Source organism: Rhodococcus sp. 15-2388-1-1a, assembly GCF_002259145.1.
In the GTDB taxonomy this organism is placed as follows: domain Bacteria; phylum Actinomycetota; class Actinomycetes; order Mycobacteriales; family Mycobacteriaceae; genus Rhodococcoides.
Map to the genome: position 1 here is coordinate 633,828 of NZ_NPFP01000008.1, position 230,686 is coordinate 864,513.

Here is a 230,686-nt window from a genome sequence, read left to right on the forward strand (position 1 = left end):
TGTAGTCCTTGCGCTCGACACCGTGCGAGTCCAGGTACTGCGCAGCAGGCGTACCTGCCTTGATGGGTCCTGCCGGGCTGATGTGGTCGGTGGTGACCGAGTCGCCGAGCAGAGCCAACACGCGTGCACCGGTGATGTCCTCGACGGGAGCCGGGTCCATCGTCATGCCGTCGAAGTACGGAGGCTTGCGCACGTAGGTGGACTTGGGATCCCACTCGAACGTGTCGCCCTCGGGGGTCGACAGGTTCTGCCAGCGGCTGTCGCCTGCGAAGATGGTCTCGTAGGACTTGCTGAACATGTCCCGGCTGATCGACGACTTGATGGTGTCTTCGATCTCCTGCGAGGACGGCCAGATGTCCTTGAGGAACACGGGGTTGCCCTCGTGGTCCTCGCCGAGGGGGTCGGTCTCGAAGTCGAAGTCCATCGTGCCCGCGAGGCCGTAGGCGATGACCAGCGGCGGTGAGGCCAGGTAGTTCATCTTGACGTCGGGGGAGATGCGACCCTCGAAGTTGCGGTTGCCCGACAGCACTGCGGTGACCGAGAGGTCGTTGTCGTTGATCGCCTTCGAGATCGGCTCGAGCAACGGGCCGGTGTTACCGATGCACGTGGTGCAGCCGTAACCACCGAGGTAGTAGCCGAGCTTCTCGAGGTACGGCCACAGGCCCGCCTTCTCGTAGTAGTCGGTGACGACCTGCGAGCCGGGTGCCATGTTGGTCTTGACCCAGGGCTTGGTGGACAGGCCCTTCTCCACGGCGTTGCGGGCGAGCAGTGCTGCGCCGAGCATGACCGACGGGTTCGAGGTGTTGGTGCAGGAGGTGATGCCCGCAACCACGACGGCACCGTGATCGAGGACGAACTCGCCTGCCTCGTCGGTGGTGACCCGGACCGGCTTGCTCGGACGACCCTCGGAACCGTATGCGGCAGAACGAACGTCGACGGAATCCTCTTCGGCGAAGCTCAGCGAAGCGGAGTCGCTTGCCGGGAACGATTCGTCGAGTGCCTCGTCGAGCTTGCTGTCACCCTCGTGCTTCGGGTGGTTCTCCTCGACGTAGTTGTGGATGTCCTTGCGGAACGCAACCTTGGACTCGGACAACAGGATTCGGTCCTGCGGACGCTTCGGTCCGGCAATGGACGGAACGACCGTGTTGAGATCGAGCTCGATGTACTCGGAGTACACGGCCTCGTTCTTCGGGTCGTGCCACATGCCCTGTTCCTTGGCGTACGCCTCGACGAGCGCGAGCTGCTCGTCGCTGCGGCCGGTGAGGCGCAGGTAGTTGATGGTTTCCTCGTCGATCGGGAAGATCGCTGCGGTGGAACCGAACTCGGGGCTCATGTTGCCCAGGGTGGCGCGGTTCGCGAGCGGAACCTCGGCCACACCCTCTCCGTAGAACTCGACGAACTTGCCGACGACGCCGTGCTTGCGCAGCATCTCGGTTGCGGTCAGCACCACGTCGGTCGCGGTGACGCCGGGCTGGATCTCACCGGAGAGCTTGAAGCCGACGACGCGGGGGATGAGCATCGAGACGGGCTGGCCGAGCATGGCCGCCTCGGCCTCGATGCCGCCGACGCCCCAGCCGAGCACGCCCAGGCCGTTGACCATCGTGGTGTGCGAGTCGGTGCCGACGCAGGTGTCGGGGTAGGCCTGTCCCTTGCGGGTCATGATCGTCGGTGCCAGGTATTCGATGTTGACCTGGTGCACGATGCCCATGCCCGGGGGGACGACCTTGAAGTCGTCGAATGCGCCCTGTCCCCAACGCAGGAACTGGTAGCGCTCACCGTTGCGCTCGTACTCGAGGTCGACGTTGCGCTCGAGAGCGTCGGCGCGGCCGAAGACGTCGAGGATGACCGAGTGGTCGATGACCATGTCGGCGGGGGAGAGGGGGTTGACCTTGTTGGGGTCGCCGCCCAGGGTGGTGACGGCTTCACGCATCGTGGCGAGGTCGACGATGCACGGAACGCCGGTGAAGTCCTGCATGATGACGCGCGCAGGCGTGAACTGGATTTCGAAGCTCGGCTCCGCGGACGGATCCCACGAGGCAATCGAACGAATGTGGTCGGCGGTGATGTTGGCACCGTCCTCGGTGCGAAGGAGGTTCTCCGCGAGGACCTTCAGTGCATAAGGCAATTTCTCGGCACCGGGCAAAGCCGACAGTCGGAAGATCTCGTACGAGTTCTCGCCGACTTCGAGGGTGCCCTTTGCACCGAATGAATCATTACTTGCGGTCACTTCAGCTCCACTCGTCTATGAGGCACACCGCCGACGGGGCTGTGTCGACGGTTGAAGCGAGGCGCTGGCCGTGGGCCCCGGCCTCGAATCTCGGGGCTGAGAGTTCGAGGCGGACGCTCGGTCAGTGTCTCGATGAAAGTCTAACAGTACGCTTGTCCTGTGAAAACCTGCGGTCGGGTTCTCGGTGGGTGTCGAGAGACCTATCCACACGACGATCCTCACGTAGTGCTCCCGGCTGCGCAATGAAGGGCGACCTCAGTAGTTGCGCCGGACCTGCGGGCCTACCAGGTGTGGGTACGTCGGTGACGTAGGGTTCGACCCGACTGGTTCCTACCGACTGGACGAGAGATGCCTGAGCCGATTCACGCCGTTTCCCCGCTTGCCACCGACATACCGGCAGGTCTGGATGTCGACAGCATCGTCGCCACGGTCCGCGAGTCCGGCGTCAGCGCACCCGCCGACGAGGAAGCCGGGCTGTCCTCGGCCGTCGCGCGCGCCGAGGACCACGGCATCGATCTGAGCATCGTGATCGTCCCGAACGAACCTCGCCACGACTCGCAACTGCGGGATCTCGCCACCGCTGTCGGAGCACGCGAGGGTGGCACGGTTCTCGTGCTCAGCCCCGGCCAGGTCGGCTCGTTCAGCGACTCGATCAGTCGGGTGACCCTCGAAGCAGGCCAGGACCGTACCTACACCGGCAACCACGTCGTCGCCGCCGACAATTTCGTCGACACCCTGGTCGAGGATCAGACACCGTGGGGTCTGCTGACGGGCGGCCTGGTGATCGTGGTCGCCGCGGTTGCGACCCTGACTGCTGCCGTCAAGGTCCGCAGATATCGCTCTCGTTCGGAGGCGAACGATCATGCGCGCAGCGAGTCCGTCGCCGACTGAACACGCTCGGCCCGAGTGTCGTTCGAGTGACCGACGCTCACACCGTTCGACCCGGTCGCGATCGTGACCGTGAGGTCGTCCGAAAAAGTCGGAAAAATTGTTTCCGGTAAACACCGAGTTCACGGCGTTGTGCCTGGTGGAATTACCAATGTGTCATTTGTGACTGGAGTTTCTTTAGGGTGCGAAGTGTCGTACGGTGCCATTGGCACTGCTGGGGAAGGAGTGTCGCAGAAGGCGGTTGTCATCCGTGGGGAACTCGGGAGGCCACTGCTTCGGGTGTGACTGACGTGGTTCGCACCTGTCGTATCGCTGCGTGTTTCTTTCCCGCCCGGCGAGAGCGCTCACCGTCACCTGCGATCGGGGTGGAGGACGGAGGGCACCTCGACGGCACGACGGTTCTGTGCGAACCCGAGTGAATGCCGGACCCGAGGGAGACATTTGTGAGCCGACGTCAAGTCCGCGGAACTCACCGCCGTGCACTCGTCCGTACCCGATTCGTGCTGGTTGGCGCAGGACTCGTTCTCGCGTTGACGGCGACCCTTCCCGGGGTTGCCGCCGCGGTACCACCGCCACCGCCCAACCCGTCGGACACCGATCTCGCCGCTGCGGGTAGCGCCGTCGATTCGAGTCTGGGCCAGGTCGGCCTGCTGATCGACGCGATCGCGTCGGCCAACCAGCAGCTCGCCCAACTCGACGACGAGGTCGCATCGAAGCGAGAAGGCGTCAACAAGGCCTTGGTCGATCTGCAGAATGCACGTGACGCGGCCGATGTCGCTGCCGCCGTCGTCGGCGCTGCGCAGCAGGCACTTGCCGATGCAGGCACCCAGATCCAGGCAGCCCAGGCCAAGTTCGACGCGTTCGCCAAATCCAGCTACACCCAGGGCTCCGGCGTCGCCTCCATGGCATCGTTCCTCGGATCAAGCGGACCGGACGACGTCCTGGACCGCGCCCAGGTCCTCAAGGTGCTCTCCAACAGCCAGAACGCGGTACTCGACGGCTTGCAGCGGGCCCGAACCGAGCAGGCGAACCGCGATTCGGCGGCGCGAGAATCCAAGCAGCAGGCCGACGCGGCCGCCTCGGAAGCCGAGGCCAAGAAGGCAGAGGCCGAGCAGGCCATCGCGGAGGCGCAGGCAGCGCTGCAGGCCGAGGCCGACCGGAAGGCCACGATCGAAGCACAGCGTGACTCGGCGCAGACCGAACTCGACGCCGCCCGCAGCAACGTCGCCGGTCTGCAGGACCAGCGTGCGGCGTACGGCACCTGGGAGGCGCAGAAGGCGGCCGAGGACGCGGCCATCGCCGCCGCCACGGCCGCGGCGAAGGAAGCTGCTGTACAGGCAGCTGCGCGAGTATCGGCGAACCTGGCGGCGCAGCAACGCGCGGCGGCCATTGCCGAAGGCCAGCGTTCACACGTGGACGTCGACGAGGATGCGAGCGCGTCGACCGATACCGACAGCTCCACCGCGACCACTCCCACCAAACCGAAGACGCCGACCAAACCGAAAACGTCCACGACCCCGTCGGTCACCGGAAGCGCAGCCGTCGAGTTGGCGATCGACCGCGGAATGAGCCAGCTCGGCGTGCCGTACTCGTGGGGTGGCGGCGACGAGAACGGGCCGACCAAGGGCATCAGGGACGGCGGAGTCGCGGACAGCTACGGCGACTACAACAAGGTCGGCTTCGACTGCTCGGGCTTGATGATCTATGCGTTCGCAGGCCTGGGAATCTCGCTGCCGCACTACACCGGCTACCAGTACACAGCGGGTAAGCAAGTGCCGTCCTCGGACATGAAGCGTGGCGACATGATCTTCTACGGACCCAACGCCAGCCAACACGTCGCGCTCTACCTCGGCGACGGCAAGATGCTCGAAGCTCCCCAGTCCGGTTCGGTGGTCAAGGTGTCCGACGTGCGATACAGCGGAATGACGCCGTACGCCGTGCGCATGGTGTCCTGAGTGCGATCAGGCGTCTCTCCGGACTCCAGAGTCGTTCCCGCAGGCTCCACTCCGGCCCGTGGGTCGGGGGCGCCTTTCGGCGCGCATACCGATCACCTGGAATAGTTGGTTGCGGCGGTACGAAACGAGCCCGACGACGATCGACTGAAAGCGGTGAATTCTTGGTGACATCACGTGACGGCCGGATTTCGAACGACGAGGGGTCGACGCGAGTCGAGTCTCCGACTCCGAATCCACCGGGTGTGGAGCCGACGCGAGTGGACAGTCCGTCCCTGGCCGAGGACGTCCAGCTTCTCGAGAAGGCCGTGTACGAGGTCAAGCGTGTGATCGTCGGTCAGGATCGCCTCGTCGAGCGCATTCTGGTGGGGTTGCTCGCCCGCGGACACGTGTTGCTCGAGGGCGTACCCGGCGTCGCCAAGACCCTTGCCGTCGAGACCTTCGCACGTGTGGTGGGCGGCTCGTTCTCGCGAGTTCAGTTCACCCCCGACCTGGTTCCCACCGACCTCGTCGGCACCCGCATCTACCGTCAGGGCCGTGAGGAGTTCGACACCGAACTCGGACCCGTGGTGGCGAACTTCGTGTTGGCCGACGAGATCAACCGAGCGCCGGCCAAGGTGCAGTCCGCACTGCTGGAGGTCATGGCGGAACGACACGTGACCATCGGTGGCAAGACGTTTCCGATGCCCGATCCGTTCCTGGTGATGGCAACGCAGAACCCCATCGAGAACGAGGGCGTGTACCCCCTTCCCGAAGCTCAGCGAGACAGATTTCTGTTCAAGATCGTCGTCGACTACCCGACGGTCGAGGAAGAACGCGAGATCGTCTACCGCATGGGCATCAAAGCTCCCGAGCCCAAGCAGATCCTGGACCCGGTCGAGTTGGTTCGCCTGCAGAATCTGGCCAGCTCGGTGTTCGTGCACCACGCGCTCGTCGACTACGTGGTGCGGGTCATCGCGGCTACCCGAACTCCCGAGCAGTTCGGTATGGACGATGTGGGCAGCTGGATCGCCTACGGTGCATCGCCGCGTGCGACGCTCGGCATCATTGCGGCCTCGCGCGCACTGGCTCTGCTCCGCGGTCGCGACTACGTCGTTCCCCAGGACGTACTCGAGGTCATTCCCGACGTGCTCCGGCACCGTCTCGTGCTGTCCTACGACGCTCTGGCCGACGAGGTGACCCCCGAGACGGTCATCTCTCGGGTACTGCAGACCGTCGGGTTGCCGCAGGTGTCGCCGCAGGCGGTACCGGTTCCGCAGAGCAACGGAGCCGGTCCGGACGGCCCGCACTTCGACGGACGTCAGCCGCAGGGTCCCTACCCGGCGCAGGGGCAGTTCCCGGCCCCCGGCCAGTTCCCCGCTCCGGGCCAGTTCCCCGGACAGGGACAGCCGCCGCAGTCGCAGCAGCCAGGATCTCAGCAGCCTCCGCAGGGCGGTCAGTACGGCCAGCAGGCGCCGTCGTTGCAGAAGCCGTCGGGTGACGGATCGTCGATCGGTACGCCGGGGCAGTGAGCGGATCCGACACCGCGCCCGCGACCGCAGGCAGAGCCGTCGTAGCCCGGCCACCGTCGTTCCGCTCGGGTGAGCTGCGCGATCCGAAGTTGGCCGCAGCACTGCGAACTCTGGAGCTGACGGTGCGTCGACGGCTGGACGGGGTTCTGCACGGCGACCATCTCGGGTTGATTCCCGGACCGGGATCCGAGCCGGGTGACGCCAGGGAGTACCAGCCGGGCGACGATGTCCGTCAGATGGATTGGTCGGTCACCGCGCGTACGACGCATCCGCACGTGCGGCAATCCGTGGCCGACCGCGAGCTGGAGACCTGGCTCGTGGTCGACTTGTCGGCCAGCCTCGACTTCGGCACCACCGGGTGCGAGAAGCGGGATCTTGCGGTCGCGGCCTCGGCTGCCATCACTCATCTGTCCGGCGGTGGCGGCAATCGGATCGGCGCGGTGGTTGCCACCGGTGCCGACACCAACCGCATTCCGGCACGGGGCGGCCGCGTGCACACTCAATCGATGCTCCGGGCGATAGCCACGACGCCGTCCGCGGCCGACGGTGTGCGCGGTGACCTGCGTGCTGCCATCGAAGCGCTACGACGGCCCGAACGCCGCCGCGGGATGGCTGTGGTGATCAGCGACTTCCTCGGGCCGATCGATTGGGAGCGCTCCCTTCGTGCCATCTCCGCTCGGCACGACGTGCTGGCCGTCGAGGTACTCGACCCACGTGATCTGGAACTGCCCGACGTCGGTGACGTCGTTCTCCACGACCCGGAATCCGGCCGCACTCGCGAATTCAGTACGACGCCGCGGTTGCGTGCAGATTTCGCGCGCGCAGCAGCTGCGCACCGCGACGATGTGGAGAAGGCGCTGCGGCGGTGCGGTGCACCTCGATTGACGCTCCGCACCGACGGTGACTGGATCGCCGACGTCGTACGGTTCGTGACCGCACGCAGGCACACCATCGGGTCAGGCTTCACCAACACCGCTCGGGCGGGTTCGCGATGAGCCTGACCGATTTCGCGTCGCCGTGGTGGCTCGGATTCCTCGTCGTCGTCATCGCGCTGACGGTCGGCTACGTCTGGATTCAGCGGCGCAAGCAGAAGCACGTACTGCGGTTCTCCAACATGGAACTGCTCGAGTCCGTCGCGCCCGATCGGCCGAACCGGTTACGTCATCTGCCCACCGCACTGGTGCTGGTCGGTTTGCTGTTCCTCACAGTCGCACTGGCAGGCCCGACGGCGGACGAGCGCGTGCCGCGGAACCGGGCGACCGTCATGCTCGTGATCGACGTGTCGCTGTCCATGGAGGCCACCGACGTCGAGCCGACTCGGTTGGCAGCCGCGCAGGAAGCAGCAAAATCCTTCGCAGACGGTCTGACGCCCGGTATCAATCTCGGATTGGTCGCGTTCGCCGGTACGGCGTCGGTTCTGGTCTCGCCCACGGCCAACCGCGAAGCCACCAAGTCCGCCATCGACAAGCTGCAGCTCAGCGAGCGAACGGCCACCGGCGAGGCGATCTTCACCTCGCTCCAGTCGATCGACACTCTCGGAGCGATACTCGGCGGCGGCGACGCGGCACCTCCGGCGCGCATCGTGCTGCTCTCGGACGGTAAGCAGACCGTTCCGCAGAACCTCGACGACCCACGCGGCGGGTACACCGCAGCGCGGGCAGCCAAGGACAAAGGCGTGCCGATCTCCACGATCTCGTTCGGTACCAGCTACGGCTCGGTCGAAATCGAGGACGAGGCCGGGGTCGAACGGGTGCCGGTACCCGTCGACGATCCGTCCCTGCGTGAGATCGCGGCTCTATCCGGTGGCAGCTTCTTCACCGCGTCGTCGCTCGAGGATCTCCGCGACGTGTACGACACCCTGGAGGAGCAGATCGGTTTCGAGATCACTCGCGGAGACGCGTCGCGTCCGTGGTTGATTCTCGGGGTCCTGTTCATCTCGTCGGGCTTGGGTTCGGCATTGGTGATGCGGCAACGATTGCCGTGATCGCTGTTATTACTCACCAGTAAGTTTCGCTTTGTCATTCCAGGACGAACAGATAGGTTGCTAGGCATGTCCACACCTGACTTCATCGCGCGATCGGTACTCGTCACCGGAGGTAACCGGGGAATCGGTCTTGCCATTGCCCAGCGGCTCCACGCCGACGGACACAAGGTGGCCGTCACCCACCGCGGATCGGGAGCGCCCGACGGTCTGTTCGGAGTCGTCTGCGACGTCACCGACTCCGCCTCGGTCGACGCGGCCTTCAAGGAGGTCGAGGAGAAGCAGGGACCGGTCGAGGTGCTCGTGGCCAACGCCGGTATCACCGACGACACGCTTCTGATGCGCATGACCGAGGACCAGTTCCAGCGTGTCATCGACGCGAACCTCACCGGAGCCTTCCGCGTCGCCAAGCGCGCCAACCGCGCCATGCTGCGCGCGCGCTGGGGCCGGATGATCTTCCTGAGTTCGGTCGTGGCCATGGCCGGCGGACCGGGGCAGATCAACTACGCGGCGTCCAAGGCGGGAGTCATCGGCATGGCTCGGTCGATCACGAGGGAACTGGGTTCGCGGTCCATCACGGCGAACGTCGTGTCCCCGGGGTTCATCGAAACCGACATGACCGCAGAACTCTCGGACGACTTGCGCGGCAAGGCCAAGGAATTCATTCCGCTTCAGCGTCTGGGTCAGCCCGAGGACGTCGCGGCAGTGGTGAGCTTCCTGGCGGGCCCCGACTCCTCCTACGTGTCCGGTGCCGTGATCCCCGTCGACGGCGGCATGGGCATGGGTCACTGAAAGTCGCTCTCGCACAATACTTTTCAAGTTGCATGTCATCGATTTCATCTCCGAAAGCAAGGAATACAGCACTATGGGCGGATTGCTCGAAGGCAAGACCATTCTCATCACCGGCATCATCACCGACGCCTCGATCGCGTTCCACGCCGCAGCGATGGCGCAGGAGCAGGGCGCCAAGGTGATCATCACCGGCTTCGATCGGCTCCGGCTCATCGACCGCATCGCGCAGCGTCTGCCCAAGGAGGTGCCCCCGGCGATCGAGCTCGACGCCACCAACGAGGAGCACCTCGCCGCCCTGGCGGACCGAGTGCGAGAAGTGGCCCCCGAGGGCATCGACGGAGTTCTGCACTCCATCGCGTTCGCACCCCGCACCCTGATGGGACCGGACGCCAAGCCGTTCCTCGACGGCCCCGGCCCCGATGCCGCGCGAGCATTCGAGATCTCCGCGTGGAGCTACGCATCGCTCGCGCGCGCCGTGCTCCCGGTCATGAACGAGGGCGGCTCCATCGTCGGAATGGACTTCGACCCCCGCACCTCGATGCCGTACTACAACTGGATGGGTGTGGCCAAGGCTGCACTCGAATCGGTCAACCGCTACGTCGCCAGGGAAGTGGGCGCCGCCAAGCGCATCCGCTCCAATCTTGTTGCAGCAGGGCCGATCAGAACTCTTGCCGCCAAGGCGATTGCGGGTACCGCGACCGGTGATGCCGCCAAGATGGACCAGCTGAACGTGTACTGGGACGGTGCCGCTCCCATCGGTTGGGACGTCAACGACCCGACCGTCGTCGCGAAGTCCATCGTCGCGTTGCTCTCGGATTGGCTGCCCGGCACCACCGGATCCATCGTGTACGTCGACGGCGGAGCCAGCCACAACACGTACCTGCCCGAGAACATGTGATGCCGCGGTGGGCGGAACCGCACGTGGTTTCGCTCACCGAGAGGTTTCGTTCGCCGATCGGACCCCCGCCGGGGCCGGTCTGCGACGGGGGCACAATGGAAACATGACCACCCCTGGAGACTTCGACGCATTGTTGGTGCTCTCGTTCGGCGGGCCGGAACAGCCCGCCGACGTACGCCCGTTCCTGGAGAACGTCACTCGCGGACGCGGGGTGCCTCCCGAGCGGCTCGATGCCGTCGTCGAGCACTACATGCATTTCGGGGGAGTCTCTCCCATCAACCGGCTCAACCGAGACATCATCGACGCACTCCGCGTCGAATTCGATTCCGCCGGAGTGGATCTGCCGATCTATTTCGGAAACCGCAACTGGCACCCGATGATCGAGGACACCGTCGCGACCATGAAGTCCGACGGAATCACGAACGCCCTCGTGTTTCCCACCTCCGCGTGGGGCGGATACTCCGGATGCAGGCAGTACCACGAGGACATCGCTCGGGCCCGCGCCGCCGTCGGCGACGATGCGCCCCATCTGCTCAAGATTCGGCAGTACTACGACCACCCGCTGATGGTCGACGCGTTCAGCGACGCCGTGGCAACGGCGCGAGCCTCGCTACCCGAGCAGCACCGCGCCGGTGCGCGTCTGGTGTTCACTGCGCACTCCATTCCCTCGGCCGCCGACGCCAACGCCGGCCCGCCCGAGGACGGCGGTCATCTCTACAGCCGTCAGGTGGCCGAGGCCTCGAGGCTCGTCGCGGCCGCCTCGGGCGTCGACGACTACGACCTGGTGTGGCAGTCCCGCTCCGGACCCCCGCAGGTGCCGTGGCTCGACCCCGACATCTGCGATCACCTCGAAGCGCTGTCGGAGAAGTCCGTCGACGCCGTGATCGTGTGTCCGATCGGATTCGTGTCCGACCACCTCGAGGTCGTGTGGGATCTCGACACCGAGGCGGAGGAGAAGGCCGGCGAACTCGGTATGGCCTTCGCTCGCGCGGGCACGCCCGGATCCGACGCGCGTTTCCCGCGAATGATTCGCGAGCTCGTGGACGAATACCGAGTCGGTGGTCGATGCCGCGGCCTCGGCAGTGTGCCCGGCTACGGTTCGACGCTGGACGGCAGTCGCTGCGCCGTCGGGTGCTGTGAGCAGCCCACCCGGCCGTCCAGGCCCGCCGCTGCCACGTCGTGAACGTATCCGCCTGACACCCCGCTGCCGAGGGGGTGTCAGGCGGAATGCATCGCCGCTTCGATGCTCGTCGCGACCGCGATGGTGCGCGCGGTGCGCACCGCAGCCCACAGCGGTCGAACGAGCTCTTCACGTGCTGCGGCTGCCGACGCGGTCGGTGCCTCCGACGGAGCCGATCCCGCTGCGACCGTCAGAATGGCGGCGACTCGATCCGCCGATTCGAGGACGCGGAACGCTCTGTCGGACATGTCGGCCGGGTAGCGATGCCGTGCCGCGTCGGCGATCAGTGCGGCGATACGGGTGCGCGGATCGGTGTCGAGGGTTCGGGTGGGTAGCGACTGCATCTGCGCGAGCGCGTCCGCCGCGCCGCGCACGGCCTCACGCATCTCGTACTCGGCCTCACCCAGGCCCTGATCCCGACGACCGTGCTCGGGGACGACGATCGAATACACGGTCCAGCGCAACACATCCGGTCCCTCCACGACGGGCACCACACCGATGCCGGCGTTACCCGAGGTCCCGATCACCACCGCCTGACCGGTGCCGAGAGCAGCTCGTGAGAAGTCCGTGTTCGCAGGGAGGCCGCTCACCGCGCCGGGAGCGGGCAGAACGAGCTTGACCCGATCATCCCCGGCCGCGGGCGTCGACGCAGTGGCAGCCGCTCGGATCGCGTGCAGCAAGCCTGCGATCCCATCGGCGTAGCCGGGGTACTGCAGCCCGAAATCGGTGGCCGCGTCCGCATCGCCCGCACCCACGAGATGCATCGGTGCCCACTCGGACATGGCGTCGATGACATCGTCGGGCGAGCTGGCACCGGCCAGCCAGGAACCGGCCCACAGGGCGAGACTCGTACTGGAGGAACACACGACTCACGAGCATAGGTCGGCGTGGCGAACCGTGCTCGGGACGCCGGTGTCGCTAGCGTTGGTCGCCGTGAACGACATGTACGGCGGAGACATTCTCAAAGGGCACAGTCGCATGCGGAAGGTTCCGGCACCGGAGGTGTCGGCCGAGCGGGGACTGGTGGTCGAAGACGCCGGTACCGGGTACTGCGGTGCGGTGGTCGGCTTCGAGCGCACCTACGACGGAGATTTCGTCCGGCTCGAGGACGGTGCCCGCACGACGCGGCTGTTCGCCCTGCGCGAGGCAGCGTTCTTGATCGACGGACGTCGGGTCACCCTGGTTCGACCCAAGCCTGCAGCGGCAGCGGCGGCACCGACGCGTTCCGCGTCCGGCTCGACCAAAGTCGAGGGACTGCGCGCGCGCACCGCCCGTGCCAGCCGCATCTGGGTCGAGGGCGTGCACGACGCGGCCCTGGTGGAAAGTGTGTGGGGACACGACCTTCGGGTGGAGGGCGTGGTCGTCGAGCATCTCGAGGGTCTGGACAATCTGGGGGAGCGGTTGGCGGACTTCGGTCCTGGCCCCGGCCGTCGCGTCGGAGTGCTGGTGGACCATTTGGTGACCGGGTCCAAGGAGTCGAAGTTGACGAGGTCGCTGGGCGAGCACGTTCTGGTCACCGGTCATCCGTTCATCGACGTCTGGGAGGCGGTCAAGCCCGCTGCTGTCGGTATCGATGCCTGGCCGAAGATTCCGCGGGGCGAGGATTGGAAGACCGGGATCTGCCGAGAGCTGGGGTGGGGGAGTCCGCGAGAAGGATGGCGTCGGGTGTATTCGTCGGTGTCGAGCTTTCGGGATCTCGAGGCACCGTTGATCGGCGCTGTCGAACAATTGGTCGACTTCGTGACCGAGCAGCCATCCTGAGCAGCTGATCCACCGCCGGATGTCCGATTCGTGATTGGATGGAGGCTGTGGCAGCGATCATTTGGCTCATAGCGGCAGTGGTTCTCGCCGGTGCCGAGGCACTGACGGGCGACTTCTTTCTTCTGATGATCGCCGGCGGCGCGCTCGGCACTGCTGGGGTCTCTGCTCTGACAGATTTTCCGGTGTGGGCCGATGCGATCGTCTTCGGTGTTCTGTCGTTGGCACTGGTTCTCGGTTTGCGCCCGATTCTGTTGCGACGCTTCGCGACTCCGCCCGATACTCCGATGGGTATGGCCGCACTCACCGGCAAGAGTGCGGTCGTTCTCGAACAGGTCACTGCCCACGAAGGCCAGATCAAGCTCGGTGGTGAGGTGTGGACCGCTCGTCCACTCGACGAGACCGAAGTCTATGCCCCTGGCACCACCGTGACCGTGATGGAAATAGACGGCGCAACCGCCGTCGTATGGAAGGGACCGTAGCCAGTGGAAGCACTCATCGCACTGGCTGTCATCGTCGCGTTCGTCGCGGTGTTGATGGCCAAGTCCATCTCGATCGTCCCGCAAGCCGAGGCCGCCGTGATCGAACGGCTGGGCCGTTACACCCGTACCGTGTCCGGGCAGCTCACGTTTCTCGTTCCGTTCGTCGATCGCATCCGTGCGAAGGTCGACTTGCGTGAGCGGGTCGTGTCGTTCCCCCCTCAGCCGGTGATCACCAAGGACAACCTGACCGTGTCGATCGACACCGTCGTGTACTTCCAGGTGACGAACCCGCAGTCGGCCGTGTACGAGATCAACAACTACATCGTCGGCGTCGAGCAGTTGACCACCACCACGCTGCGTAACGTCGTCGGCGGAATGACGCTGGAAGAGACTCTGACGTCGCGTGATTCGATCAACGGTCAACTTCGCGTCGTGCTGGACGAGGCAACCGGCCGCTGGGGCCTGCGAGTGGCCCGAGTGGAGCTCAAGAGCATCGATCCGCCGCCCTCGATCCAGGAATCGATGGAGAAGCAGATGAAGGCCGATCGCGAGAAGCGAGCGACCATCCTCACCGCCGAAGGTCATCGTGAATCGGCGATCAAGACGGCCGAGGGCGACAAGCAGAGTCGAATTCTTGCAGCCGAGGGTGGCAAGCAGGCATCCATTCTCACCGCCGAGGGTGAGCGGCAGTCGCGCATCCTGCGGGCACAGGGTGATCGAGCTGCGAAGTATCTCGAAGCTCAGGGCCAGGCCAAGGCCATCGAGAAGGTGTTCGGTGCCATCAAGGCCGGCAAGCCGACGCCCGAGTTGCTGGCGTACCAGTACATGCAGACGTTGCCGCAGATGGCGCAGGGCGATGCGAACAAGGTGTGGATGATTCCGAGCGATTTCGGCGATGCGCTCAAGGGCTTCGCCAAGACGCTCGGTGCGCCCGGCGAGGACGGTGTGTTCCGCTACGAGCCCAACGAGTCGGCCGGCAACGAGCCCAAGCCCGAGGACGACTCGGACGAGGTGGCCGAATGGTTCGAGACCAAGACCGATCCGGCGGTCGCCGAGGCGGTCAAGGCTGCAGAAGCAGTGGCACGCAAGCCGGTAGACACCTCGTTGGCTGCGTCGCCCGAACTGTCGAAGGGTTACGACGTCGGTGCCTTGGCGGCGTCGCCGGAGGCGGAGCCGGAACAGCGCTGAGGTCTGCCTCGATCAGCTGATCAAGGCGGTTCCGACGCCGGCAGCGGCGAGGGCCCACAGCACGCTGGCGAAGGTGCCGATGATGAACTGTTCGGAGGCATGGGATTCGCGCAGTTCGGGATAGCGCGCGAGTCCCTTGACTGCCAGCACGATGGCGATCCCTTCCGGCCAGCCGGCGAGGATCGACACGGCGACGGCCACGCGTTCGAGGATGCCGATGGTCAGTCCACCACGAAGCGGCTCGACCGGATTTTCTCCGGTCGAGTCGTTCTGTCGACGTGCGACACGAAACACAGTGGGTACCACTGCTGTTCCACCGAGGGCGGCAGCGGCGACGCTCAGGACGACTCCGATGGCATGGCCGAGACCGTAGGCCGGTCCGGCCACCGTGGCCAGGACTGCCGCTGCCGCGAGCAGACTCGCCGCGGCCACGGTCGGCAACCATCGGCGAATTCCGGTCCCGGCGGGGACGGTGGCGGCAACTGCGGCCAGTGCGAGTAGCACCAGGGTTGCGACGATCATGGCCGATGGGTTCCCGTCGTGTTCGCGGCGTCGAGCAATCGAGTCGCCAGGGTGCGGCCCGCGTTCTCGACGTGCCAGCCGGCTACCGAGAGTCGTTGCGACATGGCTTGTTTGCTGATCTTCAATCGTTCGGCCGCGTCGGTCTGCGACAACCCTCGTGCCATGAGTTCGACCGCTTCTCGGCCCTGGTCCGAGCGTCTGATGACGAGCAGCGCAACCAACGTCGATGCAGTTTCCGCATCCTCGGCGGCAGCGGCGTCGGGTCCGCTGACGGCGAGTGCGGCCGGGGCGTTCTTGGCTCTGGTCACGGCGTCTCGGGCTGCCTCGAACGCCGGTCCGCGGCCGGCGCGCGTCGTCGCGGGGAGCGGGAGTTCGACGGAGCCGACGCCGACGCCGACGCTCCAGTGCGGGGTCGAGACCAGTTCGAGGGCGATCGAGACGACAGTTGCGGCGTCCTCGCACACGGCTTGCACTTCGTCCCCTGCGGTGCGCTCGAAGGGCCGGATCAGTTCGTGGTCGCGATAGTGATCGAGCAGTTCGGGCACGCGATCGATGTCGCGTCTACTGCGTCGCTGGTCCACGGTCAGTACGAACATCTGGACAAGGCTAGATCGTTGACGTAATCAAGTCAAGCTTCAAGGCTTGATTCGTCCGAATCAAGGTTCCCGACCTGTCGACTGCCAGCGGGTGCAGGCACGGACCGCGAACCGCGCGAGAGACGCCAATCCACGACCAGCCCACTCAGACCGATCGCGATACAGACCGCAGACAACACCAGCAGCGCCGGATGCGTCTCGCCTCCGATCGCTCCGCCGATCACGACGATTCCGAGAGTGCCCGGCAGCATCCCGACGGCCGTCGCCAGCGCGAACGGGACGGGCCGGACCGCCGACACACCACACGCGTAGTTCACCACCGAGAACGGCACCGGCGCAATCAGGCGCAGAGAGCCGACGGCCAGCCAGCCTCGTCGCCGCAAACTCTCGTCCACCGAATCCAGGACCGAATGGGACATCCGCGCTGCCACGGCGTCGCGGCCGATCGCGCGGACCAACAGCAACGCCAGAATGGCGCTGACCGTCGACGCGCCGATGGTGACTGCCAGACCGGTCAGGGGCCCGAACAGAACTCCTGCACTGAGCGTGAACAGGGTTCTCGGGACAGGCGCGACGGTCACGATCGCGTGCACGGCGAAGAACACGAGCGGGAACGCCGGGCCGACGGAGACGCCCCAATCACGAATCTGTTCGACACTCGGATGGGGCGCGAACACCGCCACGAGAGCGAAGACGGCAACAACCGCCAGCAGCGCGATCAGTCGAACGTCACGCAGGTGCCGGGTCACGAGAGACCAGCGTACCGGCGCGAGACGACACCTCGGGGTTTCGGCGAGTTCGAGAGGGGAGCGGCACGACCGAACGTGAGGTGATCCTCACGATAACCTGCAATGCGGTGGGGTTAGCATCACTTCAAGTCGGGCTCAGTACTACCCGCCGAACCGAGGGAGCAGCACACGTGTCCATCGCGTCGCACGAAGATGCCGCACGCAGCGCTCATGCGGCCTGGCAGAAGGCAGTGGCCGGTGTTCTGGCCAAATCTCGTCGGGTCGAGGTGGCCGATCTGCCCGCCGACGCCGAACGTCTACTCGATTCCACGACGTACGACGGGATCACCGTGTCCCCGCTCTACACCGCATTCGACGAGCGCCCGGAAGGTCCGCTACCCGGCCGATTTCCCTACCTGCGCGGACGTGACCCGCACCGTGACGTCAACGCGGGCTGGAAGGTGTGCACCCGCCACGGTTCGATCCGCGGTGACGGCGCCGACGACGCCTCCACACTCAACACTCAGATACTCGATTCGCTCTCCAACGGCACCAGTGCCCTGTGGTTGACGGTCGGCGCCGGTGGTGTCGATCCGACTGCTCTGCCCGAGGTTCTGAGTGGTGTGTTCCTCGAGCTCGCCCCGCTGACGCTCGATGCGCGTGGGGATGTTCGCGCAGCGGCAGCCGCGGTGTTCGGGGTGCTCGATTCGGCCGAGGTCGACGAGCGCGCCGAAGTGGACATCCGGCTCGGCGTGTCCACTCTCACAGCCGGATTGGGCGGAACCGAGTCGATAGAGATGGCCGAGGCACTCGAGTTGGCTCGCGAGTCGATCGGTCGTGCCAAGACGGTTCGTACGATCACGGTCGACGGCACCGTGTTCCACAACCTCGGTGGCGGCGATGCACAGGAGCTCGGTGCGGCGATCGCCGCAGGTCTCGAGTACGTGCGGTCCATGACCGATGCCGGTATCGGCATCTCGGATGCTCTGCGCCAGATCGAGTTTCGATTGGCCGCCACCGACGATCAGTTCCAGACCATCGCCAAGTTCCGGGCCGCTCGCACGCTGTGGGCGCGCATCGCGCAGGTGTGCGGAGCGCCGGACGCCGGCGACGCTCCTCAGCATGCGGTGACCTCGGAAGCGATGATGTCGCAGCGGGATCCGTGGGTGAACATGCTGCGGACCACGCTCGCCTCGTTCGGAGCGGGAGTCGGCGGTGCCGATTCGGTGACCGTGCTCCCGTTCGATGCGGCACTCGACGGCGGCGCAGCCGGGGTGTCGAAGACGTTCGCGGCCCGCATCGCCCGAAACACCCAGCTGCTCCTGCTCGAAGAAGCGCATCTCGGCCGCGTTCTGGATCCGGGTGCCGGGTCCTGGTACATCGAAGAACTGACGGCAGCGGTCGCCGCGAAGGCCTGGGAGTTCTTCCAGACCGTCGAAGCGTCGGGTGGATTCCGAGCCGCCGTCGACGACGGTTCGCTCGTGGCTGCGATCGAGAAGACTCGCGCCGAACGAGATTCCGACATCGCCCATCGAGTGACTCCACTGACCGGTGTCAACGAATTTCCCAATCTGGCCGAGGCGCCACTGACTCCCCAGCAGACCGAACAGCAGGGCTCGGCCACCGTGTATCGCTACGGCCGGGCGTTCGAGTCCCTCCGTGACCGTTCCGATGTTTTTCTGGCCGAGCACGATGCGCGCCCCACCGTCCTCCTGGTACCGCTGGGCAGCGTCGCCGAACACAACGTCCGAACGACGTTCGCGTCGAATCTCTTGGCGTCGGGCGGAATCGAGGCCGTCAATCCCGGCCCCCTGACCGTCGACGGAATCGCCGGATCGGTCGAGACGTCCGGAGCCCACATAGCGGTGGTGTGCGGAACCGACAAGAGATACGCCGACGAGGCAGCCACTGCCGTGGATGCACTGCGGGCCGCAGGCGTCACGCAGGTGCTGCTCGCCGGCCCCGAGAAGATCTTCGCCGGCATCGAGGGCACCACGCGTCCCGATGGATTCCTGACCGCGAAGGTCGACGCCGTCGCAGTGCTGACCGAACTTCTCGACACCCTGGGAGCCTGAGATGAGCGAGCCTGACATGAACAACGACGAGCGCCGAATCTCGCACACCATCGGAAGTTTCGCCGAGGTGCCACTGGTCGATCCCGACGAGCCGACTCCGCCGCCGCCGTCGACCGAGGACGTCACCGCCCATGTGCAGCAGGGCGCGAAGGCCAACTTCTACACACCCGAGCAGGTGGTGTGGTCCACCCCCGAGGGTATCGACGTCAAGCCGGTGTTCACCGAGGCCGACCGCGCAGCCGCCGAGGCCGAGGGCTACCCGTTGCACAGCTACCCGGGTGCCCCGCCGTTTCTCCGCGGGCCGTACCCGACGATGTACGTCAACCAGCCGTGGACGATCCGCCAGTACGCCGGCTTCTCCACCGCGGCCGAGTCCAACGCGTTCTATCGCCGTAACCTGGCGGCCGGCCAGAAGGGTCTGTCGGTTGCGTTCGACCTGGCCACCCACCGCGGCTACGACTCCGATCACCCGCGGGTGCAGGGCGACGTCGGAATGGCCGGAGTCGCCATCGATTCCATCTACGACATGCGTCAACTGTTCGACGGCATCGACCTCGGTAGCGTCTCGGTCTCGATGACCATGAACGGTGCGGTGCTGCCGATCCTGGCGCTGTACGTCGCGGCCGCCGAGGAGCAGGGCGTCGGGCCGGAGAAGCTCGCCGGCACCATTCAGAACGACATTCTCAAAGAGTTCATGGTGCGCAACACCTACATCTATCCGCCGAAGCCGTCGATGCGCATCATCTCGGACATCTTCGCGTACACCAGCGAGAAGATGCCCAAGTACAACTCGATCTCCATCTCCGGCTACCACATCCAAGAGGCCGGTGCCACAGCCGATCTCGAACTCGCCTACACCCTCGCGGACGGTGTCGAGTACATCCGGGCCGGTCTGGATGCGGGCATGGACATCGATACCTTCGCGCCGCGACTGTCGTTCTTCTGGGCCATCGGAATGAACTTCTTCATGGAGGTCGCCAAGCTGCGGGCCGGGCGTCTGCTGTGGGCCGAGCTCGTCCAGCAGTTCGAGCCCAAGAGCGCCAAATCCCGTTCGCTGCGCACTCATTCGCAGACGTCGGGTTGGTCGTTGACGGCACAGGACGTGTTCAACAACGTCGCCCGCACCTGTGTGGAGGCGATGGCGGCAACCCAGGGTCACACCCAGTCGCTGCACACCAACGCCCTCGACGAGGCACTCGCCCTACCGACGGACTTCTCGGCGCGGATCGCCCGCAACACCCAGCTGCTCATCGCTCAGGAGTCCAACACCGTTCGCCCGATCGATCCGTGGGGCGGCTCGCACTACGTCGAGTGGCTCACCCATCAGCTCGCGAATCGGGCCCGGGCACACATCGCCGAGGTCGAGGAAGCGGGCGGAATGGCTCAGGCCATCGGCGAGGGCATCCCCAAGCTGCGCATCGAGGAGGCCGCGGCCCGCACCCAGGCGCGCATCGACTCCGGCCGTCAGCCCCTGGTGGGCGTCAACAAGTACGTGCCCGACGAGCCCGACACCATCGAGGTGCTCAAGGTCGAGAACTCCAAGGTTCGGCGTGAGCAGATCGAGAAGCTCGAGCGGCTGCGGGCCGAGCGGGACACCGCAGAGGTCGAGGCCGCCCTGGCGAATCTGACCAGAGCTGCGGCGTCGGATCAGCCGGGGATGGAGAACAATCTGCTCGCACTCGCCATCGACGCGGCACGCAAGATGGCCACCGTCGGCGAGATCTCCGACGCGCTCGAGAAGGTATACGGGCGCCATCAGGCCGAAATCCGGACAATCAGTGGTGTGTACCGCGACGAGGCAGGCAAATCCGAGAACATCACCCGCGCCACCGCGCTGGTCGAGCAGTTCGCCGAGGACGAGGGCCGTCGGCCTCGCGTCCTGGTGTGCAAGATGGGTCAGGACGGGCACGACCGTGGTCAGAAGGTCATCGCCACGGCGTTCGCGGACATCGGCTTCGACGTGGACGTCGGCCCGCTGTTCCAGACCCCCGAGGAGGTGGCCCGCCAGGCCGCCGACAACGACGTTCACGTCGTCGGAGTGTCGTCGCTGGCAGCAGGCCATCTGACGCTGGTGCCCGCCCTACGACAGGCCTTGGCCGACGTCGGCCGCGAGGACATCATGATCGTCGTCGGTGGCGTCATTCCGCCCGGCGATTTCGACGAGCTCTACGCGGCGGGTGCCGCGGCGATCTTCCCTCCGGGCACCGTCATCGCCGACGCAGCGATCGGCCTGGTGGAGAAGCTGTCCGTTGCGCTCGGGCACGCACCACGCGAGGCCAACGCCTGAGTATGGGTTCTCCGAACGACAACACGAGTTCCCCGACCGGAGCAGCGTCGCCGAGAGGCCGAACCATCGACATCGATGCGGTGGCCGACGCGGTCCGAGCGAACGAGAGATCCGGGCTGGCGCGTGCCATCACCCTGGTCGAGTCCACCCGATCGGATCATCGAGACCTGGCTCAGCAGTTGCTTCTTCGGGTTCTGCCCGATGCGGGTGGTTCCCATCGCGTGGGAATCACCGGCGTGCCGGGGGTCGGCAAATCGACCTTCATCGACGCGCTCGGAATGCGGTTGATCGAGAAGGGGCACCGGGTCGCCGTGCTGGCCGTCGATCCGTCGTCGACGCGGACCGGTGGTTCCATCCTGGGTGACAAGACCCGGATGTCGCGCCTCGCGGTGCAGGAGAACGCATACATTCGGCCGTCTCCGACGTCGGGAACCCTGGGCGGGGTCGCACGTGCGACGAGGGAGACGATCGTGCTCCTCGAAGCGGCAGGCTTCGACGTCATTCTGGTGGAGACGGTGGGCGTCGGGCAGTCCGAGGTGACGGTCGCGAACATGGTCGACTGCTTCACGTTCCTGACGCTTGCGCGCACCGGAGATCAGTTGCAGGGCATCAAGAAGGGCGTTCTCGAACTCGCCGATCTGGTGGCCGTCAACAAGGCCGACGGCAAGCACGCGACCGACGCGAAGAACGCGGCGCGGGAATTGGCGGGCGCGCTGCGGCTGATCTATCCGCACGACGCGATCTGGAAGCCCCCGGTGCTGACGATGAGTGCCATCGAGGGCACCGGACTCGACGAGTACTGGGACACAGTGCTGCGCCATCAGCAAGTGCTCAGTGACGCAGGCGAATTCGCAGAGAAGCGTCGCAAGCAGCAGGTCGATTGGACGTGGACGATGGTCAACGATCAACTGTTGCGAAGGCTGGCGCAGAATCCCTCCGTCAAGGCCATCCGCGGCGACGTCGAAGCCCGGGTACGCGACGGTTCTCTGACTGCCGCGCTGGCCGCCCAGGAGCTACTCGACGCCTTCGATTCCTGAATCTGCCTCGGCGACCGGGACCGCGGGATAGAGCCGGGCGGCGAGCGCTCCGACCCGTTCGATCAGCCGGTCGAAGAATGCCTCGGGATCGGTGTGCACGGCGATCGCCGCATTGGGGGCCTTGCCCCACATGCCGCGCCAGTCCGCGACGGTCGTTCCCCGCGTGAGGGTTCCGACGAGTTCGACGTCGACGGTCGCACGTCGATACTCGGCGATGTCCGGTTGCAGTGCCACCGCCGCCGCGAAGGGATCGTGCATGTGCGCCAGGAAACCCTGATCGTGATCGCGATGGAACTCCATGTAGAACCGCACCGCGTCGGAGAAGTGCCGCACGATCGGGTTCGACGCGATCGATCGAACACCCGGTGCGTCGTCGGTGAAGATCGACTCCACCGGAAGGCTTTCCGCCCGCGCGGCCAGTCGACCGACGTGTTCGGGGGTCATCTCGATGGTCTCGGTGATGTCGAGCGCGCAGACGACAGGATGCCGTTCCGGCGGTAGTCCGGAGAAGGCCGCGAACACTTCTGCGGCGGCCTCGGGGTCGACGGCAATGTTCCATTCGCTGGTCGGTGTCGTGTTGCCCTGGTGCTGAAATGCGCCGCCCATCAACACCAGTCGCTTCAGCAGTCGAGGTAGCTCGGGATCCCGACGGATCGCGAGAGCGAGATTGGTCAGCGGACCGGTGACCAGCCCGGTGATCTCGCCCGGTCGCGAACGAACCAGCTCCACCCACATCGTGGTGGCGTCCCGGTCGGACAGCGGCCGCGTCGACACCGGAAGCTCCGCGTACCCGATACCTTGCGGGCCGTGGGTGTCCTCGGTGGTCATCAGCGGTGCGACGAGGGGTACCTGTGCGCCGAGCGAGACCTCGACATCGCCGGCGCGGCACAGGTCGAGCCAGGCGAGATTGTTCGCGGCAACCTGGTTCACCGGCACATTGCCCGCAGTGGATGCGATGCCGAGGATCTCGGCATCCTCGCTGGCCAGCAGGTACAGCAAGGCGAGAGAATCGTCGATTCCGGTGTCCACGTCGACGATCAGGGGGACGGTCACGACGCCACCTCCGTCGTCGGGGTGTGCCGCACCGGGAAGTTGACCGATCGCGCGATGAAGCACTTCGACGACGCGGACGCGTGCAGTTTCTCGGCGCGCGGCACCATCGACGGGTCCACGACGGTCACGACCGGAGCCAGGGTGACCTCGACGAACTGACCCGAACCGTCGGATTGCTCGGTCATCACTCCGGTGGGGGAGTCGGTGTAGTCGGTGACGACAACTCCCGATGCAGCGGCGAGCCCGAGGTACCACAGCATGTGGCAACTGGACAGCGAGGCGACGAGCATCTCCTCGGGATTCCAGCGTTCGGGATTGCCGCGAAAGCTCGGATCGGAGCTCGCGTGCAGGTCGGGTTTTCCTGGTGCCGAGACGATGTGATCGCGGTCGTAGGCTGCGGCACCGGTGGTACCGGCGCCGCGGTTGCCCGTCCAGTTCAGCGTGAGTCCGTAGTTGTGGTTCGGCACGGGTCCATCGTGCCAGTACCCGCCCGTCCGGTGACAATCCGCCGCGGAGGCAGCTGTCCGCATTGACCGTAATGCCTCGATTGCCAAGGTGCTGTGGCACATTCGTCGTTGCACCCGTTCACCTGGGCATTCGTCGAGGTGTGTGCATCGATCTGCACCGCGGTCGTTTGAAAACGAATCGTTTGTCTGGCTAACGTTGAACGAATGACATCAGCGCCCAGTCTCGAACCCAGCCGAGAACAGGCCACGTGGGGACGCCGCCACGTCCAGCATCTTCGCCGCGACGCGTTCTCGAAACGGATGCGCACCAAGCCTGCGCTCTCGGAGGAGAGCATCACTGTCGTCGATCAGCCGATGCTCAAGCGCGCCGTCTCGGCAGCTGCTCTCGGCAACACGATGGAGTGGTTCGACTTCGGCGTCTACGGCTACCTGGCCGCGACGTTGGGCAAGGTGTTCTACCCCGACGCGACACCGGCGGTGCAGCTCATCTCGACGTTCGCCACGTTCGCGGCAGCGTTCGTCGTTCGTCCGCTCGGAGGTCTGTTCTTCGGACCGCTCGGGGACCGAATCGGGCGGCAGAAGGTGTTGGCCGCCACCATGATCATGATGGCGATCGGCACGCTTGCCGTCGGCCTCATCCCCAGTTACGCGACCATCGGTATCTGGGCACCGATTCTTCTTCTGGTCGCACGATTGGTCCAAGGATTCTCGACCGGCGGCGAGTACGGCGGTGCCACCACGTTCATCGCCGAATACTCACCGGACAAGCGGCGCGGCTTCCTCGGTAGCTGGCTCGATTTCGGCACCTTCGTCGGTTACGCGATGGGCTCGGGCCTGGTGACGATCCTCAACGCGGTGTTGGGCGACGCCACGATGGTCGAATGGGGTTGGCGCATACCGTTCTTCGTCGCAGGCCCGATGGGTCTGATCGGGCTGTACCTGCGACTCAAGCTGGAAGACACGCCCGCGTTCCGCAAACAACTCGACGAACACGACAACAAGGTCAAGGCGCAGGAGAGCGGTCGCAGGTCGATCGGAAAGATCTTCACCGATCATTGGCGGGCGCTGCTGATCTGCATGGGAATCGTGTTGCTGTACAACGTGACCAATTACATGGTGACGTCGTACCTACCCACGTACTTCACCGAGGTCGTCGGCCGCAGTCAGCTCAGTGCGGACTTGCTCGTCCTGTCGGCGATGGTCGTCGTGGTGAGCGTCATCGTGGGGGTCGGCAGACTCACCGACCGAATCGGACGCAAACCGGTGTTCGTCTTCGGTGCCGTCGGGCAGATCGTTCTCGCAGTACCCTGCTTCTTGTTGCTGCGCAGCAGCGGGTGGCTGGGTCCGCTGATCGCATGCTTGCTGCTTGGCCTCGTTCTGGCCTGTTTCGCGGCGCCGAGCGCATCGACGCTACCGGCCCTGTTTCCGACCCGGATTCGCTACGCGGCGCTGTCGATCGGCTTCAACCTGTCGGTGTCGATCTTCGGAGGTACGACGCCACTGGTCACCTCCGCGTTGGTCAGCGCAACGGGTAGCCCGATGATCCCTGCGTACTACCTCGTCGTGAGCGGTCTCGTCGGCCTCGTCGCCGTCGGATTTCTGCGTGAGTCTGCCACCCAGCCTCTGGACGGCTCACCGCCACAGGTCGACTCGACCGAGGAAGCCAAGGAGCTCTATTCCGAGGTCTCCTCGGCCTCCGCGCGGTCGTAGCGGCCGTCGATCAGTTCCGCTTGGCCCAGATCTCCATTCCGGCCGCATTGAGACGGTCCACGAGGACGTCGCCGATCGCAGTGGCGGGAGTGAGCACTCCGCTGGCCTTCGGCAGGGCGTCGCCGCCGTATACGAGTGCGAGTGCCGACTCGGCCAGCATGATCGCGGTGGCCTTGTAGCCGGGGTCTCCCGACGCCTTGACCCGGGCCCGGTAGCGAGCCCCCGACGTGGTGAGGGTGTACAGGTCGACCGTGAAATGTCCCTTCTCGCGGGCTTTTTCACTGGGGCCGGTGCCCGGCTTGGGCAGAATGCGATCGAGCACCTTGGCCGGAAGCACAGTCATGGCGGACACGCCGACGAAGAGCCCCGCGGACAGAGCCCCGGCGAGGACGGGGCTGGCGAACGACGAGCCGACACTCATCACCTCGCTGTAGCGGAACTGCTTTCCGTAGGCCCAGTCGCGAAGTGCGTTGGTCCGCCGGACGACTCGCGTGTTGTACGAGGCCATCACGAAGGGGGCTTTCCAGCCACGCAGGCTCGGGTCGATCTTCTTGCCGTCGATCAGCACGGTGTCGAGTTGGCGACCGAGTTGCGGCTCGAGGCCGCGATCGGGACTGAGCGAGTACGGCCGCGCGGCGATGCGTCGGGCCCGCTTGTCCTTCTTCATCGCCTCGATCTGCCCACGCAGCGAGTCGATGGTGCCGCCGCTGACCCCACCGGACATCGACGTGACCACCAGGGTCGTGTCGGTCAGCTCACCGGCGTTGTCCGCGGTCACGGCCTCGTACAGGGCGTGTACGCCGATGTCGGACGGGATGGAATCGAAGCCGCACGAGTGGACGATGCGGGCCCCGGTGCGCTGAGCGATCTCGTGGTTGGTATCGATGCTCTCGCGGGCGAACAGGACCTCGCCCGTGAGGTCGACGTAGTCCGTCCCGGCCTCTGCGCATGCCGTTGCCAGTTCCAAGCCGTACTTGGCGTACGGACCGACCGTGGTGATGACGACTCGGGTCGATCGGGCCATGGCCTCGAGCGATGCGACGTCGGTGGCGTCGGCCTCGAGAACAGACCACTGCTGAGCCCTGGAGCCCAGTTCCTTCCTGGCGGCCTCCACCCGCGCCGTCGAGCGCCCGGCAAGGGCGATCCGGGTGTCTGCCGGCGCGTGCTCGGCGAGGTACTTCGCCGTCAATTTCCCGACGAAGCCGGTGACGCCGTAGACGACGATGTCGTGAGTGCGATCGGGGGAGTCGGATGCAGGCGAGTTCATACCAGCGACACTAACGCGGGTCACCCCGGCGAGTCGACGCGCCGTCAGTTCGTCCAGGTGTGCACGGGTTCTCCGGCATTCATGAGGGTGACGTAATCACCGAGCATTCCCGCGAGCGCTCTATCGCGCTTCTCACCGGCGCGTTCGCGGGCGACGACGGCGTTGCGCTGCCACACCGAGCCGGACTGCTTGGCCAGGCACCGCGCTTCGATCACCCCGAGATAGCGGTCGCGGACCGTCGCGTCCACGCCGTAGGCGGCGAGCCCGGCGTCGGCCAGTGGCAGCAGCCGACGCAACACCAGTTCCTGCGGACTCACCCAGCCCACCTCGGGCCAGTAGAGCATCGAATCGAACCCGCCGCGGGCCGCAGAGTGCACGTTCTCCTCGGCGGCGTCGAACGACATCTGGGACCACAGCGGGCGGTCTGCATCGGCCAGTGCGCGGACGGTTCCGTAGTAGAACGCCGCGTCGGCGAGAGTGTCCACCACCGACGGTCCGGCCGGGAGTACACGATTCTCGAGCCTGATGTGGTGGCCGTCGCCGGACCGGTCGTAGATCGGCCGGTTCCACCGGTAGACGGTTCCGTTGTGCATGCGCAGTTCGGACAGCGACGGTGTCTTGCCCTCGGCCAGCGCAGCCTTGGGGTCCTCCTCGCTGCAGACGGGAAGCAACGCAGGGAAGTAGCGCGAATTCTCCTCGAACAGATCGAAGATCGAGGTGATCCACCGTTCGCCGAACCACACCCGTGGTCGGACTCCCTGATTCTTGAGCTCCTGCGGCCTGGTGTCGGTGGCCTGTTCGAACAACGGAATACGGGTCTCGTGCCACAGCGCGCGACCGGCGAAGAACGGTGAGTTTGCGGCGAGTGCCACCTGTACGCCCGAAAGAGCTTGCGCTGCATTCCAATACGACGCGAACTCGTCCGGAGCCACCTGGAGGTGCAGCTGAACCGACGTGCAGGCCGCCTCGGGCAGGATCGTGTCGGTCACGATGTCGAGGTCCTCGGCCGCAGCGGCACCGGGCAGCCGAACTCCGCCGATCTTCAGTTCGATGTCCTCGCCGCGAGCGGCGAAGATCTGTTGGTTGAGGAGGTCGTAGCGCGGATTCGCCGAGAGCCACCGGTGCTCGAAGTGCTCCTCGTCCAGAGTCGGGAGCATGCCGATCATGGCGAGACGACTACCCGAGGTGCGGGCGCGTTCGTCCGCTGCATTCAGCGATCTGCGCAGGTCCGTCTCCAACTCGGCGATCGAGGCACCGCGCAGTGGCCGAGGGTCGACGTTGATCTCGATGTTGAACTGGCCGAGCTCGGTTTGATAGTCGGGGTCGGCGATGGCGTCGAGCACCGCCGCGTTGGCCATGGACGGCTCCATGTCGTCGTCGACGAGATTGAGCTCGATTTCCATGCCGATCTGCGGTTCACCGACGTGGAAGGTCTCGTCGGCCAACATGACCGCCAGGGCATCGAGACAGTCCTGGACCTTCTGGCGGAACTCGTGCCGGTCCTGCCTGGTGAACTTACGGCGCTCGACGTCCTCGCCCATGGTGACCGCCTATCGGTGCGTGAAGAAGGGCCGTTCGCTCACGCGCAACGACCTCGAGTTACGAGTATCGCAGTCCGCGTTCACCGAGGGGGACGCACGCGAAAATCACCAGGGCGACGGCTGGTAGTCCTTGAGGAACGAGCCGTACAGATCGTTTCCGAGCTCTCCCTGCACGATCGGGTCGTACACCCGGGCGGCTCCGTCCACCAGGTCGAGTGGAGCGTGGAAACCTTCGTCGGCGAGCCGCATCTTGGTGGGGTGCGGTCGTTCGTCGGTGATCCAGCCGGTGTCGACGGCGGTCATCAGGATTCCGCTCTCGAGCATCTCCTTCGCGCTGGTGCGCGTCAGCATGTTCAGCGCGGCCTTGGCCATGTTGGTGTGGGGATGCCCCGGCCCCTTGTAGGCGCGGCCGAATTGGCCCTCCATGGCCGAGACGTTCACGACGTACTTGCGTCGTGCCTCCGAGGCCTCCATCGCGGTACGTAGCCGTGAGACCAGGATGAAGGGTGCGACGGAATTGCAGAGCTGGACCTCGAGCAGTTCCACCGGGTCGACCTGCTCGACGGTGTGGATCCAGCTGTTGGTCTCGGCGAGATCGGGTACCAGACCCCCGGCGTCGATGGCGAGTCCGCTCTCGATCCTCTCGGCCGTGACCGAGCCGGCGACCATGGCGAGCGAGGCCACGTCGTCCGCGCTCAGGGCAGCAGTCGATGTGCCGCCGATCGCGGTGGCGGGCAACGAACTCGCCAGTGACGCGGGGTGCGCATCGCTGGTCTTGCCGAACGTGATGCGCTCCGGACCTGCACCCTCGGTCAAGGCCGCGGGCAACGGTTCGGCTTCCGCATCGGCCAGTGCGCTGTAGGAGCCGGGGGAGCGCTTGACGGTCTGTGCGGCGTTGTTGATCAGGATGTCCAGAGGTCCCTCGGCCGCGACGGAATCGGCAAGTGCCACAACCTGAGCCGGATCGCGAAGATCGATACCGACGACGCGCAGACGGTGCAGCCACTGATCGCTGTCGTCCATCGCGGCGAACCGACGTACGGCATCGTTGGGGAAGCGAGTGGTGATCGTGGTGTGAGCACCGTCGCGGAGCAGTCGAAGTGCGATGTACATGCCGATCTTCGCTCGACCGCCGGTCAGCAACGCCCGCCGTCCGGACAGGTCGGTTCGAGCGTTGCGCTTGCCGCGATTGAGCGTCGCGCACTCCGGGCACAGCTGGTGATAGAACGAGTCGACGTGGGTGTAGCGCTGCTTGCAGATGTAGCACGGACGGGCCTTGATCAGCGTGCCCGCGATGTCTCCCTCGGCGCGGGAGGTGAGGGAGAGGCCTGCGGTCTCGTCGTCGATCCGGTCAGGGGATCCTGTTGCGGTGGCGGCGACGACGGCACGGTCGGCCGCGTTGACGGCGTTGCGCGCCGCGACGCGTCGAGCACGCTTGAGGTCCTTGAACATCGCACCGGAGGCGCGCTGGACAGCGATCGAATCGGGATGGTTCTTGTCCAGCTCTGCGGCCTGCTTCAGCACGCGCAGGCACGTCTCGAGATCGGTTGGGTCGATCGCGTTCATCGTCGGTCTCCTAGCATCGGCCCCTTCGAGCCGAAAGAAGCGAGTGCAGAACGAAAAAGACCCCGATTCCGAAGAATCAGGGTCCGTTTCGTCTGTCTCAACTCAGATCTGTGAAAATCTCTGTCTGGCTACATCTTTCAGACGGTGTCCGAGGGGGGACTTGAACCCCCACGTCCGTTAATAGGACACTAGCACCTCAAGCTAGCGCGTCTGCCATTCCGCCACTCGGACAAGTGCGACCACTGCCGCATATTCTTTTGTTGCTTTCACAGCCGGCCGCTGTGTGCTGCGTAAGATTATCCGACGGGTTCCCGATAACCCAAATCCCCACGTCAGTTCATGCTCGAGGCCGTTTCTCATGGTGCCCGGAGCGGATTCTGGTGGTAGGAACGACGTGTGCCCAACGATGTGAGCAATCCCGGAAACACAACCGATATCGACGCCACCGTTGCCCTCGACGAAGTCGTGGATCTCGTCAGTTCCCTCATCCGGTTCGACACCTCGAACACGGGGGAGCTCGACACCACGGTCGGCGAGAAGGAATGTGCCGAGTGGGTGGCGAGCAAGCTCGAGGAGGTGGGGTACGAGACGGAGTACGTCGAGTCCGGGGCCCCCGGTCGAGGCAACGTGTTCGCGTGGCTGCGCGGGTCGGACTCCTCTCGCGGCGCGCTGCTGCTCCACGGACACCTGGACGTCGTGCCCGCCGAACCCGCCGACTGGAGCGTGCATCCGTTCTCCGGTGCCGTCGAGGACGGGTACGTGTGGGGCCGGGGAGCAGTGGACATGAAGGACATGGTCGGCATGGCTCTCGCGCTGGCCCGCCAGTTCAAGTCCAACGGAACCGTCCCACCCCGCGACATCCTGTTCGCGTTCCTGGCCGACGAAGAGGCAGGCGGCAAGTACGGATCCCACTGGTTGGTCGACAATCGACCCGATCTGTTCGAGGGCGTCACCGAGGCGGTCGGCGAGGTCGGCGGCTTCTCCCTGACCGTCGCGCGCCCGGACGGCACCGAGAAGCGGCTCTACATGGTCGAGACGGCGGAGAAGAGCCTGGCCTGGATGCGGCTGACGGCAAAGGCTAGGGCCGGGCACGGATCGTTCCTGCACGACGACAACGCCGTGACGTACCTGGCCGAGGCAGTGGCCAAACTGGGCAATCACACGTTCCCTCTGGTGCTCACCGAATCGGTCTCGCAGTTTCTGCAGGCCGTCTCGGAGGAATCGGGTCTCGATTTCGACCCGACGTCACCGGACATCGACGGCACCCTGCTCAAGCTCGGCAGCATCGCGCGCATCGTCGGAGCGACCCTGCGCGACACCGCGAACCCGACGATGCTCTCGGCCGGCTACAAGGCCAACGTGATTCCGCAGACGGCGACGGCAGTGGTGGACTGCCGAGTGTTGCCGGGCCGGCAGGCGGCCTTCGAGAAGGAGGTCGACGAGTTGATCGGCCCGAACGTCGAACGCGAGTGGATCACGAAACTCGAACCGTACGAGACCACCTTCGACGGCGATCTCGTCGATGCGATGAACGACGCCGTCTTGGCCCACGACCCGAACGGTCGAACAGTTCCCTACATGCTGTCCGGTGGCACCGATGCAAAAGCATTCGCGCGCATCGGTATTCGCTGCTTCGGCTTCGCTCCACTGAAGTTGCCACCGGAACTGGATTTCGCGGCGTTGTTTCACGGCATCGACGAACGAGTACCCGTGGAATCGTTGGAGTTCGGTACACAGGTACTCGAACACTTCTTGCTGCACAGCTGATACGAAAGGAACCATCGTGGCGTACAACCCATACGACTCGCTTCCGGACCTACCGTCCTTCGAGTTGACGTCCGAGGACGTCGAGGACGGCCAGACATTGGCCGCTCAGCAGGTCAGTGGAATCATGGGAGCCGGTGGGCACGACAACTCTCCGCAGCTGTCCTGGTCCGGATTCCCCGAGGGCACCAAGAGCTTCGCCGTCACCGTCTACGACCCCGATGCGCCGACGGCTTCCGGCTTCTGGCACTGGGCAGTGGCGAACATCCCCGTCGGGACGACCTCACTGGTGTCCGGCGCGGGCGACGACGGCGGGACCGGGGTTCCCAGCACCGCGGTGACGCTCAAGAACGACGCCGGTCTGTTCCGCTACATCGGTGCGGCTCCGCCCGCAGGCCACGGCCCGCACCGCTACTTCATCGTCGTTCACGCGGTGGACGTCGAACGGCTCGAAGTGGACGAGACGGCCACCCCGGCCTACCTCGGCTTCAATCTGTTCTCGCACGCCATCGGTCGTGCGGTCCTCACCGGCATCTACGAGGCCTGAGATCGATCGTCGGGTGTCGGAAGATTCGTTTCGACACCCGACGGTTCAGGACTGGTTCGCCGAGCCCACCGCATCGCTGATCGTGGCGAACCCGTGTTCCTCCAGCCGAGCCGCCAATCCACGGTGAATGCTCTTGATCCACAGCGGGCCGCCGTAGATGAACCCGGTGTAGCCCTGCACCAGTGACGCGCCCGCGGTGATGCGTTCCCACGCCTGCGCCTCGGTCTCGATACCGCCCACGGAGATCAGCGTCAGACGCGTTCCCACTCGCCGGTACAGACGTCTGAGCACCTCGAGCGAGCGGTCTGCCAGCGGAGCACCGGACAGGCCACCTGCCCCTGCTGCGGCGACCACGTCGGCGTCGGTCCGCAGACCGGCGCGGGAGATCGTCGTGTTGGTGGCCACGATCCCGTCGAGACCGAGTTCGACGGCCAGGTCGGCCACGGCGTCGATGTCCTCGTCGGACAGGTCTGGGGCGATCTTGACCAGTACCGGGACCGTCACCACGGACTGAACCGCCTCCAGGATCGGCCGCAGCGATTCGACGGCCTGAAGGTCACGTAGTCCAGGGGTGTTGGGGGAGCTGACATTGACGACCACGAAGTCCGCCAACGGGCCCAGCAGCCGAGCGCTGGCCGTGTAGTCCGCGGCAGCACCGACCGGCTCCACGATCTTGGTCTTGCCGATGTTGGCACCGATCGGGATACCGGTGCGCCTGGCACGGACACGCTGGGCGGCGTGCTCGGCACCGTGGTTGTTGAAGCCCATGCGGTTGACGATGGCGCGGTCCTGAGGCAATCGGAACAGTCGAGGCGTCGGATTACCCGGCTGGCTCTGCGCTGTCACGGTGCCGATCTCGGCGAAACCGAATCCGATGGGCCCCCACGCATCGATACCGTCGGCATTCTTGTCGAAGCCGGCCGCGAGACCGAGCGGAGCCGGGAAGTCGACGCCGAACACCGTCGAGCGCAGTCGCGGATCGACGACCACGAACATCTTCTCGGCCAGGTAGCGGAGCGGCGGCACCACGGCGACGACGCGGAGCACCCGAAACGCCAGGTGATGAATCCTCTCCGGTGGAACGAGGAACATCAGGCGCAACAGAACTCGGTACAGACGGTCTCCCACGGTCTTCTCTCCGGTCGATCTGGCTCGGTCGAACACATACTGCGGTTTCAACGATCGTGCGGTCGAACAGTACTGCGAAATGCTCAGATTCCGGGCTCGGGGATGTGATGCGCGGTCTTCTTGCGTTTGAGCAACACACGCCTGCTGCCGTCCGTGTACAGCCGAACCCGCGACAGTTCCCAGCCGCCGAACTCGGCCTGAATCGCCAGGCGCATGGAAGCTGTCACACGGGTCACATCCGGTGGCAGCCGCAACGGCACGTACTCCCAATCGTCGGACGGAGACACTTCCCATCCGACGGGCATCTTCGCGCGCCCAGGTGCCGAATTGTCATGCGCGTCCATATGCCTCCTCAGTCCGTATCGGTCGTTCCTGCAGGCTCCACTCCTGCCCTATCGGTCGTTCCTGCAGGCTCCACTCCTCGGTCCCTGTAGGTCAACGACCGGCAGCAGGGATCCGCTGCAGTCCGTCACCGGTTGCCGAACCCACGTACAGGTCGCCGGTGTCGGCGTCGACAGCAACCGAATTCGGCTGCCGCACAGTGGCCAACCGCTCGGCCTCGACCGGAATTCCGGTGTCGAGTGTGTACCCGACCACCTCGTTGGACGCGGGAAGCGTCACCCATGCGACACCGGACTGCTCATCGTAGGCGATCGCCCACGGCTGCGACCCGACCGGAAACCGTTGCCGCATCAGCAGGTCGTGCGAAGTGAAGACGAGCAACTCGGTCCCGGTCGAATCGGTGACCAGCAGGCGTCCGAACTCGTCGCTCGTCATCTCCGCGGCACCTTCGCCTGCGCGCAGGGCCACTCCGAGGGTGCCGTCGTCCAGGTTCAGGTCGGTCACCGACGTCTGGCGACGATCGAGAACCGAGACCCCGTTCGGTGTGCTGGCCAGAGCATCGGCCGAGGTCACGTTGCCGCCGGAGACCGTGGTGGTGACCTGACCGTTCGTGTCGAGAACGCGGACCGCTCCGGTGTCGTCGCCGACGGCTGTCGTTCCGTCGGGCAGGTCTGCTGCGGACAATGCGTCACCGTCGACAGGCACGTCGGTGCGCTGTCCGTCCGCCACGGCGACCCTCGCGACGGCGCCGTCCATGGGCACCAGCACTGTCGAGTCCCGTCCGGCGACGAGTGCTGCTCCCGTGGAGCCCAGATCGACCACCTGGGTCTGCGCCGTGGCTCCGTCGCGGACCAGAGTCACGGTTGTCGATGCGTCGGTCAGCGCCACCAGGGTGCGGGTGGCGGGGTCGAACGTGAGGGCGTCCACGGGCGCGAACGCGCTGACGGTTCCGGCGGGGGTCACGGTCGCCTCGGGGGACTCGGCCGGCGGTCGGGGTTCGACGGAGATGTCTTCGGCGTTCTCGTCGTCGCTGGAGCACCCGCCGATCGACAGGACGGTGACGACGGCGAGCGCAGACGCGACTGCCGCTCGAATCGAACGAGCCGACGGTGTTCGCATGAGGCCGAACCTACTTCCTCGAGAAGACGCTGCCTGTGGAGGCGTTGCCACATCTGTACCAGCGCGCAGCGATCTCGGCGAAATCGACCACGCCGGATCGGTTGTCGTCCGGTCGCATCCGAGGACGCGGTAGCGTGATCGTCCGAGGTGAGTGCACGACATGGGAGTGGACGTGGGAACCGAGGAAACACACTTCGTCGTCGAGGAAGTGAACGCCGGAACGCATCCGAACGGCTTCGGGCGCACCGACGACGGCCGAGCGTTCGCGTTTCGTGTGCATCGAAGCACCCTGTACGTGGAGATATACCGCGCCGATGTGCAATCTCCTGTGCCGGACCGGTCCGAGGTCGAAGCGGTGGCCGAGCACTCGGTGACCGAGGTCGATCTGACGGACGAGCGCAGCATCGTCGGAGTCGTGCGTGACGCGGTCGCTCATGCGCAGCAGCTGTCCGATACGTCACAGCGGGACACCACAGCAGTACGTGCCTTCTTCAACCGGGTCAATTCCGTGCTGGAGGGTTTCTGACACGGTGGGGAACCACCAACTGTTCGCCCGTGTCCGGATGATCGAACACGTCGACGGGGTGCCGGTAGACCCGGGCCAGCCGCTCGGAGGTCAGCACCTCCCGCGGCGGACCGGTTGCAATCAGTTCACCCGAGTCCAGGATCGCGACGCGGTCGGCGTAGGCCGCCGCGAGGCCGAGATCGTGCAGCACGACGACCACCGCACGGCCCGCGGCAGCGAGTGAGCGCACCACGGCCATCACCGACTCCTGATGGCCCAGGTCGAGAGCGGCAGTGGGCTCGTCCAGCATGATCGTCGCGGTGTCCTGGGCCACGACGCGCGCCAGCGCAACCCGGGCCTGCTCGCCACCGGAGAGCGACGCGAACGGTCGGTGCGAGAAGTCCGCTACATCGCACGCGGACATGGCTGCGGCAACGCGGTCGTCGTCGTAGCGCGCTGCCGATGTACCGACCCAGGGGGCTCGACCCATTCGGACGATCTGGCCGGCCGAGAACGCGAACCCGACGCTGTGTTGCTGAGGCAGCACAGCGCGTCGCCTGGCCACATCGACCGTGCGGAAGCGGGTCAGTGGTTCGTCGCCCAGTAGAACCGATCCGGCGCTGGGGTCGGTGTCTCCCGCCAGAACGGAGAGCAGCGTCGATTTGCCGGAGCCGTTGGGGCCCACCAGCGCCAAGATCTCGCCCGCGACCACGTCGAGGTGGACGTCGGACAACACCGTCGCATCCCCGCGCCGTGCGGAGACTCCGCGGGCGACGAGGGTGCTCGAACCCGGTTCGGGGGTGGCCGGGATCTCGCGCCGCGCCGCGCCGATTCGTTTCGTCACGCCCAGCCGCCCTGGCGAGCACGGGTACGGCGGAGCAGCCAGAAGAAGAACGGGGCACCCGCCAGTGAGGTGACCATGCCGAGCGGCAGGTCGACGTTCGCTACGAGGGTCCGGGTGACGAGATCGGCAGCGAGCAGCACGACGGCCCCGGCGAGGGCGCTGGCCGGGATGAGCAGTCGATGCGCGGGGCCGAGCACCATCCGCATGGCGTGCGGGACCACCAGACCCACGAACAGGATGATCCCCGTGAAAGCGACGCCGGATGCGACGAGCAAGGCGACGACGACGATGGCGAACTGTCTGAGTCGTTCGACGTTCACTCCCAGATGGCGTGCCACGTTCTCCCCGAGCGCAAGCAGGTCGAGTCGGCCGGCGATCGCCAGGGAGGCTCCGATTCCGAGCAGAGCGAGCGGGCCGACCACGGCCACCGACTGCCAGGTTGCGCCCGCGAGCGACCCCAACTGCCAGAACACGATCTGATCGCGGGCGGCGGGACTGGCGACGAACGTGAAGAACGCGATGACACCGCCGGCGAATGCATTGACCGCAACGCCGGTGAGGATGAGAGTCACCACCTCGGTGCGGCCGGCGTTGCGAGCGAGGAAATACACGGCGATCGTGGTGATCAGCCCGCCGACGAATGCTGCGAACGCCACACTCCAGACTCCGGCGAAGCTGCCACCGAGCACGATCACCGAGCTGGCACCGACGGCAGCGCCCGAGGAGACCCCGACGACACCCGGCTCGGCCAGTGGATTGGCGAACACTCCTTGAAGCAGCGCGCCCGCGCACCCCAGACACGCGCCGACGACGATTGCCAGAGTCAGCCGCGGGAATCTGACCTGCCACAACGTCACCTCGCCGCTGGGATGCGCCGGCATCGGGCCGATGTCGAGTCCCACCCGATGCGCGAGGCTGCCCAGCACTTCGAGCGGAGTGGTCGGCACCTGTCCCACGACGGCCGAGATCAGGGCCAGGCACACCAGTGCCACAACGAGGGCTCCGAATGTCGCGAGAACCCGTCCCCGGCCCGTGCCCGGTTCGGCGAGTGTGCGGTCGGTCATGACGCCGGGTCGTACACGGCCTTCGACAGTGCGCCCAACACCTTTCCCGTGTTCGGGCCGAAACTGAGGATGGTGCCGTCGTCCATGTCCACCACCCGGCGTTCTCGGCCTGCCGGGGTCTGAGCGATTCCGGGGATCTGCTCGAGCCCCTCGATTCCGCCGATCGATTCCAGGCCCTTGGTCATCATCAGAATGACGTCGGGTGCTGCGGCGATCAAGGCTTCGCTGGTGACCGGCACGAACTGTTCGGTCAGGCCCGATTCGACACCTGCGTCCCTGGCACCGAGAGCCTCGATCAGTGCATCCGCTCCGGAGCCGGGCCCGGCAAGCATCTTGATCGCCGGGCCGCGCATGTACAGAAACGCGATCTTCGGTGGTTCGGTGGACTCGGGTGTGGCGTCCGCCGCTGCCGATATCTCGGTGTTCGTTCGTTCGGCGAGGGCGGCACCGGCGTCGGGCACACCCAGGGCGGCTGCCACGGCCTCGATCTGGGTGGCGACGCCTGCCAGAGTGCGCGTGGGATCGAAGTACACGACCGGAATGCCCGCAGCTCGGATCTGATCCTGCACAGCGCGGGGACCGATGCTGGTATCGGTCAGGACGACGGTCGGCGAGAGCGCCAGAATCCCCTCGGCACTCAGAGAATGGCCCGTCGGGGTGACGTCGGGCACATTCTCGGCCGCAGGAAATGCAGCAGACGTGTCACGTCCGACGAGGTTGTCGCCGAGTCCGAGCGCGAAGACGGTCTCGGCCAGCGTGCCGTACTGGTCGGCCGCGACGATGCGGCTGTTGTCCGTCACCGTGACGGCGACGCCGTCGAATCCGGTCACGGTGGCGGGAAGTACGGCCGCCGGATCGTCGGTGATGGGTTCCGGATTCGGATCGTCGACGACGGCGGTGCGGGGGCCGACGGAGTCCGAGGATCCTGCGCCGGGGGTGTTCGCCGAGCAGGCGACCAGGAGTCCGGCGACGAGGAGCACGGCGGCGAGACGGTTGACGGTCACAACGGAAGGTTAGCCTGTCCGATGTTTGCGGGGGATCAGGCGCTGACGTCGTCCAGGGCCGACGCGATCGCCGGCGGCAGCTCGAGTTCCTCGGCCATCAGCGCACCCATCAGTTGCGCGAGGTCACGTGCTCCCACGATGGCGCTGCTCACTCCTGGTCGGTCCCGCGCCCATGCGAGTGCGACCACCAGGGGAGACGTGGCCAGCCCGTCGGCAGCGGTGACGGCCGCGTCGACGACGCCCACCGCGGAATCGGTCAGGTACGCGTGCACGGCCTCGGCGTGCAGCTCGTCGGCCCCGCGGGAGTCCGCGGGTACGCCGTTGCGGTATTTGCCCGTCAGGACGCCGCCCGCCAGGGGGACCGCCGCGAGGATGCCGATGCCGTGGTGGTGCGCGGCGGGAACCAGCTCGTCCTCGATTCCGCGCGCGAGCAGCGAGTACTCCGCCTGCGTGGCCACGATGTGTCCGGTACCGGCTGCGCCTGCTGCTGTCGCCAGTTGCCAGCCGAGGTAACCGCGGGCTCCGGTATAGCGGACCCGTCCGCTGGTCACGGCGTAGTCGAGCGTTGCGGCGACCTCGTCGACGGGCGTCATCGGGTCCCAGGTCGCGACCTGCCACAGGTCGAGGTAGTCGGTTCCCAGTTCGCGCAGCGTGGCGTCGAGTTGGCCGAGCAGTCCGCGCCTCGAGCAATCCACGTGATAGCGGCCGTAGCGCGAACTGAGGCCCGCTGCGCTGCTGATCACCAATTCGTGCCGCGGGACCACGTCGTCGAGCAACTCGGCGAGCACTCGCTGCGCGCGTCCGTCCCCGTATGCCGGAGACGTGTCGACGAGCGTGCCGCCTGCCTCGGCGAACGCCGACAGCTGTGCTGCGGCGTCGTCACCGTCGGTTCCGCTTCCCCATCCGAGGGTGCCGAGGCCGAGTCTCGAGACTCGAAGTCCGCTGGTGCCGACCGATCTCTGCTTCATATGTGCCGATTGTCCTTTTACGTGTGATCGTCGGTGTCGAACTGCACTGCCGCCAGTGCACAGTAGTGCGCCGCGCCGCTCGGTGCGTACGTGCCGCGCCGGGTACGGTCGTGCCCGTGAATCGCGAATTCAGGGGGCAGGCCGGCGGCCTCGCATCGACAGTGGACAGTCCATCGACGCTCATCTCGGAGGGTGGCCCCGCATGATCGACATGACGTGGCTGCAGGCGATCATCCTCGGCGCAGTCCAGGGCCTGACCGAATTCCTGCCGATCTCCTCGTCCGGGCACCTGCGCATCGTCTCCAGTGTGTTCTGGAACGAGGATGCCGGTGCCTCCTTCACCGCGGTGACCCAGCTCGGCACCGAAGCTGCAGTGCTGCTGTTCTTCTGGCGGGACATCGTCAGAATCGTCAAGGCCTGGTTCGTCGGCCTGACGAAGAAGGAAGAACGCGGTCTCGACTACCGGATGGGGTGGTACGTGATCATCGCCACCATTCCCATCGGCATTCTCGGCCTGTTGTTCAAGGATCAGATCCGAACCGGTGCCCGCAACCTGTACCTCATCGCGTTCATGCTCATCGCATTCGCCATCGTCATCGCGATCGCCGAGAAGGTCGGCCGCAAAGAACGTCCGATCGAGAAGCTGACCACCCGGGACGGCATCGTCATGGGTCTGGCGCAGTGTCTCGCCCTGATCCCCGGAGTCTCGCGTTCCGGGGCGACGACCAGCGCAGGCCTGTTTCTCGGACTCGAACGCGAAGCAGCTGTGCGATTCTCGTTCCTGCTCGCCATCCCGGCGGTCACCGCCTCCGGTCTGTTCTCGCTGCCCGACGCCTTCGAGCCAGTCGGCTCGGGGCTGGCCGCGTCGGGCCCGCAGCTGCTGGTGGCCACGATCATCGCCTTCGGCCTCGGCTACGCCTCGATCGCCTGGTTGCTGAAGTTCGTTGCGAACCACTCGCTGTACTGGTTCGTCGGATACCGCATCGTGCTGGGCGTCGTCGTGCTCGGTCTGCTGGCCGGCGGGGTTGTGTCTGCAACGTAGGTTCACCTTCATTACTCTCGATGCAATGACAGTCATCTTGCTTCGGCACGGCCGCTCGACGTCGAACACCGCAGGCACGCTCGCGGGTCGAAGCGCTGGAGTCGAGCTCGATGATCGTGGGCGCGAGCAGGCGCAGGCGGTGGCGGATCGTCTCGGCGAGCTGCCCGTGTCCGAGATCGTGCGCTCGCCGTTGCTGCGATGCGAGCAGACGGTCGAGCCGTTGGCTGCCAAGCTCGGGCTCTCGCCGGTGGTCGAGGATCGGTTGGTGGAGGTCGACTACGGGCAGTGGACCGGCCGGACGATCAAGGAGCTGCTGGCCGAGCCGCTGTGGAAGGTGGTGCAGCAGCATCCGTCGGCTGCGGTGTTCCCGGAGGGTGAGGGCTTGGCGACGGTGCAGCAGCGCGCGGTGCAGGCCGTGCGCGAGCACGACGCTCGGCTGGCCGCGCAGCACGGCCGCGACGTGTTGTGGGTGGCTTGCTCGCACGGTGACGTCATCAAGTCGGTGCTCTCGGACGCGATGGGTGCTCACCTCGATTCGTTCCAGCGCATCGTCGCCGACCCGGCATCGATCAGTGTCGTTCGCTACACCTCGACGCGGCCCTTCGTACTGCGGACCAACGACACCGGGTCCGATCTGAGTGCGTTCGTGCCGAAGGCCGAGGAGCCCAGCACGACGGAACCGGGCAACGCGGACTCGTCCGACGCGGTCGTCGGTGGTGGGGCAGGCAGCTAGAGCGCCGATTCGGCGCTGACACCCCGATCGGTGGCAGGCTGGAGGGCAAGCAATACCGTCCATGGTCGATCTGTGGCCGATAATGAAAGTTCCGAGAATTGTTTCGCGGAGCTGTTCGAGTCGTTAGGAGGTGCAATGCCGCGCGCCATACACGTTTTTCGCACCCCTGATCGTTTCGTTGCCGGGACCGTTGGGGAACCGGGCGACCGAACGTTCTTCCTCCAGGCGGTGCACGACGCCCGCGTGGTGTCGGTCGCCTTGGAGAAGCAGCAGGTCCAGGTACTCGCCGACAGGATGGGGCTGCTCCTCGAAGAAGTGCACCGCCGCTTCGGAGCCGACGTTCCGGCCGAGGAGACCGATCCGGTCGACACGAGTCCGCTGTTGACTCCGATCGACACCGAGTTCCGCGTCGGAACGATGGGACTCGGCTGGGATGCCGACGCCAACGCCGTCGTGGTGGAACTTCTCGCCGTCAGCGAAGTCGAGGTGGACGAATCGGTCGTTCTCGACGACACCGACGAGGGCCCCGATGCAGTCCGGGTGTTCCTCACTCCGGTGCAGGCCCGCGAATTCGCGGTGCGGTCCGAGCGCGTCATCGCGGCGGGCCGTGCACCGTGCCCGCTGTGCGGGCAGCCGCTGGCTCCCGAGGGACACGTCTGCATCAGAACCAACGGCTACCGCCGCGGTGCGACGTTCGGACCGGTGACCGAGGTCGACGAGTCTTGACCGTCGAACTGCCGCCGTTCGAGGGCCGCGAAACCATGGAGACCGGCGACCTGACAATCGTCGGTCGCGTGGTGTCGGCCAGCAACGCCACGCTGGTGTGCGAGGCGGGCGAAGGCGACTCGGCCGTGCGGTGCGTGTACAAACCCGTTCGCGGTGAAGTGCCGCTCTGGGACTTTCCGGACGGCACTCTCGCGGGTCGCGAAGTGGCGTCCTACGAAATCTCCGAGGCCCTGGGTTGGGGTGTCATTCCACCGACGGTCCTGCGCGACGGGCCGTTCGGCCCCGGCATGGTGCAGAAGTGGATCGACACGCCCGACGATCACGCCGAGGGACGCGTCGACCTCGTCGATATCTGCCGTCCCGATCTCGTGCCGGCGGGATGGATTCCGGTACTGCAGGCGTACGACGGCGAAGGCGAGGAGATCGCGCTCATCCACGCAGACGATCCGCGGCTGCAGCGGATGGCGGTTCTCGACGTGATCCTCAACAACGCCGATCGCAAGGGTGGCCACGCACTCGAAGGTCTCGACGGCTACGTGTACGGAGTCGATCACGGCATCTGCCTGCACGCCGAGAACAAGTTGCGCACGGTGCTGTGGGGGTGGGCTGGCCAGGCCGTGGACGATGCACTGATGACCGACGTGGTCAGGTTCGTCGAGACGTTCGACGCGGTCACCGCACCACGATTGGTCGACAAGATCACCCTGACCGAAACGGTCGCAGTGCTCGACCGAGCGCAGGAACTGATCGCCCGCCCCATCATGCCGGAGCCCCGCTCGAGCAGACCCATACCCTGGCCCGCCTTCTGATCGGGCTCGGATAGGCTCGGATACATGCATTCTTGGTCGAGCCCGGAGATCCCGACAATTCCAGGACAGGGTCCAGCGCTTCGATTGTTCGATACCGCAGACCGCCAGGTACGACCCGTCACTCCCGGTTCGACGGCTCGGATGTACGTCTGCGGAATCACCCCGTACGACGCCACCCACCTCGGGCACGCGGCGACGTACCTGACCTTCGACCTGATCTACCGACTGTGGCTGGACGCGGGCACGGACGTGCACTACGTGCAGAACGTCACCGATGTCGACGATCCGCTGTTCGAGCGCGCCGACCGTGACGGCGAGGACTGGCGCGATCTGGGAGCTCGGGAGATCGAACTCTTCCGCGCCGATATGGAAGCGCTCCGGGTACTCCCTCCGCGCGACTACATCGGCGCCGTCGAGTCCGTCGACGAGGTCGTCGAACTGGTGGAGAAGCTGGTCGCGTCCGGTGCCGCGTACGTCGTGGACGACGCCGAATACCCGGATGTGTACTTCCGTGCCGATGCCACCGAGCAGTTCGGCTACGAGTCCGGTTACGACCGCGCCACGATGGACACGTTCTTCGCCGAACGCGGCGGCGATCCCGATCGGGTCGGTAAGCGGGATCCACTCGACGCGTTGCTCTGGCGCGCGGTGCGGCCGGGTGAGCCGTCGTGGCCGTCGCCGTGGGGTCCGGGTCGGCCCGGGTGGCACATCGAATGCGCCGCCATCGCGCTCAACCGCATCGGTACCGGCTTCGACATTCAGGGCGGTGGAAGCGATCTCATCTTCCCGCACCACGAATTCTCGGCCGCACACGCCGAGGCGGCGACCGGTGATCCGCGCTTCGCCCGGCACTACGTGCACACCGGGATGATCGGGCTCGACGGCGAGAAGATGTCCAAGAGTCGCGGCAATCTGGTGTTCGTCTCCAAGCTCCGGGCCGAGAACGTCGATCCAAGCGCCGTGCGACTCGGTCTGCTCTCCGGTCACTACCGGCAGGATCGGCCCTGGTCCGACGAGGTCCTCGAACGGGCTCACACCCGGCTCGCACTGTGGCGGCGGGCTGCGGCCCTCGAGAGCGCAGCATCTGCCGACGATGTGATCAATCGGTTGCGGCAGCATCTGGCCGACGATCTGGACACCCCCAAGGCGCTCGATGCGCTCGACGCGTGGGCGAGTTTCGCCGTCGAGCGTGGCGGATCGGATGCGGGCGCACCCGGCGCCTTCGCCGATGCGGTCGACGCGTTGCTCGGAGTTCCGCTGCGTTAGTCCGCGGGTCCCAGGCGTAGGTCCGTCAGCAGATCCGGGACAAGTCGATCTTCCATGACTGCTCGGCCCGAGTCACGAAGGGCAGCAGCCAGTTCCGGGTCCCACGGACTGTCCGTCGGATGGCCCTTCAGCGGTTCGGAATTCCGTGCATCGAGCGCGTGCCGGTAGGAGTCGACGTCCATGCGCCACGGCGTCGCGTCGTATCGGGAGAGTGCTCGGGTGACCGTATGCACCCCGGCCCAGTCGAAGTCGGCACGCCAGCGGATCGCGGTGCCGGGCGCGCGGGAGGCCAGCAGCCTGTGTACCGCGGCGGAGGGCTGACCGTCGGTGCAGATCAGGCTCGCGCAGTTCGCCCCGAGAGTGCGGGCTGCGGCGGCGAGCACCGCGATGTTCTCGCAGACGAACACAGTCGACGAGCTGTTGGTGAGCGTCCCGCGCGAGAGCATGTCCACGGTCACGGGGAAGGGGATGCCCTCGTCTGCGGCATCGTTCAGCCAACGGGCCACCGAGCGGGTCTCGTCGACGCGGTAGCCGAGCACCAGCACCCGGCTGGACACCGCGTCCACCGACACACCCGCGGTCTCCCACAACGCCCTGATGCCGACCGGATCGACGGGCCGAGGGACGTTCTCGCGCAACGACAGTGCATCCAGAACAAGTTTCGGGGCACCGCCGGCCGAGAGTGCCTTGGTATCACCGCAGGCGCGTTCGGCCAGCTCGGTGAGCGACATCCCGTCCACCGGCAGCATTGCGAGGACCTTCGTTGCCACCTCGAGCGCATCGACGGCGACCCGGCCGCCGAGGGTGCCGTCCTGGTTGAGCAACGATGCGATCCAGTACTCGATCCATTCTCGGTCGGTGCCGCCGCCGAGAACCTCCCTGGCTCGATCGAGTGCATCGGCACGCACCTGAGCCTTGTCTGCGGCGATCCGTTTCTTGTCCTGCAACGGGGCCTGCGAAGTGAGGGTGTCGATCAGTCCGAGGCCGCCGTTGAGCGGATGGCTCAGCCACGCGTCGAACCGCTCGAGGTCGAGCCTGGTGCTGCGCGCCCGAGAATGCAGACTGGAGTTGGACCGAGAGATCGCGCTGCACAGACGCCACAGCTCCTGGGCGTCGCTCAGATCGACGGTGATGTTGCCGCCGACGCGAAGCCAGTTGGACTCCAACTTCTTTCGTGCCGCATCGAGCAGCGCATCCAATTCGACGCTGCCGCGCCACTCGCTGTTACCGCTCAAACTCCAGCCCACCTTCGGTTCGGGTCGGCACACGGCGCGTCAGCGGTGACCCGAGTGCGGCAGCGAGGTCGGTACCGTCGTGCTCGGCGAACAGTTCACCGTTCTCCCACACCAGAAGTGCTGCGCTGACGGTGTTCTCGGCCGTCGAATGCGCCAGGTCGTAGTGAGCGCAGCCGGGGACGTCCCCGTAGGTGATCCACAGGTCGTATCCGGTCATGAACAGATCGAGATCGAATTGCACACTCAGGCCGAGCAATTCGCTGCGTCCGTTGTCGTCGACACCGGCGAACGCCTCGTCCAGCGCAAGCAGCCGAGGTGAATGTGGATCGGCGGACGAGAGCATCACGTGCGCCGCGGCGAACAGTGGCAGGTGCAGCGACACCGACTGCTCACCGCCCGAGAGCGCACTGTGGCGTGCGACGGTGAGACGATCCTCGTTGCCGTCACCGCTGATGAGCGTGAAAGCGAACACGCGCCAACGACGGTAGTCCAGTGTCGTGGACAGGATCTCGGGGTAGGACCGTTCCGGATGTGCCGCGCGAGCGATTCTGATCTCCGACGCGAAGTGGGCTCGCATCGCGGCCAGATCGTCCTGGTTCAACGCCGAGGCGTCGCGGTCGAGCAGTTTGGACACCGCCCGGGCCCCGTCGTCGAGGTTGTCTGCGAGCACCCAGTGCACGCCGATCGTGTTGCCCGAGGACATGCGGCGCTGCTTCATCTCGGTGGACATCTGGGCGATCAGCTCGCGTGCGTCGACGGTGCGCTCGTGAATCTGCTGCGCCAGGCCGGTCAGCAATGCATCTTCGAGAATTCGGCGCTCCTGCTCGGTCAGCAGCAACTCCTGATCGGCCCTCGCCGAACCGATTCGATCGGCGAAATCTCCGACCGACGAGTAGCCCTGCTCATCCTGGACGCGGACCACGGTCAAACCGTCCGGCGCATCCCACTGCAGGCGGTAGTCCTGACCGGATGCGGCGAGTTGCGAGTCGAACTCCTGCAGCGCACTCGTCAGCGCAGTCCGGGTCGACTTCCGGCTCGAGTCACTGACTTTCACCGACGCCGTCGCTACGTCGAGTGCCGAATGCAGTGCGCGCACCACCGGTGGAAGTACCGGAACCTCGTCGTCGGGACCGTCGGCCTGCTGGACTCGGTAGAGAATCTGCTCCACGGTCAGCCAGGCGGAATCACTGGCCGGCCAGGCGTACGCCTCGTGGACGCCGAGGATGCCGAGCAGGTCCTTACGAGCGTAGGGCGCGAGCCGTACGGCGTCGCCCAGGGTTTCGGTGACGGCACCCCGCAGGCTTTCCAACGCTGTGTTGCAGGCACCTTCGGCCTTGCCGATCGCTTCGCCGGCTTCCTTGTCCGCTTTACGCGCGGCCCGCTGCTCGGCGCGGCATTTCTCGATGCGTTCGCGTGCGTTCTCGAGATCGGTGTCGATCTGTTCGGCGGTGGCACCGAGCTTCTCGCTCAGGAGCTCGAGGCGTTGCACCTGCTGCCGGTAGTTCTCGTCGGCTATCGCGGCTTCCTCGGCGAGCTCTTCGGCCAGGCCACTCGCTTCTTCGAGCCGGTTGGTTGCTTCGCGGGCGCGTTCTGTTTCACGCGTGTGATCGCCGCGCTTGCGGATCACCATCGAGCCCTGATGCTCGAAATGCCGAATCGCAGCGGCGAGGGCGTCGATGTCTCGACCGATGTGTGGGGTTCGGTGAGCAACGGCGACGGTGCGCAGCTGCTTCTCCTTCGCCGACAGGTCCGCGATCGCCTGGTCGAACTCGCGGTCGGCTGCGGCAGCACCCTCCGTGGAGGTGCGCAGCGCCCCGGCGGCGGCAGTGACGGCGCGTTGCGCTTTCACGATGGCCGAGACCCGGGGAAGTTGCTTCGCGGCCGCACTCAGTGCCTGAACCGATTCGCGGGCAGATCGCTCGTCGGCCGTTGCGGTCTCCAGCGCGGCGGTCGCGGTGTTCATCGCGGCGCCGAGCTCGGCGATGCGTTGCTCTCGCCGACGCGCCCGCGCCGTCGCGCCGATGTACTCGGCATCGGTCTTGGTGTGGCGCCCCTGCTGCACACCCTGCCAGTACCGACCGTCGACGCCTACCGAGACGGCACAGTCCGAGAATGTGCCCTGGTCCTGTTTCAATGCAACCGAATTCAGCACGTCGAGAATGCGTGATTCCGATACCGCAGTACCGGGCTCGGGTTCGAGGACGGACGCCAACGTGGTCCCGGTCGGCCTCGAGGCCTCCGGCAGCGGGGACAGATACTGCTCCGAGTTCGATTCGCCCGGGAAGTCCGCGATCGGGTGGATCCAGCCGTCGAGCAGATTCGCCGCCTGCAGCGCGGATTCGATCCCGGCCGCGTCGCCAGGGGACACCGAGTCCGCGAACCGAACCAGCTGCCACAGAGGAGCACCCGAGAGCTCGGCGCGAGAGTCGGTTCGTGCCGCGAACGGCGGCGGCGCGTCATCGTGTTCGGCCCGAACCAGGGACAGCTCGTCGCGCAGCGCGTTCAGTTCGGTAGTGCGGGTCGACACGTCGACGCGGGCCTGTGCCTGCCGGGCACGAAGCGCGTCGACCCCGTCCGCGGTCTGGTCCGACAGCACGGATTCCAGGCTCGGGGCGTCGTCGTCGCCGATGTCTGCCAACGCGGCATCGAGGGCCTCGAACGCTGCGGAGGTGATACCCGCTGAGGAGTAGAGCGCGGAATGGGTCGACCACCAGGCCCGCAGCCCCGAAGCGAACTGCGCCTTCTCCAGGTCGACGGTCGCCTCGGCTTCGGTGACCGCAGCCGACGCGGCCTCGAGCATCTCGCGAGCCTTCGAAGCGGCCTTCTCCGCACGAGCGCGTTCCGTCGACGCCTTCTCGACGGTTCCCAACGCCTCGCGAACTGCTCGCACGTCGCCGTCGCGTTCCTCGGCATGGCCACGCAGCGCGGTGCTGATCTGATCGCTGCGGGCTGTTCCCGGCAGTGGGGTCCAGACGATTCCGGCATCCTCGGCCGCAGTCTGCAGCTCCTCCTCGGCGCGGGTCACCCCGGCAATCGAATCCCGGAGGGCGGAATCGGCCCGAGCCGCTTCGGTGGTGCGCTGTTCGAGTTCTGCTCGAGCCTTGCGTGCGCGGTCGGCCTGTTGGGCGGTCGAGATCTCCAGCTTCGCAGCGGACTCGGCCAGGTCGTCCAGTTGCTGCTTGCCCTCGTACGCGCTTGAGCGCTGCAGGGTCTCGCGGTCTGCAACGGCCTGATCCAGTGCGCGTTCGGCCTCGTCGAATCGAGTTTCCGCAGCCGCTCGCTCCAGCAGACGCCGGTCCTTCAGGGCGGCGGCGGCGAAGTGCGCGGTGGTCGCATGAGTGACTGCCTCGAGCCGGCGCGAGACCTGCTCGACATCCGAACGAGTCTGCACCCGAAGGTATTTGGAATACACCGAGACGAAGTTCTTGGCGGCATGATCGGCCTGCGCCAGTCCTTCGAGCGCCCGGCCCACTTCCTCCATGTCGCTGAAGGAGCGGGCAGCTTCGAGCACCAACTGTTCGTCCAACGGGCGCAGGCCGTCGGTCAACGCCTGCGAGAGCCCCTTGGGGTCGAGGTTCTTGGCCAATTGCGGGCGGCGAAGCGTCAGAATCAGATTGATCAGCTGGTCGTAGCGCTGCGCGCCCAGTCCGAACATCCGGGCATCGATCGCGGCGCGATAGTCAACCGGGCGATCGGTCAACGCGTCGGTGCCCAGCTGTTCGCCGAGTTGCTTCTTCGTCAACGGCCGGTCGTCGGAACCCAACAACGAGAAGTCCACGCCCACTCTGCCGTCGGCCACGAAGTACCAGCGGGTCACCTTGTCGTTGTGGCGGCTCGCCCGCATACCGATGCCGACCGTCACCGATTCGGGATCGGCGCGTGAACCGCGGCCGAACTCCATCCACACGTACGAGTGCGCGCTTTCCTGCCCTCGATAGAGCAGGTTGGATTTCATCGTCCGCTCCTCTCCGGCAAACGGATTGAGCCGGCGCGGTTCGATACGACCGTCGAGGACGAACGGGAACAACACTTCGAGCGCTTTGGTCTTGCCCGATCCGTTGGGACCACGCAACACCAGCCGACCGTCGGCGAAGGAGAACTCCTGATCGCGGTAGTCCCAGAGGTTGACGATCCCTGCTCGCGTCGGCCGGAAACGTGTCGAGTGTGTGGTCATCTACTCAAGCCTCTACTTCGGATGGATCGGTGCTGTCGGCCTGGTCTGTACTGGGGGCCTGTTCGGTGCCGAAAAGCGAGTCCTGCGGGGTCCGATCGCGCACACTCACCATCACGTCTCGGTAGCGCGCGATCACCGGCAGCACCAGCACGCCGCCGGACACGCTGTGTATCAATCGAAGTCGGTGCAACAGCGCAATCGCCCGCAGCCGCAGGCCGTCCCGATCGGTTTGCCACTGAGCAGCGAAGGTGCGGCCGAAGCGTTCGACGAGATCATCGACGACCGTTGTCAGCCAACTGTCCTCGATCAGCGGATACCGCGTCGCGCCGTCCGCATTCTCGGCTGTCGGGGAATCGGAACCGAACCCGAACTCGGCAAGATCGCCGAATACTCCGCCGTCGGGAATCGCGTCGTCCAACTGCTCGATCAGGGCGTCACCGTCGGGAAGGGGGTAGGTCGCCAGCGCGGGTGCATCCGGATCGATCACTCGGTCCGAGATCTCGCCCGCGATCAACAATGCGACCTGGGCAATGGTTCCGGTGCTGGGGAATCGGTAGTCCGAGAGACGTCCCGAGGTATCGATGAGCGCCACTCCCTCGGCGCGCCGCTCGGCAACGAGGCCGGTGAGCAACTCGACATCGGCAACGGTGCGCGACGCGGCCAGGGCGGTACGGCCGTCCGAGTCGAGATCGTCGAGATAGACGACCGGTTGCTCGACCAACGCCCGGCGTACCGCACGCAGCGTTTCCTTCGGGTCTGCCTCACGTCCGGAATCGGTGTGTGCCGAATCGGAATCCTCGGGATCGATCGGGGCGTCCGAGCCGGCCAACAAACCGCGAATCGATCGCAGATGCTGGACGGCGCGAGGCGGCCTGAACAGGGCGACGACAACGGGTCGGTCGATGTCGTAGAGCGCCTCGCCTGCGGACGGGTTGTTCGCCCAGCCGGTTGCGTCACCGTCGGCCAACGCGATGGCCCCGCGGGTCGCCAACCAGCCGATCGCGTCGACGAACGCGTCTCGGTCGCTCGCCCGGTCGGTCGTCAGCTCCACGCCGTCGACCTGACTCGCCTCTGCCGCAACATGATCGGCGAGTTCGGACAGAGTGATCTGGTTGCCCGCCCGGCCGAGTGCAGCCAGTGCCAGCGCCAGGTACGCGTACCTGCGGCGGTCGAAGATTCGGTCGGTGGACGTCCGCGCGGGTTGACTGTCGTCGAGTGCGTCGATCACCGGGAAGAGTCGGGCCGTGGTCTCGGTGACCTCGAGGCGATACCCGAACAGTTCGAGCAGGTCCTCGCGCAACTCGGTGGCCCATCTACGCAGCAGTGGCAGCGCGATCCGATCGGGATACGTCGTGGTCACCAGGTGATTCGACAGCGCGACCCGGGCGGCCCGCTGGTAGGAATCCAGTGCGAGGGTGGAGATCTCGCGAGCTCTCATCGGCGTGCCACCTCGCTGACGTCGAGCGCGAGGCGATCCAGATGCAGCCGGCCTCTGCTGGTCCGCACGATCGTCGAACGGTCGCTGTCGCTGAGCGTCAGGCGCACGCCGCTGTCCGATCCGGACGAGTCGGAGGTGCGTCCGCTCACGCGCACCCGCGCCGTGAGTGCAGCGTTCAGCAGGCTCAACAGCACCTCGGTTTCCTGCTCGTCGAGAATTCGGTCGTGGATTCCGGCCGAGGCAAGCGATTGTGCTGCGGCACTGCGTGATCGCTGCGACTCGAGTTGTTGCTCCCGAAGCCGTCTGATGCCGCCGTCGTTGCGCTGCACCCGTCCCGGAACACCGGGGGTCGGAGTGCGTCCGGTCTCGGCGAGGGTGCGTGAGATCTCGACCGGTGGTGCCTCCCACCACGATCGGGAATTCGGGATGATGTCGGCGTCGGGATGCACCATCGACAGATGCCGTGGTTTGCCGAGGCCGAACACGGCATGGAACAGGGCGTGCGCGCTGTCTTCGGTCGGTGCGGCAGCGAACCAACCGGCGAGGTGGCGCAATTGGCTTTCGCGACTGACTCCGCCCTTGCGGGTTTCGGTCACCCGACGCAGCAGCGACAGTACGGCAGCGATCGCGCTCATCGTGCCCTCGCGGAGTCGTTCGGACTCGCTGAGTTCGGACTCGGCCGAGACGAACCAGTGTGAGAGGCCGGCCCAGCGGTCGGTCCAGTCGGCGCGGCGTTCGGCGACGGTGAGAAAGACTCGTTCGTCGCTGATCGCGGCGCGCTCGACGAGCTCCTCGATACCGGTGCTCTCGACGAGTGCTATCGCCTCGGCGAGCTTCGGTGCGTAGCGGGTCAGATCGGAGCTGAATTCACGCATGTGCGTCAGCAGGGCGTCCTTGTGGACCAGAAACGACTCCGGCGTGATCTCGGTGGTGCGCACGAGATCGCCGAGCACCAGATAGAAGTGGGCGGCACGGGTCGCCATCTCCGACAGTGTCGAATCGAGTCGGCTGAGCTTGCGGTAGATGCGATCGCCGTCGGCCAGACGGTTCGCCTCGGCCAGCTCGTGCATGTCGGCCAGCAGCTCGGGCAGCACCAGCCGCGACAGCGCGGCGTCGTCCAGGCGGGCCCCGAGCACGTCCTCGACCGCACGGTAGGCCTTGTAGCCTGCTTGGCCGAACTGGTAGACGAAGTGACGGTTGCGGTACTCGGCGAGAGTTGCGGCGCGGGTGCCGTCGTAGCTGCGTTCGAGCAGGCCCCAGGCGTGGAGCTGATCGAGGAGAGGCGCGATGTCGAGGGTGGTCGGTGCTTCGTGGCGCCGCCCGGAGCTGCGCGCGATCAGGTCGGCCACGTCTCCGGAGTGCAGCAGGACGACGTAGTTGGCTCGTGCAGTGTCGAATGCGCGGAGAACAGCCAGGTACTCGGATCGTTTCTCGGCAACGGCGAACGAGAAGAGACCGAGGCGATCTTCCTCCACGAACGCATTCACGACTCCCTGCCGCGCGTCCTCACCTGATTCGCTCACTGGAACAGGGTAGGGGGTAGGAGTGGAGCCTGCGGAATGACCCTGGTGGGAGCAGTGGAGCCTGCGGAACGACCCTTGGGGTAGGTGCCCCAGTCGTTGAACCGTGCCGGTTACAGCTCCACGGTCACTTTTCCGTTCACCACTGCGGCGGGGTAGGTGCGCACCGAATCGATGCCGCTGGGGCAGGTGCCGTCGTCGAGCGAGAACGTGTACTGGTGCAGTGGACACACGACGATGGATCCGTCGATCTGACCGTCGGCCAGCGGCCCGCCCTTGTGCGGGCACACGGCGTCCATCGCCCGCACCGAGCCGTCGCTGAGCAGGAACACAGCGACTTGCTTGCCGTCCACCACGTAGGCCCGTCCCTCGCCGGGTGTCAGGTCCTCCAGCGCACCCACCGGCACGCTCATCGGACCGGCACCTGTGGCAGCGGAAGCAGTGGCAGCGACGGGGTGAACTGGGCGGCCGATTTGGGTGCCGCGCGATCCTGCCATGGGTCGATGTACCCGTCCACCGATGCCTGCATCCGCTCGTCGAGTCCGGCCACGATGCCGTCGCGGTCGTCGATCAACACGCTCTGCAGTTCCTCCAGGCCGAGGCGTGGCACCCACGCGTACGTTCGCTCGAGCCACTGGGCGTTCTCGCGGTAATGCTGGATGAACCTGCCTGCCACGGCCAGAACCTCCTCGGCTCCCGTCACGGTGGCCAGTAGATCGCCCTTGCGAATGTGCGCACCGGCCGCGCCGCCCACGTAGATCTCCCACTTGTCCTCGCCGACCGAGACCACGCCGAAGTCCTTGCACAGTGCCTCCGAGCAGTTGCGCGGGCAGCCCGCGACCGCGAGCTTCAACTTCGCCGGAGTCTCCAAGCCCTGGAATCGCTCCTCGAGGGCGATGCCCAGTGCCGTCGAGTCGCCGAGACCGAAACGGCAGAAATCGCTGCCCACGCAGGTCTTCACCGTGCGCATGCTCTTGCCGTACGCGAAGCCCGAGGGCATGTCCAGATCTCCCCACACTTTCGGCAGGTCTTCCTTCTTGATGCCGAGGAGGTCGATCCGTTGGCCGCCGGTGACCTTGACCAGCGGTACGTGGTACTTGTCTGCGACGTCGGCGATCTTGCGCAACTGATCCGGGGTGGTGACGCCGCCCTTCATCTGCGGCACCACCGAGAACGTGCCGTCGCGCTGGATGTTGGCGTGGACGCGGTCGTTGATGAACAACGCCCCGCGCTCGTCCACCCAGTCCGGGCCCCACACCGTCCGCAGCAACGACGCCAACGGCATCTTGGCTGCGGCGTCCTCCGCTCCGCCGGTCGCCAACGCCGCGAACACCGCCGACACCGCGCGAAGATCCTGCGCTCGAACGGCCTCGATCAGTTCCGGCTTGGTCATGGGGATGCAGGGGACGTACCAGTCCGCTGTGGGATCGGCCTCGACGGCACCGCCCGCTGCGCAGGCGATGATGTCCTTGACCAGACCCTTGCACGATCCGCACCCCTTGCCCGCCCGGGTCTTCGCGGTCACGTCGCCGAGGTTCTTCGCGCCCGCGTGTACGCAGGCCACGATGGCACCCTTCGTCACGCCGTTGCAGTTGCACACCTGGACGTCGTCGGCCAATTCGGCGGCTCCTGTTGCCGCAGAGGGCGTTCCCATGTCGAAGAGCATGCTGATGCGCTCGTCGGGTAGCGGCACTTTCTCGTCGAACGCCTGGGTCAGGAAGTTGGCCTTGGAGATGTCGCCCAGCAGGGTGGCGCCGACGAGTTTGTTGCCCCGCACGATCACCGATTTGTACGTACCGCTGCGTGGCTCGTAGAACTGGACGAACTCGTCGTCGTCACGTTCGGGGGAGGTGATCCCCATCGACGCGACGTCGACACCGGCCACCTTGAGCTTGGTGGTCAAACGCGAACCATGGTATGCCGCAGTGGGATCGGCTCCGGTGAGTACGTCGGCCAACACGACGGCCTGCTCCCACAGCGGTGCGACGAGACCGTAGACCTCGCCTCGATGCTGACAGCATTCACCGACGGCATAGATGGAACCCTCGTCCTCGCACCGCAATTGGTCGTCGACGACGATTCCGCGTTCGATGACCAACCCGCCCGCGCGAGCGAAGTCGACGCTGGGACGAATGCCTGCGGTGACCACGACCATGTCTGCGGCGAGCGAGGTGCCGTCGTTGAACCCCACACCGGTCACGACGCCGTCCTCGGAGCGCAACACCGAGGTGGTCCGCTTCGAGGTGTGCACGCCGACGCCGAGTGACTCGATCTTGCTGCGCAGCACCCGTCCACCGCGTTCGTCGAGCTGCTGGTTCATCAGGTGACCGGGGGAGTGCACCACGTTCACCTCGAGGCCCTGGGTGCGCAAACCGTAGGCGGCTTCGAGCCCGAGCAGACCGCCGCCGATGACGACGGCCGAGACGTCGTCGCGTGACTGCGCCATCTGCAGCATGCCGTTGGTGTCGGCGATGGTGCGGAAGCCGAAGACGCCGCGCGCCAGCCTGCCGTCCGACTCACGCAGGCCGTCCATGTTGGGGAAGAAGGTGTTACTGCCGGTGGCGATGATCAGCACGTCGTAGTCGACGGACCGACCGCTCTCGCAGACGACGGTCTTGGAGAAGCGGTCGAGTGAGATCGCGCGGTCCCCGGCGTGCAGTGTGACGCCGTTCTCGCTGTACCAGCTCATCGGATTGAGGATCAGATCCTCGTCGTCGACGGTGGCCTCGCCGGACAGCACGTGCGAGAGCATGATTCGGTTGTAGTTGCCGTACGGCTCGTCGCCGATCATGGTGATCTCGAACAGCGCACTGCCGTCGCGTTTGATGATCTCCTCGACCGCCCTGGCACCGGCCATCCCGTTGCCGACCACCAGCAGTCTCTGCTTACCCTCGGTCATCAGATCAGCACCAGACCGAAATCGACGACGACCTCTCCGCTGGTTCCGGCAGGGGCGGCGACGACCAGTTCCAGCACCGTGTCCGGATCCACGTCCTCCACCACCCGCAGCGGAATGTTCACTCCGTCCTTGGCACCCATCGGGAACATGCGCATCGGGCTGCCGTCGCGCAGCAAGGTCACGACCACCAGCTCGTCGCTGGAATTTCCGCCGCGAAAGTACAGCGGCTGAGCCGTCGCACCCTCGGGGACGACGAAGCTGAGGCTTGGATCGATCAGCTCGGGCTTGTCCAGACCGTGCCCGGTGAAGGAGAAGATGCCCTGCAGGAATCGCGGTGTGCTGGCCATACCCACGAGGTTGCGGGGTCGGGGTGACGTCACCGCTGCGGTGACGTTACGTCGGGATCAGAAAGACCTCACCGGCTCCCGGTCCCTCGTGTGCGGTCGGTCAGAGCCCGAAGTTGCCCGGACCGCGGCGCCTCAGGTACTTCTCGAACTCGGCCGCGATGGCGTCGCCGTCGATCTTGGCGATTGCATCGGACATGTCCACCTCGGCGTCGCCCCGCTCTTCGAGGCTGCGCACGTACTCGCTGATCTCCTCGTCTTCCTTTGTCATCTCGGTCACCGCCTCTTCCCATTCCTCGGCCTGGGTTGGCAGTTCGCCGAGCGGTACCTCGATGTCGAGCACGTCCTCGACCCTCTGCAGCAGCGCCACGGTGGCCTTGGGGTTGGGCGGCTGAGAGACGTAGTGCGGAACAGCAGCCCAGAAGGAGACCGCCGGCACCCCGGCCTTGACGCACTCGTCCTGCAGCACACCGGTGATCCCGGTCGGTCCCTCGTAGCGGGTCTGTTCGAGGTTGAACTGTTCTGCCGACTCCGTGCTGTAGGCGGTGCCGGTCACCGGAACTGGCCTGGTGTGCGGAGTGTCGGCCAGCAGCGCTCCCAGGATCACCACGGTCTCGACGCCGAGCTGTTCGACGAATTCGAGCAGGTCGTCGCAGAAACTGCGCCAGCGCATGTTCGGCTCGATACCGCGCAGCAGCACCACATCGCGCGAGCTGCCGGGAGGCGAGCACACCGACAGTCGAGTCGACGGCCACTCGATCTCGCGAGTGACACCGTCCACCTGGCGGACCGTCGGGCGGTTGACCTGGTAGTCGTAGTAGTCCTCGGAGTCCAGTTCGGCCAGCGGGCTGGCGTCCCAGATCAGTTCCAGATGTTCGATCGCGCCGCTGGCGGCATCGCCTGCGTCGTTCCAGCCCTCGAAGGCAGCCACCAGGATCGGGGAGCGCAACTCGGGAATGTCGTCGTCGAGATCGTCGAGATCGTCGATGTCTGTGGCGTTGGCCACAGCGTCGTGGACGGCCTCGATCAATGCGGCATCCAGAGGCACATCCGATCCGGAACCTGAAATGTCCGTATTTTGGGTTCCGTCGTCGATCGGGGACTGGTCATCGAGGTTTCGGGGACTCACCACGACAGCCTACGACCCGACGTGACTTCGGTGCCCACTACTCTGTAGTGATGCCCGCTCAACACAAGCCCAGTCTGCTCGATGCGATTTCACGTCGCGTTGTCATCGGCGACGGTGCGATGGGCACGATGCTCCAGGACGCCGACCTGACTCTCGACGACTTCATCGGTCTCGAGGGCTGCAACGAAATCCTCAACGACACCAGGCCCGACGTCCTGCGCGAGATCCACCGCGAGTACTTCGCGGCCGGCGCGGATGCCGTGGAAACCAATACGTTCGGGTGCAACCTGCCCAACCTGGCCGATTACGACATCGAGGACCGGATCCGCGAGCTTGCGGAGAAGGGCACCCGGCTGGCCCGTGAGGCCGCCGACGAGATGGGTCCGGGCCGCGACGGGATGGACCGTTACGTGCTGGGCTCGATGGGGCCGGGCACCAAGCTGCCCACTCTCGGTCACGCGCCCTTCGCCCGACTGCGTGACGCTTACACCGAAGCCGCACTCGGCATGATCGACGGCGGTGCCGACGCCATCCTGGTCGAGACCTGCCAGGATCTGCTGCAGGTCAAGGCCGCGATCATCGGCAGTCAGCATGCGATGGACAAGCTCGGTGTCCGCATCCCGATCATCACCCACGTCACCGTCGAGACGACGGGCGCGATGCTCGTCGGCAGCGAGATCGGTGCTGCACTGACGGCACTCGAACCCCTCGGTATCGACATGATCGGGCTCAACTGTGCGACCGGCCCGGCCGAGATGAGCGAGCACCTGCGCCATCTGTCCAAGCATTCGCGTCTTCCGGTGTCGGTGATGCCCAACGCGGGTCTGCCCACTCTGGGCGCAAAAGGTGCCGAGTACCCCCTGACCGCCCCCGAACTGGCCGCGGCCCTGAGCGGTTTCGTCAGCGAGTACGGGTTGGCTCTCGTCGGTGGCTGCTGTGGCACCACGCCCGAGCACATCCGCCAGGTTGCCGACATGGTCCACGGGGCAACGAAACTCGAACGTCGGCCTGCGCCCGAGCCGGGCGTCTCCTCGCTCTACTCCGCCGTTCCGTTCGAGCAGGATGCCAGCATTCTGATGATCGGTGAGCGCACCAACTCCAACGGATCCAAGGCATTTCGCGACGCGATGCTCGCCGAGGATTACGAGAAGTGCCTCGACATCGCCAAGGATCAGACACGCGACGGCGCGCACATGCTCGATCTCAACGTCGACTACGTCGGTCGCGACGGTGCCGCCGACATGGCTGCGTTGGCCAGCCGCCTGGCGACGGCGTCGACCCTGCCGATCATGCTCGACTCCACCGAACCTGCCGTTCTCGAAGCAGGTTTGGAGCACCTCGGTGGCCGCAGCGCGGTCAACTCGGTCAACTACGAGGACGGCGACGGGCCGGACTCGCGATTCCAGAAGATCATGCGTCTGGTCAAGGAGCACGGTGCCGCTGTCGTTGCTCTGACCATCGACGAAGAGGGACAGGCACGTACGGCCGAGTGGAAGGTGCGTGTCGCGGACCGGTTGATCACCGACATCACCGAGAACTGGGGCCTGCGCCACGAGGACATCATCGTCGACACCCTCACCTTCCCGATCTCGACGGGCCAGGAAGAGGTGCGACGCGACGGCATCGAGACCATCGAGGCCATCCGGCAGCTCAAGGAGAAGTACCCGAAGGTGCACACCACCCTCGGGCTGTCGAACATCTCGTTCGGCCTCAATCCCGCTGCGCGCCAGGTGCTGAACTCGGTGTTCCTGCACGAATGCACGCAGGCCGGCCTCGACACCGCCATCGTGCACGCGTCGAAGATCCTGCCGATGAACAAGATTCCCGATGAGCAGCGCGAGACGGCCCTCGATCTGGTGTACGACCGTCGTGCCGAGGGCTACGACCCGCTGCAGAAGCTCATGCAGCTCTTCGAGGGTGTCTCCGCGGCGTCGGCGCGCGAATCCCGCGCCGAGGAGCTCGGCCGACTGCCGCTGTTCGAGCGACTCGAACGACGCATCGTCGACGGTGAACGCAACGGCCTCGACGCCGATCTCGACACCGCGATGACCGAGAAGCCACCGCTGGAGATCATCAACGAGACCTTGCTCTCGGGGATGAAGACCGTGGGTGAACTGTTCGGCTCCGGCCAGATGCAGCTGCCGTTCGTGCTCGCCTCGGCCGAGGTGATGAAAGCTGCTGTTGCGTATCTCGAGCCGCACATGGAGGCGACCGACGACGACGGCAAGGGCCGCATCGTGCTCGGTACCGTCAAGGGCGATGTACACGACATCGGCAAGAACCTCGTCGACATCATCCTGAGCAACAACGGCTACGAGGTGGTCAATCTCGGTATCAAGCAACCGATTTCGACCATTCTGGAGGCCGCGATCGACAAGCGCGCCGACGTGATCGGCATGTCCGGGCTGCTGGTGAAATCCACCGTGGTCATGAAGGACAACCTGATCGAACTCAACTCGAAGGGTGTCGCCGAGCAATTCCCCGTTCTGCTGGGCGGAGCGGCGCTGACGCGGTCGTATGTCGAGAACGATCTGCAGGACGTCTACGAGGGCGACGTGCACTATGCACGTGATGCGTTCGAGGGCCTTCGGTTGATGGACACCATCATGACCACCAAGCGTGGCGGCGGACCGGCCCCGGACAGCCCCGAGGCACTCGCCGCGAAGGCCAAGACGGCCGAGCGCAAGGAACGCCACGAGCGCTCCAAGCGCATCGCCGAGAAGCGCAAGGCCGCCGAAGCACCGGTGGTCGTGCCCGAGCGATCCGATGTCGCTGCCGACATCGACATCCCGGTGCCGCCGTTCTGGGGCACGCGCATCGTCAAGGGCGTGTCACTGTCGGAGTACTCGGGGCTACTCGACGAGCGGGCCCTGTTCCTGGGACAGTGGGGTCTGCGCGGTGCCCGCAAGGGCGAAGGTGCCACGTACGAGGATCTGGTGGAATCGGAAGGCAAACCGCGCCTGCGGTATTGGCTGGATCGCCTGAGCACCGACGGCATCCTCGCGCACGCGGCGCTGGTGTACGGGTACTTCCCGGCGGTCTCGGAGGGTGACGACGTCGTCGTACTCACCGAACCCGAACCCGATGCGCCCGAACGCTTTCGGTTCACGTTCCCGCGGCAGCACCGCGACCGCTTCCTCTGCATCGCGGACTTCGTTCGATCGCGTTCGGCTGCACGGGAATCGGGCAAGGTCGATGTTCTGCCGATGAACCTGGTGACGATGGGCCAGCCCATCGCGGACTTCGCCAACGAGCTGTTCGCCGCCGACTCGTACCGTGACTACCTCGAGGTCCACGGAATCGGCGTCCAGCTCACCGAAGCCTTGGCCGAGTACTGGCATCGCCGGGTACGCGAGGAGCTGAAGCTGTCCGACGGCAATTCCGTTGCCTCGGAGGATCCCACCGAGGCCGAGGGCTTCTTCAAACTCGAATATCGGGGTGCTCGTTACTCGTTCGGCTACGGCGCGTGCCCGGATCTCGAGGACCGCATCAAGCTCGCCGCTCTTCTCGAACCCGAGCGCATCGGCGTGAAGCTGTCCGAGGAACTGCAGCTACATCCCGAACAGTCGACCGATGCGTTCGTACTTCATCACCCGGAGGCCAAGTACTTCAATGTCTAGCGCAACTCACCTGCACGGTGTCCTGTGGGACATGGACGGCACACTGCTCGACTCGGAGAAGATCTGGGACGTCGCCATCGGTGAGTACTCCCGCACCCTGGGAACGGAACTCAGCGCGGAGGTGCGCGAAAGCACCCTCGGCAACTCGATGTGGGATGCCCTGCGCAAGGTATTGGCGAATGCCGCGGTCGAGGTCACCGACGAGCACCTGATCCAGGGCCGCGAGTGGCTGACCACGCGAGTCGGGGATCTCTTCGCCGAGGGGATTCCCTGGCGCCCCGGCGCCAAGGACGCTCTCGCTCTCGTGCGCGAGATGGGTCTGTCCACGGGGCTGGTCACCAACACCGAGCGGGGTCTGGTCGAGCGGGCTCTGGACACCTTGGGGCGCGAGTACTTCGACATCACGGTCACCGGCGACGAGGTCGAGGCAGGCAAGCCGCATCCGGCGCCCTACCTACGTGGTGCTGCACTGCTGGGACTGGATGCCGGCTCGTGCCTTGCGGTCGAGGATTCACCCACCGGGTCGTTGTCGGCGCACAGTGCCGGCTGCCCGGTGCTGGTGGTTCCGTCCGAAATCGCAGTGCAGGCCGCACCGGGATACACGATTCGCGACGGTCTCGTCGGACTGACCGCGGACGACGTCAGACGGGCATGGTCGTCCTGATCTCGACCGATTCGCACCCCTGATCGACGACGTGAAAGAATATGCAGCCGTGAAGACTTTCGATTCCCTGTTCGCCGAGCTCACCGACCGCGCGAAGACCCGTCCCGAGGGCTCGGGCACTGTCGCAGCGTTGGACGCCGGAGTTCATTTCCAGGGCAAGAAGGTCCTCGAAGAAGCTGGTGAAGTGTGGATCGCGGCCGAGCACGAAAGCGACGAGGCGCTCGCCGAGGAGATCTCGCAGCTTCTGTACTGGGTTCAGGTGATGATGGTGGGCAGAGGCATCGAGCTCGAGGACGTCTACCGACATCTGTGAGGCAAAGGTCCGCACCCCTCCTACGAATTCACCGATGAAGGAAAACTCCATGCTGCGCGTAGCCGTACCCAACAAGGGCGCACTGTCCGAGTCCGCCGCCGAGATTCTCAGCGAAGCCGGCTACCGACGCCGAAGCGACTCGAAGGACCTGACGGTTCTCGATCCGGCCAACGGCGTCGAGTTCTTCTTTCTCCGCCCCAAGGACATCGCAATCTACGTCGGATCCGGCCAGCTGGATCTGGGCATCACCGGACGCGACCTGGCGCTGGATTCCGGTGCCGCGGTCGAGGAGCGGCTGGCACTCGGATTCGGTCGTTCGACCTTCCGCTACGCCGCGCCGGCGGGCAAGGAGTGGGCACCCGAGGACCTGGGCGGACTGCGCATCGCGACGTCCTATCCCAACCTGGTTCGTAAGGATCTGGCCGCCCGAGGACTCGAGGCAACCGTCATTCGCCTCGACGGCGCAGTCGAGATCTCCATCCAGCTCGGGGTTGCCGACGCGATCGCCGACGTCGTGGAGTCGGGACGATCGCTGCGTCAGAACAACCTCGTCGCCTTCGGTGAATCTCTCTGCGATTCGGAGGGCGTGCTGATCGAACGAGCAGGCACCCCGGGCACCGACTCCGCACGCAAGCAACTGATCGCCCGCGTACAGGGCGTCGTCTTCGCGCAGCAGTATCTGATGCTCGATTACGACTGCCCCAAGTCGATCCTCGACGAGGCAGTCAAGATCACTCCTGGAATCGAGTCGCCGACTTTGGCACCGATGGTCGACGACAACTGGGTTGCCGTGCGCGCCATGGTGTCTCGTAAGGTGCACAACAACGTGATGGATCAGCTCGCCGAGCTCGGTGCCAAAGCCATCCTCGCCTCCGACATCAGGTCCTGCCGCGCCTTCTAGATCCGATACGGCCGTCAGCTCCGACGCCGAACCAACACTGTCTGAGCGATACGACCGACCGGTCCCAGCTCGTCACTGAGTGTGCCCGCACACATGGCGATACCGTCGGGCCCGGTGGAGGTCTCGGCCGACACCCCGATCCATTCGCCCTGCGGCACTCGGAACACGTGCACGGTCAGGTCGGTGTTCAAGAACGTCCACTCGTCGATCGGGAGCTTCGCTCCGATTCCGTTGGCGATGTCCGCGATCGAGAAGAGCCTTTCGAGGGGCGTCATCGATTCACCCTGCACGAGAACAGGTGTGGGCCTGGCCCAGATCTCGCCCGGCCCATCCGCACCGAGCCCGGTGAGCATCTTGAACTCGACGGCGTCGAGATAGCCCGACGACCAGGTGCCACCGAAGGCGTAGTCGACACCGTCGCTCACCGGTCGCATCACCGGATCGCCCGAGTGTGCAACGTCGTCGGTCGGTACGGTGCGCATGCGCCATGCGCTGCCGCGGGCCACCGCGCGCGCAGTTCCCGAGGCGCCTTCCGCCCAGAGCTCCGCGACGACGAGTTCGATATTGGCACCGGGTCGCTCCGTCCATGCCCGGATCTCGATGTCCCCGACAGGAATCGGCCCGAGAATGTCGACGGCCACGCGACTGATACGGGTGTCCTCCCTGGCGTCCACTCGCTCGAGCGCACGGACCAACAGGGCCGACGGTGGAGCGCCGTGCTGCATCGTCGGTGCCCACAGGCTGACGGTGTGCTCGGTGGCGGTGACCCTCTCGTGGCCTTCTCTGCCGACCCCGGCGGGAACGAAGAAGGCATTCGGAACCGTCACAGCTCGGCACCCGTCGGTTCGGCAGCGGCCGTGGGCCAACCCGGATAAGCCGGGGGAGTACCGCCGAACTCCGGACACAGCGCCTGGTGGTCGCACCACTTGCACAGTGCGCCTTTCTTGGCGCGGAAGTCACCGGTCTCACCCGCCGCCAGAATCGCCTTCCAGATCGCGGACAGCATGCGCTCGAACCTTCGCAGTTCACCCTCGTCGGGGGTGTAGGTCAGCTCCTGCTTGTCGGAGAGATACATCAACTTCAGTTGCGCTGGAACGACTCCACGCATCCGCATGATCATCAGGGCATAGAACTTCATCTGGAACAGCGCCTTGGACTCGGTGAACTCCCGTGGAGCCCGGCCCGTCTTGTAGTCGACGACGCGGATCATCCCGTTCGGTGCCACGTCGATCCGATCGATGAATCCGCGCAGCGGCGTACCGTCGTCGAGCACGACCTCCACTCGTTGTTCACAGGACTCGGGCTCGAACCGAGTGGGGTCTTCGAGTTCGTAATAGCCGGCGACCAGCGCACGAGCCCGGTCGAGAAACGCCGGTCGTTCGTCCACCGGGACCAGAGTCTCTATGTCGGGTGACCGAGCGACCACTCGCTCCCAGGCCGGATCGACGAGCTCTCGCGCAGTGGTCGGCACACGATCCTGTGCTGGCAACGCGTACAGGGCCTCCAATGCGGCATGCACCACAGTTCCCTTCACCTGAGCTTCGGTGGAGACCTCGGGAATTCGGTCGACGGCACGGAGGCGATAGAGGAGTGGGCACTGCTTGAAATCACCTGCGCGCGAAGGCGACAACGCCGGCGTACTACGAGAACCGGTCGTCGACGGCGACGCGTGCGCAGTGTCGCCGAGATCGAGTAGAGGCAAGTCGATGGGCGTCGACACGGAAATACTCACGTCTGCGAGACTATGCCGTTGGTCCGACATCTTCGGTCAAGGCCGTAGTCTGGCACGTCGAGTCGTCCCAGGTGTCGGACCGAACAGGTCGGGCGTCCAACAGAGCAACGAAAGCAGGTTCCGCTGTGCCGTCCGGTGATGCTGTGTCCTTCGGTGATTCCGCGTCCGCGTCTACCGACGGGTCCGAGGTCGACGCGATCGTCGATGCCCCGGTCATCGGTGCGGACGAAGTGGTCACCGCGAGTGTCGACGAAATCGAACTCGACGAAGCTTCGACGGCCGACGACGGCATCCCGGTCGAGCCGGTTCCGACCGGACCCGCCCGCAGCGGACCGTTCCGCGTCGGAGATCGAGTCCAGCTGACCGACGGGAAGGGCCGCCATTACACGGTGGTTCTCGAGGCGGGCAAGGAGTTCCACACCCATCGGGGCGGAATCACCCACGACAAACTTCTCGGTGCCGACGAGGGCAGCGTCGTCACGTCGGTCAACGGCACCCCTTACCTCGCGCTGCGGCCGCTGCTGACCGACTACGTGCTGTCGATGCCGCGTGGCGCGCAGGTCATCTACCCCAAGGACGCAGCCCAGATCGTGCACGAGGGTGACATGTTCCCCGGGGCGCGCGTGCTCGAGGCCGGTGCCGGATCCGGCGCTCTGACGTGCTCGCTGCTGCGTGCCGTCGGCACGGCAGGCACGGTCATCTCCTACGAGATCCGCCAGGACCATGCCGACTACGCGATCAAGAACGTCGAGACCTTCTTCGGCGAGCGGCCGTCCAACTGGCACCTGACGGTGGCCGACGTGGATCAGTTCGGTGTCGACCGTCCCGGTGAGCAGGTCGATCGGGTCGTCCTCGACATGCTCGCGCCCTGGGACGCATTGCCCGCCGTGTCGAAAGCTCTCGTTCCGGGCGGCGTGCTGCTCGTCTACGTCGCCACGGTGACGCAGTTGTCCAAGGTCGTCGAAGCCCTTCGGGCGCAGGAGTGCTGGACCGAACCCCGTTCGTGGGAGTCGATGGTGCGGGGGTGGCACGTCGTCGGACTGGCGGTTCGTCCCGAGCATCGGATGCAGGGGCACACGGCATTCCTCGTCAGTGTCCGACGCCTCGCCGAGGGCACCGTCACGCCGAAGCCGCAGCGTCGATCCGGCAAGGGCTGACGACAAGAGCCGCCACCGGCGATTCCCGACCTCGGTCTAGGCGCAGGGAGCCTGCCCCATCGCGAGGATCTGGCAGGTGCTGGCATCGGAAAGCTTCCAGTCGCCGTCGATCAGCACCCAGGTCTGCGGGGACGGAGCTGCCGTTCCCCGAGGCGTGGCAATAGCGACGTCAGCGGTGGATGTCTCGCCCTCGACCGTCGGTTCGGCCACCTCGAAGGTGATCGCGCCGTAGTTCGCCAGGGCCGCGGTCATCGTTTCGAGGTTGGTCAAGCGTGCCTGTCCGTTCTCGACCGCGGCCGCCTTCGTCGCCGCGTCGACGTCCGGGGCCACCAGCTGCAGCAGAGATGCTTCGAGTTCGCCGGAGGTCGGCGGCGTGACGGCGGGTGCATCGGTTGCCGTGGCGCTGCTCTCGGCGGCCGACGTCGAATTGTGATCGGTCCGATCGGATTCGTCGGCCGAGCTGCACCCGGCTACCGACATCACTGCTGCCGCGAGCGCGACACCTGCCGAGAAAATGCGCATCTTCACTGGTGAAGCCCCTGATTCCGTGGTCGGTCCGCTGTTTGGTCAGGTGAGGCTAACATGAACTCGACCGACGCTCGGGTGCGGTCGAACACACTGCTTCTCCGTCCCGATCGTGGTGTCGGTCCGCACATTCGGGCCGGTGCCGGTAGCGTTGATAGATCGTCACTGGGAGGAGTCGCTCATGAGCTCAACAGACAATCCGGATGTGGCCGCGGCCAGAGCCGAACTGGACGCCGTGCGAGCCGAAGCTGCTTCACTGCGCCGTCAACTGGGGGAGTCCCCCGAGCAGGTACGCGAACTCGAAGGTCGCGTCGATTCGCTCTCGCTCCGCAACGCGAAGCTGATGGACACCCTGAAAGAGGCCAGGCAACAGCTCATCGCGCTCCGCGAGGAAGTGGACCGCCTCGGCCAACCACCGAGCGGCTACGGCGTTCTGCTGAGCGTCTTCGACGACGGAACGGTCGACGTGTTCACCTCCGGACGCAAGATGCGGCTGACGTGCTCACCCAACATCGAGGCCGACTCGCTGGCACCGGGACAGACGGTGCGCCTGAACGAAGCGTTGACCATCGTCGAGGCCTGCACCTTCGACCAGGTCGGCGAGATCAGCACTCTGCGTGAGCTTCTGGGCGATGGATCGAGGGCGCTCGTCGTCGGTCATGCCGACGAGGAGCGAGTCGTGTGGCTGGCCAAGCCGTTGATCGACATGGTCAACGACGAGGGTCCCGTCGACCCGGACGAACCGTCCCGCAAACTGCGCCCGGGCGATTCCCTGCTCGTCGACACCAAGGCCGGCTACGCCTTCGAGCGAGTCCCCAAGGCCGAAGTGGAGGACCTGGTCCTCGAAGAGGTGCCGGACGTCGGGTACGAGGACATCGGTGGTCTCGGTCGACAGATCGAGCAGATTCGCGACGCCGTGGAACTCCCGTTCCTGCACAAGGATCTGTTTCGCGAATACTCGCTGCGTCCGCCCAAGGGTGTTCTGCTCTACGGTCCTCCCGGCTGCGGAAAGACGTTGATCGCCAAGGCTGTTGCCAATTCGTTGGCCAAGAAGATCGCCGAGGCACGCGGGCAGGACGCCAAGGAAGCGAAGTCGTTCTTCCTCAACATCAAGGGCCCCGAACTGCTCAACAAGTTCGTCGGCGAGACCGAACGTCACATCCGCATGATCTTCCAGCGAGCACGGGAGAAGGCGTCCGAGGGCACCCCGGTCATCGTGTTCTTCGACGAGATGGACTCGATCTTCCGCACCCGTGGTTCGGGAGTCTCGTCCGACGTCGAGACGACGGTCGTTCCGCAGCTGCTCGCCGAGATCGACGGCGTGGAGGGGCTCGAGAACGTCATCGTGATCGGTGCCTCCAACCGTGAGGACATGATCGACCCCGCGATCCTGCGGCCCGGTCGCCTGGACGTCAAGATCAAGATCGAGCGGCCCGACGCCGAATCGGCACAGGACATCTTCTCCAAGTACCTGACCGATTCGCTGCCGGTCAACGCCGACGATGTCGCAGAGTTCGGTGGAGACCGCGCTGCGTGCATCCGAGGGATGATCGACCGCGTCGTCGAGCGCATGTACGCCGAAAGCGACGACAACCGCTTCCTCGAGGTCACGTATGCCAACGGAGACAAGGAAGTTCTGTACTTCAAGGACTTCAACTCCGGTGCCATGATCCAGAACATCGTCGACCGCGCGAAGAAGTACGCCATCAAATCGGTACTGGAAACCGGCAACGGCGGTCTACGAATTCAGCACCTGTTCGACTCCATCGTCGACGAGTTCGCCGAGAACGAAGATCTGCCGAACACCACGAACCCGGACGACTGGGCTCGAATCTCCGGCAAGAAGGGCGAGCGGATCGTCTACATCCGCACGCTGGTCACCGGCAAGAACGCCAGCGCGAGCCGGGCGATCGACACCGAGGCCAACACCGGCCAGTACCTGTAGATCCTGCACAGAGCAGTATCGGGGCGCGTCCGCACAGGGCGCGCCCCGATCTGTGTCCAGGTGCCGTCTAGGCTCGACTCATGCAGCGCATCATCGGTATCGAGGTCGAGTACGGCATTTCTTCGCCCACCGAGCCCACCGCCAATCCGATCCTGACGTCGACCCAGGCAGTGTTGGCCTACGCGGCCGCGGCAGGGGTACCGCGGGCCAAGCGCACGCGCTGGGATTACGAGGTCGAGTCGCCTCTGCGTGACGCTCGCGGCTTCGACCTCGGACGCTTCAGCGGCCCCGCCCCGGTGATCGACGCCGACGAGATCGGCGCAGCCAACATGATTCTCACCAACGGTGCTCGCCTGTACGTCGATCACGCTCACCCCGAGTACTCCGCTCCGGAGGTACGCGACCCGCTGGATGCAGTGATCTGGGACAAAGCAGGCGAGCGCGTGATGGAAGCTGCCGCCCGCCATGCGTCGAGCGTCCCGGGAGCACCGCGCCTTCAGCTGTACAAGAACAACGTCGACGGTAAGGGTGCGTCGTACGGCACCCACGAGAACTACCTGATGTCGCGCGAGACACCGTTCTCGGCCGTCGTCGCCGGTCTGTCGCCGTTCTTCGCCTCGCGGCAGGTCATCACCGGGTCGGGACGTGTCGGAATCGGCCAGTCCGGTGACGAAGCTGGCTTCCAGCTCTCGCAGCGGGCGGACTACATCGAGGTGGAGGTGGGCCTGGAGACCACCCTCAAGCGCGGCATCATCAACACGCGCGACGAACCGCACGCGGATGCGGACAAGTACCGCCGCCTGCACTGCATCATCGGCGACGCGAATCTCGCCGAGATGTCGACCTACCTCAAGGTCGGCACCACAGCGCTCGTGCTCGACCTCATCGAAGCGGGGGTCGACCTGTCCGATCTGCAGCTGGCCAGGCCGGTGACCGCAGTCCATCAGATCAGCCACGATCCGACGCTGCGCAAGGCCGTCGCTCTCGCCGACGGCCGCGAACTGACCGGTCTTGCGCTGCAGCGGATCTACCACCAGCGCGTCGCGAAATTCGTGGCTGCCGAAGGCAGCGACGATGCGCGCGCACTGGACGTGCTCGACAAGTGGGCCATGGTTCTCGACCTTCTCGAACGAGATCCGATGGAGTGCGCCCATCTGCTGGACTGGCCCGCGAAACTGCGCCTGCTCGAAGGATTCCGCCAGCGGGAGGGGCTCGGGTGGTCGGCTCCGCGGCTGCATCTGGTCGACCTGCAATACTCCGATGTGCGGCTGGACAAAGGCCTCTACAACCGGCTGGTTGCTCGTGGGTCGATGGATCGACTGGTCACCGAGCAGCAGGTACTCGATGCCGTCGGCACCCCGCCGGACGATACGAGGGCGTACTTCCGCGGCGAGTGCCTACGCAAGTTCGGGGCCGACATCGCCGCAGCGAGCTGGGACTCGGTCATCTTCGATCTCGGCGGCGACTCCCTCGTTCGTATCCCGACCCTCGAGCCGCTCAGAGGCACCAAAGCGCACGTCGGGGCACTGCTCGAGTCGGTCGACAGCGCCGCGGAACTCGTCGATCAGCTCACCAACTGACGCACCCGAGAACCGGTGCCGACTATTCGCGGTGTCTTGCCAACCGGCGGAGTCGGTCTGTCGGTAGGGTAAAGGTCCGTGCACTTTCGGCGGAACGTTCGGTTGCACTTGCACATCCACGACGGTGCACCTGGAATCGACCGGTGAGAGTGCAGTAGATCTGTTTTCTCGATATACGGAGGAGGTCGGCGACTATGGCACAGGAGCAGACACGGCGCTCTGGCGGCGGCGACGACGATGAGGTTCCCGGCGACACCGGAGCCGGTGGTCAGGAACGACGCGAGAAGCTGGCCGAGGAGACCGACGACCTTCTCGACGAGATCGACGACGTGCTCGAGGAAAACGCCGAGGACTTCGTCCGCGCCTACGTTCAGAAGGGCGGCCAGTGACGGTGGATCGTTCGGACCCACGGTCGGTCGGCGACGGCACGGCGATCCCCTTCGGGTCGAGCAGCTCGTCGTTCTCCGATTACCTGCGCCAGCACGCCCCTCATCTGTTGCCCGAGAGCGGTATCGCAGCGGATCTGGCGTCTCACACCGCGAACGGCGGCTCGGACAAGTCCGGCATCGCTCCGCACGGGACGACGATCGTCGCACTGACCTACGCGGGCGGAGTTCTGATCGCCGGTGATCGGCGTGCCACGCAAGGCAATCTGATCGCCAATCGCGACATGCAGAAGGTCTACGTCACCGACGACTACTCCGCCGCGGGCATCGCCGGGACGGCAGGCATCGCGATCGAACTGGTACGGCTCTTCGCCGTCGAACTCGAGCACTACGAGAAGATCGAAGGCGTGCCGCTCACGTTCAACGGCAAGGCCAACAAGCTGTCGTCGATGGTGCGAAGCAACCTCGGTGCCGCGATGCAGGGGCTCGCCGCCGTCCCGTTGCTGGTCGGATTCGACATCGACATCTCGGATCCGGACCGAGCCGGACGGATCGTGTCCTACGACGTGGTCGGTGGGCGATACGAGGAGCGTTCGGGCTACCACGCGGTGGGATCGGGATCGCTGTTCGCCAAGTCCGCGCTCAAGAAGCTCTATCGCCCCGGAATGACCGAGGAGGAGGCGATACGTGCGGCGGTGGAATCGCTGTACGACGCCGCCGACGACGATTCGGCCACCGGTGGTCCCGACGTCACCCGCGGGATCTACCCGACGGCCGTCGCCATCACCAGCGTCGGGGCGGACGATGTTGCGCACGAGAGGATTTCGGCTGCAGCTCGGTCCGTCCTCGCGGAGCGAACCGAGAGTGCAGCGCATTCCGGCGGTGCCGAGCATCACACCCGGGCCGGCCAGCAAGTGAGCGAAGGGGGTAGCGCACCATGACGATGCCGTACTACGCATCCGCCGAACAGATCATGCGCGATCGTTCGGAGTTGGCGCGCAAGGGAATCGGCCGCGGCCGCAGCGTCATCGTGCTGACGTACGCGGACGGGGTCCTGTTCGTGGCCGAGAACCGTTCGACAGCGTTGCACAAGGTGAGCGAACTCTACGACCGGATCGGCTTCGCGGCCGTGGGCAAGTACAACGAGTTCGAGAACCTGCGCAAGGCCGGTATTCAGCACGCCGACATCAAGGGATACACCTACGATCGGCGTGACGTGACCGGCCGTTCGCTCGCCAAGACGTATGCGCAGGCACTCGGCTCGATCTTCACCGAGCAGCTCAAGCCGTACGAGGTCGAGATCTGTGTCGCGGAGGTGTCGCATCAGGACGAGCCGATCGCGACGCAGCTCTACCGCATCACCTACGACGGATCCATCGTCGACGAGCAGGATTTCGTCGTCATGGGCGGGACGACCGAGCCGATCGTGGCTGCACTGAAGGACACGTACCGCTCCGGGCTCGATCTCGCCGACGCGGTTCGCGTTGCCGTCGACGCACTCACGGCAGGTCCGGCGACACCGCCTGCGGCGGGCGGCGAGCCGGAGAAGAAGGTTCTCGAGGTGTCGGCGCTCGAGGTTGCGGTGCTGGACCAGGGGCGGCCGCGACGAGCGTTCAGACGCATTGCCGGAGCTGCGTTGGAGGACATGTTGCCGACGCCGACTGCGGCGGTCGAGACGGTACCCGACACCGAGGGTGCACCGCCTTCCTGACGGTCGGTCCCCACACTCGTACGGCCTCGTGCGCTACCGCTTCCGGTAGAGCGCGAGGCCGTTCTTGTCACTGGTGAACTCGAACGACGTTCCGTCGCCCACCACTTCGCCGTCGGCCGCGAGCGCGACGGCGGCACCCTCCACCTCGACGGTCAGCTTCTTCACCGCTCGACGGACGTAGGCGGGCGACGAGCCGAGGGTGCCGGTCAACGTTGCACACAGCAGTCTGGTCCTGGATGCCTTCGGCTCCGACGGCAGAAACCGAACATCGAGCGTTCCGGTGTGAATGCTGCTGCGAGACATGGGGACTTGGTCTGTCGGTACGTAGTTGCCGTTACCGACGAACAGCATCCAGACCGAGTGCCTGGTGCCGTCGAGCCGGATGTTCAGCGGTTCGGCAGCAGCCAGCACCCTCGTCATCGCGATCGCGGCGGCCGGCCATTTGCCGATTCGGCGCTGCAGCTTCTGACGCAGCCGCACCGAGTCGGGGTAGCCACCGAATGTGGCGGTGTTGACGAACGACACGCTGCGGCCGTCGACGGACACCTCGGCGATGTCCACCAGTTCGGCGGTGCCCGCTTCGACGGCAGCAGCAGTGTCCTCCACGACGGTCAGCCCGGTGTCGCGAGCGAAGTGGTTGAGGGTGCCACCCGGAAATGCTGCGAGCGGCAAGCCGTTCCGCACCGCCGATGCGGCAACACTGACCACCGTGCCGTCGCCACCGCAGACACCGAGGGCGCGCGGAGACGTGCTTCGAATCCGCTGCTCCAGTTGCTCGTTGAAGTCCTGATCGGGATCGGGCACGAACAGATCGGCGTCGGGAAGTGCTCGACGGATCGCATCGGGCACCGCTTCCGAATCGTCGCCCGAACCCGGATTGACCAGCACCAGCAGCCCCCGGCCGCCGTGCAGTGGCTCGACCTCGGCCGGGGAGCCCAGATCGGCGGGCTTTTCCGACCGCACGGCCCACCAGCGACGGGTGGACAATGCGATGGCCGAGCCGAGAGCGGCACCGGCGATGACGTCCGTCGGCCAATGCACCCCGACGTGGACCCGCGAATAACACACCGCGGCCGCGACGGGTGCCAGCAGCGCGCCCGCCACCGGGGATTCGATCGCCACCGCCGTGACGAACGCAGCCGCCGACGCCGAATGCCCGGAGGGAAACGACGACGACACCGGCGGAGCCAGGACCTGGCGCAGGACGGGAACCGACTCGGAATCGGGACGAGTCCTTGGGAACAGCGGTTTGAGCAGCCCGTTCGCCACCGAGCTCGCACCCGCCAGCGCCACGAGACCCCGAACGCCGCCGCGTCGGGCCGGGCCACCTGCAGCCACGAGAAGTGCGGCCGCGCCGAGCCACAGACGACCGTGGTCGGCGGCGTTACTCAGTGCGCGCAGGCCGCCGTCAGCTCTGCTCTGCCGCAGGGCGGCACTTCGAGCGACCAGGGACAGATCCCACGCGTGAACGGTCGTCGAGATCGAGGTGCGCGTGGAAGTCATGACGCCCAGCCTAGGCACGTGCGACGGCATCTTCACGGACGGACGACATCGGGGCGCTCCGACACATCGTTTCGAGGGTTGCGTTGTAGTGTCGAAGTGTGCAGCGACGAATTATGGGCATCGAGACAGAGTTCGGTGTCACATGTACTTTCCACGGACATCGACGGCTGAGTCCGGACGAAGTGGCTCGCTATCTGTTTCGCCGAGTCGTCTCATGGGGTCGCAGCTCGAATGTGTTCCTTCGCAACGGTGCCCGCCTGTACCTCGACGTGGGCTCGCACCCCGAGTACGCCACCGCCGAGTGCGACAGTCTGCTGCAGTTGGTCACCCATGACCGCGCCGGCGAGCGGGTCTTGGAAGACCTGCTCATAGACGCCGAGCAGCGCCTGGCAGAAGAGGGCATCGGGGGCGATATCTATCTGTTCAAGAACAACACCGACTCGGCGGGAAACTCCTACGGCTGCCACGAGAACTTCCTCGTCCAGCGTGCCGGTGAGTTCTCCCGAATCTCGGACGTGCTGCTGCCGTTCCTGGTCACGCGCCAGTTGATCTGTGGCGCAGGCAAGGTACTCCAGACGCCGAAGGCTGCGACGTTCTGCCTGTCGCAGCGCGCCGAGCACATCTGGGAAGGCGTCTCCTCGGCAACCACTCGTTCCCGGCCGATCATCAACACTCGCGACGAACCGCACGCCGACGCCGAGAAGTACCGCCGCCTGCACGTCATCGTGGGCGACTCGAACATGGCCGAGACGTCGACGATGCTCAAGGTCGGAACGGCAGCCCTCGTTCTCGAAATGATCGAGGCGGGTGTGTCCTTCCGAGATTTCGCATTGGACAATCCGATTCGCGCCATCCGCGAGGTCAGTCACGATCTCACCGGACGGCGTCCCGTTCGACTGGCCGGGGGACGACAGGCCAGCGCCCTCGACATTCAGCGCGAGTACTACGCACGAGCCGTCGAGCACCTCAAGACGCGCGAGCCGAACACTCAGGTGGAACAGGTCGTCGACCTGTGGGGACGAACGCTCGACGCCATCGAGACCCAGGATTTCGCGAAGGTGGACACCGAGATCGACTGGGTCATCAAGCGCAAACTGTTCCAGCGTTACCAAGACCGGTACTCGATGGAGCTGTCCGATCCCAAGATCGCTCAGTTGGACCTGGCTTACCACGACATCAAGCGCGGCCGGGGAGTGTTCGACCTGTTGCAGCGCAAAGGGTTGGCCAAGCGCGTCACCGAGGACGAACAGATCGACGAGGCCGTGGACCTGCCGCCCCAGACCACCCGAGCCAAGCTGCGCGGAGAATTCATCACGGCCGCCCAGGAGGCAGGTCGCGACTTCACGGTCGACTGGGTGCACCTCAAGCTCAACGATCAGGCTCAGCGAACCGTGCTCTGCAAGGATCCGTTCCGCTCGGTCGACGAGCGAGTGGAGAGGCTGATCGCGTCGATGTAGTGCCCGACGCAGTCGGGTCGTTACCGCTGCGGCCACCCACGAGCAACTAGGCTCGACTGTCGTGGCCACCACCAAAGTCGAACGCCTGATGAATCTGGTCATCTGTCTGCTGTCGACACGTCAGTTCCTCACCGCGGAGTGGATCCGCGAGAGCGTTGCCGGATACGACGACTCCACCAGCCACGAAGCGTTCAGCAGGATGTTCGAGCGGGACAAGAACGAACTGCGTGACCTCGGTGTCCCGTTGGAGACCGGTACCGCCACCAGATTCGGTGGCGTCGAGGGCTATCGCATCAACCGCGATGCCTACGAACTGCCCGACATCGACCTCACCAGCGAGGAATCGGCCGCCGTCGCGGTCGCCGTCAAGCTGTGGGAGTCGCCCGAACTCACCTCCGCGGCACAGAGTGCGTTGCTCAAACTCCGAGCCGCGGGAATTCAGGTCGACCAGAACGAGTCCGCCGCGTCGGTGACCGCGGTTCCCGCACGCACTCGCGGCTCCGAACCTGCGCTGGGTGCCTTGCTGGCCGCGATCGACGACGGCAAGTCGGTGCGGTTCCAACACCGCCCGTCGTTGACCGAGCCGTTCACCACCAGAACCGTCCAGCCCTGGGGTGTCGTGACGTTTCGCGGTCGCTGGTATCTGGTGGGACACGACGTGGACCGCAACGACACCCGCACGTTTCGCCTCTCCCGAATCGGCGACGAGGTCAAGTCGTTCGGCACCCCGCAGAGCGTCCGCAGGCCCGACGGCGTCGATCTGCAGGACATCGTCCGTCGAGTCGCGGGTACGTCCTCGGTATCGGGCACGGCCCGGGTATGGCTGCACGACGGAAGGGCGCTGGAATTGCGCAGGATGGGAACGGTGGTCGGCGTGCAGAGCCTCGGTACCCGCAGCGGCACTGTCGTCGAGGTGCCCGTGCGGTCCTGGGATTGGATCTCGCGGTTGATCGCAGGTCACGGAGCGGATGCGGTGGTACTCGAACCCGCCGAGCTGCGCGCAGACGTGATCTCGACCCTGCAGACAGCGGCCGACGTGGAGAACGAGCGATGAGCGCGCGACTGTCGGTTCGGCTGGCCAGGTTGCTCAACATGGTGCCGTTCTTCATGGCGAATCCCGGGTTGAGCGCCGAGGAGGCCGCGCGGGAGCTGGGGGTGTCGACGGCGACGCTGATGGCCGATCTCAATCAGCTCTGGATGTGCGGTCTGCCCGGCTACGGCCCGGGTGATCTGATCGATCTGTCATTCTCCGAGGAGAGCATCGACGTGACGTTCTCCGCCGGGATCGATCGACCGCTACGCCTGACGTCGACCGAGGCGACGGCTCTGTTGGTTGCGCTTCGATCTCTGACGTCGATGCCCGGCATGGTCGACCCGTCCGCCGCTCAGCGAGCGATCGCGAAGATCGAGACCGCAGCAGGCTCGGCGGCGGCCAACGTGCCACTTTCGTCCGATCACGACGGAGCAGGTGCAGAGGAGGGCCCGGTCTCGAGTACCGTCCGATCTGCCCTGCGTCACCGGCACGCGTTGGAACTGACCTACTACTCCGCGTCGCGGGATGTGGTCACCGAGCGAACCGTCGACCCGATCAGGACGGTGGTCGTCGACGACCACAGCTACGTGCAGGCGTGGTGCCGAAGCGCCGAGGGAGTTCGACTGTTCCGGTTCGACCGCATCGACTCGGCCACCGAGCTCGACGAACCGGCTGCGCCGCCGGAATCGGTGCAGGACGAGGACGCCTTCGAGATCTTCAACGACGATCCCTCGCTGTCGCAGGCGCGGCTGAAGGTGTCGCCTGCCTTCACCTGGATCCTGGACTACTACCCGATGACACAGGTCGCTGCGGATGCGGACGGGTCGATAGTGGTCACGATGCGGTTCGCGACGCTGCAGTGGATGACTCGGTTGACGTTGGGCTTCGGCGGCGGCGTCACGGTACTGGCACCTGAATCCTTGGTGAACTCCGTCCGCGACCGAGCGCGTTCGGCCCTGGATGCGTACGCCGAGCTCGACGCCACCGGCGTGGACGGCACCGTCGCCACATGAACGCGGGGCAAACCCGCGGCCGCCGCTGCCGGAGGCGGTACCCGCGGTCGGGTACGCTCGATTCATCTGATCTGTAGGAGGTTCGCATGGGATTCACCAGTCCCTGGCACTGGGCCATCGTTGCGGTGGTCGTCATCATTCTGTTCGGTTCCAAGAAGCTGCCCGAGGCTGCTCGCGGACTCGGCCGGTCGTTGCGCATCTTCAAGAGCGAGGTGAAGGAGATGCAGAACGACGGCAAGTCGGACGCCGACACTGCGACGGCACAGCAGCCGACCGCTCCCGCACAGCTGCCCTCGCCTGCGCCCGTCGTGCAGCCGAACAGCGAGACCCAGCACGACGCCAAGTCTGCCTGAGCGCACGGCCGCTCAGCACACCTTCGGTGCCAAGTGGCACCGAAGGTTCACTGCTGTCGGTGACGGCCCTCCGCCGCCGTCCGACCGAAGAAGGCTGACCGTAGAACACCATGCGCATTCCGTTCGATCCGCGGCGTAGCAAGCGCCGAGTCAATCCCGACGGCACCATGTCGTTGGTCGATCACCTGTACGAGCTGCGAACCCGGCTCCTGTGGTCGTTGGTAGCAGTTGCAGTGACGACTGCTTTCGGGTTCTTCTGGTACTCGCACACCATCTTCGGCGTCGAGAGCCTCGGCGACCTCCTACGGGGTCCCTACTGCACGCTCGATCCCAGCCTTCGCGCGAATCTGAGCAACGACGACCAGTGTCGTCTGCTGGCGACCGGACCGTTCGATCAGTTCCTGTTGCGATTCAAGGTCGCGTTCACCGCCGGTGTCGTGCTGGCCTGCCCCATCTGGCTGTATCAGATCTGGGCCTTCATCACTCCCGGCCTGTACGCCAACGAACGCCGGCACGCGGTGTCGTTCGTCTCCGCAGCGGCAGCGCTGTTCGTCGCCGGAGCCGTCCTGGCCTACTTCGTGGTCGCCAAAGGCCTGCACTTCCTGCTCTCCATCGGTGACAACGTGCAGATCACTGCCCTGAGCGGCGATCAGTACTTCGGATTCCTGATCAACCTCCTCATCATCTTCGGCGTCAGTTTCGAGATTCCGTTGCTGGTCGTCGCCCTGAATTTTGTCGGCGTACTCACCTACGAGCGACTCAAGGCATGGCGTCGAGGTCTCATCTTCGGGCTGTTCGTCTTCGCGGCCATCGCAACTCCGGGGCAGGACCCGTTCTCGATGCTGGCCTTGGCCTTGGCGTTGACGGTTCTCTTCGAGATGGCAGTGCAGATTGCGCGGATTCACGACAAGCGTAAGTTGCGCAAGAGAAGAGACGAATGGGGTGATGTGTCAGATGACGAAGCAACACGTATCGAAGGCGCAAGTACGATCGAGTCCCCACACGCTGTCGCTCCGACACCGCCGCCCAGCGGATTCGGTGCTGCGACCCGCACCCAGTCACAGTACGACGACACCATCTGATTCCGGCCGCTTCGTTGGGACCAGCGCATGACGGAGACTACGGCGGACGTCCAGCTGAGTCCGAAACCTACTCAGCTGCAACGCTTCTCGGCCGAACTCGGTTTCCCGCTCGATCGGTTCCAGGTCGATGCATGTACTGCTCTGGAGAACGGCCACGGCGTTCTGGTCTGTGCCCCCACCGGTGCCGGCAAGACCGTCATCGGCGAGTTCGCGGTGCACCTGGCGCTCGCCGCGGGACGGAAGTGCTTCTACACCACCCCGATCAAGGCGCTGAGCAACCAGAAGTTCGCCGAGCTGACCGCGCGGTACGGGCGCGACACGGTCGGGCTGCTGACCGGAGACTCGTCGATCAACCCCGATGCCCCCATCGTCATCATGACGACGGAAGTGCTGCGCAACATGCTCTACGCGTCATCGGACGCGTTGCGGGGCCTCTCGCACGTCGTCATGGACGAGGTGCACTACCTGGCCGACCGTTTCCGAGGCGCGGTGTGGGAAGAGGTCATCCTGCATCTGTCCGACGACGTTCGACTGGTCAGCCTGTCGGCAACGGTGAGCAACGCCGAGGAGTTCGGTGCCTGGATGAGCACGGTTCGCGGTGACACCTCCGTCGTGGTGGACGAGAACCGCCCGGTGCCCCTCTCTCAGCACATCATGGTGGGCCGCCGATTGTTCGATCTGTTCGACACGCGAGCCCAGTCTGCCGACGGCAGCCAGAAGATCGTCGTCGATCGGGAACTCGTCCGGCACGTCAAACAGCGTCAGTCCCTCGACTCGATGGACCGCTGGCACGCTCCACACAGCAGAGGCCGCGGCGGTCGGTCAGGCGGCGGCGGTCGAGGTGGCGGCCATGGCAGTGGCGCGAACAACCGCCCGCTGGCCCGTCCCGATGTGATAGCCAAGCTCGACGAAGAGGGTCTGCTCCCTGCGATCACCTTCATCTTCAGCCGCGCCGGGTGCGACGGCGCTCTGACCCAGTGCATGCGTTCGCGGCTGGTGTTGACCACGCCCGAGCAGGCGGAGGAAATTCGGTACATCGTCGAGAAGCACACCTCGGAGCTGCCGCGCGAGGACCTGGAGGTTCTGGGTTTCTGGGAGTGGCGCGACGCACTCGAGCGCGGATTCGCCGCCCATCACGCCGGGATGTTGCCGGTCTTCCGGCACACCGTCGAGGAGTTGTTCGTCAAGGGCCTGGTCCGGGCGGTGTTCGCCACCGAGACGTTGGCTCTCGGGATCAACATGCCTGCCCGAACCGTCGTGCTCGAGAAGCTGGTCAAGTTCAACGGTGAGACACACGCCGAGTTGACGCCGGGGGAGTACACCCAGCTGACCGGCCGGGCCGGACGCCGCGGCATCGATGTCGAAGGACATGCCGTCGTGCTGTGGCAGCCGGGCACGGAGCCGACCGAGGTCGCGGGTCTGGCGTCGACCCGTACGTTCCCGCTGCGCAGTTCGTTCGCGCCGGCGTACAACATGTCGATCAACCTGATCGAGCAGTTCGGTGCGGCCGATTCGCGTCTGTTGCTCGAAAGGTCGTTCGCACAGTTCCAGGCCGACCGCTCCGTCGTCGGGATGGTTCGCGGTATCGAGAAGAACATGCAGACGCTGGAGGCGCTCGGTGCACGCCTCGGCGGCCCCGACGGGGAGTACTTCGAGTATGCGCGGCTGCGCGAACGACTGAAGGATCGCGAGAAGACCCTCGAACGCCAGAACAGATCCGATCGGCGAGACAAGGCAGTCGATTCGCTGCGCGCACTGCGCCGCGGCGATGTGATCTCGGTGCCGACCGGTCGCCGCAGCGGCCTTGCCGTGGTTCTCGAGCCCGATGACGACCGAGCCGATCCGCGTCCGCTCGTACTGACCGAGGACAAGTGGGCCGGCCGACTCTCGGCAGCGGACTTCCCTTCTCCTGCCACACCTCTGGGCACCATGCGGCTGCCCCGTTTTGTCGACCATCGCACGGCGAAGACCAGGCGAGACCTCGCAACCGCCCTGGTGACGCGCGGAATCTCGCAGCCGTCGGACCGCATCCGACGCAAATCGACCGCAGCGGACGACAAGGAACTGGCCACCCTTCGACGAGCCATCCGATCGCATCCGGTGCACGCGCGCCCCGACCGCGACGAGCTCGGCCGCACCGGTGAGCGATACAACCGGTTGGCGCGAGAAACCGAAACGATGCGGCAGAAGGTATCGGCGACGACGAACTCCCTCGCCCGGACCTTCGACCGCATCCTGGCCTTGCTCGCCGACCGCGGTTACGTGACGGCAGGCAAGGATCCGAAGGTCACCGACGACGGCGCGCGGCTGAGTCGGATCTATTCCGAGTCCGATCTGCTGGTCGCCGAATGCTTGCGCGGCGGCCTGTGGCAGGGCCTTTCTCCGGCGGAACTGGCGGCCGTGGTCTCGGCTGTGGTCTACGAGTCCAGGTCGGAGGGTGACATCACTCCGCACGGTCCGACGGGTCCGATTCGACACGCGCTGACCGAGACCGTGCGGGTGTGGCACGAGCTGCGGTCCGACGAAGTTCGGCACAAGCTTCCCCCGACGAGAGAACCCGACATGGGCTTCGTGAAGGCGATCTACAAGTGGGCGTCGAACCATTCGTTGGTCGATGCTCTCGTCACAGCGGGTGACAACGGCAAAGCACTCTCGGGTGGAGACTTCGTGCGTTGGTGTCGGCAGGTGATCGACCTGTTGGATCAGGTTCGGCTCGCTGCCCCGGAGCCGGAACTGTCGCGAACTGCGGCGCGGGCGATCGCAGCTCTCCGCCGCGGCGTGGTCGCGGTCGATGCCGCATGACGGGACCGAATCCGACTGCCGGGTCGGTACAGCGGCGAGTCGTACGGGCGGGTTACTGTACCCCCGACGAATCCGAATTTTCAGTGGAGGCGAGATGAGCGGCCCATACGGTCCGAACGATCCGGACAACAGCTGGTCGCGCAAGCCCGATCAGCAGGACGGCGCCGCGAAAGACACGCCGGAGACGCAGCCTGGTGGTTCTTCGGCCGAGTCACAGACTCCGACGCCTTCGGCGTGGGGTCAGTACGGACAGCCGCCGGCCGCGCCCTACGGCGAACCCGGCCAGACGGCGTACGGGCAGAGCCCACAGCAGCCCGGCGGCCAGTACCCTCAGGGCCAATACCCTCAGGGGCAGTACCCCCAAGGGCCATACCCTCAGGGCCAATACCCACCCGCCGGCTATCCGCAGGGGCAGTACCCCCAGGTCCCGAACGCGCGGGGCGGCTATCCCCAGGGACAGAACCCCACCGCGCAGTACCCCGCCGGTCAACAGTACGGCGCACCCTATCCCGGTGCCGGCGCGCCTGCATCGGGCGATGCGGCATACCAGAACCCCTACGCACCACAGCAATTCGGTAGTGGACAATACGGGCCAGGGCAATACGGTCAGCAACCACAGCAGCCGTGGAATCCCAACCAGCAATATCCCAACCAGCAATATCCGAATCAGCAGGGGCCCGGGCAGCCCGGGGCCAAGTCGAAGACGCCCCTGATCATCGCAGGTGCCGTGGTCGCAGTAATCGCGGTGATCGCTGTGGTGTCGTTCTTCGCGTTCGGACGCACGACCACCCTCGATACTGCGGCGGCAGAGGAGGGCATTCGCACGGTCGTCACCGAGTCCTACGGTGCGTCCGACGTCTCCGGTGTGTCCTGTCCCCAGGACATCGAGGTCAAGGCCCGGACCAGTGTCGATTGCACCCTGACGGTCGACGGTTCTTTCAAGACGGTGACGTTGACCTTCCTCGACGACGACGCCAACTATGAGGTCTCTCTACCCAAGTAGACCCGTTTCGGTCACTCGGTCAGGTCGTCGACGCCGTGGCCGCCATCGCAGCGACGAGGCGGGCCACGGCGTTCTCGATACCGAGGGTCTCTGCGAGCGTGTTCAGCGCGTCGAGATCGGCGGGCTCGGCCGGAATCTCGTCGGACTTCGACAGGACCACATCGGCGTCGGTGACAACCCGGACGACGGGCAGCGCCGCGTCCAGGTAGTCGCCGGCATTGGCCAGCTTCGCTCGGATGCCCTTGGCCATGTCCGACGACGGGTCGAGTGCCGCAGCGCGCAACGCACCGACGGATTCGTAGGTCATCATCAGGCTCGATGCCGTCTTCTCCCCGATACCTTTGACGCCGGGCAGGCCGTCGGAGGCATCGCCGCGCAGCAAGGCGAGTTCCGCGTACGCCGCACCCGCTCGATGAAGTGGCACCCCGTAGCGCTCGGAAACCAGTGCGGGATCGAACAATTCGGCTTTGGCCAGCCCACGTCCCACGTACAGAACGCGCACCTCGTTCGGCTCGTCGGCGGCAACCTGAAGCAGGTCTCGGTCTCCACTGACCACGACCACGGGGTCCTGACGCTCGCGCGCGGCCAGGGTCCCCAGCACGTCGTCGGCTTCGAGACCGTCTGCGCCCGCGGTCGCGATCCCCAATGCGGCGAGCACATCCATGATCATGTCCACCTGCGGTGTCAGCGTTTCCGGAACTTCTTCGCTCTCGGCGACCTCCGGGGCAGCCTCGGCCACACGGTGCGCCTTGTAGGACGGCACGAGATCGACGCGGAACTGTGGCCGCCAGTCCAGATCGAGACACACGGCCAGTCGGCTGGGTTCGGTGCGCGCGATCAACGCCGAGATCATGTCGAGGAAGCCGCGAACGGCATTGACGGGTCGCCCGTCTGGGGCCGTAATCGACTCGGGCAGTGCGTAGTAAGCCCTGAACCACAGGCTCGCACCGTCGAGGAGCAGCAACGGAGACTTTCCGGGGGCGGTCATGGCGCTCATCTTGCCGTACGGCATTAGCCTGAAGGTATGAGTGTCGATTCTTCGGTCAGTTCCTCACGTTTCTCCAGCGATGTCTATGCGTCCAGGCTCGCCCGCGCGGCTCGCCTGACGTCGGAAGCGGGCTTGGATGCCCTGTTGATCACGCCGGGTCCGGATCTGCAGTACCTGATCGGCTCGAAGGCCAGCTCGTTCGAGCGTCTCATCGCTCTGGTGGTTCCGGCGGACGGCAGCACCCCCACGGTCGTCGTTCCGCGGCTCGAGCTCGCCGCGCTGGGTGATTCCGCGGCTCAGGAGCTGTCTCTGACGCTCGTCGACTGGGTCGACGGTGTGGATCCGTACGCACTGGTGTCGGCCGCTGTTCCCGGCGGAACGAGAACAGCCGTCGCCGACGCCATGCCCGCCCTGCATTTCGTGCCGCTGGCCGGTGTCTTCGGCACGGTCCCTGTACTGGCCACGGACGTGCTGCGCGAACTTCGTATGGTCAAGGATGCAGCCGAGATCGACGCGTTGCGGCGCGCCGGTCACGCCATCGACCGCGTGCACGCCCGGATGGGTGAATGGCTTCGAGTAGGCCGCACGGAAGCTCAGATCGCGTCGGACATCGCGGCCGCGATCGTCGAAGAAGGCCACACAGCACCGGAATTCATCATCGTCGGATCCGGGCCTCACGGTGCCGATCCGCATCACGAGGTATCCGATCGAGTAGTCGAGGCGGGCGACATCGTGGTGATCGACATCGGGGGACCCGTCGCACCGGGATACAACTCCGACTCGACCCGGACCTACAGTCTCGGCGAGCCGCAGGCGGAGATCGCCGAGCAGTACGCGGTACTGGAGCGGGCCCAGCAGGCAGCTGTCGATGCGGTGGTGCCCGGTGTCACGGCGCAGTCCATCGATGCGGCCGCCCGCGACGTCCTGGTCGACGCCGGTCTGGGGGAGGCGTTCCTCCACCGCACCGGTCACGGGATCGGCCTGTCGGTACACGAGGAGCCGTACATCGTTGCGGGTAACGACATCACGCTGACCGAAGGGATGGCGTTCAGCATCGAGCCGGGAATCTACTTCCGCGGACGGTGGGGTGCACGCATCGAGGACATCGTCGTGGTCACCGCAGACGGGTGCGAGTCGGTCAACCTCAGGCCGCACGGTCTGGCCGTCCTGCCGGTGTGACGCCACCGGACGAGACCGACTTCGTCTCGATCGTTCGATCCAATCCCGCTGTCGGCGAGATTCTTCGACGCGCACCGCAGCTCGGGCTGCCCGGGTGGTATCTGACGGCGGGTGGCCTCTTCCAGACGGTGTGGAATCACCTGGCCGGTCGGGATCTTCGTGCGGGTATCCGGGACTACGACTTCTTCTACTTCGACGACTCCGATCTGTCCTACGAAGCGGAGAACGAGGTGATCGAGTCCGCGGCCTCGGTGTTCGCCGACCTCGGTGTGGACGTCGAAGTACGCAACGAGGCGCGCGTACACCTGTGGTACGAGCAGCATTTCGGCTCTGCGATCGCGCCGTACCGAAGTACCGAGGATGCGATCGATCATTTCGTCTCCACCACGTGCTGCTTCGGCATCACCACCGACGAGGGCGGAACGGACGTCGTGTACGCACCGCACGGATTCGACGATCTCTTCGCGGGAATCGTGCGGCCGAACCCGCGGTTACCGATGCAGCACGTGTACGAGGCGAAGGCTGCTCGGTGGATCACCGAATGGCCGAACCTGACCGTCCTACCCTGGGCGTGAGGGTCGAGGAGGTGGCTCTCGTCAGCGATTCAGCAGCGAACGGCTACCCAGCACGCGCTGCACCTGTATCTCGATGACGACCCGGGTGGGGTTCTCCCTGGGTACGCGGTAGCGCTGCGCATAGCGGTTCTCCGCATCGACGACCGATTCACGGTCGTTTCGCACCGACGCGGGCCCCTCCAACGTCAGCCAGCGGGCGCCGTCGATCTGAGTGACCGCGGCGTAGGCGCCGCGACCGGCGTTGATCGCCTTCTGCGACACGTCGTTGGTGATGACCCGAGCACATCGGGATTCGGCATCGTAGGTGAAGCCGACGGCGACGACGTGCGGAGTTCCGTCGGGTCGCAGTGTCGTCAGAGTGGCCAGGTGCCGCTCGGCAAGGAATTCGAATGCGTCGTCGGCGAGGGCAGTCGCGTCTGCGGGGATGGCGGCCATGCCCCGACTGTAGTGAATGCGATTTCATCGGCAAGACTGGTCGGCGTGAGCAGACGAGGAGAACCCGCGGCCGGAACGCTGTTGCTGTTGGGCGGTCGCAGCGAGATCGGACTCGAGGTCGCTACCCGACTCGCGTCGGGGCGCACCGTCGTACTGGCCGCTCGACGCAGCACCGACCTCGATGCCCAGCAACGACGAGTGCAGCAGGCGGGCGCGGACGCCGTCCACACCGTCGAGTTCGACGCGAACGCGATGGACACTCACGCCGAGCTTCTCGGCCGGGTTGCCGAGCGACACGGTCCTGTCGGGATCGTGGTGCTGGCGTTCGGGATCCTCGGGGATCAAGCGCGTGCCGAGGACGACGCGCAGCACGCTCTCGACGTCATCACCACCGACTTCCTGGCTCAGGTTTCGGTGCTGACCCACGCCTCGAAACTGCTGCGAGCACAGGGGAGTGGCGACCTGGTCGTGTTCTCGTCGGTCGCGGGTGTTCGAGTGCGACGCGCCAACTACGTGTACGGATCCGCGAAGGCCGGTCTCGACGGGTTCGCCAGCGGACTGAGCGACTCACTGCACGGCAGCGGGGTGCATCTCCTGCTCGCACGTCCCGGATTCGTCATCGGTTCCATGACCGACGGGATGACACCGGCACCCATGTCGAGTACGCCGGATCAGGTCGCCGAAAGCGTCGTCGCGGCGCTGCGCAAGCGTCGGGCCAGCGTGTGGATACCTGGGACTCTGCGACCGGTGTTCTTCGCCATGCGTCTACTGCCGCAATGGCTCTGGCGCAGAATGCCGCGCTGATGGTGGCACCCGAGCCCACTCCGATCGTGGTCGTGGGAATCGGTGCGGACGGTTGGGACGGACTGTCTCTCGGTTCCCGCACGGCCGTCGAGCAAGCAGATGTGGTGTTCGGCTCCGCTCGCCAGGTCGCGGGGGTACGGGAGCACTGCACCGAGACCAGGACATGGCCCAGTCCGTTGGTGCCGAATCTGCGGCCGATGATCGACGCCTGCGCAGGTTCTCGCGTGTGCGTGCTGGCCAGCGGGGATCCGATGTTCCATGGCATCGGAGTGACGCTGGCGCGGGAGTTCGGTGCCGAGCGCTTGAGGGTGCATCCGGCCCCGTCCTCGGTGTCGTTGGCGTGTGCCCGGTTGGGCTGGGCGCTCCACCACACCACGACGGTGTCACTGGTGAACAGTCCGGCCGAGACGGTGTTGCCCGAATTGGCCGACGGTCGTCGGATACTGGTGTTGAGCCGGGGCAGCAGCACGCCGGGTGAGATCGCGGTGGTGCTGTCCGCCAACGGTTTCGGAGCAAGCGAGATGACGGTCCTCGAACAGCTCGGCGGACCGGCCGAGCGCATCGTCGGCGGGATTGCGCGAGAGTCGACGTTCGAGAGCGTCGACCCACTCAATGTCGTTGCACTGCTGTGCGTCCGAGATCCCGACGCTGCCCGCCACACCCGCATTCCCGGCCTGGCCGATTCCGCGTACACCGGGGACGGTCAGATGACCAAGCGGGAAGTTCGAGCACTGACACTCAGCGCGTTGGCGCCAGGGCCCGGAGAGCTGTTGTGGGACATCGGGGGCGGATCGGGAACCATTGCCATCGAATGGATGCGGACCGACGAATCCTGTCGTGCAGTGACGTTCGAGAGCTCGCAGGCCCGCCGTGAGCAGATCGAGACCAATGCACTGCATCTGGGAGTTCCGGGCCTCGTGGTGCACGGCGGTGCCCCGGAGAGTTTCGCGGTGGTCGCGGACGCAGACGCGGCACCGGATGCGGTGTTCATCGGTGGTGGGTTGACCGGCGCCGACATGCTCGAGGCGTGTTGGGCCGCGGTGCGCACCGGCGGACGAGTGGTAGCGAATTCGGTGACCGCCGAATCGGATTCGTTGTTGCTGACCGCTGCCGCGAGGTACGGCGGAGAGCTCCGCAGGTTCCAGATCTATCGCGGTGAACCGCTGGGCGCGTTCACGACGTGGAGACCGCAGCTGCCGGTCACACAATGGAGTGCGACCAAACGGTGAAAGTCCTGATTCTCGGTGGTACGACGGAGTCGCGGGCACTCGCGGCCGCTCTGGGCACGGTGCAGGGGATCGAGACGATCACCTCGCTGGCCGGCCGGGTCGCCGAGCCGATACTGCCCGTCGGGCCGACGCGAATCGGCGGCTTCGGAGGTCCGGATGCCCTTGCAGTGTGGCTGCGACACAACACGATCGACGTGGTGGTGGACGCGACACACCCGTTCGCCTCCACCATCGCAGCGCACGCCGAACAGGCCACTCGGGCAGCGTCGGTCGCGCTCCTGGTGCTGACGCGGCCACCGTGGACCGCGGGCGAGGGTGATCGATGGACCTCGGTTGCCTCGTTGCCCGACGCGGCGTCGGCGATCACCCCCGGCAGCCGGGTGTTCCTCACGACAGGCAGGCAGGGTGTTCACCATTTCGCAAGTGTCGATCACTCGTGGTTTCTGGTCAGGGCGATCGACCCTCCGACAGGTCCGGTGCCGCCGCACATGTCACTGCAACTGAGCCGTGGGCCCTTCGACGTCCACCACGAGTCGATGATGCTCGCAGACAACCGAATCGACCTGTTGATCACCAAGAACAGCGGCGGCGACATGACGCGAGCCAAACTCGATGCGGCACGTGCAGCCTCGATCCCGGTGCTGATGGTCGACCGTCCAGCATCACCTACTGCGGCACCGACCGTGTACGCGGTCGCTGCGGCCGTGGACTGGTTGACGAATCGCTATGCGCTGCCTGCTGATGGGTAGCGCCTGGACGTGAACACCTTCGGCCCGCTTCCCGTCTCCACCACCGTCGTCATCGACGATCCGATGATGAGCAGGCACCGCATGTCGATCGACTCCGGGTCGAGATCGCCGAGCGTCACGGTACGTACGGATTCCTGCGGGCTGCCCACGGCGCGTCCGATGACCACGGGGGTCTGCGGCGAACGGTGCTCGAGCAGAAGCTCTTTCATTGCCGCAACCTGCCACGTCCGCGACTTGGACGCCGGGTTGTAGATCGCGATCGCCATGTCGGCTCCGGCGACAGCCGAGAGCCGCGCTGCGACGACGTCCCAGGGCTTGAGGCGGTCGGAGAGGGAGACGACCGCGTAGTCGTGACCCAGTGGTGCACCCACTCGACTGGCGACGGCGTTGGCGGCCGTCATTCCGGGCACCACCCGCACCGGTACCGAGTTCCACTGCTGCTCGGCTGCCACTTCGATCACGGCGGTGGCCATCGCGAACACACCCGGATCGCCCGAGGAGACCACCGCTACGCGTCGGCCCTGCTTGGCGAGATCGAGTGCGAACGCCGCTCGTTCGGACTCGACCTTGTTGTCACTGGCGTGCCGAATCTGCCCGGGCCTCGGCGGTACCCGATCGATGTAGGTGACATAGCCGACCAGATCGGTGGCGGCGGCGAGTTCGGCGCGCACCTCGTCGGTCGTCCATGCGTCGTCGCCGGGGCCGAGGCCGACCACGACCACTTCTCCGGTGCCGGTGGGTGTTTCGGCTCGGTTGGACGGGCTCGGCACGACGATCATCGAGAAGTACGGCACGTTGTCGGCGTCGGCGGCGTCGAGTATTCGCTGCTGGGACGTGCTGGCGCGTTCCACGTAGCGCGCCTCGTCGAGGCGGCCGGAACGCTCGAGTGCCTCGAGCACCGTCGGGTAGGTCCGGCCCAGTTTCATGATGACGGCTGCGTCGGTGCCGCGCAGTCGACGCGTGAGTTCGTCTGCGGGCAGTGTGCCGGGAAGCACGGTGAACACTTCGTCTCGCTCCACGAGCGGAGTTGCCAGCGCGGCCGAGGCCGCGCTGACAGACGTCACGCCGGGCACGACCTCGACCTCGAAGCGATCGGCCAACCGTTTGTGCATATGCATGTAGGAGCTGTAGAAGAGCGGATCGCCCTCGGCGAGAAGTACTACGGAGCGTCCGGCGTCCAGATGGGTTGCCAGTCGTGCGGCAGCGGATTCGTAGAACTCGTCGATCGCACCCTGATATCCGCCGGGATGCGCCGTGGTCTCGGTGGTCACCGGGTAGACGAGATGTTCCTCGAGCTGCCCGTCCCGCATGTACCCGGCCGCCAGTCCGCGGGAGATGCTGCGACCGTGTTGTGCGCTGTGGAAGGCGACGACGTCTGCTTCGGCGATCACGCGAGCGGCCTTGACGGTCAACAGCTCCGGATCTCCGGGACCGACGCCGACTCCCCACAGTTTTCCGGTAGTACTCATTCCTGTTCACTCGCAATGGCATTGACAGCGGCCACGGTGATGGGGCTGCCACCACGTCTGCCTCGAACGACCAGGTACTCCACGCCGAGGTCGGCAGCGATCAGATCTTCCTTGGACTCCGCTGCTCCGATGAAACCGACCGGGCCGCCGACGATGGCCGCAGGCTTCGGCGCTCCGGCAGCCAGCATTTCCATGAGGTGAAAGAGCGCCGTCGGTGCGTTTCCGATAGCGACGACGGCACCGTCGAGCTTGTCGCCCCACAACTCCAGCGCCGCAGCGGTTCTCGTGGTGCCCATCCTTTTCGCCAAATCCGGTACCCGAGGATCGGACAGCGTGCACAGCACCTCGTTGTCGGCGGGCAGTCGGCGACGAGTGATGCCTGCGGCGACCATGTTGGCGTCGCACAGAATCGGCGCGCCCGCGTTCAGTGCCGCGCGAGCGGAGGTCACGACGGCTGGGGTGTACCCGATGGTCTCGGTCAGATCGATCTCTCCGACCGCGTGAATCATGCGCACGACGACCTGTGCAACGTCCGGTGCGAATCGAGACAGATCTGCTTCGGCTCGGATGGTCGCGAACGATTGTCGGTAGATCTCCGCGCCGTCGCGGACGTAGTCGTGCATGCGTTTCACGATAGGGGAGAGGGACCCCTCAGCAGAAAGCCGGTCTTACCTGCGGCCGAGGCACCCACTCAGGACACGCGGTAGCCGATTCCTGTCGCGATGACGTCGGTCACTTCGCCCTTGGGTCGTCCGCACCGCCGTTCGCACCCGGACCAGTGCTGCCGCTCGTCGCGCGGAGTCATCCGGGCATCGACTGCCGCGGAGAGGTCGGCTCGTACGTCGGCCAACGACTTCTCGCACCCCGGCGATCCGGTGCACGAGCTCACCCGAATCCACGGTGATCCCGCGTCGAAGATCAGTCCCATCGGGGCGAGTACGCGGACGACCTGTTCGGCCGGTTCCTCGTCCAGATCACACACGATCAGCGATCGCCACGGAGTCATGATCAGCGGGCGGTCGATGGCCGCGAGGAACTCGGCGAGCCGCGCTCCGAGCACGCCGTTCGCCAATCCCGCAGCCAGCGCCACCAGGCCGTCGTCCTGGTCGAGCCATCCGATCGGTGGCACCTCCACGGGCGCGGGCATCGACACCACTGGGCCGGCCGAGAGCCCGAGGCGGTCGACGATCCGGGCCGGTCCGTCGTCCAATTCGGCCACCCGCCACTGGGACTGCCGCAGCTCCACGAAGGCACCTGCGCAGTCCAGCAGCGTCGACACGACGCGGTCGCGGTCCACGCGAACGCCGCTGTCCCGGCCCGCCAACAGCACCGCGTAGGCCCCGTCGGACTGGGCGTAGGCACCGAAATCCGGTTCCAGTCCGCACAGGTCGCCTCGGCCGTCGTCGAGAGCGAACAGCGTCCTACCCGGCAGGTTTGCCAGATCGGGTCGCGCACGCAGGCCCTCGTCCAGCCCACCGACCAGGGCACGCACATCGGTGAGACCGCCCACCCGGCCCGACAGTGGGGAGGCGAGGATGTTGCGCACTCGCTCGTGAGTCGACGACGGAAGCAGCCCTGCATCGGCCAACCTGGTCGCGAAGTCGTCCGGGTCCGACACCGCGCGGACCTGGATGTTGCCCCGCGAGGTCAGCTCCAACGTGCCGTCACCCAACTCCGCGGCGGCCTGTGCCAACACCTGCATCTGCCCCGGCAGCAAAACCCCGCCCGGCAGGCGGACCCGCGCCAGCGGACCGTCCGCGGCCAGATGCGTCGTCAGCGCTCCGGGGCAGCCGTCGGGCACCGACCTCTCTGGCGAACTCATGGTCACCAGGCTACAAGCGCAACGGGTGGCCCGATTCCACGCTCGCCCCGGTAGCATTCGATGTCCACGGCTCCGGCCGAGAGGAAACCGGCGAGAATCCGGTACGGTCGCGCCACTGTGACGGCCTTCGATCCTTCGGGTCGGGGCTGGAGTCAGACCCTCTCGCCGACGAGTCGAAGAGCAGTTTTCACCGATTTTCAGGGGCGCGAAACCCCCGAGGAGGGCGTTACCCGTGTTCTTGTTGCTGTCCACGTCGGACACCGATCTGCTCAGCGCCCGTGCCAGCGGAGCAGACTTCACCTGGGGCAACCCTTCCCGGCTGCTCGCCGAGGACATCCCGGCGATGGCCGAGTCGGCCGAGTTGATCATCGTGCGCATCCTGGGCTCGCGACGGTCGTGGGAGTCGGGCATCGAAGCTGTTCTGGCGACCGGGCTGCCGGTCGTCGTGCTCGGCGGTGAACAGACACCAGACGCGGACCTGATGGAGATCTCGACGGTGCCCGCCAACGTGGCCGCGCAGGCGCACAACTACTTGGCCGAGGGCGGATCCGACAATCTCGAGCAGCTCTACAACTTCCTCTCCGACACCGTGTTGCTGACCGGCCACGGTTTCGACGCTCCGCGGCACCTGCCGACATGGGGCCACCTCGAACGATCGTCCGCTCCGCACTCCGCAGGTCCGACGGTGGCGATCCTGTACTACCGCGCCCAGCATCTGGCCGGAAACACCACGTACATCGATGCCCTCGCCACTGCAGTGGAGAACGCCGGAGCCACCGCGGTTCCGATCTACTGTGCCTCACTGCGCACGGCCGAACCCGACCTGCTCGACACTCTGAAGTCGGCGGACGCCCTGATCGTGACCGTGCTGGCCGCAGGTGGCACCAAACCGGCCGGAGCGTCGGCCGGCGGGGACGACGAGGCCTGGGACGTCGCCGAGCTGGCCGCACTCGACGTACCGATCCTGCAGGGTCTGTGTCTGACGAGTTCTCGCGCGACGTGGGCCGAGAACGACGACGGACTCTCCCCATTGGACGTGGCAACGCAGGTCGCCGTCCCGGAGTTCGACGGCCGACTCATCACGGTCCCGTTCTCGTTCAAGGAGATCGACGACGACGGCTTGACCACGTACGTCCCGGACCACGAGCGTGCCGCTCGGGTGGCAGGCATCGCAGTACGGCACGCGCGGCTGCGGCACATTCCGGCTGCCGATCGCCGTATCGCCCTGATGTTCTCGGCCTACCCCACCAAGCATGCGCGGATCGGAAACGCCGTCGGCCTCGATACTCCGGCGAGCGCGATCGCGTTGATGTCGGACATGCGCACCGCCGGCTACGACCTCGGACCGCTCGACGGCCCGGATTCGGTGCCGGGTCTGGCTGCTCGCGACGGTGACGCCCTCATCCATGCGCTCATTGCCCGTGGCGGCCAGGATCCCAACTGGCTCACCGATGCCCAGCTCGAGGGCAATCCCATTCGCATCTCGGCCGCGCAGTACGGCCGGTGGTTCGAGCAGCTGCCCGCGGATCTGCGCGACGGCGTGATCGAGCATTGGGGCCCGGCACCGGGTGATCTCTACGTGGATCGGTCTGCCGATCCGGACGGTGAGATCGTCATCGCTGCAATGCAATTCGGCAACGTGGTGATCATGGTGCAACCACCGCGCGGATTCGGCGAGAAGCCGGTTGCGATCTATCACGACCCGGACCTGCCGCCGAGCCATCACTATCTGGCGGCCTACCGGTGGATCTCGGCCACGCAGGCCGACGGCGGCTTCGGCGCGGACGCCATGGTGCACCTGGGCAAGCACGGCAACCTGGAATGGCTGCCGGGCAAGACACTCGGTATGTCCGCTTCCTGCGGAACCGATGCGGCCCTGGGAGACCTGCCGTTGATCTACCCGTTCCTCGTCAACGATCCAGGGGAGGGCACGCAGGCCAAGCGCCGAGCGCACGCCACCCTCGTCGATCACCTGATTCCGCCGATGGCGCGCGCGGAGAGCTACGGCGACATCTCCCGGCTCGAGCAACTACTCGACGAGCACGCGAACATCTCGGCACTGGACCCGGCCAAGCTGCCCGCCATCCGCCAGCAGATCTGGACGCTGATGACGGCGGCGCAGATGCACAAGGACCTCGGGCTCGAGGAGCGCCCCGACGAAGAAGTGTTCGACGACATGCTGCTGAACGTCGACGGGTGGCTGTGCGAGATCAAGGACGTACAGATCCGCGACGGACTGCACATCCTGGGCCAGGAACCCGTCGGAGACGCCGAGGTCGAGCTGGTGCTCGCGATGCTCCGAGCCCGGCAGATGTGGGGCGGAGAGCAGACGGTCCCCGGCCTGCGAGAAGCACTGGGGCTGAGCGAGGACGGCGACGAGGACCGTACTCGCGTCGACGCTGTGGAGGCCGTGGCCCACGGGTTGGTCGCGGCGATGCAGGCAGCGCAGTGGGATCCCGCCGCGGCTGCGCGGGTGGCCGGCGAGCACGGCGGCGTGGTCACACAGATTCTCGAGTTCGCCGCAGCCGAGGTCGTTCCGCGTCTGCGCGGGACCTCGCGCGAGATCGCCCAGGTGCTGCATGCGCTCGACGGCGGTTTCATCGCGGCGGGGCCGAGCGGTTCACCGTTGCGCGGGCTGATCAACGTGCTGCCCACCGGCCGCAATTTCTATTCCGTCGATCCGAAGGCCGTGCCCTCGAAGTTGGCGTGGGAGACCGGGCAGGCGATGGCGGAGTCGCTGCTCGCTCGCTACCGCCAGGATCACGGCGAGTGGCCGAAATCCGTCGGGCTGTCGGTGTGGGGTACGTCGGCCATGCGGACCTCCGGCGACGACATCGCAGAAGTGTTCTCCCTGCTGGGAGTCTCGCCCGTGTGGGACGAGGCATCGCGGAGGGTGACGCGCCTCGAGGTGATCGATCTCGTCGAACTCGGCCGTCCCCGCATCGACGTGACGGTTCGGATCAGCGGCTTCTTTCGCGACGCGTTTCCCCACGTGCTCGCATTGCTCGACGATGCGGTCCGGATGGTCGCCGCGTTGGACGAGCCGGCCGAGCAGAACTACGTGCGAGCGCATGCGCAGGCCGATCTTGCCGAGCACGGCGACGAACGACGTTCCACGACAAGAATTTTCGGATCCAAGCCGGGGACCTACGGCGCCGGGTTGCTTCAGCTGATCGACAGCAAGACCTGGCGCAGCGACGACGACCTCGCGCAGGTCTACACCACCTGGGGCGGCTTCGCGTACGGACGTGGTCTCGACGGCGTTCCGGCCTCGGACGACATGCGCACCGCCTACAAGCGCATTGCCGTCGCCGCCAAGAACACCGACACGCGAGAGCACGACATCGCCGATTCGGACGACTACTTCCAGTACCACGGCGGCATGGTCGCAACCGTGCGTGCGTTGACCGGAAAATCGCCCGAGGCGTACATCGGTGACAGCACCCGGCCGGAATCGGTTCGCACGCGCACACTGTCGGAAGAGACCGCGCGGGTGTTCCGCGCCCGGGTGGTGAACCCGCGGTGGCTCGAGGCCATGCGCAGGCACGGCTACAAGGGCGCGTTCGAGATGGCGGCGACCGTGGACTACCTGTTCGGCTACGACGCGACGACCGACGTGGTGCAGGACTGGATGTACGAGAAGCTGGCCGAGACGTACGTGCTCGACGAGCAGAACAAGAAGTTCATGCAACAGTCCAATCCGTGGGCCCTGCACGGTATCGCGGAGCGGCTGCTCGAAGCGGCCGAGCGAAAGATGTGGGCCGAGCCGAACAAGCAGGTTCTCGACGGCTTGCGCCAGGTGTATCTGGAAACCGAGGGCGAGCTCGAAGGCGAGTAGCGACGTACTCTGAGCGGTATGGCTGCCACCTTCGAAGACATTGCCAAGGGCAAGTACGTACTGCTGACGACGTTCAAGAAGGACGGCACCGGGGTGCCGACCCCGCTGTGGGGTGCTCTCGACGGGGATCGGCTGCTGGTGTGGACGGTGGCCGATTCGTGGAAGGTCAAGCGGATTCGGCGCAACCCCGCAGTCACCCTGGCCCCGTGCGACATGCGCGGTAACCCCCAGGGCGACGCGGTCGACGCACGGGCCGAGATACTCGGCGCGGCCCAGACGGAGAAGGCACGTGCAGCGATCGCGTCGAAGTACGGCATTCTCGGATGGCTCACCGTCAAGGGCAGCGTGCTCCGCCGGGGCAAGAGTGGTTCCGTCGGGCTGGCGATCACCGCCGCCTGAGAAGAACTCGGCACCATCGCTCGTATGCGCAGTTCCGAATGCTTCGTGAGGCAGCTTCCCCTGCTGCCGGAATGGAGCACCACGTGCCTATCGCAGTGACCGATTACAACCATGTTCGCCTCACCGTCAGCGACATCGACCGGTCCCGGTCGTTCTACGACTCGGTGTTCGGTTTCGACGTCGCCTACGCCTGGGATCCCGACGCGGACGAAGAGACCAAGAAGGCCCTCTGGTTCCTCTTCGGTGGCGTCATCTACAAATTCGGCGGCGGCCTGCTCGGTCTGCGCCCGGTCGCACCGAACGACGACACGTTCGCCGAAGACCGTTGCGGGCTCGATCACCTCAGCTTCACCGTCGACACCCGTGCAGCGCTGGAAGACGCCGTGAAGACGCTCGACGAGCTGGGCATCGCACACGAGGGCATCAAGGACGCAGGGCCCGGCATGTCCATCGTCGAGTTCAGGGATCCGGACAACATCGCACTCGAGCTCACCGGACCCGACAAGTAGTTCGGACCGGCCTTACTGGGCGGCGCTGACCGACGACATGTGAAAGTCGGGAATGCGCAGCGGCGGCATCGCCGTGCGAGTGAACCAGTCCTTCCACTCGCGCGGCAGTGTCGCCTCCGTTGCGCCCGCCTCGGTGACGCGGCGTAGCAGATCCAGCGGGCTCTCGTTGAAGCGAAAATTGTTCACCGCACCGGTGATTCGACCGTTCTCGATGGCATAGACGCCGTCCCTGGTCAGCCCAGTGAGCAGCAGCGAGGTCGGATCGACCTCACGGATGTACCAGAGCGTCGTCAGGAGCAGCCCGCGTTCGGTGTCGGCAACCATCTGATCGAGGCCGACGTCCGTGCCGCCCGTCAGAACGAGGTTCTCGCCCGGAACCGCGACAGGAGCGCCGAACTTTTCCGCCGCTGCACGTGGGTAGGAGAGGGCGGACACCGATCCGTCGCGGATCCAGTCGACGCGCTCGATGTCCATGCCGTTGTCGAACCCCGACACCGAATCACTCGACGACCCGGCCACCACGAACGGCGCGTACTCGAGTCCGGATGCGTGTGGATCGGAGTACAGGGTGAGCGGCAGATCGGTGAGTTTCTCGCCGACTCGCGTTCCACCTGCACGCGAGAGCGCGGTGCGGCCTTCCTGCGCTCCGCGGCCTTCCATGGTCCACATCAGGTAGATCATCAGGTCGGCCACCGCCGACGGGGGCAGCAGAGTCTGATAGCGACCGGCGGGAAGTTCGACGGTGTTCCGAGCCCAGCCGAGTCGGGTGGACAGCTCCGCCAACATCGCCTCGACCGACACGTCCTGGAAGTCGGTGGTTCCGGTGCCCACCCAGGCGCTCGCCCCGGAGCGCTTGCCGTTGATCTCGACCGATCCGGTGGGCTGCGTGAAGGTACGACGCACACCGGTCGAGGTTCCGAGCCAGACGTTGTCGACGGTGTGCTGCGCGAATCCGTACAACGTGTCCTCGCCGTCGAAACCGACGTTCAATTCCCTTGCCAGCGAGCCGAACACGTCGATCGACGTGTGTTGTGCTCGGCGGTCCCAGTCTCGCGGGTCCGAGGCCGACTCTCGAGGCAGCAAGGGCATCGCGTCGTCGGCGGGTTCAGCCGATCGCGCGGCCGCTTCGCTCGCACGTACCACGGCCTCGATGTCGTCCGGATCGACGCTCGTCGAAGACACGGTGCCGACTCGAACGGTGTCGGCCTCTCGCACGATCGAGATCACCTCCCAGCGCCGGGAGGTGGCAATTCCGTTGGTGGTCATGGAGTTTCCGGCCCACCGCAGTGTTGCGTCGCTGGAGTCGGTGACGATCACGATGGTGTCGTCGACACTCGCGCAGGCGAGTGCACGTTCGATCACGAGCTGCGGCGCGATCATCGACCTGCCTCCGATCGGGTGTTGAGGACGTTGACGCCGCGGAACAACGCGACGGGGCAGCCGTGACTGACGGCGGCCACCTGGCCGGGTTGGGCCTTGCCGCAGTTGAATGCGCCGCCGAGTCGCCACGTGGACGGCCCGCCGAGCAGTTCCATCGAGCCCCAGAACTCGGTGGTCGTCGCCTGGTACGCCACGTCACGCACCTGGCCGTCGAGCACGCCGTTGCGGATTCTGTAGAAGCGTTGACCGGTGAACTGGAAGTTGTAGCGTTGCATGTCGATCGACCAGGATTTGTCGCCGACGACGTAGATGCCGTCCTCCACCTCCCCGATGACGTCGGCGGTCGATCGATCGGTCTCGGGGTCGGCCTGCAGCGACACGTTCGCCATCCGCTGGATCGGTACGTGATGCGGAGAATCGGCGTACGAGCACCCGTTGGACCGCTCGAGACCGAGTTTCGGGGCGAACACTCGATCGAGTTGGTACCCGACGAGTGTCCCGTCGCGTACCAGGTCCCATCTCTGCGACGCGACTCCGTCGTCGTCCCACCCGATGCTGGCCAGGCCGTTGATCTCGGTCCGGTCGGCGGTGACGTGCATGATGGGCGATCCGTAGCGCAACGTCCCCAACTGGTCCGGGGTCGCGAACGAAGTGCCGGCGTAGGCGGCCTCGTAGCCGATGGCACGGTCGTATTCCGTTGCGTGCCCGATCGACTCGTGAATGGTGAGCCACAGGTTGGTCGGATCGATGACGAGATCGGTAGGTCCTGCCACGACGGACGGTGCCTTCACCTTCTCGGCCAGCCACTCGGGGATCCGGGCCAGCTCGTCGGCCCAGTCCCACGTGCTGTGCTCACCCAGGTACTCCCAACCTCGTCCGACGGGTGGCGCGAGGGTGCGCATGGTCTCGAATGCACCAGCGGATCGATCAACCGTGGTGGCCTCGAACTGGGGATGCAGTCGCACCCGCTGCTGCGTGATGCTGCTACCGGCCAGATCCGCGTAGAACGACTGCTCCTTGACCTGCAGAACCGAGGCGGTGACGTGATCGACGCCGTCCGACGCCGCCAGCCGGGACGAATACTCCGCCAGCAGTGCCACCTTCTCGGCGGTGGGTACCTCGAACGGGTCGATGCTGTACTCCGACACCCACGTCGCATTCGAGTACACCGGCTCGGAGGCGAGTTCGACGCGTTCGCGATTGAGCGTGCGCAGCGCGGTGGCCACCTCGACCGCACTGCGGGCCGTGGCTGCGGCTGCGTCGGTGCCGAGTTCGGCGTGCGATGCGAAACCCCAGGTGCCGTCGACCACGACCCGCACGGCGAGGCCGATCTCACCGGCGTCGATTGCGGATTGAACGGAGCCGTCGCGCAGCGATATGGACTGAGTCGTCAAGCGCTGCACACGAACATCGGCGTGCGTTGCCCCGGCCGAGCGGGCGGCGCTCAGGGCGGCGTCCGCGAGGGCCTGCAGGGGCAGAGCAAGGAAGTCGGCGTCGACCGATCGATCCGATTGTCTCGTCACGCCTGAAGACGCTAGCCGAATTGTTGCCATCCGAGTCGGATCACCATGCCCACGACCACGACGAGCAGGACGATTCTCACGAATCCGGCACCGCGGGCGACCGCTGTCCTCGACCCGAGGACGGCACCGAACACGTTGCACACCGCCATGGCCGCTCCGAGCTGCCAGTAGACGCTGCCGGTGACGGCGAAGAAGGTGAGGGCACCGACGTTGGACCCGACGTTGATCACCTTGGCCATCGCGGCGCTGCGGACGAATTCGGTTCCGAGCATCGTGGCGAAGACGATGATGAGGAACGTTCCGGTGCCGGGCCCGAGAATGCCGTCGTAGAAGCCGATTCCGGCGGCTGCACAACCGATGACGATCAGAACTTTGCGATGGGTGGGCGGCGACGGTGCTGCGGTCAGACCGATGGTCGGACGGCAGGTGACCAGAACGGCCACACCCACGAGAACGACCATGATGATCGGGATGAACAGCTCGCGGTCGATCAACGACACCGCAGCTGCGCCTGCCGCCGAAGCCACGGCGGCGAGGACGCCGGCCGGAATCAGCACCGCCCAGTCGAGCGAAACCTTCCGCGCGAAGGTGACGACGGCGGCGACCGTACCGAATACGGCCGTCGCTTTGTTCGTCGCCAGCGCTGCCTGCTGCGTGAGCTGAGGTGCCACGAGAAGAATCGCGGGCAGCAGGATGAGGCCACCTCCGCCCACCACTGCGTCGACCCAACCGGCGGTCGTGGCAGCGACCATCAGCAATCCCCAGTCGGCAGCAGTCATACGGCAAACTCAATCACATGCGTCGATTCAGTCTGTGGCTCCGTGGGCAGCCGTTCGTGGCCGATGCCCTGCTGGCGGTCGGGCTGTTCGTCGTCGACATTCTGGTGTTCGTCAGCTCGGTCGACGGTCTGAACGGACCGTTGTTCCTGGTCTTCTCGGTCGTGCTGACGATTCCCGTCGCGTGGCGGCGGCGTCTGCCTCGCTCGATCGCAGCACTCACTCTCGTCACCACACTCGGCTCCGACATAGCGGGCAGCCTCGTGGGCGATGCCTACAACGGTCACCCGGCCGCCCTGGCGCTACCGATCATGCTCTACACGCTGGTTGCGTACGTCGGTCGAGTTCAGGGCGGCATCTATGCTGCCGCCCTCGCTGCGTACACCGCCGCGAACTTGTACCTGTTCACCCAACCGGTGATCACGACGCTGTTGTTCAGCGCGCTGATGTATGCGCTGTCGTGGGTTGCGGCGGAATTTCTCGGTGCCCGCAGGGCATACGACGAAGCGACGCAGGCCCGTCTCGTCGTGGCCGAGTACGACAGGGATCGCCGTGCCGAAGAGGCCGTGATCACCGAGCGCACGCGTATCGCGCGCGAACTGCACGACGTCATCGCCCACAGCGTCAGTGTCATGGTGGTCCAGGCCGACGGCGCCTCGTACGCCATCAGGCGCAACCCCGATCGCGCGGAGCAGGCCGTTGCCAACATCTCCGCCACGGGCCGATCGGCGCTGGCGGAGTTACGTCGAACGGTCGCATTGTTGCGGACGTCTCCCGATTCGGACGACATGCCCCAGTACGGGACCGCAGGCCTGGCCCGTGTCGTCGAGATGATGGGTCGCGCCGGCTTGAACGTCGAGCTCGAACAGACCGGAAACCTGGACGACATCAGCCCGGCGATCAGCCTCGGAGTGCACCGGTTGGTCCAGGAATCGCTGACCAATGTCCTACGGCACGCCGGCCATGCGCCGCGCGCGGTCGTGAAAGTGGTTCGCGCAGAAGAGGAGGTGAGCGTCGAGATTTCCGACAACGGCACCGGCTCGGGCACCCCGACGTCGGCGGACGGCGGTGGACACGGATTGCTCGGAATGCGCGAGCGAGTAGCGGTGCTTCGAGGCACCCTGCACGCGGGTCGGACGCCACACGGCAATTGGCTCGTGCGGGCAACGCTGCCGATCGAGTGAGGGTTAGGTTGGGTCGGTGCCGATCACCGTTGTCGTCGTGGACGACCAGGAACTCATGCGCATGGGATTGAACATGGTGCTCGAGGCGCAGGACGACATCGAGGTGGTGGGGGAGGCCTCCGACGGGGCCGGTGCCGTCGAGGCCGTGGCCAGACTGGAACCGGCAGTGGTGCTGATGGACGTCCGCATGCCCGGCGTCGACGGCGTGGCCGCCACCCGCACCATCACCGAATCGGGTTCGGACGCCAAGGTTCTGGTGATGACGACCTTCGATCTCGACGAGCACGTCCTCGGTGCGCTCAGGGCGGGGGCCAGTGGATTCCTGCTCAAGGACACTCCACCGGAGGACCTGGTCTCCGCGATTCGCAGCGTGGCTGCAGGCGATGCCGTCGTCTCACCGAAGGTCACCAAGCGTTTGCTCTCGAGGTTCGTCTCACAGACTCCGTCGACCACCGATGCCTCTGTTCTCGACTCACTCACCGGCCGTGAACGCGAGGTGCTGGTGCACTTGGCGACCGGCTTGTCCAATGCCGAGATAGCGGCCGTTCTGCATCTGTCCGAGGCGACGATCAAGACCCATATCGGTCGAATCCTGACGAAGTTGGACATCCGCGATCGAGTCCAGGCGGTCGTGCTGGCGTACGAAACCGGCCTCGTCCGACCGGGTTCCTGAGAATTTCCCGGCAAACCGGTCACCCGGGAGCGATTTCGATGCCCCGCGCGTTGTACCGGTGAAGCGAAGAAAGGACCGTCATGCTCGCTCTGTTCGTACTCTATGTCGTGGTCGAGGTCGCAGCGCTGGTCGCCGTGGGTAGCGCACTCGGTGTGCTCTGGACCGTCGTACTGCTGATCGGCGGATCGCTGGTCGGGTCGTTGCTGGTGCGATCGCAGGGCAGACGTGTGCTGGACGGTCTGCAGCGGGCATCCCGAGGCGAGCGATCGGCCGGTGGTGCCGTGGCCGATGGCGCTCTCTTCGCCGCGGGGTCGGTCGCAATGTTCGTGCCGGGACTGGTGACCACGGTGATCGGGTTGCTGTTGTTGATCCCGCCGACCAGGTGGCTGCTGCGCCCGGCAGTGATGTGGGCCGCCGCACGCTGGTTGCCGCAGGTTGCGACCGCGACCCGGCGCATGCGCCCCACCGTCATCGACGGTGAGATCCTCGACGATCATGTCGACGACGCCAGCCGAGCACCGAATGCATCCGGTTCTGCATTGATCCTCGAGGGACAGGTGATCGAGGCCGATCGATTCGATCCCGCCGCCGGGGATTTCCGGAAGCCACACCGGTAGGGGCAGACTGGTCGTTCGTGACCACCGAATTGTTCTGCGGCGGACGGATCTACAGTCCGATGGCGTCGGACGCCACCGCCATGGCCGTGACCGATGGAATCGTCAGCTGGATCGGTGAGGATCGCACCGGGCGAGCGCTCCATCCAGGAGTCCGCGTCACCGACCTGGCGGGGGCCTTCGTGGCACCGGCGTTCGTCGACACTCACGTGCATGTCACCGATCTGGGTCTGTCGTCGATCGGACTCGATCTGTCCGGCTGCACCTCGCTCGAACACTGCATGCGGGTGCTCGCCGAGCACGCAGCGTCGTCCTCGGACGCACTGATCTGGGGACACGGCTGGGACGAGAGCTCGTGGCCCGAACATCGCGCACCGTCGACGGTCGACCTCGACGCGGCAGCGCCGGGACGCCCGGTGTACCTCACACGCATCGATTCGCATTCGGCTGCCGTCTCGACGCCGTTGCGCGTCGCCGCGACCGGAATGGAATCCGCCACCGGCTTCTCCGGGCAGTCCCCTCTCACAGCTGCCGCGCACCACCTCGCGCGGCTGACTGCACGATCGATGATCACAGCCGACACCCGGGATCGGGCTCGAACGGCTGCGCTCGACAGCGCTGCGGCGCAGGGAATCGTCGCAGTCCACGAATGTGCCGGTCCGATCGTGTCGGGTATCGACGACTTCCGTGAATTGATGGCCACCGAACACGGGGTGGAGGTTCGCGGATACTGGGGCGAGCTGGTCGAGACGGCCGAGCAGGCGCGGCAGCTGCTCGGCGAGACCGGCGCTCACGGGCTGGCCGGTGACATCTTCGTCGACGGCTCGCTGGGATCGCGGACCGCGTGGTTGTCGTCGCCGTATGCGGACGGCTCCGGATCGGGCGTGCCGTACGAGGACGTCGATTCGATCGCTGCACACATCTCGGCGTGCACGTCCGCCGGAGTCCAGGCGGGGTTCCACGTCATCGGTGACGCTGCGATCTCGGCTGCCGTCACCGCATTCGAGCGGGTGGTGACCGAGCTGGGAACTCCAGCCGTCGCCGCGTGCGGGCATCGGCTCGAACATCTGGCAATGGTCACGCCCGAGCAGGCCGACAAACTGGCCTCCTGGGGGGTGATAGCCAGCATGCAACCGATGTTCGACGCCCAGTGGGGCGGTTCGGGAGGGTTGTATTCGGCACGGCTCGGCGCAGACCGTGCATCGGCGCTCCATCCGTTCGCGCGCTTGGCATCGGCGGGGGTGGCGCTCGCATTCGGTTCGGATGCGCCGGTCACCCGACTCGATCCCTGGGCGACGGTCAGAGCCGCGGTCAATCACCACACGCCGGGCAGTGCCATCTCGCCTCGGGCCGCTTTCTCGGCCGGTACCCGCGGAGCCTGGCGAGCGGGCGGAGTTCGCGACGGATTGGCGGGGACGTTGGTGCCGGGAGCGCCCGCCTCCTTCGCGGTGTGGGAGGTCGACGAACTCGTCGTCCGAGCACCCAAGGACAGCGTGCAACGATGGTCGACGGACCCACGCGCAGGAGTATCTCCCTTGCCCGGTCTGGACCCGTCGTCCACGAGCCCACAGTGCTCGATGACCGTGCACCGCGGACAGGTCATCCATGAGAACTGAGTCCGCTTCGGGTGTCGGGACGGTGGCCTCGTCAGCGGAGCGGCTGCGCCGGACCGCGATGTCGACGGCGCTCTCCGTCGCCGGTGGCGCACTGATATTCGCGAGCTTCCCTCCGCGAACCCTGTGGTTTCTGGCCCCGCTGGGTATCGCGCTGCTGGCCCTCGTCCTGACCGGCTTCGGCGGCCGGAGGTCGGTATCGCTGAAAGGGGGATTCGGCTACGGCTGTGCCGCCGGACTCGGATTCTTCGTTCCGCTCCTCCCGTGGATCGGTGTGTACGTAGGACCGATGCCGTGGCTGGCGCTCGCCGCCGCCGAGTCCGTCTTCGTCGGCTTGTTCGGAGTGCTCGGTGTGTTGACGGCACGGAGCGCATGGTGGCCGCTGTCGATGGCATTGGCCTGGAGCCTGACCGAATGGCTCAGATCCAGTGTTCCCTTCGGTGGCTTTCCATGGGGCAGATTGGCATTCGGACAACCCGAGGGCTGGTTGCTTCCCTTGGCGAGCGTCGGCGGTGCACCGTTGCTCAGTTTCGGTGTGGCACTGACCGGAACCGGAACGGCGGCGCTGCTGGTCGCGGGCAGTCGACGAGACGGAGCGCGTTCGTTCCTCGGACCGGTCGCCGCAACGACGATCGCGTCCATCGTGGCGCTGGGGTTGCTACCGACGCTGCACGGCAACGACGCGCCGGAGGGCGACGAACGGACAGTGACGATCGCGGCCGTCCAGGGAAGCGTTCCGCGGCTGGGTCTGGATTTCAACGCACAGCGCCGCGCGGTGTTGGACAATCACGTCCGAGAGACCATGACATTGGCCGCCGACGTCGAGGCCGGCAGGCAACCTGCCCCGGATCTCGTCGTGTGGCCCGAGAACGCGTCCGATATCGATCCGTTGAGAAATACCGACGCTGCGACTCTCATCACACAGGCGTCGGTGGCTGTGGGGGCCCCGATTCTCGTCGGCACCGTACTCGTCAATGCCGATGGTACGAACACGAATTCGGTGATTGCGTGGAACGGTACGGACGGGCCCGGTGAGCGGCACGACAAGAAGATAATTCAACCGTTCGGCGAATACTTGCCATTCCGAAGTTTTTTTCGATTGTTTTCGGAATATGCCGACCGAGCGGGTTATTTCGTCCCCGGTAGCGGAAACGGAGTGGTGCACGCTGGGGGAATAGCGGCCGGAATAGCAACGTGCTACGAAGTCGCATTCGACCGCGCACTCGAGGAATCGGTCCGGTCGGGCGCGGAGTTCATCGCCATACCCACCAACAACGCGACCTTCGGCGACACCGAAATGACCTACCAACAACTCGCGATGTCCAGAGTGCGAGCCGTCGAGCACGGACGAACGGTTGTGGTGGCCGCTACGAGTGGCGTCAGCGCAATCGTGTCGCCCGATGGTGACGTCCTTCAGCAGACGCCGCTCTTCAGCCCGGACGTGCTGGTGTCCAGTGTTGTACTGCGACAATCCCTCACCGTCGCGACTCGAATCGGCTTCGGATCGGAATTGGTGCTGTGTCTGGCAGCCGTCGGAGCGCTCGGCGCGACGCTTCTGGCCGGACGTCGCCGCTCCGACTCCTGAAACAAACGCCGAGTCGGTAAACAGTGGGTTTATCGCATCGCCGAGTCGGATACGTACGAAATAATGCCGAGCGATGTGTCGTGCGGAGTCATTCGTTCGACCGAATAGCATCTGCTCGGGTAGCACTCTCGGTCACTTCTGTAACAGGCTGGAGGCAGTGATCGATGGTTCTTATGATTACTGCACAAAAGAACCGTGCCGATGTTGTATCTTTGTAAGCCGTTGGGGTGCTCGACACGGAATTTTCAGGTCGGCTTTCAGCGGATGACCGACGGTTTCGCGTTGGTATGTGAGCGCAGTATCGACGCCGACATTGTCGAACGTGTCGTACGCCTGGCGGGGAGGGGAGTTCATGTCGTACAGGACGATGAATTCGAGAGTCACCACACACTCGTTCACTGAACTCACGGTTTGTTCTATTCGGTAGAACCGGGTTCTCTCCCTGTTTCAATCCGGTCGCCCGATCGCGCCGAATTGATACAGAGCCATATCACCACCGAACGTGTGTGAATCGACACGAACGCAGACCAGAACGGAAGCCAGAATTGCTCAATCGCGCGCACAGGCCGCCGCGGCTCGACAGTCCGAACCGAACCGAGGGCTCCGGGTCGATCCACCCGACGTCGGCCTTCGCCGCCGTGACCGTGCCGCCGAAGGGCAAGTGAATGCGCGCAGCAATTACCGGTGGGTCTCAGACGCCCCCGACCGGCCCCGGCTTCGAAAACGGATTCCCGCTGTCGTCCGCTCAGCGTGGCATGTGGTTCGCTCAGCAGCTGGCCCCTGACGTCCCGGTCTGTATCGCACAGTATGTAGACCTCCGCGGCAACCTCGACATCGCCGTTCTCCAGGATGCGACGGCTCTCGCGGCGCACGAATTCCAATCTGCGTACCTGAGACTGGCCGAGGTGGACGGCGAGCCCGTCCAGATGGTCGATCACTCCATCGACCAGTCGGTGCACTACCTGGATCTGCGCGGCGAAGACGATCCCATGACCTCGGCGCTGCAGTGGATCGACGAGAACTACGTCCAGCCCGTCGACATGGAACACGATCCCCTCGTCGAGAGCTGGATCATTCAGGTCGGGGACGATCGCAACCTCTGGTACAGCAAGATCCACCACGTCGCGCTCGACGGCTACGGTGCCATGACGCTCGTCAACCGAACCGCTGCGCTGTACACCGCGGCCGTCGAACACGTCGAGCCTGCCCCGAACAAGGCGGCCGAGCTACGCCGACTCTACGAGCTCGATCAGGAATACCGGACGTCGTCCCGCTTCGAGTCCGACAAGGAGTACTGGACGGCTCGCGCCGCGGACATCCACGACGGAGCGTCTCTGTCCAACACTGCCGGTCGCACGATCGCCGCCAGCAAGCTGCGCAGCGTCGCTCTACCCGAGGATGTCGTCACCGAGCTCGAGGCATCCGACGCGACCAAGGGCGGAACCGCTGCTGCGGTGTTCATCGCCGCCTTCGGCTGCTACCTCTCGCGGATGACCGGGCGAGAAGACGTCTCGGTCAACATCCCGGTGTCCGCGCGCACCACCGCACTGCTTCGTCGGTCCGGTGGAATGCTCGTCAACGTCGCACCCATTCCGATCCACGTCCCCCAGGACGCTACCGTCGGCGAGCTGGTTCAGCAGGTACAGCTCGAACTGATGGGAGCCCTGCGACATCAGCGCTTCAGCATCGAGGACATTCGGCGCGAGTTGGCGGCCTCGGGAAGCGACAAACAGCTGTCCGGCCCGATGGTCAACATGATGCTGTTCCATCAGCAGATCAACCTCGGGTCCATCGTCGGCGAGTTCAACATCGTCACCTCGGGCCCGGTCGAGGATCTTCTGGTCAACGTGTACCAGAGCGGTTCTCCGGCCAGGACGTTCGTCGATTTCAGGGCCAACCCCAACCGGTACGACGACGACGACCTCACTGCACACCATTCGAGCTTCGTCGACATGGTGGAATCCTTCATCGCGGCCGGGCCCGATGTCGCAGTCCTCGACGTACATCCGGCCAGCGCACGCGAAGGCCAACGCCGGCGACGCGCCGCAGCCGATCTCGCATACTGGACCGACCGGCTCTCCGACGCCCCGGATCTTCTCGATCTTCCGATCGACCGCTCGCGGCCCTCGAGCATCGGCCATGTTCGCGCATCACACGAGGTGACGATCGGATCCGAATCGTGGTCCGCGGTGGCTCGACTGGCGGCCGACCGTTCCACCACTCCGTTCGTGGTCTTCGAATCCGCTCTCGCCGTACTGCTTTCGCGGCTGGCTAACACCGACGACGTGTCGATCGCCGTGCCTGCGGGTGACGGCAACACCGTGGTGCTGCGGACGCGACCCGACGTTCGGCACTCGTTCGCCGAGTTCGTCGATGCGTCCGAAACCGACTTCGATGCGGCGATGGCGCACGGCGATACGTCCTTCGACGCCGTCGCCGCGGCCCTCGGGCTGCCCCGATCGGAAGCACACAGCCCCCTTGCTCAGGTTGCGCTCCGGTTCGGTCCTTCCGCACTGCCGCGTGACGGCGTCGGTATGGATCTGGTCGTTACCGTCGACGAATCCGACACTCACGCTGTCGTTTTCGACTACGCCACAGAACTGTTCGATGACGCGAGCGTGGCTCAACTCGCCCGCCGCCTCGTACGGATTCTCGACGCTCTGACCACCGAACCGAACCTGCGAATCGGTGACGCGGACATGCTGTCCGCTGCCGAACGCGCTCGCCTGGCTCCGGTTCGTGGTCCGCGGTCTGTGGTGGGTGTGGTGTTGCCGGAGTTGTTGGCTGGCGCGGTGGGTGTTGCTGGTGTCGGTGGTGTTGCGGTGGTGTCGGGGTCGCGGTCTGTTTCGTATGGTGAGTTGGATGCGGCGTCGTCGCGGTTGGCGCGGATGTTGATGTCGTGTGGGGTGGGTCCGGGGTCGTTCGTGGCGTTGGCGTTGTCGCGGTCGGTGGAGTCTGTGGTGGCGGTGTGGGCGGTGGCGAAGGCCGGTGGTGCGTTCTTGCCGGTGGATCCGAATTATCCGGTGGATCGGATCGAGCACATGTTGGTCGATTCGGGTGCTGTGGTGGGTGTGACGTTGGGTGCCGATGTGGGTGCGCTGTCGGGTGTGGGTGGGGTGTCGTGGGTGGTGCTCGATGATGCGGATGTGGTGGCGGATCTGGCGTTTCGGTCGTCTGCTCCGGTGTTGGATGCGGAGCGTTCGGGTGTGTTGCGGCTCGATGATGCGGCGTATCTGATTTATACGTCGGGTTCGACGGGTGTGCCCAAGGGTGTGGTGGTCACTCATCGTGGTGTGGGGAACTTGGCTGCCGAGGAGCGGGTGCGGTTCGGTGTGGGGCCGTCGTCTCGGGTGTTGGCGTTTGCGTCGCCGAGTTTCGATGCGTCGATTCTCGAGTTCGTGTTGGCGTTCTCGGGTGGGGCGACGATGGTGATTGCGCCGCCGTTGGTGTTCGGTGGGGTGGAGTTGGCGTCGTTGTTGGCGCAGGAGCGGGTCTCGCATGCGTTCGTCACGCCTGCGGCGTTGGCGTCGGTGGATCCGGTGGGGTTGGAGTCGGTCGAGGTCGTGGTGACCGGTGGTGATGTGTGTGCGCCGGAGTTGGTGGCGCGGTGGGCGCCGGGTCGGCGGATGTTCAATGCGTACGGTCCGACGGAGGCGACGATTTTCTCGTCGATTTCGTCGGCGTTGGTGGTGGGGGAGTCGGTCGATATCGGTTCTCCGACGATCGGTTTCGCGGAGGTGGTGTTGGATTCGCGGTTGAATCCGGTGCCGGTGGGTGTGGTGGGTGAGTTGTATCTGGCGGGTCCGGCGTTGGCTCGTGGGTATCACGCGCGGTTGGGTTTGACGGCGGATCGGTTCGTGGCCAATCCGTTCGGTGGTGCGGGTTCGCGGATGTATCGCACCGGTGATGTGGTGCGGTGGAATGCCTCGGGTGCGTTGGAGTATGTGGGGCGTAGCGATTTTCAGGTGAAGGTGCGTGGTTTCCGGATCGAGTTGGGTGAGATCGATTCGGTGTTGGCTGCGGTGTCGGGTGTCGATTTCGTGGTGACCATCGGGCGTGAGAGTGCTGCCGGCAGTACGGTGTTGGTCTCGTATGTGTTGCCGGTGGCGGGTACGGTCGTCGAGGTCGATGCGTTGCGTGAGCATGCCGGTTCGATGCTGCCTGCGCACATGGTGCCGTCGGCGTTCGTGATGTTGGAGTCGATTCCTCTCACTCCGGCAGGCAAACTCGACCGCACCGCACTCCCCGAACCCGAACTCGGTTCACAGGGTGCATTCGAGGCCCCGGAAACGGAATACGAAGCCGTGGTGGCGACCGTGTTCTGCGACGTTCTCGAGGTCGATCGGGTCGGCGTGACCGACAGCTTCTTCGATCTCGGCGGAAACTCACTCGTGGCAACGCGTTTGATCGCGCGGGTCAATTCGGCTCTCGGAACCGACCTGAAGGTGCTGGATCTGTTCGAGGCGTCGACGGTTCGAGCTCTGTCGGAACGTGCCGAAGCCAAGGGCGCGTCGCTGCATCGGCGTCCGGCGCTCGTCCCTGTCGACCGGCCCGATTCGATTCCGCTGTCTCTCGCACAGCAGCGGATGTGGTTCATCAACCAGTTCGATGTGTCCTCGCCCGCGTACAACATCCCGCTCACCGTGCGCCTGACGGGTCGCCTGGACGTCGATGCGATGGCTGCAGCCGTCGGCGACGTCCTGTCTCGACACGAGTCGCTGCGCACGGTGTTCCCGACGGTGGGTGACCTACCGAATCAGGTGATCGCGCCGATCGAGGCCGTCACCGGATCGAAGCTCCCCCTCGACGTGGTCGACGTCGATCCCGCATCGGTCGACGCGCTCGTCCACACTGCTGCGACAACAGGTTTCGACGTCACGGTCGATCTTCCCTTCCGCGCGGTGCTGTACCGGACCGGCCAGGAGAGCTTCGTACTCTCCATCGTCGTCCACCACATTGCGGCAGACGGTGCGTCGATGGCACCGCTGGCTCGAGACGTGATGGTCGCCTACGGTGCCCGATCCGCGGGTTCGGCTCCGGTGTGGGAGCCACTCGCCGTCCAGTACGCGGACTTCGCGCTGTGGCAGCACGCCGTTCTGGGCGACGAGAGCGACTCCACCTCGGTGGCGTCGCGGCAGATCGAATTCTGGCAGTCGGCTCTGGCAGATCTGCCGGATGTGCTGCCGATGCCTCTCGATCGCCCGCGCCCCACCCGGCAGTCGATGCGCGGCAGTGTCACCCCGTTCACGATTCCCGGCGACGTTGCCGCTCGGTTGAGTTCGGTTGCCGCCGAACAGGACTCGACGCTGTTCATGGTCGTCCACTCCGCACTCGCGCTGCTGCTCGCGCGCCTGAGCGGCACTCAGGACATCGCTATCGGTACTCCGATCGCCGGTCGCGGCGACGCGGCCCTCGACGACCTCGTGGGCATGTTCGTCGGGACTCTCGTACTGCGAACACAGGTCGAGCCTCGAGCGACATTCGCCGAACTGCTCGCCGACACCCGTAGCTCCGACCTCGCCGCCTTCGACAACAACGACATCCCGTTCGAGCGTCTGGTCGATGTACTCGATCCGGTGAGGTCGACCGACCATTCACCGCTGTTCCAGGTTCTCCTCGAGTTCCAGAACAATGCAGCGGTCACGTTGGAGCTACCCGATCTCACCGTTCGGTTCGAGGAGATCGGCACCGACACAGCAAAATTCGATCTACAGCTGCGCGTGGACCAGGAGCCGGTGGACGGGTCCGGTGCACTGTCGGCTTCGTTCACCTACGCCACAGATCTGTTCGACCCCGAGACCATCGACCGGTTCGTGGATCGGTTCCTGCGGATCGTGTCGACCATCGGCACCTCGACGGACGTACGCACAGGCGACATCGACATCCTGTCCGCCGCGGAGCAGGAGCTCGTCCTGTTCGAGTGGAACGACACCGCACGTCTGATCGAACCTCCGGTCCACCAGCAGGTTCCGGCCGGGGACGTCGACATGACGCTCAGCAGCCTCTTCGATCGACAGGTGCAGCGCAGTCCGTACTCGACCGCACTCGTGTTCGAGGACGAGCACATCACCTATCTCGAATTGGACGAACGAGCGAATCAGCTCGCGCGACACCTCATCTCGCTCGGCGTCACACCCGAATCCCATGTCGGCCTCGCGATCCGACGGTCGATCGACCTGCTCGTCGGCATGTACGCGATCGTCAAGGCCGGTGGTGCGTACGTGCCGATCGACCCGGACCATCCGGTCGAGCGCTCGTCCTACGTCCTCTCCAGCGCTCAGCCGGTGTGCATCCTGACCACCAGCCGCGACTGGATCAACATCCCGGTCGCAACTCCGGTCCTCGCCGTCGACCTGCTCGACGTGTCCGATCGCGACCACTCCGCGGTCACCGATTCGGACCGTTCGGGAAGACTGCACGGCTCGAACACCGCATACGTCATCTACACCTCCGGTTCGACCGGTCGGCCCAAGGGTGTCGCCGTCACGCACGCAGCCATCGTCAACCGGTTGCTGTGGATGCAGCACGAGTATCACCTCGAGCCTGCGGACACCGTTCTGCAGAAGACACCGGCCACGTTCGACGTCTCGGTGTGGGAGTTCTTCTGGCCCTTGCAGGTCGGTGCCAAGCTCGTCGTGGCCGAACCCGACGGACACCGCGATCCCGTGTACCTGTCCCGCATCATCGCAGACGAGCACATCACCACGGCGCACTTCGTACCGTCGATGCTCGCGGTGTTCGCGGCAGGGGCGCGGGCCGCGGAATGTGTCTCGCTTCGACTGGTGTTCTGCAGCGGCGAGGCGCTTCCGCCTGCCACCGCCGCGCAGTTCGCACAGTTCTCCCTCGCGGAACTGCACAACCTCTACGGTCCGACCGAAGCGGCAGTCGACGTCAGCTACTACCACGTCACCGGGCGCGACGCCGTCTCGATCCCCATCGGCGCACCGGTGTGGAACACCCGCTTGTACGTGCTCGACGCCTCGTTGCGACCGGCTCCGATCGGTGCTCCCGGCGAGCTGTATCTCGCCGGCGTGCAACTCGCTCGTGGGTACGTCGGTCGCGGCGATCTCACAGCGGATCGCTTCGTCGCGGATCCGTTCGGCGAGCCGGGCGAGAGGCTCTATCGCACAGGCGATCTGGTGCGCTGGCGTGCCGACGGCGAACTCGAGTACATCGGCCGAACGGACTTCCAGGTCAAGCTGCGCGGACTCCGCATCGAACTCCCCGAGATCGAGTCGGTTCTCCTTCGATCCGAGTCGGTCGCCCAGGCGATCGCGTTGGTGCACAAGGACCCGAACACCGGTGAGACCCTCGTGGCCTACGTGGTCGGTGCGCACGGCTTCGCCGTCGACCCCACCTCTCTGACCGCCGAGGCCGCGCGCCGCCTCCCGGGGTACATGGTGCCCTCACACGTGGTGGTACTCGACTCGCTCCCGGTCAACGCCAGCGGCAAACTCGACCGCAAGGCATTGCCTGCGCCCGAATTCACCGTCGCCGCGTCGGAGTTCTTCGGCCCCGAGAACCCGGTCGAAGAGATCGTCGCCGGTATCTTCGGCGATCTGCTCGGTATCGCTCAGGTCAGCGTCACGTCGAGCTTCTTCGAGATCGGTGGCAACTCGTTGATCGCGATGCGGTTGGTCGCGCGAATCAACGCCGCACTCGGAACCGATATCAGCATCAGGGATCTGTTCGACGCGCCCACCGTGCGCGCGTTGTCGGCAGGCATCGACATCGGCGAGCACGACGCTGCAGCCGCGCCGGGGCTGGTCCCGCAGGAGCGACCGGATGTGGTGCCGCTGTCGCTGGCACAGCAGCGGATGTGGTTCATCAATCAGTACGACACCGAGTCGGCTGCCTACAACGTCGCGTTCGCCATGCGCTTGAACGGTGTGCTCGATGTCGACGCGATGCACTCGGCCATCGGTGACGTGTTGAGCCGGCACGAGTCGCTACGCACGATGTTCCCGCTGACCGACGACGTTCCCGTGCAGTCGATCCTCGACGTGGCAACGGCACAGCCGGATCTGACTCCGATTCTCGCGGACGACGAGCGTCACGTCTCGGAGCTGATCGCCGACGTCGCCGGCTCGGGCTTCGACGTGGTGGCGGATGTTCCGCTGCGAGTCCGCCTGGTTCGGGTGCGCGAGAACGAGCACGTGCTCGTGATGGTGGTGCACCACATCTCCTCCGACGGTTTCTCGAGCGCCCCGCTCGCCCGCGACCTGATGGTGTCCTACAGTGCCCGCGCCGCAGGGCACGCACCGAGCCAGGAACCGTTGCCGGTGCAGTATGCCGATTACGCGCTGTGGCAGCGCCGGTTCCTCGGCGCGGAGTCCGATCCCGAGTCGTTGATGGCCAAGCAGCTCACCTACTGGGTCGACACACTGTCGGGCAGCCCCGAGGTCCTGACGTTGCCGACCGATCGCCCGCGTCCCGCAGTGGCATCCCTGCGCGGCGAGAGCGTCACGTTCGAGATCGACGCGTCGGTTCACGCTCGCCTTGCTGCTGTTGCCGCCGAGCACAATTCGAGCTCGTTCATGATCGTGCACGCAGCTCTGGCCGTCCTTCTGGCGCGACTGTCCGGTACCGAGGACATCTCTGTCGGAACGCCGATCTCGGGCCGAGGAGACGCGGCACTCGACGAACTCGTCGGCATGTTCGTCAACACGCTCGTACTGCGTACCCAGGTGCCCGGTTCGACACGGTTCGAGGAACTGCTCTCGGACGTTCGCTCCGTCGACCTGGCCGCGTTCACTCATTCGGATGTCCCGTTCGAGCGAGTGGTCGATGCGGTCGATCCCGCGAGATCGACTGCCCATGCACCGTTGTTCCAGGTGATGCTCGAGTTCCAGCAGACCGACCGACCGACGGTGACGTTGCCCGGACTGTCGATCGAGAGCATCGAGCTACCCAACGACATTTCCAACTTCGACCTGCAGTTGACGATCTCGGAACAATTCGACAGGTCCGGAGCACCGGCCGGCATCGAAGCCGGATTCCGTTACGCCACAGAACTGTTCGACGCAGATACCGTCCGCGTTCTCTCCGATCGCCTCGTCCGAATCCTCGACGCGGTGACGGCCACGCCGTCCATCCGAGTCGGTGACATCGAAATTCTGTCTGCCAACGAGTACGACTCGCTGGCTCCGGTTCGTGGTCCGCGGTCTGTGGTGGGTGTGGTGTTGCCGGAGTTGTTGGCTGGTGCGGTGGGTGTTGCTGGTGTCGGTGGTGTTGCGGTGGTGTCGGGGTCGCGGTCTGTTTCGTATGGTGAGTTGGATGCGGCGTCGTCGCGGTTGGCGCGGATGTTGATGTCGTGTGGGGTGGGTCCGGGGTCGTTCGTGGCGTTGGCGTTGTCGCGGTCGGTGGAGTCTGTGGTGGCGGTGTGGGCGGTGGCGAAGGCCGGTGGTGCGTTCTTGCCGGTGGATCCGAATTATCCGGTGGATCGGATCGAGCACATGTTGGTCGATTCGGGTGCTGTGGTGGGTGTGACGTTGGGTGCCGATGTGGGTGCGCTGTCGGGTGTGGGTGGGGTGTCGTGGGTGGTGCTCGATGATGCGGATGTGGTGGCGGATCTGGCGTTTCGGTCGTCTGCTCCGGTGTTGGATGCGGAGCGTTCGGGTGTGTTGCGGCTCGATGATGCGGCGTATCTGATTTATACGTCGGGTTCGACGGGTGTGCCCAAGGGTGTGGTGGTCACTCATCGTGGTGTGGGGAACTTGGCTGCCGAGGAGCGGGTGCGGTTCGGTGTGGGGCCGTCGTCTCGGGTGTTGGCGTTTGCGTCGCCGAGTTTCGATGCGTCGATTCTCGAGTTCGTGTTGGCGTTCTCGGGTGGGGCGACGATGGTGATTGCGCCGCCGTTGGTGTTCGGTGGGGTGGAGTTGGCGTCGTTGTTGGCGCAGGAGCGGGTCTCGCATGCGTTCGTCACGCCTGCGGCGTTGGCGTCGGTGGATCCGGTGGGGTTGGAGTCGGTCGAGGTCGTGGTGACCGGTGGTGATGTGTGTGCGCCGGAGTTGGTGGCGCGGTGGGCGCCGGGTCGGCGGATGTTCAATGCGTACGGTCCGACGGAGGCGACGATTTTCTCGTCGATTTCGTCGGCGTTGGTGGTGGGGGAGTCGGTCGATATCGGTTCTCCGACGATCGGTTTCGCGGAGGTGGTGTTGGATTCGCGGTTGAATCCGGTGCCGGTGGGTGTGGTGGGTGAGTTGTATCTGGCGGGTCCGGCGTTGGCTCGTGGGTATCACGCGCGGTTGGGTTTGACGGCGGATCGGTTCGTGGCCAATCCGTTCGGTGGTGCGGGTTCGCGGATGTATCGCACCGGTGATGTGGTGCGGTGGAATGCCTCGGGTGCGTTGGAGTATGTGGGGCGTAGCGATTTTCAGGTGAAGGTGCGTGGTTTCCGGATCGAGTTGGGTGAGATCGATTCGGTGTTGGCTGCGGTGTCGGGTGTCGATTTCGTGGTGACCATCGGGCGTGAGAGTGCTGCCGGCAGTACGGTGTTGGTCTCGTATGTGTTGCCGGTGGCGGGTACGGTCGTCGAGGTCGATGCGTTGCGTGAGCATGCCGGTTCGATGCTGCCTGCGCACATGGTGCCGTCGGCGTTCGTGATGTTGGAGTCGATTCCTCTCACTCCGGCAGGCAAACTCGACCGCACCGCACTCCCCGAACCGGATTGGTCCGCTCAGGTCACGGCCGGTCGCGATGCGGACAATGCGGTCGAGAAGACGTTGGCCGGATTGTTCGCCGAGGTTCTTCGCCTGGACCGCGTCGGCGTCGACGATTCGTTCTTCGCCCTCGGCGGCGACAGCATCATGTCGATTCAGCTGGTCTCGCGCGCCAAGGCGGCCGGACTGTCCCTGTCGCCACGAGATGTGTTCGAGCACAAGACCGTTGCGGCTCTGGCCGAGGTGGTCGCGTCCGCGGACGGCACCGCACCTCTCGTGCTGGAGGAGTTGCCCGGTGGCGGTGTCGGCGACGTACCGCTGACTCCGATCGTGGCATGGATGCTCGATCGGACGGCAGTCCTCGACAAGCACACGCAGACGGCGGTTCTCACTCTTCCGGTCGACATCGAGCTGGAGGTGCTCGAGGCCACCGTCCAGACGGTCCTCGATCATCACGACATGCTCCGCGGCGTATTGCACCGCGGCGAGCACCCCACGATGGAGGTCCTGCCCGTCGGATCGGTCTCGGCGAACTCGGTGGTGCACCGCGTGACGTCGACAACCGTTCGCGGAGAGGGATTCTCGCAGCAGGCCACGGTCGAGGCAGAAGCAGCAGTCGGCCGGCTGGCTCCCGATTCCGGTGTGATGATCCAGATGGTGTGGTTCGACGCCGGCTCCGAGGGGAGCCGTCTGCTCGTCGTCGCCCACCACCTGGTCATCGACGGCGTGTCCTGGCGAATCCTGGTTCCGGACCTGGCGTCGGCATGGGCCCAGATCATCGGCGGAAACACGCCCGAGCTGGCTCCGGTCGGCACCTCCATGCGTCGTTGGTCGCACGGTTTGCGTGAGGTCACCGCCACCCGCGGCGACGAGCTGGCGATCTGGCGCGATGTTCTGGCACAACCGGATCCGCTCATCGGATCGCGAGCACTCGATCGCGAGATCGACGTGTACGGCACAGTGGACAAGGTCGAGTTGTCGCTGTCCACCGACGTCACCGAGGGTCTGCTGACGGCACTGCCCGACGCGTTCCACGGCAGCGTCAACGACGGCCTGCTCGCCGCTCTCGCGCTCGCCACGGCGGTGTGGCGACGTGGTCGGGGAGTGGCCGTGGACGACGCGTTGATCTCGCTGGAGGGTCACGGCCGCGAGGACCACGTGGTACCCGGTGCCGATCTCGGCCGGACCATCGGTTGGTTCACCACGATCTACCCGCTTCGGTTGACCCTTGCCGGTCTGGACCTGGACGATGCCCTCGCCGGCGGTGTCGACGCAGCGCGTCTGATCAAGTCGGTCAAGGAACAGTTGCTGGCAGTTCCCGACCACGGCATCGGGTACGGCATGCTTCGCTACCTGGACGAGGACGGTGCCGCTGCTCTGCGCGACTTCCCCGCTCCCCAGATCAGTTTCAACTACCTCGGGCGCTACAGCACCGATGTTCCGGACGAGCTTCGCGGACACGGCTGGCTGCCGGTCGACGACTCCGGTGTCGGCGATTCGCAAGACCACGATCTACCGGTCGCAGCAGTGCTCGACATCAATGCCGTCACCACCGCGACGCCGACCGGCCCGCGGTTGGAGGCGACGTTCGCTTTCCCCACCGGTGTGCTCGACGCCGACGAGGTCGGCGAACTGGCCGAGTTGTGGCGTCAGGCTCTGACCGCGCTGACACAGCTCGCCCAGCGACCGGGGGCAGGTGGCTTCACGCCGTCCGATCTCGATCTGGTGCGGCTCGATCAGAGTTCCATCGACGACCTCGAACGGGTCTATCCCACGCTGGACGACATCTGGTCCATGACGCCCCTGCAGGCCGGATTGCTGTTCCACGCCGAGCTGTCGGATCAGTCCGTGGACGCCTACATCGTCCAACTCGTGTTGGAGTTGCGCGGTAGCGTCGACGAGGCGCGATTCCGGCGTGCTGCTCGGGCGCTCCTGCGTAGACACGCGAACCTGCGAACAGCTTTCGTTCACAACAACGACGGCGAGTCCATCCAGATCGTTCACCACGACGTGGACGCTCCGTGGTCGTCGATCGACCTGACCGAACTGGACGTCGAAGATCGAGCCGTCGAGCTCGATCGCATCGAACACGACGACCGTGCCACCCGATTCAACATGGCGCAAGCACCGCTGTTGCGTTTCATGCTCATCACCGTGGCACCGGGCGAGTGGCGTCTGGTGATGACCAACCACCACATCTTGCTCGACGGTTGGTCCACGCCGCTGCTGCTCAAGGACCTGCTGACGCTCTACGTCGTCGACGGCGACGACACCGTGCTCCCGCGGGTTCCCGCCTACCGCGACTACCTGTCGTGGCTGGCCAAGCGCGACCGCTCGTCGGCACTGGAAGCGTGGACGAACGCGCTCGCAGGGTTGTCCGAGCCGACGCTCCTGACGCCGGTGGAGAGCCGACGCCAGGAGTCGACGTTGGCCGGGCGTTCGTTGGTCTCGCTCGACGTGGAGCAGACGAACCGCCTGCGCAGCGTCGCTCGTGCCCGTGGCGTCACGATGAACTCCATGGTCCAGGCGTCGTGGGCCCTGGTCCTCGGCACTCTGACCGGACGCTCCGACGTCGTGTTCGGTGCCACGGTGTCCGGACGCCCGCCTGAGGTCTCCGACATCGAGTCGATGGTCGGTCTGTTCATCAACACTCTGCCGGTGCGGATCGTGCTCGATCCTTCGGAGACACTCGGTGAGTACCTCGAGCGGGTGCAGGCCGAACAGGCCGCTCTGCTCGATCACCACTACCTCGGCCTCACCGACATTCAGCGAGCGGTGGGACCTTCCGTCGCCTTCGACACCCTGACGGTGTTCGAGTCGTACCCGATGGACCGCGCGGGATTGTCGGCGGAGACCGACCTCGCCGGAATGCAGGTGCACGACGTGCACGACGGCAGCGACACAGCGCAGTATCCGCTGACGCTGGTCGCCATGGTCGACGATCGGCTGCACATCGAGGCCAAGTACCTACCGGAGTTGTTCGAGCACAGCGTCGTCGCGGCGACGGTCGACAGAATCGTGCGGGTTCTGGAAGCCATTGCCACCGACACCGGTCGACGTGTCGGATCGCTGTCGTTGCTGTCCGAGGAAGAACTGCGCCGGGTGGCACCGGTTCGGGGACCGGCATCGTCCGATGCTCGGATGCTTCCCGATATCTTCACCGACGCCGCTGCTTCGAACCAGCACGGCACCGCTCTGTGGAGCGCCGGCCGCACCGTCGACTATGCCGAACTCGACGCGCAATCATCAGCTCTCGCAAGAACATTGATCGCTCGCGGTGCCGGCCCGGAAACTGTCGTTGCGCTGGCTCTGCCACGGTCCGTCGAATCCGTACTAGCCATCTGGGCAGTCGCCAAGACCGGGGCGGCATTCCTGCCGATCGATCCGAGCTACCCGCGCGATCGCGTCGAACACATGCTCGTCGACTCGAACGCGTCGATCGGTCTGACCCTGTCCGAGCACGTGGCCGCGGTCTCGGATCTCGGCTCTGCTCAGTGGACCGTGCTCGACCACGAGGACACGCGTGCCGAGCTCGCCGGTCACCCGACCGCGCCGGTTCGCGACGGCGACCGTGTTCGCCCGATGCACATCGATCAGGTCGCGTACCTGATCTACACCTCGGGTTCGACGGGTGTTCCCAAGGGCGTCACCGTCACCCATCGTGGGTTGGCGAATCTGGCCGAGGAGGAGCGGACTCGTTTCGAGGTGACCCCGGACGCTCGGGTTCTCGCGTTCGCGTCCCCGAGCTTCGATGCCTCGATACTCGAACTGCTCATGGTGTTCTCCGGTGCCGCGACCATGGTCATCGCGCCGACGTCGGTCTACGGTGGCACCGAGTTGGCCGAACTGCTCGCAGCACAGCGCGTCACGCATGCGTTCGTCACGCCCGCCGCGCTGGCATCGGTGGATCCGGCCGGGCTGACCGAGTTGGCCGTGGTCGCAACCGGTGGCGACGTGTGTCCGCCCGAGCTCGTGGCCCGCTGGGCACCGGGCCGTCGTATGTTCAACGCTTACGGTCCCACCGAGGCGACGATCTTCTCGTCCATCAGTGATCGACTGCACGTCGATTCCGCCATCGACATCGGTTCGCCGACAATCGGTTTCAGTGAGGTCGTTCTCGACGCACGATTGCATCCCGTCCCGGTCGGAGTTGCGGGCGAGCTCTATCTCGCCGGGCCGGCACTGGCACGTGGCTACCATTACCGCTTCGGGCTGACCGCAGACCGTTTCGTCGCGAATCCCTTCGACGAGAACGGTGCCAGGATGTACCGCACCGGCGACGTGGTGCGGTGGACCGAGTCGGGAACGCTCGAGTACGTCGGTCGCAGCGACTTCCAGGTCAAGGTGCGCGGTTTCCGCATCGAACTGGGCGAGATCGACGCCGTCCTGACCGACGATCCGACCGTCGAGTTCGCGACCACGGTGGGTGTCGACGGCCCGACGGGCAACACCATTCTGGTCGCCTACGTTCTTCCGAGATCCGGCGAGCAGGTCGACGCGGCAGCTCTGCGCACGAACGTGTCGAGTTCACTACCGACTCATATGATCCCGACGGCCTTCGTCGCACTGGAGTCGATTCCGTTGACACCGGCCGGCAAGCTGGATCGCAACGCACTGCCTGCACCCGATCTTCATCTCGGGGGCGACTCGCGTGCACCGCGCAACGACACCGAGCAGATCATTGCCGACATCTTCGGCGAGGTATTGGGGATCGACGGCGTCGGAATCGATTCGAGCTTCTTCGATCTGGGTGGCGACTCGCTCAGTGCCACCAGGCTCACCGCCCGCGTCAACTCTGCCCTCGACACCACGATCACCGTCCGCGCATTGTTCGAGGCGCCCACCGTCGAGTCACTTGCGGTGCGGGTGCACAGCAACCCGGTCGGCACCCTGCGCCGTCCCGCACTCGTGGCGAAGCCGCGACCGGATTCGATTCCGTTGTCGCTCGCGCAGCAACGAATGTGGTTCATCAATCAGTTCGACGTGGCCTCGGCGGCGTACAACATCCCGCTCGCGGTGAGACTGACGGGTCGACTCGACATCGCTGCGATGAGCGCGGCCGTCGGGGACGTCCTGGAACGTCACGAGTCGCTGCGCACGGTGTTCCCCACCCACGGGGAGCGCCCCGAGCAGAAGATCCTCGACGTTCGGACGGCGAGGACCGAACTCACCGTCGTCGATCTGGACGCCACCGAGGTCGTTGCGGCCATCTCGGCCGCTGCAGCAACAGGATTCGACGTGTCGACCGACCTACCGTTCCGCGCGGTCCTGTACCGGGTGGCACCGGACGAGTTCGTGCTCTCGATCGTCGTGCACCATATCGCCGCCGACGGCGCGTCCATGGCACCCTTGGCACGAGACGTCATGGTCGCCTACGGTTCTCGCGCAGCGGCCGGCGCTCCGATGTGGGCACCGCTCGACGTCCAGTACGCGGACTTCGCGATCTGGCAACGCACCGTCCTCGGCGACGAGTCCGACCCCTCGTCCATTGCCGCGCAACAGTTGGACTTCTGGAAGACAGCCCTGGCGGATCTTCCCGACGTGCTGCCGTTGCCGCTCGATCACCCAAGGCCCGCTCGGCAGTCCATGCGCGGCAACAGTGTTCGGTTCGAAATCGACCGCACCACTCATGCCGAACTGGTCGACCTCGCACGGGCCAACGAGGCGACCGTCTTCATGGCCGTCCACGCGGCATGGTCGATCCTGATGGCACGCATCAGCGGCACCGAGGACATCGCGGTCGGTACTCCGATCGCCGGACGAGGTGACGCCGCACTCGACGATCTGGTCGGGATGTTCGTCGGCACCCTGGTTCTGCGCACGGAGGTGGCACCGCAGCTCTCGTTCACCGATCTGCTTCGAGCCACTCGTACGGCCGATCTGGCGGCGTTCGAGAACACCGATGTTCCGTTCGAGCGGTTGGTCGACGTTCTCGACCCGACCCGTTCGACCGACCGTTCGCCGTTGTTCCAGGTGCTACTCGAATTCCAGAACAACACGTCCGCGACGCTCGAACTGCCGGAGCTCACGGTCGAGGCAGTCGACATCGACGCGCACGTTGCGAAGTTCGATCTGCAACTGACCGTCGCCGAGGAGTTCGACGAGTCCGGTGCACCGGCCGGAATGACCGCCGCGATCACCTACGCGGTCGACCTGTTCGAGGAATCGTCCGTCGACGAGTTCTCGGCGCGGTTCGGCGCGGTGCTCACCGCCGTGACGGCCGATCCGGAGCGCGCCGTCGGCGACATCGATCTCCTGCTCCCGGGCGAGCTCGACGCCATGACGGGCGAGTGGAATCACGCGGGCCTCGTGGCATCCGATGCAACGTTGTTCGATCGATTCGCCACTGCTGCAGCGCGATTCCCCGATTCGCGCGCAGTCGTCTTCGGAGATCGCACGCTGACCTACGCCGAGTTGGACGACCGGTCGAGTCGACTCGCACGACTCCTCGTCCAGCGCGGTGTGACCTCGGAATCGCTCGTGGCGGTCGCGATGCCGCGCAACGAGGAGCTCATCGTCGCGCTGCTCGCGGTGATCAAGTCCGGTGGCGGCTACCTTCCGATCGACGTGTCCTACCCAGCGGATCGGCTGGCGTTCATGCTCGAGGATGCCTCGCCGGTCTGTGTGATCTCCACGGTCGCCGACAGTGCGGCAGTACCTGCCTCGGATCTCGATGTCCTCGAGATCGATTCGCCCGAACTGATCGCCGAACTGGACGGCATGTCGGGTGCGCCGCTGACCGATGCGGACCGCTCGGGTGGCACCAGTGCCGACTCGATCGCGTACGTCATCTACACCTCGGGCAGTACCGGTCGACCCAAGGGTGTGCAGATCGCGCACCGCAACGTGGCGACGCTGTTCGCCAACACCGCTGATCTCTTCGATTTCGACGATCGCGACGTCTGGACGATGTTCCACTCGTATGCGTTCGACTTCTCGGTGTGGGAGCTGTGGGGACCGCTGCTGCACGGTGGAACGCTCGTCGTCGTCGACTACTACACGGCACGCTCCCCGGAGCTGTTCCGCGAGTTGCTGGCACGCGAGAAGGTCACGGTGCTCAACCAGACACCGACGGCGTTCTACCAGTTCGCGGAAGCGGATCGAGTGGCCACCGAAAGCCTCGCCGGCACCGCGGACTCCGACCTGTCGTTGCGCTACGTGATCTTCGGCGGCGAGGCCCTCGATCTCGGTCAGTTGGCTCGCTGGTACGCCCGACACGACGAGTCCGCGCCGACTCTGGTCAACATGTACGGCATCACCGAGACGACGGTCCACGTGAGCCACCTGGCCCTGACCGAGCAGTTCGCGGCGTCGGCCTCGGCCAGCGTCATCGGTCAGGCGATCCCCGCACTGCGCGTCGCCGTGCTCGACACGCGTCTGAATCCGGTTCCGCCGGGTGTGACCGGTGAAATGTACGTCTCCGGGGCACAGCTCTCTCGCGGCTACCTGGGCCGGGCCGGCCTGTCGGCCACCCGTTTCGTCGCCGATCCGGCCGGAGAAGCCGGTGCCCGCATGTACCGCACCGGCGACACTGCGCGGTGGAATCGCGACGGGGCACTCGAGTACCTGGGCCGCAGTGACATGCAGGTACAGCTGCACGGCTTCCGCATCGAACTCGGCGAGATCGAGAGTGCGCTGCTCGCATTCGACGGTGTCGCCGCTTCCGTGGTCTCGGTTCGAGACGATGGATTCGGTGATCGACTGATCGGATACGTCGTCGCCGAAGCGGGTCGAACACTCGATCACTCCGCCGTTCTCGAATTCGTCGGACACTCACTGACGTCGTACATGGTTCCGGCTGCGTTGATCGTGCTGGACGAGCTGCCGCTGACCGCCAACGGAAAGCTCGATCGCCGAGCACTGCCGGCTCCGGACTTCTCCGCCAACGTGACCGAAAGCCGTTTGCCGGCAACCGAAGTCGAGTCGATCCTCGCCGGGTTGTTCGCCGATGTCCTCGGCCTCGACACCGTCGGCGTCGACGACTCGTTCTTCGCTCTCGGCGGCGACAGCATCATGTCCATCCAGCTGGTCTCACGCGCCAAGGCGGCCGGTCTGGTCCTGGCTCCGCGCGACATCTTCGAGCGCAAGACCGTCGCGGCGTTGGCCGAGGTCGTTGTTCTCGGGGGCGACGTCGTCGTACTGGAAGAACTCGACGGTGGGGGAGTCGGCTCGCTGCCTCTGACACCCGTCGTTCGCTGGATGTTGGACCGCAGCACCGACTTCGGTCGCTACACCCAGACTGCCCTGCTTCAGCTTCCGGTCGGTATCGAGAGCGAGACTCTCGAGCGCACCGTCCAGGCCGTGCTCGATCGTCACGACATGCTCCGGTCGCGGCTGTTCGAGGATGCGGACGGCATCTGGCACGAGGAAGTATCTCCGATCGGGACCGTGTCCGCCGCGTCGGTCATCCATGCCGTCTCGGTCGATTCCGTGGACGGTGCCGAGTTCTCCTCCCGCGCCGCAACCGAACTCGACGCCGCAGCGAATCGGCTGGTCCCCGCCGACGGGGTCATGGTCCAGATGGTGTGGTTCCAGGGCCCGAACGGGTCAGGCCGACTGCTCGTCGTCGCGCACCACCTCGTCATCGACGGCGTGTCCTGGCGCATCCTCGTTCCGGATCTGGCCACGGCATGGAGCCAGATCGTCGCGGGGGCCGAGCCTGTGCTGGCACCGATCGGCACATCGATGCGACGGTGGTCCACCGGATTGACCGAGGTCACCGCGAGCCGCGCCGACGAGCTCGGGTTGTGGCAGCGGATTCTCAGCGGCGACGATCCGACGATAGGTTCGCGACCACTGGACAAGAGCGTCGATGTCGACGCCACCGTGCAGCGCATTCGCACATCGCTATCGGTCGAGGTCACCGAGCGCCTGCTGACCACGGTGCCGAATGTCTTCCGGGGCAGCGTCAACGACGGCCTCCTGGCCGGGTTGGCTCTCGCGCTCACGGCATGGCGTCGTGAACGGGGAGCCGCTGTCCGCAGTGCGCTGATCACGCTCGAAGGCCATGGCCGTGAAGACGCCGTGGTTCCCGGAGCCGATCTCGGCAGAACCGTCGGCTGGTTCACCACGATCTTCCCGGTGCGACTCGACCTCGGTTCGGTGGACATCGCCGACGCGTTGTCGGGTGGAGACTCTGCCGGCGCACTGATCAAGGCCGTCAAGGAACAGCTGTTGGAGATTCCCGATCACGGAATCGGTTACGGCATGTTGCGGTACCTCGATTCCGCTGGGACCGAGGCGCTGTCCGACTTCGCCGCTCCACAGGTCAGCTTCAACTACCTCGGGCGATTCTCGACCGGATCGTCCGAGGGTATGGAAGACGTGGGCTGGATTCCGGTCGCCGACGCCGAACTGGGCGATGCGCAAAACCCGGACATGCCCGTACCTGCCGCGCTGGACATCAACGCCGTGACCACCTCGACACCCGACGGTCCGCAGCTCGACGCCACCTTCGCGTTCCCGGCCGGGATCCTGGGTGCGGACGAGGTCGATCGGTTGATCGAACTGTGGACGCAAGCACTGACCGCGATCACCGAGCACGCCTCGACCGAGGGTGCGGGCGGCTTCACCCCGTCCGACCTCGAGCTGGTGGACATCGATCAGCGCTCCATCGAGGTGCTCGAGAAGCGGTTCCCCGACCTCGACGACGTGTGGTCGATGTCGCCACTGCAGGCCGGTCTGCTCTTCCATGCGCGCCTCGCAGGCGAGGTCGGCAGCGACAGCGCAGGCGTCGATGCCTACATGGTGCAGCTCGGTCTCGAGCTGCGTGGCGTCGTCGATGCCGAGCGGATGCAGGCCGCTGTGAACAAGCTCGTCTCTCGTCATCCGAACTTGCGAGCAGCCTTCGTACACAACAGCACCGGCGAATCGCTGCAGGTCGTGCAGAGTTCGGTCACAGTGCCGTGGTCCCAGGTCGATCTGCGCGGTGAGGCCGACGTCGAGGCTGCGCTCGAGGCCGTCCTCGCAGCCGATCGCGGTGTGCGGTTCGAGATGGACTCTGCGCCGCTCCTTCGATTCACGCTGATCACCCTCGCCGACGATCACTGGCGACTGCTGCTGACCAATCACCACATCCTGCTCGACGGATGGTCGACACCGCTGGTCGTCAAGGAACTGATCACCCTCTACGTCACCGAGTCCGACGACTCGATGCTCCCGCGTGTGCCCGCCTACCGGGACTACCTCGCGTGGATGCGGCAACGCGACGTCGCGATCTCCACTGCGCAGTGGGTCAGTGCGATGGCCGGTGTCGAGGAGCCGACGCTACTGGTCACCGGTGATCGAGGTCGCCAGTTGTCCACCGTCTCGAGCGAGACCGAGCGGTCGTTGTCGATAGAGACCACAGCGGCTCTGCGCGATTTCGCGGCGCGACGCGGGTCCACTCTGAACACCCTCGTTCAGACCGCGTGGGGCATCGTGCTCGCCACTCTGACCGGACGCGAGGACGTCGTCTTCGGCGCCACGGTATCGGGTCGGCCGCCTGAGGTCTCCGGTATCGAGGGCATGATCGGGCTCTTCATCAACACGCTGCCCGTTCGAGTCACTCTCGATCGAAGCGAAACGCTGGGAGCCCTGGTCGATCGCGTCCAGGCCGAGCAGGCGTCACTGCTCGACCACCATTACCTCGGTCTGACCGACATCCAGCGCGCGGCCGGCGCCGGCGTCGCATTCGACACCTTGACGGTGTTCGAGTCGTACCCGGTCGATCGCGCCGGCGCTTCTGCGGCAACAGATTTCGCAGGCATGCAGGTGACGGACATCCTCGGCACCGACGCCGCGCACTACCCGCTGACTCTGGTGTCGTCGGTCGACGAGCGCCTCAACCTCAAGGCCAAGTACCTGCCCGAGCTGTTCGAGCTCGAGGACGTGCACGCGATCGTCGATCGAGTCGAGCGGGTACTCGACGCGGTCCTTGCCGACGAACAGCAGCCACTGGCTCGACTCCGGCTGCTGGCCGATGCCGAGTTCGCCTCTCTGGCTCCGGTGTTCGGACTCGAGGGCCGGTCGGCGCGGTTGTTGCCGGAGATCTTCTCCGACGCAGCTGCCGTCGACCCTGACGCCATCGCAGTCCGCAGCGTCGACGGCGAGTTGACGTACCGAGAGCTGGACCGACAGTCGAACCGGCTCGCGCGCATTCTGCTCGGCCACGGTGTGCGCCCCGAGACGTTCGTAGCGCTCGGGATCGCTCGCTCCATCGAGTCGGTGCTGACGGTCTGGGCCGTCGCGAAGTCCGGAGCCGCCTTCGTACCGGTCGATCCGAACTACCCCGCCGATCGCATCGAACACATGCTGGCCGACTCCGGCGCAACGTTCGGTGTCACCACCCGCGCTCATCTCGACGGTCTGCCGTCGACCGTCCCGTGGATCGTTCTCGACGACCTCGGCACGGACGGTCCGAACGCGGTGAGCGACGAGCCCATCGCGGAGGACGAACGCCATGGTCGCGTCACCCTCTCGAGTGCCGCGTACACGATCTACACGTCGGGTTCGACCGGAGTTCCCAAGGGGGTCGTGGTCACCCACACCGGCCTCGACAACTTCGCGACCGAGCAGCGCGAGCGCTACCGGGTCACGAAGGACTCACGCACACTGCATGTTTCGTCGCCCAGTTTCGACGCGTCCGTGCTCGAGTACCTGCTCGCGTTCGGCGTCGGAGCCACGATGGTGATCGTTCCGCCCACGGTGTACGGCGGCGCCGAGCTGGCATCGTTGCTGGCCGAGGAATCGGTCACTCACGGCTTCATCACCCCGTCCGCCCTCGCCTCGGTCGATCCGGCCGGTCTCGACACGTTCGCCGATGTCGTCGTCGGCGGCGAGGCCGTCCCGGCCGAGTTGGTCACCAAGTGGGCTCCCGGTCGCAACCTGTTCAACGGCTACGGACCGACCGAGGCCACCATCATGTCCAACATCAGCGCACCGATGGTCGCCGGCGAGCCGGTCTCGATCGGCGGGCCGGTGCGGGGTGTGTACGAGGTGGTCCTCGATTCGCGGCTGCAGCCGGTTCCCATCGGGGTTGCAGGTGAGCTGTATCTCGCGGGCGTCGGACTGGCCCGCGGTTACCACGATCGGATGGGGCTGACGGCCGAGCGATTCGTCGCCGACCCGTTCGGCGCTCCCGGTGCCCGGATGTACCGCACCGGAGATGTGGTGCGCTGGTCGGCCGATCTGACCATCGAGTACGTCGGTCGAAGCGACTCGCAGGTCAAGGTCCGCGGCTTCCGCATCGAACTCGGGGAGATCGACGCCGCACTCTCCGCGCATCCGGCGGTGGGTTTTGCAGCCACCTTCGGAACTCCAGGGCCGAACGGTGCCACTGTCCTCGTGGCGTACGTACGTCTGACGGGAGTCAGCCCAGCAGAGACGGTCGATACTTTCGACACGGCGGTTCTGCGCGATCATCTCGCCGCCGCACTGCCGTCGCACATGGTGCCCAGCGCCATCGTCGTGCTCGAGTCGATTCCGCTCACTCCGGTGGGCAAGCTCGATCGCGCCGCACTGCCCGTACCCGAGTTCGGCTCGGCCACCTCGTACCGAGAGCCGAGCACGCCTGCCGAGCTGACGGTCGCTGCGGTCTTCGCCGAGATTCTCGAGGTGGATCGAGTCGGTGCAGACGATGGCTTCTTCGAGCTCGGTGGCGACTCGCTCAGTGCAACGCGGGTGATCGCTCGCGTCAACGCCGAGTTCGGCACCTCGATCGGTGTGCGCACGATCTTCGAGACCCCGACGGTGTCGGGATTGGCAAGCGCGGTCGGCACGTCCGACACTCGCCCGCAGCGCCCGGCTCTCGTTGCGGCGGCGCGTCCGGAGCACATTCCGCTCTCGCTCGCCCAGCAGCGTATGTGGTTCATCAACCAGTTCGACACCTCGTCGGCCGCGTACAACGTGCCGCTGGTCGTCAAACTGACCGGGCGGCTCGACACCGCTGCGCTGGCCGACGCGGTGGTCGACGTTCTGGGACGCCACGAGTCTCTGCGCACGACCTTCCCCGACGGCCCGGAGTTCCCGGTGCAGCTCGTGCACCCGGCCGCCGATGTCGCGCCTGTGGTCGAATCCGAACGGATCGATGCCGCTGTTCTGACCGATCGCGTCGCTCTGTTGGCAGGTCGAGGATTCGACGTGACCACCGAAATTCCGGTACACGTCGAGCTGTTCGAGGTGCTCGATACCCACGTCGACGCATCCCAGGATCCCGTCTTCGTGCTCGCCATGGTGGTGCATCACATCGCAGCCGACGGTGCCTCGATGGCACCACTCGCTCGCGACGTCGTGCTCGCGTACTCGGCGCGTAGCGCAGGTACGGCACCGAATTGGCAGCCGCTGCCCGTCCAGTACGCCGACTACACGATCTGGCAACGGTCGCTGCTCGGAGACGAGCAGGACGCGTCGAGCGTGGCAGCGGCTCAGCTCGAGCACTGGTCCACTGCGCTCGCGGGTCTTCCCGATCTGTTGCCGTTGCCGACGGACCGGCCGAGGCCGACCACTCAGGACTTCCGCGGTGGCCGAGTTCGCTTCGCCGTCGATGCCGACATCCATCGGGCCCTCGTCGACATCACTCGCGAACAGAACGTCAGCATGTTCATGGTTCTGCACGCCGCGTTCGCCGTCGTTCTGGCTCGTTTGAGCGGCACCGACGACATCGCGATCACCACCCCGGTGGCCGGGCGCGGTGACGCTGCACTCGACGACCTCGTGGGCATGTTCGTCAACACGCTCGTGCTGCGCAGTCGGGTCGACGAGTCCGCTTCGTTCGACGACCTGCTGAACCAGGTCAAGGCACACGATCTCGACGCATTCGATCACACCGAAATGCCCTTCGAGAGAATCGTCGAGGTTCTCAATCCCGCTCGTTCGACGGCATACGCTCCGCTCTCGCAGGTTGCGCTGTCGTTCCAGAACAACGAGAAGGCCTCGGTCGAGCTTCCGGACCTACGCGTGGAGGGCTTCGACTTCGACGTTCCCGTGGCCAAGCAGGATCTGCAGTTGCTGCTGTCCGAGACCTTCGACGAGGACGGGCGTCCGTCCGGCTTCGAGGCCGCGTTCGACTACGCCACATCGCTGTTCGACGCGGCCAGCGTCGAGGCCATCGCGGCGCGACTGATTCGAGTTCTCGATGCCGTCGGACGCGACCGACACACGGTGGTCGGAGACATCGAAATTCTGGGCGCCGACGAGCTGCGCGAGTTGGTGCCGGCGCGAGGAAACGCGGACGCGGCAGTCCGGACGTGGCCGGAGTTGCTCGCGGCGGCCGTCGCGCTCGACCCGTACGCAGTCGCCGTCACCTACCGAGGCATCAGCCTGTCGTACGCCGATCTCGACAGCTGGTCCAACCGAATCGCTCGAATGCTGATCGACTACGGCGTCGGTCCCGAGACGTTCGTCGCGTTGGCGCTGCCTCGATCGATCGAGTCGGTGCTGTCGGTGTGGGCTGTGGCCAAGACCGGTGCCGCCTTCCTGCCCGTCGATCCGAACTACCCGGCGGACCGAATCGCGCACATGCTCGAAGATTCCCGTGCCGCAATGGGTCTGACCGACATCGACAGCAGAGAATCGCTGCCCGACACCGTTCCGTGGCTGGTGCTGGACGATCCGGAAATTTCCGCGGAGTTGTCTCGCTATCCGGCAGACGCGGTGACCGACGTCGAGCGCACGGCGACCCTGCACATCGACCACCCCGCCTACCTGATCTACACCTCGGGTTCGACCGGTCGCCCCAAGGGCGTTGCAGTGCGGCACCGTGGCTTGGCCAACCTCCAGGCCGAGGTGCTCGCGCGATTCCGCCCCACTCGGGATTCGCGTGTGTCGCACATCGCGTCGCCGAGTTTCGACGCATCCATCTACGAGCTGACGATGGCGTTCGGCGTCGGTGCCACCGTCGTGATCGTGCCGCCGGGAGTCTTCGGCGGCGGCGACTTGGCCGACCTGCTCGAATCCGAACACGTCACCCATGCGTTCCTGACTCCCGCGGCGCTGTCGTCGATCGACGAGTCACGTCTGGGCAGCGTTCGGGTCCTTGCCGTCGGAGGTGAGGCATGCACTCCGGAGTTGGTGGCGAAATGGGCACCGGGCCGCAAGATGTTCAACGGCTACGGTCCGACCGAGACCACCATCCAAGCAAGTGTCGGTGGACCGCTGGTGCCCGGTGGCACAGTGGACGTCGGCAGGCCTGGAACCGGTTTCCGGTTCCAGGTGCTCGACGCACGACTGCGGCCGGTTCCGGCCGGAGTGTCGGGCGAGCTCTACATCGCCGGCCCCGGTACCGCCCGCGGATACCTCGGTCGTTTCGGGCTGACATCCGAGCGCTTCGTCGCCGATCCGTTCGGCACTCCGGGCGATCGGATGTATCGAACCGGTGACGTCGTGCGCTGGGGAAGTGCAGGGGCCGTCGAGTTCGTCGGCCGCAGTGACTTCCAGGTCAAGGTGCGCGGTTTCCGTATCGAACTCGGTGAGATCGACTCCGCCCTCACCGAGCACGACCAGGTCGGGTTCGCCGCCACGATCGGGCACACGGCGGCGTCCGGTGACACAGTTCTCGTGTCCTACGTCCTCGCAGCCGACGGCGAATCGGTCGACACCGAAGCACTTCGCGATCGCGTCGCCAAAATGCTTCCACGGCATATGGTTCCGTCGGCGATCATCGAGCTCGACGACATTCCGCTCACTCCTGTGGGCAAGCTCGATCGGCGGGCACTGCCGGTTCCGGAACTGACGACGTCGACAACGCCGTACCGGGCACCGACGACCGATGTGGAAGCTGCTATCGCCGATGCGTTCGCTCAGGTTCTCGGGGTCGATCGGGTCGGCATGGACGACAACTTCTTCGAACTGGGCGGAACGTCGCTGGTGGCCACGAAGATCGTGCCCGCCATCGAGAACGCCATCGGAGTCCGGGTCCCACTGCAAGCGCTGTTCGTCGATCCGACGCCGGCAGGGCTGGCCGCACGCGTCGCCGCAGATGCCGACGCCGGGGGCGCGGATCTCGACTCGGTGTTCGGAGTCGTGATTCCGCTGCGCGGTAGCGGGTCCAAGGCCCCGTTGTTCTGCGTCCACCCGGGAATCGGGTTGTCGTGGGGATACGCCGGTCTCGTCTCACAGCTGAGCGACGACCGTCCCGTGTACGGCCTGCAGCTGCCGAGCATCGTGGAAGGGTCGACCTTCGGATCCATTCGCGATCTCGCACACCGCTACGCCGACGAGATTCGTGCCGTCCAGCCGGTGGGGCCCTACCACCTTCTCGGGTGGTCGCTCGGCGGCTCGCTCGCTCATGCGATAGCCGTGGAACTGCGCAGCACCGGCAGCGATGTTCGGACGCTCGCTCTGCTGGACAGCTACGTCGACGGCCACGACGGCGAACCGGACGGGGGAGCGTTGAGCGTCGAGAATCTGCTTGCGGGATTGGGGCTCGACCTGACGGCACAACCGTCGTCCGAGCCGTTGACCTACGAACGGGGCGTCGAACTACTCGACGAGTCGTTGGGGCAGACGACCGGTATTTCTGCCGACCATCTCCGACGTATCAATGCGGGATTCGAGAACTCGACTCGAATAATGGCCGAATTCGTCCCGGACGTCTTCGACGGAGATGTTTTGTTCTTCTCCGCAACTAAGGGTGCGAGCGATGGAATTGTTCGATCCCCGCAAGAATGGCGGCCGTATGTGACAGGAGATATCGTCATCCACGATGTCGACGTTTTCCACAACGAGATGACCAATGCGGACGCTGCCACGGTGATCGGGCCGGTCGTCGATTCGCATCTCGGTAATACACCCGAATAACGATTGGTGTGTTCTTCACATCGAAGGGCAGATCTACGAATACCATCGGCATTCGACACGAATGCCGTCGAATACGAATCACAACCACCAGGGGACAGAAGTGAAACTGATCAGAACAGCAACGGTAGCGGTGGCGTTGACCGCTGCGGTGGCCACCGGTGCAGGCCATGCTGTGGCAGACCCGTCGTCGGACCCGGTGAACTACGAGACGTCGGTCAACCCCGACGGAACGGTCACCACCGTCCTCGATGCCGGACTGTTCCGGGTCGATGCCACGAGCGAGACCGTGTCCATCATCGACCAGGCCGGCGCCACGGTTGCATCTGTTCCGCTGGAGTACACCATCAACGGCACCGTCTATTCGATCGCACCGCTGATCGGTGCCGAGGGCCGCGAACTGACGTTGACTCCGCAGACGGTTCCCGTCGCCGAGGTCGCAGGTCCGCGGACCAAGCAGCAGGCATTCGACAACATGGTCAACCAGCTCGCCATCGGCTGGAACAACGGCGGCGGTGTCGGCACGGCGATCGGCGCAGGCCTCGGTTTCGCCATCGGCTGTGTGTCGATCTTCCCGAACTTCATCTCCGGGTGCATCATCGGAACCGTCATCGGTACGGTGGCCGGCGCAGTCATCGGCACCAGCAACGGAAACCCGCAGGCCCAGCCTGCTGTGTTCGAATACTTCACCACTCCGTAAGGCAGGACGGCCTCGAGCCGAAGGATCTACGAACAGCGGGTGGAGCGCGTGTGCTCTACCCGCTGTTCGCTGTCCGCCCGGTCAGCGCTCGGCGCATCGACACAGCCTTGACCATCGTCTCCTCGAATTCCTCGTCGGGATCCGACAGTGCCACGATCGCGCCACCCACCCCGTAGGTCACTTCGTGTTCGGTGGCCACGATCGTGCGAATGACGATCGAGAAGTCCGCGGTGCCGGTGATCGAGAAGTAACCGATGGCACCCGAGTACACCCCCCGCGGTCCGTCTTCGAGCTTGTCGATGATCGCCATCGTGCGGATCTTCGGTGCTCCCGTCATCGATCCACCCGGAAACGCAGCACGGATGCAGTCCGCCGCGGACGCGTCGTCGCGCAGGCGACCACGAACGGTCGAGACCAATTGGTGTACCGGAGCGTAGGTTTCGACATCGAACAGCTTGGGCACGTGTACCGACCCCGGCACGCACACCTGGGCGAGGTCGTTGCGCACCAGGTCCACGATCATCAGGTTCTCTGCCTTGTCCTTCTCGTTCGCGACGAGGTCCGCCTTGAGTGCGTTGTCGTCCTCCGCTGTGGCCCCGCGGGGACGCGTTCCCTTGATCGGTTTGGACTCGACGATGCGGTCGGCGTCGATGCGCAAGAAGCGTTCCGGAGACGCACTCAACACGGACAGCTCGGGGAACTTCAGCAGCGCACTGTACGGAGTGGGGTTGATCTCGCGCATGTACGAGTAAGTGGCGGTTGCGTCGATGGAACCGGCTACGGTCGCCGTGTTGGTCAAGCAGACCTCGTACGTCTCACCGGAGCGAATCTCGGCAAGGCACTGGGAAATCAGATCCAGATAGTGGGCACGGTCGTGGCGCAGTCGGGGCTCGAGCGACCGATCGGCTCCGAGTAGTGGAGTGCCGGTCGCAGGCGCACCCGCACGGTCGACCGAGGTGGCCTTTCGGGACAGGCCACGCAGGGTGTCGGTGACCGAGTCGAACCACTGCGCCAACACAGGATCCCCGGGGGTGGTGGCCAACCCCATCAGATAGAGGGTGCCTGCCTCGTGGTCGAACACCAGCGCGCGATCTGCGAAGACCATCGATGCGTCGGGAGTCGCAGCTGTGTGAACCAGCTGCCCACCGGTGTCCGCCTTGAGTTCGTAACCCAGGTACCCCACGTAGCCGAGCCCGAAAGCAAACGGTAAGTCGTGCCGAGGGGGAGTGGCCCGCTCTCGCAATCGGTCGTCGATGTAGTCGAAGAATGTCGAGTGGATGAGCTCGGTCGTACCGTCGGCACCCTGCACGGTCACCGTCGTCTCGGCAACCGAATAGGTCACGTACTCAGCGTGGGGACCCGAGCAGTCGCCCATGACGGTGAACCTGCAGTCGGGTTCGAGAGCCGCGCTGCCGTCCAGCCAGAAACTCTTCGAGCCGTCCGCGAAGAGGGCTTCGAATACCTGCTCGGAATCGAAAGCCTCGTCGAGCGAACGTGTCTCGATGGTGAACATCGAATCCTGAGTACGCGCAGCACTCGATGCACTCGATTGTGCCAGTGTCAGATCGCGGAAGTTGGCGAGAAGTTCACGGCCGTATTCGGTACTGATCGACTCGGGATGGAACTGAACTCCCCACATGGGCTTGCTGCGGTGCCGAACTGCCATGACCAGTCCGTCGGGCGTCCATGCGACTTCCTCGAAGTCGGCAGGGGTACGGGTCACGACGAGCGAGTGGTACCGCACAACCGAGTACGGCGACGGAATCCCGGCGAACAGATCCACACCGGTATGAGTGATGTCGGTGATCCTGCCGTGCATCGGCGCCGGCGCGAGATCCACGGTGCCACCGAACAGATGACACAGACCCTGATGCCCGAGGCACACGCCGAGTATCGGTAGACCGGACTCGTTGATCACTCGGGCACTGATCCCGAAGTCCTGCTCCAGATCCGGGCGCCCGGGACCGGGCGAGATCACGACATTGTCGTAGGCATCGAAATCCAGTGACGTCCATTCGACGTCGTTCTTGACCACCGTCGGCGGCCGACCGTTCACCTCGGCCAGAAGGCTGTACAGGTTGTAGGTGAACGAATCGTAATTGTCCACCAGGAGCGTATGGATCGTCATCGGGGTGCTTCTACCGTTCACTGTCGAGGCCGGGCGGCGGAGAATCGATGATCGAATCCTCGACGCGACATGCCTCTGCAATCATCGATCGGTACAGATCTTCGAGAAAGTCGGGAGACAAACCGTTGGCCGATGCGAAGTCTCTCGCTCGCTCGGTCACCAGCCCGACGCGGCCCGGTTGCATCATCGGAATCGCGTGTTCACGTTTTACGTGTGCAACACGTACACACACATCGATGCGATCTCGAATTGCAGCGCGAAGAACTTCGTCGATTCCGTCCAACTCGCGCCTCAACTCCGCAAGCTTTTGCTCGCCGACCGCACGATGACCTTCCGATTCCGCTTCGGAGGCCGCCGTACGCAAAGCGTCGGTCGAGCGCTGATCAGAATCCTGGCTCACGAGTTGTTGCCCCCTGATTTATCGACTCCGGTGCTGCTGTTTATCGGTATTTTCCGACAACCGTTACGGCGACCGTTCACGAATCGTCCACCTGTGTGACAACCGATACTCGATGATGTCACCTCGGACTGTCACGCCGCCACTCGATCGTAATTGGAATCCCTGTTCAGGCGACAATGAATGCAACAAAGCGAACGAAAACATCTAATGGGTTCGAAATACATAAAAAACTGCACCGCCGGATTGTTTCCAATCAGGCGGTGCAGTGAGCAACGACAATCATGCGCCGCGGCGCTTCACCTTCAGCAGGTCCAAGCGCTCCTTGAGAAGTTCCTCGAGCTCGTCGACCGAACGACGCTCGAGCAGCATGTCCCAGTGGGTACGGGGAGGCTTGACCTTCTTGGCCTCCGGCGCGGTGCCCTCGATCAGCGACCCTTCCAACCCGTTGCGGCATGCCCACGTTCCGGGGATCTCGGCATCGTCGGCGAACGGTACGTCGAACTCCTCGCCGTTGTCGCACCGGTAGCGCGCAACGCGGCGGGGAGCCAGGTCGTGATCACGGTCGGTCTCGTAGCTGACCGCTCCCAGTCGGCTACCTCGAAGTACACGATCTGCCATGGTGAAGTCCTCTCCATCGATAGTAGGTACGTGCGTCGAAGCCATCCGTCGACATCGAACTACACCGTCTACCCACTGATCTACAACGTCGCCGCGCGCCGGTTCGTTCCCGGGCCGATGAGCCCCGGTGCGGTCCCATCGGCGCAGCTTATCGAGCGATCTTACCTCGCGACCGCAGTAGGCTGAACGACCATGTCCGCCAGAACCCGCCGCGACCAGACCTGCGCCTGGTGTGGGCGCCCGGTCGCCGACACCGGAACCGGCCGCAAGCGGCGGTACTGCCGTCAATCGTGCCGTCAACGCGCCTACGAGCAGCGCAGCGCAATCAAAGGAACGTCGATTCCCGACGACGCCGTCGTGCTGACCGCCGAGGAGGTGTCGGCGGCGGCCGACCGAGCGTTCGAGGTTCGGTGTGCCGCCGAGGATGTCGGCACGGCGGTGGCGGAAGGGGCCGACGCCGCGGAACTGCACCGACTGTGTGCCGAACTGTTGGCCAAGGCGCACGACGCAGAGCGGCTGCGCTGAACTGCGGTTCCCGTCTCGTTCACCGACTCCATGGACAATGGTCGTACCGTCCGTGCGACTGCGCGGACGGTACGACCTAGTGAGGAGCTCCATGGCGTTCTGGGATCAACTCAAGTCCAAGGCACAGGAATTGAACGGCCAGCTGCAGACCAAGACCAGCCAGTTCAAGAACAAGGAATTCGCCAACGGCAGCATGGCCATGTGTGCCCTGATCGCGGCGGCGGACGGCACCATCGATCCTGCCGAGCGCCAGAAAACGGCATCCCTGATCGCCGGCAACGAGGCCCTGCGGGTGTTCGAGCCCGACGAGCTTCGGCAGAAGTTCGACTGGTACTGCGACAAGCTGCAAGGAGACTTCGACTTCGGGAAGGTCGAGGCGACAGCGACGATCGGCAAGTTGAAGTCGAAGCCCGACCAGGCACGAGCCGTCATCCAGATCGGCATCATCATCGGCGGCGCGGACGGGCATTTCGACGATCACGAGAAGGCTGCCGTACGCAATGCGTGCTTCGCAGTCGGAATCGATCCGGCCGAGTTCGAGCTCTGAGACCTTCCGCACGGAGGGACCGGTAGCTCGATCGTGCTCACGGCGATCGACGAAGTCATCTGACGACTTCGTCGATCGCCGTTCTCGTCGGCAGTCGTGCGCTGTGAAATACCCGGATTGCCGGGATACTGGGGGCACTCCGACGGCATGTGCCGATGTCGTCGATCCGTTGGAGATCCGGTTGCAGCCCACCAGCAAAGGGACCGTGCATGACAATTGCCGCGATCTACCTCGTCGTCGCCTTCGGTTTGGGCGGACTTGCCATGGTGGTACGGCTACCTCCCCTGGTCGGGTTTCTCGCTGCCGGTTTCGTCATCAATGCGCTCGATGTCGGTGAGGTGCCCCAGCTCGAGCTCATCGCCGATCTGGGCGTGACGCTGCTGTTGTTCGCTATCGGCCTCAAGCTCGACGTTCGTATTCTTCTGCGCCGGGAGGTGTGGCTGACGACCTCGGTGCACCTGGTGGCGAGCATCGTGGTCGGTACCACCGTGCTGTGGCTCGCCGCCGTCGCCGGATTGGCCATGTTGTCCGGCCAGAGCCTGACGACGATAGCGTTGCTCGCCTTTGCGATGTCGTTCTCGAGCACAGTGTTCGTGGTCAAAGTTCTCGAAGAGCGAGGGGAGTCGCACGCCCTCTACGGGCGCGTGGCGATCGGTGTCCTGGTCATGCAGGACATCGTTGCCGTGGTTTTCCTCACGATCACCAGCGGTTCACTACCGAGCCCATGGGCGGTGACGCTCGTACTGCTGTGGCCGGTGACGCGGATCCTTCGGAGAATATGGAGCGGACTGGGCCACGGCGAGATGCAATCGCTGTTCGGCATCGTGATGGCGCTGGTCCCGGGTTACGCATTGTTCTCCGCCCTCGGACTCAAAGGGGACCTGGGCGCGCTGATCATCGGCGTGTTGCTGGCATCGCATCCGGCCTCGTCCGAACTGTCACGATCGCTGTTCCACATCAAGGAACTGCTCCTGGTCGGCTTCTTCGTCTCGATCGGTCTGTCCGGGTTGCCGGACCTACCCAGTCTTGGCGTCGCCCTGCTCATGGTGCTTCTGCTGCCACTCAAATCCGTCCTGTACCTGGGCTTGTTCGCCATGATGAAGTTGCGATATCGGACCGCGCTCCTCGCCGGACTGAGCCTGATGAACTACTCCGAGTTCGGTCTGATCGTCGTTTCGGTAGGTGTGACGACCGGCCTCCTCGCACCGGCATGGCTGGTCGAAATGTCGATAGCCGTAGCTCTGAGTTTTGTCGCGTCGGCTCTGGTGAACGGCCGTGGGCACCTGATGGTCGAGAAGATCGCGACACGTCTGCCCGAGCAGGACGAGCAGAGCCTGCATCCCGAGGAGCGATCCGGCGACGCCGGCGACGCCGAGGTCGTCGTGATCGGCATGGGTCGTGTCGGATTCGCGGCCTATCAGCGACTCACCGATCACTACCGTCTCGATGTGGTGGGAGTCGACTACGACGGGCCTCGTATTCGCCGCCTCGCCGATCAAGGACTGCGAGTCATCGAGGGGGACGCAACCGATCTCGATTTCTGGAATCAACTGCGGCATTCCGAGTCGGTCCGCATTGCCGTGCTCGCGATGCCACGTCACGGTGCCAACGTCACAGCACTCGCCTGTCTGCGCGAATCCGGATTCAGTGGAACGGTCGCAGCCGTGGCTCGCTACGACGACGAAGTGCAGTGGGCCAAGGAGCACGGCGTGGACATCGCGTTCAACGTCTACGCAGGTGCGGGATTGGAGTTGGCGGATCAGGTGGGTGCTACGCCCCCCGATCCCGTCGGCGACGAATTCGACCCCGCTCTCGGGACGCACGAAAACGAGAAGTTTCCCAGATCTACAACGGAACCGGTACCTCTCGAGGAACGTCCGTGACCGACGCGCGTGACCACCCAACGCCGAGTGGAAGGCGCAGGCCGGGGGAGAGACACCTGCTCACGCCGGCCAGCGACTGCGTTTCGCGCGATACATCTCCGAGTCCGCGATGCGCAGTACGTCGTGCGCAGACTGCCGAACATCGCTGTCCGCGTCGATGTGTACGGCCGCCGACCCGACGCTGACGGTGAGTCCGGACAACATCCGGGCCTCTGTCAGGCTCGCTACGAGGTCATCGGTTCGAGCAGCGAGGTCGGCACGCCGACCGACGGCGATGCATGCGAACTCGTCACCGCCCAATCGTGCAACGATCCAGCGGTTTGCGGCCAACGCTCGCAGATGCTGGGCAACGTCGACCAGGACAGCGTCGCCGGTGTGGTGTCCGTAGTTGTCGTTGACACGCTTCATCCCGTCGACGTCGGCGGCGACGGCGCATATCACCCTGGGTTCGACATCCGACGTCGCCATCGCGGTGGCAGCAACCGCGGCGAACAGCCCGCGACGGTTGTGTAGACCGGTCAGCGGATCGACCAGCGATTCTCTTGCACGAGAACGGAGTTCGCTCACGTACACCACCAAGACCAGCGGAGAGGCGAATATCAACAACATGGTCAAGCTGTGTGCGGCGACGACCCAGCCGCTGGCGATGTCGGCCTGGACCGTGCGTACGGCCACGACGGACAGAATGGCCGTAGCGAAAAGCATATGTATGGCGCAGGGGAGTGGCGGCACCGCTATTACGGCCAGCATCGTGACGACAGCGAACAAGACCGTTCCGCCCATTGCCGTCAACGCCGTGTCTTTCATCACCAGACTGACCGCGATGGATATATCCGAATACACGATGAACGCGCTCAGCAGACGCCGGCCGGGCCATCTGCCGAACACCCAACGCAGCGCCACCGGAAACGCGGTCAGACTGATGGCGACCACCGCATACACTCGCCAACCGCTGTACTCCTCGGACGGTGCGCTGAGCAATCCGATGAGCCCGATCGAGAACGTACCCAAGCCGACGATCAATCGAATGAGGCGAGTTCGAGTCGCGTCCAGATCCAACCACTCCGACACCGACGTGTCCTCGCGTGGGCGTGACGCATTTCGACCCGAGGCCGAGCTGAACGGACGAACGGCAAACATCGAGTGACCTTCGGCTGGTTTTGCCCCGAGCAACAATCCCTCGGAGCGTAACAGGAACGGGTGATTCGACCAGTCGATCGGCCAGTACTGACCACAACGACTGTTTGTGCCTCGAGCGATTATCGCCGATGTCAGGTGGCAACAAATGGCAGTTCCGCTCCATCACATCGAATCGTCACTGTGACGATTCGATGTGATGGAGCTGGACCTGGAGTCGACCCCAGGAGGCGAACAGAAAAGGGCCGCCCGGGTTACGTCGATACCGAGCATTCCATCGATCCGCGGCGAGCAGCCGCCTGCTGGGCAACTCCACGGATGACCGCCGGAGGCCACTCGAGAAAGCGGATTGCCGATGGACAGGCGACAAGGACCTACCCGGAATGTATCAGCGCACGCGAGATGACCTGCCGACCATCGACACGGCCTCCGAGCTGCGGCCATATTTTGCCGATAATCGACATTATGTCAAGTAAACGGGATGTGTCGATACCCGATGCTGCCCCACGACGGTTCAGACCGATCGCAGAAAACAGCGAGCAGACTCGAGCCGATCGGCGTCGTAGTCTTCCCATTTCGCCGCAGGGACATCCTGACGCCCGACCTCGACGAAACTGCGCTTGGCGAAGAACTCCGCGGCTTCACTGCTGACGGTGACCGCGAAGAGATTCGCGATACCCCTCGTGCGGCAGACCTCCAACAATCCGTCCATCAGCAGGCCACCCGCTCCCAGTCCGGAGAATTCGGCGACTGTGATCAAACCCGACACTTCGCCGAATCCCGTTCCGGCGTAACGGTCCACCTCGAGTCCGACGATACCGGCGAGGTGCCCGGTGCGCAGCACTCGCGCACCGAGCCCTCCGACAGCCATCCTGGCAATCTCGATCCGACTGCGTTGCTTGAGAACCCCTTCTCGCACTCCCTGTGCGACCAATGCCTCGATTGCCGAGAAATCGTCCACCTGCAGCGAGGCCAGATGAAGGTAGCGCCCTTGGGTCAGGACAGTCCCCCGACCGTCGAATGTGAACAGCTCGAATTCGAGATCCTCGGCACGGCAGAGGTTTACGCTGTATGCACCGCCTGCAAGTGCTGCCTCGGCCGCGGGCGCGAAATCGTCGAGCCCACGCTCGGACAGGTGTGCGACCAGACGCTCGCGGTGCAGGTCGATGTCGGCGAAGCTTCGACGAGGATTGCCCCAACCCCCGCCCGGATCGGTCAGGACCATCTTCGACGCGCGCACGCTCGCAGACACGGTGCCGGCAGTGCGCGCGACAGCGGCCGCCTCCGCCCCGATCACGACGTACTCCGAGTCCGCGATGGCCAGCCACAGACGGGCGACGGACTCGTCGTCCCAGACAGTCGCACCGGCCAAGGCCACACCACCGACTGCAGCGGTGACTTCCGAAACGTAGTCGACCGAAACCACAAAAATGAACCGCGTATCGCCAGTGCCGAACTCCCCGACGGTTCGTTCCACTGCGTCCAGCGCTGCGCTGCTCAGCATGGGAAGGGCGATCACGATCGTGACCCCGCGGAACTCCTCGATGAAGAAATCGCGCTCGGAAACAGGCACCCCGCTGGACGTCGTTTCGATCGTCGCCTCGCGCGGGACCGCTGCCCGCGGCCGCAATTTACGTGGGTTGGCGCGCAGATCGTAGTTCGTCATGATGGGTCCCAGTGTGGACTGTCGGCCCACACCCCGCAACGTCCGAATCAGTAGGTGTAGTTGATATCTCGGGAGAACGTGAATCCGCCCATAGGTGCGGTGCAGGCGACGATGTCGTCGGCCCCGGATCGGCATACCACGCCCTCGACCGACAGCACCTGGCCGAACTCGAGCACCGGTGCGTTCGCATCCACATAGATGCCCTGCGTAGTGCACATGCTTTCCGAACCTGCGGCGGTCACGCGAACAGCGACCTTGTCGTTCTCGGCATTCGAGCATTGCGGTCCCTCGAAGGGATTCCTGCCGTCCGCGGCCTGACATCCCACTCGCCCCTCGGGACCGTCGGCATCCCAGATGCCGCAGGAGATGTTGCCCGTCGGCGAAATGAAGTTGTATTTATCACTCCCCGTCCGGAACATCACGGGATCGACGTTGCCTGGTTCGTCTCCCGACGGCTGCAAGATCGCACCGCCACCACCCGGCACCAGGTCCGCTGCTTCCTCCGGGGTTCGCATCGGCGGAACGACTACCGATTCCTGTGGGGATTCGGCCTCGAGCTGAGTCGGCGGCTCGGCCACAACCGACGACGGGGTGGTCGTCCCTGAGGGCGTAGCCGTCGTATCCGGCGTGGCGCTGGTGTCCGAATCGCCACTTGCACAACCACCTAGGGCCAACCCGCACACAGTCGCGACCAGAACAACGGACTTCCGAGCAATTCCCACGTTTCCTCTTTCCTCTTTCGAGTCGATACCAAGACGTCATGGTGTCGGCGCACGCGTGGTCAGTGAACCGACACCAGAGTTCCCCGCCTGCCGGAAGCCGGTTCGATCGACATCATTCAGCGGGCCGGCACTTCGAAGGTGGGACTCGGTGCATGCGCGGCACTCGTTCTGAAGGTAACCGTGAGCGGCCCCTCCCCTGTCTCGATGTCCAGGTAAGGGTTTGCCACATTGGGGCCCATGAACCGCCAGCTCGCCACCCGCTGCTCGGCGGTTCCGCTGAGTCCGGTGTCGTGGTTACGCCAATCCGCATAGATGCTCAGATAGCACTCGTAGTCGGCTGATCCAGTCCATGCCGGGCTGTACAGGTGGGTGGTGAAATTCGCACGAATCTCGTTGGGCGCGTAGCCGCTCTGGACATTCACATCGACGGTGCCGCCGAAACATTGGGGAACCTCGGCGAGCGTATGGATCCGTTGTTGCGGCGAGAAGTACCTCTCCTGGGCACCGGCTTGTGCGGCGCTGGTTCCGATCACGGCTGCGAGCGCGCTGGCGAGGACGAGTGAACGAGTGACGACCGGGTGCTTCTTCATGACCCTCCATGGATGTGCGCTGTGTACTTTCAGGATTCAACGTAACACTTGCCTATGTGGAAAGTGTTAGAGTTGCCAATATGGAAAGCCATCAGTCACCGGACAACGCACGCGATCTGCTGGGTGCACTTCACGCCGATCGCGTCTCTCTCGCAGATCGTCTCGCCGCACCGTTCTGGTTCTACCCGGCCTTCGCCGCACTGACCGCCTTGTACGTAGGCACACCGGCGTTGCCGGACGGCAACGTGAGTGCGGCATTCGCCGCCGTCCCGGTTGCGGCAGCAGCAACGTTGGCTCTGCTCTACCCCCGCATATCCGGGGTGCGGCCGGCGGCAGTGGGCCTGATGGGATGGTCTGTTCTCGTGGGACTCCTGGTCGGCGTGCTCGGTTTGTTGAGCATGTCCTATGGCGTGGTGGCGTCTCTGTCTGCGTGGTGGGTGCTTCTGCCGCAGGCCGTGTGCTTCGCCATCGTGCTGTTCGGGGGCCGTCTGTTCGACGGCGTGTACCGAACCCATCTACACGCCGGAGGCGTCCGGCAACTCACAGGTCGCCGGACCAGGAGTAGCTGGTCGTGACCGAATCTCCCGGCGCCGGCCCGAGATTCGACGCCGTCATCCATGCTCCGATCCGTTTGCGCGTCTGCGGAATTCTGCGCCGAACCGACGAGATCGACTTCGCGGTCATACGCGACACACTCGAGATCAGCGACGCGTCGCTGTCGAAACACCTCAAAGCACTCTCGGACGCGGGCTATGTCTCGATGAAGAAGACTGCGTCGCTGTCACGTTCGGACTCGCGGAGATTGACCTGGGTGAAGCTGACAAGCGCCGGACGGGAAGCGTTCGACTCCCATATCGCCGAACTCCATGTCATCGCCCACGGCCACCCGGAACCAACGCCGTCGCGACCACCCCTCGTGACGTGGAGTCCGACCTTCGGTGCCACACCCGAATTGGGCTGAACTGCAAGTCACCGGGCGATATTTTCGCCACCCAGCATCCGAACCAGCCGCCGCTCCACTCGCCCTGATGCGCTGTCCACCTGTGTGACATCGGTTCCGATCCACCCTGCACTCTCGTACACGCGAATTGCGCGGTCGTTGTCATCGATCACCCATAGTTCCAGAGTCGCGCAATCTACAGTGCGCGCATGAGTCTCGACGCTGCGCAACAACTGCGTGGCAATTCCTTCGCCCCACATCGCCGGATCCACAGCCAGGTAGAAGATCTCCAAGATACGACCGCGCGGGGCAAAGAGGACGAAACCGACTGTCCGAAAATCTGTTTCGGCCAGCAGAATCGCCGCACCGGCGACGTCGAGTCTGCGTCTGATCCCCGCGACTGCCGATGACAGGTTGCACGGTGTCCGGCGCCTATCGCGAACGGCCGTCGAGCTCGTCCAGATCGATGCCACCGCGTGCAAGTCGTCGAGATCTCCGGCAACGATGACGGGCCTACCGGAACGATTCATGCGGCCGCACGATCGTGTCGATTCTCGAGCGCTCGCACACCGCCATCAGCTCAGCGTAGCTGCCCGAGGATGGAGTCGACGCGATGTCCTGCCCCCGATCCCATCGATCCCACCGTCCGAGCGTCCCGGCTGCAGGCTTGATCGTTCACCCTCACGCACGGGCAGTTCCTACCCAAATGTGTTGTAGTGCTCGCTGAATCGACCTTTCCGTTCGACGCTTTCGCCTACCCACATCAGTCGACAGCCATGTTCCGACCACGCCCGACTGGGCCGACATGCGGGCCTCGGAGACGTCACCGACATGATTCGCCGCGTGGGGTCGGCAGCACGACGACGGAATCGACCTCCACTCCCCCGCGCTGTGCGCTCTCATCGTGAAAATCGCCGAATCATGAACAGCTACAACCACTTCGGTTCCGACATCACACATCGATTCCTCGGTCGCGTTCGCGTCGAGGATCGGCCGGCGGTGTGGTGACCGTTCCGACGTCCAACAGCTCCGAGGAAGCGACTCGACGACCGCGCCATCCACCAGGTTCGTAGCGCTGACGAACCCGGCCGATGCGCCGACACCGAAGGGTGCGGTGGTCCCATCGAGCATGATCGCCCGGCCTACGGCAGCTCCTGACCGCTACATTCGGCCGGTCGAGGTGACGATGGTGGGCAATGTGGCACACGTCGTCGCTCGACATCCCCTCCACGCACGACAACAGGCAGACCAGGGCAGTTACCCGGCGGGTACTATTCGGGCACAAGGACCGCGAACGCCGAATAACATGGGCCCGGTGCCGCTCGTATCCCGAGTGAAACGGATCGGAGGGCCGATGTTCGATCTCCCGGACGATCCGGTGAGTCTTCGATCCTTCCTGGAACGTTCTCCGGACTTCGTTGCACTGTCCGACGTCACGGGAAAGATCCTGTACATCAATCCGGCAGGTTCGGAACTGATCGGCGTCGAAGACGTGGCAGATATCGGCCAAGTCTCCGCCTTGGATCTGCTGACTTCCGACGGACTCGATCTGACCGACGACATCGCCGCCGGTCTGCTCTCCGAGGGCAAGTGGGAGGGCTACTGCGAGCTGCGCCATCAGGTGACCGGTGCCGGCATGCCGGTCGTGGTCTCTTCCTATGTGATCAGTCGCGCCGATGGTGGCCCCGACGTGGTCGCATCCACCATTCGGCACCGACACACGGTGGAGCAGCGCAGTGCCAGGATGGCGGCCGACGCAGTCATTGCCGGTCGTCACGCGCTCGAGCAGAAGGCTCTCGCCGATCTGAGCCGATTCGCCGTCGTCGCCGAGCTACCCAGATTGCTCACTGCAGCAACCGACACCGCCGCCACCCTGATCGGCGTGGGAAACTCCGCCATCGCCCATCTCGAGCACCCGACCGACCCGTACCTGACCATGGACGCCGCCAGCGGTGCACTCGGCATGCGTCAGGACATTCCGTCCGGGGACGGTTCTCTGGTGGGATTCGTCCTGACTCTCTCGGAGCCTGTCGTGTGCAGCGACAGCCACGCCGAGAAGCGTTTTCGCACCGACACGATGATCTCACTCGGCCTCCGCAGCGGCGTCGGAGTTCCCATCCTCACCGCCGCCGGAAGAGCATGGGGAGTTCTCTCCATCCACAGCGTCGAGGCCCGTCTCTACCGCGACGAAGAAGTATCGTTTCTCAGCTCGGTGGCCGGCATCGTATCCGCGGCGATTCGACGCATCGATCTCGAGCTCCAGCTGCGACGACGTAGTACGCACGACGCCCTGACCGGTCTGCCCAACCGCACCCTCGCATACGAGGTCATCGAATCGGCGTTGGACCGCGCGAGACAACAGTCCGGCACCGTAGCACTGCTTCTGCTCGACATCGACGACTTCAAGATCATCAACGACAGCCTCGGACACGACGCCGGAGACAGGGCGTTGGTCAAATTCGTCGAACGGCTCGCTTCGGCGATCCGAGACGCCGACACCATCGCACGCCTGGGCGGAGACGAATTCTTGATCGTCTGCGAAGGTGTGGACAGCGTTGCTCATGCGGAGGAACTCGCGCGACACATCTCGAGTTCCATCGCCGTTCCCTTCTCCGCCGAGGACGTGCCCATCCCTCTGAGCGCCAGCATCGGTATTGCGGTGTCCGAACCGAATTCGACTCGGCACGAGCTGATCCACCGCGCCGACTTGGCCATGTACCGCGCGAAGGACAGTGGGAGCGGCGGGCATGCGGTGTTCGATCCCACCGATCTCTACGACGCCGATCGCATCAGGTCACTGTCGATCGATCTGCGAACGGCGCTGCGCGCCGACGAACTCACTCTCGCCTATCAACCGTTGGTGGACATCGCCACACGGAAAATCGTTGCCGTCGAGGCACTCGCCCGCTGGAATCACCGAGAACTCGGACCCATCGAGCCGAGCGAATTCGTCGGCGTCGCTGAAAGAACAGGTCTTGCAACACCATTGGGCGCATGGGCGCTGCGTACCGCATGCACGGCCGCGGCGCGGTGGAGAACGTTCTCCGACATCGTGGTTCGCGTCAACGTCAGCGCGCTCCAACTCCGCGATCCCGACTTTCCCACCCAGGTCGCTTCCGTGCTGGCAGAAACGGGACTGCCGGCCTTCGCGCTCGGACTCGAGGTCACCGAAACCGTGTGGGTCGCGGACACCGAACGCGTCGCCGATACCGTCTCTGCCCTGCACGCCATGGGTGTGGCACTCCTGCTCGATGACATGGGTAAAGGCCACAGCTCCATGTCGTATCTCGACCGCTACCCCATGTTCGAGTGCTTCAAGATCGACAAGTCGTACATTGCCCGGCTGCCTGCCCCTCGGGCTCGCGCGATCGTATCGGCCATCGTGTCGCTCGCCCGCGCATTCGACGTCACCGTGGTCGGCGAGGGCGTCGAAACCGAGGAGCAACTCGAAGCACTGGCCGCCACCGGCTGCGATTTCGCGCAGGGATACCTCTTGGGTCGGCCGGTCGGTGCCGGTGCCATCGCTGATCTACTTCTCGGCGATCGATGAATTTCGATCAAAAGGACACACTCGCCGGTCGAGTACACGGACTCCCCCACAATCGAGCTCTCGCATCGGTGCGCGCCGACCGCGCCCGGGACCGAAGCCGAACGATATCGACAGCCTGATCTCGACTGCGAATCACCGATTGCACACAGTGTTTCGTCGGCTCTGATCTGCCAGGACGACGAGCAACCCCGGAATTCCAGCCGTCGTCCACGGTACGACAGCACCCAGTGTCGAGACGGTCTGCACCACTCCGAGTTCACAGAAGTCCGTAGAATTCTCGCAGACGATCGCGTCATACGGCGCTGCCGCCAGGAGGACGAACAACGCCGTCGTGAGAATGGACAGCACCACCGTAAACAGTGCTGCCGTAATTGCTTTCGGCCGTCCGGCAAGCCCTGACCAGCTCCATGCGAGAAGTGAAACAGGGACAGTGAGGCCGATCAGTGCTGCAGCGACACCGGCTTCGCCGCCGTGACCCTCGACTGTCGGTCCGAACAAGAACCCGAATTGCACTGCGCCGCCTGCCAGCACCCCGGTACCGACGAGTGGGAGAAATCCACGCAACAAGGGACCGGTGCGATTCGGTGATGGATACAACGAGCGACGAATCCCTCTTTCCACTTTCAATGTATAGCGCACCCCGGGGCTTGCGGCAAGACCCCGTGCAGGGCTCAGAATGGCTCGCTGCAGCCACGTAGCAATCGATCGGAGTCCTGTGAAACAAGTACACCCGAGTGTTTTCGACCTACCCGACAATCTCGGACACAAGGGCGACCCAGCATCGATCGGCCCTGATGAGCAACACTTTTCAGCAGTCCAGTCGAGTATCGAGAAGTCTCGTCTCGATACGGCGGCGCGGCTGGAGACCGCGCAGAAGTCGTCGGGCCGAATGGGCCGGGAGGTGATGGAACGGGACTTCGAGATACATCGCTTGGGCGGCCGTCTCCGTTCACTCCGTCGATACGGTGTCGATCTGTGCCTGGGTCGCATCGTGACCATCGACACGGACGAGCCGGTGTACATCGGACGACTCGGACTGCTGGGAACCGCGGGCGATCAACTCCTCGTCGACTGGCGCTCCCCCGCAGCCGAACCCTTCTTCGGTGCTACTCACGCCAATCCCATGGGGCTGCGAAGCCGTCGTCGATATCGGTGGACGAACGGCACCATCTCCGACTACTGGGACGAGGTGTTCGACCTGACCGGACCGATGACCGAAACTGCACTGGACGATCAGTCCGCCTTCATCGCCAGTCTGGGTTCGGCACGTTCACCGCGAATGCGTGACGTGCTCGGCACCGTTCAAGCAGATCAGGACGCGATCATTCGTGCGGACTCCCACGGCGCGCTGGTCGTGGACGGTGGTCCTGGAACCGGGAAAACCGTTGTCGCTCTGCATCGCACCGCGTATCTGCTGTACACGCAGTCGCGTCTAGGACACAGTCGCGGCGGCGTGCTCGTCGTCGGCCCACACGAGCCGTACCTCGCCTACGTCTCCGACGTCCTACCGAGTCTGGGCGAGGACGGTGTGCAGACCTGCACCCTCCGGGATCTCGTCGCCGAGGGATCGAACGCGACCGAGGAGACGGATCCTGTTGTGGCGCAACTGAAAGCGACCGCGAACATGACAGTGGCGATCGAGGCGGCCGTTGCGTTCTACGAGCAGCCGCCGACTCGGACCATGATCGTGGAGACCGAATGGGCCGATCTGACATTGACTGCGGTCGATTGGGCCGAGGCGTTCGAGGCACCTGATCCCGGCACTCCGCACAACGAGGCTCGTGAACAGGTCTGGGACCTGCTGCTCACGATTCTGACGGACCGCCACGACGGCGGCGAGACCCCGAAAGACATACGAAAGTCTCTGCAGAACAACAATTCTCTACGTGCAGAGCTGGAACGATCCTGGACGATCATCGACGCTGCCGACCTCGTCGCAGACCTGTGGAGCGTGCCGGCGTACCTTCGCTCGTGTGCACCCTGGCTAGGCACCGAGGACGTCCGCGCGCTCCAACGCCCCGATCCGACCCGATGGACGGAGTCCGATCTGCCGCTGCTCGACGCCGCCCGGATGCGGCTGGGAGATCCCGAGCATGCGCGCCGCACTCGGCGTCGGGAGATAGCCGCAACTGCGGAGCGCGTGCGGATGGACCGCGTCGTCGACGAACTCATGGCCGCCGACGACGACGAGATGATGGCCGCGCAGTTGCGGCAGGACGGGATTCGCGATGCGCTCGTCGATTCGGCGGGCTTCGAGGAGATCCCGTCGGATCCCTTGGTGGGGCCGTTCGCACACGTCGTCGTCGACGAGGCGCAGGAGTTGACCGACGCGCAGTGGCAGATGGTCTTGCGCCGGTGCCCGTCGGGCAGCATCACCATCGTAGGCGATCGCGCGCAAGCGCGGCTGGGATTCGCAGAGTCTTGGCGCGAACGGCTTGCACGTGTGGGACTCGACCGGGTGGAGATCTCCACTCTCGGCGTCAATTACCGCACCCCGCTGGAAGTGATGACCGAGGCCGAGCCGGTGATCCGCGCGGCGCTGCCGGACGCCAATGTTCCGGTCTCCATCCGCAGCACCGGTGTGCCCGTCGAGTACGGTGACGCGGCAGATCTGTCGTCGATCCTCGATCGCTGGCTGGAGTCGAACGTCGACGGAATCGCCTGCGTCATCGGTGATCCCACGTTTCCGCCGTCGGGGCGCATCCGCTCGCTGACACCGCAGTCGACGAAGGGCCTCGAATTCGATCTGGTCGTCCTGATCGACCCGGATTCGTTCGGATCAGGAATCGCCGGTGCCGTGGACAAGTACGTGGCGATGACGCGAGCGACCGGCAATCTGGTCGTCCTGACCACTCAGCGCGAGGCCGCATCGAGGACGTCCAGCACGGCATGAATTGCCGGGCTGGCGTCGGCGCTGCGCCTCCACGCGGCCTCCACCTCACGAACGGGAGCTCGCTCGAGCGGTACCGCGACGAGATCGGCACCGAGCAACGGACGCGCGAGGCGAGGCACGAGAGCGAGGACATCGTCCGCTTCGACCAACGCAAGTTGCGTGGAGAAGTCGTCCACGAGATGGCGAACGTCGACCTCGGCGGACGTCTCGGCGAACAGCCGCCGAAACCACTGGTGGCACACCGTTCCGGCCGGACTCGTCACCCACGGGTACCGAGCGAGTTCGGCAGGGGTCAACGCGATGTCGGGTCGGGCGAGGGGGTGGGTTCGCTTCATGATCACGTCGCCGAAATCCGTGTGAATCCGTTGCCGAACGACCGAGGGCGGAGCTGGCGCGGATACTCCGTCTGCGTCGTGCACGAGCGCCAGGTCTGCAGTCCCGGCAGACACGCTGTGCAGCGCGCGGTCGGGATCCTCCTCGCTGATGTGCACTGTCAGGTCGGGATACCGTCGATTCAGCTCGATCAGTGCGGGTGCCAGCAAACCACGAACCGCGGTCGAGAAGCCGACCAACCGAACGACACCACGTGCCACGCCCTCGTCTGCGGATCGAGCCGCCTCGACACACCGCTCGAGAGCGTCGAACACCTCCCCCGCGGACTCGACCACCGCCCGACCTGCGGGAGTGAGCACGACTCCCCGACCGGCCTGGGCCAGTACCGGGGTGCCGATCTGCCGTTCGAGTCGTTTGATCTGCTGGGAGATCGCCGAGGAGGTGTAGCCGAGCTCGTCGGCGGCGCGCGCGAGGGTGCCCAGAGCTGCCACAGCGCGCAGGGCGTGCAGGGCACTCATGTCGATCATGAAGCAACAGTACGCAGTATTGCGGAAAATACCTCGCTGGACCTTATGTATCGAGCGGTCCACACTCGAACCATGACCACCACTCCGTCGCCGGCCTCGACGATCTTCGGCACGAACCTCGTCGCTGTGGCGACCCCCATGCACCCCGATGGATCGGTCGACAGGTCCGGCGTCGATGCCCTTCTCGCGCACCTGTCGGCGACACGATGCGACGGCGTCGTCATCGCCGGGACAACCGGTGAAGCACCGACCCTGGCAGTCCACGAGATCTCTCGGCTGATCGCCCGTGCCCGCAGGCATCGCGATCACGCTCTTCGAGTGATCGCGGGAATAGGCGCCAACGACACCTCCGCGGGGATCGAGATGGCGCGGTCTGCGGCCGCAGCCGGCGCCGACGCACTGTTGATCACCGCTCCCTACTATTCGCGCCCCACTCAGGCCGGCATCGTGGAGCACATCGTCGCCATCGCCGAGGCAGGTGGGCTGCCCGTCATGGTGTACGACGTCCCGGCGCGCACAGGTGTGGCCGTCGAGGCACCGACGCTCGTCGAGCTCTCCCGCCACCCCCTCATCGGTGCGGTCAAGGACGCGAAGGGTGATCTGTACGAGGCCATGACCGTCATGTCCTCGACGGACCTCGCCTACTACTGCGGAATCGACGAACTCGCGCTCCCCTACCTCGCCTCCGGTGCAACAGGATTGGTCAGCGTCACCGGCAACGTGGTGGCCGACCGCTACGCCGAGCTGATCGCGGCAGTCCGCGTCGGCAACCTCGACAGGGCGAACTCGGTACAGCGATCGCTCCTGCCGTTGACAGACGCCGTCATGCGCACGACGCAGGGAGCCATCATGGCCAAGGCCGCGCTCGTCAGGATCGGGGTCATCTCCGACGCGACCGTGCGACGCCCACTCCTCGAGTCCTCGGCGGCCGACCTGAGACGACTCGACGCCGCGCTGTCCGCCACCGGAATCGATCAGGAATCGAGAAGCGTGCAGGTTCCGGTACGACTAGCCTGACTGCTCATGGCGACGAAGAATGTCACGCAGGGCTCGGCACCGCATGCTGCCGACAGCCACGATTTGATTCGTGTACAGGGGGCGCGGCAGAACAATCTTCAGGACATCGATGTGGAGCTGCCCAAGCGGCGACTGACCGTGTTCACCGGTGTCTCCGGCTCGGGAAAGAGCTCGCTGGTCTTCAGTACCATCGCTGCCGAATCACAGCGCATGATCAACGAGACCTACAGTGCCTTCGTTCAAGGATTCATGCCCACGCTCGGCCGCCCGGATGTCGACGTCATGGACGGACTCACCACTGCCATCATCGTCGATCAGCAGCGCATGGGTGCCAATCCGAATTCCACCGTCGGCACCGCAACCGATGCCAACGCCATGCTGCGGATTCTGTTCAGCCGAATCGGAAAGCCGTACATCGGCTCCGCACAGGCCTTTTCGTTCAACGTCGCGTCGGTGTCCGGTGCAGGCGCGTACAAAGTGGACAAGGGCGGCAGGCAGACCACCGAGAAGAAGTCGTTCTCCGTGACCGGTGGCATGTGTCCGCGCTGTGAGGGCAGAGGCTCCGTCAGCGACTTCGATCTCACCGCTCTCTACGACGCGAGCAAATCGCTCAACGAGAGCGCGATCACCATCCCCGGCTACAGCATGGAAGGCTGGTACGGCCGAATATTTCGCGGCTGTGGGTACTTCGACCCGGACAAGCCCATCTCGAAGTACACCAAGAAGGAACTCGACGACCTGCTCTATCGCGAGCCGACGAAGATCAAGGTCGAGGGCATCAATCTGACCTATTCGGGGCTCGTGCCTCAGATCCAGAAGTCGTTCCTGTCCAAGGACGTCGACGCCATGCAGCCCCACATCCGCGCGTTCGTCGAACGCGCGATCACCTTCACCACCTGCCCGGACTGCCTCGGAACCAGGCTCAACGAAGGTGCTCGGTCGTCGAAGATCAAGGGTGTCAACATCGCCGACGCATGTGCGATGCAGATCAGCGACCTGGCGAAGTGGGTGGGCGGCCTGAAGGAGCCGTCGGTGGCACCGCTGCTGACCACACTCGGCGAGACCCTCGACTCGTTCGTGGAGATCGGGCTCGGCTACCTGAGCCTGGATCGTCCGTCGGGAACGTTGTCCGGTGGAGAGGCTCAACGCACCAAGATGATTCGCCATCTCGGATCGTCGTTGACCGATGTGACGTACGTTTTCGACGAGCCGACCACCGGTCTGCACCCCCACGACATCGAGCGGATGAACAATCTGCTGCTTCAGTTGCGGGACAAGGGAAACACCGTTCTGGTGGTGGAGCACAAGCCCGAGACCATCTCCATCGCAGACCACGTCGTCGATCTGGGTCCCGGTGCAGGAAGTGCAGGCGGGCACGTTTGTTTCGAGGGCACCGTCGACGGATTGCGGCAGAGCGACACCGTTACCGGGCGGCACTTCGACGATCGGGCATCACTGAAGAAATCGGTGCGCGAGTTCTCCGAAGTGCTCGAAATTCGCGGCGCGGACTCCCACAATCTGCGCGACGTCGACGTCGACGTTCCACTCGGTGTTCTGGTCGTCGTCACCGGCGTCGCCGGCTCGGGCAAGAGTTCGCTCATTCACGGATCGCTGTCGGGGACAGCCGATGTGGTGTCGGTCGATCAGGGAGCCATACGTGGATCGCGGCGAAGCAATCCCGCGACGTACACCGGGTTGCTCGAACCGATCCGGAAGGCGTTCGCCAAGGAGAATGCCGTCAAACCTGCGCTGTTCAGCTCCAATTCGGAGGGTGCGTGCCCGACGTGCAACGGCGCGGGCGTCATCTACAGCGACCTCGCGATGATGGCCGGGGTGGCCACGGTGTGTGAGGAGTGCGAGGGCAAGCGATTCCAAGCATCGGTACTCGAGTACCACTACGGCGGCCGCAACATCGACGAGGTGTTGTCGATGTCGGTCGCCGAGGCCGAGGAGTTCTTCTCCGACGGTGCGGCCAAACTGCTGCCGGCGCACAAGATTCTGCAGCGATTGAACGACGTCGGGCTGGGCTACCTGAAGATCGGGCAACCGTTGACCACACTGTCGGGTGGAGAACGCCAACGCCTCAAGCTGGCGACGCACATGGCCGACAAGGGCGGGATCTACGTGCTCGACGAACCCACCACAGGACTGCATCTCGCCGATGTCGACAAGCTCCTCGGGCTGCTCGACCGGCTGGTCGACTCGGGCAAGTCGGTGATCGTCATCGAGCATCATCAAGCCGTCATGGCCCACGCCGACTGGATCATCGATCTCGGTCCCGGTGCCGGGCACGACGGCGGCCTGGTCGTGTTCGAAGGAACGCCGTCCGATCTGGTGGCGGACGGTTCGACCCTGACCGGCCGACACCTGGCTGCGTACGTCGGGAGCTGACGTGCAACCGAACACGAGAACAAGGAAGATGCCGTGACCACCCTGCCTCACCGGACCGCAACCGCACTCGTGATCGTCGACGTGCAGAACGACGTGATGGTCGGGGTCCACGAGAGGCAGCGCGTCGTCGACAACATCGTGGCCCTGGTGTCGCGCGCACGGCAGACGAGCACGCCGGTGATCTGGGTGCAGCACTCCGCAGAGGAGGAGCTGCGTTTCGGGACGGACGGATGGAAGATTCTCGACGCTCTGCCCGTGGTTCCGGGCGATCCGATCGTCCACAAGAAACACGGAGATGCCTTCGAGGACACGACTCTGGCGGAGGAACTGGCCGCCGCCGAAGCCGGGCACGTCGTGGTCGCCGGCGCACAGACAGATTTCTGTGTGCGATCCACTCTGCACGGAGCACTGGTACGCGGTTACGACGTGACGCTGGTGAGCGACGCACACACGACGGAGGATCTGACCGAGTGGGGCGCGCCGCCACCTGCACAGGTCATCGCGCACACGAACATGTACTGGGACAACCAGACCGCGCCCGGCCGCACCGCCGTGGCCGTCGTCACCGAGAAGGTCACCTTCGGCCGACCGATACCCTGAACCCTCCATGGTGACCTTGCTGCTCGCACTCGTCGGATTCGCGATACTCGATTCTCTGGACGTCTTGCTGATCGGCATCACCGCTGCCATCGCAGTGCACTCGAGAACCACCCGTCGGTCTCCTTTCCGAGCCGGGCTTGCGTTCGTCGGCGGAGTGTTCACGGCGACGACCACGTTCGGCATCCTCACCGTTCTCGGCATCGACTTCTTCACCGATCTGTTCGACATCACCATCACTCCCACGCTCCGGTATCGCACCGAGCTCGTGGTCGGGCTGGTACTGATCACGCTCGGTGCACTGCGCACCACCGAGCGCCGCCCACCGGCATGGGCAGCCCGAGCCGGTTCGAGCATTCCCGTCGTCGCCCTGACCGGACTCACGATCGGTCTGGTGCAGGGCCCGACGGCAGTGCCGTATCTCGCCGGGCTGACGATGCTCTCGACCTACGATCCCCGTCCGACGTGGTGGCCGGTCATCGTCGTCGCCTACTGCCTGATCGGGCTGCTCCCGCCAATCCTCGTTCTGATTCTGGCGTCGAGGAAGAGTCGTCGTTCCCGGCGGGCGTTCACCGCGACCGTGCGGGCCCTGACGCGGTACGGCCCGCCGACGGTGCGCGTCATCTTCGTTGTGCTCGGTGTCGCACTCGTCGCCGACGCGCTCGTTCATGCCCGAGACCTCCTGTAGGTCGTCGCCGTAAGCTTCTGCGCATGGCACTCGATCACGGCGATCCCGGTGACGCCCCGTCCGTTCCCCCTCCCCTGGCCCCGGTCGTCGACGACCGTCGTCCCTCCGCGGCCGAGGAAGCGCGCACGATCGCTGCGTCCACCAACACCGCAACTCTCGCGAGCCTGACCGCGGACGGTGATCCCTGGGCTTCCTTCGTCACGTACGGATTGCTCGACGGCGCTCCGGTTCTGTGTGTCTCGCGGATGGCCGAGCACGGACGCAACCTCGCGGGCGATCAACGGATGAGCCTGTCGATCGTGGCACCGCAGTCGCAGACCGATCCACTGGCATCGGGCCGTATCACGCTGGCGGGCGTGGTCGAGCGGCCGGCGGCGGACGAGTTGGCCGCAGCGCGCGCCGCGCATCTCGACGGCGTACCGGCGGCGAAGTACTACCTGGACTACAGCGACTTCACGCTCTGGGTCATGCGCGTGCATCGGGTCCGGTGGGTCGGTGGATACGGCCGGATGGATTCTGCAACCGCCGAAGCGTATTCCCAGGCCACGCCCGATCCGGTGTCGCCGACCTCCGCGTACGCGATCGAGCACCTCAACGCCGACCACTCGGCGTCGCTGACCGCGATGGCCCGCGAACTGGGCGGCTTTCCCGACGCCACATCGGGCGAGTGCACGGCCGCGGACCGCTACGGACTGGATCTGAAGGTGCTCACTCCGCGCGGAATCGCGTACACCAGGGTCGGTTATGCGACTCCGATCGACTCGGCTGCCGAACTGCGGGCCGCGACCGTGGAACTGGCGAAGCGCGCAGCAGCCGGCCGATAGGTGTGCACTGCCACCACAGACACGACGACCTTGTCGAGACGTCGCGATGGATGGCGACTACCGTTGACCACACACCGCAATCGTTAGGGAGCAGGCAATGAGCATCCAACCGCTCGAATCGAAGCGTCACCGCGTCGTCGTCATCGGTTCCGGGTTCGGAGGTCTGTTCGGCGTCAAGGCGCTCAAGAAAGCCGACGTCGACATCACCCTCGTCGCCAAGACGACACACCACCTTTTCCAGCCGCTCCTCTATCAGGTCGCGACGGGCATCCTGTCCGTCGGCGAGATCGCGCCCACCACCCGCGTCATCCTGCGCAAGCAGAAGAACGCCGAGGTGCTGCTCGGAGACGTGCTGAACATCGATCTCGAGGCCAAGACGGTGACGTCCAAGCTCCTCGAGCGCATCACCGTCACTCCGTTCGACAGCCTGATCGTCGCGGCAGGCGCACAGCAGTCCTACTTCGGCAACGATCATTTCGCCGAGTTCGCGCCCGGCATGAAGACCATCGACGATGCACTCGAACTGCGCGGACGCATCCTCGGTGCGTTCGAGCAGGCCGAACTCTCCGACGATCAAGAGGAGAAGGACCGCCTCATGACCTTCGTGGTCGTCGGCGCGGGTCCCACCGGTGTCGAGCTCGCCGGGCAGATCGCCGAGCTCGCCGATCGCACGCTCGACGGAGCCTTCCGCAACATCGATCCGCGCGACGCTCGCGTCATCCTGCTCGACGCCGCGCCCGCCGTGCTGCCGCCGATGGGCGAGAAGCTCGGCCGCAAGGCCGCCGAACGGCTCGAGAAGCTCGGCGTGGAAATCCAACTCAACGCGATGGTCACCGATGTCGACAACGACGGATTGACCGTCAAGGAGAAGGACGGCACGACCCGGCGCATCGAGGCGCAGTGCAAGGTCTGGTCCGCAGGCGTGCAGGGCAGCCCCCTCGGCAAGCAGCTCGCAGATCAGTCCGGATCGGAAACCGATCGCGCCGGACGCGTGCTGGTCGAACCGGACCTCACCGTCAAGGGCCACCCGAACGTGTTCGTGGTCGGCGACCTGATGTCGGTCAAGGACGTTCCGGGCATGGCGCAGGGCGCCATTCAGGGAGCGACCTACGCTGCCAAGCTGATCAAAGCGTCGGTCAAGGGCCAGGACGATCCCGCCCAGCGAGCCCCGTTCAAGTACTTCGACAAGGGTTCGATGGCAACTGTGTCGCGATTCAACGCGGTCGCCAAGGTCGGCAAACTCGAATTCGGCGGATTCATCGCCTGGCTCATGTGGCTCGCTCTGCACCTGTATTACCTCGTGGGCTACCGCAGCCGCATCACGACCGTCATCTCGTGGTTCGTGACGTTCCTCGGCAAGGGCCGTGCACAGATGGCGTCGACCGAGCAGCAGGTGTTCGCGCGCCTCGCCATCGAGCAACTCAACTCCCTCGAACGCTCGGGTGCCGTAGACGCGGCCGCCGCTGATTCGGAGCAGGAACGCGAGAAGGCCGCGGGCTGATCGGCCCCGCGCCGGGGCGTCACCACCGAAACCGACTCTGACACAACGCATCGGCCGACGGGACTCCGTCGGCCGATGCGTTCGTTGTTCGATCTGCCGGTGTCACACCCCTGATCGGCTGGGCTGAAGGCGCCGCCCCACCGAGGTACTCAGCGAGCCGCCACCGGCCAGCGCCAGCCGGACGGTCCCGTCGGCGAGATCGACCTCGGACGCCCGGGTATCGGGATAGCTCAGCGTGCTGGACATCGACAGCGGTGCCGACAACGCGTCGTGCGCAACCGATCCCGCGCCCAGTTCCACTCGATGGCGAAGCAACGGACTGCCCCCGACATCACATCGCATAGCACTGCTCCAGTGCCCCGACGCTTCCTCGAAGCGGCCGATCTGCGTACGCTCGCGCAGCCACAGGGTCGAATCCTGCTCCAGTGCAACGGTGTTGACCACCGAATGCGAGGCGTCGGAGACGACGACCATCGGTTCGGGATCGAAGATCAGCGACGCACCTGCACCGACCTCGAAGTGCCACTGCGCGGAGGAGTGACGATGCAGCCCACCGGGCATCGCCAACGAGGCTGCGACGCTACGCACCTCCAGGTGCGCGCCGGCCGCCACCGAGATTCTGACCACGATGGTGTCACCGCCGAGAGGAGTTGCCGCCGTTCCGATCAGGTGAACCGTGTCCGGTCCAGTCTGGCGGCCGGCGAGTCCGCCCACCGAGGTGATGCGTGGGCTGCGGCTGCGGCTCGCGTCGATGCAGAGCTCGGTGTGCATCGACGCTCAGTGCGTGTGGGCATGCGCGTCGGCGTCGGCGATCACCTTCAGCTGCTCCCGCACCCACTCGAGCACCTTGGTCGCCGCCGGATCGTCGGTGAGGGAGATCAGCGCAGTCGGTCGTCCCTCGCGCACCTGTGCCGCGTCCCGCTCCATGACACCGAGGTCGGCACCGACGTACGGGGCGAGGTCCGTCTTGTTGACGACCAACAGGTCGGAGAACGTCACACCGGGACCGCCTTTGCGCGGCACCTTGTCTCCCCCGGCCACGTCGACCACGAAGATCTGTACGTCGATCAGACCGGACGAGAATGTCGCCGTCAGATTGTCGCCACCGGATTCCACCAGAATCAGATCGAGGGGCGGGTTGTTCTCGATCAGATCGTCGATGGCGTCGAGATTGGCCGTGATGTCGTCTCGAATCGCGGTGTGCGGGCAGCCACCGGTCTGCACCGCCGTGATGCGCTCGTCGGGCAACACCGCGTGCCGACGCAGGAAGTCCGCATCCTCGGTGGTGTAGATGTCGTTGGTGAGTACGGCCAGCGAGAGTTCGTCGCGCAGCTCGCGGCACAGCGCAGCCACCAACGCCGTCTTTCCGGAACCGACGGGTCCACCGATCCCGACGCGCAGCGCATCGCCTGCCACCCGTGCGCGCTTGGGCCGATCCAAACCGTGGTCGTGGGGCTCACCGTCGATCAGGTGCGGGGGCATGTCGAACTCCTTGTCACTAGAGAAAAATGGAACCGTATTCAGGATACGAACAACGGCCGATCGCGGACGGCGTGGGCTTCGGCGAACATGTCCAGCAACGGATCCGACAACTCCATCAGCTCGGGCAGGCACCGGCACACCGCGGCGGTCACGTCGTCGCAGAACTCGCCCAACCGGATGGTGCACGCCGCGACCTCTGCCGGATCGAGCGCGAGCAGACGCTGCGCGGCGATCGCCGACCCGGTCATGGTGATGTACACCTGCACCGCGGCCGTGTCGGCAACCGACAGGCCCGCCGCGAGTCCGACGTGCCCAGCGGCAACGGCCAGGTGCGGCCTCCGTCCGATCGACGCCCAATCATGATGCGGCCAGGCAGATTTGGCCAACCGAAGCAATCCACGGCCCTGGGCACGAGAGGCAGACCTGGCAGCCGGGGACGGGGTTCGGGCGTCGGATTCGGCATCGGCCTCGTCCGTGCTCGACGACCCGTGCACCAGTGATGCGGCTATGGACGCCGTCGTTGCCCCGGAGGTTCGGATACGGCGTCGCAGAAACGCCTCGAGCGTCGTGATGTCTCGAACGAAGCCCGACGCGATGGCTTCTTCGACTCCCCCGGAGTGCACGTGGCCACCGGTGGGCAGGCGTGAATCGGCAAGCGAGAGAAGCGTCGTCACCTGTAGTCGGGCATCGGGCATCAGAAGAGGAAGTATCGCTGGGCCATCGGCAGTTCGGTTGCCGGCTGCTCCGTCCACACGTCACCGTCGATACGGACCGTGAAGGTATCGGGATCGACTCGGATGTCGGGCAGAGCGTCGTTGAGTGCCATGTCCGACTTCCTGACACCGCGCACGTTCTTGACCGGAACCAACCGACGATCGCAGTTCAGACGCCCGGCGAGGCCATCCTCGATCGCCTGCGGGGCAACGAAATGCAGCGACGTCGCGGCCGCTGCCTTCGGCGACGCCCCGAACATCGGACGTGGCAGTTCGGGTTGTGGGGTCGGGATGGACGCGTTGGCATCGCCCATGGCAGCCCAGGCGATCATGCCGCCCTTGATGACCATGTGGGGACGCACCCCGAAGAATGCCGGATCCCACAGCACCAGGTCGGCGAGTTTGCCCGGCTCGATCGAACCGATCTCGTCGTCGAGGCCGTGTGCGACGGCCGGGCAGATGGTGTACTTCGCGACGTAGCGCATCACTCGGTTGTTGTCGGCTCCGTTGTCACCTGCCAGGAAGCCGCGACGAGACTTCATCACGTGTGCCGTCTGCCAGGTGCGCAGAACCACCTCGCCTATCCGGCCCATCGCCTGAGCGTCGCTGCCGATCATCGAGATCGCACCCATGTCGTGCAGCAGATCCTCGGCCGCGATGGTCGACGGCCGAATCCGACTCTCGGCGAAGGCCAGATCCTCCGGAATCGATGGACTGAGGTGGTGGCACACCATCAGCATGTCGAGATGCTCGTCCAGGGTGTTGACGGTGTGCGGACGCGTCGGGTTGGTCGAGCTGGGGAGGACGTGCGGCTGTGCCGCCACGGTGATGATGTCGGGTGCGTGCCCGCCGCCAGCACCCTCGGTGTGATAAGCGTGGATTCCGCGTCCCTTGATCGCACCGAGGGTGGTCTCGACGAATCCGGCCTCGTTGAGGGTGTCCGAGTGCAGGGCCGCCTGAACGCCTGCGTCCTCGCACACTCGCAGGCACGCGTCGATCGCGGCCGGGGTGGATCCCCAATCCTCGTGCAGTTTGAATCCCGATGCGCCGGCGCGCAATTGCTCCCACATCGAGTCGGGATTGACAGTGTTGCCCTTGCCGAGGAGCACGATGTTCATCGGCCAGTCGTCCAGCGATTCGAGCATCCGGGACAGGTGCCATGCGCCCGGGGTGACGGTGGTGGCCTTGCTCCCTTCGGCGGGGCCGGTACCGCCGGCGATCACGGTGGTGATGCCGCCCCCGAGAGCCTCCTCCTTGATCTGCGGGCAGATCAGGTGGACGTGACAGTCGATGCCGCCTGCCGTGACGATCTTCCCGTTGCCCGCGATGATCTCGGTGGACGGGCCGATGACGAGATCGGGATGCACCCCGGTCATGGTGTCGGGATTGCCTGCCTTGCCCAGTGCCACGATGCGTCCGTCGCGAATACCGAGATCGGCCTTGATGATTCCCCAGTAGTCGACCACGACGACCCCGGTGATCACGGTGTCGGGCGCACCGTCGGCGCGGGTTGCCCTGGACTGACCCATCGACTCTCGAATGACCTTGCCGCCGCCGAAGACGGCCTCCTCACCGGCGTTGCCGGGTCCGCCACTGCGGTCCTCGGTGACCTCGATCAGAAGATCGGTGTCTGCCAAGCGGATTCGATCACCCGTGGTGGGGCCGAACAACTGGGCGTATCGACTGCGACTCATGCGCGCCATCAGCTGTCCAACTTTCCGGGAGGTGTCATGCTCAATCCGTGTACCTCGCGCGTGCCACCGAGGGGCACGAGCCGAATCGTCTGTTCGATGCCGGGCTCGAAACGCACCGCCGTGCCCGCAGGGATGTCGAGGCGACAGCCGTGCGCCCGTTCGCGGTCGAACTGCAGAGCTGCATTCGACTGCGGGAAATGCACGTGGCTGCCCACCTGTACCGGCCGATCTCCCGCGTTGACGACGGTCATGGAGATCACCTCGGCGCCTTTGTTGATCTCGATGTCGCCTGCGACGGTGATGATCTCGCCCGGAATCAGGTGACCGTCACCGCGCTTGGGCGAGATCGGCTCGTGCACCGTGATCAGCTTCGTACCGTCGGGGAAGGTCGCTTCGACCATGACCTCGGGGAGCAACTCGGGCACACCGTCGAGCACGTCGTCGGCATCGAGAACCTCGCGACCCGAGGACATCAGGTCTGCGACCGATCGGCCGTCGCGGGCCCCCTCGAGGAGGTGATCGGTGATGACCGCGATCGCCTCGGGGTGATTGAGTCTGAGGCCGCGTGCCTGGCGACGCCGAGCGAGTTCGGCCGCGTAGCTGACGAGCAGTCGGTCCTGCTCGTGCGGAGACAACCGCATTGGAGTTCTCCGTCCCGATCGGTGATGGTGCCCGGCAATTCTGACACGCTTGCGACCTACCGGCAGCGGAGCGCGCCGACGCACCTCATCCGAGAGGCACTGTCACCGATCGATCGAGCAGCCCCCGCAGCACGTCTCGGTCGATGCCGGCAGACACGTTCTGCAGCTCGGCGATGCCGAACGCGCCCGAATCCAGGCCCCGCACCAGAACACCTGCCAACGCCTGCGCCGTCGCCGGCTCGTCCATCACCTCACCACCCTGGCGATCGAGGTAGCTGCCCAGCCGAGCAGCAGCGACCGGCATGGCCTGACGGAAGAAGCCGAATGTCGCCGACCATCGCGTCACCAGGTGGCCGGGATGCATGTCCCAACCCTGATAGAAGCCGCGCTCGAGGGATCTGGTGACCAGCTCGAAGTGTCGACGAGCGGATGCCGCCACCTGCGTCGGATCGCCCGTCGGCACCACCTGGGTCGAACCGTCGCACACCCACACCCCGGTCTGTGCCGCTGCCACCAACATGACGTTCTTCGCATGGTCTGCCACCGGATGCGCGAGTGATTGCTGCGCAGAGGTGATTCCGCAAGCGGCGCTGTAGTCGTAGGTCCCGTAGTGCAGGGAGGTGCAGCGGCCGTCCGCCCTGGTGATCGCCCGCGCGAGAGTCGCCGTGCCGTCGGCCCCGATCACCGCCTGTGGGCTCTCGATCTGCAGCTCGAAGCGAAGGGCTCGATCGGGCAGGCCGTGCGCACGCTCGAGTTCCTCGCACAAGGCGACCACAGCGGCTACCTGCTCGACGGCACGGAGCTTGGGTACGGTGAACACGAAGCCGTCCGGCACTCCCCCGGCTCCGTCCAGGACCAGCTCGAGGGTGCGGATTCCACGCCGACGCTCATGTGCGGCAAGCCCTTTGGCGCGAATTCCGAGCCACGTCGGACCGGCCGGATCGTCGGCAAGGGCGGCCAGGGCAGCCCCGGCTGCGGTCGCGTGGCGGTCCTCGACGGCATCGGATCGCCACCCGTAACCGTCCTCGAAATCGAATCTGAGGTCCTGGATGGGCGCACTGCCGAGCCGGTCGCGCACGAGAGGCATAGCGTTCTGGGTGTCGAGTCCGGCGAACGCCTCGGGGTGGGCGTCCAGGATTGCCAGGGCGGCGGCACCCCATTCGGCCGGCACAGCCGCCGACGCATCCGCGGCCGACACATAGACGGTGTGAGAGGGCTGGCCACCGACTCGGTCACCCGGATAATGCTGCGCGAGTTCGTCGTCGATGGGACCGAAGAGTGATTCGAGGCGATCGAACGCGTCGGCAGTCAGTCCCGTTGCGCCCGACCGGAAGGAAGAGTCGGCGCTGTCGCTGTGTCCCGTCATGGGCATCACTGTCCCAGATGCGCGGTGTTTTCGATATTCGCCAGCCGGACCTTGCCCTGAGCAACCAGGCGTCCACTCTCGTCCGTCATGTCGACCTGCCAGAGCTGCTGGGTGCGGCCCCGATGAATCGGATGTCCGTGCGCGGTCAGGGTTCCCGATCGAGACGCGCGCAGGAAGTCGGTGTTGTTGTTGGTGCCGACCACGTGTCCCCGGGAGCCGAACCAGGCCGATCCACCGATACTCGCCACCGACTCGACCACCGAGCACAGCACGCCCCCGTGCATGATCCCCGCCGGTTGATGAAGCTGCGGGGTGACGGTCCATTCCGCGCGTACCTTGTCGCCGGACACCTCGAGGTATCGCAGGCCGACGGCCCCGTCGAACCCTCCTGCACACAATTCGGTGAGCTGTTCCGGCGTCATCGTGTCGAAGGAGGTCTCCCCCGTGGTGCCGTTCGAGTCCGTCATTGCTGTGCCTTCCGGTTGCGTCGAGAGTGTGGCCGACTCGGCTGTCGACTCCCGTTCAGAGATACACGACGATCGACCCACAAAAATCGGTGGGCCTCTCGTTCGTCGAAGAACGAGAGACCCACCGTGGCAAGGACCGGGAGTCACTGCAGCCCTCAGGACTCCGGCGCGGTCCGTTGGTACGAAGTCAGCATAGGCAAACCTTAGTTTTGGCGCAAGGCCTTCACGATGCCCGCAGTCTCGCTCGCCCCGGAACCCCGACGCGTGATCGCACGGGAGCACCGGCGGCGACCATGGCGTCGAGCAGCATCTGACCCCGGCGCGCACCTGCCGATGCGCTCGCCCCCGCCAGAATCGGCACATACGTCGAGGCCCCGAGGATGGCGTCACCCACCAGAGCCCAGAAGACACGCGCATCCAGCGGTGCGCGGTCGGCGATCGCCCGGAACACCGCGCCGAGCGACGTCGTGCATCGATGCGCAGTCCAGACCAACAGAGCCTGTTCACACGGAAGTGTGACCGTGCCGGGCTCACCCGCAGCGGAATCCTCGGGCAGCACTCGCAGGATCGGCGATGCCACTCCAGCCCAATCGATCCCGCCGTCACTGTCCATGTGGATCCACAGATTGTCGATGCCCGGATCCCAGGCGCGTGCCTCCAGAACCAGCAACGCGGCCACTCGTCCGACGACGGCGTGAATGAGGGCCGTTGCGACCTGCACTGCCGCAGCCTCGGGAACATCGAGATCCTCGAGCGATCGTCGATACATCTGCTCGACGCGACCGTCGTCGAGACCCACCGCCAACTGCCACCAACGGCGTTTGCCCTCGTTCGCCATGGCTGCCACCGCGTACATCCGCGGGTAATCGGGGTTGAGTGCACGCAGGGTCGCGCACGAGTCGGCCAACAGCGCCGCCCCGCCGGATCGACTCGAGAATCGATGCACATCGGCCCAGCCCATGTATGACGCTGTTGCAACTGACACCTGATCGCTCCTTAGGTTCTCGGCGGGTGCACGCGTCGCACCCCTACCCACTGAATGTAGGTTAGCCTAACCAGATCGTAAAGCGGGTCAGGCACCGCTACCCTTACCTCACCTCACATGCCGAGGAAGGGTTCCGTAACCTAAACCGAGTCCCTTCGAAAACAGCGAGGAGTCACGAGCACTGTGACAACAGCTCCGCTACTCGGCCCCCACGGCGCACGCCGGTCTTCCGACGAGCCGTACGGGACCGAAGACGTGCCCACCGGGCCGCCGCCGCGTAGCTCCCGCATCGCTGCAGCCGCGATCGACGCACTGATCGTGCTGGTCCCTCTGTTCGTCGGCTGGTCGATCGTCGATGCTCTTCGCGACGACAACGGCGGCGGCCAGGCGGACCGAATCGTGTTCGGCACCATCGCGGTGGGCGTCGCCGTAGCCCTGTTCGTCTGGAATCGCGGCTACCGCGACGGCAACGAAGGCCAGAGCACCGGCCGCCGCTGGATGGGTCTGACACTGCGTGACAGCGCCACGCACGGTCCCATCGGTGTTCGCCGTGCCCTCCGGCGCCAGTTCGGGATCGACGCTTCGTCGTCCGAGATCGTTCGAGAGAAGACCGCGGCAGCGGAGGGATTCGAGCCGATTCCCAAGGACGGTTCGGTCGCCGCGATTCGGCGCCGAAGATTGCTCGGCTTGGCCGTCCTGGTCGCAGCTCTCGTCGCCGGAATACTCGCCAGCATCGCCATCGGCGCGCGACCACTGACCTTCGCCGAAATCGCCCACGCCCTGCTGAATTCGACGGGCACCGACACCGACATCATCGTGCGCACGCTGCGAGTTCCCCGCACGGTGCTCGCGTTGGTCGTGGGAATTGCGCTCGGCATCGCAGGCGCTCTCATCCAGGGGCACACCCGCAATCCGTTGGCCGACGCCAGCCTGCTCGGCCTCAATTCCGGGGCGGCGTTCTTCGTCGTCATGGCCATCTACCTGTTCCGGTTCACCTCACCGAGTCAGTACCTGTGGTTCGCGTTCGCCGGTTCGGCGGTGGCGAGCATCGTGGTGTTCGGCCTGTCGTCGATCGGGTCCGGCAGATCGAGTCCGGTCAATCTCGCCCTGGCCGGAGCCGGCGTCGCATTCTTTCTCTCTGCCATGACCAACGCCGTCGTACTGCTCGATCAGACCAGCTTGGACGGCTACCGCTTCTGGGTGGTCGGATCCGTTGCAGGACGCGGTCTCGACGTACTGTGGCAGGTCCTGCCGTTCCTGGTGATCGGCGTTCTCATCGCGTTGGCGAGCACACCCGGCCTCAACGTCATGAGCCTCGGCGAGGACGTCGCACGATCGCTCGGGACCAACATCGCGGTCACCCGCACCGTCGGCATCCTCGCCATCACGCTTCTCACCGGCGCAGCGACCGCAGCATGCGGGCCCATTGCGTTCGTCGGCCTCGTCGTTCCGCACATCGCCCGCGCGGTGACCGGTCCCGACTACCGCTGGCTCGTGCCCTATGCGGGTCTCATGGGCGGCGTGATGCTCATGATCGCCGACGTCATCGGACGAGTCGTGGTGCGCCCGGGCGAGCTTCAGGTCGGCATCGTTCTGGCACTGATCGGAGCGCCGTTCTTCATCGCTCTCGTCCGACGCCGGAAGTTGGTCGGCCTGTGACCGCCGACCTGAAGTCCCCCACACCGACGCCCGGCCGGGGTGGCGTTCGCACCCGGCCGGCGTTCCGCTTCGGTCCGATCTCGATGGTCCGACGCCCACTGATGGTCCTGACGACCGTCCTCCTGGCGGCGGCACTGGTGCTGGTCATGTGCGTGAACATCGGCCGAGGCGACTTCCCGCTGTCGATCGCGCAGGTACTCGACGTACTGCTCGGCGGCGGTTCGAGGATCGAACGATTCATCGTGATGGACCTGCGACTGCCCCGATCACTGACCGGGCTCCTCGTCGGGGCCGCCCTCGGCATATCCGGCGCGATCACGCAGTCGATCTCCCGCAACGCCCTCGCCAGCCCGGACATCCTGGGCATCACCGCCGGTTCCAGTGCCGCGGCAGTCGCACTGATCGTGCTCGGCGGTGGCGGCAGTTTCAGCGGGCTGCTCGCCACCCTCGGCCTTCCTCTCGCGGCACTGATCGGCGGGCTGCTCACCGCGATCGCGATCTATACCCTCGCCTGGCGCAAGGGCGTCGACGGGTTCCGCCTCATTCTGGTCGGAATCGCCGTGAACGCGATGCTCACCGCGGTGATCGGCTGGCTGCTGATCAGCGCCGACATCAACGATGTCTCCCGTGCCCAGGTCTGGCTCAACGGGTCGCTCAACGGAGCCGATTGGGGCGCGGTCTGGCCGGTGGCCATCGCAGTCGTCCTCGTCGGCGGCGGAACCGTCGTCGCGACGTTCACACTGGGTGCCCTGCGACTCGGCGACGACAACGCACGATCGCTCGGTGTTCGCCTGCAACACAGTCAGGCCATGATGCTGCTCGCTGCCGTCGCACTCGCCGCGATCGCGACCGCCGCCGCGGGGCCCATCGGATTCGTCGCGCTCGCCGCTCCTCAGATCGCGCTGAGGGTGCTGCGAACGCCCGGCCCGCCGATCATCGCGTCGGCACTGCTCGGTGGATTGCTCGTCGTGGCAAGCGATCTGATCGCGCGCACGATTCTGCCGGTTGAGCTTCCGGTCGGCATCGTCACCTCGGCCCTCGGCGGACCGTTCCTGCTCTACCTACTCGTTCGCAGTAATCGAAAGGCCTCCGTATGACAACCAGCCACACCTCGCGTCTGATCGCGAACGATCTGAGCCTCGGTTACGGCGACCGCGTCATCGTCGAGCACCTCGATCTCGAGATCCACACCGGGGTCATCACCACGGTCATCGGACCCAACGGCTGTGGAAAGTCGACGCTGCTGCGTTCGCTCGGCCGTCTGCTCAAGCCCAAGGCCGGCAGCGTGATGCTCGACGGTCGGGCCATCTCTTCGATGAAGACCAAAGAAGTGGCACGCACCCTCGGGATGCTGCCTCAGGCACCGACCGCTCCCGAAGGACTGACCGTCGCAGATCTCGTGTCACGAGGTCGTCACCCGCACCAGTCGTGGATCAGGCAGTGGAGCTCGGACGACGAGGCCGAGGTGGCGAACGCACTCGAACTGACCGGGGTCGGTGACCTCGCCGACCGACCCGTCGACGAACTGTCCGGTGGCCAACGGCAACGCGCGTGGATCTCGATGGCGCTGGCCCAGGGCACCGACATCCTTCTGCTCGACGAGCCGACCACCTACCTCGATCTGGCGCACTCCATCGAGGTCCTGGATCTCGTCGACCGCCTGCACGACGAACTGGGCCGCACCATCGTCATGGTCCTGCACGATCTGAATCTGGCGATTCGCTACAGCGACCGGTTGATCGTGATGAAGCAGGGCCGGATCGTCACGTCCGGCAGGCCACAGGACGTCATCTCCGAGGAACTGCTCCTCGACGTGTTCGGCCTCGAAGCCGCCGTGATCGACGATCCGATGTCCGATCGTCCCCTCATCGTTCCGATCGGCACCCGGCACGTGTACGGGTCGGTCGGTGGACCCGTACGGTCCGAGAGCCACACCACCGCAGGTGCTTCCACCGAGCGGTAGCGCGCAGTCTCACCGCTCGATCATCGTGCGCACCAGCTTGACACCCTGACCGATCGACACGTCCGGCAGATATGCCCGGCCGATCGCATTGCCGATGCTGGGCAGTGCGGCCGGATCCGCGAAGGTCATGTGCATCGGCTCGTAGCGAGGCTGGAACTTCGACTTGAACGCCAGTAGGGAACGGAATCCGTAGACGGGTTCGAGCGTGCGTCCGAGAACGTCCAGCAGCCGCTCGAGCAGCCCCGACAGCGTCGACTGCTCGACACTGGAGACGTGTTCGGGTTGCTTCTCGTCGACCTTGGCCAGGGGTGCGCCCGAGAGACTGAGGAATCGGGCCCCCTCCTGCTCGAGCAGCAGAGCGGCCGATGCGATGAGGAACTCCATCGTGGGCCGGAAGCCCTCGGATCTGCGTCTCATGAAGTCGAGCGTCCATCCGACGATGACGCCGTCCTCGTACACCGGCATCCACGAGGTCACGCCGTGCACTGTCCGGTGCTCGTCGACGGCGATCAGGCACCGCACGTTCTCGTCGTCGACCTCCTCGAGACCGCCGAGGGTGAAGCCCATCTCGGGCATGCCCTTGTCCGCGACCCATTCCTCCGAGATCGCAGTGATCTGGTCCGTGATCGCCAGCGGAGCAGAAGGAAAACGAATCCACTCGGCGACGACGCCGGCCTTCTTCGCTCTGTTCAGTGCAGTCCGCACGTCCTGGAATCGCTTGCCGGTGAACGCAATTCCGTCCAGGTCGAGAACCGTTTCCTCACCGACCTGGATTCCACCCCAACCGAGGGAGTCGGTGATGCGGCGGACCTCGGGAGTGACCGAGTAGAAGCACGGGATCCAGCCGTTCTCGGACGCGAACTCGGCGAAGTCGACGACGTTGTCCCGCAAGGACTCCCGCGGACCGACCGGATCGCCGGTGGTCAGCGCCACGCCGGAGATGACCCGGTAGGCGACGTAGCTGCGACCGTCCGGGCCGAACCAGTACTTGTTGCCGCGCCAGGTCGTCATCCACGACAGAGCAGACCCACTGCTCGACATGAGCAATCCACGAGCGCGTTCGGTGGCGTCGGTCTCGGTGCCGTACACCGGGGTGAGGAACGTGCTGGCGGCGAGCACGCAGACCACCACCCAGAACACCACGCCGGTCCACTCGAAGAGCAGGGTCGTCGGAGTGCTCTGCGGTAACAGGGCGGGTTCGAGCCACTGCAGGTAGACCGGGGGCACCAGTCGTTGCGGGAAGTCCACCAGCAAACCGCCGAAGGACGGTGAATCGGCGAAGCCATCACGGGCCAGATATCCACCGATCGAGTAGATCAGGGCGAGTCCGACCGCCACTCCGACCACCGAGGCCGCCCATCGACGGTAGGTACCCGAAGGTGCCGAGACGTCGAAGAACTTGCGTGTGACGATCAGGACCAGCAACACGATCAGTGGCAGCAGGAACGGCACCGCAGTGCGGTACGCCGTCGGCGATTCCAACCCGTAGAACAGGGACTGGTCGTCACCGGACTCGAGGAACCGGATTGCGAAGTTGGCCACCGACAGTGCGAGCAGAATTCCCTGCGAGACCACCGCCATCGCCCACGCGAAACGCCTGCCTCGACGCAGGCCGTCACTGACCACGAGCAGGAACAGGGACGGCATGATGCTCAGGATCGTCGGGCCGACTCCCCCGAGTCTGAGATCGAGCAGACCACGACGGCATTCGACCGGATCGGTGGTCGCGTCGGCGCAGATTTCGCGCACCTCCGCCGCCGTGTACGGAACCCCCCGCACCACATCACGAAGTACAGCGAACGGCCCGACTGCATTGGGACTCAGGGCCGCCAGCACCGGGCCGAGGGCGCTCGCAGCGACGATCAGCGCAACCAGCACACGGCCTTCGCGTTGGGTACCCGCCAATCGAGGGCCCCGTGCAGATCGGCCGACGATCCACGGGCCCACGATCAGACCGATGACCGCCGCAGCGAGCCGAACGACATCCTGCAGGTGTCCACCGAACAGTGCCAACGTCACCAGCAGGGCCAGTACACCGACGCGGATTCGCCTGCGCCACAACGTATCCATCCGCGAGGTTGCGACCAGGACCACACCGAAGATCCAGGTCGTCGGGCCCACAGCGGTTCCGACGTGCAATCGGAATCCCCAGTCCGCGTCGAAGGTCTTGGCCAGGACCGCGAGACCGAGGCCGAACAGCGAACCGGCCACCTGCGTCACGAACGCCGCGACGGCGAAGCGACGCGATCCGATTCGCCGCTCGATCGGTGCGGCGGCGAGCAGCACCCCGATTGTGGCCACCACACAACCGGCGATGTTGGGCGCCGCCAGACCCGAGGTGAGCGGGGTCCACAGGTGCCAGTGCTCGAACGGCATGATGCCCACGGCGAAGTACTTGTCCATCTCGCCCCGGTTGTCCACGACCGCAGCAACGATCCCCATCACCCAGACGACGGCGAGCAAAGCGAAACTGACCGGTGCTCCCACGGCACCGAACACGATGAGCGCCCACACCCGCCGCAGCTGGCGCATCACGGCAGACGCACCCGATCTCAGTGACTCGGCGCGCTGGGACATCCACGACGGTTCGGCGGGTGTGGGTGGTTCGGCGTCCGCCGCGGACGGTCGTTCCGGATCGGTCACGTTCACGAAATCAACCCTGTTCTCGTTGCCAGCCACGGCAGCTCGCGTCGGAGCCCCTCCGACCACACCGCGAAGCTGTGTCCGCCCGGAACCTCCACGTACTGCACATCCATTCCGGCAGCCTTCGCCGCGTTGTACATCTCTTGCTGACCGGGTTTGTAGTCGTTGTCGTCCGACCCCACGACGAAAATTCCGGCCGAATCGGGGTACTGACGCGATTTCAGCAGGTCGAGTGGGTTCACGGCAGCAAACGCTGCCGGATTTCCGCCGAAGGCCTCCCGGACGGTGCGATCCCTGTCTCCGAGACTGGGCTCGGTCTGACCCGACAGGTCGAGGAAGGTGGGATAGACGTCAGGATGGTTTGTCGCCATCTGGATGGAACACGTTCCGCCGTAGGACAGTCCACCGATCGCCCAGTGTCGTCGATCCGGATCGACCTGAAGAGAACTGTCGATCCAGTCGGGTACGTCGCGCGAGAGGTACGTGTCGACGTTGCCCAGCGGTGAGTCGACGCACAGCGGGTTGTCGATCGGCGAACCGGTGCCGTCGGCCACGACCACAACGGGCGCGAGGCCGGCGTGGTCGCCGGCGAAGTCGTCCATCGTCTCGGCGAGCTTGCCGCCGTTGAGCCAGTCCTCCGGGTCGCCCGGCTGCCCAGCGAGGAGTACGAGTACCGGCAGCAGCGGACGTGGATCGGAGAAATAGGCAGGGGGAAGGTATATCTGCGCGTCGCGGGCAGAGAAGTTCGACGCCGTGGCCGGGATGGCAGCCGAGGTGATCCGTCCTGCGGACGGCATTCCTGCCGGTGAGGTCCATACGGAATCGAGCGGCGTTCCGGTGACGGTCCGAGAAACCGCCGCAGGCACGTCGGAGAACTGAATGCGGCTCGCGGATTCGACCCCCAGTGCAGTACCCACGGTCGGATACGCCTCGAACTTCAGGTTGATGTTCAGCGCCGAGACTGCGACAACGAGCACGGCCGCGACGACCGACGCTAACGTACCCACAACCCCGTGCGCCGCGACCGAACGTGGGGTCACCGCGAACAGGGACGCGAGGCCGACCCCGATCCAGACATAGATGGACGTCTCGATCGGATCCGGGAGTGGTCGCCACACCTTTTCGACGATCAGGTAACCGATCACGGTGACCACGACGGCCGCCGTTGCCGCAATCGGGAGCCCACGCGTCATGTACCGCCGCGAGCGGGAGACGAGCAGCCACACACCGCCGAGTACTCCGGCGACGACAACGATGACAGGCAACGGTCCGTCGATCAAAGAAAGGGAATCGAACCAATCCACGTGAGAGCTCCGCTCGTCTGACGGATTCGGACCGAGATGCGGCACGAACTACCGTCAGAATATTCGTCCGCGACACCGCGTCGATGGTGACCCGCCGAAATCCGGCAGCGGCGACTATGACCGAACGCACACCGCCTCGGCGGTCGGTACTACCACGAGTAGTACGCATCCGCGTCGGAGTAGCCGTAGACTCGGACGAATGGCTGGTCTTGGTGAACTAGAGCGCGCAGTGATGGACCATCTGTGGGAGTCGTCGGATCCCCAGACCGTTCGACAGGTCCACGAGGCACTTGCGACGCATCGCGAACTCGCGTACACGACGGTGATGACGGTGCTGCAGCGACTCGCGAAGAAGAAGCTGGTCGTGCAGCAACGCGACGACAGAGCGCACCGCTACGCACCGTTGCACGGCCGCGACGAGCTGGTCGCGAGCCTCATGGTCGACGCACTGTCGCAGGCGCCGGCATCGGGTGGACGCGCAGCGGCACTCGTGCACTTCGTCGGTCAGGTGGGGGCCGACGAAGCCGCCGCCCTCCGTGAGGCGCTGGCCGCGTTGGAAGTGGCACAATCGACATCGAAGTCCCCTTCGGCTGGAGATGGCCGTCCGACGGACTGACGCTCGCGGCAGTAAGTGAGGACATGAACTCGACGACTGCGCTGGTATTCGCAGTACTCGCGCTGATCCTGGCTGGGCCGGTTCCGGCAGTGCTCGCTCGCGCGAGTTGGCCGTACCGGTCACCACGCGCGGCTCTCGTGCTGTGGCAGGCGATCGCTCTCGCAGCGGTGCTCTCGGCTTTCAGCTCCGGTCTCGCGATCGGCGGACTGCTGCTGGTCCCAGGACCGGACGGTCGCCCCACCACGGCACCCACCGACGAGATCGACGCGCTCGGTCTCCCCCTGTGGATCCTCTACGTCGTCGTCCTCGCCATCACACTGGGTATCGGTGCCAAGCTCATGTTCTCGGTCGTTCGGGTAGCGGTCAGAACCCGTCGTCGACGATCCAGACATCGCGTGCTCGTCGATCTTCTAGATCGAAGCGACTTGGGCGAGAACCCTTTTCGTGGTCTTCGCGATGCAGACATCCGCGTACTCGACGCGGCCGAACCGATCGCGTACTGCCTACCCGGTCTGCGTCAGCGGGTGGTTCTCAGCCGGGGAACGTTGGCCAGCCTTTCCGAGGCGGAGATCACCGCCATCCTCAGTCACGAGCGGTCGCACCTGCGCGCCCGCCACGACCTGGTCCTCGAAGCGTTCACCGCCGTCAACGAAGCGTTCCCACGGATCGTCCGCAGCAAGTCGGCACTCGGCAGCGTGCAGCTGCTGGTCGAGCTGCTCGCAGACGACTCGGCAGTCAAGGTCACCGGACCCACTCCGTTGGCCAGGGCACTGGTCACGTGCGCCGGGTCCACCGCACCGCGTGGCGCGATGGCGGCCGGAGGTCCGCACACCCTCATCCGTGTTCAGCGCTTGAGCGGCCCGGGCAGCGATGTGCGCATCGCCGCGGCCGCCTACGCGGCGGCCGTCGTGATCCTCGTTCTTCCGACGATCTACGTGGCCATGCCGTGGCTGGAGGAACTGAGCAAGCTCGTCGGGTGAGTCCGTGCGCGATCGGGGTCGCACAGGTCACATCGACTCGACTCGAACAATTCGCGCTACGTCCCGTACAGTAGAGACCGGTCGCCATCGCGACCTAGCAATCGAAATGGCACAAACAGCCCCACTTTATGCAGTTCTCATCTGCATTCTGATGGCCAGGTGACAGTGCCCTGGCTCGTATCAATGTGTTCTGGCTGTTTTTCGTGTTTCCCGGTTATCGGGTGCTCTCAGCTTCGGGCTTATTGGCGTGCCCGTAATCCGGAGAGGCTTTACTGCGTGACCCACGCTGTTTCCAACACACCCGTTTCCACCACTTCCGACACCACGGCAGTCCCGACGCCCGCAGCGGCACCGGCCTTCACCTTCGCCGATCTCGGACTGCCCGAGGCAGTCGTCGCCGCATTGGCGCGCAACTCGATCACCGTGCCCTCCCCCATTCAGGAGAAGGCACTTCCCGACGCTATCGCCGGTAAGAACGTCCTCGGTCGTGCGCAGACCGGCTCGGGCAAGACCCTTGCCTTCGGCCTGCCGATCCTGCAGCGCCTGTCGCTGCACACCGACCGCCCGGCTGCCAAGCGCCCGCGTTCGCTCGTGCTGGTCCCCACCCGCGAGCTCGCGTTCCAGGTCGTCGAATCCCTCGCTCCCTATGCCAATGCCCAGGGTCTGCGAGTCATGCCCGCCGTCGGCGGCACCCCGTTCAACAAGCAGGTCGAGCAGCTCCGCCGCGGAGTCGACGTCCTCGTCGCCACCCCGGGTCGCCTCGCCGATCACCTCCGTCAGGGCACCTGCATCCTGGACTCCATCGAGATCACCGCGCTCGACGAGGCCGATCAGATGGCCGACATGGGCTTCCTGCCCGAGGTACGTGCCGTCCTCGCCGACACTCCGGCAGACGGACAGCGCATGCTGTTCTCGGCCACCCTCGACCGTGAGGTTCAGTCGCTGGTACGCCAGTTCCTGCCCGATCACGTCGAGCACTCCACCCAGGACGGCAAGGCCAGCGTCCGGACCATGGATCACTACGTCCTCATGGTCGACCGGGGTCAGAAGGATCTGGTTCTCTCCGAGATCGGTGCCCGCGAAGGCGGCCGCACCATCATGTTCGCGCGCACCAAGCTGGGCTGCGACGGAATCACCGACCGCCTGCGTGCGCTCGGTATCGCCGCGGAGTCACTGCACGGCGGCAAGGCACAGAATCAGCGCACCCGCGTTCTCGAGCGCTTCAAGAACGGCCGTACCCCCGTCCTCGTCGCCACCGACGTTGCCGCTCGCGGCATCCACGTCGACGGCATCGACCTGGTCGTCCACGTCGATCCGCCCGCAGACCACAAGGACTACCTGCACCGCGCAGGACGCACGGCGCGCGCAGGCGAGAAGGGCACCGTCGTCGCGATCGTGCTCCCCAACCAGCGTCGTCAGGTTCTGCGTCTGACCGGGATGGCCGGCGTCAAGGCCACCGCCGTCAACGTCTCGCCCGGTTCGGCCGAGCTGAACAGCATCACCGGGGCGAAGAAGCCGACCGGTGAGCCCCTGCGCGCCGAGTCCGCTCCCCGCGACCGGAACAGCCGTCCCGGATACCAGGGATCGAATCCCCGTAGCGGCGGTGGATACCAGGGCTCCAACCCGCGCAGCAGCGGTGGATACCAGGGCTCCAACCCGCGCAGCAGCGGCGGATACCAGGGCTCCAACCCGCGCAGCAGCGAGGGCTACCAGGGTGACCGTCCCCGCACCGGATACCAGGGTTCGAGCCCGCGTAGCGAGGGCTACCAGGGCTCCAACCCCCGCAGCAGCGGCGGATACCAGGGCTCCAACCCGCGCAGCAGCGAGGGCTACCAGGGCGATCGCCCGCGTCGCTCCGACTCGAGCTCGTACCGTGGCTCCGACAACCGTCGTCCCGCGTCCGGCCCCCGCCAGGACGAGCACCGCTCCGGAGGCTTCCGCAGCCGCACGGAACGCCGTTCGTACGACGGTTTCGACGGTCCGGCTCGCAGCCACTGATCGGTTCGTCACCGTGAGGTCGTGATCCGACCTGAACTGCACCAACGGGTGCCGCATTCTTCGCGAATGCGGCACCCGTTGTCGTTGCCGGGGGGTTGGCTCGCGCGAAATCTCTCGGCAGGGAAAGCTGTCGGTATGACCTCAGCAGCAGAACCGACAGAACTGGCTCAGATCGGAGTCACCGGACTCGCCGTCATGGGCTCCAATATCGCCCGCAACTTCGCCCATCACGGCCACACCGTCGCATTGCACAACCGCAGCGTCGCCAAGACCGATGCCCTGATCGCCGATCACGGCACCGAGGGCACCTTCATTCGCACCGAAACCATCGAGGAGTTCGTCGCCGCTCTCGCGAAGCCGCGCCGAGTGCTCATCATGGTCAAGGCAGGCGACCCCACCGATGCGGTGATCGAGGAGCTTGCAGGCGCGATGGAGGAGGGCGACATCATCATCGACGGTGGTAACGCCCTGTACACCGACACCATCCGTCGCGAGGCGGCCATGAAGGAGCGCGGTTTGCTCTTCGTCGGTGCCGGTATCTCCGGCGGCGAAGAAGGCGCTCTCAACGGACCGTCGATCATGCCCGGTGGTCCGGCAGAGTCCTACAAAGCCCTCGGGCCGCTGCTGGAATCCATCGCAGCACAGGTCGACGGCACGCCGTGCTGCACCCACATCGGACCCGACGGCTCCGGCCACTTCGTCAAGATGGTCCACAACGGCATCGAATACGCCGATATGCAGCTCATCGGTGAGGCGTACAACCTGTTCCGCGATGCCCTCGGCTACACGCCGGCTCAGGTAGCGGACGTGTTCACCGAGTGGAACAACGGTGATCTGGAGAGCTACCTCGTCGAGATCACCGCCGAGGTTCTCCGCCAGGTCGATGCAAAGACCGGTCAGCCTCTCGTCGACGTGATCGTCGACGCCGCGGAGCAGAAGGGCACCGGTCGCTGGACCGTCAAGGCGGCCCTCGACCTCGGCGTTCCCGTCACCGGTATCGCCGAGGCGGTGTTCGCTCGAGCTCTGTCGGGGTCACGCGCTCAGCGCAAGGCAGCCGTCGGGCTCGCCTCGGGAGCACTCGCCGACAAGCCCACCGACGCCGAGCAGTTCACACACGACATCAGTCGGGCTCTGTATGCGTCGAAGATCGTCGCCTACGCACAGGGCTTCGATCAGATCGCCGCGGGCAGTACCGAATACGACTGGAATCTGCATCCCGGTGACCTCGCCACGATCTGGCGCGGCGGCTGCATCATTCGCGCTCGGTTCCTCGATCGCATCAAGGACGCGTACGACGACAACGCCGAACTGCCGAGCTTGATCCTGGCCCCGTACTTCCGTGATGCCATCGAGAACGCCATCGACAGCTGGCGTCGGGTCGTCATCACGGCGGCCTCGTTGGGCATTCCGGTCCCCGCGTTCGCGTCCTCGCTCTCCTACTACGACGCGCTGCGGGCAGAGCGTCTACCTGCCGCTCTGACCCAGGGACAACGAGACTTCTTCGGGGCGCACACCTACGAGCGAACCGACTCGGAAGGAAAGTTCCACACTCTGTGGAGCGGCGATCGTTCCGAGATCGAAGCCTGACCGACGATCGTGCGCCGGTGGCGCTGCGTGCATCACGCAGCGCCACCGGTGAGACGTACCGGCAACCCGGTCAGACGGGCACCGGCCCGAGGACCGGCTGGACCATCGTCGACGGGATGCCCTCCCACGGGAGTGCACCTTCCAGGTCCTTCCACACCGCCTGTACGGCACTGAAGCAACCTGTGCCGTACACGTCGGATGCCGTGTACAGGATGTCCGCACAGTCCGGAACATCGATGGTGAATATCTCGAATCCCGCGGCAGAGCAACCGATTCCGGCTTCGAGTTCCAGCATCCCCGAGGCCACCGACGCGCCGAGTGCGTTCAGTATCCGAGAGGATTCGGTCGGCCCACGCCCCGTCAGGACTATTTCCGGACTCCCGAAATCGGTGAGGCCGACGGTGTAACAGAACGCCGGGTGGATTCCGTCACGGTCGACCTCGGATTCGACGTATTGCAATGCCCACCCGAATTGCTCCATGGTGCGCCTGACGTCTCCGATGTACTCGTCGACGCCGAAGCCCTGACACATCTTGCACATAGCTCCCCCACACTCTGCGTGCGATCGCCCCCTCGGCAATCACTGTGTCGAACGCCGATCGAACATGCGTTCTACCCCGAGTATTGCGCGGGGCACCGACAAGAAGATTCCGACGCCTGGTCGACGCAGCGGTAGGGTCACATCCATGCCGGGTCAATCCGTTCGATCGTTCGCAGAACTGGGACTGCCCGTGGTTCTCGTGCACTCGCTGAGGAAAGCGGGTGTCTCCGAGCCGTTTCCGATCCAGTCCGCCGCCCTGCCCGATGCGCTTGCGGGCCGCGATGTGCTCGGCCGTGCTCCGACCGGATCGGGGAAGACTCTCGCATTCGGGCTACCGCTGCTCGTGCGGCTCGCCGGCCGTCGCAGTGAGCCCGGTGCACCGCGTGGACTCGTCCTGGCTCCCACGCGCGAACTTGCGCTCCAGATCCAGGAAGTGCTCGACGTCCACGGTGCGACATTCGGCCTGCGCAGCGTCGGTGTGGTCGGCGGAGTTCCGCTCGAGCGCAATGTTCGAGAGATCCAGCGCGGAATCGACATCGTGGTTGCCACCCCCGGTCGCCTCAACGACCTGCTCGCGCGACGCTCGATCACGTTGAATCGCGTGGAGGTGACCGTGATCGACGAGGCGGATCGCATGGTGGACATGGGATTTCTGCCTCAGGTCGAGTCGCTTCTCGCCGCGACACCGGCCGTCGGCCAGCGGCTGCTGTTCTCGGCGACCCTGGACGAGGACGTCGACCGCCTGGTCGCGAAGTTCCTGAACGATCCGGCCGAACATTCCACGGCGGAGTCGGTGAGCGAGCCCGACATTGCGCACTACGTGTTCAGGGTCGATGCTGCCCGCAAGACCGAAGTGGCTGCCGCACTTGCCAACAGAGACGGTCGCACGTTGCTGTTCGTCCGCACCACTCACGCGGTCGACCGACTCACCGACGACTGTCGCCGGCTGGGCGTATCGGTATCGTCGTTGCACGGCAACAAGACTCAGGCACACCGCACACGTTCGCTTGCCGCTTTCGGCGACGGCGTATCGACTGCGCTGATCGCGACCGACGTCGCGGCACGCGGGGTTCACGTCGACGACGTCACCCTCGTGGTCCACGTCGACCCACCGTTGGATTCCAAGGACTACGTGCATCGCGCAGGCCGCACTGCACGCGCCGGAGCCAGCGGAACCGTCGTGACGTTGGCCACCGCCGAACAGCTGGATCACGTGTGTGCGATGGCAGGCGACGCCGGTGTCTCGGCAACGGTGGTCGACACCGAGACCGATCCCACCTCGTGGCGTCGTCTGACCGGGGCGCGTACACCCATCGGCAGACCGCTGCCGGCCGAGGCTGCGGAATCACCCGCACCTCGTGGTTCACGACGCGGTGCCGCACCCGTCCGACACGAGCGAAGCGGGCGGGCCGGAGGCAGGCGGGGCGGCAGCAGAGGACGACGCGGGTGACGGCCTCCTGGTTGTCGATCGCGCTCGCCCTGGTTTCGGCATTCCTGTTCGCCTGTGCGTCGGTGGCACAGCAGAGCGCCGCAGCATCGGTTCCCGAGGGAACGTCACTGCTCTCGGCCCTGATCCGAAGCCCGAGATGGTGGGTGGGCGTACTCGGCGACGGGGGCGGCTACGCGGTTCAGATCGCTGCGTTGTGGGTCGGTTCTGTCCTGGTCGTACAGCCCTTGCTGGTCACCGCCTTGCTGTTCGCCCTCCCGATGTCGGCGAAATTGGCGGGCCGGGCACTCCCCGCCTCGACGTGGGCGCTCGCATTTCTCCTGGCTGCGGCCCTCGCGGTGTTCATCGTGGTCGGCGATCCCAGCAAAGGTGACACCGACGCCCCTCTGTCCGACTGGATCGTGCCGCTGATCATCGCCGCGGTCGTGATCGGTGGCGCTGCGGTGGGTGGTCTCCTGCTCAGAACTCCCGGCGCGCGGGCTCTGTTGCTCGGAGCCGCGGGAGGCTTGCTGTTCGGGTTGGCTGCGGCTCTGACGAAGTTCGTCACCGATCTGGTGGAGAGCGACCTGCTCGGTGCACTGGCCGCCTGGCAGACCTACGCCCTGGTGGGATCAGGTGCTCTCGGGTTCTATCTGCAGCAGCGCGCATTTCAGGTCGGCCCCCTGTCCGCGTCGCTACCGGCCGTCACGATCGGCGAGCCTCTCGGCGCGGCGTTCATCGGCATCGCGGTTCTGGACGAGCGAATCAGAACCGACGGGGCTTCTCTCGCCATCATCGCCGTGGCGGTGTTCGTCATGGTCGTCACGACGATTCGACTGTCGCGGACTCAGGCGTCGACCCGCATCGAAACGGAGACGATGGACGGGGCGTCGGCCCCACCGATTGCGACCGACCGGTAGTCTCGATCAACGTGCAGTTCCTCGATGGTCACCGACCGCCCTACGATCTCACCTACGACGATGTCTTCCTCGTCCCCAACCGAACCGACGTCACGTCGCGGTTCGATGTCGACCTGAGTACCGTCGACGGTTCGGGAACCACCATTCCGATCGTCGTGTCGAACATGACCGCGGTGTCCGGACGGCGCATGGCCGAAACCGTCGCACGCCGCGGAGCGATCGCAGTGATCCCACAGGATCTCCCCACCGAGGCCGTCGCCGAGACCGTCGCATTCGTCAAGAGTCGTGACCTGATCGCGGACACACCTGTCGTCCTCGGCCCCAACGAGTCCGTGTCCGACGCCCTGGCCCTGATGCACAAGCGTGCACACGGGTCGGTCGTGATCGTCGAACACGGCAAGCCGATCGGAGTGGTGTCCGAGAGCGCCTGCGCCGACGTCGACCGATTCGCGCGGCTCAGTTCCGTGGCGTCGGCCGACTTCGTGCGCGCCCCTCGCCATGCGTCGCCCAAGGAAGTCTTCGAGCTGATGGAGGCGGCACACGCCCACCTTGCCGTCGTCGTCGAGAACGACGGCTCCCTCGCAGGTGTCGTGACGAGGACCGGCGCCGTTCGGACCGGCATCTACGCGCCTGCAGTCGACGCGTCGGGACGCCTCCGTATCGCTGCCGCGGTCGGCATCAACGGCAACGTGGCCGAGAAGGCGACCGCACTGGTCGAGGCCGGAGCCGATGTGCTCGTGATGGACACCGCTCACGGGCATCAGCAGAAGATGCTCGAAGCCCTCGCTGCCGTGCGCTCCCTCGATCTCGGCGTTCCCCTGGCGGCGGGCAACGTGGTGTCCGCCCAGGGCACGCGCGATCTCGTGCAGGCGGGGGCAGACATCGTCAAGGTCGGCGTCGGGCCAGGAGCGATGTGCACGACACGCATGATGACCGGCGTCGGACGCCCCCAGTTCTCGGCTGTTGCCGATTGCTCCGCGGCGGCGGCCGAACTCGGGGCGTCGGTGTGGGCCGACGGCGGTGTGCGCCATCCTCGTGACGTTGCACTCGCACTGGCTGCCGGTGCCGCGAACGTCATGATCGGCTCGTGGTTCGCCGGCACCTACGAGTCGCCCGGCGACCTGCGAGTGGACGCATCGGGCAATCGGTACAAGGAGAGCTTCGGTATGGCGTCCAAGCGCGCCGTTGCCGCCCGTACCGCCACCGACGGGGCATTCGACCGGGCTCGCAAGGCCTTGTTCGAGGAGGGCATCTCCAGTTCGCGGATGCGCCTCGATCCCGATCGGCCGGGTGTCGAGGATCTGATCGATCACATCTGTGCCGGAGTTCGCAGTACCTGTACGTATGCCGGAGCCCGATCGCTTCCGGAGTTGGCCGAACGAGCGGTTCTGGGAGTCCAGTCCGCCGCCGGATTCGCCGAGGGACGGCCCCTGCCCTCCGGGTGGTGACCGTCGGGCACGGTTAGACTCACCAACAGCACACACAGTTGTTCGCGCTCGCCACGCGTCGGAATTCGAGCATTCGATTCCCGACGCGTGGCCGAACGGTCGGTTCCGCACGGAGTGGGACCACAGCGCGAACCGGACAGAAGGGAATCAGGTGCCCGAGGCACCCACTATCTCGGTTGCCGTCGCGGCAACTGCGGAACAACACGACGACGGTTCCACGTCGGAGGGATCCTCTATCGAGCCGGGAGAGAAACCCGGCGACACAGATTTCGGCAGCCACGTGCACTCCGGCGGCGCGATGCTCCTTTCCCAGCTTCGACGGTCCCGGCTCAGGCGGAGTTGACGCGTGGCACTTCTTCTCACCATCGTCAGCCTGCTCGGTTTCGTCGCCTTGACGGCAGGCACCGCGCTGTTCGTCGCGGCCGAGTTCTCCCTCACTGCTCTCGAACGCAGTGCAGTCGAGTCACAGGCAGCGAACGGCGACCTGCGCTCCCGCCAAGTTCTGCACGCCCACAAGACACTGTCCTTTCAGCTGTCCGGCGCCCAACTCGGCATCACCATCACGACACTGATCACCGGCTACCTCGCCGAACCGGTACTGGCCGGCTTCATTCGACCCGTGGCCGACGCGTTGGGCGCATCCGAGACCCTCTCCGCAGGCATCTCGCTCGCGGTGGCTCTGATCCTGGCCACCTCGTTCTCGATGATCTTCGGTGAGCTGGTTCCCAAGAACATCGCCATCGCGAAACCGATGTCGACCGCTCGTGTCACCGCCGGTGCGATGGCCGGGTTCTCGCTGGTCTTCAAATGGGCCATCAACGGGCTCAACGGGTCGGCGAACTGGCTGGTACGCCGGCTCGGGATCGAGCCGGCCGAGGAACTGAGATCCGCGCGGTCGCCGCAGGAACTGGGTTCACTGGTCCGCACGTCGGCACGGCAGGGATCGATCGACGAGAACACTGCCCGACTGGTGGATCGGTCGTTGCAGTTCGGTGATCGCACGGCCGAGGAACTGATGACGCCGCGAGTGAAGATCGAAACGCTCGCCACCGACGCGACCGTGGCCGATCTGATCCAAACGGCTGCGCGAACCGGCTTCTCGCGGTTTCCGGTGGTCGACGGCGATCTGGACGACACCATCGGCGTCGTTCACATCAAGCATGCGTTCACCGTCGCCGGATCGCACCGTCGCTCGACGACGGTCGAGTCTCTGGCACGCGACGTACCGGTCGTACCGTCCAGCCTCGACGGCGATGCGGTGATGGAGCGGGTGCGCGCCGACGGTATGCAGGTCGCGCTCGTCGTCGACGAATACGGCGGTACCGCGGGCATGGTCACGATGGAGGACCTGATCGAGGAGATCGTCGGTGACGTGCGCGACGAACACGACGAGCCGGAGCTCGACGTCTCCAGGTCGGGCGACGGATGGGATTGCGCAGGCCTGCTGCGTATCGACGAGGTCGCGTCGGCCACGGGGTACTCCGCGCCGGAGGGCGAGTACGAAACCATCGGCGGTCTGGTACTGACCGAGTTGGGTCGCATTCCGACCGAGGGGGACGCAGTTCTGCTGCCTTCCCCGGCCAACGAGGATCCGCTCGAGCGAGACGGCGGTTGGGTGGCACGAGTGATCCGTATGGACGGCCGCCGCATCGACCGGGTGGTGCTCCTGCCCGTCGACGCGGCAGCGGTGGCTCGGATGAGATCGGACGGTGAGATCGATGGGTGATTTCCTCGGAGTCGGTCTCGCCGTTCTGTTGCTCGCAGGCAACGCCTTCTTCGTCGGTGCCGAGTTCGCACTGATCTCGGCCCGGCGGGATCGCCTCGAAGCTCTGCTCGCGCAAGGCAAGAAGCGCGCGCAGAGTGTCATCGAGGCCGGTCAGAACCTGTCGCAGATGCTCGCTGCTGCCCAGCTCGGTATCACGATCTGTTCGATCCTTCTCGGTCGTGTGGCGGAGCCCGCGGTGGCACACCTGATCGAGGTTCCGCTCGAGGCAGTCGGCATTCCCGAGTCCTTCCTGCACCCGATCGCCTTCGCCATCGCGTTGACGCTCGTGGTCGTGCTGCACATTCTCATCGGCGAGATGGTGCCCAAGAACATCGCCATCGCGGGCCCGGAGAGCACTGCGATGGTTCTGGTGCCCATCCATCTGCTGTTCATCAAGGTGGCGCTGCCGCTGATCTCGTTCTACAACATGTGCGCCAACCTGACCCTTCGACTGCTGCGGATCGAACCCAAGGACGAGCTGAGTTCCTCGGTGTCGGCGGTCGAGTTGTCGCAGATGATCGGCGAATCACGATCGGAAGGATTGATCGACGCCGAGGAGCATCGACGATTGCGGCAGGCACTCGAGACATCCGGCCGGACGGTGGGTGAAGTTCTGATTCCCTCGCACCAGGTTCGCAGTATCGAGTTGTCCGGGCCCGACCACACTCTCGGACCCACTCTCGGCTCCGTCGAACGTGCTGTCATCGAAACGGGATTCTCTCGCTATCCGGTTCGCGACGCCTCGGGGGCACTGGTGGGCTACCTGCATCTGAAGGACGTGCTCGACGACATGGCCGACGAGTCGGCAGGACCGGACACGGTCATTCCTCGCAGCGATGTGCGGGCGCTACCGGTGGTCTCCATCGACACGGTGCTCGACGACGCATTGACCAAGTTGCGTCGGGCCAGCAGCCATCTCGGTGCCGTGCACGACGCAACCGGTGCCACGGTCGGCATCGTCGCCCTCGAGGACCTGGTCGAGGAGTTCGTCGGTACGGTTCGAGACGGCACCCACCGAGTGGCCGGTCCTCGTCCTGGTCAATCGTCGTCCAGCGTCGAGTCCACGCCCGCTCCCCCACGGAACGTGTGAATGTCGGACTCGACGTTGCTGCGCGAGGAGCAGTGGATCACTCGTCGCGCTGCGCATGCAGCGCGGGTGGAGAACCTGGTCGGTGACTATCTGACCGACCGGGGTCACGGCGGCGTTCATCCGGTTCTCGACTTCCTGTTCACCTATTACAGTCATCGCCCGGGTCAGCTGCGCCGGTGGAATCCAGGCCACGGCGTTGTCCTCACCGGTGATAGTGCGCACGATTTCGCGGCGTTCGCGTCCTACGAGCAGGTGGACACCGACGACGGCCCGGGTTTTCGGGTGCGGTCGGATCTGGTGGAGCGACGACGATCGAGTATCGAATTCACCCTCGGCCTGCTCGCCGCCACCCGGGAAAAGCCCCCGGTGCTCGGCTGTTTCGGACTGCACGAGTGGGCGATGGTCTATCGCGGGGGTACCTCGGCACAGCGTCACGAGCAGGTGCCGTTGCGTCTCGGACACGACGGAACCGATGCTGTGGTCGATTCGATGACGTTGCGCTGCACCCACTACGACGCCTTCCGGTTCTTCACCCCCGACGCTGCGCCGCGCAACGCTCTTGCGCTGTCTCCGGATTCGCGTCTGACATCCGAGCAACCCGGTTGTATCCATGCCTCGATGGATCTGTACAAGTGGTGCTACAAGCTGGGGCCGCTGATCGATTCCGAGTTTCTCACCGACTGCTTCGAACTGGCTCTGCACGCGCGAACGATCGACATGCGCGCGAGTCCGTACGACCTGAGCGACTACGATCTCGAACCCATTCGGATCGAGACCGCGGCCGGTCGCGCGGAATACGTGCGTGCGCAGGGAGAATTGTCGAGCGAAGCGGCACCTCTGCGTTCGGCGTTGATCGCTCGATGCCAGAATTTACTGATCGGCGGCGAGTTCGGCGTCGGACCTACCGCCGAGTAACATCGACAGCGTTGTCGTGGGGACACCGGTCAGCCGGTGTCCGTGACCGGAAAGAGTGAGGAATTCATGACCGATCGTGTGCAGGCTGGTGGACTTCAGGTCGCCAAGGTCCTATTCGATTTCGTCGAGAAGGAGGCGCTGCCGGGTACGAACGTAGATTCGGATGCCTTCTGGGCCGGTGCTGCGTCGGTGATCGCCGATCTCGCTCCCAAGAACAAGTCGTTGCTGGCTGTGCGCGACGAGATCCAGGGCAAGGTCGACGCCTGGCACGGCGAGCACGCAGGCCCGAACTACGACCGAGCCGCGTACAAGGCATTCCTGAAGGAGATCGGCTACCTGCTCGACGAGCCGGCCGACTTCCAGATCAGCACCTCCGGTGTCGACACCGAGATCACGACCACTGCAGGACCGCAGCTCGTGGTGCCGGTGCTCAATGCCCGGTTCGCGATCAACGCGTCCAACGCACGGTGGGGCTCGCTGTACGACGCTCTCTACGGAACCGATGTCATTCCCGAGACCGACGGAGCCGAGAAGGGCACCAGCTACAACCGGGTCCGCGGCGACAAGGTCATCGCCTTCGCGCGGGACTTCCTGGACGAGGCGCTGCCCCTGAGCTCCGGCTCGCACGTCGGCACCACCGGATACGTCGTCGACGCGGCATCGCTGACGGTGACTCTGTCCGACGGCAGCACGGTCGGGCTGAAGGATCCGTCACAGCTGCTCGGATACCAGGGCACCCCGGACGCGCCGTCGGCAATCCTGTTCGTGCACAACGGCTTGCACTTCGAGATCCAGATCGACCCCGAGAGCCCGATCGGCAAGACCGACGGCGCAGGCGTCAAGGACGTCCTGCTCGAGTCGGCCGTCACCACCATCATGGACTTCGAGGACTCCGTCGCTGCAGTCGATGCGGACGACAAGGTCCTCGGCTACCGCAACTGGCTCGGTCTGATGAAGGGCGATCTGACCGAGGAAGTCTCCAAGGGTGGCAGAAGCTTCACTCGTGCCATGAACAAGGACCGCACCTACACCTCGGTCGACGGTTCCGAACTGACACTGCACGGTCGCTCACTGCTGTTCGTCCGCAACGTCGGTCACCTGATGACGTCGGATGCGATCCTCGATGCCGACGGCAACGAGGTGCCCGAGGGAATTCTCGACGCACTGTTCACCTCGCTGGCCGGTATGCACTCGCTGACCTCGGACAACGTGCTGTCCAACTCACGCACCGGTTCGCTGTACATCGTCAAGCCCAAGATGCACGGACCGGACGAGGTCGCGTTCACCGCGGAGCTGTTCGGCCGTGTCGAGCAGGTTCTCTCGCTGCCGACCAACACGCTCAAGGTCGGCATCATGGACGAGGAACGCCGCACGACGGTCAACCTCAAGGCGTGCATCCAGGCCGCCTCCGAGCGGGTCGTGTTCATCAACACCGGCTTCCTCGACCGCACCGGCGACGAGATCCACACCTCGATGGAGGCAGGTCCCGTCGTTCGCAAGGGCGCGATGAAGGGCGAGAAGTGGATCGCCGCCTACGAGGATTTCAACGTCGACACCGGCCTGGCTGCAGGCCTCGAAGGCAAGGCCCAGATCGGCAAGGGCATGTGGGCCATGCCCGATCTGATGCACGACATGCTCGAGCAGAAGATCGGCCACCCCAAGGCCGGGGCCAACACGGCGTGGGTTCCCTCGCCCACCGCGGCGACCTTGCACGCCCTGCACTATCACAAGGTCGATGTGTTCGCCCGTCAGCACGAGATCGCACAGGCCAAGCGCGCCACTGTCGACGACATTCTCGAAATCCCTCTCGCGCCGTCCACGGACTGGACCGACGAGGAGAAGCAGAACGAACTCGACAACAACTCGCAGTCGATCCTGGGCTACGTGGTGCGATGGATCGACCACGGCGTCGGGTGCTCGAAGGTTCCCGACATCAACGACATCGCACTCATGGAAGACCGTGCGACGCTGCGCATTTCGAGTCAGTTCATCGCGAACTGGCTGCGCCACGGCATCGTCACCGAAGACCAGGTGCGCGAGTCGCTGAAGCGGATGGCCCCGGTGGTGGACCGTCAGAACGAATCCGATCCGACGTACAAGCCGTTGGCTCCCGAGTTCGACACCAACATCGCCTTCCAGGCTGCCAGTGACCTGATCTTCCAGGGCACGAGCCAGCCCAACGGCTACACCGAGCCGATCCTGCATCGTCGCCGACGGGAGTACAAGGCCGTCAACGCCTGACGGACTTGTCGATCACGTGGGTGAACATCGGAACACAGGGCGCGGGCGTTCGATAGCCGCCGGACCCGTGATCGTCGTGATAACGATCGCGGTGCTGGTTGCGGCCGTGTTCGGATGGTTTCAGCTGCGGGATCGCATCTTCGATCAAGGGGTCGAAGCTGCCGACACCTGTGTGGAGGGATCGGCGGTGCTCACTGTCGCCGCCGATCCCGACATCTCCGGGCCTGTCGAACAACTGGCTGCTCGATTCAACGACACCGCACCGGTGGTGCGGGATCACTGTGTGACGGTGCAGGTTCGAGCTACGTCTTCGGACGCCGTGCGGACGGCGTTGAACGCCGGTATCGACAACTGGGACATCGAAGCACTCGGTGCTCGGCCGGGCCTGTGGATACCTCAGTCCTCGGGTGACGTCGAAGCCGTCACCGACAGGGGTGCCGTCGACGGCACCCCGCGGCCACTCGCGACGAGTCCGGTCGTACTCGCGGTGCCGTCTGCTGTGGCCGATGCTCTGACCACTGTGAGCTGGGCCGACCTGGTCCGACTGCAACGCGACCCACAGTCACTCGGTCTCGGCGAGTGGGGCGCACTCCGTCTCGCCCTTCCGACCGGATCCGATTCCGGCGCAACCACACTCGCGGTCGCCGCGATCGCTGCCGGGGTACGCGGCGATCCGACCACTGCACTGACCCTCGAACAGGTCTCGTCGAGAGAACTGATCTCGGCAGTGTCGGAGCTGGCTCTCACCGACACCGGCGCCTCCGCGACGTCCGCGTCCACCACCTACGACGCGCTCGCGGCCCTCGAGAACGCGCCCGGCCCCGACGGCCCCGTCCACGCGGTTCCGGTCACCGAACAACAGCTGGCATCGACCGATTCCTCGACGTTGACCGCCGTCGAGCCTCAGGGCCCCGCTCCCGTTGCCGATCATCCCGCGGCCGTGCTCTCCGGTGACGAGACATCGACCCGGGCTGCCGCCGCGTTCGTCGATTTCGTCCGGCAGCCGGACGGTGCGCAGTTGCTCACGGATGCGGGCTTCGGCGTCGGCGAGACAGTGAACGCGGACGCGGTCACTGCTCCTTCCGGACCGGTCGCCGACGCACTGCTGGCCGTGTTGCGAAATCCGGTCCTGCCGCGCCGCGCCACGGTACTGCTCGACGTATCCGAGTCGATGGGCACCGCCGAAGGCAGTGCAACTCGGCTGCAGAACACGGTTCGCGCCCTCGACGAGCAGTTCCAGCGAGTACCCGACTCCACCGAGCTGGGCCTGTGGAGCTTCAGCGAGGATCTGGACAACTCGCTGCCTTTCCGAGTGGATGTCCCCACCGGCCCGATGACGGTTCCGGTCGGAGCCACTCCCAGACGCGCAGCACTCTCCACCACCGCGGCGGCGTTGACGCCGGCAACCGGGTCGTTCACGTACGCGTCCGTACTCGTCGCGTATCTCGACGCCGTCGCCGGATACGTTCCCGGCCGCGTCAATTCCGTCGTGCTGATCACCGACGGCCCGGACGACTCCTCTTTGTCCATGGAGGATTTGCTCACCGACCTGACCGCCGCGGCCGATCCGGCGCGTCCGGTCGCGGTGAACATCGTGCAGATCGGGGACAACCCGGATGTGTCCTCGTTCGACGACATCGCAGCCAGGACCGGCGGCACCGTGGAAGCAGTGTCGACATCGGATTCTCCAGACCTCATCGATCGACTCGGAAAGTTGCTGTACTAGAACATGTCTCGTGTACTTTTTGTCGGCGTCTTCTTACTCCTCGTCACCCTGTTTCTGCACTGGCGATTCCTCTCCGTGACCAGGATGCCGACTCGTCCCAAACGGGCTGTCGATGCCGTGCTGGCGCTCCTGTGGCTGTGTGCGGTGATCGGCTTCGGCAGCGGCGTCGCATTCGATCCGTCCTGGGCACGGGGCCCCGCGTTCGTCGGCCTCAGCTGGCTCGCCGTCGTGCTGTACTTGTTCCTGGGAACGCTTCTGGTGGCCGTGGTATGCACCGTCCTGAGAGTGGTTTTCGCTGCGAGGCATCGTGATTCGTCCGCTGCTCGACTGCGTGTGTCGAGGATCGGCTCGGCGGCGGTGGCACTGGTCAGCGTGGTCGCAGTGGGGTACGGACTCGTCGAGGCGGCAACTCCGCGTGCGACGAACACCGACGTCGCACTCGACCGGCTACCGACCGAATTCGACGGAGTCCGAGTGGCGTTGGTGTCGGATCTGCATGCCGGTCCCTCCCGCGGCGCGGATTTCGTTCGTGAGGTCGTCGATTCGATCAACGCCCAGAATCCAGATGTCGTGCTGCTCGACGGCGATCTCATCGACGGCACGGTTGCTCTGGTGGGAGAAGATCTCGAGCCGCTCCGCGACCTCGATGCCCCACTCGGTGTGTTCGCCGTCAGCGGCAATCACGAGTTCTACGCGGGCGACGGCGGCGAATGGCTCGACTTCTGGTCGACGCTCGGAATCGACGTTCTGCGCAACGAACGCGCGACGATCACTCGTGGCGACGCTGCAATCGATATCGCCGGCATCAACGACGCCACCGCACCGGCCCCGTACGAACCCGATCTCGCCGCGGCATTGGACGGGATCGATCCCGATCGATTCGTACTACTGATGGCACACCAGCCGTTGCAGGCGGTGGAGGCATCGGACTTCGGAGTCGACATGCAGGTGTCCGGGCACACGCACGGGGGTCAGATCTGGCCGATCCGTTATCTGGTGCCGCTACAGCAGCCCAGTGTCGAAGGGCTGGACACGATCGGCAACACCACGCTATACACCACCCGCGGCGCGGGTGCGTGGGGTCCACCGGTCCGCGTCGCCGCTCCGCCCGAGATCGCGATGCTCGAGCTCACCCGGGGCTGAAGCCCCCGACGCGAATACGACAGAGCCCGCCACGTCGACGTGGCGGGCTCTGTTCTCGGCTCAGGCGAACGCCTCGATCGGTGGGCACGAGCACACCAGATTGCGATCACCGTGGGCACCGTCGATGCGACGCACCGCGGGCCACACCTTGGGACGGTCGTAGCCCGCCGGGTAGGCAGCGAGTTCCCGTGAGTACGGGTGATCCCACTCGGCAACCAGACTCCGAGCGGTGTGCGGTGCACCTCGAAGTGGGTTGTCCTCGACCGTCCATTCGCCCGATCCGACGCGATCGATCTCTCCCCTGATGGCGATCATCGCATCGCAGAACGCGTCGATCTCCTCGAGATTCTCGCTCTCGGTCGGCTCGACCATCAGCGTTCCCGGCACCGGGAAGCTCATCGTGGGCGCGTGGAAGCCGTAGTCCGCCAACCTTTTCGCAACGTCGTCGACGGTGACTCCGGTGTCCTTGGTCAGGCCTCGCAGATCGAGGATGCACTCGTGGGCAACCATGCCGTTGTCGCCGGTGTACAGCACCGGGAAGTACTCGTCGAGGCGACGGGCGATGTAGTTGGCAGACGCGATCGCCGTCAACGTCGCCTGCCGCAGCCCCGTCGCACCCATCATCGCGATGTAGGCCCACGTGATCGTCAGAATCGAGGCACTGCCGTAGGGGGCACCGGACACCGTCGGTCCCGAACCGAGCTGCGGGGCCAGTGGGTGACCCGGCAGGTACGGCTGCAGGTGCGACCGCACACCGATGGGTCCGACCCCGGGCCCGCCGCCTCCGTGCGGGATGCAGAATGTCTTGTGCAGGTTCAGGTGGCTGACGTCGCCGCCGAATCGGCCGGGGCGTGCCAGCCCGACGAGAGCGTTGAGGTTGGCACCGTCGACGTACACCTGACCGCCCGCGTCGTGGACCGCTGCACAGATCTCGGAGATCTCGTGCTCGTACACGCCGTGGGTGGACGGATAGGTGATCATGATCGCGGCCAGGGTGTCGGAGTGCTCGGCGATCTTGGCGCGCAGGTCGTCGACATCGACGTCGCCGTTGGGCCGGCAGGCCACGACCACCACGCGCATGCCCACCATCACGGCCGAGGCTGCGTTGGTTCCGTGGGCGCTCGACGGGATCAGGCACACGGTGCGCTCGGCATCACCGTTGCCGAGGTGGTAGCGACGAATGGCGAGCAGACCCGCGTACTCGCCTTGGCTTCCCGCGTTGGGCTGCAGGCTGACCGCGTCGTAGCCGGTGATGTCCACGAGCCACCGTTCCAGGTCGGCGATCACCCGCAGCAGTCCGGGCACGTCCGAGGACGGGGCGAAGGGGTGCTGACGGGCGAACTGCGGCCAGGTGATGGACTCCATCTCCGCGGTCGCGTTCAGCTTCATCGTGCACGAGCCCAGCGGAATCATGCTGCGATCGAGCGCAATGTCCTTGTCGGACAACGCACGCAGATAGCGCAGCATGGCGGTCTCGGTGCGGTACCGGGTGAAGGCCGGGTGCGTGAGGTACTCCGAGGTGCGAGTCGTGTTCGCGGGCAACGACAGGGCCCCGGAACCGGCGGGTTCTGCACCGAACGCGGCGAGCGCGTTCGCGATGTGCTCGGGCGTCGTCGCCTCGTCGCACGCGACGGCCACGTGGTCGGCGTCGACCAGCCGCAGATTGATGCCACGCTGCTTGGCACCGTCGACGACGGCCTGAGCGCCACCCGGGATGGCAGCGAGGACGGTATCGAAGAATTCCGTGTGCACCACGTCGATACCCGCTGCCCGCAGACCTGCCGCCACGGTTCGAGCATGCGTATTCACCCGAGTTGCTATGGCCCGCAGTCCGTCTGCGCCGTGGTAGCTGGCGTACATCGCAGCGACGATGGCCAGCAGGACCTGAGCGGTACAGATGTTGGAAGTGGCCTTCTCGCGGCGGATGTGCTGCTCGCGGGTCTGCAGCGCCAGTCGGTAGGCGCTGTGACCGTCCGCATCGAGCGAGACCCCGACCAGACGGCCGGGTAGCTGACGGGAATGACCGGATCGCACTGCGAGGTAGCCGGCGTGCGGTCCGCCGTATCCCATCGGAACGCCGAATCGCTGGGTGGTTCCGAAGCAGACGTCCGCACCGATCTCACCGGGCGGAGTCACCACGGTGGCAGCGAGCAGGTCCACTCCCACTGCCACCAGCGCGCCGCGCTCGTGCGCGGCCTCGATGATCGCCGTGTGATCGACCAGACGGCCCGACGCTCCGGGCAGCTGCGCGAGGACACCGAAGAATTCTCCATCGGGGAGGCCGTCGGTCAGATCGGCGTAGACCAGTTCGATCCCCAACGGCTCGGCGCGAGTGGCCAATACGGCCACGGTCTGCGGGAAGATGTCGGAATCGACCAGTAGCCGAGGCGACTTCGATGCCCTGTTCGCGCGACGCATCAAGGTCATGGATTCGGCGGCCGCCGTCGACTCGTCGAGCATCGATGCATTCGCCACGTCCATGCCGGTGAGGTCGGCAACCATGGTCTGGAAGTTCAGCAGCGCTTCGAGTCGCCCCTGGCTGATTTCGGGCTGATACGGCGTGTACGCGGTGTACCAGGCCGGGTTCTCCAGAATGCCCCGGGTCAGCACCGGCGGGGTCAGCGTGTCGTAGTAGCCGAGGCCGATCATCGACGTCGCCACGGTGTTCTGCCCGGCGAGGTCGGCCAGTGCGGCAAGCACCTCGTGCTCGCTCAGCGCAGGCGGAAGCGTCGCCAAGCCGTCGGGAACGCCGTCGACCACGGTGTCGAGGATCGAGGACGGAACGGCCTTGCGGGCCAGCTCGTCGAGCGAGGCGACGCCGATCGTGTCGAGGATGCGAACCAACTCGGTCGGGTCCGGGCCGATGTGACGGTCCACGAAAGTGTGTGCGGGCGAGGCGGTTCGGTCGGTCACGATGTGCTCCCAGGTGCCGGAAAGACGAGGCGTCGGACGACCGAGGCATACGCTCCGGCCGCTCCTCCCCCTCTGTCGTGTGCCCGCTGACGCGTGCGCCTGAGAGATTCGGTCGGACACGGCGCGCCACTTCGGCGCGCCGGCACCTTTCCCCTTGGGCGGGTGGGTGCTCCCACCACTTTCCAGAGTTGTCGAAGCCCACACGGTCCGTGTGCCTGAGAGATTGACGGGGAGGTATTGCTCCTTCGGCGTCCGAGACTGGATGCCTCGGAACTCTCCCGCGCGGGCGCGACGGGGAAAGTCTAGCCGGTCTTGCGGCTCGCGCGATTCTTGCGTCGCGAGGCCAACTCGTCCTCGGGGCTGGGCTGGCTTTCACCGCCGTCGGCACGTTCGGCCGGGAAGTCGGCGATGGTGCCGGTGAGCTCGCGCATCGCGCCGTTCACGGCGATGCCGAACACGCCCTGCCCGCCTTGGAGCAGATCGACAACTTCTTCTGCCGAGGTGCACTCGTAGACGGTGGTGCCGTCGGAGAACAGCGTGATGTTGGCGAGATCGCCCACGCCACGCTGGCGCAGGTGATCGACTGCGACTCGGATGTTCTGCAGCGAGATGCCGGTATCGAGCAGCCGTTTGACGATCTTGAGGACCAGCATGTCTTTGAACGAGTACAGCCGCTGGCTTCCCGAACCCGCTGCGCCGCGGATCGACGGGACGACGAGCCCGGTGCGGGCCCAGTAATCGAGCTGACGGTAGGTGATGCCGGCGATCTGGCAGGCACTCGGCACGCGGTAGCCCACGAGTTCGTCGGGCACGGAGTCGTCCGGGAACAATCCCGGTTGAATGTCCTGGGGCGCTTCGATTCGGGCGCTCGACGCCTGTTCGGGGGTGTCGACCCGAGCATCGGCACCGACGGGCGTGTCCTCGGTCCGGCCTGCGGCTTCGGAACCTCGACTGCCGTGATGCTGCTGCGGCTGATCTCCCACTGACTGCTCCCTCTCGGATGTCTCACTGCGTTCGGATCGAGTCAGTACTGCGATCCGTCCGAGACACTGGAAATGTCTCGGTGTACTCGCGTGAAGTCATACCGTGTACCAGGCCAGAGTACGCCTCGACAGGTGTCGAAGAGGCGTGAACTGCACCGGATCGGTCCAGCGGCGGCGATGAACTTCACTGGCACGAACGTTATGGGGACGATCGTGCAGATTCAACGCAACGCGCCGTAAACCTGAACCTAAAGTTGAGGTTGAGACTCTTCTGTTACCCGTCGGTGGCTTTGAAGTCGTCCGGAGAGACCGATTCGAGGAACTCCTTGAACTTCTCGACCTCGTCCTCGCGCTCGTCGGGCATGATCAACCCGGCTTCGGCGAGCACAGGCTCCTCGGCAAAGATCGGCACCCCGGCCCGAAGAGCGATGGCAACGGAATCCGACGGCCGAGCGGAGACTCTGATGTCCTTGTCGAACACGAGATCGGCGTAGAAGGTGCCCTCCTGCAGATCGACGATGCGCACCTCCTTGAGCTGGTGCCCCAGTGCCGAGATCAGATTCTTGACGAGATCGTGGGTGAGTGGCCGAGCGGGTTGAACACCCTGCTGCTCCAAAGCAATTGCAGCAGCCTCGGTTTGACCGATCCAGATCGGGAGGTACCGGTCGCCGTCGGCCTCGCGCAACAGCAACACGGGCTGGTTCTGCGGCTGTTCGACACGAATACCGACCACACGCATCTCACTCATCGTGTCTGCCTCTCACCTCGAGAAATCCGGGCTGCACTGAAACTGGCTCAGCTCGTCGCTGCCGAGTCTATTGGAATTCGAAACGACGCGAGCGAGCGTCACCGATCGAGTGCACCGCGCACCGCTGCTTTGACCAGGCAGGTGTGCAAGGTCAAGGACAGTGCGGCCAACTCGCGAATCATTTCTTCTGCTCGATCGCGCGCACCGGCGTCTCGTCCCTTGGCAACGGGTCCGGCAATCTGCGCGACCAGGCCGGCTTCGCGGTCCGCCGCGAGCTTGAAGGCGCGGAGGTGGCGCACTTCGAGACCGAACTGCAACATCGCGTGCGCCGTTCGGGCGAGCGTCACGGCTCCGTCGTCGTAGAAACCGGCCTGCCCGGGGGTGATCAGACCGGCTCGCAGCAGCTCGGTGAGAAACGCATCGTCGATCCCCGCCTGAGCGAGTAGATCCGCCTTGGCGATACGAACCTCACGATCGGGCAGGAACTCCTCTGGGGACACCTCACCCGCGGCAACCGTGAGCGACCGCGGACGCTTGACCGATGCATCGGCCCGCTCCACGGTGGCGACCCCGTGGTCGATGGCTTCGAGTTGTTCCTTGATCACCTTGAGCGGCAGGTACTGATCGCGCTGCGCGGTCAGCACGAAACGCAGACGCTCGCAATCCGCGATGGAGAACCGCCGGTACCCCGACGGTGTGCGCTCCGGCGAGATCAGCCCCTCGGCTTCGAGGAATCTGATCTTCGAGATGGTGACATCAGGAAAGTCGGGCCGAAGTCGATCGAGGACGGAGCCAATCGACATCCCCCCGTTGGACTGCTGCCCGACGGCGGTCACTGGCTTCCTGCACCCGCAGACGCGTCGCCGACCTGAGATCCGTTGCCGCCCCGCGGTCCGGTGAGGAACACCAGGCGGAACTTGCCGATCTGGACCTCGTCGCCGTTGGCCAGCACGGCGGAGTCGACCGGCTCGCGGTTGACGTACGTGCCGTTCAGGCTGCCGACGTCGACGACCTGGAAGTCGTCCTCGTCCTGCCGGAACTCAGCGTGCCGACGGCTGACGGTGACATCGTCGAGGAAGATGTCACTGTCGGGATGCCGACCGGCCGAGGTGGTCGGCTGGTCGAGCAGGAACCGTGATCCGGCGTTCGGTCCTCGCTTGACGACGAGCAGTGCGGCACCGACAGGCAACCCCTCGACACCCGATACCGGAGCTTCGGTGCTCTGGGCGGCCGCGGAGTTGTCCAGCTCCTGCAGGAAATCTGCACGGAAGACCGAGGTGGTCTCTGCCGGTGACTCCCCGTAGTTGCTGTCGTTGTCGTTCTGGCTCACCGTTACTCCTTCTCAGTCCGTTCACCCGGGGCAGAGAACGCCGCGGGTAACGCAGTACATGGTCTTCACATCAGGTGTTGCTTGGCGTTCGGTGTTGCGTAGCGTCGTACAGCTTGCTGGACCTTCGCCCCGACAGGGTATTCGCTCGGTGTCGACCGTACCCTGCGCAGCGGGGGCCGTGTGGCCTGTTGGCTGGTGTCGACAGCCGGCCGATCACTCGGCCGTGATGTCAGCATATCCGGCGGCATCGAGCATCTGCGCCAGTGCCGCGTCCAACTCCTCCGGTGTCGAAACCTCGAGGTCGATCAGCCAGCCTCCGGTGTAGGGTCCCGAGTTCACCTTCTCCGGTTCACCGTCCAGATCCTGGTTCACGGCAACCACTTTCGCGGTCAGAGGGCTGAACACGTCGGACACGCTCTTGGTGGATTCGACCTCGCCGAGAGACTCGCCCGCAGTGACGGTGTCGCCGATCGAGGGAAGCTGAACGAACACCACGTCGCCCAACTGCGCCTGCGCGAAATCGGTGATACCGATGCGCACCGTTGCAGGCCCCGTGCGCTGCACCCACTCGTGCTCGGGGGTGTAGTACAGATCAGCTGGTGTGTCGATGTCGCTCAACGCGGCATTCCCTTCGATCGTGGCCCGGGGCGAGCGGGCGGTCAGTTACCGGGCTGAGCGTATTGACGCGGGCGCGGGTCCCGCAAGGCGGACACCGTGACCTGGTCCGACTGCGCGATGTTCGACGTCGCACCGTTGCGAGTCACCGTGTCCACGACCCCGCCGGGAATGTTCAGGGCCGACGCGAGCGTCGGCGGGTCTCCGATGGCAGTGAAGGTGTACGGAGCTCGCAGTTCTCGACCGTCGACCACCACCCGACCCGCGGAACCGGCGATCCACGAATCGACGCCGATGCGGACGGCATCTGCCCCGCCCTCGAGCTGGAGTGCTTCGGCACCGGCGGCGCGCAGTTCCTGCATGGCGTCCAGCAGCACCTCGGATCCCACACCCGAGCTCGGGTCCTCGATCACCAGCGTCACGCCTGGCCCCTGGGCTGCGACGGTGCCTACTTGAATCGACAACGCGGACAATCGTTCCTGGGCTTCCGCCACTGCGGCCTCCGATCCCGAACCGGACTCGCGCAACGTTGCCAGAGTGGCCTGCAAGGTGCTGATCTCGTCCCGGATGGACGCCTCGCGACGGGTCAGGGTGTCCAGCACGACCAGTAGGTCCTCGGGCCTGGAGTTCTCCAGGCCATCGGTGGTGCTCGCCTCTCGTACCTGCGTGGCAAGGCCGATTCCCAGGACGCACAGCAGAGCGAGCGCGAGAACGCCGAATGCCGCTCCGCGCCTTCGCCCCTCTGCATCGGGACGTCGCGCGCGCCATCCGTGCCTACCGCCGCCTGCCGTCATGATCTAGGCACCGAACAGACGTCTGCGCAGAGCGGCCGCGTTGCCGAAGATACGAATTCCGAGGACGACGACGATGGCCGTCGACAGCTGAGTTCCCACCCCGAGCTGGTCGCCGAGCCACACGATCAGGGCCGCGACCAGGACGTTGAAGACGAACGAGATCACGAACACCTTCGCGTCGAAGATTCCGTCGAGGAAAGCCCTGACACCGCCGAACACCGCGTCGATCGCCGCGACTACGGCGATCGGCAGATAAGGCGCAACCACGGCCGGAACCTGAGGACCCGCGACCGTGCCGATGACGACCCCGACGATCAATGCGGCAATTGCGGCGAGGGCGTAGACGCCGTGGGTGGGGGTGATCGGAGCGTCCGCCGACACCGGCACGTCGGACTCGGCCGATAGGGCATTCGGTGGATCGTGCTCCGTCATCGTGGGCCTGCCTCCTCTGCCTGGAACGACTCTCTCACAGCGGCGGGACCGAACTCGAGATCGGTTGCCGGGCGCACCGTGAATCCGACGCCGTACAGCTGCGCCACCGTGCTCATCCGTAGATAGGCGTCACTGACGACGAACTGGACCTGAATGCGCTGCGGCGGCCCGATCGCGTCGATCTCGTAGGGCGAGTCGATAGGGCGATTGTCCAACAGCATTGCCCCGCCTGCCTGCCGGATGGTCACGTTCGGTCCGACGCGAATACCGTCCACCGACACCGCCTCGGCACCGCTCACCCACAACGAATTGACGATCGCTGCGATGTCTCGATCGAGCACGGCCGCGCCCGAACCCCGGCGAACCGACCGATCCGACGCACCGTCCTCGGCCACCGGTTCGGTGACGACGACCGAGAGCCCGGGACCGGACACCGAATCGATGCCCGCGGCGGATTCGACAGCGCTCAACCGGTCCAACAACGCACTGCCCGAGACATCGGACTGCAGGGCTCTGTCACGCTCCGAGGACACCTGCTCGGCCAGAGCCTGTTGCGTCGCTTCCAATTCGGCACTGCGATCCTGTGCGGCGCGGACAGCAGCCGACGCATCGGAACCTGCACGGTCCACATCGGCGCCGGAAGCCAATTGCGAGAACGCGATACCGAAGATCACCCCGACCACGACGGCACCGCCCAACAACCAGAGCGCCGCAGGTACCCGCGGCTTGCGGGTGTGCTGCGCCGTACGTTCGGCGGCCGCTGCGCCGTATCCCGGGTCCAGATGGTCGGTCAACAATGACGTCAGCAGCGACGGGACGGGATTCCTCCTGACCTGTCTGACCGGTCGTTCCGCAGGCTCCACTCCTGACCTGGCCGGTCGTTCCGCAGGCTCCACCGTCAGGTGCCGGCCACAGTCGGCTCGACTGCCCTCGCGACAGCGATCGCTTTACCGAGGTACAGCAGACCGGTCCAGACGTACAACGCCGTGCCCCAGATCAGCAACGCGTATCCGAGTGGTCCTGCAGCGTCGGCCACCGAATTGCTGCCGGCGGAGACCAGCAGGACCGGCAGCGCGATCATCACCACGAAGGTGGCGGCCTTACCGAGGTAGATGACGTCCGGAGGCGGGAGGGATCTGCGGCGATAGACGAACATCGTCAGTCCGAGTACGGCATCGCGCCCGATGAGTATCGCTGCTACCCACCAGGGAATGATGCCGCGCACAACGAACGCCACCAGGGTGCTGACGACGTAGAGCCGATCGACCAGCGGATCGAGGATGGCACCCAGCTTCGATGCCTGACCGAGCATGCGAGCCAGTTTGCCGTCGAGCCAATCGGTTCCACCGCTGACGAGCAGGATCACCAGCGCCCACCCGTCGGCCTGGGGGCCCAGCATGAGGTAGAGGAACAGAGGAACGCCCAACAGCCGGACTGCGCTCAGCAGGTTGGGGATGGTCGCGATGCGATCCGACACCTCGAGCTCACGATCGTTCGTCATCGGCGATCACCTCCTTCTCGTCCTGCTCGTCGTGGTCTGCCCACCCGGGCCTGCGGCCACGTTAGCGCCACGCGAACACCGGCTGTTCGAAGTCCGCGACTCGGGTGTGTCGACCGTGCAGTGCCACTTCACGAAACTGGTGGACGATCGCGCCGGTCGGAGCGTGGATGGCCCCGGATCGGTACGGCCATCGAATGACCGGACGCGTCGATTCGGGAATCGACACGAATTGGGCGTCGACGTCGAGTTCGTGGACCGTCACCTCGAACACTTCGGCCACCTCGTCCTCGCTGGGCTGCAACGAGGACGAGTAGTCGCCGACCCACACCACGAACGGCGTGATGACATACCCGGATCGAGTGACGTAGTCGTCCAACCTGCCGAGCACGTCGGTCTCATCGGCTCGAATCCCCAACTCCTCGGCCAATTCCCGCAGACAGGCCTGCATCCTGGATTCGCCCGGGTCCACACCGCCGCCGGGCAACGCGTACTGGCCCGGATGCGCGCGCAACCGATCCGGCCTCCTCGTCAGAAGCATCCGCCTGTCCCCCGGCGGCCCACCGATCGCAACGGCGACGGCAGCGGCGCGCAATCCGTCGGCTTCGGCGGTGCGATGGGCGAAAGGGGCGAGTTCGCGCGCGACGGAAGCCCGGTCGAGCAGGTCCTCTTTCGGCCTACCGGAATCGTCGACAGTCACAGCACGACCCTAGAGGCCCGGGGAGCTCAGTGAGTACCGGCAAGACGGGCGGCGGGGGGAAGCAGATCGTCCGGCGACGCCGGCCAACCGAGTGGCTCGTCGGCCAGAGCGGTCAACTGCTCCACCTGCGTTCGGCACCAGGGTGATACGTCGATGGTGCCGTCCAGCACTCCCGCGGAGAACTCGGGCCACGACACCCATCGAGTCTCCTCCACCTCGGCCGGATCGGGATCGAGTGTCGCGTGCTCGTCGACTCTCACGCGGTACACGGGACATATCTCGTTCTCCACGATTCCGTTGTCCATGACGGCGCGGTACCGAAAGTGCGGCAGTACCAACTCGGCGGATTGCGCACGCAGGCCCAGTTCTTCACCGATTCGGCGCAGTACGGCGTCGTCGAGCTTCTCACCGGGAGCCGGGTGGCCACAGCACGTATTGGTCAGCACTCCTGGCCAGGTCGTCTTGCTCGACGCTCTGCGCGTGAGAAGAACAGCGCCGTCCGATCTCACCACGTAGCTGGAAAACGCGAGGTGAAGGGGCGTGTCCTGCGTGTGGACGGTGGTCTTGTCATGCGTACCGACGGCACGGCCTTCGTCGTCCAGCAGCACCACGTGCTGCGCTCGGGATCGATCCATCGTTCCATGGTCCCACGGCCTCCGCGGCGGTCTACTGTCGAACCATGGGACGTGACGAGAACACCGACAACGAGAACCCGACAGAGACCGAAAAGACATCGGACACGCCGAAAGGCGGCCGACCAGGACCTGTGGACGGCGGCGGCGGAGGCGGGATGGCGACGCGGGAGAACGCCCCCGAGATCGCCGATGACTCTGCCTGAAATTCGCCACGCCACCGCTGTTTGAGAAACAGAGTTTGCGTCAATACCTCCGATGTTCTCGCGCTGCGCGGGCACACGAACCTCCACGACCGGAAGGACCTCGATGAGCATCAACGACGACGACATCACCACCACGGGCGGAGCCGCAGGCGAAGGACCCGCCGACGGCGGATCGAACCCCGGTGGCCATGACGGCGGAGCAGACGGCCCGGCCGGAGCCGGTGAAGGACCCGCCGACGGCGGATCCAACCCCGACGGTCACGACGGCGGAGCAGACGGCCCCGCCGGAGCGGGCGAGGGCCCGGCCGACGGCGGATCCAACCCCAACGGACACGACGGCGGTGCGGACGGTACCGCTTGAGCACTGACTCGAGCGGCGAGCGCGGATCGGATCATCGGTCCGCGCTCCGTCGTCTCACCGGTACCGACTTCGGGACGTTCGCAGACCAGCACTGGGGAATCGCACCCAAGCTCACCCGATCCGCCGAGCTGTCGGGATCGTTCGACGATCTGATGACACTCGACTCGGTGGACGAGCTGATAGCCGAACGCGGTGTACGTACCCCGTTCGTGCGCATGGCCAAGGACGGGCGTCTGCTGGACAGAACGCAGTTCACGGCGTCCGGCGGGTTCGGAGCCGAGGTGACCGATCAGGTGGATTCGGGCGCTGTGTTGGCGGCGTTCGCGGCCGGGAACACGCTGGTTCTGCAGGGCCTGCACCGGCTGTGGCCGCCGCTCATTCATTTCGTCGGCGATCTCGTCCGCGAGCTGGGCCACCCTGTGCAGGTCAACTCGTATGTGACACCGGCTGCGTCGCAGGGCTTCTCGCCGCACTACGACGTGCACGACGTGTTCGTCGTGCAGATCGCGGGCACCAAGCGGTGGAGCATTCACTCGCCGGTGCACGTTCATCCGCTCAACAACCAACCGTGGTCGGACCGACGGTCGGCCGTCGAAGCACACGCGCTCGGCACCCCCGAACTGGACGTCGTCCTCGAGCCCGGCGATGTGCTCTACCTACCGCGCGGGTGGATCCACTCGGCGCAGGCACTCGGCGACACCACCGTGCACCTGACCATCGGAGTGGCCTCGTACAACGACTACGACCTCGCCCACCACGTGCTGAAGTCGCTGGGCGACGTCGAGAGTCTGCGTGCTCCCCTCCCCGCCGGTCTCGACCACTCCGACCCTGAGTCCATCGTTCCGCATGTCCACCGAGTCGTGGACGCCATGCGCGCGGCGCTCGACGCGATCGGCCGAGACCCCGACGCCGTACGTCGACTGGCCGAACGCGTCGCAGATCGTCACGACGATCTCGTCCGACCGGAACCGGTGCGCCCACTGGCAAGCGTCGCCGCGATGGGAGCGTTGCGGGGTGAGGATTCGATCCGACTTCGGCCCGGTCTGTTCGCGCGCATCGTGCGATCGGCCGATGCCGTGTCCGTGGTCGTGCGCGCCAAGACCGTGACCATGCCGCTCCAGTGCGCGGACGCTCTCGACCTGCTGACCCGGGGAGCACCGTGGCGCCTGGATGCACTGCCCGGACTCGACACCGACGACGCGTTGGTGGTCGCGCGCAGACTCATCCGCGAGGGGATTGTAGTCCCGGCAGTGCTGTGACAGCCGTCAGGTGATCGTGATCCCACCGTCGACGGCGATGGTCTGACCCGTCACGTATCCCCCGGCGTCCGAGGCGAGCCAGATCGCGGTTGCGGCCAGTTCTTCGGGATCGCCCTTGCGTCCGAGAATCATTCGCGGAGCCATCGAGTCAAGGTATCCCGGCTGGTACGAGTCCGTCATCTCGCTCTGGAAGAAACCTGGCGCAATGGCGTTGACCCTGATGCCTTTTCGCGCGCCCCACTGCTGCGCGAGATCGCGGGTGAGGCCGATGATGGCTGCCTTGCTGGCGCTGTAGGCCGCCTGCGGAAGGCCTGCGGTGGTCAGCCCCAGAATGCTCGAGATGTTCACGATCGAACTGCCGGGTGTCATCACCCGTCCACAGGCCTGCGCTGCCCAGTACGACCCGTTCAAGTTGATGTCGATCACCGAGCGGAACTGCTCGGGTGTCTCACGGGTTGCGGGGTAGGCCGTGCCTACTCCGGCGTTGTTGATCAGAACGTCGACCTTTCCGAACTCCGTCATCGCGGCCTCGACCATCGCGGTGCACTGATCGGGGTCGACCACGTCGGTGGCGACCGTGATCGACCGACCTCCGACGCTGTCGATCAACTCGGCGGTCTGCGCCAACTTGTCCACTCGTCGTGCGGCGAGCACCACATCCGCTCCTGCCTCGGCGGCTGCCTTGGCGAATGCCACGCCCAGTCCGGAGGATGCACCGGTGACGATGACGACGCGACCGTCCAGGCGAAATTTGTCCAAGATCGACATGTTCGATGAATCTCCTTGTTTTCGACTCAGAACCAAGCGGGTGACATATCGAGGGTGGTGCGGTCCAGTCTCGCCAACAGATCGAGCTGAACATCCACCTTCGGCAATTCGTAGACGTAGAAGTATCTTGCTGCAGAACGCTTTCCGTCGTAGAAGTCTCCGGATTTCGTGCCGACCGCCAGCAACTGCTCCAGCCACATCCAGGCGATGACCGTGTGCCCCATCGCCTCGAGGTAGGCCGTGGAGTTCGCCAGCGCCACAGCGGCGTCGCCGGTACCCCACACTGCCGCGGTCACCTCGACGATTCTGCCGAAGCGTGCGTGCAGTTCGGCGGCGTACCGAGCAGCGTCACCGCCCGCAGCGTGCGCCCGCTCGACTGTCTCTCCGATGTGTTCGGACAGCAGAGCCAATCCCGCGCCGCCCTGCATGATCACCTTGCGCCCGAGCAGGTCCAGACCTTGAATACCGTGTGTGCCCTCGTGAATGGGATTGAGGCGATTGTCGCGGTAGTGCTGCTCGACGTCGTAGTCACGGGTGTATCCGTAGCCGCCGTGCACCTGAATGGCGAGACTGTTGGCTTCGAGGCACCACTGTGACGGCCAGCTCTTGGCGATGGGCGTCAGTACGTCGAGCAACAGTGTCGATCGCGCCGCTTCGGCATCGTCGGACGCCGAGTCCTGATGATCGACCAGACGTGAGCAGTAGAGTCCGAGCGCCAGCGCACCTTCGACATAGGACTTCTGCGCCAACAACATTCGACGAACGTCGGCGTGTTCGATCAGCGCGACCGCAGGTGCGGCCGGATCCTTGGCGCCGAGCGGTCGGCCCTGAGTGCGGGTCTTCGCGTACTCGACCGACTTCAAGTAGCCGACGTACCCGAGGGCGATCGCGAGGAATCCGACGCCGATCCGGGCTTCGTTCATCATGTGGAACATGTACGACAATCCGCGGTTCTCCTCTGCGACGAGGAAGCCGACTGCTCCGGGTTGCCCACCGGGAGAGTGGGTTCCGTCGCCGAACGCCAGCAGGGTGTTCGTGGTGCCGCGGTTGCCCATCTTGTGATTGAGGCCGGTCAACACGATGTCGTTGCGCTCGCCTGTACCTCCGTCGCCGTTCGGGAGGAATTTGGGAACGATGAACAGCGAGATTCCCTTGACACCCGGAGGGCCTCCCGGGGTCTTGGCGAGCACCAGGTGGACGATGTTCTCGGTGAGTTCGTGATCTCCACCCGAAATCCACATCTTGGTACCGGTGATGCGGAAGCTACCGTCGTCCTGCGGTACCGCCTTGGTCGTGATGTCCGCCAATGACGATCCGGCCTGCGGCTCCGACAGACACATGGTTCCGAACCAGCGCCCGTCCAGCATGGGCCGGACATAATCACGCACCTGATCCGGCGTGCCGTACGTCGCGATCAGGTTGGCGTTGGCCATGGTCAGAAACGGGTACGAGGACGTCCCGGCGTTGGCGGCCTGGAAGAACGCCATCGCTGCCCGGGAGACGGTCGCGGGCAGTTGCATGCCGCCGATCGATTCGTCGAACTGCCCGGCGATCAGACCCGCCGACGCATAGACATCGAGCGCTTCCTTGACTTCCGGTATCAGCTCGACCGAACCGTCCGCATTCATCGTCGGCTCCTGTGCGTCCGCCTTCTTGTTGTGCGGCGCGAAGTGTTTGCGGGCGATGTCCGCACTGAGGTCGAGGACCGCGTCGAAGGTCTCCTTCGAGTGCTCCGCGAAGCGAGGTCGAGCAGTCAGTGCCGCCACGTCCAGCCATTCGTACAGCAGAAAATCCAGGTCGCGTCGCGAGAGGACGTCCGACATTCACTTCTCCGATCGAGAGGGGGCACCGCCGCCGCATGGGTCGTTCCGTAGAGGTTCCACTCCTGCGTGAGCGCTGTGACGCACGTGACTACTTTCCTCACCATACAAGTCACGTTTCGCCGGCCACGCCGAGCATCGCGACAGACCGTCCGGCCTGCGGGCTGTTGATCGGTTGGACGTCCAAAGCCGCAGCAGGGCAGACATTTACGGCGAACCGGACTATGAGCAGCATCACGATTGAAAGAAGCCTCATCGGCATATGCTTACCTTTGATAACGATATTTGATCGAACAATCGACAGCGCCCGGCAGTTCCGGTGCGCATCGTCGGAGGGGAGTCGAGCATGACGCACACACTGGCCGTCGACAGCGAACGTGAGCGGGAGATCAGACAGCGTGACCGCTTCACCGAGCTCCACCGGTCCGATCGGGAGTTCCGAGCGGCAGAGCCGGACAGCGCAGTGGCCGACGCCGCCCAGGAGTTGTCGCCGAACCTGGCCCGCGTGGTCGCCGAGATCATGACGCGTTACTCCGATCGGCCTGCCCTCGGCCGCCGAGCTCGAGAGATCGCACGAATCGATGACAAGAACACTCTTCGCCTGCTCCCCCGCTTCGACACTGTCACCTACGGCCAGGCGTGGAGCGACGCCGGTGCACTCGCCTCGGCGCTGACCCACGACGCAATCGGTATCGCTTCGGGAGACTTCTTCGCAACGCTGGGATTCGCGAGTGCCGACTATGTCGTAGCGGAACTGGCCACTATCCGACTCGGCGCGATTGCCGTTCCGTTGCAGGCCGGAGCCACCGCGGGCCAGCTCTCGGCCATCGCCGACGAGGTCGAACCTGTCGTCCTCGCAGCCGATGTCGACAACCTGTCCGTCGCGGTCCAGGTCGCCACGCAGTGCAGGTCCATTCGGCGAATCGTCGTCCTCGACCACGACGGGGCGATCGACGCACATGCACGGATCATGGAGTCCGCGCGCAGCGATGCCGACCGGGTGGGAGTCTCCGTTCGGCCGCTCACCGAGCTGGTCGGCGACGGCGCGCAACTCCCGGAGGTTCCGCTTCCGGACGACGAGGATCCCGACCGACTCGCGACGCTGATCTACACCTCCGGCAGCACCGGAACCCCCAAGGGGGCGATGCACACCGAACGAATCGTGTGCGGAGCATGGACCGGTGCCTGGCACCACACCGGAGCTTCCTCCGAAGCCAGCGACCGGCCGGCCTTCCCGGTCATCACCCTCGACTACCTTCCGATGAGCCATCTGGCCGGCCGCGGCCTGGTCTTTTCGACGCTGGCGGCCGGCGGCACCGTCCACTTCGCAGGAGCGAGCGACCTGTCGACCCTGTTCGAGGATTTCGCGCTCGCTCGGCCCACGATGGCCCTGTTGATCCCGCGGGTGTGCGAGATGATTCGGCACAACGTCCTCGCCGAGATCGACCGAGAGGTCGAACGCTCTGCCGGTGGCGATGCCGACAGCACGCGTCGAGAGGTACTCGAACGCAACAGGATCGAACAATTCGGTGGACGTATCCTGGCAGCGATGGTCGGCACCGCACCGATCGCTCCCGAGGTCAAGGACTTCGTCTCGGAACTGCTCGATATTCGGGTGCGCGACAACTACGGCTCCACCGAGGCCGGAATGGTGTTGCACGACGGCGTCGTTCAACGCCCGCCGGTGATCGAATACAAGCTCGACGATGTGCCCGAACTCGGTTACTTCTCCACCGACACACCGCATCCGCGCGGTGAGCTCCTGCTCAAGACGGCGTCCATCATTCCCGGTTACTACAAGCGACCGGACGTCACGGCCGACGTCTTCGACTCCGAGGGCTTCTATCGCACCGGTGACGTCGTCGCCGAGCTCGAGCCGGACCGACTCGCCTACGTCGACCGACGCAAGAACGTTCTGAAGCTGGCCCAGGGTGAGTTCGTGGCCCTCGCCCGCCTCGAAGCGCTGTTCGGTACCAGTGAGCTGGTCGACCAGATATTCCTCTACGGCAACAGTCAACGGGCGTATCTCCTGGCAGTCGTCGTTCCGGCTCGACCGGACACAACCGCGGGTTCGGTCATCGAATCGCTGCAAGAAATCGCTCGCCAGGAATCGCTGAACTCGTACGAAATTCCGCGTGACGTGACCGTCGAGCACCAGCCGTTCACACAGGAGAACGGGCTCTTGTCCGGTGCAGGCAAACAACTGCGACCCAAGTTGGTCGAGCGCTACGGAGACGAACTCGAGCGTCGTTACGCAGAACTCGAATCCGGTCAGAACGAGCGCCTACGTGAGCTCAGGCGCAGTGGTGCCGATGCCCCTGTCCTGACCACGGTCGGCGATGCCGCACAGGCCCTGCTGGGATGCGCCGGGTCCGATGTTCGCCCCGATGCTCACTTCAGCGACCTGGGCGGAGATTCTTTGTCGGCGTTGACGTTCTCGACGCTCCTCCGTGAGATCTACGATGTCGATGTTCCGGTCGGTGTGATCACCGGGCCCGCCATGGACCTGGCAGCACTGGCCGAGTACATCTCCTCCGCCCGCGACAACGATTCCGACACGGCCACATTCGCATCGATCCACGGTCGCGGCGCAACCGTCGCCGAGGCGTCCGACCTGCGGCTGTCGGCATTCCTCGACGACGCCCTCCTCGACGCCGCGCACCACATTCCGGGCCCGCGAGAACAGACCAGCACGGTCCTGCTGACCGGTGCCAACGGATACCTCGGTCGCTTCCTGTGCCTGGAATGGCTCGAGCGCATGGCCGAGATCGGAGGAAAGGTGGTCTGCCTGGTGCGCGGACGCTCCGATTCCGACGCGCGAGCCCGACTCGACGCAGCCTTCGACAGTGGAGACGCCGAGCTGTCGGAGCGGTATCGAACCTTGGCCGACGCTGCGCTCGAGGTCGTGGCGGGCGATCTGGGCACGCCCCGGTTCGGACTGGGTGACGAGGACTTCCGGACGCTGTCCGAGCGGGTCGATCGCATCGTCCATCCCGCCGCGCTGGTCAACCACGCCCTGCCCTACGAGCACCTCTTCGGCCCCAACGTCGTCGGCACGGCCGAGGTGATCCGGCTGGCGCTCACTCACCACGTCAAGCCGGTGACCTACCTGTCGACGGTGGCCGTCGCAGCGGGCGTCGAGGATTTCCGAGAGAACGGCGACATTCGCGCGGACAGCCCGTCGCGGGCTGTCGACGATTCCTACGCCAACGGGTACGGCAACTCCAAGTGGGCCGGTGAAGTGCTGTTGCGCAACGCATTCGACGAGTTCGGCCTACCGGTGTCGGTCTTTCGCTCGGACATGATTCTTGCGCACAGCACGTGGACGGGTCAGCTCAACGTGCCGGATGTGTTCACGCGTCTGATCCTGTCGGTCGTCGAAACCGGTCTGGCTCCGCACACGTTCTACGCCACCGACACCGGGGCACCGACCGACGAGAAGGGACGACCGCTGGCCCACTACGACGGACTGCCTGCCGATTTCAGTGCGTCGGCCATCACGTCGATCGCGGGTGGGGATACCTCGGGCTACCGAACCTTCGACATCCTCAACCCACACGACGACGACATCTCGCTGGACACGTTCGTCGATTGGATCCGTGCCGCAGGTCGCGACATCGAGATAGTCGACAACTACGACGAGTGGTTCGAGCGTTTCAACGCAGCAGTCGAGGCTCTTCCGGAGAAGCAGCGTTCGCACTCGCTGCTCCCCCTGATCGATTCGTACGCACACCCGCAACACCCGTCGTCCGGGGCGATGCTGCCCGCCGACGAGTTCGCCTCGGCCGTCGGGGATATTCCGCACCTCGGGCGCGAGTTGATCGAGAAGTATCTCTCCGATCTCGTGGCGCTCGAGCTCGTGAGCACGCGGTAGAGCACTTCCCGACCGGTTGTGGTTCGCTCGTCGGATTCGTGGCAGGTACGAGCCGGGAGTACGCCAGACACACGAGTCCGAAGAACAGATAGCCAAGGGCAACTTGGGGATTGGCAGCCCAACCCACTTCGTGTGAATGGATCAGGCCGACCCACGACAGTGCCGCGGCCACTCCACCCGCTGCTGCGGCGGCGAGAAACCGTTTGTCGAGAACGAACGTGACGATGGTGCCCAACATCAGTCCGGCGAGTACCGCTCCCGACCCGAACGTCTTCAGCCCGTCGTACACGACACCCGCCTGACCCAATGCCTCGCTTCCCACTTCCGTCGCAGATGTGCCTGCCGCGCTGAGTGCGTTGTCGATCAGACCCACCGCCCACTCTGCGAGATTGGGGAGCAGTGCCACCACCACCGCGATGGCGTGCAGCTTCGGCACCGACTGGAATGCCTGGGCACCGATCAGCAGTCCGATGTACAGCAGAATCGGGACGATCGCGGGAATCGGCAGCAACGTTGCCAGCAATCCGAACAATCCGAGAAAACACATCAACCCGATCGCGACGCCCGACGCGACCGAGTAGCCGGTCCGGCCACCTGCGTCCTTCCAGCCTGGATGGCCGATGTAGACCGCGGGCGGGAACGGCGATCCGAACGCCGAGCCGACGATCGCACCGAAGCCGTCGGCGAGCAGCACACTGCGCAGGTTGTAGTTGTCTCCGGCAGCAGATGCACTCTCGACGTTGCTCATCGCCTCGGTGAAGTTGTAGACGCCCAGAGGAATTGCGGTCGCGAGCAGCGGTGCCAGATTGCCGAGACCGTCGAGGAGCAGGTCGAGGCGCAGATCAGGAAGGCCGAGCGCGATGTTGCTCGCCGCCTCGGTCACGTCCGGCACGGACATGTATCCGCCGATCCAGCCGATCGCTGTGCCCACCAGCAGCGCGGCGAGCCCGACCGGAATGTTGCCGGGCAACTTCACATCCGTGAAGAAGCCGATCAGAATGATGGCGAGAACCGGCAACCCGATCCAGGCGGCCTCCCACATCTGCGCGGCCGGGCGCATCGCGATGAACGTGATCGAGATGCCGGCCAAGGTACCGAGCATCGCCGCACGCGGGGTGATCCTGCGAATGTAGGGCCCGACGAACGCTCCGATCATGACGATGATGCCGATCATGAAGGCCCAGGCGAGCCCCGCCGCCCACGCCTGAAGCGCGTCGCCCGAGGCCAGGTAGACCGGGAGCATGACCACGAACACGACGATGAACATGTGCGGAACGCTCGGACCGTACGGTAGCGCGGTCACGTCGGTTCGATTCTCGCGCTTGGCAAGTCGACGAGCGAGAACCATGTAGTACAGGTTCCCCAGGATCAGGGCGATCCCGAGAGCAGGCAGCAGCGTCCCGAGGACGTCACTGCCTGGAATTCCGACCACCGCGATGCTCAATGTCGTCAGAGTGAGCACATTGACGAGAATGTTGAAACCGAGTCCGAAGAATGCGTTGGTGTCGCCCTTCGTCCACCACGACAGAGTGAACGAGGACGGGGAGCCTGCAGCGGGTGTGTCTTTGACATCCATGGTCATGTTCTCGGTCCTATCGACTCGCAGTAGAGGGGACGAACGCAACCAACGCGGCCACGACGTCCTCCGACGGCGCGGTCCAACCGAAAATCCCGCCTTGAGCCGAAATCATCTCGAGGCCCACTCGCTGGAACTCAGGAAAATACGAACCGACACAGTCCGTCACCACGAGGCACTCGTATCCTCGATCGTTGGCCTCCCGAACCGTGGTGTGCACACACACCTCGGTGGTCACACCGGTGACGAGCAGAGTCGTGATCCCGGCGCTCGTGAGAACCTCGGAGAGCTCGGTGGCGTAGAACGCCCCTTTGCCGGGCTTGTCGATGACAGTCTCGCCCTCGAGCGGTGCCAGCTCGTCGACGATGTCGTGACCGTACTCACCGCGAACGAGGATGCGGCCGAACGCTCCTCGATCACCGATGCGCTGCGAGGGCGTCCCGCGGCGCAACTTCGCAGGCGGGCAGTCCGACAGGTCCGGGAGGTGCCCCTCCCTGGTGTGGATCACCGGTATCCCGGCTTCTCTTGCGACAGCGATGAGACCTGCGAGTGGTTCGATCACGGTCCGGAGCAGACCGACATCGTTGCCGAGGCTCTCACCGAACCCCCCGGGGAGCAGAAAGTCCCTCTGCATGTCGATGACGATCAGTGCCGTCGTTTCGGCATCGATGGTGAACTCGGATGGTGACGCCGACGGTATCGACGTTACCGGTGTGGGTGCTGAGGTCATGAGATCTCCTGTGCTGCAATGGAATTTTCGTGAGCAGAACTGATCGCCCGGGAATATGCCCGCCAGCCACCGAACTCGCTGATGTCGTCGACGGTGTGCCTGTCCGCGCCGGTCTGCACAGTGGCGTCGCAGACGTAGCCGAGAACGTCGGAACCGTCGGCCAGCAGTACTCGTCCCAGAGCGAGTACCGCCGGCATTCTGCCCGCGAGTACCGCAAGAGAAGTGGCGGGCAGACGCCACCTCTCCACGTCGATTGCGCTGCCGCCGAATGGAACTCGCAGCAGTCCGGGTGTCGGATCGGCGGTTCCGATCCGAAGCAGGGTGTACGTCGCCGCGGTGGACGTGGCTTCGACCAGGGAGCCACCCAGCTCGAGCAGCTGCGGGTTGGCCCGCTCCCCCGACAGGTGGTGCCCGGCAACCACGATGTCGATGGTCTCGACTGTCGACCCTTCGGCCGCGGGAGGCGGTGAGTCGGCGCGCCCTTCCCCGAGCAACCGGGCCGCAACCGCGAGAATCGTATCGTCGGACAGCGCGGGCCCGATCACCATGAGACTGACCGGTCGACCGTCCTCGGTGAGCCCTACGGGAACCGCTACGGCCGTCAGGTCGAGAAGGTTCCCGAAGTGGGTGTAGTGACCGAGCTTCGTATTGCACGCGATGGGGTCTGCCAGCACCTCCGCCACGGTGAAGGTGGTGCCGATCGTCGGCACGATCATCACGTCCATCGACGTCCAGAGCTGCGCGACCCGGGCGCGGAGGTCTTGCAGCGTCTGCAGTGCACGGAAGGCATCGACGGCGCTGTACCGGCGCCCTCCCAGGAATATCTCGCGTACGACCGGAACGATGGAATCGGGTCGTTCGCTGAGGAATTCGTCGAACTCGACCAGCCGCTCGGCGACCCACGGCCCCTGGTACAACAGCGATCCGGCATCGAGAAACGGAGTGAGATCGACTGCTGTGGTTGGTAATCCACGCTCCGGAAGCGACCGGCGCGCGACCGAATGCGCATCGAACATGGCTGCGTCGCCGAAGAAGTCCAGCTGCTGCAGGTCCGGTAGTCCGACGGTGATCTCTCGCCCGTCGTACCGCCCTCCGCGCGGACGTGACCAACCGTCGGCCGGATCCTCGGTGCACATGACGTCGAACACGAGGTCGAGATCCTCGATCGTGGTCGCCATCAGGGTGATGCAGTCCAGTGACTTGCACGCGGGGACGAGTCCGACGGTGCTGATCAGGCCGCGTGACGGCTTGTATCCGACGATGCCGTTGAGCGCGGCAGGCACTCGACCCGATCCTGCGGTGTCGGTGGCCACACAGAACGGCACCTGCCCGAGGGCAACTGCCAGTGCCGAACCGGAACTGGAGCCACCCGAGATCATGTCGCTGCCGTAGACGCTCCGCGGAATCGGGTGCGGCGTTCGGGTTCCGTTCAGTCCGGTCGCGAACTGGTCGAGGCTGGTCTTACCGACGAAGATGGCTCCGGCGTCGACCAACGCCTGCACTGCCGGGGCCGTCGAATCCGGCGTGTAGGCGTAGTCGGGGCAGGCAAGGGTGGTCGGGTATCCCGCCACGTCGATGCTGTCCTTGACTCCGAAGGGAATTCCGTACAGGGGTAGCGACACCGCGTCGGGTCGCGCTTCCAGAGCCGCGGCGGCCGCGAGCAATTCCGCACGGCCCACGACGGTGATCCACGTACCGTCGTCGCCGCGTGCAGCCACGGCGGTCGAGAACGCCTCCACTGTTGCAGTGGGAGTCGACGCGCCGGTTCGGTACGCCGCGAGCATCTCGGTAACGGTCGGGCCGAGCGCCGGTCCAGGGTCTGAATTCATACCGTCGATTGTCGACAGTTTTCTGTTACTGCAGGTTGTTGCCGTGTTTCGAGTCTGTTAGGAAATGCTCTCGAGATGGAGGTAGGTCAGCTCGCCATGCTGCTTCAACGCGGCGAGCGCCACCGACACGTCGTTCGATTCGATGGCGTCGAGCAACCACTCGTGACGCCGGATCCCGTCGACCGGATTGGCGACTCGGGCTTCTTCCCTGAGATTGCGGGCCATCGGTAGCTGCAACTTCAGCAGGATCGGTGCGTACGCCACATCGAGTTGCCGACTGCCGGCCAACGCCACGATGGCTTCGTGGAAACGTCGGTGGGCGTCGTCCTTCTCGAGGGTGTCGCCCCGCGCATCCGCGTCACGCATCTCGTCGAGCGCCGTTCGTACCGGAACGAACGCATCGCCGCGAGACGACGCGAGCGGGAGCGCACGTTCGAGCGCATGTCGTTCGAGAACCTGACGCAGCTCGAAGAGTTCGAGAATGTCCTCTGCCGACCACACCGTCACTCGGAACCCGCGACGTGGGAGATGCTCGACCAGACCCTGCTGAGCCAACAGGCGCAACGCCTCACGTACCGGTGCTCGGCTGATCCCGAGGCGCGCGCACAGGGTTTCCTCGACCACTCGGGATCCGGGCTCGAGCGCACCGCTGAGAACCTCGGATCGGACCTGGCGAGTCGCCATTTCGACAAGGCTCGGCGGCAAGGAGCCGTGTTCCGCCGGTGCAGCCATGACGCCAGTGTACGAACATGTTCGGCGAATGGTGCGCATCGGAAAACATCGCCGAGTCGAATCCAGAGCGCTCGGGTATCCCCCCAGCGTTAGAATGGTCGGCATATGTGGATTGGATGGATAGAATTCGACTTCCTTCTCGGAGATGTTCACTCACTCAAAGAGAAGCGCTCCGTGATCCGGCCGGCGATCTCCGAAATGCAACGCAAGTTCGCGGTGTCGGTCGCGGAGACCGATCACCGCGAGTTGCACAGACGAGCGGGTATCGGCGCGTCCGTCGTGGCAGGCGATCGCGACCACGTCACCGATGTTCTCGACCGCATCGAGCGCGTGGCGGCCTCACGTCCCGAGCTGCAACTCGTCTCCGTTCGGCGGCGCACCATCCGAAGCGACGACGTCTGAGGCCTGCCCCGCCGGCTCATCGACGTACGTCGAACACCTGCTTCTGAATTCCGTTGCCGTAGACCTCGTGTTCGACCAGTTCGAGATGCGTGGTGTCCTTGTCGGCCTCACTGAACAGTCGTTTCCCCGCCCCGAGCAGGAGCGGAAAGACGAGCAGGTGGTACCGATCGACGAGCCCGGCGTCGGCGAGACTTCTTCCCAGGGTGGCGCTGCCGTGTATCGAGATCGGCCCACCATCGGAGTTCCTGAGCTCGGCAACGTCGTCGACACCGCGCAGAATGGTTGCCGGCCACCGTGAGTCGTCCTGTTCGAGCGTCGACGACACCACGTACCTCGGCATCGCGTTGTACCCGGCGAAATCGTCCATGGTGGGCCAGATCGGCGCAAATGCCTCGTACGAGGTGCGGCCCAACAGCAGCGCAGTGGCTTCTTCCTGCTCACGGCCCTTGATCTCGTACGCTGCCGGGTCGAATTCGATGCCCTGGAACGTCCACCCGGAGTTGCGATAGCCCACCTCGCCGCCCGGTCCTTCCATCACGCCGTCGAGTGAAACGAACGCGGTCACGATCACAGTGCGCATGGACGGTCCTTACCGGTGCTGGGATGCGGGTGCCGGAATCGTAAACCATCCGCCTGCCGAATCCGCCGATACCATCGACCGATGATTGCCAGTGACAGCTCCCGCCCGGCGTGGGACGACGACCCGGTCGTGTCCGGCTGGGCGGGGTTACCCGCACTGGAGCGTGAGAGCACCGCGGACGTCTGCGTCGTCGGCCTCGGAGGGTCGGGTCTGGCCGCTGTCGCCGACCTCGTCGACCGTGGTCTCGATGTGGTCGGAATCGACGCAGGGCGTATCGCTGCCGGAGCCGCGGGTCGGAACGGTGGCTTCCTGCTCGGCGGTCCTGCGACCTTTCTGCACACTGCGCTCGCAGCATGGGGTCCGTGCGCCGTGGATCTGTATCGAGCGACTCTGGCCGAGATCGACTCTCTGGAAGGTCTTCTCGGATCCGAGGTCGTCCGCCGCACCGGATCCATCAGGCTCGCGGGAGTTCCCGGTGCGCCGATCGAGCACGCCGATTCGGAGGATTGCGACGCGCTGGCACAGTGCTTGCGCGAGAACGAGATTGCCGTCGAGCACTATTCGGGCGAGTTGGGGCGCGGCATCTTCCTACCGGACGACGCGGCGATGAATCCTGCACGTCGCGCAATCGGGCTGGCGTCGATCCTCGCGGGCCGCGCCAGGCTGTACGAGCACACGCCCGCAACCACCATCGGGCCAGGAACGGTCACGACGCCGAGTGGGGTGGTTCGGTGCGGCCTGGTTCTCGTTGCCGTCGACGGTCGCCTCGAACAGGTACTCCCCCAGCTCGACGGCCGGGTTCGGACCGCACGTCTGCAGATGCTCGCCACCTCGCCCGTCCCGCCGGGACGACTGCCGTGCCCCGTGTACGGACGATGGGGCTACGACTACGCGCAGCAGGATGCGTCCGGACGGCTGTACGTCGGGGGCGGTCGTGACCTCTTCGCCGAGGACGAGTGGACACCGTCCGGTGAACCGACAGCTCAGGTGCAGAACTACATCGAATCTGTTGCGACATCGTTTGCAGGAGAACCTGTCTCGGTTCGTGCGCGATGGGCAGCATCCGTCGGGTTCACCGCGGATGGGCGCCCGCTGTGCACATTCGTCGACGACACCGTGATCGCATTCGGCGGCTACAACGGGACAGGCAATCTGGTCGGACCGGTCGCCGCTCGTGCCGCGGTGGCGCTCGGACTCGACGGAATTGCAGTGCCGCAGTATCTGAGCAGCTGACACATGGCAGTGTGGACCCATGGCCGAAGAACCGGAACGCACCGAGGACGGTCACTACATCGTCATCAAGGGTCGGCGTTGGCGCGCAACGGATCCTGACATCCCGGAGGATCGCAATGCCGAATTGCGGTCGATTCTGATGGCGTGGCGCAGGGAGGTCAAACGCACGTCGGGCGCACCGGAATCTCGTGCAGGTGTGCAGGCCACCAAAGTCGCCCTCGGCGAGCGGGGAACACCGTGGTGGGAGCAGTCCGACGAGGAACGACGGGCCCGATGGGAATCGGAGGTATCGCGGCCTGCCGACACCTGACCCTCGTCGGATTGTTGCCATGATGGAAACTATCCAATACAGTTTCCACCATGGAAAGCATCGGAAGACCCACACCTGCCGAAGCACGAACAGCTCTCGACGACATCGACCGCGTCCAGCGCGCGGTACGAGACACTCCGTGGCCGGTATGGCTGTATCCGGTCAACGCCGCGCTGCTCGCACTGTTCGCACTGACCGCCCTGCTCGACAGCCGGGCCGCGTTCCTGGGCATAGCCGCGGTGATCGTCGCGGTCAACGTCATCACCGGATATCGAATGGGGACGCCGTGGGCCTTACCCACCAACCGAGGCTTCCTCACCTGCGTGGCGCTCTCGGCGCTCTGCGTCGCACTGGCACAGGCTGTCGGCAATCCGAGCGGACCTGCCTGGCCGGTGGTTCTGTTCGCGGCCGCGGCCGCGGCGATCTTCTCGACCGGATCGGTCCTGCACTACCGCAGCACACGCCGATGACTGACGACCTCGACCCGATCATTCATCCGGCACATCGGCTACGGATCTGCGCTCTACTGGTTGCGGCGACCACTCTCGAACTCTCGATCGTCAAGGAACACAGCGGGTTGAGCGCGTCCGCGCTCAGCAAACAGGTCGCCGCTCTGGTCGATGCGGGATACGTCGAGCAGCAGCGATCACGCACGGACTCGCGTCGACTGTGGTTGTCGTTGACCAAGGACGGTAGATCGGCGTATCGACGTCATGTGGCTGCACTGCGCACCATCCTGGCCGACACCGACGCCTCCATCTGATCGTCTGCGGTGACTTTCCCTCGTGGTGCGTGTCTACTGTTTCGACGGATGACGTCGACGTAGTTCAGCCCGCTCGTTCAGCGAAGAAGGAGACTTCGATCATGTCCATTCTCAATCCATACCTGTCGTTCCGAGACAATGCCCGCGAGGCGATGGAGTTCTATCGGTCGGTCTTCGGTGGCGAGCTCACCGTCACCACGCTCGGCGAGGCCAATGCCAGCGAGGATCCCGCCGATCAGGACAAGATCATGCACGGCCAGCTGACCACCCCGACCGGCTTCACTCTGATGGGAGCCGACACGCCGTCGTCGATGGAGCACACCCCCGGCAACACCATGAGCGTCTCGCTCAGCGGCGACGAGGAGGACGAACTGACTGGCTACTGGAACAAGTTGGCCGTCGACGCGCAGTTCACGATGGGCCTGGAGAAGGCTCCGTGGGGTGACGCGTTCGGTATGTTGACCGACAAGTTCGGTGTGCAGTGGATGGTCAACATCGCAGGCTCGAGCACTGGGAGCTGACCGCCTCTACACGACGACGTTCTTCGGCGGGATCACCTGCCGGAGACCTTCGGGCCCCCAGCCCCGGTCGAGTGCCACCAGCAACAACGCGCAGCCGAGACCGGACAGGACGAGTGCTGAACCGAACATCGCCGTGTATCCGAACAGGTCTCCGACCACACCGGCGGCAATTCCGGCCACTCCCTGCGCGAAGACGATCGCGCACGCCATCAGTGTGTAATCGCTTCCTGCGAAACGCTTCTCGGACGCGTCCATCATCAGCGCGAACACCGCAACGGTGGCCGCACCACCGAGCACGTGTTCGGTGATGTTGGCGGTGACGAGAAGAGGAAAGCCGCCGACGCCCAGGGACGCAACGACATACAGCGCGAGGCTCAGCGTTTGGCTCACTCCGCCCACCAGCAGCGCCCGACGGCGTCCGTGCCGAAACGCCAACCATCCCCCGAGGGCTGCTCCCCCGACCGCAGCCACCGACGACAGTCCGCCCTCGACCAGCGCAATCTGGGGCAGCGACAGTCCGCTGTCCGACAGAAACGGACCCACGAGTGCCGATCCCATCGAGTTGCCGAACTTGAACCCGATGATCAGCAGAATGAATGCCACCATTCCGGGTCTGCGAAGCCGCGACCACCACGCGCCGGCGAGCCGCCCCGGCGTCGGACGCTCGGCGTGTGGATCGGAGTCCCCGTCGGCCGCGTCGAGTTGTCTGCGCATCCACCACACGGGGATCGTCGTCAGCACGATCAGCAGTGCCATCGCAACGAACAGCACCCGCCATCCGGCGAAGGTGAACAGCCACAACAGTAGTCCGCCACCGCACACCATCCCGATACGGTAAGCACCGACCTGCAGACCGTTGCCCAACCCGCGCTGCGCCACCGTGAGCGTACGCACTGCGATGCCGTCGGTCGCGATGTCCTGCGTCGCCGAGAGAGCATTCATGACGAAGATGCCGACGAACAGCCAGCGCAATGTCGAGGACAGATCGAGGAACGACAACGCCAGTGCCACCGCCGCGGCCGAGCACTGCAGCGACAGCAGCCACCGCCGCCGGGATCCGTACCGATCGACATACGGCGCCCAGAGAAACTTGAGCGCCCACGGCAGGAACAGCACACCGGTCGCGCTGATCTTCACCAAGGAGAACCCCGACTCCCGCAGTACCACCGGAAGGGCCTGGGTGAAGAATCCGAACGGCAGTCCCTGTGCGAAGTAGAGCGCACCCAGGAGAGTGAGGGTCCCGGCGGTGAACGACGCCGGGCGCACCGCGTTGGTCATGCCGGTCATCGTGTCAGAGCGAGGCCGATTCCGCCGAATGCGCTACCGGCTGGCGAAGAATGGTGCGCAGCTTCGCGGGTTCGACCCGGCGCGCATCGCTCAGGTAGATCTCGTGATGTTTGCCCGTCATCGTCAATCCGGATTCGGGGATGTATCGACGATGGAGCTCCTCGAGTACCGGCGTCTCGTCGTCGTAGGACCCGATGTGCAGCGTCTGCACGCACAGTCCCTCGTCGAGAGTTTCCAACCGAACCCTGCTCGACGCATCCGAGTTGCTCTTCGAGGCGGCGGTCGCCACCGCCGCCTCGAACATCGGACGGTCGATCCAGTCGGGCACCATGATCATGGTGGTCCAGTTCCACTCGCTCTTGTCCCTCTCGGTGGTGAACGAGTTCATGTCCTCGGCCCACCACAGAGCCTCGAGCGGCGGGACGACGTAATCGCGGTCGAGGTTGTTCTTGCTGGCGAACTTCAGCGCGTAGGCGACGGGGTAGAGCGCGGCGATCGCTTCCGCATACTGCGGAGCGGAGTTCGGGTCGCCGTGCCCGTCGATCATCAGGTAGCTCAGCGGCGGAACGACAAGGGTGCGAAAGGTGTTGTGCCGCGCCGAATATGCGTCGAGCGTCTTCTTGAAATCGATCTTCATGACACCCGTTCCCATTCGATCGTGGATTTCAACGTACCGAACGGTGCGCGCCCTCCGGCACGGTCCCTGAGACGACCGTTCAGACGAGCCACGTGCGTTCGTCGTCGCTGAATCGGTTGACGGTGCCGCGGGTCGCAATCGCCCTGTCGTACATGGTCGCCAGCGCGTCCAGCAGGGGCTTGTTCAGCGAATCGAGTGCATTCTGGCGTGCCACGATCTCGTCGAGGCGCTCGGAGAGTTCGGCCAGCACCGCCGAACGGTCGACCGTGGTGACGCGTCCGCCCTCTACGACGATCCGGCCTGCCACGATCACGATATCGATCGAGGAGCCGTTCTCGGAGTACACCAGTTGCCGGTCGAGCTTCTGCCGAGGCGTGAAAGCCATGGTGTCGAGATCGAAGATCACCAGGTCGGCCTGCATCCCCACCTCCACCGTGCCCACAGTGTCTTGAAGGAGCGCACTGCGGGCCCCGCCGACGGTGCCTGCGTGCAGTACCTCGTCCACCGTCGGCCAGGTGGTGAAGTCCGGGTTGGTCACCTTGTGCAGCAGCGCAGCAGCTTTCACGACGTCGAGCATCCGGGGGGAATCACTGCTCGAGCATCCGTCGGTTCCCAATCCGAGGTTCACGCCTGCGGTACGCAGGGCGTGCCACGGAGCGATTCCCGATCCGAGCTTGAGATTCGAGATCGGATTGTGCGAAATAGACGTGCCCGCCGAGGCGATCATCGACATATCGTCTTCGGTCAGCCAAATGCCATGCGCCAGGGTGGTATTGGGTGACAGCGCGCCGATCCGATCCATGTATTCCACCAGCGACCCGCCGTACATCTCCGCTCCCGTGACCAACTGGGTCTTGGTCTCGAGGACGTGAATGTGGCATTCGGCGTCGAATTCGGTCGCCAACTGCGTGGCACCGACCAGGAGCTCCGCACCGCACCGTTGGGGTGCGGACGGCGCGACCATGTATCGCAGACGACCGTTGCCTCGACCGTGATACTGCTCGAATGCCTGCCTGCTGAAGGCGAGATACTCCCCCGTCGTGGGAACGGGATGTGACAGGATCTCGGCGGTGATCTCCTGCGGTAGGTGGTCGAGGACGAACGGCACGGTATCGACGAACGGTTTGCTGATCACATGGCCGGAAATGTTCGCTCGGATGCCGATCTCTTCGTAGGCGTCGAACACCGCCGACAGTTGCGCCCAATCCTGAGTCGGGTTTTCGAGAACGTCGTCGACGATCGTCGTCACGCCCGCTTCGAGCGACTCGATTGCGAACAACGTGCTGCGCAGACGAACCAGATCGGGTTCGACGCGACTGTCGCCGAGGATCGGATAGGCCATGGCCATCCACATCTCGAGGGGCATGTTGTCGTATCTGCCCTTGTAGAACGTCTCCCAGGAATGGGTATGTGCGTTGACGAAACCCGGTGTCACCAGCCTGTCGGTGCCGTCGATGATCGTATCGCCGTCGGTGGGTTCGAGATCACCGGCGACTGCAGTGACGACGTCGTTCTCGATTCGGATGCTGCGGACGATCGGCTCGGAACCGGTGGACGCGTCCATGGTGATGACGTGCGCGTTCCTGATGAAGATTCCCATGTTTCCTTCCTTGACTGCGCGGTGCGATGACGGCGAGGAGCTATTCGACCGGCTGTGGTGTCGGAGCCTGCTCTTCGGGCTGTTGCTGACGAATCATCCACTGCCGATGCGACTTTCGTGCGAGAAGGTAGTAGGTAGCCGCTGCCGCACTACCACCGACGAGCCACGAGATGTCGAGACCGCCGAGTGCCTGCGAACCGAACCCCTGCAATGCCGGGACCATACCGTTGAGGAACATCCAGGTGCCGAAAATTCCCACTGCGAACGCCGCGAGTGCACGCCAGTTGACGTCCTGCATCCTCGTCGAGCCCACGTCGTCGAACAGATGGCCGTAACGGGTGCTGGCGCGCTCGAAGACGTAGTAGTGCACCAGCATGATCGCGCCCCACGTCGCCACCCAGCCCACCACACCCACGAGCCAGGCGTCGAGGGTCTGCGCCGCATCTTCCTGGAAGACGAAGAACACGCTCGCGGCCAGTGCGAGAACGCCGACCACGAGGTTCAGCGTCCGCCGACTCAACTTGATGTCGAGGGCCTGCGCCGTCACACCGAAGCTGTAGACGTTGAGAACGTTCGTGGCGATGGGGCCGTGCAGAACCAACAGCAGCACCGGGATGGCGAGCGCACCGAAGTTCTCGACGATGAGCTTGCCCGGATCGATGGAGCCGTTGGTGGTCGCCAACGTCGCGCCGAGCACACCGAGCCACACGACGGGGATCAACTGTCCCAGCGCACTGACCAGGTACAGCTTGCGGCGCGGAACACGGGTACTGACGAAGCGGGAGTAGTCGGCGGCGTAGGTCAGCCACGTCAGGCCCCAGCCGATTCCGATGGCCGTCATCACGGCCGACATGGCGACGATGCGCTCGGTGCCGGCCAAGGCGACGCCGTCCGGACCGGAGTAACTCCAGTCGATGTCCAGGTGGAACCAGGCCACGATCGACATCAAGACCAGCACCACGACGGTCGGCGGCACCGTCCAGCGCTCGAACGCCGCGATCGCCCGGTATCCGGCCATGGAGATACCGACCTGGACCGCCATGATGGCTGTGGCCACCGCTACCTTCCATCCGACGTTCGCGGCATCCGGGTCGACCCAGCCGAGTTCGCCGAACAGCGCCATCACCAGGTCGAGGACGATCCATGTGTTCACCGCGCACCAGCCGACGACCACCACGGCCTGGACGGCGGAGGGGACATAGTTGCCTCGACGGCCGAAGACCGACCGGCCCAACAGCATTCCGGTCGTTCCCGTTCGTTGCCCGAGCAGAACGAAGAATCCGAAGATCGCCATTCCGATGACGTTTCCGAGGACGAGCACTGTCAGCGTATCGGCCAGGCCGAGGCCCATGCTGATGCCGAGCGCGCCGAGCACCCAGTTGATCGGTGCGATGTTCGCACCCGCCCATATCCAGAACTGACCCGACAGCACGGTGGTTCTCTGGCTCTCGGGAATCGGTTGCAGCGAATCCTCGACGTCGTGGGAATGTGTGGTCACCGTGAGCTCCTCGGGATGCGGTCGACCGGCGGTTCGGTCGGCCTGGTGAGAAGCCTCGTGCCCGTGTGTTTCCCGAACCCTTACGTAATGTAAGCCACTGGTAACAGCGGGTGGACAAAATGTCACGTATGAATGTGCTCGACGCCTTCGACGACGTCTATCTGTCCGCGGCGCGACCCGAACTCGTCGCGGGAAGGCGTTCGTCGACGCGATCTCTGCGGTGGGTTCACGCCAGCGAGCAACTCGACATCGCACCGCTCTTGCGCGGCGGGGAGCTGATTCTGATGGAGGGTGTGTACTTCGGCGCCTGTTCCGACGCCGATCTGGTGACGTACCTCGACTCGATCGATGCCGCGGGAGTCGTCGGAATCGCGGTGGAGACGGGGGGAACGCTCGACGTCATTCCGCCGCTACTGGTCGAGCATGCCGAGCGGATCGGCTTTCCCGTGGTGCATCTTCGACGGCGGGTGCCGTTCGTACAGGTATGCGAGAGCATCAACAGCCAGCTTGCCGACTCGGCTCTGCGTCGGCTGCAGATGGCAAACCGGATGTCTCGGTTGCTGTCGGCATCGATCGAAACGGACGGTGCGGTGGACGCCGTTCTCGATGTGCTCGGCGTCGAGACTCGGTCGTCGGTGACGCTGCGTTCTGCGTCGGGAGATCTGATCGGGCAATCCGGACTCGTCACCGAGCCATCGGATTTCACCACGTTCGAGGTACCCGTCACCAGTGGCGGTCGGGACGTCGCGGTGTTGACCGTGACTCCGGGCCCCGATGCGGACATCTACTCGATCAACGCCGGATTGGAGAGAGCTCCGGAAATCCTGTCGATCGCGTTGCTCAGCGCGCGCCCGGCCAGGGTGGAGGACCGACTGCGTACCCGCTTCTTCTCTCTGTTGTCGGCGATGAATTACCCTGCCTCCGATGTCACCGACCATCTCGACGGCGTCGCCGAGCGTATGGGTATGCCCGAACACGACGCCTACTTGACCGTGTCGGTCGAATTCGACGACGACCCGGAAGCGGGCACGTTGCAGCGCTTGTTGAGTTCGGTGTCACCGAACATCTGGTGTCAGAAGATCGGCGACCGACACGTCGCGGTTCTCGGTTTTGCCGGCCACGAGATGCTCGACGCCCAACGGCCGGTTGTGCTGTCGATGTTGCAGGCGACGCAGGTGCGTATCAGGCGAGCAGGTGTCGGTCCTGGAACCTCCGACCGCCACGGTCTGCGTCGGTGTTTCGGCACGGCCACAGCAGTGCTCGCGCTGGACCTCGGCCCTGACGACCGCATCCGCGATGCGCGCAATTTCGCGCTTGCCCTTCTGGTGGAGTCGATGTCGGGGGAATCCACTGTCGAGAAGTTCGTCCACGAGCAGATAGGACCACTGCTCGCTCACGATCGAGAGCGGCACGGAGAGTTGTTCGCGACCCTGCTGGCGTACATCACCCATTGGGGTAGCAAGACCGAGACCGCGAAGAGCCTTCGGATACAGAGGCAGACGCTCTACCAACGGCTCGACAGGCTCTTCGACGTTCTCGGTCCACTGCCGGCAGGCTCTCCTCGATTCCCGGGGATCGCCACTGCGGTGTTTCTCGAACAGGCCCGCCGCCAAGGCAGTACCGGCCCTGGCGGCTGACCCGTCGACCGACCCTTCTCACACCTCGGCGTCGACCTTGTCCGTCTCGCCTCGGCGCATGGCCAGGTACTCGGAGAGTTCGCGCTTGACCACAGGCAACAGCAGGTATAGGCCCGTGATGTTGACCAACGCCAGCAGGAACAGGGTCGCGTCGGCGAAATCGAGCACTGAGCCGAGCGAGAGCACGGTTCCGATGACGGTGAACATGCAGAACATCACGTTGAAGAAGGTGCGCGAGAAGCGGCTGCGTCCGAACAACGACGTCCACGCCTGCAGTCCGTAGTAGGCCCAGGTGATGGCAGTGGACAGTGCGAACAGAGCCACCGCAAGAGTCAGCACGTACGGAAACCACGGCAGCACGGTCTCGAAGGCGTCGGAGGTGAGGGTGACACCTCCGGCGGGTAGCTCGCCGGTCTCGGCGACGATCGCGCGCTGGTCCTGCCAGGTGACGGTATTGGCGATCACGATGGTCAGTGCGGTCGCGGTGCAGATGACGACCGTGTCGATGAAGGGCTCGAGCATGGCCACGAAGCCCTCGGTGACCGGATGCCTGGTCTTGACGGCCGAGTGCGCGATGGCCGCCGAACCCAATCCGGCCTCGTTCGAGAATGCGGCGCGCTGGAATCCGATGATCATGACGCCGAGGACGCCGCCGGCCACGCCCTCGGGCGAGAACGCGCCCTCGAAGATCGCGGTGAACGCCGTGGGGACCGAACGGAAGTTGACGGCGATGACGACGCCGCACGCGACGATGTAGATCAGCGCCATGGTCGGCACGAGCTTGGCGGTCACCGCCGAGATCGACTTCATGCCGCCGATGATGACTAGTCCGATGATCAGCGCGACGACGATACCGAACACTGCCTTGGCTCCGTCGGAAGCGAGGAACCCATCGTCACCGCCGGTGACCGACCGGACCTGTGCGTACGTCTGATTGGCCTGGAACATGTTGCCGCCGCTGATGGCGAAGAACGTGATGACGATGGCGTAGAAGACGGCCATGACCTTGCCGACCTTGGCGAGTCCCCGCTCTGCGAGACCCTTGGTCAGGTATTTCATGGGTCCGCCGGAGACGGTGCCGTCCTCGTTGATGTCTCGATACTTCACGCCGAGCGTGCACTCGACGAACTTCGATGCCATGCCCAGCAAGCCGGCGAGGATCATCCAGAGTGTGGCACCGGGTCCACCGAGTGTCACGGCGACGGCGACACCGGCGATGTTGCCGAGCCCGACGGTTCCGGACACCGCGGCAGTGAGAGCTCTGAAGTGGCTGACTTCACCGGGCGCGTCCGCCTCGTCCTCCTTGCCGCTGACGAGAATCAACGCTCTCTTGATTCCGCGGACCTGGATGAACTTGAACGCCACCGTGAAGACGACGGCACCGACGATGAGCCAGAGAACGATCAGTGGAACGGCGGCTCCACCGATATTCACGGTGAAGAAGACGACATTCGACACGGCAGCGGAGATCGGATCGAAGGCATTGTTGATCGCCGTCTCGATGGAGCTGATCGTGCCTCCGTCCGCGGCCAGTACATCGGTTGCGAGGGGGTGAGAGCTCATGGCTTCGAGTGAACAGCACGTGGACGGCAGAGGACGTGATTTACCGAATTTCTAGCAATAATTTACGTGATCTTGACCGAGAGCCCGCGGGCTCACACCGCAGATCGGGCGGGTATTCGTCTCAAAAGCACTGTTGCAGCATCCAGTACGACATGTCGGTCGTAGGTGAGGCGGTAGTCGTACATCGGGGTACTGTCCTCGGCCGTTCCACGCTCCACGGCGATGAGCGCCACGCTCGACATCGGAGCCACGATCACGATCGAACGTTCCAGCGCCAACGGCTCGTCCGCGCCCACGGCCACGGTCCGGAAGCCGGAGGCAGGCGACGCGGCGTGCGAATCGAAGACAGCCGTCAGCGCAGTACGTGCGGCAAGGTCGTCGAAGATCGCACGCCGCGCAGGCGTCAGGCCGGTGGACGCGCTCACTGTCGCCAGTACGACAGTCGAGGGACCGGTGCCGTACGCACTGTGCAACAAGCTGTTCTCGATGGCGTCGAGCAACGTCGAATCCGCTTGCCTGCGGGCACCGAGTGAGTGGGTGAGCCCGTACGGAGTGACTGCAACGGGGGCACGCACGGTCACCGTTCCATCCAGATCGAGCGAACGGACCGGCTCGAGCACCTGACCGAAATCCGGGAGAGCGTCCGGTGCGCCGTAGAGGTATCCCTGCCCCAGAACCGCGCCCATGGCTCGTGCAGAACTCTCGTGGCGCTCGGTTTCGATCCCTTCGGCCAGAACCAGGGCACCGGTCCGTTCGGCCTCGGCGGCAACGGCAGCAACGATGGCGGCGGTCTCGCGGCTCGAACGCCCCTGCACGAGAGCCATGTCCAGCTTGATCACGTCGGGACGCAGCAGTGGAATCAGCGCCAGGCTGGACGAATCTGCCCCCACATCGTCGACGGCGACTCGCCACCCCAGGTTTCGAGCGTGCTCGGCCGCTCGCAGCAGACCTGCCGGATCACCCATCAGGTCTCGTTCGGTGATCTCGATGATGATGGACAGCCGCGACGCGTCCGCGAGCATCGGTAGGCAGTCCCGAGGAGGCGGTGCATCGAGGGCGACGGGTTCGGCATTGACGAAAAGTGCGAGCCGGTCGGGATATCCGGACTCGACGGCACCGCGCAGGGCGCTGAGTCGGCACCGCCAATCGAAATCTGCAGCGACGCCTTGTGCACGTGCCACGCCCAACAGTTCCGGCGGCGGAATCGGCGGACCGTCTCCGCAGGTCCGCACCAACGCTTCGAACCCCACGACGGCGCGTCCGTCCAGTGTGACGATCGGCTGGTAGACCGACGTGATATCGATCGACATCGGCGACTTCTCGGCCCTCGTCGTACGTCGACGCATGGGTGGAACCTCCCTCGATACCGATCGATAGGTCCCCACCCGCGGCATCATCATGCCCGACCGCACCGTGATGTCGTTACGCGACTGCGGTCTGTGCGTCGATCGACTGGCTATAAGGTGCTCGAAGGACTCGACGAACGGCGGTGACCGATGGTGGGAGCGGACTCTCGCGCTCGTGCCCCTCTCGACAACCTCTTCGCGGGTCGATACCGACTGGGCACCGTATTGGGACGCGGCGCGATGGCCGACGTCGTGCACGCCCACGACCACGTTCTCGGCCGATCCGTAGCGGTGAAGATATTCCGCCACGACGAGCCGCCGGACACTGCCCAGCGCATCGATGCAGAAATTCGGACTCTTGCGTCGCTGTCGCACCCGGGTCTGGTGACGCTGTACGACGCGGGCACTGCACTCGATGCCAGCGGGGTGCCGGTGCCGTACCTGGTGATGGAGCTGATCGACGGTCCTACTCTGAGTGCGTATCGCCAGGGCCGAGCGATGGACGGCTCCCACGTCGCGCGGATCGGGTTCGAGCTGGCGGAGGCTCTCGCCTACATCCACGATCAGGGTGTGGTGCATCGCGACATCAAACCGGCCAACATCCTCGTTGCGCAGTCTCCGGACGTCGGCGTGGGACAGTGCGCCAAACTTGCCGATTTCGGCATCGCCCGCATCCTCGATTCCGAACGACTCACCGAGCACGGCACCACAGTCGGTACTGCGCACTACCTCAGCCCGGAGCAGGCGACGGGTACGTCCGTCGGTCCACCGACGGACGTCTACACGCTGGGGCTCGTTCTCATCGAGTGCCTCACCGGCACAATGGCATTCGAGGGAAGCGCCGTGGCAGCAGCGGTGGCGCGCCTACACCGCGATCCTGACGTCCCCGAGAGGCTCGGATCGGACTGGCACGCACTGTTGACGGACATGACGTCCAGACGCCCGGAGGATCGGCCGGCCGCAGCCGCCGTCGCCCACCGACTGCGCGGGCTCTCGCGCAGCACGACACCCCGCTTCGACACCAACCTGCCCCGCACTGCCGTGATACCCGCCGAACCCGCAAACATGGTTGCGACAACAGCAGTTCCAGCGTCGGCTGCAGCGAAATCTCCACACCGACGATGGATGATCCCGGCGGCAGCGGCGCTGTTCACTTCGCTGGGAGCGGCGATAGTCTGGGTCGCAGTCGGCACGAGTGATGAGCCGGAACCCAGCACGCCGTCGACACCGACTCCGACTCTCGTGGAGTCGACGACAGTGGTGCCCACGACCCTTGCACCCGATCCTGCACCTGCGACGTCGATTCCGGTCTTCTCGAATCCGCCCGAGCCAGGTCCCGTCCCCACGGCGAATCCGGCTCCGGTCGAGCCGGCTGTGCCGGCCCCGATACCTCTGGATGACGGCAACGGCAGCTCGGGCAACGGGAACTCCGGCAACGGGAACTCGGGAAACGGGAACAGTGGCAACGGGAACGGGAACGGGAACAGTGGGAACGGCAATGGCAACTCCGGCCGGGGGAACTGACCCCACGGCCGTCGACAGACAGGAGCGACGGTGACACACGTCGATACCCTCGTGGTGGGAGCAGGCATTTCCGGCTTGGTCGTTGCGACACTTCTGCATCGTGCCGGTCAGCGCGTTGCCGTTGTCGAGGCCAGAGACCGCGTGGGCGGTCGGGTCTGGACGAAGCGCACAGACGAAGGCACCCTCGACGTGGGCGCTTCCTGGATTCACGGAACTGACGACAACCCTCTCGCCGACGCCGTGCACGCTTTCGGAATGCGGACCGTCGAATTCACCGTCGGCAGCTACCAGCCGGACGGCAGACCCATCGCTTACTACTCCCCCACCGGGACCAGGTTGAGCGATGAGGCGGCCGCACGATTCGGCACCGACGTTCACCACTTCGACGAACTGTTCGCCAGGACGATCGCGGAGTCGTCCCCGGGGACCTCGTTCGGTGACGCCGTGGAAGCAACTCTGACGCAACTGGATTGGAACGACGACCGACTCGAACGAGTTCGTGAGTTTCTCGGACATCGAGCCGAGGAGCAGTTGGGCGTAGGAAAGGACCTCCTCGACGCACACGGCTTGGACGACGACGCCATCGAGGGCGACGAGGTCGTGTTCCCCGACGGATACGATCGACTGGCCG

180 protein-coding genes, 1 tRNA gene, 1 pseudogene and 1 riboswitch (2 of these 183 only partly in view) are annotated in these 230,686 nt (G+C 65.3%); of the genes and pseudogenes, 97 read left to right on the forward strand and 85 right to left on the reverse strand.

What is annotated here, in order from left to right; translation table 11 throughout:
* Positions 1-2,227 carry the 5' portion of an aconitate hydratase gene (locus tag CH302_RS07505; RefSeq protein ID WP_037189352.1) on the reverse strand. Its footprint begins 584 nt before the window's first position, so the window shows 2,227 of its 2,811 coding nt (coding positions 1-2,227); the start codon lies at positions 2,225-2,227; its stop codon lies off the left edge, out of view.
* A gap of 348 nt (positions 2,228-2,575) precedes the next feature.
* On the opposite strand from CH302_RS07505, the gene CH302_RS07510 reads away from it, so the two are divergent.
* The 8 genes from CH302_RS07510 (at position 2,576) to CH302_RS07545 (ending at position 11,432) form a co-directional block, all read left to right on the forward strand.
* Positions 2,576-3,118 (forward strand): Rv1476 family membrane protein, encoded by a 543-nt coding sequence (locus CH302_RS07510; RefSeq protein ID WP_037189350.1) that lies wholly within the window; start codon positions 2,576-2,578, stop codon positions 3,116-3,118.
* A 440-nt stretch (positions 3,119-3,558) separates the two neighbouring features.
* Positions 3,559-5,070, forward strand: a complete 1,512-nt coding sequence (locus CH302_RS07515; protein ID WP_037190039.1) for an NlpC/P60 family protein — start codon at positions 3,559-3,561, stop codon at positions 5,068-5,070.
* A gap of 242 nt (positions 5,071-5,312) precedes the next feature.
* Positions 5,313-6,578: an AAA family ATPase gene (locus CH302_RS07520; RefSeq protein ID WP_371828434.1), complete on the forward strand. Its 1,266-nt coding sequence runs from the start codon at positions 5,313-5,315 to the stop codon at positions 6,576-6,578.
* Positions 6,575-7,573, forward strand: coding sequence for a DUF58 domain-containing protein (locus tag CH302_RS07525; protein ID WP_037189349.1), 999 nt, complete (start codon positions 6,575-6,577; stop codon positions 7,571-7,573). Before CH302_RS07520 ends, CH302_RS07525 begins: the two co-directional genes overlap by 4 nt.
* Positions 7,570-8,562, forward strand: coding sequence for a VWA domain-containing protein (locus CH302_RS07530; protein ID WP_037189348.1), 993 nt, complete (start codon positions 7,570-7,572; stop codon positions 8,560-8,562). The genes CH302_RS07525 and CH302_RS07530 overlap by 4 nt, the downstream gene beginning before the upstream one ends.
* 66 nt (positions 8,563-8,628) lie before the next feature.
* Positions 8,629-9,351 carry a 3-oxoacyl-ACP reductase FabG1 gene (gene fabG1 / locus CH302_RS07535; RefSeq protein ID WP_037189347.1) on the forward strand — a complete coding sequence of 241 codons (723 nt, stop codon included), beginning with the start codon at positions 8,629-8,631 and terminating at the stop codon, positions 9,349-9,351.
* A 73-nt stretch (positions 9,352-9,424) separates the two neighbouring features.
* Positions 9,425-10,249 carry an NADH-dependent enoyl-ACP reductase InhA gene (inhA, locus tag CH302_RS07540; RefSeq protein WP_032377850.1) on the forward strand — a complete coding sequence of 275 codons (825 nt, stop codon included), beginning with the start codon at positions 9,425-9,427 and terminating at the stop codon, positions 10,247-10,249.
* A 103-nt stretch (positions 10,250-10,352) separates the two neighbouring features.
* Positions 10,353-11,432, forward strand: a complete 1,080-nt coding sequence (locus CH302_RS07545) for a ferrochelatase (protein ID WP_037190037.1) — start codon at positions 10,353-10,355, stop codon at positions 11,430-11,432.
* Positions 11,433-11,467: 35 nt separating this feature from the next.
* On the opposite strand, the gene CH302_RS07550 is transcribed toward CH302_RS07545, so the two are convergent.
* A complete protein-coding gene (locus tag CH302_RS07550) occupies positions 11,468-12,295 on the reverse strand; it encodes a hypothetical protein (protein ID WP_170946022.1) in 828 nt (275 codons plus the stop codon).
* A 76-nt stretch (positions 12,296-12,371) separates the two neighbouring features.
* Between CH302_RS07550 and CH302_RS07555 the strand changes: the two genes are divergently transcribed.
* The 3 genes from CH302_RS07555 to CH302_RS07565 are packed head-to-tail and all read left to right on the forward strand — an operon-like array spanning position 12,372 to position 14,857.
* Complete coding sequence (locus CH302_RS07555) at positions 12,372-13,190, forward strand: DUF3097 domain-containing protein (protein WP_037190036.1); 819 nt, start codon at positions 12,372-12,374, stop codon at positions 13,188-13,190.
* A gap of 47 nt (positions 13,191-13,237) precedes the next feature.
* On the forward strand, positions 13,238-13,669 hold the full coding sequence (locus tag CH302_RS07560; protein ID WP_037190035.1) for an NfeD family protein: 432 nt from the start codon (positions 13,238-13,240) through the stop codon (positions 13,667-13,669).
* A gap of 3 nt (positions 13,670-13,672) precedes the next feature.
* Positions 13,673-14,857 (forward strand): SPFH domain-containing protein, encoded by a 1,185-nt coding sequence (locus CH302_RS07565; protein ID WP_037189345.1) that lies wholly within the window; start codon positions 13,673-13,675, stop codon positions 14,855-14,857.
* Between the two features lie 12 nt (positions 14,858-14,869).
* Here the strand turns inward: CH302_RS07565 and CH302_RS07570 are convergent, their stop codons facing one another.
* From CH302_RS07570 to CH302_RS07580, 3 genes are read right to left on the reverse strand one after another with little or no spacing between them, the layout of a single operon-like run.
* Entirely contained in the window at positions 14,870-15,379 is a 510-nt protein-coding gene (locus CH302_RS07570) for a hypothetical protein (RefSeq protein WP_037189344.1), read from the reverse strand.
* Positions 15,376-15,975 (reverse strand): hypothetical protein, encoded by a 600-nt coding sequence (locus CH302_RS07575; RefSeq protein ID WP_037189343.1) that lies wholly within the window; start codon positions 15,973-15,975, stop codon positions 15,376-15,378. The genes CH302_RS07570 and CH302_RS07575 overlap by 4 nt, the downstream gene beginning before the upstream one ends.
* Positions 15,976-16,007: 32 nt before the next feature.
* Positions 16,008-16,724: a TVP38/TMEM64 family protein gene (locus CH302_RS07580; RefSeq protein ID WP_037189342.1), complete on the reverse strand. Its 717-nt coding sequence runs from the start codon at positions 16,722-16,724 to the stop codon at positions 16,008-16,010.
* 170 nt (positions 16,725-16,894) lie between these two features.
* Here CH302_RS07580 and mutA point away from each other — a divergent pair, with 170 nt between their 5' ends.
* Genes mutA through meaB form a run of 3 tightly spaced genes read left to right on the forward strand, consistent with a single transcriptional unit; the run spans position 16,895 to position 22,102 of the window.
* Positions 16,895-18,778, forward strand: coding sequence for a methylmalonyl-CoA mutase small subunit (gene mutA, locus CH302_RS07585; RefSeq protein WP_037189341.1), 1,884 nt, complete (start codon positions 16,895-16,897; stop codon positions 18,776-18,778).
* A gap of 16 nt (positions 18,779-18,794) precedes the next feature.
* Complete coding sequence (gene scpA, locus CH302_RS07590) at positions 18,795-21,065, forward strand: methylmalonyl-CoA mutase (protein WP_037190034.1); 2,271 nt, start codon at positions 18,795-18,797, stop codon at positions 21,063-21,065.
* A 2-nt stretch (positions 21,066-21,067) separates the two neighbouring features.
* Positions 21,068-22,102, forward strand: a complete 1,035-nt coding sequence (gene meaB / locus CH302_RS07595) for a methylmalonyl Co-A mutase-associated GTPase MeaB (protein WP_037189340.1) — start codon at positions 21,068-21,070, stop codon at positions 22,100-22,102.
* On the opposite strand, the gene CH302_RS07600 is transcribed toward meaB, so the two are convergent.
* Both CH302_RS07600 and CH302_RS07605 read right to left on the reverse strand, forming a co-directional pair.
* Positions 22,079-23,155, reverse strand: coding sequence for a nucleoside hydrolase (locus CH302_RS07600; protein WP_094649920.1), 1,077 nt, complete (start codon positions 23,153-23,155; stop codon positions 22,079-22,081). The two genes, meaB and CH302_RS07600, sit on opposite strands and share 24 nt — an antisense overlap.
* On the reverse strand, positions 23,152-23,622 hold the full coding sequence (locus CH302_RS07605) for an OsmC family protein (protein ID WP_037189339.1): 471 nt from the start codon (positions 23,620-23,622) through the stop codon (positions 23,152-23,154). Before CH302_RS07605 ends, CH302_RS07600 begins: the two co-directional genes overlap by 4 nt.
* A gap of 204 nt (positions 23,623-23,826) precedes the next feature.
* Here CH302_RS07605 and proP point away from each other — a divergent pair, with 204 nt between their 5' ends.
* A complete protein-coding gene (gene proP, locus CH302_RS07610; RefSeq protein WP_052047490.1) occupies positions 23,827-25,332 on the forward strand; it encodes a glycine betaine/L-proline transporter ProP in 1,506 nt (501 codons plus the stop codon).
* A gap of 10 nt (positions 25,333-25,342) precedes the next feature.
* On the opposite strand, the gene CH302_RS07615 is transcribed toward proP, so the two are convergent.
* The 4 genes from CH302_RS07615 to CH302_RS07630 form a co-directional block, all read right to left on the reverse strand.
* On the reverse strand, positions 25,343-26,599 hold the full coding sequence (locus CH302_RS07615; RefSeq protein WP_037189337.1) for a saccharopine dehydrogenase family protein: 1,257 nt from the start codon (positions 26,597-26,599) through the stop codon (positions 25,343-25,345).
* A gap of 44 nt (positions 26,600-26,643) precedes the next feature.
* Positions 26,644-28,140 carry a glutamate-cysteine ligase family protein gene (locus CH302_RS07620; protein WP_037189336.1) on the reverse strand — a complete coding sequence of 499 codons (1,497 nt, stop codon included), beginning with the start codon at positions 28,138-28,140 and terminating at the stop codon, positions 26,644-26,646.
* Positions 28,141-28,245: 105 nt separating this feature from the next.
* Positions 28,246-29,706 carry an SDR family NAD(P)-dependent oxidoreductase gene (locus CH302_RS07625; RefSeq protein WP_037189335.1) on the reverse strand — a complete coding sequence of 487 codons (1,461 nt, stop codon included), beginning with the start codon at positions 29,704-29,706 and terminating at the stop codon, positions 28,246-28,248.
* A gap of 145 nt (positions 29,707-29,851) precedes the next feature.
* Positions 29,852-29,937: transfer RNA gene (locus CH302_RS07630), tRNA-Leu, on the reverse strand.
* A 204-nt stretch (positions 29,938-30,141) separates the two neighbouring features.
* Between CH302_RS07630 and CH302_RS07635 the strand changes: the two genes are divergently transcribed.
* Positions 30,142-31,473, forward strand: a complete 1,332-nt coding sequence (locus tag CH302_RS07635) for a M20/M25/M40 family metallo-hydrolase (RefSeq protein WP_082323607.1) — start codon at positions 30,142-30,144, stop codon at positions 31,471-31,473.
* A gap of 16 nt (positions 31,474-31,489) precedes the next feature.
* Positions 31,490-32,017, forward strand: coding sequence for a YbhB/YbcL family Raf kinase inhibitor-like protein (locus CH302_RS07640; RefSeq protein ID WP_037189334.1), 528 nt, complete (start codon positions 31,490-31,492; stop codon positions 32,015-32,017).
* 45 nt (positions 32,018-32,062) lie between these two features.
* On the opposite strand, the gene CH302_RS07645 is transcribed toward CH302_RS07640, so the two are convergent.
* The 3 genes from CH302_RS07645 to CH302_RS07655 all read right to left on the reverse strand — a co-directional run bounded on the left by CH302_RS07645 (position 32,063) and on the right by CH302_RS07655 (position 34,606).
* On the reverse strand, positions 32,063-33,133 hold the full coding sequence (locus tag CH302_RS07645) for a quinone-dependent dihydroorotate dehydrogenase (protein ID WP_037190025.1): 1,071 nt from the start codon (positions 33,131-33,133) through the stop codon (positions 32,063-32,065).
* A 95-nt stretch (positions 33,134-33,228) separates the two neighbouring features.
* Complete coding sequence (locus CH302_RS07650) at positions 33,229-33,489, reverse strand: DUF5703 family protein (protein WP_052047489.1); 261 nt, start codon at positions 33,487-33,489, stop codon at positions 33,229-33,231.
* Positions 33,490-33,580: 91 nt separating this feature from the next.
* Positions 33,581-34,606 carry a YncE family protein gene (locus tag CH302_RS07655; RefSeq protein ID WP_037189333.1) on the reverse strand — a complete coding sequence of 342 codons (1,026 nt, stop codon included), beginning with the start codon at positions 34,604-34,606 and terminating at the stop codon, positions 33,581-33,583.
* A gap of 160 nt (positions 34,607-34,766) precedes the next feature.
* Between CH302_RS07655 and CH302_RS07660 the strand changes: the two genes are divergently transcribed.
* Complete coding sequence (locus tag CH302_RS07660) at positions 34,767-35,132, forward strand: hypothetical protein (RefSeq protein ID WP_037189332.1); 366 nt, start codon at positions 34,767-34,769, stop codon at positions 35,130-35,132.
* On the opposite strand, the gene CH302_RS07665 is transcribed toward CH302_RS07660, so the two are convergent.
* The 4 genes from CH302_RS07665 to CH302_RS07680 all read right to left on the reverse strand — a co-directional run bounded on the left by CH302_RS07665 (position 35,107) and on the right by CH302_RS07680 (position 38,991).
* Positions 35,107-35,961: a heme ABC transporter ATP-binding protein gene (locus CH302_RS07665; RefSeq protein ID WP_094649921.1), complete on the reverse strand. Its 855-nt coding sequence runs from the start codon at positions 35,959-35,961 to the stop codon at positions 35,107-35,109. The genes CH302_RS07660 and CH302_RS07665 overlap by 26 nt on opposite strands.
* Positions 35,952-37,019, reverse strand: coding sequence for a FecCD family ABC transporter permease (locus CH302_RS07670; RefSeq protein ID WP_037189331.1), 1,068 nt, complete (start codon positions 37,017-37,019; stop codon positions 35,952-35,954). Before CH302_RS07670 ends, CH302_RS07665 begins: the two co-directional genes overlap by 10 nt.
* Positions 37,016-37,978, reverse strand: a complete 963-nt coding sequence (locus CH302_RS07675) for a heme/hemin ABC transporter substrate-binding protein (RefSeq protein ID WP_371828433.1) — start codon at positions 37,976-37,978, stop codon at positions 37,016-37,018. The genes CH302_RS07670 and CH302_RS07675 overlap by 4 nt, the downstream gene beginning before the upstream one ends.
* Before the next feature lie 80 nt (positions 37,979-38,058).
* Entirely contained in the window at positions 38,059-38,991 is a 933-nt protein-coding gene (locus tag CH302_RS07680) for an aldo/keto reductase (protein ID WP_037189329.1), read from the reverse strand.
* Positions 38,992-39,202: 211 nt separating this feature from the next.
* Here CH302_RS07680 and CH302_RS07690 point away from each other — a divergent pair, with 211 nt between their 5' ends.
* From CH302_RS07690 to mshC, 5 genes are all read left to right on the forward strand, one after another.
* On the forward strand, positions 39,203-40,033 hold the full coding sequence (locus CH302_RS07690; protein ID WP_371828432.1) for an undecaprenyl-diphosphate phosphatase: 831 nt from the start codon (positions 39,203-39,205) through the stop codon (positions 40,031-40,033).
* 25 nt (positions 40,034-40,058) lie between these two features.
* Positions 40,059-40,766, forward strand: coding sequence for a histidine phosphatase family protein (locus CH302_RS07695; RefSeq protein WP_037189326.1), 708 nt, complete (start codon positions 40,059-40,061; stop codon positions 40,764-40,766).
* Between the two features lie 135 nt (positions 40,767-40,901).
* Entirely contained in the window at positions 40,902-41,492 is a 591-nt protein-coding gene (locus tag CH302_RS07700; protein WP_037189325.1) for a DUF3090 domain-containing protein, read from the forward strand.
* Positions 41,493-41,527: 35 nt separating this feature from the next.
* Positions 41,528-42,301, forward strand: coding sequence for an SCO1664 family protein (locus CH302_RS07705; RefSeq protein WP_170946058.1), 774 nt, complete (start codon positions 41,528-41,530; stop codon positions 42,299-42,301).
* 24 nt (positions 42,302-42,325) lie between these two features.
* Positions 42,326-43,567, forward strand: coding sequence for a cysteine--1-D-myo-inosityl 2-amino-2-deoxy-alpha-D-glucopyranoside ligase (gene mshC / locus CH302_RS07710; RefSeq protein ID WP_037189321.1), 1,242 nt, complete (start codon positions 42,326-42,328; stop codon positions 43,565-43,567).
* On the opposite strand, the gene CH302_RS07715 is transcribed toward mshC, so the two are convergent.
* The 8 genes from CH302_RS07715 to CH302_RS07750 all read right to left on the reverse strand — a co-directional run bounded on the left by CH302_RS07715 (position 43,564) and on the right by CH302_RS07750 (position 56,183).
* Positions 43,564-44,802, reverse strand: a complete 1,239-nt coding sequence (locus tag CH302_RS07715) for a DUF2399 domain-containing protein (RefSeq protein ID WP_230596208.1) — start codon at positions 44,800-44,802, stop codon at positions 43,564-43,566. The genes mshC and CH302_RS07715 overlap by 4 nt on opposite strands.
* Positions 44,792-48,976, reverse strand: coding sequence for a TIGR02680 family protein (locus CH302_RS07720; protein ID WP_037189319.1), 4,185 nt, complete (start codon positions 48,974-48,976; stop codon positions 44,792-44,794). The genes CH302_RS07715 and CH302_RS07720 overlap by 11 nt, the downstream gene beginning before the upstream one ends.
* 4 nt (positions 48,977-48,980) lie before the next feature.
* A complete protein-coding gene (locus CH302_RS07725) occupies positions 48,981-50,414 on the reverse strand; it encodes a TIGR02678 family protein (protein ID WP_037189318.1) in 1,434 nt (477 codons plus the stop codon).
* Complete coding sequence (locus CH302_RS07730; RefSeq protein WP_371828431.1) at positions 50,411-51,889, reverse strand: TIGR02677 family protein; 1,479 nt, start codon at positions 51,887-51,889, stop codon at positions 50,411-50,413. The genes CH302_RS07725 and CH302_RS07730 overlap by 4 nt, the downstream gene beginning before the upstream one ends.
* Positions 51,890-52,047: 158 nt before the next feature.
* Entirely contained in the window at positions 52,048-52,347 is a 300-nt protein-coding gene (locus CH302_RS07735) for a Rieske (2Fe-2S) protein (protein WP_037189314.1), read from the reverse strand.
* The gene (nirB, locus tag CH302_RS07740; RefSeq protein WP_037189313.1) at positions 52,344-54,833 is read right to left on the reverse strand and encodes a nitrite reductase large subunit NirB; all 2,490 of its coding nucleotides are present in this window, start codon (positions 54,831-54,833) and stop codon (positions 52,344-52,346) included. The genes CH302_RS07735 and nirB overlap by 4 nt, the downstream gene beginning before the upstream one ends.
* Complete coding sequence (locus tag CH302_RS07745) at positions 54,833-55,180, reverse strand: hypothetical protein (protein ID WP_037189311.1); 348 nt, start codon at positions 55,178-55,180, stop codon at positions 54,833-54,835. Before CH302_RS07745 ends, nirB begins: the two co-directional genes overlap by 1 nt.
* Before the next feature lie 100 nt (positions 55,181-55,280).
* Complete coding sequence (locus CH302_RS07750) at positions 55,281-56,183, reverse strand: PAC2 family protein (protein ID WP_052047556.1); 903 nt, start codon at positions 56,181-56,183, stop codon at positions 55,281-55,283.
* A gap of 173 nt (positions 56,184-56,356) precedes the next feature.
* Here CH302_RS07750 and metH point away from each other — a divergent pair, with 173 nt between their 5' ends.
* The 4 genes from metH to hisG are packed head-to-tail and all read left to right on the forward strand — an operon-like array spanning position 56,357 to position 61,804.
* On the forward strand, positions 56,357-59,926 hold the full coding sequence (metH, locus tag CH302_RS07755; protein WP_037189309.1) for a methionine synthase: 3,570 nt from the start codon (positions 56,357-56,359) through the stop codon (positions 59,924-59,926).
* Positions 59,919-60,590, forward strand: a complete 672-nt coding sequence (locus CH302_RS07760) for an HAD family hydrolase (protein WP_037189308.1) — start codon at positions 59,919-59,921, stop codon at positions 60,588-60,590. The genes metH and CH302_RS07760 overlap by 8 nt, the downstream gene beginning before the upstream one ends.
* A gap of 49 nt (positions 60,591-60,639) precedes the next feature.
* Positions 60,640-60,903: a phosphoribosyl-ATP diphosphatase gene (locus CH302_RS07765; protein WP_032378490.1), complete on the forward strand. Its 264-nt coding sequence runs from the start codon at positions 60,640-60,642 to the stop codon at positions 60,901-60,903.
* Positions 60,904-60,952: 49 nt separating this feature from the next.
* Entirely contained in the window at positions 60,953-61,804 is an 852-nt protein-coding gene (hisG, locus tag CH302_RS07770) for an ATP phosphoribosyltransferase (RefSeq protein ID WP_037190018.1), read from the forward strand.
* Positions 61,805-61,818: 14 nt separating this feature from the next.
* Here hisG and CH302_RS07775 read toward each other — a convergent pair whose 3' ends face one another.
* Positions 61,819-62,631 carry a thioesterase family protein gene (locus CH302_RS07775; RefSeq protein ID WP_037189307.1) on the reverse strand — a complete coding sequence of 271 codons (813 nt, stop codon included), beginning with the start codon at positions 62,629-62,631 and terminating at the stop codon, positions 61,819-61,821.
* The gene (locus tag CH302_RS07780) at positions 62,628-63,506 is read right to left on the reverse strand and encodes a RecB family exonuclease (RefSeq protein ID WP_052047555.1); all 879 of its coding nucleotides are present in this window, start codon (positions 63,504-63,506) and stop codon (positions 62,628-62,630) included. Before CH302_RS07780 ends, CH302_RS07775 begins: the two co-directional genes overlap by 4 nt.
* Before the next feature lie 320 nt (positions 63,507-63,826).
* Between CH302_RS07780 and CH302_RS07785 the strand changes: the two genes are divergently transcribed.
* The gene (locus CH302_RS07785; protein ID WP_052047554.1) at positions 63,827-64,693 is read left to right on the forward strand and encodes a tRNA (adenine-N1)-methyltransferase; all 867 of its coding nucleotides are present in this window, start codon (positions 63,827-63,829) and stop codon (positions 64,691-64,693) included.
* Positions 64,694-64,729: 36 nt separating this feature from the next.
* Here CH302_RS07785 and CH302_RS07790 read toward each other — a convergent pair whose 3' ends face one another.
* Complete coding sequence (locus tag CH302_RS07790) at positions 64,730-65,215, reverse strand: hypothetical protein (protein WP_037190011.1); 486 nt, start codon at positions 65,213-65,215, stop codon at positions 64,730-64,732.
* A gap of 184 nt (positions 65,216-65,399) precedes the next feature.
* Between CH302_RS07790 and arc the strand changes: the two genes are divergently transcribed.
* From arc to prcA, 5 genes are all read left to right on the forward strand, one after another.
* The gene (gene arc / locus CH302_RS07795; RefSeq protein ID WP_037190008.1) at positions 65,400-67,163 is read left to right on the forward strand and encodes a proteasome ATPase; all 1,764 of its coding nucleotides are present in this window, start codon (positions 65,400-65,402) and stop codon (positions 67,161-67,163) included.
* Between the two features lie 80 nt (positions 67,164-67,243).
* Positions 67,244-68,743, forward strand: coding sequence for a depupylase/deamidase Dop (gene dop, locus CH302_RS07800; RefSeq protein WP_037189306.1), 1,500 nt, complete (start codon positions 67,244-67,246; stop codon positions 68,741-68,743).
* A gap of 194 nt (positions 68,744-68,937) precedes the next feature.
* Entirely contained in the window at positions 68,938-69,132 is a 195-nt protein-coding gene (locus CH302_RS07805; protein WP_008716348.1) for a ubiquitin-like protein Pup, read from the forward strand.
* Positions 69,129-70,070, forward strand: coding sequence for a proteasome subunit beta (prcB, locus tag CH302_RS07810; protein ID WP_037189305.1), 942 nt, complete (start codon positions 69,129-69,131; stop codon positions 70,068-70,070). Before CH302_RS07805 ends, prcB begins: the two co-directional genes overlap by 4 nt.
* Positions 70,067-70,840, forward strand: coding sequence for a proteasome subunit alpha (gene prcA / locus CH302_RS07815; protein ID WP_037189304.1), 774 nt, complete (start codon positions 70,067-70,069; stop codon positions 70,838-70,840). Before prcB ends, prcA begins: the two co-directional genes overlap by 4 nt.
* Before the next feature lie 33 nt (positions 70,841-70,873).
* On the opposite strand, the gene CH302_RS07820 is transcribed toward prcA, so the two are convergent.
* Positions 70,874-72,343: a bifunctional phosphatase PAP2/diacylglycerol kinase family protein gene (locus CH302_RS07820; protein WP_037190002.1), complete on the reverse strand. Its 1,470-nt coding sequence runs from the start codon at positions 72,341-72,343 to the stop codon at positions 70,874-70,876.
* Between the two features lie 98 nt (positions 72,344-72,441).
* Between CH302_RS07820 and pafA the strand changes: the two genes are divergently transcribed.
* From pafA to CH302_RS07855, 7 genes are all read left to right on the forward strand, one after another.
* Entirely contained in the window at positions 72,442-73,800 is a 1,359-nt protein-coding gene (gene pafA, locus CH302_RS07825) for a Pup--protein ligase (RefSeq protein ID WP_170944814.1), read from the forward strand.
* Positions 73,801-73,861: 61 nt separating this feature from the next.
* The gene (locus CH302_RS07830; protein ID WP_037189303.1) at positions 73,862-74,854 is read left to right on the forward strand and encodes a helix-turn-helix transcriptional regulator; all 993 of its coding nucleotides are present in this window, start codon (positions 73,862-73,864) and stop codon (positions 74,852-74,854) included.
* Positions 74,851-75,846, forward strand: a complete 996-nt coding sequence (locus CH302_RS07835) for a helix-turn-helix transcriptional regulator (RefSeq protein ID WP_037189302.1) — start codon at positions 74,851-74,853, stop codon at positions 75,844-75,846. Before CH302_RS07830 ends, CH302_RS07835 begins: the two co-directional genes overlap by 4 nt.
* Before the next feature lie 86 nt (positions 75,847-75,932).
* Positions 75,933-76,199 carry a Sec-independent protein translocase subunit TatA gene (tatA, locus tag CH302_RS07840; RefSeq protein ID WP_037189301.1) on the forward strand — a complete coding sequence of 89 codons (267 nt, stop codon included), beginning with the start codon at positions 75,933-75,935 and terminating at the stop codon, positions 76,197-76,199.
* A gap of 110 nt (positions 76,200-76,309) precedes the next feature.
* Positions 76,310-77,281 carry a twin-arginine translocase subunit TatC gene (tatC, locus tag CH302_RS07845; protein ID WP_037189300.1) on the forward strand — a complete coding sequence of 324 codons (972 nt, stop codon included), beginning with the start codon at positions 76,310-76,312 and terminating at the stop codon, positions 77,279-77,281.
* A gap of 27 nt (positions 77,282-77,308) precedes the next feature.
* The gene (locus CH302_RS07850) at positions 77,309-80,083 is read left to right on the forward strand and encodes a DEAD/DEAH box helicase (RefSeq protein ID WP_052047487.1); all 2,775 of its coding nucleotides are present in this window, start codon (positions 77,309-77,311) and stop codon (positions 80,081-80,083) included.
* A gap of 94 nt (positions 80,084-80,177) precedes the next feature.
* Positions 80,178-81,086 carry a DUF4333 domain-containing protein gene (locus tag CH302_RS07855; RefSeq protein ID WP_082323581.1) on the forward strand — a complete coding sequence of 303 codons (909 nt, stop codon included), beginning with the start codon at positions 80,178-80,180 and terminating at the stop codon, positions 81,084-81,086.
* Positions 81,087-81,105: 19 nt separating this feature from the next.
* Here the strand turns inward: CH302_RS07855 and CH302_RS07860 are convergent, their stop codons facing one another.
* Entirely contained in the window at positions 81,106-82,083 is a 978-nt protein-coding gene (locus tag CH302_RS07860) for a 5'-3' exonuclease (RefSeq protein WP_037189998.1), read from the reverse strand.
* A gap of 27 nt (positions 82,084-82,110) precedes the next feature.
* On the opposite strand from CH302_RS07860, the gene CH302_RS07865 reads away from it, so the two are divergent.
* Both CH302_RS07865 and CH302_RS07870 read left to right on the forward strand, forming a co-directional pair.
* A complete protein-coding gene (locus CH302_RS07865; RefSeq protein WP_037189299.1) occupies positions 82,111-83,253 on the forward strand; it encodes a M24 family metallopeptidase in 1,143 nt (380 codons plus the stop codon).
* Complete coding sequence (locus CH302_RS07870) at positions 83,250-83,828, forward strand: nucleotidyltransferase family protein (protein ID WP_037189298.1); 579 nt, start codon at positions 83,250-83,252, stop codon at positions 83,826-83,828. Before CH302_RS07865 ends, CH302_RS07870 begins: the two co-directional genes overlap by 4 nt.
* A gap of 21 nt (positions 83,829-83,849) precedes the next feature.
* Here the strand turns inward: CH302_RS07870 and CH302_RS07875 are convergent, their stop codons facing one another.
* A complete protein-coding gene (locus CH302_RS07875) occupies positions 83,850-84,263 on the reverse strand; it encodes a TIGR03618 family F420-dependent PPOX class oxidoreductase (protein ID WP_037189297.1) in 414 nt (137 codons plus the stop codon).
* 45 nt (positions 84,264-84,308) lie between these two features.
* Here CH302_RS07875 and CH302_RS07880 point away from each other — a divergent pair, with 45 nt between their 5' ends.
* The 3 genes from CH302_RS07880 to CH302_RS07890 are packed head-to-tail and all read left to right on the forward strand — an operon-like array spanning position 84,309 to position 87,045.
* A complete protein-coding gene (locus CH302_RS07880; RefSeq protein WP_037189296.1) occupies positions 84,309-85,067 on the forward strand; it encodes an SDR family NAD(P)-dependent oxidoreductase in 759 nt (252 codons plus the stop codon).
* Positions 85,040-86,296, forward strand: a complete 1,257-nt coding sequence (gene cbiE / locus CH302_RS07885; RefSeq protein ID WP_230596207.1) for a precorrin-6y C5,15-methyltransferase (decarboxylating) subunit CbiE — start codon at positions 85,040-85,042, stop codon at positions 86,294-86,296. The genes CH302_RS07880 and cbiE overlap by 28 nt, the downstream gene beginning before the upstream one ends.
* Positions 86,275-87,045, forward strand: a complete 771-nt coding sequence (locus tag CH302_RS07890) for a cobalt-precorrin-6A reductase (RefSeq protein ID WP_037189295.1) — start codon at positions 86,275-86,277, stop codon at positions 87,043-87,045. The genes cbiE and CH302_RS07890 overlap by 22 nt, the downstream gene beginning before the upstream one ends.
* Here the strand turns inward: CH302_RS07890 and CH302_RS07895 are convergent.
* The 3 genes from CH302_RS07895 to cobG form a co-directional block, all read right to left on the reverse strand.
* The gene (locus tag CH302_RS07895; protein WP_037189294.1) at positions 87,021-88,514 is read right to left on the reverse strand and encodes a precorrin-2 C(20)-methyltransferase; all 1,494 of its coding nucleotides are present in this window, start codon (positions 88,512-88,514) and stop codon (positions 87,021-87,023) included. The two genes, CH302_RS07890 and CH302_RS07895, sit on opposite strands and share 25 nt — an antisense overlap.
* Positions 88,511-89,137, reverse strand: coding sequence for a precorrin-8X methylmutase (locus CH302_RS07900; RefSeq protein ID WP_037189293.1), 627 nt, complete (start codon positions 89,135-89,137; stop codon positions 88,511-88,513). Before CH302_RS07900 ends, CH302_RS07895 begins: the two co-directional genes overlap by 4 nt.
* Positions 89,138-89,205: 68 nt before the next feature.
* Complete coding sequence (gene cobG, locus CH302_RS07905) at positions 89,206-90,336, reverse strand: precorrin-3B synthase (protein WP_052047553.1); 1,131 nt, start codon at positions 90,334-90,336, stop codon at positions 89,206-89,208.
* 232 nt (positions 90,337-90,568) lie between these two features.
* Between cobG and cobN the strand changes: the two genes are divergently transcribed.
* The 3 genes from cobN to CH302_RS07920 all read left to right on the forward strand — a co-directional run bounded on the left by cobN (position 90,569) and on the right by CH302_RS07920 (position 95,082).
* The gene (cobN, locus tag CH302_RS07910; RefSeq protein WP_037189292.1) at positions 90,569-94,174 is read left to right on the forward strand and encodes a cobaltochelatase subunit CobN; all 3,606 of its coding nucleotides are present in this window, start codon (positions 90,569-90,571) and stop codon (positions 94,172-94,174) included.
* A gap of 18 nt (positions 94,175-94,192) precedes the next feature.
* Positions 94,193-94,573, forward strand: coding sequence for a PPOX class F420-dependent oxidoreductase (locus tag CH302_RS07915; RefSeq protein WP_037189291.1), 381 nt, complete (start codon positions 94,193-94,195; stop codon positions 94,571-94,573).
* An 83-nt stretch (positions 94,574-94,656) separates the two neighbouring features.
* Positions 94,657-95,082, forward strand: a complete 426-nt coding sequence (locus CH302_RS07920) for a VOC family protein (protein WP_037189993.1) — start codon at positions 94,657-94,659, stop codon at positions 95,080-95,082.
* 12 nt (positions 95,083-95,094) lie between these two features.
* Here the strand turns inward: CH302_RS07920 and CH302_RS07925 are convergent, their stop codons facing one another.
* From CH302_RS07925 to CH302_RS07935, 3 genes are read right to left on the reverse strand one after another with little or no spacing between them, the layout of a single operon-like run.
* On the reverse strand, positions 95,095-96,462 hold the full coding sequence (locus CH302_RS07925) for a metallopeptidase TldD-related protein (protein WP_037189290.1): 1,368 nt from the start codon (positions 96,460-96,462) through the stop codon (positions 95,095-95,097).
* Positions 96,459-97,985: a TldD/PmbA family protein gene (locus CH302_RS07930; RefSeq protein WP_037189289.1), complete on the reverse strand. Its 1,527-nt coding sequence runs from the start codon at positions 97,983-97,985 to the stop codon at positions 96,459-96,461. Before CH302_RS07930 ends, CH302_RS07925 begins: the two co-directional genes overlap by 4 nt.
* 11 nt (positions 97,986-97,996) lie before the next feature.
* The gene (locus tag CH302_RS07935; RefSeq protein WP_037189288.1) at positions 97,997-98,764 is read right to left on the reverse strand and encodes a TSUP family transporter; all 768 of its coding nucleotides are present in this window, start codon (positions 98,762-98,764) and stop codon (positions 97,997-97,999) included.
* A gap of 17 nt (positions 98,765-98,781) precedes the next feature.
* Here CH302_RS07935 and CH302_RS07940 point away from each other — a divergent pair, with 17 nt between their 5' ends.
* The 7 genes from CH302_RS07940 (at position 98,782) to CH302_RS07970 (ending at position 132,564) form a co-directional block, all read left to right on the forward strand.
* Positions 98,782-99,945 carry a sensor histidine kinase gene (locus tag CH302_RS07940; RefSeq protein ID WP_037189287.1) on the forward strand — a complete coding sequence of 388 codons (1,164 nt, stop codon included), beginning with the start codon at positions 98,782-98,784 and terminating at the stop codon, positions 99,943-99,945.
* Positions 99,946-99,961: 16 nt separating this feature from the next.
* Positions 99,962-100,618, forward strand: coding sequence for a response regulator (locus CH302_RS07945; protein WP_037189286.1), 657 nt, complete (start codon positions 99,962-99,964; stop codon positions 100,616-100,618).
* Between the two features lie 80 nt (positions 100,619-100,698).
* The gene (locus tag CH302_RS07950; RefSeq protein WP_037189285.1) at positions 100,699-101,235 is read left to right on the forward strand and encodes an FxsA family protein; all 537 of its coding nucleotides are present in this window, start codon (positions 100,699-100,701) and stop codon (positions 101,233-101,235) included.
* 59 nt (positions 101,236-101,294) lie between these two features.
* Positions 101,295-102,848, forward strand: a complete 1,554-nt coding sequence (locus CH302_RS07955) for an amidohydrolase (protein ID WP_052047552.1) — start codon at positions 101,295-101,297, stop codon at positions 102,846-102,848.
* Positions 102,838-104,430 (forward strand): apolipoprotein N-acyltransferase, encoded by a 1,593-nt coding sequence (gene lnt, locus CH302_RS07960; protein ID WP_082323580.1) that lies wholly within the window; start codon positions 102,838-102,840, stop codon positions 104,428-104,430. The genes CH302_RS07955 and lnt overlap by 11 nt, the downstream gene beginning before the upstream one ends.
* Before the next feature lie 665 nt (positions 104,431-105,095).
* Entirely contained in the window at positions 105,096-131,867 is a 26,772-nt protein-coding gene (locus CH302_RS07965) for a non-ribosomal peptide synthetase (RefSeq protein WP_094649907.1), read from the forward strand.
* A 100-nt stretch (positions 131,868-131,967) separates the two neighbouring features.
* Positions 131,968-132,564, forward strand: a complete 597-nt coding sequence (locus CH302_RS07970) for a hypothetical protein (RefSeq protein ID WP_037189282.1) — start codon at positions 131,968-131,970, stop codon at positions 132,562-132,564.
* Positions 132,565-132,619: 55 nt separating this feature from the next.
* Here the strand turns inward: CH302_RS07970 and pabB are convergent, their stop codons facing one another.
* From pabB to CH302_RS07985, 3 genes are all read right to left on the reverse strand, one after another.
* Positions 132,620-134,692 (reverse strand): aminodeoxychorismate synthase component I, encoded by a 2,073-nt coding sequence (gene pabB / locus CH302_RS07975; protein ID WP_037189281.1) that lies wholly within the window; start codon positions 134,690-134,692, stop codon positions 132,620-132,622.
* A 10-nt stretch (positions 134,693-134,702) separates the two neighbouring features.
* A complete protein-coding gene (locus tag CH302_RS07980; RefSeq protein WP_230596206.1) occupies positions 134,703-135,092 on the reverse strand; it encodes a chorismate mutase family protein in 390 nt (129 codons plus the stop codon).
* Positions 135,093-135,371: 279 nt separating this feature from the next.
* Entirely contained in the window at positions 135,372-135,710 is a 339-nt protein-coding gene (locus CH302_RS07985; RefSeq protein ID WP_027497120.1) for an RNA polymerase-binding protein RbpA, read from the reverse strand.
* 192 nt (positions 135,711-135,902) lie between these two features.
* Between CH302_RS07985 and CH302_RS07990 the strand changes: the two genes are divergently transcribed.
* The 3 genes from CH302_RS07990 to CH302_RS08000 all read left to right on the forward strand — a co-directional run bounded on the left by CH302_RS07990 (position 135,903) and on the right by CH302_RS08000 (position 138,665).
* The gene (locus tag CH302_RS07990; RefSeq protein WP_037189280.1) at positions 135,903-136,235 is read left to right on the forward strand and encodes a hypothetical protein; all 333 of its coding nucleotides are present in this window, start codon (positions 135,903-135,905) and stop codon (positions 136,233-136,235) included.
* Positions 136,236-136,326: 91 nt separating this feature from the next.
* The gene (locus tag CH302_RS07995) at positions 136,327-136,782 is read left to right on the forward strand and encodes a tellurite resistance TerB family protein (protein ID WP_032398482.1); all 456 of its coding nucleotides are present in this window, start codon (positions 136,327-136,329) and stop codon (positions 136,780-136,782) included.
* A 209-nt stretch (positions 136,783-136,991) separates the two neighbouring features.
* Positions 136,992-138,665 (forward strand): cation:proton antiporter family protein, encoded by a 1,674-nt coding sequence (locus CH302_RS08000; protein WP_082323577.1) that lies wholly within the window; start codon positions 136,992-136,994, stop codon positions 138,663-138,665.
* Between the two features lie 60 nt (positions 138,666-138,725).
* Here the strand turns inward: CH302_RS08000 and CH302_RS08005 are convergent, their stop codons facing one another.
* The 4 genes from CH302_RS08005 to CH302_RS08020 form a co-directional block, all read right to left on the reverse strand.
* Positions 138,726-139,805, reverse strand: a complete 1,080-nt coding sequence (locus CH302_RS08005) for a GGDEF domain-containing protein (protein WP_037189279.1) — start codon at positions 139,803-139,805, stop codon at positions 138,726-138,728.
* A 511-nt stretch (positions 139,806-140,316) separates the two neighbouring features.
* On the reverse strand, positions 140,317-141,468 hold the full coding sequence (locus tag CH302_RS08010) for a GNAT family N-acetyltransferase (protein WP_037189986.1): 1,152 nt from the start codon (positions 141,466-141,468) through the stop codon (positions 140,317-140,319).
* A 47-nt stretch (positions 141,469-141,515) separates the two neighbouring features.
* A complete protein-coding gene (locus tag CH302_RS08015; RefSeq protein WP_037189278.1) occupies positions 141,516-142,190 on the reverse strand; it encodes a hypothetical protein in 675 nt (224 codons plus the stop codon).
* Positions 142,191-142,306: 116 nt separating this feature from the next.
* Positions 142,307-142,780, reverse strand: coding sequence for a hypothetical protein (locus CH302_RS08020; protein WP_037189277.1), 474 nt, complete (start codon positions 142,778-142,780; stop codon positions 142,307-142,309).
* 80 nt (positions 142,781-142,860) lie between these two features.
* On the opposite strand from CH302_RS08020, the gene CH302_RS08025 reads away from it, so the two are divergent.
* Positions 142,861-143,355, forward strand: a complete 495-nt coding sequence (locus tag CH302_RS08025) for a hypothetical protein (RefSeq protein ID WP_037189276.1) — start codon at positions 142,861-142,863, stop codon at positions 143,353-143,355.
* Positions 143,352-143,741 carry a transcriptional regulator gene (locus tag CH302_RS08030; RefSeq protein WP_052047483.1) on the forward strand — a complete coding sequence of 130 codons (390 nt, stop codon included), beginning with the start codon at positions 143,352-143,354 and terminating at the stop codon, positions 143,739-143,741. Before CH302_RS08025 ends, CH302_RS08030 begins: the two co-directional genes overlap by 4 nt.
* Before the next feature lie 8 nt (positions 143,742-143,749).
* Here CH302_RS08030 and CH302_RS08035 read toward each other — a convergent pair whose 3' ends face one another.
* Positions 143,750-144,250: a GNAT family N-acetyltransferase gene (locus CH302_RS08035; RefSeq protein ID WP_052047482.1), complete on the reverse strand. Its 501-nt coding sequence runs from the start codon at positions 144,248-144,250 to the stop codon at positions 143,750-143,752.
* A gap of 824 nt (positions 144,251-145,074) precedes the next feature.
* Here CH302_RS08035 and CH302_RS08040 point away from each other — a divergent pair.
* Complete coding sequence (locus CH302_RS08040) at positions 145,075-147,270, forward strand: sensor domain-containing protein (protein WP_052047481.1); 2,196 nt, start codon at positions 145,075-145,077, stop codon at positions 147,268-147,270.
* Between the two features lie 132 nt (positions 147,271-147,402).
* Here CH302_RS08040 and CH302_RS08045 read toward each other — a convergent pair whose 3' ends face one another.
* Positions 147,403-147,867 carry a hypothetical protein gene (locus tag CH302_RS08045; RefSeq protein ID WP_141216608.1) on the reverse strand — a complete coding sequence of 155 codons (465 nt, stop codon included), beginning with the start codon at positions 147,865-147,867 and terminating at the stop codon, positions 147,403-147,405.
* Positions 147,868-147,985: 118 nt separating this feature from the next.
* On the opposite strand from CH302_RS08045, the gene helR reads away from it, so the two are divergent.
* Positions 147,986-150,163, forward strand: a complete 2,178-nt coding sequence (helR, locus tag CH302_RS08050; protein WP_037189274.1) for an RNA polymerase recycling motor ATPase HelR — start codon at positions 147,986-147,988, stop codon at positions 150,161-150,163.
* Here the strand turns inward: helR and CH302_RS08055 are convergent.
* Positions 150,124-151,023, reverse strand: coding sequence for a LysR family transcriptional regulator (locus CH302_RS08055; RefSeq protein WP_037189273.1), 900 nt, complete (start codon positions 151,021-151,023; stop codon positions 150,124-150,126). The two genes, helR and CH302_RS08055, sit on opposite strands and share 40 nt — an antisense overlap.
* A 72-nt stretch (positions 151,024-151,095) precedes the next feature.
* On the opposite strand from CH302_RS08055, the gene dapA reads away from it, so the two are divergent.
* From dapA to CH302_RS08085, 6 genes are all read left to right on the forward strand, one after another.
* On the forward strand, positions 151,096-152,040 hold the full coding sequence (gene dapA, locus CH302_RS08060; protein ID WP_052047480.1) for a 4-hydroxy-tetrahydrodipicolinate synthase: 945 nt from the start codon (positions 151,096-151,098) through the stop codon (positions 152,038-152,040).
* A 6-nt stretch (positions 152,041-152,046) separates the two neighbouring features.
* Positions 152,047-154,431 (forward strand): ATP-binding cassette domain-containing protein, encoded by a 2,385-nt coding sequence (locus CH302_RS08065; RefSeq protein ID WP_037189272.1) that lies wholly within the window; start codon positions 152,047-152,049, stop codon positions 154,429-154,431.
* A 33-nt stretch (positions 154,432-154,464) separates the two neighbouring features.
* On the forward strand, positions 154,465-155,031 hold the full coding sequence (locus CH302_RS08070; RefSeq protein ID WP_037189271.1) for an isochorismatase family protein: 567 nt from the start codon (positions 154,465-154,467) through the stop codon (positions 155,029-155,031).
* Positions 155,032-155,038: 7 nt separating this feature from the next.
* Entirely contained in the window at positions 155,039-155,716 is a 678-nt protein-coding gene (locus tag CH302_RS08075; protein ID WP_037189270.1) for a GAP family protein, read from the forward strand.
* Positions 155,717-155,739: 23 nt separating this feature from the next.
* Positions 155,740-156,540, forward strand: coding sequence for a HugZ family pyridoxamine 5'-phosphate oxidase (locus tag CH302_RS08080; RefSeq protein ID WP_037189269.1), 801 nt, complete (start codon positions 155,740-155,742; stop codon positions 156,538-156,540).
* Between the two features lie 97 nt (positions 156,541-156,637).
* Positions 156,638-158,041: an NAD(P)/FAD-dependent oxidoreductase gene (locus CH302_RS08085; protein ID WP_037189268.1), complete on the forward strand. Its 1,404-nt coding sequence runs from the start codon at positions 156,638-156,640 to the stop codon at positions 158,039-158,041.
* A gap of 102 nt (positions 158,042-158,143) precedes the next feature.
* On the opposite strand, the gene CH302_RS08090 is transcribed toward CH302_RS08085, so the two are convergent.
* From CH302_RS08090 to CH302_RS08125, 8 genes are all read right to left on the reverse strand, one after another.
* Complete coding sequence (locus tag CH302_RS08090; RefSeq protein ID WP_037189267.1) at positions 158,144-158,812, reverse strand: urease accessory protein UreD; 669 nt, start codon at positions 158,810-158,812, stop codon at positions 158,144-158,146.
* 6 nt (positions 158,813-158,818) lie between these two features.
* Positions 158,819-159,523 (reverse strand): urease accessory protein UreG, encoded by a 705-nt coding sequence (ureG, locus tag CH302_RS08095; protein WP_037189266.1) that lies wholly within the window; start codon positions 159,521-159,523, stop codon positions 158,819-158,821.
* 38 nt (positions 159,524-159,561) lie between these two features.
* Entirely contained in the window at positions 159,562-160,218 is a 657-nt protein-coding gene (locus CH302_RS08100; protein WP_037189265.1) for an urease accessory protein UreF, read from the reverse strand.
* Positions 160,218-161,939: an urease subunit alpha gene (locus CH302_RS08105; protein ID WP_037189264.1), complete on the reverse strand. Its 1,722-nt coding sequence runs from the start codon at positions 161,937-161,939 to the stop codon at positions 160,218-160,220. The genes CH302_RS08100 and CH302_RS08105 overlap by 1 nt, the downstream gene beginning before the upstream one ends.
* Positions 161,939-162,571 (reverse strand): urease subunit gamma, encoded by a 633-nt coding sequence (locus CH302_RS08110; protein ID WP_052047479.1) that lies wholly within the window; start codon positions 162,569-162,571, stop codon positions 161,939-161,941. The genes CH302_RS08105 and CH302_RS08110 overlap by 1 nt, the downstream gene beginning before the upstream one ends.
* Positions 162,572-162,656: 85 nt before the next feature.
* Positions 162,657-163,937 (reverse strand): DUF6986 family protein, encoded by a 1,281-nt coding sequence (locus CH302_RS08115; protein WP_176460663.1) that lies wholly within the window; start codon positions 163,935-163,937, stop codon positions 162,657-162,659.
* A 5-nt stretch (positions 163,938-163,942) separates the two neighbouring features.
* Positions 163,943-164,359, reverse strand: coding sequence for a PaaI family thioesterase (locus CH302_RS08120; protein ID WP_037189975.1), 417 nt, complete (start codon positions 164,357-164,359; stop codon positions 163,943-163,945).
* A 268-nt stretch (positions 164,360-164,627) separates the two neighbouring features.
* A complete protein-coding gene (locus tag CH302_RS08125; RefSeq protein ID WP_371828430.1) occupies positions 164,628-165,365 on the reverse strand; it encodes a hypothetical protein in 738 nt (245 codons plus the stop codon).
* Between the two features lie 207 nt (positions 165,366-165,572).
* Between CH302_RS08125 and CH302_RS08130 the strand changes: the two genes are divergently transcribed.
* The 3 genes from CH302_RS08130 to CH302_RS08140 all read left to right on the forward strand — a co-directional run bounded on the left by CH302_RS08130 (position 165,573) and on the right by CH302_RS08140 (position 169,011).
* Positions 165,573-167,048 carry a FecCD family ABC transporter permease gene (locus tag CH302_RS08130; protein ID WP_082323575.1) on the forward strand — a complete coding sequence of 492 codons (1,476 nt, stop codon included), beginning with the start codon at positions 165,573-165,575 and terminating at the stop codon, positions 167,046-167,048.
* Positions 167,049-167,131: 83 nt separating this feature from the next.
* Positions 167,132-168,145, forward strand: coding sequence for a FecCD family ABC transporter permease (locus CH302_RS08135; RefSeq protein ID WP_230596235.1), 1,014 nt, complete (start codon positions 167,132-167,134; stop codon positions 168,143-168,145).
* A complete protein-coding gene (locus tag CH302_RS08140) occupies positions 168,142-169,011 on the forward strand; it encodes an ABC transporter ATP-binding protein (protein WP_037189260.1) in 870 nt (289 codons plus the stop codon). The genes CH302_RS08135 and CH302_RS08140 overlap by 4 nt, the downstream gene beginning before the upstream one ends.
* A 9-nt stretch (positions 169,012-169,020) precedes the next feature.
* On the opposite strand, the gene CH302_RS08145 is transcribed toward CH302_RS08140, so the two are convergent.
* Positions 169,021-171,588: a bifunctional lysylphosphatidylglycerol flippase/synthetase MprF gene (locus tag CH302_RS08145; RefSeq protein ID WP_371828429.1), complete on the reverse strand. Its 2,568-nt coding sequence runs from the start codon at positions 171,586-171,588 to the stop codon at positions 169,021-169,023.
* Positions 171,589-171,656: 68 nt separating this feature from the next.
* Positions 171,657-172,958 (reverse strand): alpha/beta hydrolase, encoded by a 1,302-nt coding sequence (locus CH302_RS08150; RefSeq protein ID WP_037189971.1) that lies wholly within the window; start codon positions 172,956-172,958, stop codon positions 171,657-171,659.
* A gap of 199 nt (positions 172,959-173,157) precedes the next feature.
* Here CH302_RS08150 and CH302_RS08155 point away from each other — a divergent pair, with 199 nt between their 5' ends.
* The 4 genes from CH302_RS08155 to gndA all read left to right on the forward strand — a co-directional run bounded on the left by CH302_RS08155 (position 173,158) and on the right by gndA (position 178,139).
* On the forward strand, positions 173,158-173,574 hold the full coding sequence (locus CH302_RS08155) for a BlaI/MecI/CopY family transcriptional regulator (protein ID WP_032398122.1): 417 nt from the start codon (positions 173,158-173,160) through the stop codon (positions 173,572-173,574).
* Between the two features lie 23 nt (positions 173,575-173,597).
* Positions 173,598-174,554 (forward strand): M56 family metallopeptidase, encoded by a 957-nt coding sequence (locus CH302_RS08160; RefSeq protein ID WP_037189259.1) that lies wholly within the window; start codon positions 173,598-173,600, stop codon positions 174,552-174,554.
* Positions 174,555-174,830: 276 nt separating this feature from the next.
* The gene (locus tag CH302_RS08165) at positions 174,831-176,552 is read left to right on the forward strand and encodes a DEAD/DEAH box helicase (protein WP_037189258.1); all 1,722 of its coding nucleotides are present in this window, start codon (positions 174,831-174,833) and stop codon (positions 176,550-176,552) included.
* A gap of 135 nt (positions 176,553-176,687) precedes the next feature.
* The gene (gene gndA, locus CH302_RS08170) at positions 176,688-178,139 is read left to right on the forward strand and encodes an NADP-dependent phosphogluconate dehydrogenase (RefSeq protein WP_037189257.1); all 1,452 of its coding nucleotides are present in this window, start codon (positions 176,688-176,690) and stop codon (positions 178,137-178,139) included.
* Positions 178,140-178,209: 70 nt separating this feature from the next.
* On the opposite strand, the gene CH302_RS08175 is transcribed toward gndA, so the two are convergent.
* Positions 178,210-178,680, reverse strand: a complete 471-nt coding sequence (locus tag CH302_RS08175; RefSeq protein ID WP_037189256.1) for a DUF4262 domain-containing protein — start codon at positions 178,678-178,680, stop codon at positions 178,210-178,212.
* 145 nt (positions 178,681-178,825) lie between these two features.
* Here CH302_RS08175 and CH302_RS08180 point away from each other — a divergent pair, with 145 nt between their 5' ends.
* The 9 genes from CH302_RS08180 to CH302_RS08220 all read left to right on the forward strand — a co-directional run bounded on the left by CH302_RS08180 (position 178,826) and on the right by CH302_RS08220 (position 191,354).
* A complete protein-coding gene (locus CH302_RS08180; RefSeq protein ID WP_037189255.1) occupies positions 178,826-180,130 on the forward strand; it encodes a DEAD/DEAH box helicase in 1,305 nt (434 codons plus the stop codon).
* Complete coding sequence (locus CH302_RS08185; RefSeq protein WP_037189254.1) at positions 180,127-181,026, forward strand: DMT family transporter; 900 nt, start codon at positions 180,127-180,129, stop codon at positions 181,024-181,026. The genes CH302_RS08180 and CH302_RS08185 overlap by 4 nt, the downstream gene beginning before the upstream one ends.
* Before the next feature lie 11 nt (positions 181,027-181,037).
* Positions 181,038-182,474, forward strand: coding sequence for a GuaB1 family IMP dehydrogenase-related protein (locus CH302_RS08190; protein ID WP_037189253.1), 1,437 nt, complete (start codon positions 181,038-181,040; stop codon positions 182,472-182,474).
* Between the two features lie 346 nt (positions 182,475-182,820).
* A complete protein-coding gene (locus tag CH302_RS08195) occupies positions 182,821-184,200 on the forward strand; it encodes a hemolysin family protein (protein WP_037189252.1) in 1,380 nt (459 codons plus the stop codon).
* Positions 184,193-185,329 (forward strand): hemolysin family protein, encoded by a 1,137-nt coding sequence (locus tag CH302_RS08200; RefSeq protein WP_037189251.1) that lies wholly within the window; start codon positions 184,193-184,195, stop codon positions 185,327-185,329. The genes CH302_RS08195 and CH302_RS08200 overlap by 8 nt, the downstream gene beginning before the upstream one ends.
* The gene (locus CH302_RS08205; protein ID WP_037189250.1) at positions 185,330-186,244 is read left to right on the forward strand and encodes a hypothetical protein; all 915 of its coding nucleotides are present in this window, start codon (positions 185,330-185,332) and stop codon (positions 186,242-186,244) included.
* A 66-nt stretch (positions 186,245-186,310) separates the two neighbouring features.
* Complete coding sequence (locus CH302_RS08210) at positions 186,311-188,485, forward strand: malate synthase G (protein WP_037189970.1); 2,175 nt, start codon at positions 186,311-186,313, stop codon at positions 188,483-188,485.
* A 67-nt stretch (positions 188,486-188,552) separates the two neighbouring features.
* Positions 188,553-190,211 carry a substrate-binding and VWA domain-containing protein gene (locus CH302_RS08215; RefSeq protein ID WP_176460664.1) on the forward strand — a complete coding sequence of 553 codons (1,659 nt, stop codon included), beginning with the start codon at positions 188,553-188,555 and terminating at the stop codon, positions 190,209-190,211.
* A 3-nt stretch (positions 190,212-190,214) separates the two neighbouring features.
* Complete coding sequence (locus CH302_RS08220) at positions 190,215-191,354, forward strand: metallophosphoesterase (RefSeq protein ID WP_037189249.1); 1,140 nt, start codon at positions 190,215-190,217, stop codon at positions 191,352-191,354.
* A gap of 60 nt (positions 191,355-191,414) precedes the next feature.
* On the opposite strand, the gene gcvP is transcribed toward CH302_RS08220, so the two are convergent.
* From gcvP to idi, 12 genes are all read right to left on the reverse strand, one after another.
* Entirely contained in the window at positions 191,415-194,267 is a 2,853-nt protein-coding gene (gcvP, locus tag CH302_RS08225; RefSeq protein WP_037189248.1) for an aminomethyl-transferring glycine dehydrogenase, read from the reverse strand.
* Between the two features lie 193 nt (positions 194,268-194,460).
* A riboswitch (glycine riboswitch) is annotated at positions 194,461-194,558 on the reverse strand.
* 11 nt (positions 194,559-194,569) lie between these two features.
* Complete coding sequence (locus tag CH302_RS08230) at positions 194,570-195,127, reverse strand: MerR family transcriptional regulator (RefSeq protein ID WP_052047548.1); 558 nt, start codon at positions 195,125-195,127, stop codon at positions 194,570-194,572.
* A 397-nt stretch (positions 195,128-195,524) separates the two neighbouring features.
* Positions 195,525-195,998: a bifunctional nuclease family protein gene (locus CH302_RS08235; protein WP_037189246.1), complete on the reverse strand. Its 474-nt coding sequence runs from the start codon at positions 195,996-195,998 to the stop codon at positions 195,525-195,527.
* A gap of 98 nt (positions 195,999-196,096) precedes the next feature.
* A complete protein-coding gene (gene ftsR, locus CH302_RS08240; RefSeq protein WP_037189245.1) occupies positions 196,097-196,834 on the reverse strand; it encodes a transcriptional regulator FtsR in 738 nt (245 codons plus the stop codon).
* A complete protein-coding gene (odhI, locus tag CH302_RS08245) occupies positions 196,831-197,328 on the reverse strand; it encodes an oxoglutarate dehydrogenase inhibitor Odhl (RefSeq protein ID WP_032377955.1) in 498 nt (165 codons plus the stop codon). Before odhI ends, ftsR begins: the two co-directional genes overlap by 4 nt.
* 213 nt (positions 197,329-197,541) lie before the next feature.
* A complete protein-coding gene (gcvH, locus tag CH302_RS08250; protein ID WP_037189244.1) occupies positions 197,542-197,946 on the reverse strand; it encodes a glycine cleavage system protein GcvH in 405 nt (134 codons plus the stop codon).
* A 41-nt stretch (positions 197,947-197,987) separates the two neighbouring features.
* Entirely contained in the window at positions 197,988-198,737 is a 750-nt protein-coding gene (locus CH302_RS08255) for a DUF881 domain-containing protein (protein WP_037189243.1), read from the reverse strand.
* A gap of 3 nt (positions 198,738-198,740) precedes the next feature.
* On the reverse strand, positions 198,741-199,169 hold the full coding sequence (locus CH302_RS08260; protein WP_082323574.1) for a small basic family protein: 429 nt from the start codon (positions 199,167-199,169) through the stop codon (positions 198,741-198,743).
* Positions 199,166-199,963 carry a DUF881 domain-containing protein gene (locus tag CH302_RS08265; RefSeq protein ID WP_230596205.1) on the reverse strand — a complete coding sequence of 266 codons (798 nt, stop codon included), beginning with the start codon at positions 199,961-199,963 and terminating at the stop codon, positions 199,166-199,168. Before CH302_RS08265 ends, CH302_RS08260 begins: the two co-directional genes overlap by 4 nt.
* Before the next feature lie 104 nt (positions 199,964-200,067).
* Complete coding sequence (locus tag CH302_RS08270; RefSeq protein WP_037189241.1) at positions 200,068-200,670, reverse strand: CDP-alcohol phosphatidyltransferase family protein; 603 nt, start codon at positions 200,668-200,670, stop codon at positions 200,068-200,070.
* 61 nt (positions 200,671-200,731) lie between these two features.
* Positions 200,732-201,367, reverse strand: coding sequence for an NUDIX hydrolase (locus tag CH302_RS08275; protein ID WP_037189240.1), 636 nt, complete (start codon positions 201,365-201,367; stop codon positions 200,732-200,734).
* Positions 201,368-201,393: 26 nt separating this feature from the next.
* Positions 201,394-202,002, reverse strand: coding sequence for an isopentenyl-diphosphate Delta-isomerase (gene idi / locus CH302_RS08280; RefSeq protein ID WP_037189239.1), 609 nt, complete (start codon positions 202,000-202,002; stop codon positions 201,394-201,396).
* 44 nt (positions 202,003-202,046) lie between these two features.
* Here idi and CH302_RS29955 point away from each other — a divergent pair, with 44 nt between their 5' ends.
* The 3 genes from CH302_RS29955 to CH302_RS08290 all read left to right on the forward strand — a co-directional run bounded on the left by CH302_RS29955 (position 202,047) and on the right by CH302_RS08290 (position 203,825).
* Positions 202,047-202,205: a hypothetical protein gene (locus tag CH302_RS29955; protein WP_170946016.1), complete on the forward strand. Its 159-nt coding sequence runs from the start codon at positions 202,047-202,049 to the stop codon at positions 202,203-202,205.
* Positions 202,206-202,308: 103 nt separating this feature from the next.
* Positions 202,309-202,566, forward strand: coding sequence for a hypothetical protein (locus tag CH302_RS08285; RefSeq protein ID WP_032398144.1), 258 nt, complete (start codon positions 202,309-202,311; stop codon positions 202,564-202,566).
* Positions 202,563-203,825, forward strand: a complete 1,263-nt coding sequence (locus tag CH302_RS08290) for a cupin domain-containing protein (RefSeq protein ID WP_037189238.1) — start codon at positions 202,563-202,565, stop codon at positions 203,823-203,825. The genes CH302_RS08285 and CH302_RS08290 overlap by 4 nt, the downstream gene beginning before the upstream one ends.
* A 6-nt stretch (positions 203,826-203,831) precedes the next feature.
* Here CH302_RS08290 and CH302_RS08295 read toward each other — a convergent pair whose 3' ends face one another.
* From CH302_RS08295 to CH302_RS29960, 3 genes are all read right to left on the reverse strand, one after another.
* Positions 203,832-204,593: an SDR family NAD(P)-dependent oxidoreductase gene (locus CH302_RS08295; RefSeq protein ID WP_037189237.1), complete on the reverse strand. Its 762-nt coding sequence runs from the start codon at positions 204,591-204,593 to the stop codon at positions 203,832-203,834.
* 26 nt (positions 204,594-204,619) lie between these two features.
* Positions 204,620-206,416 (reverse strand): acyl-CoA dehydrogenase, encoded by a 1,797-nt coding sequence (locus tag CH302_RS08300; RefSeq protein ID WP_037189236.1) that lies wholly within the window; start codon positions 206,414-206,416, stop codon positions 204,620-204,622.
* Positions 206,417-206,525: 109 nt separating this feature from the next.
* Entirely contained in the window at positions 206,526-206,669 is a 144-nt protein-coding gene (locus tag CH302_RS29960) for a hypothetical protein (protein ID WP_155292892.1), read from the reverse strand.
* 90 nt (positions 206,670-206,759) lie between these two features.
* On the opposite strand from CH302_RS29960, the gene car reads away from it, so the two are divergent.
* The gene (gene car, locus CH302_RS08305; protein ID WP_037189966.1) at positions 206,760-210,287 is read left to right on the forward strand and encodes a carboxylic acid reductase; all 3,528 of its coding nucleotides are present in this window, start codon (positions 206,760-206,762) and stop codon (positions 210,285-210,287) included.
* A gap of 31 nt (positions 210,288-210,318) precedes the next feature.
* Here car and CH302_RS08310 read toward each other — a convergent pair.
* The 4 genes and pseudogenes from CH302_RS08310 to CH302_RS08325 form a co-directional block, all read right to left on the reverse strand.
* Positions 210,319-211,869: pseudogene (locus tag CH302_RS08310) on the reverse strand (regulator); the annotation flags it as partial.
* A 10-nt stretch (positions 211,870-211,879) separates the two neighbouring features.
* The gene (locus tag CH302_RS08315; RefSeq protein ID WP_037189234.1) at positions 211,880-212,593 is read right to left on the reverse strand and encodes a cysteine hydrolase family protein; all 714 of its coding nucleotides are present in this window, start codon (positions 212,591-212,593) and stop codon (positions 211,880-211,882) included.
* Positions 212,590-214,422: an allophanate hydrolase gene (atzF, locus tag CH302_RS08320; protein WP_082323573.1), complete on the reverse strand. Its 1,833-nt coding sequence runs from the start codon at positions 214,420-214,422 to the stop codon at positions 212,590-212,592. Before atzF ends, CH302_RS08315 begins: the two co-directional genes overlap by 4 nt.
* Positions 214,423-214,479: 57 nt before the next feature.
* On the reverse strand, positions 214,480-215,154 hold the full coding sequence (locus CH302_RS08325; RefSeq protein ID WP_094649923.1) for a GntR family transcriptional regulator: 675 nt from the start codon (positions 215,152-215,154) through the stop codon (positions 214,480-214,482).
* A 105-nt stretch (positions 215,155-215,259) separates the two neighbouring features.
* Between CH302_RS08325 and CH302_RS08330 the strand changes: the two genes are divergently transcribed.
* A complete protein-coding gene (locus CH302_RS08330; protein WP_037189233.1) occupies positions 215,260-215,556 on the forward strand; it encodes a DUF503 domain-containing protein in 297 nt (98 codons plus the stop codon).
* 16 nt (positions 215,557-215,572) lie between these two features.
* Here CH302_RS08330 and CH302_RS08335 read toward each other — a convergent pair whose 3' ends face one another.
* The gene (locus tag CH302_RS08335) at positions 215,573-216,136 is read right to left on the reverse strand and encodes a dihydrofolate reductase family protein (protein WP_037189232.1); all 564 of its coding nucleotides are present in this window, start codon (positions 216,134-216,136) and stop codon (positions 215,573-215,575) included.
* An 81-nt stretch (positions 216,137-216,217) separates the two neighbouring features.
* Between CH302_RS08335 and CH302_RS08340 the strand changes: the two genes are divergently transcribed.
* From CH302_RS08340 to CH302_RS08360, 5 genes are all read left to right on the forward strand, one after another.
* Positions 216,218-217,369: an NAD(P)/FAD-dependent oxidoreductase gene (locus CH302_RS08340; RefSeq protein WP_037189231.1), complete on the forward strand. Its 1,152-nt coding sequence runs from the start codon at positions 216,218-216,220 to the stop codon at positions 217,367-217,369.
* A 19-nt stretch (positions 217,370-217,388) separates the two neighbouring features.
* The gene (locus tag CH302_RS08345) at positions 217,389-217,679 is read left to right on the forward strand and encodes a hypothetical protein (RefSeq protein ID WP_037189230.1); all 291 of its coding nucleotides are present in this window, start codon (positions 217,389-217,391) and stop codon (positions 217,677-217,679) included.
* A 50-nt stretch (positions 217,680-217,729) separates the two neighbouring features.
* Positions 217,730-218,149 carry a hypothetical protein gene (locus CH302_RS08350; protein ID WP_037189229.1) on the forward strand — a complete coding sequence of 140 codons (420 nt, stop codon included), beginning with the start codon at positions 217,730-217,732 and terminating at the stop codon, positions 218,147-218,149.
* The gene (locus CH302_RS08355) at positions 218,146-218,442 is read left to right on the forward strand and encodes a transcriptional regulator (RefSeq protein ID WP_052047477.1); all 297 of its coding nucleotides are present in this window, start codon (positions 218,146-218,148) and stop codon (positions 218,440-218,442) included. Before CH302_RS08350 ends, CH302_RS08355 begins: the two co-directional genes overlap by 4 nt.
* Positions 218,443-218,540: 98 nt before the next feature.
* The gene (locus CH302_RS08360) at positions 218,541-218,963 is read left to right on the forward strand and encodes a VOC family protein (RefSeq protein WP_037189962.1); all 423 of its coding nucleotides are present in this window, start codon (positions 218,541-218,543) and stop codon (positions 218,961-218,963) included.
* A 6-nt stretch (positions 218,964-218,969) separates the two neighbouring features.
* Here CH302_RS08360 and CH302_RS08365 read toward each other — a convergent pair whose 3' ends face one another.
* The 4 genes from CH302_RS08365 to CH302_RS08380 form a co-directional block, all read right to left on the reverse strand.
* On the reverse strand, positions 218,970-220,241 hold the full coding sequence (locus CH302_RS08365) for an MFS transporter (RefSeq protein WP_037189960.1): 1,272 nt from the start codon (positions 220,239-220,241) through the stop codon (positions 218,970-218,972).
* A gap of 13 nt (positions 220,242-220,254) precedes the next feature.
* Entirely contained in the window at positions 220,255-220,887 is a 633-nt protein-coding gene (locus tag CH302_RS08370) for a GyrI-like domain-containing protein (RefSeq protein ID WP_037189228.1), read from the reverse strand.
* A gap of 79 nt (positions 220,888-220,966) precedes the next feature.
* Positions 220,967-222,487 carry an amidohydrolase family protein gene (locus tag CH302_RS08375; protein WP_037189227.1) on the reverse strand — a complete coding sequence of 507 codons (1,521 nt, stop codon included), beginning with the start codon at positions 222,485-222,487 and terminating at the stop codon, positions 220,967-220,969.
* Between the two features lie 40 nt (positions 222,488-222,527).
* Entirely contained in the window at positions 222,528-223,985 is a 1,458-nt protein-coding gene (locus CH302_RS08380; RefSeq protein ID WP_052047476.1) for a purine-cytosine permease family protein, read from the reverse strand.
* A gap of 119 nt (positions 223,986-224,104) precedes the next feature.
* Between CH302_RS08380 and CH302_RS08385 the strand changes: the two genes are divergently transcribed.
* On the forward strand, positions 224,105-225,622 hold the full coding sequence (locus CH302_RS08385) for a PucR family transcriptional regulator (RefSeq protein WP_141216609.1): 1,518 nt from the start codon (positions 224,105-224,107) through the stop codon (positions 225,620-225,622).
* An 18-nt stretch (positions 225,623-225,640) separates the two neighbouring features.
* Here CH302_RS08385 and CH302_RS08390 read toward each other — a convergent pair whose 3' ends face one another.
* Both CH302_RS08390 and CH302_RS08395 read right to left on the reverse strand, forming a co-directional pair.
* A complete protein-coding gene (locus CH302_RS08390) occupies positions 225,641-227,185 on the reverse strand; it encodes an alanine/glycine:cation symporter family protein (RefSeq protein WP_037189225.1) in 1,545 nt (514 codons plus the stop codon).
* A gap of 92 nt (positions 227,186-227,277) precedes the next feature.
* Positions 227,278-228,531: an EAL domain-containing protein gene (locus CH302_RS08395; RefSeq protein WP_037189224.1), complete on the reverse strand. Its 1,254-nt coding sequence runs from the start codon at positions 228,529-228,531 to the stop codon at positions 227,278-227,280.
* A 150-nt stretch (positions 228,532-228,681) separates the two neighbouring features.
* Between CH302_RS08395 and CH302_RS08400 the strand changes: the two genes are divergently transcribed.
* Together CH302_RS08400 and CH302_RS08405 are read left to right on the forward strand one after the other, a co-directional pair.
* The gene (locus CH302_RS08400) at positions 228,682-230,055 is read left to right on the forward strand and encodes a serine/threonine-protein kinase (protein WP_037189223.1); all 1,374 of its coding nucleotides are present in this window, start codon (positions 228,682-228,684) and stop codon (positions 230,053-230,055) included.
* Between the two features lie 30 nt (positions 230,056-230,085).
* Positions 230,086-230,686, forward strand: partial view of a flavin monoamine oxidase family protein gene (locus tag CH302_RS08405; protein WP_037189222.1) — the 5' end (the start) only. 734 nt of this gene lie beyond the right edge of the window; only the first 601 of its 1,335 coding nucleotides appear in the window; the start codon lies at positions 230,086-230,088; its stop codon lies off the right edge, out of view.

What these genes read in the sequence shown, in the direction of transcription:
- gndA (WP_037189257.1), top strand. Translation starts at nt 176,688, where the DNA reads ATGACCTCAGCAGCAGAACCGACAGAACTGGCTCAGATCGGAGTCACC.
- CH302_RS08300 (WP_037189236.1), bottom strand. Translation starts at nt 206,416, where the DNA reads ATGTCGGACGTCCTCTCGCGACGCGACCTGGATTTTCTGCTGTACGAA.
- CH302_RS07985 (WP_027497120.1), bottom strand. Translation starts at nt 135,710, where the DNA reads ATGGCAGATCGTGTACTTCGAGGTAGCCGACTGGGAGCGGTCAGCTAC.
- CH302_RS07955 (WP_052047552.1), top strand. Translation starts at nt 101,295, where the DNA reads ATGGCGTCGGACGCCACCGCCATGGCCGTGACCGATGGAATCGTCAGC.
- CH302_RS07745 (WP_037189311.1), bottom strand. Translation starts at nt 55,180, where the DNA reads ATGGCCAGCACACCGCGATTCCTGCAGGGCATCTTCTCCTTCACCGGG.
- CH302_RS08330 (WP_037189233.1), top strand. Translation starts at nt 215,260, where the DNA reads ATGTGGATTGGATGGATAGAATTCGACTTCCTTCTCGGAGATGTTCAC.
- CH302_RS08200 (WP_037189251.1), top strand. Translation starts at nt 184,193, where the DNA reads ATGGGTGATTTCCTCGGAGTCGGTCTCGCCGTTCTGTTGCTCGCAGGC.
- prcA (WP_037189304.1), top strand. Translation starts at nt 70,067, where the DNA reads ATGACGATGCCGTACTACGCATCCGCCGAACAGATCATGCGCGATCGT.
- CH302_RS08375 (WP_037189227.1), bottom strand. Translation starts at nt 222,487, where the DNA reads ATGGGAATCTTCATCAGGAACGCGCACGTCATCACCATGGACGCGTCC.
- CH302_RS08180 (WP_037189255.1), top strand. Translation starts at nt 178,826, where the DNA reads ATGCCGGGTCAATCCGTTCGATCGTTCGCAGAACTGGGACTGCCCGTG.
- CH302_RS08365 (WP_037189960.1), bottom strand. Translation starts at nt 220,241, where the DNA reads ATGACCAACGCGGTGCGCCCGGCGTCGTTCACCGCCGGGACCCTCACT.
- CH302_RS08160 (WP_037189259.1), top strand. Translation starts at nt 173,598, where the DNA reads ATGAACTCGACGACTGCGCTGGTATTCGCAGTACTCGCGCTGATCCTG.
- CH302_RS07530 (WP_037189348.1), top strand. Translation starts at nt 7,570, where the DNA reads ATGAGCCTGACCGATTTCGCGTCGCCGTGGTGGCTCGGATTCCTCGTC.
- CH302_RS07510 (WP_037189350.1), top strand. Translation starts at nt 2,576, where the DNA reads ATGCCTGAGCCGATTCACGCCGTTTCCCCGCTTGCCACCGACATACCG.
- CH302_RS07935 (WP_037189288.1), bottom strand. Translation starts at nt 98,764, where the DNA reads ATGACTGCTGCCGACTGGGGATTGCTGATGGTCGCTGCCACGACCGCC.
- CH302_RS07625 (WP_037189335.1), bottom strand. Translation starts at nt 29,706, where the DNA reads ATGAACGCGATCGACCCAACCGATCTCGAGACGTGCCTGCGCGTGCTG.
- proP (WP_052047490.1), top strand. Translation starts at nt 23,827, where the DNA reads ATGACATCAGCGCCCAGTCTCGAACCCAGCCGAGAACAGGCCACGTGG.
- inhA (WP_032377850.1), top strand. Translation starts at nt 9,425, where the DNA reads ATGGGCGGATTGCTCGAAGGCAAGACCATTCTCATCACCGGCATCATC.
- CH302_RS08125 (WP_371828430.1), bottom strand. Translation starts at nt 165,365, where the DNA reads ATGGGCTGGGCCGATGTGCATCGATTCTCGAGTCGATCCGGCGGGGCG.
- CH302_RS29955 (WP_170946016.1), top strand. Translation starts at nt 202,047, where the DNA reads ATGGGACGTGACGAGAACACCGACAACGAGAACCCGACAGAGACCGAA.
- CH302_RS08155 (WP_032398122.1), top strand. Translation starts at nt 173,158, where the DNA reads ATGGCTGGTCTTGGTGAACTAGAGCGCGCAGTGATGGACCATCTGTGG.
- CH302_RS08400 (WP_037189223.1), top strand. Translation starts at nt 228,682, where the DNA reads ATGGTGGGAGCGGACTCTCGCGCTCGTGCCCCTCTCGACAACCTCTTC.
- CH302_RS07925 (WP_037189290.1), bottom strand. Translation starts at nt 96,462, where the DNA reads ATGATCGCGCCGCAGCTCGTGATCGAACGTGCACTCGCCTGCGCGAGT.
- nirB (WP_037189313.1), bottom strand. Translation starts at nt 54,833, where the DNA reads ATGACCGAGGGTAAGCAGAGACTGCTGGTGGTCGGCAACGGGATGGCC.
- CH302_RS07655 (WP_037189333.1), bottom strand. Translation starts at nt 34,606, where the DNA reads ATGCGAACACCGTCGGCTCGTTCGATTCGAGCGGCAGTCGCGTCTGCG.
- CH302_RS08010 (WP_037189986.1), bottom strand. Translation starts at nt 141,468, where the DNA reads ATGACGAACTACGATCTGCGCGCCAACCCACGTAAATTGCGGCCGCGG.
- CH302_RS08135 (WP_230596235.1), top strand. Translation starts at nt 167,132, where the DNA reads ATGGTCCGACGCCCACTGATGGTCCTGACGACCGTCCTCCTGGCGGCG.
- ureG (WP_037189266.1), bottom strand. Translation starts at nt 159,523, where the DNA reads ATGCCCCCGCACCTGATCGACGGTGAGCCCCACGACCACGGTTTGGAT.
- CH302_RS07555 (WP_037190036.1), top strand. Translation starts at nt 12,372, where the DNA reads ATGTACGGCGGAGACATTCTCAAAGGGCACAGTCGCATGCGGAAGGTT.
- atzF (WP_082323573.1), bottom strand. Translation starts at nt 214,422, where the DNA reads ATGAATTCAGACCCTGGACCGGCGCTCGGCCCGACCGTTACCGAGATG.
- CH302_RS08355 (WP_052047477.1), top strand. Translation starts at nt 218,146, where the DNA reads ATGACTGACGACCTCGACCCGATCATTCATCCGGCACATCGGCTACGG.
- CH302_RS08205 (WP_037189250.1), top strand. Translation starts at nt 185,330, where the DNA reads ATGTCGGACTCGACGTTGCTGCGCGAGGAGCAGTGGATCACTCGTCGC.
- CH302_RS07890 (WP_037189295.1), top strand. Translation starts at nt 86,275, where the DNA reads ATGGAGTGCGACCAAACGGTGAAAGTCCTGATTCTCGGTGGTACGACG.
- lnt (WP_082323580.1), top strand. Translation starts at nt 102,838, where the DNA reads ATGAGAACTGAGTCCGCTTCGGGTGTCGGGACGGTGGCCTCGTCAGCG.
- meaB (WP_037189340.1), top strand. Translation starts at nt 21,068, where the DNA reads ATGGGTTCTCCGAACGACAACACGAGTTCCCCGACCGGAGCAGCGTCG.
- CH302_RS08140 (WP_037189260.1), top strand. Translation starts at nt 168,142, where the DNA reads ATGACAACCAGCCACACCTCGCGTCTGATCGCGAACGATCTGAGCCTC.
- CH302_RS07855 (WP_082323581.1), top strand. Translation starts at nt 80,178, where the DNA reads ATGAGCGGCCCATACGGTCCGAACGATCCGGACAACAGCTGGTCGCGC.
- CH302_RS08345 (WP_037189230.1), top strand. Translation starts at nt 217,389, where the DNA reads ATGGCCGAAGAACCGGAACGCACCGAGGACGGTCACTACATCGTCATC.
- CH302_RS07895 (WP_037189294.1), bottom strand. Translation starts at nt 88,514, where the DNA reads ATGAGTACTACCGGAAAACTGTGGGGAGTCGGCGTCGGTCCCGGAGAT.
- CH302_RS08325 (WP_094649923.1), bottom strand. Translation starts at nt 215,154, where the DNA reads ATGGCTGCACCGGCGGAACACGGCTCCTTGCCGCCGAGCCTTGTCGAA.
- CH302_RS07735 (WP_037189314.1), bottom strand. Translation starts at nt 52,347, where the DNA reads ATGAGCGTGCCGGTGGGTGCGCTGGAGGACCTGACACCCGGCGAGGGA.
- CH302_RS07570 (WP_037189344.1), bottom strand. Translation starts at nt 15,379, where the DNA reads ATGATCGTCGCAACCCTGGTGCTACTCGCACTGGCCGCAGTTGCCGCC.
- CH302_RS08055 (WP_037189273.1), bottom strand. Translation starts at nt 151,023, where the DNA reads ATGATCGACATGAGTGCCCTGCACGCCCTGCGCGCTGTGGCAGCTCTG.
- car (WP_037189966.1), top strand. Translation starts at nt 206,760, where the DNA reads ATGACGCACACACTGGCCGTCGACAGCGAACGTGAGCGGGAGATCAGA.
- CH302_RS07965 (WP_094649907.1), top strand. Translation starts at nt 105,096, where the DNA reads ATGCGCGCAGCAATTACCGGTGGGTCTCAGACGCCCCCGACCGGCCCC.
- CH302_RS07850 (WP_052047487.1), top strand. Translation starts at nt 77,309, where the DNA reads ATGACGGAGACTACGGCGGACGTCCAGCTGAGTCCGAAACCTACTCAG.
- CH302_RS07760 (WP_037189308.1), top strand. Translation starts at nt 59,919, where the DNA reads ATGTCTAGCGCAACTCACCTGCACGGTGTCCTGTGGGACATGGACGGC.
- arc (WP_037190008.1), top strand. Translation starts at nt 65,400, where the DNA reads ATGAGCTCAACAGACAATCCGGATGTGGCCGCGGCCAGAGCCGAACTG.
- CH302_RS07875 (WP_037189297.1), bottom strand. Translation starts at nt 84,263, where the DNA reads ATGGCCGCCATCCCCGCAGACGCGACTGCCCTCGCCGACGACGCATTC.
- CH302_RS08350 (WP_037189229.1), top strand. Translation starts at nt 217,730, where the DNA reads ATGGAAAGCATCGGAAGACCCACACCTGCCGAAGCACGAACAGCTCTC.
- CH302_RS08260 (WP_082323574.1), bottom strand. Translation starts at nt 199,169, where the DNA reads ATGACGGAGCACGATCCACCGAATGCCCTATCGGCCGAGTCCGACGTG.
- CH302_RS08035 (WP_052047482.1), bottom strand. Translation starts at nt 144,250, where the DNA reads ATGAATCGTTCCGGTAGGCCCGTCATCGTTGCCGGAGATCTCGACGAC.
- CH302_RS07820 (WP_037190002.1), bottom strand. Translation starts at nt 72,343, where the DNA reads ATGACTTCCACGCGCACCTCGATCTCGACGACCGTTCACGCGTGGGAT.
- CH302_RS08025 (WP_037189276.1), top strand. Translation starts at nt 142,861, where the DNA reads ATGGAAAGCCATCAGTCACCGGACAACGCACGCGATCTGCTGGGTGCA.
- CH302_RS08110 (WP_052047479.1), bottom strand. Translation starts at nt 162,571, where the DNA reads ATGCGGTTGTCTCCGCACGAGCAGGACCGACTGCTCGTCAGCTACGCG.
- CH302_RS07545 (WP_037190037.1), top strand. Translation starts at nt 10,353, where the DNA reads ATGACCACCCCTGGAGACTTCGACGCATTGTTGGTGCTCTCGTTCGGC.
- CH302_RS08390 (WP_037189225.1), bottom strand. Translation starts at nt 227,185, where the DNA reads ATGAGCTCTCACCCCCTCGCAACCGATGTACTGGCCGCGGACGGAGGC.
- CH302_RS07670 (WP_037189331.1), bottom strand. Translation starts at nt 37,019, where the DNA reads ATGACCGACCGCACACTCGCCGAACCGGGCACGGGCCGGGGACGGGTT.
- CH302_RS08285 (WP_032398144.1), top strand. Translation starts at nt 202,309, where the DNA reads ATGAGCATCAACGACGACGACATCACCACCACGGGCGGAGCCGCAGGC.
- CH302_RS07650 (WP_052047489.1), bottom strand. Translation starts at nt 33,489, where the DNA reads ATGGACGCGCATGACAATTCGGCACCTGGGCGCGCGAAGATGCCCGTC.
- CH302_RS08335 (WP_037189232.1), bottom strand. Translation starts at nt 216,136, where the DNA reads ATGCGCACTGTGATCGTGACCGCGTTCGTTTCACTCGACGGCGTGATG.
- CH302_RS08100 (WP_037189265.1), bottom strand. Translation starts at nt 160,218, where the DNA reads ATGCCCGATGCCCGACTACAGGTGACGACGCTTCTCTCGCTTGCCGAT.
- CH302_RS08085 (WP_037189268.1), top strand. Translation starts at nt 156,638, where the DNA reads ATGAGCATCCAACCGCTCGAATCGAAGCGTCACCGCGTCGTCGTCATC.
- CH302_RS08145 (WP_371828429.1), bottom strand. Translation starts at nt 171,588, where the DNA reads ATGTCCCAGCGCGCCGAGTCACTGAGATCGGGTGCGTCTGCCGTGATG.
- cobG (WP_052047553.1), bottom strand. Translation starts at nt 90,336, where the DNA reads ATGAGTTCGCCAGAGAGGTCGGTGCCCGACGGCTGCCCCGGAGCGCTG.
- CH302_RS07915 (WP_037189291.1), top strand. Translation starts at nt 94,193, where the DNA reads ATGGCTGCCACCTTCGAAGACATTGCCAAGGGCAAGTACGTACTGCTG.
- CH302_RS08090 (WP_037189267.1), bottom strand. Translation starts at nt 158,812, where the DNA reads ATGCACACCGAGCTCTGCATCGACGCGAGCCGCAGCCGCAGCCCACGC.
- CH302_RS08315 (WP_037189234.1), bottom strand. Translation starts at nt 212,593, where the DNA reads ATGACCTCAGCACCCACACCGGTAACGTCGATACCGTCGGCGTCACCA.
- fabG1 (WP_037189347.1), top strand. Translation starts at nt 8,629, where the DNA reads ATGTCCACACCTGACTTCATCGCGCGATCGGTACTCGTCACCGGAGGT.
- pabB (WP_037189281.1), bottom strand. Translation starts at nt 134,692, where the DNA reads ATGACGATCCATACGCTCCTGGTGGACAATTACGATTCGTTCACCTAC.
- CH302_RS08105 (WP_037189264.1), bottom strand. Translation starts at nt 161,939, where the DNA reads ATGGCGCGCATGAGTCGCAGTCGATACGCCCAGTTGTTCGGCCCCACC.
- CH302_RS08115 (WP_176460663.1), bottom strand. Translation starts at nt 163,937, where the DNA reads ATGACGGGACACAGCGACAGCGCCGACTCTTCCTTCCGGTCGGGCGCA.
- CH302_RS07620 (WP_037189336.1), bottom strand. Translation starts at nt 28,140, where the DNA reads ATGGGCGAGGACGTCGAGCGCCGTAAGTTCACCAGGCAGGACCGGCAC.
- mshC (WP_037189321.1), top strand. Translation starts at nt 42,326, where the DNA reads ATGCATTCTTGGTCGAGCCCGGAGATCCCGACAATTCCAGGACAGGGT.
- CH302_RS08075 (WP_037189270.1), top strand. Translation starts at nt 155,039, where the DNA reads ATGGTGACCTTGCTGCTCGCACTCGTCGGATTCGCGATACTCGATTCT.
- CH302_RS08395 (WP_037189224.1), bottom strand. Translation starts at nt 228,531, where the DNA reads ATGCGTCGACGTACGACGAGGGCCGAGAAGTCGCCGATGTCGATCGAT.
- CH302_RS07805 (WP_008716348.1), top strand. Translation starts at nt 68,938, where the DNA reads ATGGCACAGGAGCAGACACGGCGCTCTGGCGGCGGCGACGACGATGAG.
- CH302_RS07940 (WP_037189287.1), top strand. Translation starts at nt 98,782, where the DNA reads ATGCGTCGATTCAGTCTGTGGCTCCGTGGGCAGCCGTTCGTGGCCGAT.
- CH302_RS07680 (WP_037189329.1), bottom strand. Translation starts at nt 38,991, where the DNA reads ATGAAGCAGAGATCGGTCGGCACCAGCGGACTTCGAGTCTCGAGACTC.
- CH302_RS07860 (WP_037189998.1), bottom strand. Translation starts at nt 82,083, where the DNA reads ATGAGCGCCATGACCGCCCCCGGAAAGTCTCCGTTGCTGCTCCTCGAC.
- CH302_RS08080 (WP_037189269.1), top strand. Translation starts at nt 155,740, where the DNA reads ATGGCACTCGATCACGGCGATCCCGGTGACGCCCCGTCCGTTCCCCCT.
- CH302_RS08270 (WP_037189241.1), bottom strand. Translation starts at nt 200,670, where the DNA reads ATGACGAACGATCGTGAGCTCGAGGTGTCGGATCGCATCGCGACCATC.
- CH302_RS07695 (WP_037189326.1), top strand. Translation starts at nt 40,059, where the DNA reads ATGACAGTCATCTTGCTTCGGCACGGCCGCTCGACGTCGAACACCGCA.
- idi (WP_037189239.1), bottom strand. Translation starts at nt 202,002, where the DNA reads ATGGATCGATCCCGAGCGCAGCACGTGGTGCTGCTGGACGACGAAGGC.
- CH302_RS08255 (WP_037189243.1), bottom strand. Translation starts at nt 198,737, where the DNA reads ATGACGGCAGGCGGCGGTAGGCACGGATGGCGCGCGCGACGTCCCGAT.
- CH302_RS07900 (WP_037189293.1), bottom strand. Translation starts at nt 89,137, where the DNA reads ATGCACGACTACGTCCGCGACGGCGCGGAGATCTACCGACAATCGTTC.
- CH302_RS07995 (WP_032398482.1), top strand. Translation starts at nt 136,327, where the DNA reads ATGGCGTTCTGGGATCAACTCAAGTCCAAGGCACAGGAATTGAACGGC.
- CH302_RS08220 (WP_037189249.1), top strand. Translation starts at nt 190,215, where the DNA reads ATGTCTCGTGTACTTTTTGTCGGCGTCTTCTTACTCCTCGTCACCCTG.
- CH302_RS07615 (WP_037189337.1), bottom strand. Translation starts at nt 26,599, where the DNA reads ATGAACTCGCCTGCATCCGACTCCCCCGATCGCACTCACGACATCGTC.
- CH302_RS08340 (WP_037189231.1), top strand. Translation starts at nt 216,218, where the DNA reads ATGATTGCCAGTGACAGCTCCCGCCCGGCGTGGGACGACGACCCGGTC.
- CH302_RS08040 (WP_052047481.1), top strand. Translation starts at nt 145,075, where the DNA reads ATGTTCGATCTCCCGGACGATCCGGTGAGTCTTCGATCCTTCCTGGAA.
- CH302_RS07865 (WP_037189299.1), top strand. Translation starts at nt 82,111, where the DNA reads ATGAGTGTCGATTCTTCGGTCAGTTCCTCACGTTTCTCCAGCGATGTC.
- CH302_RS08295 (WP_037189237.1), bottom strand. Translation starts at nt 204,593, where the DNA reads ATGTCGATCTTGGACAAATTTCGCCTGGACGGTCGCGTCGTCATCGTC.
- CH302_RS07835 (WP_037189302.1), top strand. Translation starts at nt 74,851, where the DNA reads ATGAGCGCGCGACTGTCGGTTCGGCTGGCCAGGTTGCTCAACATGGTG.
- CH302_RS07790 (WP_037190011.1), bottom strand. Translation starts at nt 65,215, where the DNA reads ATGCGCATTTTCTCGGCAGGTGTCGCGCTCGCGGCAGCAGTGATGTCG.
- CH302_RS08020 (WP_037189277.1), bottom strand. Translation starts at nt 142,780, where the DNA reads ATGAAGAAGCACCCGGTCGTCACTCGTTCACTCGTCCTCGCCAGCGCG.
- CH302_RS29960 (WP_155292892.1), bottom strand. Translation starts at nt 206,669, where the DNA reads ATGAGGCTTCTTTCAATCGTGATGCTGCTCATAGTCCGGTTCGCCGTA.
- CH302_RS08065 (WP_037189272.1), top strand. Translation starts at nt 152,047, where the DNA reads ATGGCGACGAAGAATGTCACGCAGGGCTCGGCACCGCATGCTGCCGAC.
- dop (WP_037189306.1), top strand. Translation starts at nt 67,244, where the DNA reads ATGCAGCGCATCATCGGTATCGAGGTCGAGTACGGCATTTCTTCGCCC.
- tatA (WP_037189301.1), top strand. Translation starts at nt 75,933, where the DNA reads ATGGGATTCACCAGTCCCTGGCACTGGGCCATCGTTGCGGTGGTCGTC.
- CH302_RS08385 (WP_141216609.1), top strand. Translation starts at nt 224,105, where the DNA reads ATGTCACGTATGAATGTGCTCGACGCCTTCGACGACGTCTATCTGTCC.
- CH302_RS08210 (WP_037189970.1), top strand. Translation starts at nt 186,311, where the DNA reads ATGACCGATCGTGTGCAGGCTGGTGGACTTCAGGTCGCCAAGGTCCTA.
- hisG (WP_037190018.1), top strand. Translation starts at nt 60,953, where the DNA reads ATGCTGCGCGTAGCCGTACCCAACAAGGGCGCACTGTCCGAGTCCGCC.
- CH302_RS08005 (WP_037189279.1), bottom strand. Translation starts at nt 139,805, where the DNA reads ATGTTTGCCGTTCGTCCGTTCAGCTCGGCCTCGGGTCGAAATGCGTCA.
- CH302_RS07990 (WP_037189280.1), top strand. Translation starts at nt 135,903, where the DNA reads ATGTCCGCCAGAACCCGCCGCGACCAGACCTGCGCCTGGTGTGGGCGC.
- CH302_RS07950 (WP_037189285.1), top strand. Translation starts at nt 100,699, where the DNA reads ATGCTCGCTCTGTTCGTACTCTATGTCGTGGTCGAGGTCGCAGCGCTG.
- CH302_RS08120 (WP_037189975.1), bottom strand. Translation starts at nt 164,359, where the DNA reads ATGACGCCGGAACAGCTCACCGAATTGTGTGCAGGAGGGTTCGACGGG.
- tatC (WP_037189300.1), top strand. Translation starts at nt 76,310, where the DNA reads ATGCGCATTCCGTTCGATCCGCGGCGTAGCAAGCGCCGAGTCAATCCC.
- CH302_RS07725 (WP_037189318.1), bottom strand. Translation starts at nt 50,414, where the DNA reads ATGAGAGCTCGCGAGATCTCCACCCTCGCACTGGATTCCTACCAGCGG.
- CH302_RS08235 (WP_037189246.1), bottom strand. Translation starts at nt 195,998, where the DNA reads ATGAGTGAGATGCGTGTGGTCGGTATTCGTGTCGAACAGCCGCAGAAC.
- CH302_RS07700 (WP_037189325.1), top strand. Translation starts at nt 40,902, where the DNA reads ATGCCGCGCGCCATACACGTTTTTCGCACCCCTGATCGTTTCGTTGCC.
- CH302_RS07720 (WP_037189319.1), bottom strand. Translation starts at nt 48,976, where the DNA reads ATGACCACACACTCGACACGTTTCCGGCCGACGCGAGCAGGGATCGTC.
- scpA (WP_037190034.1), top strand. Translation starts at nt 18,795, where the DNA reads ATGAACAACGACGAGCGCCGAATCTCGCACACCATCGGAAGTTTCGCC.
- dapA (WP_052047480.1), top strand. Translation starts at nt 151,096, where the DNA reads ATGACCACCACTCCGTCGCCGGCCTCGACGATCTTCGGCACGAACCTC.
- CH302_RS07690 (WP_371828432.1), top strand. Translation starts at nt 39,203, where the DNA reads ATGACGTGGCTGCAGGCGATCATCCTCGGCGCAGTCCAGGGCCTGACC.
- cbiE (WP_230596207.1), top strand. Translation starts at nt 85,040, where the DNA reads ATGGCTCTGGCGCAGAATGCCGCGCTGATGGTGGCACCCGAGCCCACT.
- CH302_RS08175 (WP_037189256.1), bottom strand. Translation starts at nt 178,680, where the DNA reads ATGTGCAAGATGTGTCAGGGCTTCGGCGTCGACGAGTACATCGGAGAC.
- CH302_RS07660 (WP_037189332.1), top strand. Translation starts at nt 34,767, where the DNA reads ATGGGAGTGGACGTGGGAACCGAGGAAACACACTTCGTCGTCGAGGAA.
- CH302_RS07575 (WP_037189343.1), bottom strand. Translation starts at nt 15,975, where the DNA reads ATGTTCGTACTGACCGTGGACCAGCGACGCAGTAGACGCGACATCGAT.
- metH (WP_037189309.1), top strand. Translation starts at nt 56,357, where the DNA reads ATGCCCGCTCAACACAAGCCCAGTCTGCTCGATGCGATTTCACGTCGC.
- CH302_RS08000 (WP_082323577.1), top strand. Translation starts at nt 136,992, where the DNA reads ATGACAATTGCCGCGATCTACCTCGTCGTCGCCTTCGGTTTGGGCGGA.
- CH302_RS07705 (WP_170946058.1), top strand. Translation starts at nt 41,528, where the DNA reads ATGGAGACCGGCGACCTGACAATCGTCGGTCGCGTGGTGTCGGCCAGC.
- CH302_RS08370 (WP_037189228.1), bottom strand. Translation starts at nt 220,887, where the DNA reads ATGAAGATCGATTTCAAGAAGACGCTCGACGCATATTCGGCGCGGCAC.